This window comes from Amycolatopsis sp. w19 (assembly GCF_051373225.1).
GTDB classification, from domain to species: domain Bacteria; phylum Actinomycetota; class Actinomycetes; order Mycobacteriales; family Pseudonocardiaceae; genus Amycolatopsis; species Amycolatopsis japonica.
Window position 1 is genome coordinate 226,357 of sequence record NZ_JBPQFM010000004.1, and the last position, 206,786, is coordinate 433,142.

Below are 206,786 nucleotides of genomic sequence, written 5' to 3' on the forward strand. Positions count from 1 at the left end.
CTCTGTTCGGCTTCGGCGTTGACGATCCGCACGCCCGGGTACACCGCCTGCACCGCGTCACGGGTGCCGATGGTCTCCGGGAAGTGGTAGCCGGTCTGCAGGAACAGCACGTCGACGTCGGGTTTGACCTGGGTGGCCAGATCGATCAGGACGGCGTCCTGCATGTTCGACGCGACGATGAAGTCGTCGCCGAAGGTCTCCGCGGTCCAGCGCAGGGCCTCGGTCGCGGTCGCCTCCGCGAGCTCCTTCGAGGCTCGTTCGGCGAGTGTCTTGTAGTCGGCAGTGGCGGTCATCCTTGCGACACCTCCGGAAAGGACAGTCCGAGGAACTTCACGGTGAAGACCCGGCGGCAGCCCGAGCACAGCCACGAGCCGCCTTCCTCCGGCCGGAGGTCTTCATCGCCACAGAAAGGGCAGTAGTACGGGGTCGCGCGTTCGGTCATTGCAAGACGCCTTCGTCGGCCCGCAGGACCCACTGGGCGAACCGCTCGCCGGGTTCGCGGCCGGCGATGTACGCCCGCACGACCCGCTCGACGTACGCGGTCAGCTCCGACGCGGTCACCTTGTGGCCGCGCAGTTTCCGGCCGAACCCGGCGTCCAGGCCGAGCCCGCCGCCGAGGTGCACCTGGAAGCCTTCGACCTGCTTGCCGTCCTCGTCGGTGACGATCTGGCCCTTGAGCCCGATGTCGGCGGTCTGGACCCGGGCGCAGGAGTTGGGGCAGCCGTTGAGGTGCACGGTCACCGGGTTCTCGATCTCGGCCTGGATGTCGGCGAGGCGCTTCTCCAGGTCGGTGACCAGTTCGATCGCGCGGGCCTTCGTCTCGACGATGGCGAGTTTGCAGAACTCCAGGCCGGTGCAGGCCATGATCCCGCGCCGCCACGGCGAAGGCTCGGTCTGCAGGCCGAGCTCGGCCAGTTCGGTTTTCAGCCCGTTCACCTCGGCCTCGGGGACGTCGAGGACCACGAGCTTCTGGTGCGGGGTGAGGCGGACGCGGTTCGACCCGGCCCGCTCGGCGGCCTTGGCGACCGCCAGCAGGGTGGCACCGGAGACGCGGCCCGCGACCGGCGCGGCGCCGACGTAGAACTTGCCGTCGATCTGCGGGTGCACGCCGACGTGGTCGATCTGGGCGGCGGGCACCTCGGGAGCCGGGCCGTCGGTCAGCTTGCGCTTGAGGTACTCGTCTTCCAGCACCTGGCGGAACTTCGCGGCGCCCCAGTCCTTCACCAGGAACTTGATCCGCGCACGGGCGCGCAGCCGCCGGTAGCCGTAGTCGCGGAAGACGCTGATCACGCCTTCCCAGACGTCCGGGACCTCGTCGAGCGAGACCCACGCGCCGAGGCGCTGCCCGATCATCGGGTTGGTGGACAGGCCGCCGCCGACCCAGACGTCGAAGCCCGGGCCGTGTTCGGGGTGGTTCACGCCGACGAAGGCGACGTCGTTGATCTCGTGCGCGACGTCCTGCTGCCCGGAGACCGCGGTCTTGAACTTGCGCGGCAGGTTCGAGTAGCGCGGGTCGCCGATGTAGCGGCGTTTGATCTCGTCGATCGCGGGGGTGCCGTCGATGATCTCGTCGGCGGCGATACCGGCGACGGGGGAGCCCAGGATGACGCGCGGGCTGTCGCCGCACGCCTCCATCGTGGTCATCCCGGCGTTCTCGAGCTTCGACCAGATCGTGGGGACGTCCTCGATCCGGATCCAGTGGTACTGGATGTTCTGCCGGTCGGTGATGTCGGCGGTGTCGCGGGCGTGGGTCTGTGAGATCTCGGCGAGCACGGCCAGCTGCTCGGTGGTCAGCGCGCCGCCGTCGAGCCGCACCCGCAGCATGAAGTAGCGGTCGTCGAGCTCTTCGGGCTCCAGCGTCGCGGTACGGCCGCCGTCGATCCCCGGCTTGCGCTGGGTGTAGAGACCGAACCAGCGGAACCGGCCGCGGAGGTCACCCGGGTCGATCGAATCGAAACCGCCGCGGGCGTAGATGTTCTCGATCCGCGCCCGGACGTTGAGCGGGTTGTCGTCCTTCTTGGACCGCTCGTTGGGGTTCAACGGCTCGCGATACCCCAGCGCCCACTGTCCCTCGCCCCGTTTCTGTTTGACCCGGGGCGTACGGGCAGGGGTCTCGCGCGTGGGCGACGACATGGGAATCCTCCGGCTGATCGTGGTGGTGGCGGGGAGTCAGCGGTTCGTCGCACAGAGCGCGCTCGCCACACGACGGAGGTCCACGTGGCGGCGTGCCACGAGGCTGATTCCGGCGCGGGTCATTCATTCAGCGTGCCACGCGCCCACTATGTGGTCTAGGCCGGTCCGAATACTGGGAACAACGTCCGAAGGTGGCTGTTTTCCCTGGTCAAGGGCATGCTCCGCGGGTCAAGACCGGGTTCGCGGCCCGGCATTGTGACGCAGAACGCGCGCGGCTCAAGAGGGCAGGACGCGGTCCACGATGATCCGGATGACCTCCTCGTCGGTGACGTCCGCGAGCACCTCCGGCAGGGTGAGCCGTTCGACGGTGAGCCCGGTCAGCGCGAGGTACATCAACAGCACTTCGGCCCGCCCGCCCGGCATTCCCGCCGCGACGTGCCAGTCGACGCTCATGTCGATGCCTTCACGGACGGTCTTGGTCAGGTCGGCCGAGAGATCCGGGCGCCGGGTGGCTTCAAGGCGGAGTTCGAGCAGGGCGAGATAGGGCTCCCGGTGGCCGGTCAGCCGCCCCATGAGCTCGCCGAGCAGGACGCCGACCCGGTCGTGGGACGGGGACTCGGCCTGCGGGTTCGCCATCACCTCGGCCGGCGCCGACAGCCGCTCCTGCACCCGGACACCGACCTCGCCGAGCAGCTGGTCCCGATTGCGGAAGTAGTTGGACGTCGTTCCCGGCGGCACGTCCGCCTCGACGTCCACGGCGCGGTAGGTGAGGCCGCGTGCGCCCTCGCGGGCGAGGACGGTGATGGCGGCGTCGGTGAGCGCGGTCCGGCGCTCCGGGTTCTGTCGCATCGGGACATTCTCCTTGCCTCAGTCAAACCACTATGTCTATAGTACTACGCATCAAGTGGTTCGAACTGGGAGGAACACCGGATGCAACTCAACGGTTTCGGCGCCTGCGTGGTCGTCGAGGACATCGCCGAGACCACCGCCTGGTGGAAGCGGCACCTGCAATTGACGGTGACGATCGAGCTGGACTGGTTCTCCAGCCTCAACGCCGGAGTGCCGGGTTACGAGATGAGCTTCGTGAAGCGCGGTCACAAGGCCACGCCGGCGCCGTGGCGGGCGCAGGAAGCCGCCGGATCGATGGTCGGGTTCATGGTCGAAGACGCCGCGGGCGAGTACGAGCGCCTGCGCGCGGAGGGGGTCAAGATCGTGACGGAACTCGTGGACGAGGAATTCGGCCAGCGGCACTTCTACGTCGAGGACCTGAACGGTTTCCTGATCGACATCATCGAGGCCATCCCGCCGTCCGCGGAGTGGCTGGCCGCTAACGGGCTGGCTTAATACCGCTTCGGGTGAGTGGGGCCGCGCGGGGCCGCCGTCGCCGCTAGCTTCGGTCTCCGATCCACAGAGGACGGAGGAGTTGCGCATGCGCCGATGGGTGGTCGCCGCGATAGTGCTGGCGTCCCTGCTGATCCCGGGCACCGCTTCCGGGGCTCAACAGGGCTGCAGGCTGGTCTCGCCCGAGGAAGGGGCGGTGCTGCACAAGGGCGACTCGTACCGGTTCGAGGCGGTCGGCTGTTCGCCGGGCGCCCGGGGACACCTGTCCCATACGGTGCTGGTCGAGGTCGCCATGAGCCGCGACGCCGTCACGGACGAGCACGGCGACTGGTCGGTCGACCACGTGGTCAACGACTACTCGCTGAACATGGAGACCCTGGTCTGGGTGCGGTTCGGCGACGGCACCCGGTCGACCTCGGTCAAGGTGCGCATCGCCGACCGATGACGCGTTCCGTGAAGGCCTCTTTCCCCCGGGAAGGAGGCCTTCACGGCGTGGGGGACACTGGGGTGTGCCCGCGTTGCTGCCCGAAACCACCACACCCGTCGAATCCGCGCTCCCCGAGAGCGCGCTGGAAGGGCTCGGCACGCGACCGTTCGGCGTCTACGTGCACGTCCCGTTCTGCGCGACCCGGTGCGGCTACTGCGACTTCAACACCTACACCGCCGGAGAGCTGGACAGCGATTCGTCGCCGCAGTCGTGGCTCGAAGGCCTCAAGCGCGAGTTCGACCTAGCCGCGCGGGTGCTGAAGGCGCCGCCCGCGGTCGACACCGTCTTCGTCGGCGGCGGCACTCCGTCCCTTCTCGGCGCAGACGGGCTGCGAAGTGTTCTCGACGCCGTTCGCGACACCTTCGGGCTCGCGCCGGACGCGGAGGTGACGACCGAGTCCAATCCGGAGTCCACCTCGCCCGAGTTCTTCGCGGGCATCCGTGACGCCGGATACAACCGGATCTCCCTCGGGATGCAATCGGCCGCGCGGCACGTGCTGAAGATCCTCGACCGCGTGCACACCGCCGGCCGTCCGGTCACGGCAGCCGAGGAGGCGCGCGCCGCCGGATTCGACCACGTCAACCTCGACGTCATCTACGGCACGCCGGGGGAGCGGACCGAAGATCTCCAGGCTTCACTGGACGCGGTGCTGGCCGCCGGTGTGGACCACGTCTCGGCGTACGCGCTGATCGTCGAAGAGGGCACCGCGCTCGCCCGCCGCATCCGTCGCGGCGAACTGCCCGCGCCGGACGACGACGTGCTGGCCGCCGACTACGAGATGATCGACCGCGTCCTCGCCTCGGCGGGGTTGCGCTGGTACGAGGTGTCCAACTGGGCGACCTCCGAGGAAGCCCGCTGCCGGCACAACATCGGCTACTGGCGCGGCGGCGACTGGTGGGGCGCCGGGCCGGGCGCGCACAGTCACGTCGGCGGCGTCCGCTGGTGGAACGTCAAGCATCCCGCCCGCTACGCCGCGTCCCTCGCGGCCGGTGAATCACCTGCCGCGGGACGTGAACTGCTCACCGACGAAGACCGGCATCTCGAACGCGTGATGCTGGAACTCCGGCTGTCCGAAGGGCTCCCGCTCGACGTACTCGACGACGACGGCCGGGTCGAAGCCCGCGCCGCCGCCGCCGAGGGATTGCTGGAAAAGTCCGCTTTGGACGGTCAGGGCCGTGCGGTGCTGACCGATCGCGGCCGGTTGCTGGCCGACGGGCTGGTGCGCCGGCTCACCTGAGCCCCAGGGCTCGGTCGGCCTGGAAAGTGGGAGAGTGCGTTGCGAAAGCCACTTTCGCAACGTTGAAGGTTGCGAAAGTGGCTTTCGCGACACGTGCCGGCCGACTTATGCCTCGCGCGAGGTGGAAGCGAGCCCCAGCGCCCGGTCGACCCATCGGCCCACCGGCAGCGCCACCACGATCGCCGCCAGCGCCAAGTGCACCAGCATGAACAGCACCGCGACCGGGACACTCGGCGGCCCGCCGAGGAACACGATCATATGCGAGGCCCATTTGAGCTCGGTCGGTTTCGTCCCGGCGGACCAGACGTCGTTGAGCGCCCAGAACGTCAGGTCGTTCGCGCCCGAGATCACCACGAGGATCGACGCGACACCGGCCTTGAGCACGTTCGCCGTCCGGCCGCCGCCCAGCCGGTACGCCATCAGCCCGAACAGGACGATGAACGTCACGACGAACAGCTCGAACTGGTACACCGGCTGGAAGGCGTCCTCGTCGGTGGCGGCGTTCCTGGCGAACGCCTGGATCCGCATGATCAGCTCGGTGTCCAGATAGGACATGTAGACGAACACCGCGAGCACGATCAGCGCCGGACCCCCTTTGGTGCGCGGGAAGAGCGCCACCGTGGCGACCGCGAAGACGAACGGGCACAGCTTGAACGCCCAGTCCGCGACGTTGTCCAGTGTCTGGTCCGGCGGCAGGATCACCATGATCAGCAGTGCGGTCACCACGGCCGGGACGGCGGCCACCAGCCACAGCCATTTGCGCCGCCGGTAGAGCGCGGGGATCCAGCCGTCGGTTTCGGGCAGGGTGGCGGTCACAGGTCGTCCTTCTCTGCCCAGAACGGCCCGAGGGCGAGGGCGTCGACGTCGGTCTTCAGGTAGCAGGCCACCGCGTCTGCCGGGCTGGCGACGATCGGTTCGTTGTTGTCGTTGAACGAGGTGTTGACCACCATCGGCACGCCGGTGAGTTTCTCGAACTCGCTGATCATCCGGTAGTACAACGGGTTGTCCGTTTCGGTCACCGTCTGCACGCGGGCCGTGCCGTCGACGTGCGTGATGGCCGGGACCTCGTCGCGTTTGTCCGGCAGGACGTCGAACACCAGCAGCATGACCGGCGACGGGTAGTCGCTGACGAACCAGTCGCCCGCGCGTTCCGCCAGGCACGACGGCGCGAACGGGCGGAAAGCCTCGCGGTGCTTGACCTTCTCGTTCATCCGCGTCTTCGAGTCGGGGTCGCGCGGGTCGGCCACCAGCGAACGGTTGCCGAGCGCGCGCGGCCCGCATTCCATCCGGCCCTGCACCCAGCCGATGATCTTGCCCTGGGAGATCTTCTTCGCCGTGTGCGCGGCGATGTCGTCGACCCTGGTGTAGCGGACCCCGGCGTCCTGCAGCGCGAGTTCCATCTCCGCCTCGGTGTAGTCCGGGCCGGTGTAGGTGTAGCCGTCGCGAGGACGGGGCTTGCCGTACTTGCCGACCGACACCTCCAGCGCCGAACCGAGCGCGCAGCCGTCGTCGGCGGCCGCGGGCTGGGCGAAGAAGTCTTCGAACGGGGTTTCCAGCAGGATCCGTCCGTTCATCACGCTGTTCAGCGCGACACCGCCCGCCACGGACAGCCGCCGCGATCCGGTCTCCCGCTGCAGCCAGCGCGCGATGTGCAGCCCGGCCTCCTCCAACGTGACCTGCAGCGCGTAGGCGATGTCGCAGTAGTGCTGCGGCACCGGGTTCTCCGCGGTGACCCGGGTCTTGGGCCGTGCCGGGCCGAAGAGGTCGGTGAACTTCTTCGACATCACGTGCTTGCCGGTGCGGTGGTGGCCGAAGAAGCTCAGATCGAGCTCGTACCCGCCGTCGTCGTCGAGGTGGATCAGCTGTTTGAAAGCGTCGACATAGGTGTCGTCGCCGAGCGGCGCCAGACCCATGATCTTGCCTTCGTCACGGGTGGGGTAGAAGCCCAGATAGCCGGTGACGCCCGCGTACATCGCGCCGAGCGAATGCGGGAACTTGATCCGCCGGATGTCGATGATCCGGTTTCCCTTGCCGTGCCCCAGATAGGTCGCGGTGCCGTCGCTGCCGATGCCGTCGAAGGTGAGCACGGCCGACTCTTCCCACGGCGAGATGAAGTACCCGCTGGCGGCGTGCGCCTTGTGGTGGTCGACCAGATGCGTCTTGAACTTCGTCGGGCCGGTCCAGCCCACGGCCTCCTTCACGTCGCGTTCGAGGGTGAAGGACCGCTTGATGTGCGCGAGCACGGCGCCGCCGACGTGGTAGTCGTCGACGCCTTTGCCGCCACCGGTCTTGAACGTCTCCACCATGCCCGCCGACGAGCCGCCCTCGTCGCCGTTCTGGTTGCGGAACACCTCCAGCGTGGCCGGGAAGTACTTCGCGAACACCTTCGCGGCGTGGATGCCCTCACGCCAGCGCTGCCAGTAGTAGGCGACGTGGTCGACGTCGGCGAGGGTGATCCCGCCACGCTCCAGGCAGAACTTGATCGCCTCCGCGGGGAAGTCCCCGTCGTGCTTCTTGCGGGTGAAGCGTTCCTCTTCGGCGAAAGCGATGATCTCGCCGTCGCGCACGAGCGCGGCCGCCGAGTCGTGGACCCTGCTGATTCCCAGTACGTACATGTTCCTTCTCCAGTGCGACGTTCAGAGTTCGGGGTGGTGGCGGCGCAGCAGCCGACGGAGGACGGTCGCCCGGACGCCGATGGCGAAGACGAGGGCGGCGAATCCGCCGACCGGTCCCATCGCCGGGACGAGCGCGGCGGCGGCCAGCGGGGTGGCGACCAGCCCGGCGATCGAGGCCGACGCCGTGAGCGTGAGGACCTTGCTGTTGGTGTTTTCGATCAGGAAGCCCGCGTAGAGCCGGACGGCGAACAGCACCGTTTCGACCAGGACGAAGACGCCGAGGACCACGTACGCGCCGACGGTGTCTTCGGCGGTCAGCACCGCGCGGGCCGCCGGGATCGCGAGGGCGATCCCCACCAGGACGAGGAACGCGAGCGCGCCCCATTCGACCAGTTTCAGCAGTTCGACCGCGCGGGACCGGCCCGCCGCCGCCCCGCCGCCGCGCAGCCGTGCCGAAATCGCCGGCTGGTGCACGCGAAGCTGATAGAACAGCAGCGAACAGAACGCGCTGCTGGCCAGCAAGGCGACGTAGAACGGTCCACTGTCGACGGTCCGCCCGGCCAGCGCCAGCACGCCGAACACCGTCGACGTCGCGAGGACGTCCAGCACCTCGGTCAGCCCGAGCAGCACGGTGGTCCGGCCGAAGGCGGGCAGGAGCCGGTGTCCGTCGATCCTTTCGACCCGCAGCCATTTCTTCGGCAGCAGCGCCGCGGAGACGCCGAGGATGACCAGGATCCCGCCGAGCAACAGGCCGAGATGCGTCAACGGCGACCAGCGGACGAACCAGGTGCCCACCGTCACGGCACCGACCACCACCGCGCCCGCGGTGAAGGCGAGAGCGTCCAAAGTGGACTTCCCGGTGAACCGGTGCAGACCCGAGACCGTCATCAGCAGGCCACCGGAGATCGACCAGCCCGCGGCCGTCAGGTACAGCGCGGCGTCCGAATCCGGCGCGACGATCAGCGCGACCGCCATCGCCGCCAGGACCACCAGCACCGGGACGACGGCGACGCGGACGGCCAGCGCCGCGACCGCGTCCCGTGTCGTCCGCAGGCGTGGCAGGCATTTCAGCGCCGACTTCTCCGCCGCCGACGGCACGAAGTTGAGCCACGTCATCAACCCGAGCGCGGTGGCGAACCGGCCGTAGTCGTGCGCGCCCCACGCGGTGACCAGCACCAGGCCCATCGCCTGGATCGCCAGCCGGAACACGCCACGCCCGGCGAGCAGGCGAAGGACCATCGACGGCTTCGGTGCCGCGATGGACGCGGTGCCGGCGCCGGTGAGCGAAGTGCCGGTCAAGGGAGCGGTACCGCCGCACCCTGCTCGTCGAGCAGGAACTTCAGCGTGCCGCGCAGTTCGTCCTCCGCCGCGAGCACGTCGGGCACGGTCGGCGCCGAAAGCACGGCGTACCCCATCTTGTAGCCGGCCTGCTCGTACGGTTTGACGTAGGAGTCCTCCTCCGCGAACAGTTCCAGGTTGTGCACGGCGGGCATGGCGCGGACCTCGTCGACGCCCTCGATGCGCACGATCCGGCCGCCGCGGTCGGAGGCGAGGATGTGGATGAGCGTCGGCCGCGGGTCGCGCGGGGAGAGCACGACCTCGCCGCCGGTCGCGGCGGCGATCCCCGCGGCGATCAGGTCGACGCCGGTGCTGTGCTCGATCGCCTCGGCCAGGCCGTTCCCGCCCATCCGTGCGCCCATCTCGATGAGGTAGAACTTCCCGTCCCGGCCCAGGACGGCGTCGAGGGTGAGCGGCCCGGTGCGGTAACCGAGTTCGGCGCACAACGCGGCCAGCATCACCGGCAACGCGCGGTCGACCACCGGTGGCAGTCCGGCGGGCAGCAGGTGCGACGCCGTCACGAAGAACGGTGGCGGCGTCAACGTGCGCCGGGTGACCGCGTGGAACACGATCCGGCCGTCGACCGCGAGTGCTTCGATCGTGTAGTGCGACCCGTCGAGGTGTTCCTCGACGACCAGCTTGCCGGACGGTGAGAACGCGAGGGAGTCGGAGAACGCGGTGGTGAGGCCGCCAGGGCTCGCGCAGGAGACGACCCCGCGGCTGCCGGAGGAGTCGACCGGTTTCACCAGCGTCGGGAACCGCAGTTGCTGCGCGGCGAGCGCGAGGTCCGGGCCGGGCTTCCCGCCGACGCTGCGATAGGTCGGCAGACGCAGCCGGTCGCAGAGTTCGCGGAAGACGGACTTGTCGACGGACGCGGCGACGGCGGCTTCGGGCAACGGGTCGGGCAGGTTCCAGTGCCGGGTGAGCCAGGCGAGCGCGGGCAGCCCGACGTCGCTGGCCGGGCAGAGCACCCCGGCGATGTCGTCCCGTCCCTCGAGCGCCGCCGCGATCTGTTCCGGCGCGCGGACACTGACCTGGACGAACTCGTCGGCCAGCGCCACCGCGGGCGCGCTCGCGCGGACGTCCACGCAGATGGTGCGGAAACCGAGCTCCCGCGCCCGGTGATATGTGCTGACCGAACCGTCGGCGCCACCCAGGATCACCAGGCTCCGTACCGCCGCCGTGTCTTCGGTGTTCTTCACTCCCGCTTGCCTTTCCCCAGGATGGATCTCGGCCATGGCCGAGGCGTAGAGCCGGTCGTCCTCGTCGACCGGGAAACTGGCTTCCCTGATGTAGAACTGCCGTGGCCGCGCCTGCCCCGCGCCGACCACGACCAGGTAGCGGACGGACAACGCGAGCACGGTCAGCAGCACGGAGAACATGACGAACGTCAGCGCCGACGCGGCGGTCAGCCCGAGCAGCCCGGTGGCGGCCGCGATCCCGGCGAGCACCGAGAGCCCGGCGGTCAGCACCGCCGTGGTCGAGGCCATCGTCGTCAGCCGCCGGGTGAAGCCGACGAACAACTCGATGGCGTGCGAGGAAAGGAAGCCGAAGCCCACTTTGGACTCACCGCGTTCGCGGGCCCGGTGTGCCACCTGGACGGTGGTGTAGCGGCTGGTCAGCCTCGGCACGGTGGCGAGGAAGTACGGGGTGCCCAGCCGGAGATCGACGATCTTGCGCGCGAGCTCCGTGCGCACCAGGCGGAACGCCGTCGCGCCGGGCGGGATTTCGATGCGCAGGACGCGGCGGCCGACGAAATGGAACGCGGCGGTTCCCCACCGTCTTGGTAAGGGATCTTGCCTATTGGTGCGAACACCGAAAACGGCGTCGTTGCCCGCCTCGGCGGCCATGATCAATTTCTCCACCTCGGAGGCCGGGAACTGTTGATCGGCGTCCATGTGCAGGAGCCACGGTTTCCCGGCGTACCGATAACCGGCGGAAAAGGCCGCTTCGAACCCGAAGTTCCGGGTGAAGGACAGGTAGCGCACCCGGGGGTCGGTGTGCGCGAGCGCCCGGATGACGTCAAGGGTCCCGTCCGTGCTCCCATCGTCCACATAGAGCAGTTCGAGGGGGAGATTCCCCAACTCGGCGACGATCTCCCGGTAGGAGGGCTCGACGTTGTCGACTTCGTTGAAGCACGGGACGACTACGGTGAGTCCACTTTCCACCGGTCCGGGGGTCGACCAGCTCATCTGTCGAATCCCTGCGGTGAGTGCGCTATTGTGTTCGTAGCGTCACGCGTTGTGTTTTCACGGTTCATGAGTCCCCTTGGCCCCAGGCGTCCGGCAGGTCGTGCCGGCTCGAAAGTTCCCGTGTTATAGGCAGACTCGCTTTGCTGCCGCTAGCGGAATCCGCAAGTTCGTCCTTTCAGCTCAGTCGAAAAGGTGGGAAGTCGGGCGAAAACCGGATGAATCCGACGCGGGGTATTCCCAAACCGCCGACGATGACGCAGGCTTGCGCGCCATGTGGACTGTGGGGGTGAATGCTGCCTGGCGGGCCGCCTACCGGCGGTCGGTGCGGTCGGCCTTCGCGACGGTGCCGTTCTACCGGGAACGCTGGGCTCTGGACGGCAGAACGGATCCCGTGCTGGTGCCCGGTCGCACCGGGACGGATTCGGGTGCGGCGCCACTGGCCGACGCGGTGCACAAGATCGTCGATCTGGTGCCGCTCGCCGGTGGCGCGCAACGGATCGAGCCGAGCCGGGGCCTGGGGCCCGTGCTGCGCAAGGCACGTTCGGTGAACGGAGAAGCGCTGGTCGTCGTGCTCGGCGGGGACGGGACGCGGCCGCCGTCGGACCTGCCGCGCGGGGTTCGTTGCTGTGTGGTGGATCCCGACGTCCCGGCGACGAGCGTGCTGGCGGAAGTGTCCTCCGCGCTTCGCCGCGGCCGTCGCGTGCTCGCGGTCGGCGACGACAAGCAGCTGGCCGTCTTCGCCGCCACTTTGCCCGAAGACCGTGCGTACCGGGTCGAATCCGTACCGCGACGGGAACTGGACACAATGGACACCGGCCCGTACGGGGTGCTCCACGATCCGGCGCTCGGGTACCTGGGCGCGATCGAGGAATGCGGCCGCTGGCATCTCGACTGGCAGCGTGTCTACGCGCGCCCGACGACGGGCGGGCTCGCGTTCACGCTGCTGCGCCAGGATTCCCCGCGGTTCGTGGACGTGCTCCCGGCCGGCGGCGTCCGTGGTGAGATCGCGCCGTGCCCGCGACACGGGACGCCGGTCGTGCTCACGTGAAGACGGGTTTCCACGATCCCCGCACCGATCCCGTTCCCGTCGGCTGGCCGGAGTTCTCCCGCGCCGCCCGCCTGCATCCGGTGTGGGACTACGAGGTGATGGGGCTCGACGCCTGGACCGCGCGGAACCCGCCGGTGCTCGCCACCGTCTCGGACGGAGCCAGGATCGTCGCGGCGTTTTCGGTGCTGGTGTGCCGTCCCCGGTTGCGATACCGCTTCGCGCCGACGCCGGGACACCGGTTGCTGCGCCCGTTCTGGGCCGAGGTGTGCCAGCCCTGGCTGAGCGGCTACCCGGGGCTCGCGTTCGCGCCGGAGGTCGCCGCCGCCGATCGTCGTCCGCTGATCCGGGACTTCGAACGATCCCTGCGCCGGAGGCTCGGCCCCGGCCTGCTCGGAGTGCTGTACCGGGCGTTGGGGCAGGACTTCGCGCAGGACCTCCAGGGTCGTGGGCGGCTGGTGAAGGCCGTCGATTCCGTGGCCGTGCTGGAAAACCACTTCGCCTCGGAAGACGAATGGATCGCCTCGCTGCCCAAGTCGCGGCGGGGCGGGCTGCGACGGCAGCGGCGCCGGATCGCCGACGATCCCGGTGTGGTGGTCGTCGGTGGTGCCGGCCGGGAAGACCTCGACAGCGCCGAGGTCGCGACCCTCATCCAGGGGCATCGTGACCGGCACGGCAAGCTCCCGCTCGACACCAGGACGCCGCCTTCCGCCGCGTTCCTGCACCGGTTCCTCCGGCGGCCGGACGTGCACACGCTGACCTACACCGGCGCGGACGGCAGGCTGCTCGCGGTGAACACGTTGCTCGATCATCCGGACAGCCCGGCGAAACAGCACTGGGGCACCTTGCCGGTGGACGAAGGCGGGCGGCAGGGACTGCTGTTCGACTCCTACATCCACGCCATGCGGTACGCCACGCGGCGCGGGGTCAAGGAACTCACCGCCGGGCGCGGGCTGCCCGAACTCAAGGCCACGCTGGGTTTCCGGGCGCGCCCGGTGTACGCCGCGGCCGTGCCGAGACCGGTACTGGGATGGTGACGATGAAGGTGGCGGCGAGAAGCACCGTGTTCGAGGCCGAGGTGCTCGATCCGAGGACCGCGGCCGAACCCGAGGGCTGGAGCGGTTTCCAACGGCGGGCGAAGCTGTGGCCGGTCTGGGAGTACGACGTCCTGCGCCGGGAAGCCTGGATGGCGAAGAACCCCGCGGTGCTCGCGGTGCTGCGCCGGAACGGGACGATCGTCGGCGCGTTCACCGTGATGGTGTGCCGGAGCTGGCGCGCGGGCGATTTCGCGCCGTTGTCCGTCCTCGGTGGACGGTTCCGCCCGCGCTGGGCCGAGGCCTACCTCTGGCAGCTCAGCGGTTATCCCGCTGGTGTGCTCGACGAGCGGCTCGACGAGGCCGAGCGGCGGGAAGTGGTCCGCCGGTTCGAACGGGCACTGTGCGCCCACCTCGGCCCGGGCCTGCTGGGCCTGATCTACCGGGCGATGAACCCGGAGCTCCTCCCGGCGCTGGAAGGCCGGGGCCGGATGTCCCGGGAGATCGACCCGGCCGCCGTGCTGACCAACGACTACTCCACTGTGGACGATTGGGAACGGGTGCTCGGCGACGAGACCCGGAAGACACTGCACGAGCTGCGGGAAGACGGGGACCTGCGCACCGAGGCGGCCACCGCCCGCCGGGACCTGGACTGCCACGAACTCGCCACCCTGCTCAACGCCCACCGGAGCAGGCAGGACGACCGGGCCTGGGCAGGCGGGCAGCGGTCACGGTTCGGCGGGCTGCACATGGACACCCGGAGCCCGATCGCACCGTCCTATCTGGACGCGTTGATCCGCCGCCCGGACGTCGTCACCCGTACCTACCGTGACGGATCCGGACGGCTGCTGGGTTTCGGCACGCTGTTCGATGCCGACGACGGATGCGCGCTGCACCAGTGGGCCGCGCTGCCGAGCGCGGCAGGCGGACGGAAAGGGCTCTATGTCGACTTCTACGCCAGGGGAGTGGAGCATATGATCACGCATCGGCGCCCCGAACTGACCGCCGGCCGGGCGATGCTGGAGAACAAGACCCCGCTCGGCTTCGGCACCAGGTCCCTGGTGTCGGTCGCCGTACCGAGACCGGTGCTGGGCCGATGACCTGGGACGTGCGGGTGCTCGACCCGCGGACCGATCCGGAACCCGAGGGCTGGGCCGGCTTCCTCGACGCGCAGCAGGCCCCCGTCCCGTGGGACTACGGGTTGCTGCGGGTGGAGTCCCGCTTTTCGCCCAGCCCCACCGCGCTCACCGTGATCAGCGACGGCGGCGAGATCGTCGCCGCGGTGCTGGCGATGCTGTGCGCACCGATCTCCCCGTCGGGTCCCGGTGCCGTGCGCGGTATCGCGCGACTGGGTCCGCGCTGGGTCGAGGTACAGCACGCGTGGCTTTCCGGATACCCGCCGTGGTTGTTCGCCGACGGCCTCGACGCGGCCGACCGGCGGGAGATCATGCGCCGGTTCGAACGGGCCGTCGGCCGCTTCACCGGGCCGGGCTGCCTCGGCGTCGTCTACCGCACCGTCCCGCCGGAGTCGCTCGACATGCTGACCGGACGGGGCAGGCCCGTTCGCGACACGATGCCGACGTCGGTGCTGGAGAACCGGTTCGTCGACGTCGAGGGCTGGCTGGCGTCCCTGCGCCGCAGCAGGCGGCTGAGCCTGCGCGGCCAGTCGAAGAAGATCGCCGCCGATCCGGACGTCGTGGTCCGCACCGAAGCGGCCCGCACCGACCTCGACGCGCTGGAACTGGCGACCATGCTGCGGGAGCACCGCGAGCGGATGGGGCCGGTGAAATTCGACCGGCGCGGTCCGGTCACGGCCGAATACCTCGGTGAACTCGTGCGCAGGCCGGATGTCATCACCTCGACCTACCACGACGGCGAAGGCAGGCTGCTCGCGTTCACCAACGTGCTCGACCACCCCGTCGCGCCGCTGCACCAGCATTGGGCCGCGCTCGCCCCGGACGAGGGACGCCCGAAGCATCTCTACTTCGAGGCGGTCGTCCGGAACGTGCGCTACATGATCGAGGGCAACCGGAAATCCCTGTCGATGGGCCGGGGCCTGACCGACCTCAAGGCGACGCTCGGTTTCCAGCCGGTCCCGCTGCTCGGGGTCATCGTGCCGAGACCGGTGACGCGATGGTGATCGAGGTGCTGGATCCCCGCCGCGACCCGGAGCCCGCGTACTGGAAGTCGTTGCGGGGCAAGGCGGGGCTGCGCGCGGACTGGAGCTGGGAGGTGCTCACCGCCCAGGCGTGGGCGGCGCGCACCGAGCAGCCGGTCACGGTCCTGCTCGAAGACGGCGAACCGCGGGGCGTGGTCAGTTCCGCGTGGGTCACCGGGCTCACCCGGCGGCACCGGTTCGCCCGCACGGCGGGACGGGGGCGGCTCGGCGGGCTCGACGTCCGCTCCCCGGGCTCGGGAGCGATGCCGGGCTGGTGGTTCGACGGCGAGGACGACGACGGCGGCGTCGGCAGGCTGCTGGACACCTTCGTCCCCGCCATGCGCGAGGAACTCGGGTTCGGCCTGCGCGCGCTGCTGGTGCGCCAGGTCGATGAGTCCGGAGTGGACAGTGTCCGCGGCGGGCCGAAGATGGTGCGCCGCACGGAGGACGTCGCCGTCCTCGACGTCACACCGTTCTCGAGCCGGGACGACTGGATGCACTCGCTGGCCAGGAAACGCAAACAGAACCTGCGCAAGATCTTCCGCACCTTCGACGCCGATCCGTCGCTCGAGGTGCGCGTGCGCCCGGGCGCCGAGGCCGATCCCGTCGAGATCGCGGAACTGCTGCGGTACAACGAAACCAAACATCACGACGTGCCGATCGTGCCGCTGCCGGCGTTCGTGGGCTATCTCGGCAGGCTGCTGCGCCAACCGGACGTGCAGGTCATCGAGTACCGCGAGACCGCCACCGGCCGGGCGGTCGCCGTCGCGACCCTGCTCGATCACCCCACGCTGCCGGTCGCCCGGCACTGGGCGGCGCTGCCGCGGGAACTCGGCGGACGGCCCGATCTCTACTTCCACTTCTACGGCGAAGCCGTGCGCTGGGCGCTCGAAGCCGGGCGGCCGCAGGTGGTGTTCGGCAAGAAGATGTCCGAGATGAAGGCCTCGCTGGGGGCGCGCCTGGTGCCGCAATACGCGGCCGCGGTCGCGCTGCTCTGAGCCTCACGAGGCGGCGGAGGCCAAGCCGCGCAGGAAGAGGTCGATCGCGAACTCGAACCGCTCCTGCGCGGTCTCCGCGGTGAAGTACTCGCCCGCGCCCAGCAGGTTCGGGAAGGCACCGGGCGGGAACGACGTCATGTACTCGACCATCCGCCTGCCGCGCTGTTCCTGCTCGGCGAGGTCGATGTCGCCGTGTTGCCAGCCGGCGCCTTCGTAGGCGAAAGCCTTGGCGTAGAGCCATAAGGCGTCGGCGGCGAACAGGGCCCGCTTGAGGTCGAGGCCGCCCGCGCGCAGGACCGCGAGCATCGCTTCGGCCTGCTGCAGGGCGTTCGCGCCGACCGGGACGGGGATGGCCCACGCGATCTTGGCGATCCCCGGGACCGACGTCAGCGCGCGCACGTTGTCGCGCAGCAGATCCTTCGCCTGTTCGACCCAGCGATCGGGGTCGGGCTCGGGGAACGGGCCGAAGGCGAGGACGTGGTCGACCATCAGCTCGTGGAGCTCCTCCTTGTTCGCCACATGGGCGTAGAGCGACGCCGGGCCGGTCTCCAGCGCCTTGGCCACACACCGCATGCTCACCGCCTCCAGCCCTTCGCGGGCGAGGAGGTCCAGTGCCGTCTTCACCACGAGCTCCTGGGACAGCACGGGTTTCTCGGCGCGACGCCGGGGCCTGCTCACTTCGTTCGCCTCCTGATCCGGGGTTCGCCGGGAACTCTACTTGACGCGAACGCCGTTCGTCTGTAGAACGGTGTTCGTCCAACGAACAGTGTTCGTCTAACTGGAGGAAGCCATGACCGAACGACAGAACGAAGTGCTGGCCGTGCTGGGCGAGCTCGCCGACGCGTGGAACGAGGGCGACGCGGCCGCGTACGCCTCGCACTTCACCGAAGACGCCGACTACGTGACCTTCTTCGGGATGAACATGCCGGGCCGCGCCATCATCGAAAGCGCGCACCGTGCCCTGTTCGAGGGACCGCTCCGGGGATCGAAACTGGTCTCGGGCGGCGGCGAGCCGAAGGTCCGGTTCGTCCGGCCGGACGTCGCGATCGTCGTGTCCGGCGGCGGATCGTCGCTCTCGGGCGGGGCACCCGAGCCGGGCCGGGAATCGACGCTGACGTACGTCCTCGTCGAGGAGTCCGGCGGGTGGCGGGTCGCGTCCTTCCAGAACACCCGGGTGAGCGATCCGGCCGCGGGCGCCCCGGCGGGCGGGGAGAGGCGTACGCTCGGTTAGGTTCACCTAAGTCACAAAAAGGGAGTGTGGATGGCCGAGGCGCGGAGAGCGGTGTCGACGACCCGGTTGCGGGTGCTGCGCACCGAGCGGATCACCCCGCACATGGTCCGGATCGTCGCCGGGGGCGAAGGGATCGCTTCGTTCCGGCCCAACGACTTCACCGACGCCTACGTCAAGGTGCACTTCCGGGTGCCCGGCGTCACCTACCCCGAGCCGTTCGACCTGGCGCGGATCCGCGAAGAGCTGCCGCGCGAGCAGTGGCCGCGGATGCGCTCCTACACCGTCCGGGCCTTCGACCCGAATCTCGGCGAACTGGTGCTCGACTTCGTCCACCACGGTGACGAGGGTGTCGCCGGACCGTGGGCCGCCGCCGCGCAACCCGGCGACGAGCTGCTGATCTCCGGACCCGGCGGGGCGTACGCGCCGGGCGAGGAGGCGGACTGGCATCTGCTCGCCGGTGACGAGAGCGCCCTGCCGGCGATCGCCGCCTCCCTCGAGGCGATGCCGGCGGGTGTTCCCGTGCACGCGTTCATCCTCGTGGAGGACTCGGCCGAGGAGCAGTCGCTGACCACCAAGGGCGACGCGCGGATCACCTGGCTGCACCGGAGCCGGGGCGACGACCTCGCGGCCGCCGTCCGCGCGCTCGACTGGCGCGAAGGTGTCGTGCAGGCGTTCGTCCACGGCGAGGCCGGGTTCGTCCGGGATCTGCGGCGTCATCTGCTGGACGACCGGGGGATGCGGCGCGACCTGCTGTCGATCTCCGGATACTGGCGGATCGGGAAGACCGACGAGGCGTGGCGACTGGAGAAACAGGCCGAGCGGAACGCGTAGCCTCGGTCGCATGATCGAGCTGAAGGTGGACGTCGACCCGGCCGAGGTGGGTTTCGACGCGGAGCGGCTGCGCCGGATCGACAAGCACTTCGACGGATACCTGGAGCGAAACCGGCTTCCCGGGTATCTGGCCGTGGTGACCAGGAACGGGAAGGTCGCGCATCTCGCGGCGAACGGGCAGCGCGACATCGAAGCCGGGCTGCCGGTCGAGACCGACACGATCTGGCGCGTCTACTCGATGACGAAGCCGGTCACGTCGGTCGCCGCGATGATGCTCGTCGAAGAGGGGCTGATCGATCTCAAGGATCCGATCTCCCGCTGGCTGCCGGAGTTCTCGGAGCCGCGGGTCTACGCCGCGGGCTCGTCGGTGAAGCAGGCGACCGTGCCCGCCAGCGAACCGATCCGGCTCTGGCATCTGCTCACCCACACCGCGGGGCTCACCTACGGGTTCCACCGCACGCATCCGGTCGACGCGCTCTACCGTGAGGCGGGGTTCGACCTCGGCACCGCGCCCGGGCTCGACCTGGCGGCGGTCTCCGAGTCGATCGCGCGGCTGCCGCTGCTGTTCCAGCCGGGTTCGGAATGGAACTATTCGGTCGCGACGGACGTCCTCGGCAGGCTGATCGAGGTCGTCTCCGGTCAGCCGCTCGACGTCTTCTTCGCCGAGCGGATCTTCACCCCGCTCGGCATGCACGAAACGGGGTTCCAGGCCGCCGCCGGCGATCTCGACCGGCTGGCCGCGCTCTACGTGCCGCATCCGGTCACCAAAGAGCCGTTCCGTCACGACGAACTGGGCAACGTCGGCCGCGTCACGCCCTCGTGCTTCTCGGGCGGCGGAGGGCTGGTCTCCACGGCGGGCGACTTCCACCGGTTCGCCCAGATGCTGGTGCGCGGCGGCGAACTCGACGGCGTCCGCCTGCTCGGCCCGCGCACGCTCCGGCTCATGGCGACCAACCACCTGCCCGGCGGCGTGGATCTGGAGACCTGCGGCCGGACCGGGTTCTCCGAGGCGCCGTACGACGGTTTCGGCTTCGGGCTGGGTTTCTCCGTACTCGACGACCCGGTGAGGGCCAAGACCCTCGCCAGCGCGGGCGAGTTCGCCTGGGGCGGCGCGGCGAGCACCGCGTTCTGGGTCGATCCGGACGAGGACATCACGGTCCTGTTCTTCACCCAATTGCTGCCGTCGTCGACCTACCCGATCCGCGTCGAATTGAGGAACCTGGTGTATCAAGCCTTGGTCGACTGAGGGGGAGTCCGTCGGTCCAGGGGGTCGTGAGTGGCGAGTGTCGTTAGAACGACCCGAAACACTCACGACCACCCGCACCGACCCCTCACCTGCCTTCGCGAGGCCCTGGCCTATCTGGCGTCGAAAGGCGCGTGATCCGGGGCGCAGACGGTGCCGCGTGCCGGAAGGCGTCCGTGGGTCAGGTAGGCGTCGACGGCCGCGTCGACACAGGCGCTGCGGTTCAACGCGCCGTGCCCCCACGCGTCCAGCGTCAGGAGCCGGGCGTTGCCGAGGACGCGTTCGGTGCGTTTCGCCCCGGCGTACGGGGTCTCCGGGTCGCCCTTGCCGTTGGCCAGCAACAGGATCGGCGAGGTCGGCCGGTTCCACGGTCCCGTGTACCGCGCGTTGTCGGTAGCGGGCCAGAAGGCGCACGGCAGGGAGAGATACGTGTCGTACGAACCGAAACCGCGGCCTTCCCGGTCGGCCGCGCGGGCGGCGCGGGGCCAGGCGGCCGGGTCACGCGGATTCGCGGTGTCCGCGCAGATCGTCCCGCCGCCACTCATCGCGGAATCGAACGGTGTCGCGATGGCCTTCGCCGCGACGGGTTTCGTCGCGGACTGGAGGAATTCCGCCAGCGCTGGGGAATTGGCCTCGTCGGTCAGCGCGTTGTGGGTTCGCCGGACGACCTCCTGGTAGGTGATCGGTCCCGGTGTGGCTTCGAGCCGGTCGAGGATCGCGTCGTACTTGGCCCGCAGATCCGTCCCCGGTTCGCGGAACGCGCACCGGACGTCGGCCGCGCACGTGTCGAGGAAGGCCTGCAGCGCGCGGTCCGCGTCCCGGAAACCGCCGAGCCTGGTGCTGAACGGGACGTTCGCGTCCTCCGGGCGGTGCCCGGTGGACCAGGCGATCGGATCGTCGACGGCGTCCAGTGCCAAGGCGCCGACACGATGCGGGAACAGGTTGGCGTACACCTCGCCGACGTAGGTGCCGTAGGAAAGCCCGTAGTAACGCAGGCGGGGCTCACCGACGGCTTGGCGCATCCTGTCGAGGTCCCTGGCGACGTTCGCCGTCGACAGGTGGTTCAGCAGCGGCCCGGCGTTGCGGCCGCAGGAGGCGGTGACCTCACGGGCGTCGGCGAAATGCCGGGTCTCCTGCTCGGCGGTGATCGGGAAGGTGCCCAGGATTCGTTTGAGCGGCTCGGTTTCCGCGTCGCTGGTGAAGCACCGGACCGGTGTGCTGGCGCCGACGCCGCGCGGGTCGAAGCCGACGATGTCGAATTGCCGGTGCAGGGACGGGGTCTGGAATCTGCTGAAGCGGCCGTGGTTCCCGGGGCCGCCGGGGTTGGTGAAGAGGGTGCCGCGTTTGTGCTTCCGGTCCGTCGCCGGGAGACGGCCGAGCGCGATGGTGATCCGCGGTCCGTCCGGGTCCCGATAGGACAACGGGACCTCGATCTCGGCGCAGTCGTAGCCCGGTGGCGACCCGGACGGACAGGCGCCCCAGGCGAGGCCTCTCGGCGCGGCCGAAACCGCGGGCGTGATCGTGAGGGCGGCGAGTGCGGAAAGAGTGAGTGCGGCGGCGATGCGGATTCTCGTCACCGGGCCAGCGTCTCGCCTCGCGGGCGCGCGATCCCTGGTGCTCGTACCCGGAAACATGGTGGGGTACGCCCCTCCATGTTCAACATATAGCGCACCCGGGGGCTTGCGGCAAGACCCCGGTGATGCCGCAGAATCCTCGGCCGTAGCCAGAACAGGCCGAACAGGAGTGAAGATTTGACGGACGTCGACGTGATCATCGTGGGTGCCGGCCCGACCGGTCTGATGCTGGCCGCCGAACTGCGGCTGGCCGGTGCGCGCCCGCTGGTCCTGGAACGGCGGCCGGAACAGGGGAAGACTCCGAAGGCCCACGGCCTCAGCGGGCAGATCCTGGACCTGCTGCACCATCGCGGCCTGCTGGAGAAGGTGCGGGGGCTCGTCACCGATCCCGTGCCGCCGCACCGCTTTCCCTTCGGCGGGGTCCACGTCGACCTCACCCGGTTCGACGAGCCGCCGCTGAAGGCGCTTTCGGTCCGGCAGCAGTCGCTGGAGCGGCTGCTGGAGGAGCACGCCACAGGACTCGGCGCGGAAGTGCGTCGCGGGCACGAGGTCGTCGGGCTGCGCCAGGACGACGTGTCGGTGACCGCCGAGGTACGCGGCCCGGACGGTGCGTACGAGGTCACCGCCCCGTATCTGGTGGGGTGCGACGGCGGGCGCAGCCCCGTCCGGTCGATGGCGGGGATCGGCTTCCCCGGCACCACCTATCCCGAGGTGAACCGGATCGGCCAGGTCAAGATCCCCGAAGGACTGACCGTGCACGACAACGGCGACATCGAGACGCCGGAGCTGGGCCGGATCGAGGCGGGCTTCACGCGCACCGGCTCCGGCGTGTTCGCGCTCGGTTCGCTGACGCCGGGGATCCTGTTCATCCAGACCACGGAGGACGATCCCGGCGAGGTCGACGACGACGTGCCGATGACCTTGGCCGAACTCGGGGACAGCATCCGCCGGGTGCTCGGCGGGGACGTCCCGCTGGGCGAACCGGTCCGCCTCTCGCGCTACCAGTTCTCCGCCCGCCAGGCCGAGCGCTACCGCGAAGGCCGGATCCTGCTGGCGGGCGACGCGGCACACCTGCTGCCCTCCACCGGCACGGCGATCAACGTCGGCATGTCCGACTCGGTCAACCTCGCCTGGAAGCTGGCCGCCGAGATCCAGGGCCGGGCACCGGAAGGGCTGCTGGACACCTATCACGCGGAACGGCACGCCGCCGGTGCGCGTGCGCTGCTGCAGTCCCGGGCGCAGGTGGGGTTGCGGCGCGGGCACGACGAAGCCGCCGAAGCGCTCCGCGCCGTCTTCCAGGAACTGCTGGACGACGAGCAGGCCGCGCGACGGCTGGCCTCCCACGTCGCCGGGACCGACACGCGCTACCCGATGCCGGGTTCCCCGCACGCGCTCGCCGGCATGTTCGTCCCGGATCTCGCGCTGCAGACCGACGATGGCACGACCAGTGTCGCCGAGCTGCTGCGTGGGGCGCGGCCGGTGCTGCTCGACCTCGCGGGCAGGCCTGATCTGCGTGAACTCGCGCAAGGCCGCGCCAACGTCCACACCGCGAAGGCCGAGGATAGGCCCGCCGACGTCCTCCTGATCCGCCCGGACGGCTACGTCGCCTGGGCAGGCGACGACGCCGAGGGCCTGCGTGAGTCCTTCGCCACCTGGTTCGGCGCCTGACCCCACGCATTTCGTCCTCTGAATGCGGAAGAACGCATTCAGAGGACGAAATGCGGGTGTCAGCGGTTGATGACCTCCGAGCCGTAGCGCTTCAGGGTTTCCTCGCGCTGGTCGTGCATGAGGTACAGCGAGAACTGGTCGACACCGAGCGAAGCCAGCTCCTCCAGCCGTTCGACGTGCGCCGACGACGGCCCGAGCAGGCAGAACCGGTCCACGATCTCGTCCGGGACGAAGTCGGTCGACGGATTCCCCGCCCGCCCGTGGTGCGAGTAGTCGTAGCCCTGCCGCTCACGGATGTAGTCGGTCAGCTCGTGCGGCACCGGCCCGGAATCGCCGTACCGCGCCACGAGATCCGCGACATGGTTGCCGACCATCCCGCCGAACCAGCGCAACTGTTCGCGCTGATGCGCCAGATCGTCGCCGACGTACGCCGGGGCCGCGAGACAGATCGTGATCCCGGCCGGATCCCGCCCCGCCGCGCGAGCGGCCTCGCGGACGGAACCGATGGTCCACCGGGCGATCGCGGGATCGGCGCACTGCAGGATGAAGCCGTCAGCGTGTTCGCCGACGGTCTTCAGCGCCTTCGGCCCGTATCCCGCCATCCACATTTCGAGCCTGCCGTTGCGGATCCACGGAATCCGCACCGGCTTGTCCCGCAGCAGGACTTCGCGTCCTTCGGCCAGTTCCTTGACCACGTGCATGCACTCGCGCACGGTGGCCAAAGTGGACGGTGGCATGCCGACCACCCGGTGCGCCGAGTCGCCGCGGCCGATCCCGCACACCGTCCGGTTGCCGTACATGTCGTTGAGTGTGGCGAAGGTCGACGCCATCACCGACCAGTCCCGCGTGGCCGGGCTGGTCACCATCGGGCCCACGATCATCGACGACGTCGCCGCGAGGATCTGCGAGTAGATGACGAACGGTTCCTGCCACAGCACGCACGAGTCGAACGTCCAGCCATAGCGGAAACCCTGGTCCTCTGCCGCCTTCATCAGCCGCACGAGGTCGCGCGCGGGCGGATCGGTCTGGAGAACTATCCCGAAGTCCATGGCGGCCGCCTCAGTTCAGGTACTGGTTCAGGTCGCGCGAGAGGAATTTCCCGTGCGTCGTACTGCCCGAGAAACCGGACGGCGACACCACCACGCGCCCGCGCGAGAGCACGGTGTCGACCTTGCCGGTGATCTCCATGCCCTCGTAGGCCGAGTAGTCCACGTTCATGTGATGCGTCTCGACCGACAGGGTCTGCTTCGCCGCCGGGTCGTAGACGACGATGTCCGCGTCCGAACCCGCCGCGATCACCCCCTTGCGCGGGTACAGCCCGAACATGCGCGCCGGGGTGGTCGAGCAGGTCTCGACCCAGCGTCCGAGCGTGAGCTCGCCCGCCACGACCCCTTGGTGCAGCAGATCCATCCGGTGCTCGACGCCGGGGATCCCGTTGGGGATCGCGCGGAAGTCGCCGCGGCCGAGTTCCTTCTGGTCCTTGAAGCAGAACGGGCAGTGATCCGTCGACACCACCGACAGATCGTTCGTCCGCAGCCCCCGCCACAGATCCGCCTGATGCGACTTCTCGCGCAGCGGGGGAGAGGCGACGTACTTCGAACCCTCGAAATCGGGTTTCGCCAAGTCCTCGATGGACAGATAGAGATACTGGGGACACGTCTCCGCGAAGACGTTCTGCCCGTCGTCACGCGCTTCCGCGACCGCCGCCAGCGCCTGCGACGCCGAGAGGTGCACGATGTACAGCGGTGCCCCGGTCACCTTGGCGAGCTGGATCGCGCGCGAGGTCGCCTCGCCCTCCAGCTCCGGCGGGCGGGTGAGCCCGTGCTGCACCGGGTCGATCTTCCCGGCGGCGAACGCCTGCGCGGCCAGCTGGTCGATCGCGATGCCGTTCTCCGCGTGCATCATGATCGTCGCGCCGATCTCGCGCGCCTTCTGCATGGCCAGCAGGATCTCGCCGTCCGTGGAGTAGAACACCCCCGGATACGCCATGAACATCTTGAAGCTGCCGACCCCGCCGTCGACGCAGGCCTGCATCTCCTTCAACGACGAGTCGTTGACGTCGGAGACGATCATGTGGAAGCCGTAGTCGATGGCGCAGTTGCCGTCGGCCTTCTCGTGCCATTTGTCCATAGTGGACAGCAGTGAGGTGCCCTTGGCCTGGACGGCGAAGTCGATGATCGTGGTCGTCCCGCCCCACGCCGCCGCCGTCGTCCCGGTGCCGAAGGTGTCGACGGAATGCGTCCCGCCGAACGGCATCTCCATATGGGTGTGCGCGTCGATCCCGCCGGGCATGACGTACTTCCCGGTGGCGTCGATCACCGAGTCGGCGGGCCCGAGCGTGCCGGGGGCGCCGACGGCCGAGATCGTCTCGCCGTCGACGAGGACGTCCGCCGCCGAGGCGCCCGCCGTGGACAGCACCCGCCCGCCGCTGATGAGGGTGGTCATCACGCCTCCGCGAGGGGTCCGTAGCTGTCGGGACGCCGGTCCCGGTAGAAGGCCCACAGATCCCGTACTTCGGCGAGCTTGCCCATGTCGAGATCGCGGACGACGATCTCCTCCTCGGTATCGGACGCGGCTTCGCCGACGAGCTGGCCGCGCGGGTCGGCGAAATACGACTGGCCGTAGAAGTCGTTGTCGCCCAAGGGTTCCACCCCGACGCGGTTGATCGTGCCGACGTAGTACTCGTTCGCGACGGCGGCCGCGGGCTGCTCCAGCCGCCACAGGTACTCCGAAAGACCCCGGCTGGTCGCCGACGGGTTGAACACGATCTTCGCCCCGGCCAGGCCCAGCGCGCGCCAGCCCTCCGGGAAATGCCGCTCGTAACAGATGTAGACGCCGATGCGGCCGACGGCGGTGTCGAACACCGGGTAGCCCATGTTCCCGGGCCGGAAGTAGAACTTCTCCCAGAAGCCCTTCACCTGCGGGATGTGGTTCTTGCGGTGCTTGCCGAGGTAGGTGCCGTCGGCGTCGATCACCGCGGCGGTGTTGTAGTACACGCCGGGCTGCTCGACCTCGTACATCGGCACGACCAGCACGACACCGTGCCGTTCGGCGACCTCCTGCATGAGCTTCGTCGTCGGCCCGTCGGGGATGCCTTCGGTGTAGGAGTAGTAGTCGGTGTCCTGCACCTGGCAGAAGTACGGGCCGTAGAACAATTCCTGCAGGCAGACGACCTGCGCGCCCTGCGAAGCGGCCTTGCCGATGGCTTCGACCGCGTTCGCGATCATGGACTCCTTGTCACCCGTCCACCGCTGCTGGATCAATCCGGCTCGGACCACGTCGCTCACTTGCATCCTCCTCGATATCGGTGGTGCGCTTGCGTTCGGGCAGGGACAGCAGCAGGTAGACGACGAAGGCGCCCGCCAGGCCGACGACCCAGTTGTAGTCGTAGAGGGGTTTCAGGAACGGGATCAGCCCGTCGGCGGGGAACGGCCCGCCGTACGCGCCGCCGACCGCGAGCACGGCGCCGGCCAGCGTCGCGACGAGCGCGCGCCAGTTCCAGCCGCCGTTGAACCAGTAGATGCCGCGTTCGGTGTACAGATCCCGCAGGCGCAGCTTGGTGCGGTTGACCACCCAGTACCCGGCGACCAGCACCCCGGCGACGGCGCCGAGCAGGCCACCGTAGAAGCCGAGCCACGCGAAGATGTAGATGTTCGGGTCCGAGTAGAGCCGCCACGGCTGGATGACGATGCCGATGATGCCCGTGATCAGCCCGCCGACCGCGAAGGTGATCTTCTTCGGGAAGGCGTTGGAGAAGTCGTAGGACGGGCTGACCACGTTGGCCGCGAGGTTCGCCGACACGGTCGCCAGCACCAGTGCGACCAGCGCGACCACCACGACGACCGGGGAGTCGAACCGGTCGGCCAGTTTCGCCGGATCCCAGATCTGCTCGCCGTAGAGGACGCTGCCGCCCGACGTGGTCAGGATGGCCACGATCGCGATGAACGTCATCGTGGTCGGCAGGCCGAGGATCTGGCCGCGGACCTGCTTGCCCTGGCTGCCGCCGAACCGGGTGAAGTCGGGCATGTTCAGCGAAAGCGTCGACCAGAACGCGATCATCGCCATCAGCGACGGGGCGAACACCTTCCAGAAGTCCGGCCCCCAGCCGAGTTTGCCGGGTTCGGACAGGATCGGGCCGAGCCCGCCCGCCTTGACCAGCACGTAGCCCAGCAGGATCAGGAAGCCGACCGACACCAGCGGAGCGGTCCAGTTCTCGAATCGGCGGACCGCCTCCATCCCGCGCCAGATGATGAGCATCTGGAACAGCCAGAAGAGGCCGAACGAAAGCCACAGTGTCCAGTGCTGGCCGAGGACGACGGCGGAGTCCTTCCAGCCGGAACCGGCCAGCCGCCCGACGATGATGTAGATCGCCTCGCCGCCGACCCAGGTCTGGATGCCGAACCAGCCGCACGCGATGAACGCCCGCAGCAACGCCGCAAGATTCGCGCCGCGCATCCCGAAGAAGGCGCGGGCGAACACCGGGAACGGGATGCCGTACTTCGTCCCGGCGTGGCTGTTGAGCAGCATCGGGATCAACACGATCAGGTTGCCGATGGTGATGGTGAGCAGCGCCTGCACCCAGTCCATGCCGAGCGCGATCAGCGAGGCCGCGAGCGCGTAGGACGGGATGTTGTGCGCCATGCCCATCCACAGCGCGAAGTAGGTGTACGTGGTCCAGGTCCGCTTTTCGACCGGGACCGGGGCGAGTTCTTCGTTGTAGAAGCGGCTGTCCTTCAAGGACTCGACCTCGCCGAGTTCCACCCGGCCATCAGGATGCACGTGCTGCGTACCGCGTGCCGTCGGCTCCATTGCGGAATCGTGCTCGCCCGCGCCGCGCGGGTGGGACTGGCAGACTGTTCACTGTTGAGGGTGTCGGAACGCAGACTGTCGATTGCGTTCGACGGGTCCGAGTGCATGACCTGCGTCACACACACGGGCGTAGTGATCCGGCAAACCGGCCGAAACATCTCCACAGGATCTCCACAGCTCACCCGGATGGTCTCCACGGCCGATGCCTACAGTCATCCCCATGGAACTGGGAGGACGCCGGGTGCTGGTCGTCGAGGACGACGTGACCATCGCGGAGAGCATCGCCGCGCGTTTGCGGGCCGAGGGATTCTCGGTCGACCTGGCGCACGACGGCCCTTCCGGTGTCGAGGCGGACGCCGAGCGGGAGCCGGACCTGGTGGTGCTCGACGTGATGCTGCCGGGCTTCGACGGGCTGGAGGTCTGCCGCCGGATCCAGGCCCGCCGCCCGGTCCCGGTGCTCATGCTGACCGCCCGCTCGGACGAGACGGACATGCTGATCGGCCTCGGCGTCGGCGCGGACGACTACCTCACCAAACCGTTCTCGATGCGGGTGCTCTCGGCGCGGGTGCACGCGCTCCTGCGCCGCGTCGAACGGTCCGCACGGGCCGAAGGCGAGGACGCGGGCACGAAGATCGTGCTCGGCGACCTCGAAATCGACGTCGACCAGCGGCGGGTCACGCGGGCGGGCACCCAGGCCCAGCTGACGCCGATCGAGTTCGACCTCCTCGTCCACTTCGCGAAACGCCCGAGGGCGGTGCAGCCGAGGGAACGGCTGCTCAGCGAGGTCTGGGACTGGGACGTCGCGGGTACCGGTTCGGGCACCCGCGCCGTCGACAGCCACATCAAGGCACTGCGCCGCAAACTGGGCGCGGACCTCATCCGCACCGTGCATGGCGTCGGCTACGCCCTGGAGGTGGGATCGTGAAGCTCCGCCAGCTGCTCGGCCGTGTCGTCGACGCGCTCCCGAGACCGCTCGACCCGGTGCGCTCCATCAAGCTCAAGCTCGCGATCCTGCTGGTGTCGTCGGGCGGGATCGCGTTCGCCTTCTTCAACTGGCAGATCGGCTGGCTGCCGCCGCGGACCACGATCGCCGCCATGGTGCTGGCCGTGGTCACCTCGCAGATCCTGGCGCACGGCATGACCAGGCCGCTGCGGGAGATGACCGCCGCGGCCCGCGCGATGGCCAAGGGTGACTACACCCGGCGGGTCCGCGCGACCGCCCGCGACGAGGTCGGCGAGCTGTCGCACGCCTTCAACCAGATGGCCGCCGACCTGGACGCCTCGGATCAGCGCCGCCGCGAGCTGATCGCGAACGTCTCCCACGAGCTCCGCACCCCGATCACCGCGCTGAACGGGGTGCTGGAGAACCTGGTCGACGGGGTCGCCGAACCCGATCCGGCGACGCTGAAGACCGCGCTGCAGCAGACCGAACGGCTCGGCAGGCTGGTCTCGGAACTGCTGGACCTCTCCCGGATCGACGCGGGCGCCTTCCCGTTGCAGCTGGAGGAGTTCGATCTCGAACTGCTGCTGGAGGAGGTCGCCACCGAAGCCGGGGTCACCGGCCGCGGCGTGCGGTTCTCCGTCGACGTCCAGCCGCCCGGCGCGACCGCCGTCGCCGACCGCGGCCGGCTCTACCAGGTCGTGGTCAACCTGCTCGACAACGCCGTCCGGCACGGACCCGCCGGGGGAGAGGTCCGGGTGCGGGCGGAGGCCCGCGAGGCCGACGTCGTCATCGAGGTCGAGGACGAAGGCCCCGGGATCCCGCCGGGGGAACGGGACAGCGTGTTCGAGCGGTTCACCCGCGGTGAGCGGGCCGGTGGCGGGGGCACCGGCCTCGGGCTCGCGATCGCGCGGTGGGTGGTGGACCTGCACGACGGCAGCATCGCCGTCGTCACCCCCGAAGGACGGCCGGGCTGTGTCATCCGCGTCGTGATCCCCGTTCCGTAGGGGCTGAAGGGGACTTTCCCCGCATGCGATGGGGCGAAAGCGTCCTTCACCGCATGACATGAAGCGAAGGACGCTTTCAGCCCCTTGCCAACTTGATGTGCTTTCGCAAACTGGAGGACTCGATGAGCGAAGAGCAAGAGGAGAAGCAGGCGCACGCGTCGCCGCCCTCGGCGACGACCACCCTGCCGCCCGCCCCGCCGGTGCCGCAGGTGCCGATACTGATGCGGCCGCGGGTACCGCCGAAGTCGGCGATCGTCCCGCTGCCCGCCTCCGTGCTGCCCGCGGCGGTCGCGGCCGGGCTGGTCGCCGCCTTCGTCATGCCGGACGACCCCGGCGCGGGCTGGTTCGTGGCGGGGCTCGCCTTCGCGGCCGCCGTCTACTTCGCCGACAAGCGCGCCCGCGGCGACGCCGCACAGCATTTCGGGCTGGTCAACGCGGTCTGGGCGGCGGCCGCCCTCGGACTGCTCGCGGTCGGGATGTTCCGCGCGTCGGTGTGGCTGAACGTGCTGTGCGTGCTGGCGGCCTTCGTCGCGGGATCCCTCGCTGTGGTCGGGAAACGCACCGTGAACACGATCGTCTACGACGTCTTCGCGGTCCCCATCGAAGCGCTGCTTTCGATCCCGTGGGTCGGGCGCGGGCTCACGAAGCTCGGCAAGAAACAGGAAGGCCGGACGCGGCCGAGGTTCCTCGTGCCGGTACTGGCGAGCGCCTTGCTGCTGCTGGTGTTCGTCCCGCTGCTGCGTGGCGCGGACGCCGCGTTCGCGAGCGTCGTCGACGCGGTGATCCCCGAACTGAACCCGGGAACCTTCGTGCGCTGGGGTTTCCTGTTCGTGGTGGCCGCGTTCGCCGTCACCGGGGCGTGTTACCTGCTGGCGGCGCCCCCGCTGCCCGCCGCCGACGACGCACCGCGCAAACGGCTCGCGCACCGGCTCGAATGGACGTTGCCGCTGGGTGTGCTGGTGCTGCTGTTCACGAGTTTCGTCGTGGTCCGCTTGGTCGTGTTGTTCGGCGGCACCGAATACCTGCTGGCCACGAGCGGCCTGACGGCGGCCGAGTACGCCAGGAGCGGGTTCTGGCAGCTGTCCGCCATCACCGTGCTGACGCTGCTGCTGGTCGCCGCCGCGCTGCGCTGGGCGCCGAAGACCTCGGTGGCCGATCGTGCCTGGCAGCGCGGACTGCTCGGCGCGTTGAGCGTGCTCAGCCTGGTGCTGGTCGCGTCGGCGTTGAGTCGCATGTGGACATACCAGCAGGCGTACGGGTTCACCGTGCTGCGGCTGCTGGTCGAGGTCTGCGAGCTCTGGATCGGCCTGATCTTCGTGCTGGTGCTCGCGTCCCTGATCCCGCTGCGGTCGGCCTGGCTGCCGCGCGCGGCCATCGGAGCGGCCGTCGCGGCACTGCTGGGGTTGGCCGTGCTCGATCCGGAACGGTTCATCGCTGATCGCAACATCGACCGGCTCGCGCACGGCAAGACACTCGACACCACTTACCTGTCACGGTTTTCCGCCGACGTGGTGCCGTCGGCCGACCGGCTCCCCGAGCCGCTGCGGTCCTGTGTGCTCGGACCGGTCGTGCGGGGAATCCCGGAAGATGATTGGCGCGAATGGAACCTGAGCCGGTCCCTCGCGCGTCAGACCCCCGTCACCGCGAAGGACGGGACCGGCTGCCGGTACGTGATCCGTCCTTGAGCCGTGACCCACGGCCTTGATCGCCCTCTTTGGGGGTGAGGGCGATCAAGGCGGCGGTGAACGGCGCCGCCGGGCCACCGAGGGGGAGGTCCGGCGGTCACCTCGACGGAAGTGTCTCGGTCAGAAGGTGAAGACGCCGGCCGACTCGGCGTCGGCGACGCACCGGTTGGCGTACGAGCTTCGGAAGGTGACCGGTTCGCCGCGCCATTTGCCGACCGCGGAGACGTCCACCGGCGAGTATTCGAGGGTGCAGGCCCGCGGTTCCGGCCGGAGCCTGTCGAACTTTCCGTCCACTTCGGACAGTTTGCCGCAGGCGTTCCCGCGCGAGGGGTGGGAACCCCCGGTGGGCCCGCAGGTGAGCGAGACGGTGCCGATCCGGCCCCTGGTGTCGTGGCTGGTCAGCTGAAACGTGGATTCGGCGGGTTGCGCCGGGGCCATACAGGCCAACGCGAGCACGCAGGCGCCGATCGGTTCGAAGAAAGCCATATCAACCCTATCGGCTGACGTGGCCCGATCACTGTGTTCCACGCTCGGGTGAGATTTACTCACCCGGACGTGTGGTCGTCCGCTTTTCGAATGTCGTGGGCGAGCAAAGCGACATAAAGCGAGAGCATCGACTCCGGATCTTCGAGCCGCACGCCCAGGACCTGCTCGATCCGGGCCAGCTGCTGGTAGTACGCGGTGCGGGAGGTGTGCGCGGCGGCGGCCGCCGCGGACTTGTTGCCGCCGTGCTCGCAGTAATGCCTCAACGCCTGAACGAGTCTGCTGCCCTGCGCGGCGTCCCGGCTCAGCAGCGGGCCGAGCTCCCGCGCGGCGAACGCGGTGATCCGTTCGTCGCCGGCCAGCAGATGCAGCAGTCCGCGCAACCGGACGTCGTCGAGCCGGTGGACCACCCGTTCGACGTTTTCGGCGAGCGCCGCGGCGGCGACCTGCGCGGCTTCGACGAGCGTCCGCCGTGCTTCGGCGGGCCCGCTCCCCGTGGTGCCGACCGCGACCACGGCGGGCGCGCCCGCGCGGGCCTCGTGGACGTCGGTGGCCAGGCGCCGCAGGACCGCGTCGACCCCCGCCTCCGGCGAGAGCGCGATCAGCGCGCGCACCTGCGTGTCGTCGGTGGCCACCAGCGCGGACACCTTGGCGTGCCGCGCGGCGAGCACCGTCGCCTCGGCGAGTTCCCGCAGCAGCACCGGAGTGGACTGCGCGGTCTTGGCGGTCACGGTGATCCGGGGCCGCACGGCGACCCCGACCAGCAGCCGCCCGGTCAGCGGGACACCCAGCGCGGAAGCCCGCGCGGTCAGTTCGGCGGGCGGCACCGGGTTCGCCAGCAGTTCGGTCAGGATCGCGCGGTGCGCCTGGCGTTCGAGGCTGTCGGTGTCCTTCGCGACCAGCCGGTGGACCGCGAGCGCGGACGCGGCCCGTTCGGCGACCACGACGTGCCGGTGCGGCGGCTGATCCCCGCAGACGACGACCAGCCGTCCCCAATCGTGCCCGCGCGCGCCGACCACGGTGATCAGCCAGCCCGCGCCCTGGTGGTAGCCGGTCCGCTCGCCGACCTGCACCGGCCGCGACCGGGACGGCCAGCCGGGCAGCAGCTCGCCGGGATCGGTCCCCGCCGTGTCGTAGGCGAGGACCTCGTGCGACAACGTCTCCAGCACCACGGGATGTTCGGTGAGCCTCGCGACCTCCCGCAGGATTTCCCCCGGCTCGGCGCCGGCGATCGTCAACGCGGTGAAGGTCTCGTGGACGCGCTCGGCCGCGCGCAGTTCGTCGACCTGGGCGTCGACGATCAGCCCGTTCACGGCCTCAGTGACCGACACGAAGCGCGTCTCGCGCGAAAGGGTGATCAGCGGGACACCGTGGCGGTCCGCGGCGTCGACCAGCGCGGGCGGCAGCTTCTCGCTCCAATGCCGGACCAGTTCGACGACGATCCCGGCGACCCCGATACCCGCCAGATCACCGACGTACCTGGCCAGCGCGGCGCCGTCGTCGGGCAGCGCGACCCCGGTCGTGAGCACGAGTTCCCCGCCCCGCAGCAACGGGGCGATGTCCGCGACCTCGGCGACGTGCGCCCAGCGGACCGGCGTGTCCAGCCCCGCCGCCCCCGCCACCACATGGGGCCTGCCCTGACGCAGCACCGGCAGCGCGAGCACCTCGGCGACGGTCGGGTACATCGGCCTCCCACCCGGTTCGACAACGCTGGAGACAGACTGTACGGGCGGGACCGGGAGTCCGTACACGTTGACGATGGCGTCGGTGTGGCGCGCGCACCCAGACTCGACCGGGAGCAGGTATCAGGACCAGGAAGGCGGAACCCGTGACCGACCGCATCAACCACTGGATCGACGGCAAATCGTGCGAAGGCGTGAGCGAACGATCGGGTGACGTGTTCGATCCGGCCACCGGCCAGGTGCGGGCGAAGGTCGCCTTCGCGGCGCAGGACGATGTCGACGCCGCCGTCGCGGCCGCGTCCCGGGCACTGCCGGGCTGGCGCGGGACGTCGCTGGCCGGGCGGACCCGCGTGCTGTTCGCCTTCCGTGAGCTGCTTTCGGCGCGGCGTCACGAACTGGCGAAGATCGTCACCAGCGAACACGGCAAGGTCGAATCCGACGCCGCCGGCGAAGTCGCGCGCGCGATCGAGAACGTCGAGTACGCCTGTGGCGCTGCCCAGATGCTCAAGGGCGGGTTCAGCGAGAACGCCTCGACCGGTGTCGACGTGTACTCGATCTCGCAGCCGCTGGGCGTGGTCGGCGTGATCTCGCCGTTCAACTTCCCGGCGATGGTCCCGCTGTGGTTCGTGCCGAACGCGCTCGCCTGCGGCAACACCGTCGTGCTCAAGCCGAGTGAGAAGGACCCGTCCGCGGCCGTGTTCATCGCGGAACTGTTCGCCGAGGCGGGCCTGCCCGACGGCGTCCTCAACGTCCTGCACGGCGACAAGGTGGCCGTCGACGGCCTGCTGGAACACCGTGACGTCAAGGCGATCTCGTTCGTCGGGTCGACGCCGATCGCGAAGTACGTCTACGAAACCGGGACCAGGCAAGGGAAACGCGTGCAGGCGCTCGGCGGCGCGAAGAACCACATGGTGGTCCTCCCGGACGCGGACCTCGACCTCGCCGCCGACGCGGCCGTCTCGGCGGGCTTCGGCTCGGCGGGGGAGCGGTGCATGGCGGTGTCGGTCGTGGTCGCGGTCGACCCGGTCGGCGACGAACTGGTCGCGAAGATCGCCGAGCGGATCAAGCGGCTGCGCGTCGGCGACGGGATGCGGCCCACCTCGGAGATGGGGCCGCTCGTCACCGCCGCCCACCACGAACGCGTCGAGTCCTATGTGGAGGCCGGGGTCGAAGCGGGCGCCCGGCTCGTCGTCGACGGCCGCGGCATCGAGGTCGACGGCGAGGACGGCGGCTTCTGGCTCGGCCCGACGCTGTTCGACCAGGTCACTCCGGACATGTCCGTGTACACCGACGAGATCTTCGGTCCGGTGCTGGCGGTCGCGCGGGCCGAGGGCTACGACGCGGCGCTGGAGCTGATCAACGCCAACCCCTACGGCAACGGCACCGCGATCTTCACCAACGACGGGCGGGCCGCGCGGCGGTTCCAGAACGAGGTCGAGGTCGGGATGGTCGGCGTGAACGTGCCGATCCCGGTGCCGGTCGGCTACTACTCGTTCGGCGGGTGGAAGGACTCGCTGTTCGGGGACAGTCACGCCTACGGGCCGGAAGGATTCCACTTCTTCACGCGGACGAAGGTCGTCACCTCGCGGTGGCCCGATCCTTCGCAGGGCGGGGTGAACCTCGGGTTCCCGCGCAACAGCTGACGACAGCGCCTTGTGAGTGGCGAGGACGGTTCTATTGAGGGGTAGGGCAAAGGTCGCGTGATGAGTCGGCGGTGCGAGCGGGCTCGCCACCGAGACCTAGCGCCGCCCGGACTGTCCAAAAAGGATACTTTTCGAGATCGAAGTGTCCGATTTAAGCACTTTGCGCAGCGTTGGCCAGGAGTCGTGAGTGGCGATGGTCGTTCTAACCCTCTTTATCACTCACGACTCCTCGTGCAATCGGATATACAGGCGCAAAGTAGGCGCACACTGCTCGGAAAGTGGCCACTGTGGACACCAAAGGCCTCAGGCTGCACAACGCGCCACATTTGACTTACCCCTCAATAGAACCGTCCTCGCCACTCACGAGGGTGTCTGGGCGTGATAGGCGGGCAGGTCGATGGCGTCCGCGGGTGGGGTCGTGAATCGGCGCGTGAGGCGGCCGATCGCGGGCTTGGTGGCGAGACCGGCGAGGGTGGTGAGGAGCCGGATGCCGATGCGGGTTTTCGGGGACGCCAGCCGTGGCGCGAACCACGAGACTTTCTGCGCTTGGATGACGTAGGGTCGCATGATGGTTTCGTAGGCGCGGAAGGCGTCGTGGTGGCCGGCGTGGCGGCCGAGTTCGCCGGCGAGGACGTAGGCGCCGACGAGAGCGAGGCTGGTGCCCATGCCGCTGAGCGGTGAGGCGCAGTAGGCGGCGTCGCCGACAAGGGCGATCCGGCCGCGTGACCACTGCTCGAGACGCATTTGCCCGACGGATTCGAAATGGAAGTCCGGGGAGTCGCCCATCGCGTCGAGCACGCGTGGTGTTTCCCAGCCGGCGTCGGCGTAGTGGCGGTATAGAAAGTCTTGCTGTGCCGGGGATCGCAAGCGATCGAGCCCGGGCCGTGGGTACAGGAAGGACAGTGCGGCGCGAGTGGTGCCCTGGTTGTCGGGGCGCAGGACGACCACACGGCGGCCGGGGGCGTTGTACCACCGGGCCCAGCGTTCGTCCGAATCGCCGCGGGGAATGGTGAAGTACGCGGTGTACAGGCCAAACGAGCGGGTGCGGGCGATGTCGGCGAAGACGAGGTCCCGGGTGCGGGACCGGAGACCGTCGGCGAGCACGACGAGATCGAACCGCCGGTCCTCGCCGTGGCGGAAGGCGACGTCCACGCCGTCGCCGGTGTCGGTCAGCCCGGTGATCTCGTCGCCGAAAACGTAGTCGACGTCGTCCCGGGTGTGCCGATGAAGCAGATCGGCGAGTTCGCCGCGCAGGAGTTCCAAATCGGTGACGAACCCGTCGCCGTCGGCGCCGAACGACGCGCGGATCCGGTCGTGCTCGTCGACGAAACGCAGGCCTTCTTCCCGAGTGACACGGTCGCGGGCGGCCTGTTCGAGACCCATCCGTTCGATGACGGTGCGGCCGGCGCCGCGCAGGTCGACGGTCTGCCCGCCCAGACGTGGTTCCGGCGCGCGTTCGAGCACGGTCGCGCTCATGCCGTACCGGTGAAGCCAGTAGGCCAGTGCGGGCCCGGCGATACCGGCGCCGGAGATCAGAATGTTGCGGGACAAGGGATCTCCGTTCACGAGGCGGTGTGGGAGACAGGCACGGCGCTCGCCGGGAGCGCGGGGTCGGCGTCCGTCTCGTCGGGGCGGGCGCGACGAGGGAACAGCGGTGAGATGAGCAGGAACAGCGCGATGACGACCGCCTGGACCACGAGGGCGTCACGGAAACTTTCGGTGACCTGGCCGGTGAGGGCACCGGCGAAGAACACGGTGCTGAACACCGCGACACCGACCGAACCGCCGATCGACTGGACCGCGGACAGGACGCCGGAGGCGGAACCGACCTCGTCGTCGTCCACGGCACCGAGCACGGTGTTGAACACCGCGGCGATCACGATGCCCGCGCCGATGCCCGTGACGGCGCTGCCGGGCACGATCCGCCAGATACTGAACCCGGCGGTGTCGGCAAGGGAGAACCACAGCCACGCGACACCGGCGAACTGGACCACCGCCCCGGCCTGCAACACCCGCCTGCCGAGTTTGGCGGCGAGCAGCCCGCCGCTGATGGTGCCGCCGACGGCGGTCCCCAGCGCGACCGGGAGGTTGCCCAACCCGGCCTGCCCGGCGGAGTACCCCTGACCGAGCTGAAGGAAGAACGTCAGCACCAGCTGGGTGCCGATGAGGCCGCCGAAGAACAGCGCGACCGCGACCAGGCCGACGGTGAACGCGGACTTGCCGAACAGGCTCGGGGTGACCAGCGGCGTCCGGCCCCGGCGCTGGGCGCGACGTTGCCACAGCGCGAATCCCGCGTAGCCGAGCGCCGCGGCGGACAACGACAGCCACGTCCACAGCGGCCAGCCCGAAGCCTGCCCTTCGTTGAGCGGGAGAACCAGCAGGGCCGAAGCGGCCGCGACGAGTACGGCCCCCACGACATCCACGCGCAGCGTCCCGGCCCCGCCGCTGCGGGGCACCAGCCGCCAGGCCAACGCCAGCGCGGCGAGCCCGACCGGGACGTTGACCAGGAACACCAGCCGCCAGCCGAGACCGAACAGGTCCCAGTCGACCAGCGCGCCGCCGAGCACCGGGCCGAGCACACCGCCGAGGCCGAGCACCGGACCGAACAAGGCGAGGGCCTTCGTGAGCTCCCGCGGTGCGAGGTTGTCGCGCATGATGCCCAGGCACTGGGGCAGCATCATCGCCCCGGCCAAGCCCTGGACCAGCCGGAAGGCGATCAGCAGGCCGATGCTCGGAGCGATCGCGCACAGCAGCGACGCGAGGGTGAAGGCGACGAGACCGGCCAGGAACATCGGCCGACGGCCGAAACGGTCACCGAGCCGTCCCCCGAGCACGAGGCCCGCGCCGAGCGTCAACGCGTAGCCGCCGATGACCCACTGAAGCCCGACCGCGGTCGCTCCCAGGGACCGCTCCAGCGAGGGGCCCGCCACGTTGACGATCGTCGAATCGAGCAGATCCATCAGTTCGACGACGAGCACGGTGGCCAGCAGCCACCACGCCGCTCGCGGCGATGTCTTCTTTTCGGGTACGGACATGCTTGTCTCCGGATTCGTGGGTGGGCTTGCCTGTCGCGGTGGGAACTTCAGCCCTTGGGGAAGGAATCCGCCGTGTCCGTGTAGATCCGCACGACACCGGTCAGGAAGTCGTTCACGACATCACGGTCTCGGGGGGCCAGGGCTTCGACGAGGCCCTCCACGCCGCGCAAAAGCGGATGCAGGTGACCGAAGAGCCGTTCCATCGACTGCGCGACCGGTTCGACGATGACCTTGCGGCGATCGGTGGCGTGTGGACGGCGGACGATGTGCCCGGCCTTCTCGAGCCGGTCCACGATGTGCGTACTCGCCGCGGTCGAGACCCGCAGCCGGTCCGCGAGTTCCTTGGCGGTCAGCGGGCCGTCGGTCGCGAGATGCTCCAACGCCGCCAGGTCCGTGGCGTTGATCCCCAAAGCGCCGCTCAGCCGCTGCTCGATCACCCGCGTCAGCGCGCCGACTTCTTGCAGGCGTTCCATCACCGTGTTGCCCACGCCCGGCTGTCCGGACGCGGGTGGGGAGTCGGCGCGACGAGAACCACGGGAAGAAGTCATGCCGAGAAGACTACTAGCTAAGTTACTAACTAAATTAACTAAATACTGTGGCGGTCGACACATCCAGGCGGGACGCCGTGAAGGCCTCCTTCACCACCCTGAGGGTAGGGAAGGAGGCCTTCACGGACCGCGGTGTCGCCGAGGGTCAGAACCGGCCGCAGTTGCCGTTGCCCGCTTGGCCGTTGAACGCGCTCTTCAGCCACTCGGCGGCGTCGGTCGACGCGGTCGTCATGCCCAGCGCGTGGGAGAAGAACGGCGTGAAGGTCGTCAGTTCCTTCCACTGGACGTTGGCGCCCTTGCCGCACCAGTCCTTCGCCATCTGCTTGCCGACGGCCGCCGGGATGACGTCGTCCATCGGGCTGTGTTCGACCAGCACCGGCATCGCGGGCTTGACGGTGCCGATCCGGTTCTCCGCCACGATCGCGTCGAACGGCGGCTGGGACAGGTAGGCGGACACCGGCTTGCCCTCCTTCGTCAGCGAGCTGGTCTGCTTGTACATGAACTGGAAGACCGCGTTCAGCGTGCAGGTCTGCCGGGCCTTCAGGAACAGATCGGCGCCGGCCGGGTTGGCCAGGTCCATCAACCTGGCCTCGGGGTAGGCCTGGTTGATGCCGATCAGCGCGTAACCGAGGAATCCGGCGTACATCCCGCCGTCGAGCGACTTCGACAGCGCGGCCTTGTCCGCGGGTGCCGCGCCGGAGTAGACGCCCTTGACGTTCAGTTCGGGCGCGTAGGTGGCGGCCAGTTCGGCGGCGGCCGCGGCGGCGCTGCCGCCCTCGGAGTAGCCGGCGATGCCCACCGGGCCGTCGGCGGGCAGACCCGTTCCGGGCAGCCGCTGCGCGGCGCGGATGACGTCGAGCACGGTGTGCGCCTCGGACAGCCGGACGACGTACGGATGGTCGCCGCCGCCTTCCACCCACGGTCCGATGTAGTCGGTCTGCGCGACGGCGAATCCGGCGCCCAGCAACGCGTTGACGAAACCGCCTTGGAAACCGGAGACCAGATCCGAGGAGCCCTCACCCGCGAGGGTCTTCGAGGGAGCGCAGTCCGGGCCCATGCCGAAGGTGAACGGCGCGTAGGCCACGATCGGCCGTTCGCCGGGACCGTTCCACGGATTGTTCGGCACCAGAACGGTGCCGCTCACGGCGACCTGCTTGTCCTTGTTGTCCCGGGAAAGATATTGGATCCGGGTCGATTTCGCCCCGTTGTAGGTCGAGGGCTGCGACTTGACAATGTCACCGTTCTCGCCGGCGGGAAGTGGTGATGAGGCGGTGTATACCGAAATCGTGTCCGCGCTCGCGGCCGGCGCGCCCACCGCGACCAACGTCACGGTCATGGCGGCGATCAGGACATGCCGAAAGGAAGAAGTCATTACTGCGCTCCACGCTGAGTCGGAAAGTGAGGCCGGTGGACGAAACTTCCGCATGCGACCTAGATGGAAGACCTTCCGGCGCTGGGCGGTCAATGGCCGGTCGTCGAATTGTCATTCCCGTCAGGGTGGCGAAACTGATTTCACTCATGGCTTTCCGTACGGCGGTCGTGCGATTTCCGGAATTCGCCGATCACCGTTATCGTCGCCGTCATGTCAGAACCGAAGCGGTCGGCGATGCGGGTGGCCGATTCCGATCGTGAGAACGTCGCGCAGCTGCTCTACGAAGCCATGGGCGCGGGACGGATCACCGCCGGTGAACTGGAAACGAGACTGGACGCGGTCTACGCGGCCAAGACCTTCGCGGAATTCGAACCCGTCGTCGCGGATCTGTCGCCCGGCGGGGCGCTCGCCCTGTCCCATACCGGCGATGAGGAGCAAGGCGGGCGACGCTCGTTCGCCGTCATGTCCGGCACCACGCGACGGTTCGACGGACCGCTTCCGTCGCGCCATGTCAGCCGCGCGTTCTGGGGCAGCGTGCGCCTCGATCTGCGGCGGGCCCGGATCGCCGCCGGCTCCTGCACGATCAGGGCGGTGGCGGTGATGGGCGGCGTCAAGATCGTCGTGCCCGAGGACTTCGCCCTCGACGTCCGGGGACTCGGCCTGATGGGCGGATTCGGCACCGGCCGCGGGACCGGGCGACGGCGTCCGGAGCCGGGCGCGCCGGTGCTGCGCGTCACGGGTTTCGCCTGGTGGGGTTCGGTGAAGGTGATCCGGAGGCCCTTGGAGCCGCGGCGGCGCTCCTTCCGGGGGCGCGGCTGAGGGGCCCGAAGAAGTCCGGTGGCTCACCGGGCACTCCGCCTTCCGTAAACTCGTTGTGAGGACGAGCGAGGGAGGTGCAGGTGGCCAACGCGGAAGAGCGCCGCTTCGAAGTGCTGCGCGCGATCGTCGCCGATTACGTGTCCAACCAGGAGCCCGTCGGCTCCAAGGCGATCGTCGACCGGCACAACCTCGGTGTGTCCAGCGCCACCGTGCGCAACGACATGGCGGCGCTGGAAGAAGAGGGCTACATCACACAGCCCCACACCAGCGCGGGCCGGATCCCCACGGACAAGGGGTACCGGCTGTTCGTCGATCGGATCGCCGAGGTCAAACCGCTCAGCGCGGCCGAGCGCCGGGCCATCACCGCGTTCCTCGACAGCGGTACCGACGTCGACGACGTCCTGCGCCGGTCCGTCCGGCTGCTCGCGCAGCTGACCAGGCAGGTCGCGGTCATCCAGTATCCGATGATGACGAACTCGGCCGTCCGTCACCTGGAAGTGGTGCCGCTCACCCCGGCCCGGCTGATGCTCGTGCTGATCACCGATTCCGGCCGCGTCGACCAGCGCACCGTCGACCTCGGGGACGTCATCACCGAGGAGAACGTGGGCAGGCTGCGCACGGTGCTCAACGGGGCACTGGCAGGCCGCCGTCTCTCCGAGGCCGCGGCGGCGGTCGCCGAACTGCCCGAGAAGTCGCCGGGCGAACTGCGCGACAACCTCACCCGCGTGTGCACCGTGCTGGTGGAATCGCTGGTCGAGCACCCCGAGGAGCGGCTCGTGCTCGGCGGCACCGCCAACCTCACCCGCAACGTCTCGGACTTCCCCGGATCACTGCGGCAGGTGCTGGAAGCGCTCGAGGAGCAGGTCATCGTCCTCAAGCTGCTCGCGGCCGCCCGCAACCCCGGTGCGATCACGGTGCGCATCGGTGAGGAAAATGAGGACGAGCAGATGCGCAGCACCTCGGTGGTGTCCATCGGCTACGGAATGGACGACCTGCTGCTGGGCGGGATGGGCGTCGTCGGGCCGACCAGGATGGACTACCCGAACACCATCGCCGCGGTGCGCGCGGTGGCGAACTACGTGGGGCAGATCCTCTCCGGTCGCTGAACGCGACGGTGAGGTCGAAGTCAGAAGGAGAAGGCGAAGACGGTGGCGAGGGACTATTACGGCATTCTCGGGGTGGCGAAGAACGCGACGGATCAGGAGATCAAGCGCGCGTACCGCAAACTGGCCCGTGAACTGCACCCCGACGTCAACCCGTCGGAGGACGCCCAGCACCGTTTCGGCGAGGTGACCACCGCGTACGAGGTGCTGTCGGATCCGCAGAAGCGCAAGGTCGTCGACCTCGGCGGAGACCCGATGGACGGCGGCGCCCGCGGAGGCGGCGGAGACCCGTTCTCGGGCTTCGGCGGCCTCGGCGACATCATGGACGCCTTCTTCGGTGCCGCCGGTGGTGGCGGCGGCCGCGGTCGTGGCCCGCGCAGCCGCGTGCAGCCCGGTTCCGACGCGCTCATCCGCCTCGGCCTGACCCTCGAGGAGTGCGCCACCGGCGTCGACCGCGAGATCACCGTCGACACCGCCATCGTCTGCGACCTGTGCCGCGGCGCAGGCGCGGCCGAAGGCACCGGCACCAAGACCTGCGACACCTGCGGCGGCGCGGGTGAGGTCCAGTCCGTGCAGCGGTCGTTCCTCGGCCAGGTCGTCACCGCCCGCCCCTGCCCGGTCTGCCGCGGCTTCGGCGAGGTCATCCCGGACCCCTGCCGCCAGTGCGGCGGCGACGGCCGGGTCCGCGCCCGCCGCAACGTCACCGCCAAGATCCCGCCGGGCGTCGGCGACGGCATGCGCATCCGCCTCTCCGGCCAGGGCGAGGTCGGACCCGGCGGCGGTCCCGCCGGCGACCTCTACGTCGAGATCGACGAGGCGCCGCACGAAGTGTTCGTCCGGCAGGGCAACGACCTGCACTGCAACTTCCGCATCCCGATGACCACCGCCGCGCTCGGCGCCACGGTGCCCATCGAGACCCTCGTCGACGGCGACTACGAACTCGACATCGAGCCGGGCACCCAGCCCGCCACGGAACTCGTGCTGACCGCCAAGGGCATGCCGCGGCTGCGGTCCTCCGGCCGCGTCGACGGCCGCGGCGACCTGCACGTCCACATCGACGTCGTCGTGCCGACCAAACTCGACGACGCGCAGCGCGACCTCCTCGTCGAACTCGCCCAGCAGCGCGGGGAAGACGTGCCTTCGCTGTCGTCGAACGGCTCCAAGCCCGGCGGGCTGTTCTCCAAGCTGCGCACCAAGAACCACCGGTAACCCGTGCCCGAGACGACACTGCCGGTCTTCCTCACCGCCGCGCTGCCCGGCTCCGGGCGCACCACCCTCGACGGCGAGGAAGCCCGGCACGCCGCCACCGTCCGCCGCCTGCGCGTCGGCGAACGTCTCGTGCTCTCCGACGGCGAAGGCGGCATGGCGCGCTGCGTCGTCGAAGCCGTCCAGGCGGGTAGGGACGCGGCGCTCACTCTGGCCATCGAGGAACACTGGGTCGAGGACCCGCCCGCGCTGCGCGTCATCGTCGCCCAGGCCCTCGCCAAGGGCGACCGCGGCGAACTCGCCGTCGAACTCGCCACCGAAGCCGGCGCCGACGCCATCGTCCCCTGGCGCGCCGCCCGCAGCGTCGCCCGCTGGGAAGAAGGCACCCGCGGCGACAAGGCCCTCACCCGCTGGCGCACCACCGCCCGCGCCGCCGCCAAACAAGCCCGCCGCGCCCACGTCCCCGAAGTCGCCGAACCCGCCACCACGCGCGAACTCGCCGAACTCGCGCAGACCGTTTCCCGCGCACTCGTCCTCGAGTCCGGCATCACCACCCGCCTCACCGAGATCGAACTCCCGGCACAAGGCGACATCCTTCTCGTCGTCGGCCCCGAAGGCGGCATCACCGACGAAGAACTGAACACCCTCACCGACGCCGGCGCCACCGCCATCCGGTTGGGCCCCACCGTTTTGCGCACCTCCACCGCCGCCGCCGTGGCACTCGGCGCACTGGGGGTTCTCACCGACCGCTGGAAGTGAAAAAACACCCCACTAATTTGCGGCGAGTTATGGCGCGATCACGCAAACAGCCGTTACTCTCGTTAACTGACGCGCAACACACGGTTTCGGCGCGCCACTGGGGATGCAGCCCGGTCGCGCGCGTGAATCCCCGCCGGGCACCTCCCCCCTCGGTCCGGCGGAGCCGCGGCGGCGGTGGGCCGACCCCCAGGGCCCACCGCGCCGCGGCATCTTCATTTCGAGCCCTTCGCAAGACGCTTCGCTCCTTGCCTCGCCCCGAGATCCGCGCCGCCGCGTGTTGAATCGGGGCCGAGCCCCCACGGTGAGGTCGGCGGCGGGTCTTCGGTTTCGGCGTGACTCGCGTGATCAGGGACGTGACTCGCGTGATTGGAGGCCGCACTCGGGGTGTTCCGCCGCTGATCACGCGAGTTCCGGCTTCGATCACGTGAGTGCGGGTGCCACTCACGACCACCCCGGCCACCCCGCCCGGGATGCGTGGACGCGAAGGGGACTTTCCTCGCATGCGACGCGGCGAAAGCTCCCTTCGCCCCGTCCGCGTGGGGCTCTCGTGGGCGATAGGGTGGGGGGATGAGTGACGCGGAGACGTTGTTCGAGCGGATCATCGCGGGGGAGATCCCGTCCGACAAGGTGTACGAGGACGCGACGACGTATGCGTTCCGGGACATAGCGCCGCAGGCTCGCGTGCATGTTCTCGTGGTGCCGAAGAAGCGGTACCGGAACGTCGGTGAAATGGCCGCCGCCGACCCGCAGTTGCTCGCGGACGTCGCGTCGACGGCTCGCAAGGTCGCGGAGATCGAGGGGATCGCGGAGTCCGGTTACCGGGTGGTCTTCAACACCCACGGTGACGCCGGGCAGACCGTCTTCCACGTGCACGCGCACGTGCTCGGCGGCGAGCAGCTGGGGCATTTCGGGCGCTGAAGCGCGCGGCCTGCGGAAACCGGACTGCGTGCCGCCACCCGCAACCAGTAACATCGAACTCGTCACTGTCGTTGAAAATCGCAGCGTAAGCGCAGGAAGTAGGCCCGAGGCCACGTGGCCGGAACCGTACCGGGTGAAGCCGCCCGACCCGACGTTCCCGCGGACGTCACCCCGACGAAGGCTGATGAAGCCGCCATCACCGAAGCGGCCCAGTCCCGATTCCCCATCCCCGACGCCGCCGCGCTCAGCCTGCTCGGCTCGAGGGACGAAAACCTCCGCGTCGCCGAAGAGCTCCTCGCCGCCGACGTCCACGTCCGGGGCAACGAGGTCACCCTGACCGGCGCTCCCGCCGACGTCGCCTTCGCCGAACGTGTCTTCGCCGAACTCGTGACGCTCGCCGGCCGCGGCCAGCAGGTCGACCCGGCCACCGTCCGCCGCACCGTCGGCATGCTCTCCACCGGTGACCACGAGTCACCGGCCGAAGTGCTGAGCATGAACATCATCTCCCGGCGCGGCAAGACGATCCGGCCCAAGACGCTCAACCAGAAGCGCTACGTCGACGCCATCGACAAGCACACGATCGTCTTCGGCATCGGCCCCGCCGGTACCGGCAAGACGTACCTCGCCATGGCCAAGGCCGTCCAGGCGCTGCAGGCGAAGCAGGTCACCCGCATCGTGCTGACCCGCCCCGCGGTCGAAGCCGGTGAGCGACTCGGCTACCTGCCGGGCACGCTCAACGAGAAGATCGACCCGTACCTGCGCCCGCTGTACGACGCGCTGCACGACATGGTCGAGCCCGAGTCGATCCCTCGGCTGATGCAGGCGGGCACCATCGAGATCGCGCCGCTGGCGTACATGCGCGGCCGCACCCTCAACGACGCCTTCATCATCCTCGACGAAGCGCAGAACACGACGCCGGAACAGATGAAGATGTTCCTCACCCGGCTCGGGTTCGGCGCCAAGATCGTCGTCACCGGTGACGTCACGCAGGTCGACCTCCCCAACGGCCAGAAGAGCGGCCTCCGGGTGGTCCGTGACATCCTCGAAGGTGTCGAGGATCTGCACTTCGCCCAGCTCACCAGCCAGGACGTGGTGCGGCACAAGCTCGTCGGCGACATCGTCGACGCGTACGAGAAGTGGCAGGCGCTGCAGGACAGCAAGGACCAGGGCAGCGGTTGGAAAGGGCAGCGGCGTTCATGAGCATCGAGATCGCCAATGAATCGGGCGTGAACGTCGACGAGACCTCGATCGTGTCGGCCGCCCGCTTCGCGCTCGACAAGATGGAGGTCAGCCCGCTCGCCGAGCTGTCCATCCTGCTCGTCACCCTCGAGGTGATGGAGGATCTGCACGAGCGGTGGATGGACCTGCCCGGTCCCACCGACGTGATGGCCTTCCCGATGGACGAGCTCGACTCGTCGCGCCGCCCCGACGCGCCCGACGCCTCGCCCGCGCTGCTCGGCGACATCGTGCTGTGCCCGGCGTTCGCGAAGGACCAGGCGAAGACGGCCGGGCACGCGCTGATGGACGAGCTGCACCTGCTCACCACGCACGGTGTGCTGCACCTGCTCGGCTACGACCACGCCGAACCCGCCGAGGAACGCGAGATGTTCGGTCTGCAGAAGCGGATCCTCGGCGAGTTCCAGGCCGCGGTGGCCGCGCACAACAAGCGCGACGCGCAGCGCTCCGCGGACGACAGGCTCCTCGGCACCGCCGGCCTCGACGCCGCCGCGCCCGCCGAAGAGCCCCCCGCCTAGGCGGTTCGCGGACATGGGTAGTCCCACGGCCCTGCTGGTCATCGCGATCGCGCTGATCCTGCTCGCCGGGGTGTTCGCGGCCGCCGACGCCGCCGTCAGCACGGTCTCCAAGGCCCGTGCCGACGGTCTCGTCCGGCTCGGCCGCCCCGGCGCGCGTCAGCTGTCGCTGGTCATCGCCGAACGCCGCCGCCACATCAACCTGATCCTGCTGCTGCGGATGACCTGCGAGCTGACCGCCACCGTGCTGGTCACCGTCGACATCCTCCGCTGGATCCGGCCGCTGTGGCTCGCCATCGTGGTCGCCGCGGGGGTGATGGTCGTGGTGAGCTACGTGCTCATCGGTGTCGGCCCGCGCACCCTCGGCCGCCAGCACCCGTACCGGATCGGCCTCGTCGTCGCGGGTCCCGTCCGCGTCCTCGGGTCGATCCTCGGCCCGCTCAGCAGGCTGCTGATCGTCCTCGGTAACGCCATCACCCCGGGCCGCGGCTTCCGCGAAGGCCCGTTCACCTCCGAAGTCGAACTGCGTGAACTGGTCGACCTCGCCCAGGAACGCGGCGTCGTCGAGGAATCCGAACGCGAGATGATCCACTCGGTGTTCGAACTCGGCGACACCGTCGCGCGCGAGGTCATGGTGCCGCGCACGGAGATCGTCTGGATCGAGCACGACAAGACCGTGCGCCAGGCGCTCGCGCTGGCCCTGCGCACCGGGTTCACCCGGCTGCCGGTGATCGGCGACTCCGTCGACGACGTGGTGGGCGTGGTCAACATCAAGGACCTCATGCCCGCGTACATGGCCGAGGGCGGCTCGCAGCGGCAGGTCGAGGAGCTGATGAACCCGGCGAGTTTCGTGCCGGACTCCAAACGGCTCGACGATCTGCTCAAGGAGATGCAGGTCTCGCACAACCACATGGCGATCGCCGTCGACGAGTACGGCGGCACCGCCGGCCTGCTCACCATCGAGGACATCCTCGAGGAGATCGTCGGCGAGATCACCGACGAATCCGACGCCGATGAACGCCCCGAGGTCGAAGAACTCGAAAACGGCGCGGTCCGCGTCTCGTCCCGGCTCTCGATCGACGACCTGGGTGAACTGTTCGGGATCGACCTCGAAGACCACGACGTGGAGACCGTGGGCGGGCTGCTCGCCGAGCGACTGGGTAGGGTCCCGCTGCCGGGGGCCGAAGCCGAGGTCGCCGGACTTCGGCTGTTCGCCGAAGGCGGTAAGGACCGGCGCGGGCGGATGCGGATCACCACGGTGGTCGTCCACCCCGCCGACGCGGACGCGGTGACCGACGCAGCCCAGGGCAGGCGCCGGACCCGGGTCCCGCAGCCCGATGAAAGTGACAGGAGTGTCGAACATGCCTGAGCTGGACGCCGAGGACGAGAAGCTGGTGACCCTGGCCAGGTCCGCGCGAGCCCGCACCCAGGCCGCCGAAGGCGCCGCGCTCCGCGACACCGACGGCCGCACGTACGCGGCGAGCACGGTCGACCAGCCGTCGTTCAAGCTCACCGCGCTGCAGGCCGCCGTCGCCGCCGCCGTTTCGAGCGGAGCCGAAGGAATCGAGGCCGCTGTCGTGGTCACCGCCGAAGGACTGCTCAAGGAAGCGTCCGTGCACGCGGTCCGGGACATCGCCGAAAAGGCCCCGATCTACCTGGCCGACCCGAGTGGCAAGGTGCTGAACTGATGGCCGAGCCGCATCGTTCCGGTTTCGCCTGCTTCGTCGGGCGGCCCAACGCGGGCAAGTCGACGCTGACCAACGCGCTCGTCGGCAGCAAGGTCGCGATCACCTCCAGCAAACCGCAGACCACCCGGCACGCCATCCGCGGCATCGTCCACCGCGACGACGCGCAGCTGGTGATCATCGACACACCGGGCCTGCACCGGCCGAGGACCCTGCTCGGCGAGCGGCTGAACGACATCGTCCATTCGACATGGTCCGAAGTGGACGTTGTCGGGCTTTGCGTGCCCGCCAACGAAAAGGTCGGCCCTGGCGACCGGTTCATCGCCGCCGAACTCAAGAAGATCGCCAAGCGCACACCGGTGATCGGCGTCGTCACCAAGACGGATCTCGTGAAACCCGAGCAGGTCGCCGAGCAGCTGCTCGCCCTGCAGGAGGTCATGGAGTTCGCCGAGCTGATCCCGGTGTCCGCTGTGGACGGTTTCCAGGTCGGCGCGCTCTCGGACCTGTTGGTGCGCCACCTTCCCGAGGGACCGCAGCTGTATCCGGGTGGTGAACTCACCGACGAGCCGGAACAGACCCTGGTCGCCGAGCTGATCCGCGAGGCGGCACTGGAAGGCGTCCGGGACGAACTCCCGCACTCGATCGCCGTCACCGTCGAGGAGATGCTGCCCCACGAGGGCAGGGACGACATGATCGACGTGCACGCGTTCCTCTATGTGGAACGTCCGAGCCAGAAGGGCATCATCCTCGGGCACAAGGGTGAGCGCCTCAAGGACGTCGGCGCGCGCGCCCGGCAGCAGATCGAGGGGCTCCTCGGTTCGAAGGTCTACCTCGACCTGCACATCAAGGTCGCCAAAGAGTGGCAGCGCGACCCCCGACAGTTGCGACGGCTGGGCTTCTGACTGAACGGAATGTCTCGATTCGGTCGCGGAGACCGGTTGATGATGTGGAACCGGACGGGTGACCTTAGAGTCTCAACCCTTGACTCCGGTGATCGCTGATCGGGCGGCGCGCCCGGGTCGGAGTTCGACATCTCATTCGTGAAGGGAAAGCGGTAAATGACCGACAACCAGGGCCTGCCCAACTACTCCGGCGACCCTCAGGGCGGTGGCGGCTTCAACAACCCCGGCCCGCCGCCCAACAACAACCTGGTGTGGGCCATCCTCACCACCATCCTGTGCTGCCTGCCCTTCGGCATCGTCGCCATCGTCAAGGCGAACCAGGTGAACACCCTCTGGGCGCAGGGCCAGCCCGCCGCGGCGCAGGAAGCGGCCGACGCCGCCAAGAAGTGGTCGATCATCGCGGCGATCGTCGGTGGCGTCATCATCGTTCTGTACGTTGTCCTCGTCGTCGTCCTGGGCGTCTTCGCGGCCTCGGTGGACGTGAACAACTACCGCTGATCCCGGCGCTCGAGGGGGAGACCTCATGACCGACCAATACCCGAACTACCCGCCTCCGGGCGGGCCACCGCCGCAGCAGCCGTACTACGGCGGCATGCCGAACTACGGGCCCCCGCCGGACAACAACCTGGTGTGGGCCATTCTCTGCACGGTGTTGTGCTGCTTGCCGCTGGGTATCGTCGCGATCGTGAAGTCGAGCCAGGTGCAGACGTTGTGGTCGCAGGGCTTCTACGCCGAAGCCCAGAAGGCCGCCGACGACGCGAAGAAGTGGTCCATGTGGGGAGCGATCGCCACCGGCGGTCTTTTCCTGCTGTACATCATCTTCATCGTGGTGATGGTCATCATCGGCGCGTCGGCGGGAAGCTTCACGCCGTGACGACGTCCGTCTACACGGGATTCCCGGCGCGCGGGTTCAAAGCCAAGGCCCGCGCGCTGGGGCCGCCCCTGGCCATCGCCGCCGGGGCGGGCCTCGGCTGCGTCGTCCTCTGGCTGGGTGATCCCACCACTCCGGGCGGGCCGCTTCCGGTCTGCCCCACCAAGACATTGCTGGGCATCGCCTGTCCCGGCTGCGGCGGCATGCGCATGGTCTACAGCGCGCTGCACGGGGACATCCCCGCCGCACTGCACTACAACGCGGTGTCCTTTGTGGTCGTTCTGCTGCTCGTCTGGAGCACCGTCGCCTGGGCGGTCGGCAGGCTCCGCGGCCGCGCGGTGAACAGCTGGCTGCACTGGCGCTGGACGCCGCTCGCGTTCGGTGTCGTGTTCGTCGTGTGGTTCGTCATCCGTAACCTGCCCTTCGCCCCGTTCACCTCGCTCTACGTGTGAGTGCCGGGCCGAGGCCCGGATCGTCGGTGGTACCGAGTACGCTCCCGCGCACCGGTCTGCTCGGTGTGTACCCATGCCGTACATTCAGCCCGGGTCGTCGCACGAGGCCCCGCGCGCCAGGGGCGAGGAACCAGCGAGGGGATTTCGATGACCACTCCCTACGGCCAGCAGCCGCCGGGACAGCAGCCGCCGCCCGGATCCGGGGATGGGCAGCCGCGGTCCCCGCAGCCGCAGTCGCCGTTCGGACAGCCGCCGTCGGGAGAACAGCCCTCGCCGTTCGGGCAACAGCCCCAGCAGCCGGCGGCGGGAGGCCAGCCTTCGCCGTTCGGCCAGCAGGCCCCGGGAAATCAGCCTTCGCCTTTCGGCCAGCAGCCTTCGCAGCCGCAGCAGGGGGAACAGCCTTCGCCCTTCGGTCAGCAGCCCGCGCCGGGCGAGCAACCGTCTTCGCCGTTCGGTCAGCAGCAGGGCGCGCAGCCCTCCCCGTTCGGTCAGCAGCAGTCCCAGCCGCAGGGTGACCAGTCTTCGCCCTTCGGCCAGCAGCCGAGCCAGCCGTTCGGCCAGCAGCCGCAATCCCCGTTCGGGCAGCAGCCGGGACAGCCGTCGCCGTTCGGCCAGGCCTCCCAGTTCGGCCCGCAGACCACCTACGCCCACTGGGGCCTTCGCGCGGCCGGATCGCTGATCGACTTCGCGCCGATCGTTGTGCTGCCGATCATCGGCGCCATCATCGCCACGAACGCGAATTCGCTCATCGGCGGCATCATCTCCGGGATCGGCTACCTCGCCGGCATCGGCTGGACCGTCTACAACCGGTGGATCAAGATGGGCACCACCGGCCAGTCGCTCGGCAAGAAGATGGTGAACACCAAGCTCGTCCGCGAGAGCGACGGCCAGCCGATCGGCCCGCTGATGGCCTTCGTCCGGGACCTGTGCCACAACCTGGACGGCTGGGTCTGCGGCCTCGGTTACCTCTGGCCGCTGTGGGACGAGAAGAAGCAGACGTTCGCCGACAAGATCCTCGGCACCGTCGTCGTGCCGGGCGAAGCCGCCGCCGCGCCCGCGTCGGCGCCGTTCGGCCAGACGCCGGGATTCCCCGCGCCGCCGCCGTCATCGCCGTTCCCGGCCCAGCCCTCGCCCTTCGGGCAGCAGCCGCCGCAGCAGCCGTTCGGCGCGCCGCAGCAGCCCCAGCCGCCGCAGCCGTTCGGGCAGCAGGCGCAGGGAACCGCGGCGCCGTCACCGGAGTCCCAGCCTGAGCCGGCTCTGGGCGAGGCCGAGCCGACCCAGGTCCTCCGCCCGGGGCAGCAGCCTCAGCAGGCACCGTCAGGGTTCGACGAAGCCGAGCCGACGCAGAAGATCACCCCGGAGCAGCTGAGGCAGCGGTTGCCCGGAGCGGATGGGCCGAACGGGCCCGGAACACCGCAACAGTAAGGAAAAACCGGCGGGATCCACCCGTCGGCAAATGCGACAAAAGTGGGGAACCCCGATGACGAACCCGTACGGCCAGCAGCCCGGCCCCGGCCAGCAGCCCTATGGCCAGCAGCCTCAGCCCGGATACGGACCCCCGTCCGGCGCCACGCCCGCGCCGTACGGTCAGCCCTCCGGCCCGAACCCGATGCCGTACGGCCAGCCGGCGCCTTACGGCCAGCCCGCGCCGTACGGTCAGCCCGCGCCCTACGGTGCGCCGGGCGGCATGCCCGGTGGCGGCGGTGACATCAACTCGATCCCGGACTACAAGGGCTGGGCGATCGGCTGCATCTTCCTCTGCTGGATCATCGCGATCTTCGCGATCATGAAGTCCAACGAGGTCAACACGTACAAGATGCAGGGCAACTACGCCGCCGCCGCGGACGCGTCGAAGTCGACGAAGACCATGTGCATGATCGCCTCGATCATCGGCGGTGTCGGCTGCCTGTTCTCCATTCTCTGGATCGTCCTGGTCGCCGCGAGCATCTAGCCCGACCCGTAGCCGAAAGAACAACGAGGACCACTTTCATGACCAACCCCTACGGCCAGCAGCAGCCCTACGGACAGCAGCCTGGCTACGGGCCGCCGTCCGGTGGCATGCCCGCCCCCTACGGCCAGCCGGCTCCGTACGGCCAGCCTTCCCCTTACGGCGCGCCGGGCGGCATGCCCGGTGGCGGTGGCGACATCAACGCCATCAAGGACTACAAGGGCTGGGCGATCGGCTGCATCTTCCTCTGCTGGATCATCGCGATCTTCGCGATCATGAAGTCCAACGAGGTCAACACGTACAAGATGCAGGGCAACTACGCCGCCGCCGCGGACGCGTCGAGGTCCACGCGGACCATGTGCATGATCGCGTCGATCATCGGCGGCCTCGGCTGCCTGTTCGCCATCGTCATGATCATCATTTCGATCGTCGCGGCCGCGTCGGTGCCGAGCTGCTACGGCCGCTACTGCTGATTCCGGGGCACACCACCCCGATGTCGGTCCCAAGTGGGACGATGTCGGGGTGGTGAACCTTTATCGCGACACCGGAGTGGTGTTGCGGACGCACAAGCTGGGTGAGGCCGACCGGATCGTCACCCTGCTCACGCGGCGGCACGGCAAGGTCCGTGCGGTCGCGAAGGGCGTGCGTCGGACGTCATCGCGCTTCGGGGCGCGTCTGGAGCCGTTCGGGCACGTCGACGTCCAGTTCTACACCGGCCGCTCCCTCGACGTGATCACCCAGGTCGAGACGGTCGACGCCTTCGCGCTGCCGCTGGTGGCCGACTACCAGCGTTACACCGCCGCGAGCGCCATCGCCGAGACCGCGGACCGGCTGTCCGCCGAAGAAGGCGAGCCGGTGCTCAAGCTCTACATGCTCGTCGTCGGAGCGCTGCGGGCGCTGGCGGGCGGCGAACGGGACAGTTCCCTCATCCTCGACGCCTTCTTCCTGCGGGCCATGGCCTACGCCGGCTGGGCGCCCGCGATCACCGAATGCGCCCGCTGCGGCCTGCCCGGCCCGCACAAGGCGTTCAGCGTGTCCGCCGGGGGTTCGATGTGCCCGGATTGCCGGGTTCCGGGCTGTGTCCACCCCTCCCAAGAGGTGCTGACGCTGCTCGCGGCGCTCCTGCACGGCGAGTGGCCGGTGGCCGAGGCGTCGCTGCCGGTGCCGCGGCGGGACGCGTCCGGCCTGGTCGCGGCGCATCTGCAGTGGCATCTGGAGCGCCAGTTGCGGTCGCTGCCGCTGGTGGAGAGGCGTGCGCGGGAGACCACGACTCCGGCGCAGTAGGGTCGCAGGCACAGGTTCACTCGTTCAGGAGGCTCGAAGGTGCTGCGCAGGGGACGCGAGAACAAGGCGTCACAATTCGAACTTCGCGCGCCGGAGCCGCATCCGTCCGGTGCCCGGCCGCCGGAGATCCCCAAGGAACTCCTCCCGAAGCATGTGGCGCTGGTGATGGACGGCAACGGCCGCTGGGCCAACCAGCGGGGCCTGCCGCGGATCGAGGGCCACAAACGCGGTGAAGCGGTGATGATCGACGTCGCCAGCGGCGCCGTGGAGCTCGGCGTCAAATGGCTTTCGGTGTACGCGTTCTCCACCGAGAACTGGAAGCGGAGCCCGGAGGAGGTCCGTTTCCTGATGGGCTTCAACCGCGACACCATCCGCCGCCAGGTCGACTACCTCGGTTCGATCGGCGTCCGCATCCGCTGGGCGGGCCGCCGCCCCAAGCTGTGGGCGAGCGTCATCAAGGAACTCCAGGTCGCCGAGGAGAAGACCAAGCACAACACGGCGCTGAACATGACGATGTGCGTCAACTACGGCGGCCGTGCCGAGCTGGGTGACGCCATGCGCCGGATCGCGCAGGACGTCGCCGACGGGAAGCTGAACCCGGACAAGGTCACCGAGAAGACCATCGGCAAGTACCTGTACCAGCCCGACATGCCGGACGTGGACCTGTTCCTGCGGCCGTCGGGGGAGCAGCGGACGTCGAACTTCCTGCTCTGGCAGTCGGCCTACGCCGAGATGGTCTATCAGGACACGCTCTTCCCCGACTTCGACCGCACCCACCTGTGGCGGGCGTGCCTCGAATTCGCGAAACGGGACCGCCGGTTCGGCGGGGCCGTCGACAAGGCTTCGGAAGGAACTCCATGACCCCCGCCGACGTACTTTTTCCCGCGGAGGCGGCATGAATACCGAGGCGGCGGACACGGCGGCCCTGCTCACGTCCGCGCGGGAAGCGCTCGAACGCTATCTCGAAGTCCACGTCGACGACGACGGCGCGCTGACCTTCTCGCACGCGGACGTCCCGTGCGTCATCCAGGCGACCCGGCTGGCCGAAGGGCTGACCGTGCTGAGCCTGACCTGCGTCGTGGCCTGGGATCTGCCGGACGACCCGGCGATCGCGGCCTCGGCGGCGGAACGCGCCGGACAGGGCCTGTTCGGGACGCTCGGGGTCGTGCGTTCGGAGAAGGGCATCGACATCACGCTGAGGTACGCGTTCCCGGCCGAGGGCATGGACCCCTCGCCGCTCGGAACGCTGCTCATGCTGGTCGTCTCGACCGCGTCGCAGCTGCGTTCGGACCTGCTGGGCACCGCTCCCGGGGAGTGACCGCCGGAACGCACGGTCACCTGGCATCATCGCGCGCATGGAAACCATTTCCAGAAGCGCCCCGGAGAAGAAGCCGGCCCGGCGGTTCAAGATCACCTCGATCGAGGTGCTCTGCGCGATCCTGCTGATCGCGATCCTCGGGCAGAGCTGGCTCCAGCAGGTGTTCGACGTGCCCGCGCTGCGGACCGGCTCGACCGTGTTCGTCGCCGTCTGCGTGCAGGCGCTGCCGTTCCTGGTGCTCGGGGTGCTGATCAGCGGCGCGATCGCGGCGTTCGTGCCCGCGCGGGTGCTGGAGAAGGTGCTCCCTCGCCGGGCCGGTGCGGCCGTCGGCGTCGCGGGGCTGGCCGGGGTCGCCCTGCCGGGGTGTGAATGCGCGTCGGTGCCGGTCGCGCGGCGGTTGATCGGCCAGGGTGTCGCGCCCGCGGCCGCGCTGACCTTCCTGCTCGCCGCGCCCGCGGTGAACCCGGTGGTGCTGGTCGCGACGGCGGTGGCGTTCCCCGGAAACCCGGAAATGGTGTTCGCCCGCTTCGCCGGTTCGCTCGCCACCGCGATGGTGATGGGCTGGCTGTGGGCGAAGTGGGGCAAGCTCGACTGGATCGCGGAGCGGGCTTTGCGGCGGCTTCCGGAGGTTCAGCACGGTTCGCGCTGGAAGACCTTCGCCGAGACCGCGCGGGCGGATCTGGTCGAGGCGGGCGGTTTCCTGGTGCTCGGCGCGATGATCGCCGCCGCGATGAACGTGCTGGTGCCCGCCAAGTGGTTCGGGGTGCTGGGGGAGCAGATCGTGCTCGGCGTGCTGGTGATGGCCGTGCTCGCCGTCGTGCTGGCCCTGTGCAGTGAGGCCGACGCCTTCGTCGCCGCGTCGCTGACCGCGATGCCGCTGCTGCCGAAACTGGTGTTCCTGGTGGTCGGGCCCGCGATCGACGTGAAGCTGTTCGCCCTGCAGACCGGCACCTTCGGCAAATCCTTCGCGCTCCGATTCGCGCCGGTGACGTTCGTGGTCGCGCTGTCGTGCGCGGTCGTGTCGGGTGTGCTGATCCTCGGAGGTGGCGCGTGAAACGCGAGACCCAGAACATCCTGCTGATCCTGCTCGGCGGGGCGCTGCTCAAGATCACGATCAACGGCGACTACCTGCGCTACGTCAAACCCGCGCAGCAGCCGTGGATCATCGCGGGCGGCGCGGTGATGGTGGCGCTGGGCGCGGTCGCGATCGTCCGCGACCTGCTGGCCGCGCGGGCCGCCGCCGTCGTGTCCGGGGACGTCCATGCGCACGACCACAACACCCGCTCGGCCTGGTTGCTGATGGTGCCGGTGCTGGCCGTGTTCCTGGTCGCGCCGCCCGCGCTGGGCGCCGATTCGGTGACCCGCACCGAGGCCAGGGCGCCACAGAGCGCTTCGGCGAGCAACGCGGCCGCCTTCCCGCCCCTGCCCGCCGGGGACGTGGTCCCGCTGGAGGTCAACGAGTTCGTCAGCCGCGCGGGATGGGATTCCAGTGGCTCGCTGAACGGGCGCACGGTGCGGCTGTCCGGCTTCGTCGTGCACAACGAGGGCAACACGATGCTGGCGCGGATGGTCATCGGCTGCTGCGCGGCCGACGCCTTCCCGATCACCGTGCGGATGGTGGGCGACGGTGTGTCGGGCTTCGGGAACGACACCTGGCTGGAGGTCACCGGGACGGTCGTGCCGGGGACCGCGGTACGGGAGAACAGCTACATGCCGGATTTGACGCTCACCTCGGTGCGGCAGGTGCCGGCGCCGAAGGACCCTTACGAGTACTGAGCCGATGCTATGAAAGGTCCTTTCCTTGCAAAATTTGCCAGGAAAGGACCTTTCATAGCGTTCGTCAGTGGTTCGAGCAGGTCCCGACGATCTCCACGGTGTGGCTGATGTCGGAGAAGCCGTGCTCCGAAGCGATCTTCTCGGCCCACCGCTCCACAGCGGGGCCCTCGACCTCGACCGTGCTGCCGCAGAGTCGGCACACCAGGTGATGGTGGTGGTGCGACGAGCAACGCCGGTAGATGGCCTCGCCGGTGTCCGTGCGCAGGACGTCGATCTCGCCGGCCTCCGACAGCGACTGCAGCGTTCGGTACACCGTGGTGAGCCCGATGCCGTCGCCGCGTTTCCGCAGCTCGTCGTGCAGTTCCTGGGCGGAACGGAAGTCGTCGATCTCCTTGAGCAGCTCGACCACGGCGGCCCGCTGTTTCGTCGACCGGCGTCCCGGCACCGGCGCGGAACTGTTGGCCGTCGTCGGACTCATGCTCACTTCCCCTCCTGAACGTGGGCTACGGCGTCCACCACGATATGCGCAAGGTGATCGTCGACCAGCCGGTACACCACCTCACGGCCGCGTCGCTCACCCTGTACGACACCCGCGGTCTTCAGCACCCGCAGGTGCTGGCTGATCAGCGGCTGCGCGACATCGAGTGTGTCCACCAGTTCGTGCACGCACCTGTCCGCGTTACGCAACTGCAGGACGATGGCGATGCGCACGGGCGCGGCGAGTGCCCTGAGCAGGTCGCCGGCGTCCGCGAGGACGGCGGGCGAGGCCGACGTCGCGGGTTCGGCGGGGGGACGGGCCGACGAATGCGGCCCGGGGTCCTCCGAGAGGCCGGGGGCGGCAGAGTCCGGGGTCACCGTAGCCATCGCCGCCTCCATGTCCATCATGATTTCCGAAGTCATTGCCAGTAACAGTCCAGCCCATCCTAGTGTTCCCGCCCCCGGTGGTCTGTTCGCCGACCGGGCGACCACTTGGCGGCGATGTTACTGCTCCATTCGGGTGACTTAGCAAAGAAATGACCATTCCACTTCGCATGTGGTCGCCAACGGTGCAAGGTTGTCGCGGAGCGTTTCGTCGCTTCTCGTACGCTGACGACCGCGCTCTGAGGGCCCGGAGAGGCAGTGGGGAGACATGACTCGTTTCGTGACGAAGCTGGCCGCCGCGACGGCGGCCGTCGCTTTGGCGTCGGTTCCGGGGCTCGCCTCGGCGCAGACGACGCAGGCCGTCGATGAGAAGACCGGCCCCGTGTCGTTCGCGAATGTGGCGTCGGTGCGCATCGGGAACCCGGGATCGCTGATCACCGAGACCCAGCGCTCGCCGCTGACGCCCGGCCAGTCGAAACTCTCCCCGGACCGCACCGTCGTCCCGCGCGACGACGGCGAGAAGAACACCTTCGGCGACAAATGGGCCGTCAACCTGGGCCGCTTCGGCGCCCAGAGCCCGTTCCCGCCCGGTATCGCCAGCCGCGACCACAACGTGCTCGCCGCGCTGCAGCAGACCACGGTCCCGACGGCGGTCGCGGAGAGCAACTACGCCCTGCTCGACAACGGGCGCGGGGGCGCGAAGCCCGCCGACAACACCGTGCTGGTGCTCGAAGGCGCGAAGAGCGCCGTCGACTGCTCGTCGCCGAGTAAGGCGACGTCGTCGACGAGCGTGGGCAAGATCTGGGTGCGGGACGAAACCGGCGCGCTCAAGCCGTCCGGCGCTTCGGGCGTCGACGTCAAGGGGCTCAAGCTCGGCCCGCCGTCGGTCATCAAGAACGAGAACATCGGCAAGGACGAGACCACTTCCGACCTGACCGTGTCCCGCGTGACCGCCTTCGACCAGCTGATCCGGCAGGACGGCTGGCGCAACGGCGACGTGACCGCGGTGGCGGGCTGGAAGGTGGACATCGTCACGCACGTGCGCGACGACGCGGGCAAGGATCTGCGCGAGGCCCGCACGACGCTCGTGCTCGGCGGCGTGAGCTGCTCGATCCCGAAGAACTTCGTCGCGAAACCCGCCGGCGGTACCGGCCCGGGCGCGGCGCCCGAACAGCCCGCGGTGCCGGGGACGGTGCCCGCGGGCGGTATCCCGCCGCAGGCCGCCGACTCGACCCGGACCGTGGTCGGGCTGGGGCTGCTGGGCGGCGGCATCGTGATCGGCGCCGCGGCCATGCTGCTCTTCCGCCGTCGCAAACCCGTTCCGGTGCGGGAGAAGTAGCGGCCCCGTGCGGCCATGGCTGGCGGCACTGTCCGCCGTCGTCTCGGCGCTCGCCATCTCCGCGGGCGTGATCGTGCTGACCTGGATCCCGCCGGAACAGACGGTGTCGTTCGCGGAACCCGCGGTGTTGCCCGGTGAGGACGGCGCCCCCTTGGCGCTGCCCGCCGACAGTCACGTCCGCGGGCAGCGGCCCGGCACCATCCGCCTGCCCGAAGGCGGATCGGCGAGGCTCGTGCGCTCCGAGGTCAACTCCACCGGCGTCCTCCCGATCCCGCGAGGGCTCGGCGACGCGGCCTGGTGGGGCGCGCGGCTCGGCGCCGAAGCGGGTACGGCCCTGATCTCCGGGCACGTCAACTGGGGCGGAGTCAAAGGGCCGTTCGACGAGCTGTGGCGGATGCACGAGGGCCAGGAGGTGGCCGTCAGCGACGCTGCGGGCGGCATCTGGGTCTATCGCGTGCGGGAGGTCGTCACGGTGCACAAGAACGACCTGCCCGCACAGGCGGCGAAGCTGTTCGCGCAGAGCGGGCCGCATCGGCTGGTGCTGGTCACCTGCGGCGGCGACTACCTGGGCGGGACCGACGGCTACCGGGACAACCGGGTGATCGTCGCGACCCCCGTTTCCGGCCCGCCCGCCTGACCCCGCGTTTCGTCCTCTGAATGCGGTAGTTGCACGCGCAAGGACCGCATTCAGAGGACGAAACGCGGAAAGTCGGTGCAACCTCTCTCCGTTCGCGTCGCGTGTCTAGCGACACCGGCCGCTCCGGCGGCCAGACGCGAGCAAGGAGTAGTACCCGATGGTGGGACAGTTCGAGGACGGTACGGCGAGCGAGGAGCAGCCGAAGAAGCGCTCCAGCCTGGGGTTGATCCTCATCGGTGCCGCGATCTTCGTGGTGGCGGCCGTGGTCGCGGTGCTGGTTTTCACTGGAAAGAGTGATCCTGTCGTCGCGGCCGCGCAGGACCAGACGGCCACCTCGGCGGAGCAGACACCCCGACCGCCCGCCGACACGGGCCAGGCGCCCGGCACGGTCAAACTCCCCGGCGGCGGCACGGCGAAACTGATCCGCAAGGAACTGACCGCGGACGGGACCCTCCCCATCCCCGAGGGCCTCGACGAAGCCACCTGGTGGGGCGCGAAACTGGGCGCCGACCAGGGCGCTTCCCTGCTTTCCGGGCATGTGAACTGGAAGGGGAAGAAGGGCCCGTTCGACGAATTGTGGCGGCTCAAGACCGGCCAGGAGGTCAACGTCGTCGACACCGACGGCGGCAGGTGGGTGTACAAGATCGGCGAGGTCGTCACCGTGCACAAGACGAAGCTCGCCGAACAGTCGGAGAAGCTGTTCGGGCCGGACGGGCCGCACCGGCTGGTGCTGGTCACGTGCGGTGGCGAGTACGTCGGCGGGACCGACGGTTACGAGGACAACCGCATCGTCACCGCCTCGTTGGTCAGCAGGCCCTGAGCGGTCCGACCTCGCCGGAGGTCGCGCGGGGACGGGCGGTTAGTCTTGTCCTTCTAGCCCATACCCGTCCCCGCATGCTTCGGAGCGTGGAGTGCCCGCCAACACCATTGAGACCGTCGTCAGCCTGTGCAAGCGTCGAGGCTTCGTTTTCCCGTGTGGAGAGATCTACGGCGGTACCAAGTCGGCGTGGGACTACGGGCCCCTCGGTGTCGAACTCAAGGACAACATCAAGCGCCAGTGGTGGAAGACCGTCGTGCAGAGCCGCGACGACGTCGTCGGCCTCGACTCGTCGGTGATCCTGCCCCGCCAGGTGTGGGTCGCGTCGGGTCACCTGGACGTCTTCACCGACCCGCTGATCGAGTGTCTCTCCTGCCACAAGCGGTTCCGCGCCGACCAGCTGGCCGAGGACTTCTCCGCCCGTTCGGGCAAGGAGGTGTCCGAGGACGACCTGTCCGAGGTGCCGTGCCCGAATTGCGGCACCCGCGGGCAGTACACCGCGCCGCGTGACTTCAACATGATGCTCAAGACCTACCTCGGCCCGGTCGAGTCCGAGGAAGGCGTGCACTACCTCCGCCCGGAGACCGCGCAGGGCATCTTCATCAACTTCCTCAACGTGCAGACCGCGGCGCGCAAGAAGCCGCCGTTCGGCATCGGCCAGATCGGCAAGTCGTTCCGCAACGAGATCACGCCGGGCAACTTCATCTTCCGCACGCGCGAGTTCGAGCAGATGGAGATGGAGTTCTTCGTCGAGCCGGGCGAGGACGAGACCTGGCACCAGTACTGGATCGACGCGCGCACCGAGTGGTACAAGGACCTCGGCATCAAGGCGGACAACCTCCGCCTTTACGAGCACCCGAAGGAAAAGCTCTCCCACTACTCGAAGCGCACCGTCGACATCGAGTACCGCTTCGCGTTCAACGCGGGCCAGGAATGGGGCGAGCTCGAAGGCATCGCGAACCGCACCGACTTCGACCTCACGACGCACTCGAACCACTCCGGCGTGGACCTGTCGTTCTTCGACCAGGCCACGAAGCAGCGGTTCCGCCCGTTCGTCATCGAGCCCGCGGCCGGTGTCGGCCGGTCGATGATGGCGTTCCTCGTCGACGCGTACCACGAGGAAGAGGTGCCGAACGCCAAGGGCAGCACCGACACCCGCGCGGTGCTCAAGCTGGACTACCGGCTCGCGCCGTTCAAGGTCGCCGTCCTCCCGTTGTCCCGCAACGCCGATCTCACGCCGAAGGCGCGCGACGTCGCGGCGGCGCTGCGCAAGCACTGGAACGTCGACTTCGACGACGCCGGCGCGATCGGCCGCCGCTACCGGCGCCAGGACGAGATCGGGACGCCGTACTGCGTCACCGTCGACTTCGACTCGCTCAACGACCACGCGGTGACCGTGCGGGAGCGCGACACCATGGCGCAGGAGCGGGTCGCGATCGACAAGCTCGAGTCGTACCTGGCGGGCCGGCTGATCGGCGCCTGAGTTCCGCTTTGGGGCGCACGCGAACTGGGCGAAGGGAGCTTTCCCCGCATCGGATGCGGTGATGGGCCCCTTCAGCCCGTGCGCACCGCCCTCGCCAATGCCATGAAAGGTCCTTTCCTTGCAAAATTTGCAAGGAAAGGACCTTTCATGGCGTTCGGGGGTGGGCCACCCCTGACAACTGTCACCCTCAGGTCGTGACGCGCGGCCCACGTCCGCGACCCCTTCTCGCGACAAGCTCTAAGCATGCGAGAACAAGACATCACCGCGGGGGCGGCGGTACGGCTTTCCGGGCTGCGTAAGCACTATGGCGACGTCCGTGCCGTCGACGGCGTGGACCTGACGATCGCGCCGGGTGAGGTGGTCGCGCTCCTCGGCCCCAACGGCGCGGGCAAATCCACCACCGTCGACATGATCCTGGGCCTGAGCGTGCCCGACAGCGGCACCGTGACCGTGTTCGGCCGCGAGCCGGGGGACGCGGTCGGCGACGGGATGATCGGCGCGATGCTGCAGGGCGGCGCGCTCGTCGAAGATCTCACGGTCGCCGAGACCGTGGGTATGGTCGCGGCGTTGCACCGCAAGCCGATGCCGGTGCGGGACGCGTTGCGCCGCGCCGGGATCGAGGATCTCGCGAACCGGCGCTCCACCAGGCTTTCCGGCGGCCAGAAGCAGCGCGTGCGGTTCGCCGTCGCGCTCGTGAGCGACCCCGATCTGCTGATCCTCGACGAGCCGACCGCCGCGATGGACGTCGGCACGCGCCGCGAGTTCTGGAAGTCCATGTACGAGTACACGAACACCGGCCGCACGGTCCTGTTCGCCACCCACTATCTCGAAGAGGCCGAAGAGTTCGCCGACCGTGTCGTGCTGATGCGGTCGGGGCGGATCGTCGCGGACGGTTCGGTCGCGCAGGTCCGTGCGCTGGCAGGGGGACGCACGATCCGCGCGGTGGTGCCCGCGGCGGCGGAGCCGGTGATCGCGGGGCTGCCCGCGGTCACCGGATTCGAACTCCGCGGCGGCCGCGTCGCGATCTCCAGGTCCGATTCCGACGCCACGCTGCGCGCGTTGCTGGCCGAAGTCCCCGAAGCGCACGACATCGAGATCGGCGCCGTCGGCCTCGAAGGCGCGTTCCTGTCCCTGACCACCGAAGCCACCGAGGAAACCGTCCGATGAACCCGACCTATCTCAAGACCGAGATCGTCCGCACCTTCCGTTCCACCCGGTTCGTGCTCTTCGCCGTCGCCTTCCCGGTGCTGATGTTCCTGTTGCAGGCCAACGTTTTCGCCTCGGGCCAAATGGACATCGCCGGCGTGATCATGGTGAACATGATGGCCTTCGGCACCTTCTCCGCCGCGATGACGAGCGGCGCGAAACTCGCCATCGAGCGGTCCACGGGCTGGCAGCGCCAGTTGCGGCTGACCCCGCTGACCGGCGCCGGTTATCTCGGCGGCAAGGCCCTCTCGGCGATGCTCGTCGCGCTTCCGTCGTTGCTCGTCGTCCCGCTGATCGGCGTCCTGTTCGAAGGTGTCCACCTCGACGCCGCCGGCTGGCTGCGGCTGGTGCTCGGCTGCTGGCTCGGCGCGATCCCGCTGGTGCTGCTCGGCCTGCTGCTGGGCCAGTTCGGCACGCCGGAGTCGATGCAGCCGCTGAACATGATCGTCATGATGGGCATGGGTTTCCTGGGCGGCCTGTGGATCCCGATCGACGGGATGCCGTCGTGGATGGCCGACGTCGCCCAGGTGACGCCGACGTACTGGCTGATCCAGCTGGTCCGCCCGGTGGTCACCGACCATCTCACGGTGAGTCTTCCGGTCGCGCTCGGCGTGCTGGCGGCGTGGACCGCGGTCCTCGGGGCGCTGGTGATCAGGCGTTACCGTAAGGACAGTGCGCGGGTCTGAGAGATGGGTGAACCGGTGAGCGACTACCCGGGCAAGGTCGAGACGGGCTTGAACAGCCGGGAGAACTGGTGGGCGGACATGCCGCCGCGAACCGGACGGGGTCCCCGGCCGAGGCGGTGGGTGTTCTTCGGCCTCGCCTTCATCGTGCCCGGCTTCGTCCCCGCGGCGGTCGATCTGGCCACCGACGGGGCGACCGCGAAAGAACTGGTGATCGCCGCCCTCCTGCTCTTCTACGGCTCCTGCTACGTGCTGTTCCCGCTCAGCCTGCGGCCTTCCCGGCGGAAGACGACCTACGTCTTCTCGGTGCTGATGCTGCTCATCGGTCTCGCGCTGGTGTTCCTGCACGACAACAACCCGTACATCCTGATCTACGCGACGGCGGTGCTGGCCTTCACGCTGCCGCCGGCGTGGTCGCTGATCCTCGACGGTGGCGCCCTGCTGGTGGTGCTGGCCGTCCATCTGATCATCGGGAAATACGACTTCGGCGATCTCATCGCGGTCATCTCGATCACGGCGGCGATGTTCTTCATGGCGAACCTGGTCCGCGCGGTGCGGAAACTGGAGGCGGCGAACCAGGAGATCGCCACGCTCGCGGTGGCGGGTGAACGCGAGCGCCTGGCGCGGGATCTGCACGACATCCTCGGCCACAGCCTCACCACCATCACGGTGAAGGCCGGGCTCGCCCGCCGGATCCTGGAGAGCGGCAAGGACGACTCCCGTGCGCTGCAGGAGATCCGCGAGGTCGAGAGCCTGACCCGCAGCGCGCTTTCGGACATCCGCGCCACGGTCTCCGAATATCGCGAGGTGTCGCTTTCGGCGGAGGTCGCCGGGGCGCGGGCGGCGTTGCGGGCGGCCGAGATCGACGCGGACCTGCCGCACGCGGTGGACAATGTCGCTCCCGCCCTGCAGCGCACTTTCGGTTACGTGCTGCGGGAAGCGGTCACCAACGTGCTCCGGCATTCCGGGGCGAAGCGCGTGAAGGTCCGTCTCGGCAAGACCTGGCTGGAAGTCGAGGACGACGGCGAAGGCGGCGAGGCGATGGCGGGCAACGGCCTGCGCGGCCTCACCGAACGGTTGGACGCGGTCGGCGGGACCTTGACCGCCACCGCGCCACCTGGGGGAGGATGGCTCGTCCGAGCGGACGTACCCGAGTCCGCCCTGCGGAGCGACGTGGCTGCGCCGCTCTCCGAACCCACTGGAGGCTGCGCGTGATCCGGGTCCTGCTCGCCGACGACCAGGCGATGGTGCGCGGGGCGTTGGCCACCGTGCTCGGCCTCGAAGCCGACATCGAGGTGGTCGCCCAGGTCGGCTCGGGCGACGAAGTGCTTCAGCGAGCGAAAGAGACCGCCCCGGACGTCGCGCTGCTCGACGTCCAGATGCCGGGCAAGGACGGTCTCGAAGCCGCCGCCGAACTGCACGGCGCGCTCCCGCTGTGCCGGATCATCATCTGCACCACCTTCGGCCGCCCCGGCTACCTGTCGCGGGCGATGGCCGCGGGTGCCGCGGGATTCGTGGTCAAGGACGCTCCGCCGGAGCAGCTCGTCGACGCCGTCCGCAGGGTCCACGGCGGGCTCCGGGTGGTCGATCCCGCACTCGCCGCCGAATCGCTCGCCACCGGCGCGAGCCCGCTCACCGGACGCGAACACGACGTCCTCAAGGCCGCCAAGGACGGCAGCACGGTGGCCGACATCGCCCGCGCGCTGCACCTTTCCGAAGGCACCGTGCGCAACCATCTTTCGGCCGCGATGGGCAAGACCGGGGCGAGGACGAGGGCCGAGGCGGTGCGGCTCTCGGAAGAGCACGGCTGGCTCTGAGATCACCTCACGGCTCTGCGAGAATCACCCCGTGAGTACCGCCGAACGGACCAAACCCACCCGCGCGAACTGGGTGCGCCGGACCTTGGCGGGGTTCCTGCTGATCGTCGTCGCGCTGATCGGCGGAACGGCGTTCCGGGTCTGGCAGGTGGCGCGGGAGGACGTGCGCGACCGCGCCGACGTCATCGTGGTGCTCGGCGCGGCCCAGTACAACGGCAGGCCGTCGGGGATCTTCGAGGCCCGGCTGGCCAAGGCGAAGACGCTGTACGACCAGGGCGTCGCCAAGGTCATCGTCACCGCGGGCGGCAAGAAGGCCGACGACAACTTCACCGAGGGGCAAGCGGGCGCGCAATGGCTGCGCAAACGGGGTGTGCCCGTGTCGGCGACGCTGCCGGTCGGCGAGGGCAGCGATACCCTGCGCAGCCTCCGCGCGGTCGCCGAACAGGTGCAGCAGCGGGGCTGGAAGACCGCCGTGCTGGTCAGCGACCCTTGGCACTCGTTCCGCGCGCGGGTGATGGCCGACGACCTCGGGCTCGACGCCTGGACGTCGCCCACGCACCGCGGCCCGATCGTGCAGACCCGCGAGACGCAGGCGCGCTACATCGTCCGCGAGACCGGCGCGCTGCTGTACTACCGCCTCACCAGGTTCCCCGCGGACGTCTGAACCCGATAAGTGTCGGTGATCGCGCTTAAGCTTGGCTGGTGAGCGACACCTACACCGAGGCCGACAGGGCGCGTCTGCTGCCCGAGCGTCCCAAGGGCGCGGCGCTGGAGGGCGCGGAAGACGGGCGAAGCGCCTTCGCCCGTGATCGCGCACGCGTGCTGCACTCGGCGGCCCTGCGGCGGCTGGCGGGCAAGACCCAGGTGGTCGGCCCGGGTGAAGGTGCCGAGGTCAGCGGCGTACCGCGCACGCGGCTGACGCATTCGCTGGAGGTCGCCCAGATCGGCAGGGGGATCGCGGACGAACTGGGCGCGGACCCGGATCTGGTGGACACCGCCGGTCTCGCGCACGACATCGGGCATCCGCCGTTCGGGCACAACGGCGAGCGCGCGCTGGACGAGGTCGCGCAGCCGTGCGGTGGTTTCGAGGGCAACGCGCAGACCTTGCGGATCTTGACCAGGCTGGAGCCCAAGGTCCTGCTCGAAGGCGGGGCCGCCGGCGGGCTGAACCTCACCCGCGCCTGTCTCGACGCCTCGACGAAGTACCCGTGGCCCCGTGAAGAAGGCAATCCGAAGTACGGCGTGTACGCCGACGACGCCGAGGTCTTCGCGTGGGTGCGGGCCGGTGCGCCGGAGCGCCGCACCAGTCTGGAAGCGCAGATCATGGACTGGTCCGACGACGTCGCGTATTCCGTGCACGACGTCGAGGACGGGGTGCTCGCGGGCCGGATCTCGTTGCGGGTACTGGCCGACGCGGAGGAACGCGCGGCGGTGGCCGAGGCGGCGCGCAGGTTTTCGCATCAGTCCCAGTCCACTTTGGAAGGTGCGGCGAAGGAACTGCTCGATCTGCCCGTGGTCGCGGAACTCACCGAACCGGGGCTCGACGGCTCGCTCAAGGCTCAGGTCGCGTTGAAACGGCTGACGAGTGAGCTGGTCGGCCGGTTCGCGACGGCGGTGGTCGGCGCGACGAGGGAGGTGCACGGCGAAGGACCGCTGAGCCGGTACGCCGCGCGCCTGGTCATCCCGGAGCAGGTCGCGGCCGAGGTCGCGTTGTTCAAGGCGCTCGCGCTGCGGTACGTGATGAGCGACAAACGGCGCCTCGCGATGCAGGACGGTCAGCGTCAGACGCTCGCCGAACTGGTCGGCGCGCTGTGCCGCCGCGCTCCGGACGCGCTCGACGGCGTGTTCCTGCCGGCCTGGGAGGCCGCCGCGGACGACGCGGCCCGCCTGCGCGTGGTCGTCGACCAGGTGGCGTCGCTCACGGACGCGCAGGCGTACGCGTGGCACGCCTGGCACACCGGCCGCCACGGCGGTGTCGCGTGACTGGACGACCGACACGTGTGATCAGACGGACGCCACGCGTGATCAGGCGGACGGCTCGGGGATCTGCTCCGGCTACGCGTGTGTCGTCCGTCCAGTCACGCGTGTCGTCCGTCTGATCACACGCGCCGTCCCCTCACACACGCACGACCGCCGAACCGAAACGGCACCTACCTTCGGACAGGAGACGGACGGGCCCGTGCACGGTACGGTCTGCGGCATGGGAGCTGTCGAAAGCCACCTCCGGTTTGGTCTGGACCTCTATCGGGTGCTGGCGAGCCGCGCGGAGAACGCGTGCTTCTCGCCGTACTCGATCGCGAGCGCGCTCGGCCTGGTGACGCAGGCCGCCAAGGGGAAGACCAGAGAGGAACTGATCGCGCTGCTCGGCGACCCGGACGAGCTCGCCGACCTGCTGGGCAAGGCCTCGTCACTGCTCGAAGACGGTCCCGAACTCGCGGTCGCGAACACGCTCTGGGCCTGGGACGGGCTCCCGCTCGAAGCCTCCTTCCGCGCGGAACTCGCCACCTGGCCGGGCGGGAAGGTCGAGAGCGCCCCGTTCGGCGACGATCCGGAGGCCGCGCGAGCGCTGATCAACGCCGACGTCGCGCGGGCCACCCGCGAGCTGATCCCCGAGCTCCTGAAGCCGGGGACCGTCGCGCAGGACACCGTCGCCGCGATCGTCAACGCCCTGTATCTCAAAACCGCCTGGACCAACCCGTTCTCGCGTGACAACACCGCGCCCGCGGACTTCCACGCGCCGTCGGGCACCCGTACGGTGCCGACGATGTGGCTCGAAAAACAGCTCGACCACACCCACGAGGACGGCTGGCAGGTCGTCCGCCTCGGTGCCGAGGGCGGGGTGGAGGCGGTCGTCCTGCTGCCCGACGGCGACCTCGACGACGCCGGACTCGACGCGGGGAAGCTGGCGCGGCTGCTGGAGAACACGCGGTCCAAGACGATCGCGCTGTCCCTGCCGAAACTCGACCTCGACGTCGACAGCCCGCTGACGGCGAAACTCCAGGATCTCGGCGTGCGGACGATGTTCACCGCCGGCGCCGACCTCACCGGGCTCGCCGACGACGACCGGCTCGAAGTGTCCGAGGTGCTCCACCAGTCCGTGCTCCGCATCGACGAGCAGGGCCTCGAAGGCGCCGCCGCGACGGCGGTGCTGATGCGGCTGACGTCGCTCATCGTCGACGAACCCCTGGAAGTCGCCGTCGATCGGCCCTTCCTTCTGCTCGTCAGGCACGCCTCGACGGGTGTGATCTACTTTCTCGCCCGCGTAGTCGAGCCGTGAGGACGGTCAGTGAGTCTTTTCCAGGCTGAGGCGGAGGATGTGAAGACGGGGGACACTTCCACGAGACCTCGCCGGTTCGCCGCCGCCGACGCCGCCATCATGGGCGGCTTCCTGCTGTTCGCCTTCCTGCTCTACAACGGGCTCTGGCTCGACCTCAAGGAAGGCTATCTCTGGAACAGCGCGTCGGATCAGAACCTGTGGGAGTGGTTCTTCTCCGTCACCGCGGACAACGTGCTGCACCTGAGGAACCCGCTCAGTTCGCACTTCCAGAACCATCCGCTCGGCGTGAACCTGATGGCCAACACGGCCATGCTCGGCATCGGCATCCCGCTTTCACCGGTCACGCTCACCTTCGGTCCGACGGTCACCTGGGCCATCGCGCTCACCGGCGGTCTCGCCGGCACGGCGGCCGCCTGGTACTGGGTCTTCTCGCGGCATCTGGTCACCCACCGGGTCGGCGCGGCCATCGGCGGCGCGTTCGTCGGCTTCGCCCCGCCGATGATCTCGCACGGCAACGCGCACCCGAACTTCGTCGCGTGGTTCGTCCTGCCGTTCATCGCGTTGAAGGTCTTCAAGATCGCGCGCGGCGAACGCCCGGTCCGCAACGGGATCTTCCTCGGTCTGCTGGCGGCGTACCAGATCTTCCTCGGCGAGGAACCGCTGCTGATCTTCGCGATGGCGTTCGCGATCTTCGCCATCGCCTACTTCGCGACGAACTACCGCGAGTTCCCGCCGATGGCGAAACCGCTGGGGATCGGCGTCGGCATCGGGGTGCTCGTGGCGCTCGTGCTGTGCGCTTTCCCGCTGTGGTGGCAGTTCTTCGGCCCGCAGAGCTATCAGGCGATCGAGCACGGCCCGGTCGGGAACGACACGGCCGCGTTCACCCGGTTCGCGACGCAGTCCGTCGCCGGGCAGCCGCAGGCCGCCGCCGACGTGTCGATGAACCGCACCGAGGAGAACGCCTTCTTCGGCTGGCCGCTGATCGTGCTGATGGTGGTCATCACCGCCTGGCTGTGGCGCGAGGTGTTCGCGCGGGCGCTGGCGATCTCCATGTTCGTGATGGCCTGGCTTTCCCTTGGCGTGCAACTGATCGTGGTGCACGAGGAGACCGGGATCCCGGGGCCGTGGAAGCTGCTTTCGGAACTGCCGTTGTTCGAGTCGCTGCTGGAATCGCGGCTGGCGATGGGCTGCATCCCGCTCATCGGCGCCTTGCTCGCGCTGGCGACCGAACGCGTCTACACGGTCGCGTCGAAACTGCCCGAAGTGCCGGGGGAGCGGCGATTCCCGTTGCGGCTGGTGTGGATCGGCGTCGTCATCGCGGTCCTGCTGCCGATCGCGCCGACCCAGCTGATCGTCAAGGAACGGCCGCAGACACCCCGATTCCTCGCCGACGGCACCTGGCGGAGCTACGTCGCGCCCGGCGGGACCGTGGTGCCCGTGCCGTTGCCGAGTTCCGGCGAATCCGAACCGCTGCACTGGCAGATCGACGCGGGGCTCGGCTACCCGATGCCGGAGGGCTACTTCGTGGGCCCGAGCGGTCCCGACGACAAACGCGGCCGCTATGGCGCCATCCAGCGGCCGACGTCGATCATCTTCGACCAGATCAAGCAGACCGGCGTGCCCGCGACGATCACCGAGTCGCAGCGGGTGCAGGCGCTGGCGGATCTGCGGTACTGGAACGCCGACGTGCTCGTGCTCATCCCACGCGAACACCAGGACGCTTTCCGGACCACAGTGGACCTTCTGCTGCGGAAGCCCGCCGAATTCGTCGACGGCGTCTGGGTGTGGGACGTCCGGACGATCACGCCCTGAGCCCGGCCCGGCTCGCGGACCACCGCGAGCCGGCGAACGGTTCGTCGGCCCGGTGTTCGTTGACCCGGACCGTGCCACAGACGAGCCGTGCCGCGACTTCGGCGGCGTGCTCGTCGTCCGCGCCCCACACCGATCCGCACAAGCCGGGCGCCGTGGCGTTCGCGAGCCCGACGGCTTCGTCCACTGTGGAGCATCGGACGACCGGAAGGACCGGCCCGAACTGCTCCTCGGTCACCACCCGCATCCCGTCGTGCGCCTCGGCGAGGATCGCCGGTGCGAAGAAGTACCCCGGCCCGTCGAGCGGTCCGCCGGTGACGATCCGCGCGCCACTCGCCCGCGCTTCGTCGGTGAGACCGGTGACGCGGTCGTGGCGCGGCCGGTTGTTCACCGGGCCGATCTGCGTTCCCGGCGTCCTTCCGTCGCCCACCACGACTTCCGTCGCCACGGCCGCCAGCGCCTCGACGACACCGTCGTAAACCGGCCCGACGGCGTAGACCCGCTCCACCGCCACGCCGATCTGCCCGCAGTTGGCGAAAGCGCTCCAGAAGAGCCGTTCCGCGATGGCGGCCGGGTCGGTGCCCGGAAGGACGATCGCGGGATCGTTGCCGCCCAGTTCGAGTGCCAGCTGTCGCCATTCCGGCGCGGCCGCCATCCGCTTCCCGGTTTCGGCCGAGCCGGTGAAGGCGACCTGCCGGATCCCGGGATGGGCGATGAGGAGCTCGCCGAGGGGATCCTGGCCGGTGAGCACGGTCAGCACGCCCGGCGGCAGGACCTCCGCCAGCATCCGCCCCAGATGCAGTGTGGTGAGCGGCGTGCGCGGCGAAGGTTTGAGCACCACCGTGTTCCCCGCGGCGAACGCCGGTGCGAGCATCGCGACGGCCAGCTGCACCGGGAAGTTCCACGGCGTGATCGCGGCGACCGGCCCGTCACCGGCGGCCCGGGATCCGGGCCGAACCCCGGCGAAGTACCGGAACCGCGCCGCCGCCCCGGCGAACTCGGCCTCGGCTTCGCGAAGCGGTTTCCCTTGCTCCTCGGTGAGAACGGGGGCCAGCACGGGCGCGGCCTCCTCGACGACGACCGCGCACGACATCAAGGCCGCGCGCCGGTCCGTGGCGCGCCAGGCGGGGGAGGCGGCCGCCGCGGCGCGTACCGCTTTGTCGACCTCGGCGGGCCCGCAGTCGGGGACGTCCGTGATCCGTTGTCCGGTGGCGGGATCCTCGACGGCGAGCATGGTCCTCCTCGGTGGAAGGAAAAGTGCCAGCTCACCAGCGTACCTTTGATGATCGACTGGCGGATCCGGCGAAAAGGCTAAAAAGTGAGGGTGGCGCGCGTCACCGACGGTGCTGTCACGTCCGTGCGGGCCGCCTCGTCCAGTCGGTGAACGCACTCGCACGAGGAGGACACCATGCCGCGCATTCCCGCCGTGAAGACCGCCGAAGCCGGCTTCCTGCTGAAGCTGTTCTACAAGTTCGCCGGCAAACGCTTCGGCGCCGTGCCCGAGCCGATGGCCGTCTACGCCCACCATCCGGCCCTGCTCCGGGCGAACGGCATGCACGAGATGATGGCCGAGAAGGCCAGCAAGACGCTGCCGTCGAACGTGCGCGAGCTGGCCGTGTACCGCGTCGCGACCCAGCTCGGCTGCTCGTGGTGCATCGACTTCGGGACCATGCTGCAACTGCACGAGGGGCTCGACATCGAACGGCTGAAGAACATCGACGACTACGCGAAGTCGCCCGCTTTCACCGACCAGGAACGGCTCGCGCTCGCGTACGCCGACGCGATGACCGCGAGCCCGGTGACCGTCACCGACGCCCACGTCGCCGAACTGGAACGCGAGTTCGGCCGCAAGGGCGTCATCGAGCTGACCTACCAGATCGGCCTCGAGAACATGCGCGCCCGGATGAACAGCGCGCTCGACATCACCGCGCAGGGCTTCACGTCGGGCGATGCCTGCAAGATCCCGCTCCCCTGAACCACCCGCGTTTAGTCCTCTGAATGCGCCCAGGCGCATTCAGAGGACTAAACGCGGTCAGAGGCCGACGCGGGTCCGCGCATCGGTGAGCTTGTCCGGGTTCGCCATGTCGTAGATCGCCACGATCTTCCCGTCGCGGATGGAGAACGCGTCGACGTGCTCGTCGAGCGCCCGGTACCGCTCGGAACCGGGCTGCGGCGGCAGGTAGACCCCGAGGTCGCCGTTGACCAGCGCGAACCGCGCCTTGTCCATCGCGGCCGGGTCGTACATCCGCATGAGCCCCTGGAACAGCCGGGTGACCTTGTCGAACCCGGCGACCGTGCGCACCGCGGTGCGCGCCTTGCCGCCGCCGTCGCCGACGAGGACGACGTCGGGATGCAGGACCTCCGCCACCGCCTGGATGTCCCCGGTGAGCATGGCCGTCATGAACTTCTCGATGATCTGCTGCTGCTCGGCGAGCGCCGTCCGCGGCGGCGGATCGGCGTCGGCGACCGCGCGGCGGCCGCGGGAACCGTGCTGGCGCGCGGCGTCCGTCGTGCAGCCCAGGATCTCGGCGATCTCGCCGAACGGCACCGAAAACGCGTCGTGCAGGACGAACGCGACGCGCTGCTCCGGCGTCAGCCGGTCGAGGACCACCATCGCCGCCATGCGCATGCCGTCGTCGCGGACGGCGACCGCCAGCGGGTCCTCCGACGACGGGGTGCCCAGCGGGCCGAGGACCGGTTCGGGCAGCCATTCCCCGACGTACCGTTCACGGCGCACCACCGCGGACCGCAGCCGGTCGAGGCAGATCCGGCTGACGACGGTGGTCAGCCAGCCCTTGTGGTCTTCGATGGCCGCGCGGCGGCGTTCGTCCATGCCGCTCAGGCGCAGCCACGACTCCTGGACCGCGTCCTCGGCGTCGGACAGCGTGCCGGTGAGCCGGTAGGCGACCGACACCAGATGAGGCCGCAGCGCGGCGAAGTTCCCGGCGAGTTCGTCCAGGGCGGTGCTCATTCCCCGAGTGTGCCGCACAGCGCTCGGGGAGGACGGGCTAGGCCGTGTCCGGTCCGTCACTTCGCGGTCTTCGCGCCCAGGCGGCCCCTGGCGGCACGGGCGGATGCGGCCGAGTACGACCCGGTACGAGGCCGATCCGCCCGCACCGCCAGGAACCACCTGGATCACGAAGCCCATCGAAGCGACGGACCGGACACGGCCTAGAGTGATGAGCGTGGCAGGACGGATTCGGGAGAGCGACATCGCGGAGGTGCGCGAGCGCAACCGGATCGACGAGGTCATCGGTGATTACGTGGCCCTCCGCAGCGCGGGCGGGGGCAGCCTGAAAGGGCTTTGCCCGTTCCACAACGAGAAGACCCCGTCGTTCAACGTGCGCCCCACCCACGGCACCTTCCACTGCTTCGGCTGTGGCGAAGGCGGTGACGTGATCAAGTTCATCCAGAAGATGGACCTGATCTCGTTCGTGGAGGCGGTCGAGCGGCTCGCGGATCGTGTGGGTTTCCGGCTGACCTACGAAGGCGGCGGCGGAAGCGTCCAGCGTGATCGCGGTACCCGCGCCCGGCTGATCGAGGCGCACCGCGCGGCCCAGGAGTTCTACGCCGAGCAACTGCTCACCCCGGACGCGCGTGCGGCGCGGGACTTCCTGTCGGAACGGGGTTTCGACTCCGCCGCGGCGCAGACGTTCGGCTGCGGGTACGCGCCGGCGGGCTGGGACAAGCTCACCAAACATCTGCTCAACCGCGGATTCGAGGTCAAGGAACTGCTCACGGCCGGGCTGGCCAAGGAGGGGCAGCGCGGGCCGATGGACCGGTTCAACCGGCGGCTGCTGTGGCCCATCCGCGACGTCGGCAACGAGGTGGTCGGGTTCGGCGCGCGGCGCCTGTACGACGACGACCGTGTCTCGGCGAAGTACCTGAACACCGCGGAATCGCCGATCTACAAGAAGTCGCAGGTGATGTTCGGCCTCGACCTGGCGAAACGCGAGATCGCGAAGCGGCACCAGGTCGTCGTCGTCGAGGGCTACACCGACGTGATGGCGATGCACGCCGCCGGGGTCCCGACGGCCGTCGCGTCCTCGGGGACGGCGTTCGGCGAGGACCACATGAAGGTTCTTCGGCGGCTGATGATGGACGACGACGCCTTCCGCGGCGAAGTGATCTTCACCTTCGACGGTGACGAAGCCGGTCAGAAGGCGGCGTTGAAGGCCTTCGAGGGCGACCAGACCTTCGCCGGGCAGACCTACATCGCGGTCGCGCCCGACGGCATGGACCCGTGCGAACTGCGGCTCGCCAAGGGCGACACCGCGGTGCGGGACCTGGTCGCGCGGCGGATCCCGCTGTTCGAGTTCGCGATCAAGAGCATGCTCAAGGCCTTCGACCTCGACTCCGTCGACGGCCAGGTCGCGGCGCTGCAGAAGACCGTTCCGATGGTCGCGGGGATCAAGGACCGCGCCAGCCGCGACGGCTACGCGTCGAAACTCGCCTGGTGGGTCGGCTGGCAGGACGCGGCGCAGGTGGTGAACCGGGTGCGCGGCAGTGCCGGGGCGGCGGCGAAACGCTCCGCCACCGTCGAGGTCCGGCGGCCGGCCGCCGCGGCCACCGCGACCGCCACCGCCGAAGAGGATCTGCCCCGGCCCGCACCCGGCGATCCGCGGTTCATCGCGCAGCGCGAGGCGCTCAAGGCGGCACTGCAGCAGCCGATGATCGCCGGAGCCGAGTACGACGCGCTGCCCGAGGACGCGTTCACCCATCCGGTTTACGTCGCCATCCACAAGGCGCTGCTGTCCGCCGGGGGAGCGGGCTCCGGGCTGACCGGACCCGCCCTGCTCGACGCGGCCGCCCCGCACTGCCCGCAGGGAACGGTGCGGCGCGTGCTCAGCGAGCTTTCGGTGGAACCGTTGCGCGCCAAGGGCGAGGTCGACTCGCGCTACATCTCCGCGCAGCTCGCGGCGGTGCAGGAAAGCCTGGTCGGCCGCCAGATCAACGAGATCAAGTCGAAACTCCAGCGGCTTTCCCCGGTCGAGGCGCCGGACGACTACCGCGCGCTGTTCGGCGACCTCGTCGCGCTCGAGCAGTACCGGAAGGCGCTGAAGGAACAGGCCATCGGCGGATTGGACTGAGCATGGGCTGGCTGCGTCACCTGCTGGGTGACCGTGTCCCGGCGGATTTCGACGGCTCGCTGGCCGACGGCGAGCACGTCGTCGGGAGCGCGGCGGTCGAAGGCGGCGGGTATCTGCTGGTCACGCCGCTGGGACTGTGGATCCCGGGGCCGCGCCGGGTCGGCTGGCATCTGGTCGGCAAGGCGGCGTGGTCCACCGGCGTGCTGACGCTGACCGAATCCGAGGAGACCGGCATGGCGGGGGACGCCGTGCTGCTGACCGACAAGACCCCGGTCCGGTTCGAGCTCGCCCGGCCCGGCAAGGTCCCGATCCTCGTGCGGCAGCGCGTGGACGGTTCGGTCCGAGGGCGGCACCGCAAGGACTTCGGGGCCGGGGGAGCGTGGTTCGTCGAGCGCAAGGTCCCCGGTCAGGACGGCACGGTGCTGCAGGTACGGCCCGATCCGGGCACCGACGTCGACCTGGTCAAGGCGATCGCCGAGGAAGCGGCCAGGAAGCTGGCGAAGCCGAACGGCTAGCAGTACGCTCGTACTGTGTGGGATCCGGTCAAGTACCTCGACTACGCCGACCTGCGGGCACGGCCGTTCCATGACCTCGTCGGGCGGATACCGGCCGAGGCGCCCCGCCGCGTCGTCGACCTCGGCTGCGGGCCCGGAAACCTGACCGCCGGCCTGGCGGAACGCTGGCCGGACGCGATCATCGAAGCGAGCGACAGTTCACCCGAAATGGTCGAAGCCGCACGATCACGGGGTGTCGACGCGCGAGTGCTCGACGTCAACGACTGGGTGCCCGAACCGGACACCGACGTGGTCATCTCGAACGCCGTGCTCCAGTGGGTCCCGGAACATCGTGACCTGCTCCGCCGCTGGGTGGACCTCCTGCCGTCCGGGGCGACGCTCGCGTTCCAGGTCCCCGGCAACTTCGATGCCCCGTCGCACGCCCTGATCCGTGCCCTCGCGCGCACCGAAGAGTGGGCCACGCGCCTCGCCGACATCGGCCTGCGGGAGAACGATGCCGTCGAAAGCCCGCTCGGCTACGGGAACCTGCTCGCCGACGCTGGCTGCGCCGTCGACGCCTGGGAGACGACGTACCTGCAGCGGCTGGCCGGGGAGGACGCCGTACTCGAATGGATCACCGGCACCGCGCTGCGGCCGGTCAAGGAGGCCTTGCGCGGGGACGACTGGGACCGTTTCCGCGCGCAGCTCGCCCGCAAGCTGGACGAGGCCTACCCGCCGCGCCCCGACGGGACCACCTGGTTCGAGTTCCGGCGCGTCTTCGTGGTCGCCGTCGTGGGCTAAGGGCCCTTTCGCCACGTCGGACGTGGCGAAAGGCCCCTTCGGCCCAGGATCAGCGCTGAGGCCGCCCGAACCGCTCACCGACCTTGGCGCGAGCGACCCCGGCGGCGCCCTGCACCATGGGGTGGTCGGCGATCTTGCGGTAGGTCCGCACGATCTGCTCGTACCGCCCGCGGCCGGCCTTCGCGCCCAGCACATAGCCCGCGGCCGCACCCAGCAGGAACATCTTCATCCGAGTCCACGCCTCCGTTCGATCTTGCTCCGGCTGTCATTGTCCCTCAAAACGCGAGCTTGACGAGGTGATGTCGAAAGTGGGGGGTGGGTGTGCGGCCGCCGGAGGGCATGGGCTAAAGTTCTCTCATCGGTCGGAGCGATCCGGCTGGTACGGAGCACAATCCCCTGTAGCTCAACTGGCAGAGCATTCGGCTGTTAACCGGAGGGTTCTTGGTTCGAGTCCAAGCGGGGGAGCACAAGGCCCAGGTCATCGACCTGGGCCTTCTTCGTGCCTGGGGGCGATTCGGCGCGTTCTGGCCGGCGGTTCTCGGTAGATTCGGTGAATGTGGCTTCCGTTTGTGACTGCCGCGCTCGGCGCCTTCTTCGGTTCGGTCGGCGGTTTCACCTCGTCCCTCTACCTCGCGCGGCGGGCGGACCGGCAGAGCACCACGAACCACCTGATGACGGAGTTCCTGTCCGTCACGTTCCTGGCGCACCGGATCGCCCTTGAGCATCTCCGGGCTCGGATGTCGGACGGCGACGTCACCGCCGCACAGGTGGCAGGCGGTTTCTGGTACCCCGGCGACCGGGACTACTACCGCGGCGAGCTTGAAGGAGAACTCAACACCCATCAGCACCTGACCATGTACATCGGATTCCTCGTGCGCATGGCGGACGCGATCCAGCGGCGTCGTATCGACGTCGACGCGATTCGCGCCGGGATCGGCGCGCAGTTGCGATGGTGTGACGCCCTCGTGCTGGAAGTGGCCGCGCAAACCCAGCGGCAGGCGGCCGAGAACGACGCGCCCTTTCCGACGTGGGTGGCCGCCGTCAGGTTGGTACACGAAAAACTGGTCGAACAACTTCCAGACTGACGATGCTGGCCGAGTGAACCACCGCTTCCCTTTTACCCTGTCGAAATTGTTGGTTCGCGACAAGCGAACAGTGACCTGCTCAGAGTGACGCACATGCGCGCCGTGCTGATGGCACTATCTGGCTATGGTTGCCATTCAGGTGGTGCGTGGCGATATCACCGAAGAGAATGTGGACGCTGTGGTGACCGCCGCCAACGAGTCGTTGCTCGGCGGCGGCGGAGTCGATGGGGCCGTCCATCGGGCGGCAGGACCTCGGCTGGCCGGGGCGGGTGCCGCCATTGGACCGTGCCCGCCCGGCGACGCGATGGTAACCCCGGCATTCGATCTCGACCCGCCCGTTCACCACGTCATCCACACCGTGGGGCCGGTCTGGGAAGGCGGTGATCAAGGCGAGGCGGAGATCCTCGCCTCGTGTTACCGCCGGAGCGTCCAGGTCGCAGATGAGCTGGGTGTACGCAGCATGGCCTTCCCCGCCATCGCCACCGGTGTCTACGGATATCCCGCCGACCAGGCGGCGCGCATCGCGGTCGCAACACTCAGATCCACGCCGACTCGCGTCGAGCAGATCCGACTGGTCGCGTTTGATCAAGACAACTATGAGCACCTCGCTGCCGTATTGCGAGGACAATAGGCCGCCGTTCTCGACATCCCTTTGCGTTACAGGTCTCGCGACTTGAATCCAAAGATAATCCCTGTGGTCGCGTGATTATCGTCGATCTTGCGCTGTGCGGAATTGGCGAGAAAGATGCGGTGAATCCGCACTTTCCGCGCCACCTTGATCAAGTCTCACCATGAGGCGTCAGGCGGCGAAGACCGCCCGGACGACGGACTCGTCACCGTCGATCTCGGCCAGCCCGAGCGCGCGGGCGTTTTCGAGGGTGAGGGCGCCGGCGGCGAGGCCGAGGACGCAGGCGGGGACGGCGCGAACGGTGGCGTCGAGTTCGCGGCCGTCGTGCGGGTCGACCTCGAAGCCGGAGCGCGTCGCGCGGAGCTGGTAGGGCGGGCCGCCGATCTCGAGGCCGATCGTCACCGCGGCGCGGACCTTCACGCGGGCGACGAGCAAGGCGGGAAGGGCGAGCGCGAGCCATTCCGGCCGGAACGAGTCGTCGCCGGGGCCGCGGGTCATCAACGGGGCGGACCAGCGGATCAGGCTCTCGATCGGCTCGCGAAGTTCGGCGCCCCATGGCGTGAGGGCGTACTCGACCACGCTGCCCGAGCCGGCCAGCCGCCGCTCGACCACGCCCGAGGACTCCAGGTCGCGGAGCCGGTCGGCGAGCAGGTTGGTCGCGATGCCGGGCAGGCCGTCGAGCAGCTCGCGGTACCGGGCGGGGCCGATGAGGAGCTGCCGGACGATGAGCAGATTCCACCGATCGCCCACGACTTCGAGAGAACGGGCGAGCCCGCAGTACTGGCCGTAGCTCCGCATCGTGTCCCTCAGCTTGTTTTTCTCAAGTGTGCGTGACAAGCTCAAGTCTACCGGAGAGGGGTCGCCATGTCGGATGTCACCGCGAACGTGAGGCCCTCCTGGGTCGACGACGACCTGTTCCCGTTCGAGAGCCGTTTCGTCGACATCGACGGGAACACCGTCCATTACGTCGACGAGGGAGCCGGCCCCACACTTCTGTTCCTGCACGGCAACCCGACCTGGTCGTTCCTCTGGCGCGACGTGATCCGCGCGCTGCGCGAAGACTTCCGGTGCGTCGCCCTCGACTATCCGGGCTTCGGCTTGTCGACACCGAAGCCCGGATACCGTTACTGGCCCGAGGAGCACGCCGACGTGGTCACCGCGTTCGTCGACGCGCTCGGTCTCGAGGACGTCACTCTGGTCGGGCAGGACTGGGGCGGCCTGATCGGCCTGGCCACCGTGCAGCGGCGGACGGACGTCTTCACCCGGCTGGTGCTCGCCAACACCTGGGCCTGGCCGGTCAACGGCGTCTTCCACTTCGAGTACTTCGCCCGGATCTTCGGCGGCCCTCCTGGCCGTTTTCTGGCAAGGCGACTGAACTTCGTCATCAACATGTTCGTCCCCTTGGGACATCGGCGACGCAAGCCGACCGCGCTCGAGATGACGCATTACCGGCGGCCCATGGACATCCCTGAGCGACGCCGCGCCTCCGCCATGTTCCCCCATCGGGTCCTCGCCAGCCGCGCCTTCTTCGCCGAGATCGAGGCCGGGCTTCCGGGTATCGCCCACTTCCCGACGCTGATCGTGTGGGGCGACAAGGACATCGCATTCCGCCCCCAGGAACGCGAACGTCTGGAAGCCACCTTCATCGACCACACGACCGTGATCGTCGAAGGCGCCGGCACCTACGTTGAATCCGACGCGCCCGAGGAGTTCGTCAGCGCGTTCCGCGACTGGACGGCGTCTTAGCCGCGGTCGTGGAGGGTGATCCGGTAGCCGTCGGGGTCGGCGAAGGTGAACGTCCGGCCGAAGGGGCCGTCGATCGGCGCGGAGACGATGGTGCGTCCGTCGGCGACGAGCGCGTCGTGAATCGCCTGGACGTCCGTGGCGTGGAGCCAGATCGCGGCGCCGATGCCGGGCTGCGCGACGGATTCGAGATCGGTGCCGGGAACGACCTCGCGGAGCGCGAAAGCGATCGGCTTCGTCTCGAAGACGACGGCGTGCGGCGGTCCGGCCGGTGAGCGGACGAGGCCGAGGTACTGCTCGTAGAACGCCTGCGAAGCGTCGAGATCACGCGCTTGCAGCGAGATGAAATCCGGGCCGGTGGCGGGCATGGTCGTGCTCCTTTTCGTCGTGTCAGCATCCTGACATAGCCGAGGGTATGTCAGGATGCTGACACGAGTCAAGGCGGGTTGACCTCTAGTCCGGTCGAGGTTCAAGGATGGGGACATGACTCTCGAAGCGGACGAAATGCTCCTGTTCCGGAACACCATGCGGATCACCGACGGCCACCTGGAGGAATTCACCGCCGCGGTTCGCGAAGCCATCGACTTCGTCGAGCGCAACGCGCCGCAGGTGATGGTGCAGACCTTCGTGGACGCCGATCGGATGCTGGCCTACAGCTACCAGATGTACGCGGACTCGGCCGCGGTTCTCGAGCACTGGCGGATTTCCGAGGATCAGATCAACGCCGTGTCGGCGCATTGCACCGTGGTGGACTTCCAGGTGCACGGCTCGCCGGACGAGCGGGTGCTCGCGGGAATGCGCGGCATGATCGACGATGGCACCGCCGTCGTCACGCCGCGCATCGCGGGTTTCGTGCGCGGCGCGGTCAGCCCTTGAAGTAGCCCTTGAACAGGATCTCGCTGATCTTGGTGGTGGTCTCCTGCCCGGTTTCGAAGCCGTTCTGGATGACCTTGGTGTTGTTCATCAACGCGAGGGTGTACCGCTCGTGCGGCCCGACGAAGCCGACCGAGTTCATGATCCAGGAGCCGTCGTCGTTGTCGTCGGACCAGCCGTCCTTGTTGCCCGGGCGGGCGGCGGGCCCGGCGCCCCAGACACCCCACTGCTGGTTGACGTCGACGGTGCGCATCTCGTGGACGATGTAGTCGCGGTGATGGCGGGGGAGCTTCGTCAGGACGTGGTTGACCAGCCGGTCCAGGTCGTTCGCGGTGGTCAGGATCCAGCCCCAGTGATGCGGGTGCTGGTCGGTGAACCGCATGTCGGTCATCCCGTAGGACGGGAAGCGCCGCGCGAATTCGGCCTCCCCGCCGTAGCGGGTCCACAGGGTGTGGGCGGCGGCGTCGTCGCTGGAGTTGAGCATGCGGTGCATCAAGTCGCGGTCTTCCGCGGTCAGCTGGACGGCGCCGGAATCGTTGCGCAGCAACAGGTCGACGACCATCGCCAGCTTCGGCGTGGAGCAGGCCCAGATGAGCGTCCCGGCGTCCGCGCTCCGGTAGACGGCACCGGTCCACCGGTCCCGCAGGACGATCCCGGTGTCACCGGGCCTGCTGTCGGCGTAGGCCTGGGCACGGATGATGCGGGCCTGGAGTTCCCGGTCGAAACGGGTCGTCGCGCCCGCGGGCGTGGCAGGTGTCAAGGCGAGTACCACCAGCATCGCGGTCAGGATGGCGGAAAGTCTCTTCATGCGTTCCCCAGGTTTTCGGTAGTGGTTCTTCCTGAGGGACAAGACGTTCGCGGGCGGCGGAGGTTGTCACGGCCAGGCGGATGGTCACAGCGGCGGGTCGAACTTGCCGCTGATCGTGTCCATTTTCGTGCCCACGGGCGGGAATTTCGTCAGGAAGTCGTCCTTCATCCGGAAATCGATGAACTTCTGCAGATCGGGTGTCAGGTTCTTGTATTCGGCGTTGAGCACGACGTGGTCCCGGATGCCGCGCTCCTCCGGGTTGACGGCGTCCGGCCATTTGACCTTGTCGCTGGCGGTGACCGAGTAGTCCACCTCCAGGCGCCCGGCCTCTTGCCGGAACTGCGCCGGGGTCTTGTCGATGCCCAGCGCGTTCAGCTTTCGCTGCAGCTCCGGGTCCTTCATCCCGCCGACGGCTTCCTTGACCTGGCCGATCTTGATGTCGGCCTCCTTGAGCTTCCCCTCGAAGTTGCCCGACATCTGGGCGTTCGCCTTGCGGGACAGGGTGGTCATGTTGTCCGCGGTGCCGGAGCCGCCGAGCACCTGGTTCTGCAGGTGCCCCTTGATGAAGTAGCCGTTGGGGTGGTCGGGTTTGTAGCCGATCTTGTCGTTGGGATCGGACGAACGCAGCTTGTCGAGCTCGGCCCGCAGGCGCGGATCGTAGTTCGAGTGGCCCTTGCCGTTCAGGCCGTCGACGTCGGTGAGGTGGTTGCCCGCGGGGTCGGTTCCGCCGGGGTACTCGCCCTTTCCGGAGCCGTCGAGCGTTCCCTTGCCCTCCTTGCCGCCGCCCTCCATCACCGTGCGGTCGGACTTGCCGTGTGACTTGTTGGCGTCGCCGGTGATCGGGGGTTCGTGCCTGCCCGTCTTGGGCTTCTTGGCGAAACCGGCGCCGTTGCCGGCGTTACCCGCTCCCGGGTTCTGGTTCGCCGCGGGCCGCTTGGCCGTTCTGCACGGGGCCGGGGCGTTGAAGGTGGCGTCGTCGTCGAGGTAGGCGTACGGGTCGTCGGCGTAGTTGGCCTGCTTGCCGGAGTTCCTGGTGAGACCGAGGGGATCTGCTTCGAGGAACGGATCGTCGACGTAGGTCTCCGGATTCGGCCCGGGAGTCAGGCCGAGCGGGTCCGGCGAGATGTAGCGGGCGTTGACCGGGTCGTAGTAACGGAAGAGGTTGAAGTACAACCCGGTTTCCGCGTCGTGGAACTGGCCGGGGAACCGGAGCGGCGTTTCCGGGCGGGTGCCGGGGGCGACGAGGCCCCAGACGCTCGTCCGGACCAGGCTGACCCGGCCGTCCACCGGGCCGACCAGCTCCGTCGGGGTGCCGATCTCGTCGGTGATCACCGCGGCGACCTCGGTCCGCCCGTCGGGCAGGGTGCGCGCCTGCGCCACCACCCGGTCCCCGTACGGATGACGGATCCAGGTCAGGGTCTCCACCGGGGCACCGCCGAAGGTGTGCCGGGCTTCGACGAGATCGTTGCCGTCCCAGGTGAAATCGACCCGTTCGGCGACCGCGCCCGCGAAGTCCAGCCGCTCCTTGGCCACACGCCGGTCCAGCGCGTCGTAGCGGTAGCGCCACCGGGCGCCGTCCGGCGTGTGCACGGTGACCAGGTGGTCGTGCGCGTCCCAGCCGAGCACCCAGGTCAGCTCGGTCCCGTCCGGCGCGGGCAGGGTCCGCCGGATCAGCCTGCCCTGCCCGTCGTGGACGTAACGCGCCACGCCCGGGCCGAGCGACGAGGAGAGCAGATTGCCGAGCACGTCGTAGGCGTAGTGTTCGGCCGCGCCGTGATGGTGCGCCGCGGTGACCCGGCCCGTGTGGTCGTACTCGTAGCGCACTCCGCCCGCCGGGTCCTCGCGCGCGGCGACGCTGCCGTCAGGCCGCCGGTGGTAGCGCTTGGTGCCGGCCGGGGTGTGCTGCGCGACGAGCTTGCCCGCCGGGTCGAATTCCTGCCGCAGCAACGGGTTCATCCCGGCGGAGACGGCGACCGTGCGACCGGCGGCGTCTTCGCGCAGGGTCAGTTCGGTACCCGCGATCCGCAGCAGCTCCGCCCCGTCGTCGGTCTGTCCCCAATGGACGTCCACTCCGGACGGAGTGCGCATGGTCTTGGCGTCGGAGGAATAACCGACGGCGGTGTCCCCGGCCGTGCTCGCCTGGCGGACGACCCGGCCCGCCTCGTCGTGTTCCAGCTCGACGACACCGTCCGGGCCGGTGGCGCGCACGAGGCGCCCGACCGGGTCGTAGCGGTAGGTCTCGGTGCCCGACGGGCTGATCCGCTCGATCGGGTTGCCGAGCAGGTCGTACCGCCACTCCACGGTCTCACCGGCGGCGTTGACCCGCCGCACCCGCTGCCCGGCGGCGTCGTAATCGCACCGGGTGATCCGGCCCGCGAAATCCTGCTGCGTGAGCAGCCGTCCTTCGGCGTCGTAGGTGAAGTGCCACGTCTGCCCGGCGGGGTTGGTCACCGCGACGAGCCGCAATTCCGTGTCATAGCGCCAAAGGGTGCGCGCGCCGCCGGGATCGATCGTGGCGGTGATCGTGCCCATCGGGCCGTTCTCGGTACGGGACGTCCTGCCGAGTTCGTCGACGCGGGCGGTTTCCCGGCTCTCGCCGTCGAAGGCCCACTGGCGGCGGGTCCCGTTCGCGGCGACGACCTCCCGCAGGGAACCTTCCACCGTCCACGCGTACGTGGTCCGGCCGCCGGCCTCCTCGACCGCGCGTGGCCGCCCGAAGAGATCGACCTCGAGCCGGGGCACCACGTCACCCGGAGCGGGATCGTCGACGTAGGAGTCCTCGAGGTGCTGGTCCTCGGTGACGCCGAGCGGGTCCGTGTACGGATCCGGCACGTTCGGGGCCGTGTACCGCCGCCGGAACACCCGGTCGCCGTCGGCCACCTCGATCGCGAGTTCGGTGTGGGTCCATTCCGTGAGCACCACGCGCGAGCCGTCGGCGCGGAGCACCGAGCGGAGCCGACCGGCCGCGTCGTGCTCGAACTCCGTCCGCCTGCCGAGCTGGTCGGTGCGGTTGAGCAGCACGTCGCGCGGACCGTACTCGCTCCGGATCACGCCGCCGAGCCGGTCGGTCAGCCCCGCGGTGTTCCCGTCCTCGTCGAACTCGTACACCGTGCGGAGGCCGAAGGAGTCGGTGACGGTGGTGGTCCGCTCGCCGTAGCCGAGCGAGGTGTCGAGGTAGCCCTGAGCCCCGACGCCCCGGACACAGCGGCCGTGCTCGTCGTAGACGTAGCGGTACCAGGCGCCGCTGTGGTCGGTCCAGCCGGTGATCCGGCCCTCGGCGTCGTGGCTGTAGCGGGCCGGAAGGGGCGAGGAATTCGTGCGGGCACTGAGATGTCCGCGCGTGTCGTAGTCGTAGCGGGCGACGGGGACTTCGGTGGCTTCGCCCAGCGCGCGGATGGAGCGGATCCGGCCTTCGGAGACGTCGAAGGCGATCCAGGCGCCGCCGAAGTGCCTGAGCCTGGCAGGGGCGCCGTCGTCGTCGTGCTCCAGCTCGACGTAGGCGTGCTCCTCGGTGCGGATCTCCTTGAGCAGGAACAGACCCGGGTCGCCTTCGGCCGGCACGAACCGGCGTTCGGTGCCGCGTCCCGGATCCGTCAGGAAGTACTCGGCGCCCTCGCCGCGCAGCCGGCGCGGCGGGCCGTGCACGGCGGTGGCCTCCGTTCCCGGCGCGGGCACCGGGAACCGCAGGATCATCGCGTCGGCGGAGTAATAGGTGACGGTCCCGTTCGCGACGGTCAGCCGCTCGTCCACCAGCGTCGCCCACGACGGGCCGAACCAGCGACCGCCCCGGTAGGACGAGACGTGGTTGCGGACCACGAGCTGGCCCAGCGGTCCCGGCACGACCAAATCGCTTTCGGTGACCAGCACGTCCCCGCTCTGGACGTCGATCGGGTCACCGCTGCCTTCCTTGCAGCCCGGTTCGTTGGTCTCGGTCCGATCCCGTTTGCCTCCACCGCCTTTCGCGCCGGAGGCGGTGGTCGAGCCGTCGCCGTGCGAACCGTCGATGCCACGCGAGTTGTCCGGCGGATCGTTCTTCGGCGGCGGGTCGTTCTTGGGCGGCGGGTCGTTCTTCGGCGGATCGTTCTTCGGGGAGGAGTGGTCACCCGACGGCGTGGTGGAGTCGTCGCCGCCCTTGTCCTTGTCCTTGGGCGGTCCCTTGGGCTTCGTGTCCAGGTCCTTCGGCTTGCCCGAGGGAGTGACCTTGCCGCCCTTGAGGTTCTTCAACGCCTTCGCCGCGTCGTCGAACAGGTCGCCGGCCTTCTTCAGCAGCGGGACCAGCGCCTTGAGCGCCTTCACCAGTTTGGTCGTCAGGTCGGTGATCTTCGCCGCCGTCTTCGCCACGGCGGCCACCACCTGCGGCACCACCCAGGTCAGCCCGATGCCGAGGGTGAACACCACCTGCAGCGCCCACGAGATCAGATGCCCGATCAGCTCGGCGATGATGTCGCGCACCAGGGTCCGCACCGCGGCGACGACCTCGCCCGCGGTCTTCACCCCGGACGACGCGCCTTCGGATCCCTTCTGCGCGGATTGGATGACGGTGGCGGTGTCGGTCGCCTGTTTGCGGTAGGCGTCCGCCGCCTCGCCCTTCCACGACTCGAGGTCCTTCTTGACCAGGACGGTCAGCTCCTCGCTGACCTCGCCCAGTTCCTTGGCCACGTTCGCCCACGTCTGCGCCTGCGCCTGAACCTCGTCGGCGTTGCCCGCCAACGCGTCCAGCGCGTCCTTGAGCGGGCCGACGTGCTCCATCAGCCACGACACCCCGGCCGCCAGGATCGCCCCGAACGGGTCCAGCGCCATCGACAGCGCGTCCAGCGCGGTCCCGACCGCGCCCATCGCGACGCCCGCCCAGTCCCCGGATTCGATCGCCGTCTTCAGCCCGTCCGCGGTCTCCAGCAACGAGACGCCGGTGAACCACTTCGTCGAATCCTGAGTGGGCGCGATCAACGGATTGGACACGCGACTTGCCTCGCTTCAAGGTGATCGGGACGCCGGGGTGACAACCTTGTCATTCAATCATCCCGAGCACGGCCGGATCCGGCGCCCTGTGCCGGGATCGCCGGTGGGGCGGGGCAAGTCTGCCCGAATGGGCAAGCGGCTCGAACGTCCGAAAACCGCGTTGGGCGCTCAAAGGGACATTGGCGACATGGTGTCGGCCTTGCGCACCAGCGCCGCGCCGAGCGTGCGGGCGGTGCGGGCGACGGTTTCGGACAGTGCGGCGAGCGGTTGCGGCGGCGCGAGTACGGCCGCGATCGAACCGACCGCGCGGCCGGTCGGCAACCTGATGGCCGCTTCGATGGCGACGAGTTCGTGTTCCGCCTGCCAGACGGGGCAGAACCGGCCGATGCGCTGCGGCACGGTCGATCCAGGGCGGAAAAGGAGGTGATCCTCCGGCCGGGCGAGGCTGGCGGCGGCGATCAGGATGTGCCCGTCGCAGGGCACGGCGAGCACCGAACTGGCGCGCGTGGTCGCGGTCAGGCGCCGGAGCTCGCCGCGGGCCAGTTCGAGCAGGCGTGGATAGGGTTGCCACGATTGGCCGAGCCGGAATGCCTGCGCGCCGACGCGATAGCGGTTTTCGTTGCGCTGGACAACCTCCAGCGCGGTCAATTGCTCGAGTAATCGATGTGCCGTCGCTTTCGGTATCGAGCACGAATTCGCCAGCTGGGTCAATCCCGCTTCACCTTGATGTCGTACCAAGGCATCCAATAGGGTGAAAGCGCCTTCGAGGACGCTTCTCGGTCTTCTCTTGGTCTCCATTGAAATCCCCTCGCGCGGTCCACTGGACGGAAACCTTGCTGACAAGGCCGACACGTCGATGTCAGGGTGGAACGGTCCCGGTGCGTATCTTCGGTCAAAAAACGCGAACTGGGAAGAGTGCATCCACCGAACGGAAAGAGGTTCGAGCAAAATGCGAAGATCCATTCGGCTGGGGACGGCGCTGGCGGGTCTGGTCGCCGGTCTGCTCGCGGCACCCGCGGCGGGCGCGGACGAGGGCGACGTCCGGATCGCCGCCTCGCCACCGTCGCAGAAGACCGCGGCGGACTTCGACGGCGACGGGTTCGCCGACAAGGCGGTTTGGCGCCCTGGCAACGGTGTCTGGTATGTCATCCGCAGCAGCAACGGCAGCGTGGTGACGCAGCAGTGGGGTGTCTCGGGTGACGTGCCGGTCGCCGCCGACTACGACGGCGACCATCGGGCCGACTTCGCCGTGTGGCGACCGGGCAACGGTATTTGGTACATCATCCAGAGCAGCAACGGCGCGGTGGTGACCCAGCAGTGGGGCGTGGCGGGCGACGTTCCGTTGACCGGCGATTTCAATGCCGACGGCCGCTCCGATTTCGCCGTCTGGCGGCCGAGTAATGGGACCTGGTACGTGCTGGGTATCGCCACCGTGCAATGGGGCGTTGCCGGTGACGTTCCGGTCGCGGACGATTTCGACGCGGACGGCCGGACCGACTTCACCGTTTGGCGGCCGAGCGACGGCGTCTGGTACGTACGGGGAATCGCGACCCAGCAATGGGGCACCGTGGGCGACATTCCGGTGGCGGGCGATTTCAACGCGGACGGCCGGGCCGATTTCGCCGTTTGGCGGCCGGGTAACGGCGTCTGGTACGTGCTCGGTATCGCCACCCAGCAATGGGGTGTGGCGGGCGACGTGCCCATGGGCGGCGATTTCGGCGGCGACCCGCGGGCGGACTTCGTGGTGTGGCGTCCGTCGAACGGGACCTGGTACGGCCTGAACCTGTTCACCACCCAATGGGGGACAGCGGGCGACATCCCGGTCTGAGCGGTGTGAACGTCAAGAGGCGACCCCCGCGTCGAGCAGGTCGGGCATGCCCCTCAGCTGCCTGCGCGACGTGATACCGAGCTTGCGGAAGATGTTGCGCAGATGGGCGTCCACCGTGCGGGGGCTGAGGAACAGGCGCGTGGCCACTTCCTTCGACGTCGCGCCCGCGGCGACCTGGCGCGCGATATGCGTCTCCTGCATGGTCAGGTGGTCGTAGGAATGCCCGGTGCGGCTGCGGGCGACCTCCCCGGTCGCCCGCAGCTCGTCGGCGGCCCGCCGGGTGAACGCCTCCAGCCCGATGTCCGACAGCCGTTCGTGCGCGGTGCGCAGATGTTCGCGTGCCTCGCGACGGCGGCCCTCTCGGCGGAGCCACTCGCCGTACCGCAGACGCGCCCGCGCCAGATGGACCGAGAGCGGGCCGTTCTCCAGCTGCCCCAACGCTTCCAGGTGATCGGCCTCCGCGTCGCTGACCAAGGCCCGCGCGGCCGCCGCGATCCCGAGGGCGAACGCGGTTCCGGCGGGTTCCGTGCGTTCGGTCAAGGAGTCCAGCGCCGACCGGGCGACGGCGTGCTCGCCGCACCGGACCGCGGCTTCCACGAGCTCGGGCAGCGCGATGCCGGCGAGGAAGAGATCACCGCTCTCCACGGCACGCGTCGCCGCGTCCAGCGCGGCCGGGTACTCGGCGAGACCGTTGTACAGCACGGCCGTGGCCCAGTGGGCGTTCGCGGTCAGCTGGCCGCTGCCCCGCGTCGTCGCCTCGGCGAACAGGTCGAGCACTTCCTCACGACGGCCGCGCAGGGCCGCCAGATGCACTCGCGGGTAGAGCTGCGGCGCGTCGCCGACGGCGTCCGCGATCGCCTCCTCCTCCGCGATCGCGGCCATCGCCCGGCCGAAGTTCCCGGTGAGCACCGCGTGCAGCGCCACCTGGGACAGGCCGAGCCGGATGGTCATCGGCGATCCGGTGTCGCGCCCGGTCCGCACGAGCCAGTCGACGATCGTCGCGTGCAGCTCGATGTCCCACAGCTCGCCCGCGAGCACGGTGGCCAAGGCAGGCGTCCTGGTCCAGCCGGCGTCGTCGCCGGTGAGAACCCGGCGAAGCGCGGGTACGCCTGCGTGGTGGCCCTCGGTGGTCAGCCGCACGAGCGCGTCGAGGAGGTCCGGCGGCCCCGGAGGCGCCGAGCGGGCCGCGTCGAGGACGCGGTCCAGCACTCCCGCGGCCCTGCCGACGACGAGCCCCATTTCCAGTGCCGCGACGAAGAACTCGCGTGATCGTTCCGGATCGACGGCGGCGAGCCGTTGTGCCGCCCGCAAAATGAGCTCCGGACCTCGGACGGCGCCCTCGGCGCCCTGGACGAACGCGATCCGTCCGCGCAGCAGGTCGACGGACGCGTGCTGCGGCACGTCCAAGGTCTCCGTGTCGACGCTGGCCAGCAGCTCCGCCGCCGCCTCCGTCCCACCCGCTTCGAGCGTCGTCCGCGCGGCCGCGAGGGTGCGCTCGGTCTGCTTGGCGGGATCGAGCGAAAGCGCCGCCGCTCGTTCGAGGAACGCGGCGGCGGCCGCCACCCCACCGCGCGCCTGCGCCCGCGACGCCGACAGCTCCAGCTCCGCCGCGACCTCCTCGTCCGGTCCGGTGGTGGCCTGGGCGCGGTGCCAGGCCCGCCGGTCCCCGGCGGTTTCCGCGTCGGTGACCTCGGCCAGCGCCCGATGCGCGGCATGACGGTGCTCCGGCTCGGCCGCACGGTACGCGGCGGACCTCGCCAGCGGATGGCAGAAGCGCGCCCGTGTGTCGAACCGGATCAGCCCGGACGCCTCGGCGGCGGCGCTCACGGCGGGCACTTCGATGTCCAGCCGCCGCGCGGCCGCCCACAGCAGGCCGGGGTCGCCGGTGGGATCGGCACTCGCGAGGATCAGCAGCCTTCGCGCGTCCACGGGTAGCTCCGCCATCCTGGCCAGGAAACTGCGCTCGATCCGGCTCGCGACCGGAGAGGGCTCCGGCAGCGCGAAGCCACCCGCTTTCGGCAGTTCGATCAGGGCGAGCGGGTTGCCGCGTGCCTCGGCGAGCAGCCGGTCGCGGACCCGCTCGTCCAGCGTCACGGTCTTCTCCCCGGCCAGCAAGGCGCGCGCGTGCGCGTCGGTCAGGCCGCCGACCGTCAGCCCGGGCAGTTCGTCCAGGCCGCGGACCGGATCCCGGTCGCGGGCGGCGAACACCATCGCGATCGGCTCGGCCGCGATCCGCCTCGCCAGGAACGTCAACGCCCTCGCCGACGCGGTGTCCAGCCAATGCGCGTCGTCGATCAGGCACAGCATCGGACGCGTCCCGGCGGCGGTCGACAGCAGTTCGAGCGCGGCGAGGCCGACCCGGAACGGATCCGGCGCGCCGTCGGCCAGCCCGAAGGCGACGAGGAGGGACTCGCGGTACGGAGCCGACAGCGTGTCGAGATGCGCCAGCGCCGGAACGCACAGCTGATGCAGAGCCGCGAACGGCAGTTCGCCCTCGAACTCCGAACCGGACGCGCGGATGAGCTGGAATTCCCCGGCGGCCGCCTGCCCGACGTGGTCGAGCAGCGCGCTTTTGCCGATGCCGGGCTCACCACGGAGGACGAGCACCCCGCCTTCGCCCCGGCCTGCCGCTCGGACCAGGGCGAGGAGGCGATCGATCTCGTCGCGCCTGCCGACGAGCGGACGGGAGGACGTCGTGGGCATGCTCCGAACCCTAGCGAGACGAACTAGGTGATTGTCGCCGACGCGAGCGGAGGCGGTCCCGCGCGATCGTTGCGGCATGACAGTACGAGAGACGAAACGGATCTCGCGCGGGGTGGCGATGGCCGGCCTGGCGAGCGCCATGTTCCTGGTCATCCTCGACGCCGCGATGGTCAACCTGGCCGGATCCCGGATCCGGCAGGGCCTGGGGCTCAGCGCCGCCGAACTCACGGTGGTCGTGGACAGCTACCTGGTGACCTTCGCCGGTCTGCTGCTGCTCGGCGGCCGTCTCGCCGACGTGCTCGGGGCCAGGAAGGTGTTCCTGGCCGGGATGGCGGGCTATCTCGCGGCGACGGCCTTCTGCGCGCTGGCCACCGGCGGCGGGATGCTGATCGCCGGGCGGATCGGGCAGGGGATCGGAGCCGCGGTCCTGATGCCCGCCGCGCTTTCGCTCGTGCTCGGCCTCTACCCGTCGCCCGCGGAACGCACCCGGGCGATGGGGATCTGGGGCGCGGTCGCGGGGGCCGGCAGCCTCGCCGGTGTCTTCCTCGGCGGATCGCTGACCGAACTGCTCGGCTGGCAGGCGGTGTTCGTGACGCCGGTGCCGTTCGGTGTCCTCGGCGCGTTCGTCGTGTGGCGCGCGGTGGCGCCGGTACCCGGCAGGCCGGGCCGGTTCGACGCGCTGGGCGCCGTCACGATCACCATCGGGATCTCCGGGCTCGCGCTGGGCATGGTCTCCGCCTCGGACGCCGGCTGGACCGCGCCCGGCACGGTCGTCGGGCTCGCCGCGGGTCTCGTTTCGCTGGCGGCGTTCGTGGTCGTCGAGCGGCGTTCCGCGCGGCCACTGGTCCCGCTGGGGGTGTTCCGCCGGAAACCGGTGGTCACCGCGAACCTGGTGATGGTGCTGATCGGCGGCACCCTGACGAGCCTGTTCTTCTTCCTGCCCCAGTACCAGCAGGACGTGCTCGGGATGAGCCCGCTGGCGACCGGCATGACCCAGCTCCCGCTCGCCGTCATGATCATCGTCGGCAGTGTCCTCGCACCGATGCTGGCGAAACGCGTCGGGCCCGGCCGCGCGCTGCCGACCGCCCTCACCGTCCTGCTCGCCGGTTTCCTGTGGCTGGCCTGGGATCCGACGACCAGTGGCTTCTCGGTCAGTCTGCTGGGCGCGTTCCTCCTGATCGGCACCGGACTCGGGCTGGGCGCCGTCAACGCCACCGCGATGGCGGTCCGCGACAGCGCGGACGGCGAGGCGGGGCTGCTCAGCGGACTGGTCAACGCCGCGCAGCAACTGGGCGGCGCGGTCGGCCTCGCCGCGCTCGCCGGAATCGCCATCGGCGCCGCCGGAACACACGGCGACATCTCGTTCACGACCGCTTTCCTCGGCGAGGCAGCCTTCGTCGTCATCGCCCTCGCGGTGTCGCTCGCCTCCGCCAAACGTTGATCTCGACCGGAAAGGACACTCCCCAATGGACACAGTGCTGGTGACCGGCGCGACCGGAACCATCGGATCCGCCTTGATCCCCGCCCTTCGAGCTCGCGGAGTCACCGTCCGCGCCATGACCCGGGACCCGGGCCGCTCCGTTCCCGGCGCCGAAACCGTCGTCGCCGACCTGGGTGATCCGGAATCCGTCGCCGCGGCACTGAAAGGCGTCGACGCGGCCTTCCTCAACAGCCCGTCCGCGGCCGACGCCGCCGCACACCAGATCCGGTTCGCCGACCTGGCCCGGGACGCCGGCGTGAACCGGCTCGTGCTGCTCTCGCAGTACGCGGCGAACCCCGACTCGCCCGTACGATTCCTGCGCTGGCACGCCGAAGTCGAGGAACACGTCCGAAACCTCGGGATCGACCACACCGTGCTGCGCCCCAACCTGTACCTGCAGGCGCTGCTCGCCTTCTCCCGCACCATCGCGCAGGGTTTCATCGCCGCGCCCATCGGCGACGCCGCCGTCAGCGCGATCGACACCAGGGACATCGCGGACGCCGCCGCGGTCGTGCTGACCGATCCGGGACACACCGGCCGGACCTACACGCTGACCGGCCCGCGCGCCGTGACCCACACCGAGATCGCCCACGCGCTTTCCGCGATTCTGGGCCGGAGCGTCGTCTTCCACGACACGTCCGCCGACCAGTTCGCCGCCGCGCTGAGCGGTCTGCTCCCGTCGTGGCAGCTCGACGGCCTCATCGAGGACTACGCCCACTACGCCCGAGGCGAAGCCGCCGAAGTGCACACGTCCGTCGCCGACCTGACCGGACACCCCGCGCGTGACGTCACCGATTTCGCCCGCGACCACGCCGCCGCCTTCGAGGCCGCCCGATGATCTACCACTGCATCCGGTTCACGCTCAAGCCCGGAGTCTCCGAAGAAGAAAAAACGGCGGGTCTCGCGCAAATGGGCGAACACATCAACGCGATTCCCGCGATCGAAGCACGCGTCGTCGGTCCCGATTTCGGCGGTGAATTCGACTACGGCGCCGTCACCGTGCTCGAAGACATCGAGGGGTACGAGCAGTACATGAATCACCCGGCGCATCTCGCGATGGACCGGGCCGGGTTGCCGCTGATCGACCGGTTCGTTTCTTACGACGTCACCGACGATCCGGATCCGGAGATCGGCGCGAAGATCGCCGACGTGCATCGGCGGCGGTTCGAGGATGTGCCGGATGTGGCGGAGTTGGTTGCGGGGCTTGGGGAGTACACCGGTAGTGCGGTGCCTGGGAGTTGAGGGTTTCTCGCGGGCGGCCGAAGTTCGCTTTCGGTGTGGGCGAACACGGGGTGACCGAGGAGCGGATGCGGGAGGCTTGCGTCGCCGAATATCGGCGACGCAAGGAAGCGGTCGTCGATGCGCGGGAGTCCTCTTCGCATTTAGTCGACTAAATGCGAGTCGCTCAGGGTGATGCGGCGTTGGCGACTGTTTCACCCTTCAGTGTTGTCGATGCGAGTTGGCTTGTTGCTTAAAATTACGAACACGTGTTCGAGGAAATTGCGGTATTATGGAGTCGTGTCCGAGACCTTCCTCCCCGAGTTGCCGCAGGAACTGTGGCGCGCCGGCAAGCTGGAGCTTGCTCATGGCGTGCAGCACGCTTTGCAGGTGATCCGGGTAGCGACCGCCTGTCTAGGCCGGTTCCTGGCGGAGATCGAGTCTCGGGGCGCCAAAGACTTGTACGGGCATGGCAGTACAGCGAGCTGGCTCGCGGAGATCGCGGGGCTGTCGCGGGGTGAGGCGGGCCCGATCGTGAAGCGGGCCATCGCGCTGAACCCCACCCGCGCGTTGGACGGCACGGAGGTTCCGCCGGTCGCTCCCGCGACCGCCGCGGTCGCCGCTCAGGGGCTGGTCGGGGACGAGCGGATCGATCAGATCCTGGAGATCCTGAAAAACCTCCCCGCCGACATTTCGGCCGAGGATCGGGAGGGCGCGGAGCAGATCCTCGCCAACCTGGCCCCGTCTGCCGGTCCCCGCCAGCTCGCCAAGGCCGAGGCGAACCTGCAGGGCTTGCTGAACCCCGACGGCAACGAACCCAAAGACCCCGAACCCAAGGAACCACGCCGCGAGATCACCCTGGAACGCCGCAAAGACGGCTTCTGGAAACTCACCGGCCTCCTCGATGACGAGACCGGCGCCCGGACCGCCGCCGCGTTGGAGGCGCACGCCCAGCCACGCCCGGTGGACGAGTTCGGCCAAGCGGATCTGCGGATGAAATGCGAGCGCATGGGAGACGCCTGGGCCGAACTCCTCGACCTGGCCATCGCCTGCCCCGACCAGCCCGGCACCAGCGGTTACCGCACCTTGGTGCACGTCACCATCGGACTCGAGGAACTCAAATCGGGTCTCGGCACCGCGTGCCTTGATTTCGTGGGGACGATGACGGCGCGGGAAGCGCGGCTCGCCGCCTGCGATTGCCTGATGGTGCCGGTGGTGATGGGCGCGTCGGGCGAGCCGCTGGATATGGGGCGCCTGAGACGGTTCGTCACCCCAGGCCAACGCCGAGCACTCAACATTCGCGACGGCGGCTGCGCCTTCCCGGGCTGTCATCGGAAACCGAAGAACTGCCACGCTCATCATATTGAGCACTGGGCAGACGGCGGCCCCACCGATCTCCGGAACCTCGTGCTCGTCTGTGGTTTCCATCATCGGCTGATTCACCACGGTGACTGGGAAGTGCGCATGGCCGCCGACGGGCTACCGGAATTCATCCCACCCCAATACCGAGACCCACTCCGACAACCCCGACGCAACACCCTGCACCACGTCTGAACCCCGAGGAGCCCGCCAGCCACCCAGGCGACGGGCCCCTCGTCATGCCCTGCGCCGGTGACTGAGCCTTTTCAACCTCACTCTGAACAGGAGTGCTCATGGCGTTCCGGGACGATGCTCTGAGCGGAGCAGACCGTAGACGAGTACATCGACATACTCGCCGTGGTAGAAGGATCTGCCGTGCATGACCCCTTCCCGGCGGAACCCCAGGCGTTCGAGGGCTTTCTGCTCGCCGAGGTTACCGCCATTGGTGAGGGCTTCGATTCTGTTCGCAGTCGTGCGGCCGAACAGGTAGTCCACGAGCAGCCTCTGTGCCACGGTGCCCACCCCCTGTCCACGATGCTCGGGTAGCACCCCCACACCGATCTCGTAGGTGACGCCCGAAGGGAAGCCGCGGGGCTTCCAACTGACGATGCCGATGACCGTGTCGTCGGCCCGCGCGATCGCGACCGCCGCGGACTCGGCGGAGATGTACCCGTCGCTCTCCCAGCGCTTGCGGCGTGCCCTCGGATCACCGAATCCGGGCCACTCGAACTCGCCGAGCGCATCGGGATCCGTGCAGAGACGGTCGAGAAAGGCGAGGTCGGCCTCGGTGAACGCCCTCAAGTGGACTTTGTCCGGGCGGTTCGCTGGAGTCATGAAGGCCAGTATCGCGCTCGGAACATCATCTGTCAGGCAGTGAGAATCCGCGAAGCAGTCGACCTGACATCCGCTGCCGGGCTGACCCCGAAACCAGCAGAAATCCCCACCCGGTTCTGCCGGAAAACCTGCCTGGCTCCGCCCCGCACACCGGCCTACGTTTGGACCAGCCGTTCAGCGGCGACGCGGACCCGATGGCCCCGGACACGGCCATCGGGCTCCGAGCCGGAACCAACGATCCGGCCACGGCGTGCCAAACCTCACGGGACTCCGCCGAGCCGATCACCGAGACCACGAGCACGTTCCCGGTCCGCGCGTGCCGACGCCGGATCGCCTCTCTCGTCGGCCAGGGCCGCGCGCTCGCCGAGTGTGTCGATCTGAGCCTGCGTCAGCCCGATGCGTTCGTAGAGTTCCTCGGCCTCGGACAGGCGGCGGTGCGCGTTCGCATGGTCGCCTCGGCGGCGTAGGAACCGTCCCGTCTCCTGCAGCGCGCGAGCCTGGCCCATGGCGGCTCCGTGCCGCCGGAACAGGGCGAGCGCCGTTTCGCATTGGGTGAGCGCCCGATCGGGTGCGTCGAGCGCGGCCAGGTTCTGCGCCGAACGCAGCAGCACGTACGCGTAGTTGGTGTCGTCCACCGGGGTCCGCGTGCCGCCGTGCTCCTGTGCGAAGTAGCGGACGCAGGCGTCGAACTCCTCGGCGGCGTCGGCGAACCGGCCGTTCCGGTACCAGTACGAAGCCCGCATCGTCCGCGCAACATGGACTCCGAGCGGGTAGCCGGCCTCTTCGAACAGACTCGCCGCCTCGTCGAAGAGCTTCGGTGACGTCGTGGCGTCGGCGTCGCGGGCATGGGCGCTCGTCAGGTACACCCGCGCCCAGCCCTGTTCGCGGCGGTCGCCCGCCTCCACCGCGGCGTCCCAAGCCAGCCGGGCCATCCGGATCGACTCTTCCGCGCGGTCGTGCAGCGAAGCCTGCACCCAGGACAGATAGTTCCGGTGCACCGCCTCGTCCCGTTTGCTGCCGAGCGCGATGGCCGAGTTCACGGCGAGCCCGAACACGTCGTACCAGACGCTCGCGGTCCCGCCGATCTCCGAATACCAGTGCATCGACTCGGCGAGGTCGAGGACCGGCCGATGGTCACCGCGTGCGGCGGCGCTTTTGACCGCGGCGAGCCAGTTCTTCAGCTCGACTTCGAGCCATCTGCCCGCGCCGGTGTGGTCACCGAACGACGGCGTGGCGGCCGGGAGCGGGCTGACCCCGTCGGTCGGGTGGAAGTAGCGGCCCGCCGCCGTCGCGGTGCGCACCAGCCAGTCGCTCAGCCGCTTTTCCGCCGAGGCGACGACTTCGGGGGATTCCTCCCGGGCGAGCCGTTCGGTCGCGAAGACCCGCAGGAGGTCGTGGAACTGGTATCGCCCGTTCTCCTGAGACGTCTGCAGCAGGCTCGCGTCGGCCAGTTCCTCCAGGAAGACGGCGGCGTCGTCCTCGTCGGAGGCTTCGACGAGCGTCATCGCGGCACCCACCGGGAAATCCGCGGCCGGGACGAGCGACAGCCGCCGGAACATCATGGCGGCGTTCGGGCTGAGCTGGCGGTACGACAGTTCGAACACGCTGCGCACGCAGAGATCGCCCGCCGTCAGAGTGGTCAGCCGTCGGCCGCGCAGTTGGTCCACCAGGCGCGACAGCGGCCACGTCGGACGGCTCGCCAGCCGGTTGCCCGCGATCCGCAGCGCCAGCGGCAGTCTGCCGCACAGTTCGACCAGTTCGAGCGCCGCTTGCCGTTCACGCGCGACGCGGTCCGCCCCGATGATGGCCGACAGCAGGGAGACGGCGTCGTGCTCGCCGAAGACGTCGAGGGGGAGCCTGCTCGCGCATTCCAGCCCCACCAGCATCTGACGGCCGGTGACCAGGGTGAGACATCGCGGCCCGCCGACCAGCAGCGGGCGGACCTGGGTTTCGTCGGCCGCGTCGTCCAAGACGATCAGGACGGCCCGATCCCGCAGGAGCGACCGGCACAGGCCCGCCCGGTCTTCTGGATCGGCGGGGATGCGCACCGCGTCGACACCCAGCGAACGCAGGATCAAGTGCAGCACGTCCGCCGGGTTCGCCGGTTCGGCGGACATGCCGCGCAGCTTCAGGAAAAGCCTGCCGTCGGGGAACTCCTCGGTGAGGTTGTGCGCCACGCGGACCGCGAGGGTGGTCTTGCCGGTCCCGGGCGGTCCGCTCAGGATCGCGATCCGCCCCGCCCGGCGCCGTCCATCGGACAGATCCGAAGAAAGGGCGCGCAACGCGTCGAGATCGCTCTCGCGTCCGGTGAGGTCGTCGACGTCCGCCGGAAGGACGCCGATCAGGTGGGTCTTGGGGATGCCGGGGGAGGGGGCCCGGCCCCGCCTCGCGGCCTTCTGCAGGCCGGTCAGCTCGTCGTCGGTCAAGGACAGCGGTGCGGCGAGTGCTTCGATCGTCCGGCGTTGCGGGCTTTTCGCGATCCCCCGCTCCATGTCGCTGATGGCGCGGACGCTCACCCCGGATCCCTCGGCGAGCTCCTCCTGTGTGAGGTCGGCGCGGACGCGGTAACCCTTCAGCAGCACGCGGAAACTCGTGGCTGCCCGGCCCGGGGCGGCGTTCGTCATGATCGGATTATCCCGCCCCGACCTGCGGGCTCAACTTGACTTTTGTCTCACGGGGTAGCGGGCCGTGATCGCCGCCGCCCTGTCCCGCAAGGAATCGCGTAACCAAGGCGGGGCAAGGGCTTCCGCGTCCGCGGCGAGGTTCCACAGCGCCCATTCGGCGTGCCGCGCGTCCTGGAAGGTCACCTCCAGCCGCAGCCTGCCGTCCTCGTCGGTTTCCTCCGCGAGGACGGCCAGCGCGGTGCCCACCAGCTGGTCCCGCCGTGCCGGATCCACCCGCACCTCGACCGCGACCTGGTCCCCGCCGGTCCGGAACCTCGTGCTGCGTTCCTGCCAGGTCCGGTCCAGATCGACGCGCTCCGGTCGTTCCGCGGGTTCGGGGAGTTCTTCGGCGGCCCGCAGCCGGGACAGCCGGTAAGTACGGTCCTCGCCTGCTTTCGTGGCCAGCAGATAACCCTGATCCCGGACGGTGACCAGCCCGATCGGGTCCACCGTGCGCCAGCGAGCCGCTTGACCCGAGGCCGCGTAGTGGATGCGCAGCTTGTGCCCGGAGAACACCGCGCGCCGGACCTCGGCGACGATGGCGTCGGACACCTCCTCGCCGGCCACCCGGCGCGAGAGGAGATCGGTCTCCGGGTCGATGAGCAGGCGCCGGGCCGCGCCCGCCGCGGTGTCCCGCTGGCCCTCCGGCAGCGCGTCGATCACCTTGAGCATGGCCGACGCGAGCGCGGAACCGAGGCCGAACGCCTGCGCGCCACGCCGCGACCCGGCGATCAGCAGCGCGAGCGCCTCGTCGTGGTTCAGCCCGGTGAGTTCCGTCTGGAAACCGGGCAGCAGCGCGAAACCGCCGTGCCTGCCGCGTTCGGCGTACACCGGGACACCCGCCGCCGACAACGCCTCGATGTCGCGCAGCACGGTGCGGGTGGAGACCTCCAGTTCGCGGGCGAGCGTGGTCGCGGACAGCCTGCCCCGGTGCCGCAACAGCAACACCAAGGAGACCAGCCGGTCGGCGCGCATGCGAAAACTCTAGCGGAATACACGACACAGGATGTCGTGTATTCGCTGCGAAGCTCATCCCCATGACAAGCAGGACTGTGGCCACCGAGCCGAACGATCTGGGCAGATACTTCATCGAACGAGGCAACGCGGGCGATGTCGACGGGCTGGTGGCGTTGTACGAACCGGACGCGGTGCTGGCGTTCCCGCCGGGCAACGTCGCGACCGGGCACGCGGAGATCCGCAAGGTGTACGAGGAGTTCGTCGCGGCCGCGCCGGAACTCCTGCCGGGCAGGCAGCACCCGGCGCTGGTGAGCGGGGACCTCGCGCTCACGGCGTCCACGCTGACCACCGGTGAGATGACCGTCGAGGTCGCCCGCCGTCAGCCGGACGGCTCCTGGCTGTGGGCGCTGGACCAGCCGGTGTTCGTGCCGTGACGGGACGGCTCGCCGGTGACGGGCCCCGTCACCGGCGAGCCGGGCGCGGCGTCAGACCGTGCAGTTCCTGGCCGTGCCGGTGTTCACCTTGGCGCCGGTGAACTCCTCGATGATCGCGATGTTCTCGGGGGCGTAGTTCTTGGCGACGATCTTGGCCACGTCCGCACTGCCGAGTTTGGCGGCATGGGGCGTGGATTGATCCAGCCAGTAGGCCGTCCGAAGGAACTCGATGAGCACGAATTCGCGCAATTCGGGCTGTGCCTTGATCTTGGCCCAGTAATCGGGATGCTTCGTCTTGGCGACGCGCAGGTACAGCTGGAGGTAGCGCATGTTCGTGGCCGCGATGTCGCGGGAATTGCTGGCGCCCACTCCTTGGATGTACTCGGCGACGACGGTCGCCGCGGGCAATCCCATGAGCCCGGCGTTGAGTTCCGCGATGACACCTTGGATCCGGTACGACCCCTGCTGCTGGTCGCGCAGGTAGATGTCGTCCATCGACCGCGTGAGATCGTCCGTGATCAGCGGGAGTATTTCGCGGCGCGGGAATCCGCCGTGGATCGGGACCTTCATCGCCTTGCGGGAAGCGTCGATCCAGGCGGAGACATAGACGTCCCACGAGGTTCTCGAAGGATCCAGATCCCACATGTGGGTCTCTTCGTGGATCGCCACCATCAGGGACTCGGCGAGCGCGTTGAAGCTGGTCTTGTTCACGAACTGGCTGAAGTACTTGTCCTTGGCCTGGGCGGTCGCGAGGCCTTCGCCGCTGGGCCAGCGCCGCTTGTACACGGCCTGGATCGTCTGAAGCCACTTCGTGGACTGGAAACCGGCCTTTATGTCACTCACATCGGCTTTCGGCTGGACGGGTTCTTCATAACAGAAGGGGGCCGCCGTCTCTTGCGCGGCGGCGGACACGGGGAATGGGGAGAGGGACAGGACGAGGCACGCGGTCAGCACGGTAATGCGATTTCGGCGCATGAATTCCTCGGTTCACGGTAGGGTTTTCCGTGGTCGGACGGAAGTGTCCCCTATCGATCACCGTCACTTCAATGATCCGGCCCGTACTGCGGCTGGACAGGCTAGGAATTATGGCGGCGAACGGGCTATTCCGCGGCCAGCCGGGATCGGCGCATGCTGTAACCGAAGTAGATCAGCAGGCCGAGCGCCATCCAACCGGCGAAGACGATCCAGGTGGCGCCGTCGAGGCTGAGCATCATGTAACCGCAGCACAGCACCCCGAGGATCGGTGTGACAGGGGAGAACGGCACCCGGAACGAGCGCGGTGCCTCCGGCTGCCGCCGTCGCAGCAGCAGGACGGCGACGTTCACCAGCCCGAAGGCGAAGAGCGTGCCGATGCTGGTGGCGTCGGCCAGCTTCCCGAGCGGGATGAACGCGGCGAGCGTCGCGACGAAACCGGACACCACGAGCGTGTTGATCCGGGGCGTGCCGCTCTTGGGGTCCACTTTGGACAGCGCGGCGGGCACCAGGCCGTCACGCGACATGGAGAACAGGATGCGCGTCTGTCCGTAGAGGACGGTCAGCACGACACTGGAGATCGCCACGATCGCGCCGACGGCGAGCAGCCCGGCCCACAACGGGTTGTCCGCCACGACGCCGAGCACATGCGAGAGCGCGGCCTCCTGGCCGTCGAACTCCTGCCACGGCAACGCGCCGACCGCGGCCACGGCGACCAGGCAGTACAGCACGGTGACGATGGCGAGCGAGAGCAGGATCGCCCGAGGCAGGTCGCGCTGCGGGTTCTTCGCCTCCTCTCCCGCCGTGGACGCGGCGTCGAAACCGATGTAGGAGAAGAAGAGTTTCGCGGCGCCTGCGCTCAGCCCGGCCAGGCCGAGCGGCAGGAACGGGGTGAAGTTCGCCGCCCGCACCGCCGAGAACGCGATCGCGCAGAACAGCACCAGCGTGCCGACCTTGATCACGACCATGATCGCGTTGGCCCGCGCGCTCTCCTTCGCACCCGACAGCAACAGGAACATGGCGAGCAGCACGACGACGATGGCCGGGACGTTGACGATCCCGCCCGACCCCGGCGGCTGGCTCAACGCGTCGGGGATGGCGAAACCGAACGTCAGCCGCAGCAGTTCGTTGAGGTACTGCCCCCAGCCCACGGCGACCGATGCCACCGAGACGCCGTACTCGAGCACCAGACACCAGCCGCAGACCCAGGCGACCAGTTCGCCGAGCGTGGCGTACGCGTAGGAGTAGGACGAACCGGACACCGGGATCATCCCGGCCAGTTCGGCGTAGGAGAGCGCCGAGAACAGCGCGGTGACACCGGCCAGCACGAACGACAGCACGACCGCGGGGCCCGCGACGGGAACCGCCTCGCCGAGTACGACGAAGATCCCGCTGCCCAGTGTCGCGCCGATGCTGAGCATGGTCAGCTGCCCGAGGCCGAGGGAGCGCTTCAGCGTGCCGTGATCACTTTCGGTGATCAGGTCGGCGACCGGTTTACGCCGCACCGCCGCGGCTCGCAAATTCATGACGACGACCGTATCTGCCGCCTCGGGAGCCCCCGGGCCCGGCTATCGCCCGTCGAGCTGCCGGTCGTGCACCCTGCGCCAGACCAGCAAGGACACCACCGCGCCGCACAGGCAGAGGAACATGTCCCACTGGGTGTCCCAGACATCCCCCTGGGTGCCCAGGAAGTCGTCCGCGCCCGAACCGGCGAGGAGTGCACTGGACCACTCCACGAATTCGAAGCCGGCGGCGATCGACAGGCAGACACAGACGGTCAGGAACGCGACCCAGCCGCCGGGGCGCAGTGGCGTCCGTCGCAGCAGGACCTCGCGTACGGCGACCGCGGGGACGAAACCCTGGATGAAGTGGGCGAACCGGTCGTAGTTGTTCCGCTGAGTGCCCATCCAGGCCTGGAACCACTCTCCGGCCGGCGTCTCGGCGTAGGTGTACTGACCGCCGTAACACAGCACGAACGCGTGCAGCACCAGCAGCCAGCACAGCAAACGGGTCAAGGGAAAGCGTTTACGCAGCGCCACCACCAGCGGCAGCCCGATCAGCACCCAGACGACTTCCAGCAGCCACGTGCCGGGGGATTTCGCCTGGACGCCGGTCGCCACGAGTGCCGCGAGCACCGCGCCTGCCAGCAGGGTCCCTTCCGTCCGGCCGACACCGCGCACCATGGAAGGGACCCTACTTCGACGGACTCCGGCTCGCTCAGTTCAGCTTGCGCATGTCGGCGGGCAGACCGCCGCCGGCGTAGACGTCCTCGGTGAGCTTCGCCAGCGCGGTGAGCGCGACGTTCTGGCTGAACGGCCCGTAGGACACGCGGGAGACGCCGAGCTTCTGCGCGGTGGCCAGCGGGATCGAACCCGGGACGCCGATCAGGTTCACCTTGCGCTCGCCCAGCGCCTCGACCAGCCTGCCGACCTGGCTCTCGTCGAGCTTGCCGGGCACGAAGACGTTCGACGCGCCCGCGTCCAGATACGCGCGGCCCCGGGCGATCGCGTCGGCAAGCACCTCCTCGGGGTCACGGTCGCCCGCCCGGAGGAAGGCGTCGGTGCGGGCGTTGAGCACGAAGTCGACCCCGGCGGACTGGGCGGCGGCGACCGCGGCCTCGACGGCCTTGACGGACTCGGCCAGCGGTTTCATCTGGTCTTCGAGGTTGCAGCCGACCGCGCCGACCTCGATCGCGCGGGCGACCGTGCCGCCCGGGTCGCCGTAACCCGCTTCCAGGTCGGCGGTGACCGGCAGATCGCCCGCCACCCGGACGACCAGGGCGACCTCGGAGATCATTTCGTCGCGGGGGATCACCTCGCCGTCGGGATAGCCGCGGGCGGCGGCGATACCGTGGCTCGGCGTGGCGAGCGCCTGTGTACCAGGGGTTTCGGCGACGACCTTCGCGGTGATCGCGTCCCAGACGTTGACGACGAGCAGCAGTTCGGGGGCGGCGTGCAACTCCTGCAGCCGCGTGGCCTTCTCGGCGGTGGAAACCATGCCGCCAATCTAGAGGGCGCCGCAAGGCGCGGGCACTCACGACACCGCGGTGAGCGGATCGAGCCCGCTCGCCCTGGTCCGCCGGTCGGTCCGGGATCGTTGCGGCCAAACGGACTCACCCGGCGTCCGGACCGCGAAGCCGAGGTACAGACCCGCGAAGAGTCCAAAGTGACCACCGCGGCGGCGGTCACCGGTTTCCCCGTGAGTACGGGAATCACCGTCAGGATTCACCGGAGGCTGATCCCGTTCACGATCCGGGCTTCGTCACCGGCCGGTCAACGGCAACCACCGGTCAGATCTCAGGCTGGGACTTCTGTTACGCGTCGGGCCAAGACCGCGACTGGTAGGGAAATCACCCGAGGAGGTCCCGTGGAACTTACGATCAACGCGGCCGGCGACGAACAAGCGCTGACCGAGTTCTACAGCTGGCTCCGCGACGACGCCGACGTGGCCCGGTCCGCGACGATCAGGCTCGCGGGGTCCCGGACCACGGAGGAGATGGAGGTCTTCGAGGTCATCTGCATGTCCATCGGCTCCCTGACGGGGCTGGCGAACGTGGGGATCGCGTGGGGCAACTTTTTGCGCTCCCGCAAGGAAACGCCGCCGTTCACCATCACGATCGAGGGTGAGCTGACCACCGAGCAGCGCGCCATGCTGCGGAACCTGGACCTGCCGTTCAAGCGGTCGGAGGATGTCGAATGACCTCACACGGGCCTTGCCGCCAGTGATGACCGACCTGGTGCTCTGGGGACTTGCCCGAGGGAGAGCGCTGCACCGCGTTCACCGGCGCACTCGTCGACAAGCTGACGCGTGGTCTGAGGATCAAGCGATGTGGCTCGCCGCCGGGTCTTCGATGACGGCGGCGAGCACGCACAGCCGCCGTCATCGAAGCGTCGCCGCTACCGGCCGGGCGGTGAGAAATGATCGACCCGCACGGTGTCATTTTCCCGCACGGGGATGACCATCGCTTTCCCCTTCTCCCAGCTTTGGGATATCAGAAAGAAGTGATTGTTGTTGTAAGTGAGGAGGCGCAGGCCGTCATAGCGATAGTGGAAGTACTGCTCGGGCGAGGGGTCATAGCTCAGCTGGACGCCCTTGCCGCCGATGTCCAGCCTTCTCGTGCTGTGAAGCCGGATCGCCGGGCGCTCCTGCAGCATCCGCGCGTCATTGACGGCGATCGTACGACCGACATATCCGGCATATTTCTGGCCGACGAGCAAAAGGCTGAAGAAACAAAGGAAGACCAGAGCGAAGACACGGATTCGGTGCCCGGGTTCGCGCTCGGTGCGAGATCTGTCGAGGTGTGCGCCATAGCCCAGGATCCCCGCGCCGAGGAAGATCAGGAGCGGGGGGAGCCCGTTCTGCGGCCAGCCGGGAGTGATGTTCACCAGGACACCGATGGCACCGAGGACGAGCAGGATGCCTCCGGTCGGCCCGGCCGCCGAAAGGACCCGTTCGATCGTTCTCCGGCCGCGGTCGTGCCGCGGACGATCCAACGCACGGACGAGACGCCGGTTGAGAGCGAGGAAGGCGGTCGTGCAGACGGCGAACACCAAAGCAGGCCCGGCGACCGAATTCAGGCTCCGCAGAAGATAGTCCACGGGTGTGGTACTCAGCCGGCTGATGTCCACTCCGAAGTAGTCTGTCGTGGCGCGGGCGCGATTCCACCCGATCAAGTACAGGAGCGCGACCAGGACCGCACCCTGGGTCACGAACGTCACGACGGCCGGCCAGGTCTTTTGCCTCGTTTCCTCGCGTGCTGGGACAGAGGGCTGAATTTTCCGGAACCGGACTACGCGGTGGTAGGTGCCCATCAGTAGCAGACCCACCATTGTTCGGTGATGTAGTACTCACATGGAGCATTCTGGGGCCGGGTAGGCGAAGTCGTCGGCGGCGGCTCGTCACTCTCGACAGGGACCGGGACGAACCGATCCGGCTTCACCTCGGTCGCGCGGTGCGGTCCCGTACCGGTCGGCGTAGCGGGTTGTTCTCGGTTCCTGCCGAATCGGGTATCCGGGGGAGAGGGCGGCGTCGTAATGGCCGGCGGGGAGACGCTGGACGAGGGGGCGGGGACGGGTGGCGTTTCCGGCACGATCGTGGCGGGGACGCTCGGCCGAGGGTCTGTCTGTCGTGGCTGTTCAGGTGGTGTCGGGGTGCTGCAGGCGGACGAAAGAGCCGCTACGGCGAACCCGAGAATCGAGAGCAGTCGGTTTGTCACGTGCGTCAGGTGCGGACGGTGATCGCCTGAGTACATCGATCGGTCTCATCCACCGGAAAGAGTGAGTCAAGCCCCGCTTCCCAGCCACCGCAACGTTTCCAGCGCCACGGCGACGTCCACCGCGTTCTCCGCCAACGGCCGGGGGAGCAGTTCGTCGGCCCGCGCCAGCCGCCGGACGACGGTGTTCCGGTGGGTGTAGAGCCGTTCCGCGGTCCGCGTCGTGTTGCCCAGTTCGTGTACGTAGGTCCGCACGGTTTCCCGGGTCTCGGCGTCGGTGTGCCGGAGTTCGCCGAGGGTGTCGGCGATGAACTCGCCCGCCTGCGCCGGATCGCCGGTGAGCAGCACGAGCAGCTGGAGGTCCTGGTACCGCGCGATCTGCTGCGGCGACGTGAGCCGGGCGAGCATCCGCTGGGTGGCGGCGGCGTCCAGATGGCTGCGGCGGAAACCGTCGATCCCGCTGCCGGGCCGTCCTAGCGCGACCCGGACGTCAGGATGCGGCGCGAGGTCTTCGGCGAGCCGGTCCGCGCGCGGCGGCGTCCGGCCGGGCAGCCAGACCCACAGCGCGGCGGCGCTGGCGACGACGGTCAGCCGGTGTGAAGCGCCGCTGGCCCGCATGAGCGTTTCCGCGGCGGTTTCGAGCTGCTGCGACGACGGGGTGACCGAGCCGCTCCAGACGATCGCGGCGGTATGCGGGCCGGCGAGCGGGTAGCCGAGCTGGGCTTCGGCGCGCGACCGGCTGATGGGCGCGCCTTCCAGCAGCAGCGTGACCGTCGCCCGCCGTTCGGCGTGGGCGCCGCGGGTCAGTTCCGTGCGTTCGGCGGCCATGCGTTCCGACACCGCGGCGACGGTGTCCTCGATGAACGTGGTGATGGACAGCGACGAGACGTCGAGCAGTTCGCGGAGCAGGACCGGATCCGACGTGAGGTCGAAACAGATCTCGATCCACCGGCGCCAGGCCACTCCTTGCGCCCGCCTGTAGGCGTCGAGGCCGCCGGAGTCGAAGCCGCGGCGCACCATGTCGCGGGCGCCGTCGAGCACTTCCTGGTTCAGGTTGGCGGAGACGCGTTTGCCGGGATGCTGCACGTTGGCGGCCGCCCAGTGCAGCAGATTCGCCAGATTCGCGCGTTTGGTCCCCTCGGTGAGCACGGGGTCCTCGGCGACCGCGCGCATGCTGTCGCCGCCGAGGGAGGCTTCGTGCAGCTCCTCGATCCATTCGGCGCGCGGATGCAGCACGATTTCCGCGCCCCGCCGGAAGAGGTCACGCGCCCCGGGTGACAGGGTCGGCCACCGCGATGCGTCACTTTGCACCATGCGTGCAGCATGATGGTGCAGATAGTGCTAGCGCAAATCCCCGCCCGCCCCGCATCGTGGAGACAACCGCGACGAAGCTGGAGTACCGCATGACGACGAGCACACCCGTCGAGCACCTCGACGTGGTCATCATCGGTGCCGGGATTTCCGGGATCGGGGCCGCGCGCTACCTGAAGACCGAGAACCCGGGCAAGACGTTCGCCATCCTGGAGGCTCGCGGCACGTCCGGCGGCACCTGGGACCTGTTCCGCTACCCGGGCATCCGCTCCGACTCCGATCTCCACACCTTCGGCTACGAGTTCAAGCCGTGGCGGGACAAGCAGTCCATCGCCGACGCGCCCCGCATCCTGTCGTACCTGCGCGAGACGATCGCCGAGAACGGGATCGAGCCGAGCATCCGCTACCACCACAAGCTGCTCTCGGCCGCCTGGTCGAGCGACGAGGCGCGCTGGCTGCTGGAGATCGAGCGGACCGACACCGGCGAGCGGACGAGCCTCAGCGCGGGCTGGCTGTTCAACGCGGGCGGCTACTACCGCTACGACGAGGGTTTCACCCCGCGCTTCGAGGGTCGCGACCGCTTCGCCGGCACGATCGTGCACCCGCAGCACTGGCCGGAAGACCTCGACTACGCCGGCAAACGCGTCGTCGTGATCGGCAGCGGCGCCACCGCGGTCACCCTGATCCCGGCGATGGCGGGCACCGCGGCGCACGTGACGATGCTGCAGCGCACCCCGACGTACGTGATGCCGGTGCCGCGCGAGGACAAGATCGCGAACGGCCTGCGCAAGATCCTCGGCGACGAGCGGGCGTACGCGCTCACCCGCCGCAAGAACATCCGCAAGGGACTCGCGGTCTGGCAGTTCTGCCAGAAGTTCCCGAAGACCGCCCGCGGCCTCATCCGGTACGTCAACAAGAAGCAGCTTCCCAAGGACTATCCGGTCGACGAGCATTTCAACCCGCCGTACGACCCGTGGGACCAGCGGCTGTGCGCGGTGCCCGGCGGCGACCTGTTCGCCGCGATCCGCAAGGGCCAGGCCGACGTCGTCACCGACAAGATCAAGACGTTCACCGAGAAGGGCATCCTGCTCGAATCCGGGCGCGAGCTGGAGGCGGACATCGTCGTCACCGCCACCGGACTGAACCTCCAGGTGTTCGGCGGAGCGGCGCTCAGCGTCGACGGTGAGCCGGTGATCCTGCCGGAAACCGTCGCGTACAAGGGGATGATGCTCTCCGGCGTGCCGAACGCCGCGTTCGCGATCGGCTACACGAACTCGTCGTGGACACTCAAGATCGGCCTGCTGTGCGAGCACTTCTGCCGCCTGCTGACGCATATGGACACTCACGGCTACGACGTCTGCCGCCCGGTCCTCGCCGATCCGGACATGCCGACGAAGCCGTTCCTGGACTTCGCCGCCGGATATGTGCAGCGCGCTCTCGACCAGCTCCCGCGTCAGGGCGACCGCATGCCGTGGCTGACGTCGATGAGCTACCACTCGGACATCAAACTGCTGCGCGCGGAGGACATCACCGATCCCGAGCTGCACTTCTCCCGTGTCAAGGTCCGGGAGGCGGTGAGCTCGTGACCGACAGCTTCGCCGACCTTCCCGGCGGTCCCCGGATCTGTTACCGCGAGGACGGCCCGGCCGACGGGGTGCCGCTGGTGCTGATCGCCGGCCTCGGCCTGGACCTCACGTCGTGGCCGCGGGAAATGATCGACGGTTTCACCCGCCGCGGCTTCAGGGTCGTCCGGTTCGACAACCGGGACGCGGGCCGTTCGGATCGCATCAAGGCGCCGAATCCGGGCAAACTCCGGCAACTGCTGGCCAAACCGCTGCCCGGCGCGTACGACCTCGGCGACATGGCGGCGGACACCGTCGGCCTGCTGGACCACCTGGGCATCGAGAAGACGCATCTGGCCGGAATGTCGATGGGCGGCATGATCGCCCAGACCGTCGCCGCCCGGAACCCCGGCCGCGTCCTGTCGCTGACGTCGATCTTCTCCACCACCGGGTATCGCCGCGTCGGGCAGCCCGCGAAGTCGACGTTGGTGCGCATGGCGAGGCGGCCCGCCCGGACGGTCGAAGAATCCGTGGTGGGGCACCTGTCGCTGATGGGCCACCTCGGTTCGGCCACGTTCCCGCTGGACAAGGACGTCGAAACGGCCTGGGCCGAAGGGCTGTGGGAACGTGCCGGGGGACGGCGCGCCCGCAGCGGTATCGCCCGCCAGATCGGCGCGATCCAGGCCAGCGGCGACCGCGGCGCCGAACTCGCCCGCATCACCTGCCCGACGGTCGTGGTCCACGGCGACACCGACCGGATGGTCCACCACAGCGGCGGTCGCGCGACCGCCAAGGCCATCAGCGGTTCCCGTTACGTCGAAATCCCGGGGATGGGCCATCACATCGCCCCGGGCCTCGTCGACCGGCTCGTGGAGCTCACCGTCGAAGTGGCCCTCGATCCGGCAGGAGAAACCCGATGAGCGGCGTTCGCGGCAAGGTCGCCGTCGTCACCGGCGCCGGTTCCGGCATCGGCCGTCAGCTGGCGCTCGAACTCGCCCGGCGCGGAGCGCGGCTCGCGGTGTCCGATGTGGACGAAAGCGGGCTGGCCGAGACCGTCGCCGAGGTCAAGGCCCTCGGCGCGGAAGTACAGGGCTCGACGCTGGACGTCAGCGACCGGGCGGCCGTGCGGGAGTACGCGACCACCGTCGCCGGGCAATTCGGTGTGGTGCACCAGATCTACAACAACGCGGGGATCGCGGGCGGCGGGCAGACCGTGCTCGACGCCGAATGGGAGCTGTACGACCGCACACTCGCGGTCAACCTCTTCGGCGTCATCAACGGCACCAAGGCCTTCCTGCCGCATCTGATCGACTCCGGTGACGGCCAGGTCGTGAACGTCTCCAGCCTCAACGGTTTCCTGGCCCAGCCGACGCTCAGCGCCTACTGCGCCAGCAAGTTCGGCGTCCGAGGGTTCACCGAAGCGTTGCGCACGGAGATGATCGCGGGCAGGCATCCGGTGCGGGTGACGGTCGTCCACCCGGGCGGCGTCAAGACCGGCATCGCCTCGGCGGCGTTGAAGGAAGCCGAGGCGCGCGGCATCGAGCCCACCGCCGAACAGCGGGAACGCGTCCGTGTGTACAACGAGAAACTGCTGAAGATGCCGGCGGATCAGGCCGCCCGCATCATCGTCGACGGGGTCGAGGCGGGGAAACCGCGGGTACTCGTCGGAAACGACGCGAAACTGGTCGACCGGCTCGTCCGGTTGCTCCCGCGGCGGTATCCGAAACTGATCGTCGACTTCGAACGGCGGCGCCTCGCCCGCTAGCCCTCGACGCTCCGGTGCCCGAACAGGCCGAGCAGCCAGGTGTAACGGACGGCTTCGCGTGCCTGGCCGTAGGCGTCCGGAGTGCCGATCCAGATGGCCTGCGTGATCAGCTCGATGGTGGCGGCGACGACCGTCCGCGCGGTGAACGGCGGCGGTGACGGCAGCGCGGGATCGGTGGCGCGCAACCATTCCGCCGTCCGCTCGAAGACGGCTTCCCCGGCACGCAAGGTCTTCTCGCGCGCTTCGAGCCCCGCGTCGCCGAGCGCGTAGATCTCCAGCAGCGCGGCGCGGACCGCGGTGGGACGCCGATGCACGTAGTCGACGAGGAAATCGCAGCAGACGGCGACGGCGTCCAGCGGAGTGGCGGCTTCGGCGCCCGCGGCGACGCCCTGTGTGATGAACTCGGTGGTGATCTCGCGATAGGCGGCGAGGAACGCGTCCTGTTTACCGGTGAACTGCTCGTAGAACGAGGTCCGTGACACGCCCGCCGTGGCGGTGATGTGGCCGACGGTGGTGGCGACGTAGCCGCGTTTGCCGGTGTTCTCCAGAACCGCGTCGATCAGCCGGGCCCGCTGGGTTCCGGCGACCTCGTCGCGGCTGAGGTTGTGCGGCCCCTTCGGCAGCTTGCGGTGCTCGGTCACGTGCGGCACCGTACCGGTCCCCGAAATCCGTGAAGGCCTCCCTAAGGGACCCAGAGTCCCTCAAGGAGGCCTTCACGGACCGAGCGGTCAGCTGACCGGCACCTCCGGGGCGAGGGAGTTGCCGGGCGCGATCTTCCCGCAGCTGGACGGCGCGGCCTTGCCCGCGAACCGGTCGTTGAGCCAGCCGATGGCCTGCGGCGCCCAGGCGGCGGCCGCCCCGACGTGGCTCAGCAGGTCGTACTGGTCGTACTTGATCGACTTGTTGCCGGTGTCGCAGTACTGCCGGGCGAGCGAGCGCACGTCACCGGCGACCATCACGCCGTCACCGGTCCCGATCCCCGGCGGATTGCCGAAAGTGCCTTCCACGACACCGTTGTTGCCCTGCGCGATGTAACCGGGCACGGCCGGTGTCGGCGCGGAACCGAGGTTGATCTTGTTCACGGCCTCGACGTACGGCAGCACCTTGTTCGGGTTCGTGTACTCGGGTTTGACGAATTTCTCCCACGTCAGCCCGGGATAACGGCCGAGCGCGTCGACGATCGACGCCTTCTCCATGTCCTTGAGCACCTGGAGCCCGTACGAATTCGCGTACGGCTTGAGATCGATGTCGAAAGACCGCGAGACGCCGATGAGCGCCATCGGGATGACGCCGGTCCATGCGACACTGCCGTTGACGTATTTGAGATTGTGCGACGGTTTGACGAGCACTCCGCCTTCGGTGAAACCGACGAGGTTCTTGTTGACCTCGGGCGCGTAATCCGGCGCGAGCGCGGCCGCCCAGCCGGTCGCGATGGCACCGCCCGAATAGCCGATGAGCCCGAACCGGGTCTTGTCGTTCATTCCCGTCCCCGGCGACCTCGTGGCGGCGCGGATGGAATCGAGCGTGTTCGTCCCGTATTCCGGCCCGGCGGCGAAGTTCGCCTTCTGGCCTTCGGTGTCGGGGATGACGACGTTGTAGCCCAGCAGCAGCGCGGGCGCGATGAACAGCGACTCCGCGTTGGCGATCAGGCCGCCGAGCGAGACGTCGCCGGCGATCGCCCTCGACGGGCCGTGTTCGGGATTCAGCGAGTCGTAGAACGATTGGTACGAAACGGCTTTGGTGCTGTCGCCGGTGAGGCTGCGCAGCACCGAGGTGACGTTGGCGGACGGCTTCCCCTGCGCGTCGGTGGACCGGTAGAGCAACTGGGTCACCTTGAGCGGCGTGGAAATGCCGAGGACGTGGTAATTGAGCGTCCGGGTCTTCAGCACGGTCCCGGGGCTGTACGAAGACAACGGTTCGCTGCCGTCGTAACTGTAGAACGGATCGGTGGCAGGGGCGGCGGAGGCGGCGGGCGCGGCGGCGAAACCGACGATGAGGGCGATGGCGACGGCCAGCAGACGAGCGGGCTTTCGGGTCATGACTCCCCTTTGAATCATGAAGTGGACCACGTTTGGATTCCCGGAACCTACCAGCCGGTAACCGATGATGTACAGGGCCGTACACCATTTATTGTCGCGACATTGACCTTTTTCCCGCTCCTGTTTGGACGGAGCACGGCTCGGGCAGCGTGCGGGTTGTGATCCAGCACAAAAGCGGCAGCGCGATCAACGGAATCAAGGCCGTCTGCAGAGAAGTGTGGTCGGCGACCGTTCCGATGACGGGGCTCGCGAGACCGCCGACGCTGACCGTCAGGCCGAGGGTGACGCCGCTGGCGGTGCCGACCCGCGTGGGGAGGTAGTCCTGGGAGAGGGTGATCTGCAACGAGAAGGGGATGTACAGGCTCACCGCGGCCAGCAGGACGAAGGCGAAGAAGGCCGGGCCCGGCACGAACACGACTCCCGCGACCGTGCCGACGGTGGCCAGGTACGACCAGCGGATCACGGTGACCCGGCCCCGGTGCCCGGCGAGCCTGCTTCCCAGAAGGGTGCCCACGGCGCCGCCGACATAGAGCACGAACAGGGCGGCGCTGCCCGTCGTCGTGCCGCCGCCGGTCCGCTGCTGGGCGTAGAGGGAGACGAACGTGCTCAGCCCGACGAACACGATGGAGCGGCAGACGACCGCGGCCGACAGTTTCGCGAACGACCTCCAGTCGTCGACGCCGGCGGCGTCCGACCGCGAGTCGCCGCTGCCGGCCTTTCGCGTGAGGGCGCGCAGTACGGGCAGGCAGAGCACGGAGCCGGCCAGTGCGGGAACGACGAGCAGCGGCGACATCCGGAGCCCGCCCAGGGCCATGACCGCGGCGACGAGGACGGGCGCGGCGGCGAACCCGATGTTCCCGCCGAGGGAGAACCAGCCCATGGCGGTATGCCCTCCGCCGCCCGCGATCCTCGCGACCCGTGCGGCCTCCGGGTGGTAGGCGGCCACGCCGATTCCCGACAGGGCGACGAAAACGAGCGTCAGCGCGTACGAGTCGACCAGCCCGCCGAGCCCGATCCCGAGGCCGCCGAGGAGGGTGGCCGACGGCAGCAGCCACGGCATCGCCCAGTGATCGGTCAGCGCGCCGAACAATGGCTGCGCCACCGACGACAGCAGCGACGCGGCGAGCACGATGCCCGACACCGCCGCGTATCCGTAGGCGCGTTCGGCCGCGAAGTACGGCACCAGCGCGGCGACCGAACCCTGATACACATCCACACACGCGTGCCCGGCCGAGAGCAGGGTGATCGCTTTGATCTTCGACATCCCGCCATGCTCGTCGCGGGCGCCGATGTCGCGCTTCCGATAAAATGACAAACGATGACGGAAATCCGCCACCTCCCCGCGGCGCCGACCCAGGTCCGGTCCCTGGCCTCCGGCACGATCGTCGACGCGCACCGCCACGACGAGCACCAAGTCGTCTACGCCGCCCGTGGCGTCCTGGCCATCACGACCGACAAGGGTTCCTGGGTCGCCCCGGCCACGAGGGCGATCTGGGTGCCCGCCGGGACCGTGCACGCCCACCAGGCGCACGGCGACCTCGAACTCCGGCTGGTCGGCCTGCCCGCCACGGTGAACCCGTTGCGGCTGAACGAACCGAGCGTGCTGGCCGTCGGCCCGCTCCTGCGCGAACTCATCCGCGCGTACACCGATCCGCCGCGCGACGACACCCCGGAACGCCGCCGTCTGCGCGCGGTCCTGCTCGATCAGCTGCGCGCTTCGCCGCAGCAACCCCTGCACCTGCCGACGCCCGACGACCCGCGGCTGCGCGCACTGTGCGAGATCCTCAGCGCCGATCCGGCCGACAACCGGACTCTGGCCGCCCTCGGCGCCCGGGTCGGGGCCAGTGACCGCACGCTGGCCCGGCTCTTCAAAGCCGATCTCGGCATGACGTTCCCGCAGTGGCGCACGCAGTTGCGGCTCTACCGCGCCTTGGTCCTCCTCGCCGAGGACACTTCGGTGACCGCCGTGGCGCATGCCTGCGGCTGGTCGTCCACCAGCGCGTTCATCGACGTCTTCCGCCGCGCCTTCGGGCACACGCCGGGCACGCACTACGACCGGTGAAGAGTCGCCGCGCCAGTACGTGAAGGCCCCCCTTCATTGCGTTAGCGCCAGGGTCTCGGCGAAGTCGTATAAGCGCTGGTCAAGCGGCGACGAAGGAGGCTTGTCACACTGATCCACATCGCTCGACCGTCCACTGGGGACACTGCAACGGCGGTCGTGCCCGGTTTGGGCGTTTCCCGGGCCGGTCGTGAGTGTTTTTGGTCGTTCTAACGACAATCGCCACTCACGACCCGACTCGGAAACCATGCGAATAAGCATCAAACAGATTTCTACCCGCCTGTCGGCGTCCTTTGTGGACGGAACCAGGCGTACCTCCTGTCATCCGCCGTTCGCGGAGAGTGGCACCGGCCGGCGCTTATGCGACTTCGCCGGAACCCCTGGCGTTGGACGCGGTGGAGGATTCCTTCATGTACTTGGCAAGGTGTGAAGGTCGAGTTTCCTCGGCTGAGCCGAGGGAAGGGGGCCTTCACGCGCGACGAAAGCGGGGCCGGTCCACAATGGACCGGCCCCGCTTTCGTCGTTCGCTTCTTACGCCTCGCTACGGCGACGGCGCACCAGCAGCACCATCAGCACACCCGCGCCGAGGAGCGCGCCACCGATGACCAGCGGCATGGTCGCGGAGGCACCGGTGTTGGCCAGTTCGTTGCCGCCACCCGACTCGGCGCCACCGGGGGTGGTGGGCGCCGGGGTGTCGGTGGCGGGCGCGCCACCCTGCTTCCAGGCCGCGGTCGCGTTCGCGACGACCGAGGTCTTCTCGGACTCCGCCACGATCAGGGACTGGGCGGGCACCTTGGCGTAGTTCTCGCCCACGAACAGGCGACCGGTGTCGAGGTGGCCGCTGACCTTCAGCGAGAACGAGCCGTTGCCGTCCTTGGCGTCCTTGGGAACGTCGACGTAGACCTTGGTGCCGTCCTTGATGGCGGCGGCCTTGATCTCCTTGCCGTCGGCGTCGGTGACCTTGACGCCCTCGGGCAGTTTGCTCGTCAGCTCGGTGATGTCACCGTTGGTGGCGATGCTGAACGGACCGATCTTGGAGCCGGTCGCGCCCGAGGCCTTGGCCGGGCCGATGTCGAGGGTCGGCTTCGGCTGCGCCCCGATGCCGACGTTCTGCTTGCCGGTGAGGTAGTCGTAGACGGCCAGCACGTCGGCGGACTCTTCGGCGCTCTCGTAGGGCAGCGGCTTCTTGCGGTCGAGGTCCTTGCCGTCACTGAAGTGCCAGACGGCGGCCTGCGTCGCGGTGACGGCCTCCTCGACGGACAGGCCGTCGGTCAGCTTGACGTCCTTGCCGAGCGCGCCCTCGAGCGCCTTCACGGCGACGGCCGGGTAGCCGTGGTGCAGGACCCAGTTGATCTTCGAGTTGTTCTTGTTGAACGGCGAAGCGGCGTCCGGGTACTTGTTCCACGGACGTTCGATCATGTCCTGATCGGTGCGCATGCCGACCTCGACCTGCACGCAGTACATCTTGAGCTTGCTGCCGTCGGAGAGCTTCAGCCCGAACAGCTTCGTGACGTAGTGCTGCCCGCCCTCGAAGTTGACGCTGAAACCCTCGGTGCCGGAACCCTCGACGACCCGGCCCCGCGCTGCGCCGTCGTCGGCGAGGGCGGCCGGAGCGGCCATCGTCAGCGCGACGGCCGCGGTGGCGACCGCGATCCCGCCACGAACCAGAACTGACCTGCCGTGCATGTGTCTCCCATCCGAATACGGACCACGAATCCCAGTGCCGCATGCGACCACAGGCCCCGACCGCAACGGCTCGCCCGGATGGGGGATGACTAATCCCATCGAGCGAGAGCGGAGCATACAGAAGTCACACACATGGCTACTTCGGGGTACGGCTCATGTCCGAATTGCCCCGAAAGGAGAGTGAACCGCAGGAAAACGATCTTGGGCGAGTAGATGACCCAGGTCCGTGGTCGTCACGCTCCGTCGGATGGGTCTCGCCGCGCGATCGTCCGGCCGGGGAATCGCGCGAAAACGGAACCGTCCCGGGTATTCCGGAGCGTTTCCGATAACGTTCTTTCTTGTCGGCCGGGTTCGATTGTTCGCGGAAATGGAAGTGTCCGAGATCACTGTATGTGGTGATGTCCTCGGCGCCTCCTGTATCGAGGCGTATGGGGGCTCGGAGGCCGATGCCTTGGTTCTTTCGGGTAGATGTACCTCGTTCACCGGGAGGGATCCCGCTCGGCGAGGTAGACAGGGAGGTTCGGGCATTGCCGGGAGTTCTCGGGTCCGGGAATTGCGCGGACAAAAGAAAACGGCCGTGTGGGGAGACACGAGCATGCGATCTTTGACGCGTGACCCACGATTCCGCTCGTCGTGGAAGTCCGTTCTCGAACGTGGAGAACCGCGGCCGCGCAATTCGCGCTCGGATCGCCGCCCGCCGGGGTGTGGTCATGGGAGATGACCTCGGCTCGGCGACCGTCGAGCGATCACCCTCCGGTACCCCGGTTCCCCGTCAGTTGCCTCCCGTCCCCGCGCACTTCACGAGCAGGATCGCCGAACTCGAAGCGCTCGACTCGGCCGCCGCCGGTCAGGAGGACGATTCGCTCGACCGGTCGCCCGCGGTGACCGTGGTGGTCGGGCCCGGTGGAGTGGGCAAGACCGCGCTCGCGGTCACGTGGGCGGTGCGGAACGCCGGGCGCTTCCCGTCGGGCCAGCTGTACGCGGATCTGCGCGGGTTCTCACCGGAGACGGCCGTACCGCCCGAGGACGCGCTCGGAGCGTTCCTGCGGGCACTGGGTGTTCCGCCGGAGCGGGTCCCGGTCGGACTGGCCGAGCAGGCGGCGCTGTTCCGGACCACCACCGCGGGGATGCGGCTGCTGCTCGTGGCGGACAACGCGATCTCGGCCGCGCAGGTGCGGCCGTTGATCCCGGCCTCGTCGGGATGCGTCGTGGTGGTCACCAGCAGGCTGAGGCTGGACGGCCTGCACGCGGAGGGCGCGCGGTTCGTCGACATGGCGCCTCTGCCGGAGGAGCACGCCGTCGAACTGCTGACGCGTTCGGTGGGCGAATCGCGGGTGGCGGGGGAACTCCCCGAGGTGACCACGCTGGCGGCACTGTGCGGACGGCTGCCGATCGCGCTCCGGGTGGCGGGGGCGAGATTGGCGTCGCGGCCGAAATGGCCGGTGGCGAGGATGGTGGCGGAGCTCCGTGACGAACGGGTGCGGTTGACGAAGCTGTCGCCGGTGGGGGAGGCGTCGTTGACGGCCACCTTCGACTCGTCCTATTCGGCCTTGTCGCCGCACGCGGCCAGGCTTTACCGCCTGGCGGGCGAGTATCCGGGGCTGACGATCGAAGTGGGGGCGGCGGCTGCCGCGGCGCGGGTCTCCGAAAACGAGGCCTCGGACGGGCTCCAAGAACTGGCGGACGCCAGCCTCCTCGAGGAAGTCGGCGAGCGTGGCTACCGCTTCCACGATCTGGTGCGGTTGCACGCGCGGGCCCTGCCGGACGACGAAAGGTTCGAAGTCGTCGCTCGTATCGCGGACTGGTACCTGCACCGGATGACGCGGGCGAACCTGGCGGTGATCCCGATGCGGTGGACGATCGGTACCGTGCGCGCCCGGTACGAGGCCGCGCCCGCGTTGTTCGCCACGGGTGCCGAAGCCCTTCAATGGCTGGACGAACGGCTGCCGGACATCATCGAGGTGCTCGAAGAGACGTCCGCGCTGGGGCAGGACGAACTCGCCTGGCAACTGTGCGAAGCCCTCTGGGAACTGTTCCTCTACCGCAAGCACTATCAGCTTTGGCTCCGGACGCACGAGGTCGGCATCGCCGCGGCACACCGGTGCGGCCACACGATCGCCGAAGCACGGTTGCGCTGCCAGCTGGCCCGCGCCCACCTGGACCTGGGACGGTTCGAAGCGGCCGAAACCGAATGTCTGAAAGCCGCGGACCTGGCGAGGGGGGCCGGGAGCCGCCACAACGAGTCCGTGGCCTTGGACCAGCTGGGCATGGCGGCACAAGGCCGTGGCGACTTCGAGCGGGCGGTCGGGTTCTTCGGCCAGAGCCTCGTGATCGAGAAGGAACTCGGGATCGACCGCGGCGTCGCCCAGCGGCACCGCCGGATCGGCGAGGCGTTGCTGCAGGCGGGCCGGACCGCCGACGCCACCCGGCACCTGCGCCTCGCCCGAGAGCTGTTCACGGGAATCGGCGATGTGAAGGGCGAGGCCGAGGTCACCCTGTCGCTGGCGCGGATCGACGCGCGGGCGGGCGAGATCACCGCGGCGAAACGTGAACTGGCCCGCGCCGCCGCGGTGTTCGACGAGTCAGGTTCGGCCGTCTATCAGTCCGATGTGCTGATGGCGTTCGCCGAGGTCGCTGAGCTCGAGGGTGATTTCGGTGCCGCCCGTGCCCAGCTGATCGAGGCGCTCGACCTGTGCGGCCCGACCGGCGGGCTGCGGGTGCAGCGGGCCCGTGCCCGGCTGGATGCCTTGGCCGCACGGCGCGACCATCCGCAACAGCCGGAGCCGACGGCCGGCGAGTAGCCACAGATAGGCTCCCGCGCCCGCCAGTTCGGCGGACACGCACGGAAGGACGATCACGTCTCCCGTGCGGTCGCCGACGAGACAGCGTCCGGGGGAGCACGCGACGGCGACGACCGTGAGGCCGGGCAGCCGGTCGAAGTCGCTCGCGAGCACGGCGCGGGCGTCCGCGACCGGACACGGTCCCGAGTGGACGAGCACATCGGCGAGGGAGGCGTGGGTTCCGTCGTTCGCGTCGGCCAAGAGGAACGAACTGCCCGCTACAGAGCCCGGCATGGCAGCACCTCCGCCATCGGCACCGGGGACACCGGGACCGCCCTGGTGGGTTCGGGCAAGCCGAGGAGCCGGTACATCTCGGCGCGCAGGATCTCGCCGGCGCGGCCCGGCCGGGACGAGAGCAGCTCGCGAACCCGCTCGGCCACACCGGAGGACTCCGCCTCGCACAGCAAGGGGAGGAGGGAACTACCGGGCGCCCACCGGGGCGCGTGTTCGGCGATGACCGCGCCGGGCGTGCCCGGCAGCAGCGGTTCGGTGCCGTCCACGGCCAGGAGCACCGGTTTGCCGATGCCCGCCGCGTAGCCGGTCACGGAGCCGTAGTCGCCGATGACGTGGTCCGCGGCGATCAAGGCGGCCCGCCAGCTCCCTTCGGGGCGCAGAAGCTCGAGCCCGGACCGCAGACTGTCGGCCAGCCAGGTGCGGATCTGCCAAAGGCTGTGGTGCGACCAGATCTGGGGGTGCAGGACACCGAGCACCCGGAAGTGCTCGGACGGGAGTTCGCCGAGCACCCGCTCGAACAGGTCGTGGTGACGGCCGAAGGCCGACCGGTCGGACCAGGTCGAGGTGACGACCACCAGGCGCCGGTCGTCGGTCACGCCGAGCCCTCGCCGGTAGTGATCGCGGAAGGGAAGGCTGGCGGTGAGCCGGTCCAGCGCGATGTCGCCCGCGACGACGGCGGCGGACACCGCGCGAGGGCAGGTCTCGGCGAGGACGTCCATCTCGCGGTCGTGGACGAGCACGATCGAATCGGCGCGTACCCGCCCTTCCCGCATCAGCTGGCCCGCGTCGAGCCCGATCTGTGGACTCCATCCGGGGCCGGCGCCAGGAGGCCGCGACGGCCGGTACTGGCCGAATCCGCCGCCGTGCGGGACCAGCAGTACCGGCCCCGCGACCTCGTCGATGCCGCGCTGGCTGGCGGCGAGGACGAGGTCGTACTCGCCGCGCCGGGCCTGCGCCCAGGGGAGCACTATTCCGCCTTGTGCCTCCACGAAGTCGTGAGTGGCACGCCAGGATTCCCATTCCGGGACGGTGAAGGTCGCCTGGACGCGGTGGTCGGCCTCGAAGAGCGGAAGCAGATCGAGGAGCCGATTGCCGGCGACGATGTGCGGGATCATCACCAGTACGGATTTGACGCCCTTGCGTGTCGCCCAGTGCTGATCGGAACCGCCGACCGGACTGCGGACCCACGATGACTCGGTCATGAAATTCCCCTCGCTCGAACTCCGGTATCCGCAGTCAGCATGGGAGCGATCGTGGAGAAAACGGCTTCGGCCGGTTGTCAGTTCATTGACAGATGATCAACGATGATCGCCGAAGTTTGACAATTAAGCCGATGACCTGGCCTTATGCGCGGGCGGATGGAAAAATGATCCGGCGGGACAGGGGTGGCGAACCCGGGTTCGCCATGGGGAAGGGGCGCACTCGTGGAAATCGCTTTCGGAATTCTCGGGCAGACGGCCATGCTAATGCACGGGAATGTGGATGTGAACTGGGCGGGTCCTCGGCCGAGGCAGGTGCTGACCGCGTTGCTGACGGCCCCGAACCGCCGATTGCCGCTGGACGTCGTCGTCGACTGGGTGTGGGAAGAGCACGAGAAGGCGCCACAAGACGCCCACTCGACGCTTCACCAGAACGCGACCAAGCTCCGCCGGGCGTTCGACGAAAATTCCGTGCCCGCGAAGGTGAGTGTGGGCAAAGCCGGTTGCCTGCTGGAGATCGAGCCGGCACTGATCGATCACTTCGGCTTCCAGGTCATGATGGACAAGGCCGTCCGGTTCCGTGAACTCGGTCAGCACGACCGCGCGCTCGTCGAAGCGCTTTCGGCCCTCCGGCTGTGCCGGGACGAACCCATGGCCGATCTCCGGACCGAGCGTGCCGACGCATGGCGCGTCTTATGGGAGCGCAATACGTGGATACCCGCCAACGCGTTCGTCGTGGCGGAGCATTTGGCGACCGGAAAAGCCGACGCCGCGGTGCGAAAACTGGCGGAACTCGAACAGGCGCATCCGAGGGAACTGAGTTTCGAGAAATTGAAGATCCGGGCGCTGGCCGAAGCCGATCAGCCCGCCGAAGCCGCCGATTTCTTCCGGGCGACCTATGCCCGTTACCGGGAGGCGGGGGAGACAAGGGCCGCGGACGAACTGCGGGCGGTCAACGACAAGGTGCTGATCCGGCCGGAACGGGTCATCCCGCGGCGCAAACCGGCCCCGCTCGATTCCGCCGGCCAAAGCGACCACGTGATACGGCATTTACCGCCGGACGTCGACGATGTCGCGGGAAGAGTAGATCTGATAGCGCTGCTCGACGCTTACACGACCGATTCCGCGGGCGCGCCGAAACGGGCCGCGGTGGTGGTGACCGGAGGACCCGGGGTCGGGAAGACGACCTTGGCGGCCAAATGGGCCCACCGTGCGGAACGGCGGTACCGGCACGGCGCGGTCATGCTGGATCTTCGCGGGGACAGTCAGGCCGCGAAGGCCGACGCCGGCGAGATAGTCGACACCCTCTTGTCGTTGCTGGATTTTCCGGTCGACCAAGTGGTCAATCCGATCGCCCGCGCCGCGAAACTGTCGGCGCTGCTCGCCCGGCGCTCGATGCTCGTGATCCTCGACAACGTGCGCAGTTCCGATCAGGTCGCGCCGCTGCTGGGCGTCCTGTCGTCGTGCACGGTACTGATAGTTTCGCGGTGGCGCCTGAAATCCTTGTCGGCGAAGCTGACTCCGCCGGTGATCACGGTGTTCCCGCTCGCCGACCGGTATTCCTCCGCTCTGTTGACCCGCCGAATCGGTCACCGTGCGCGAGACGACGCGGAGGGAGTCGAAGAGCTGGTGCGGCTGTGCGACGGCAACCCGTTGGCGCTGACCTTGGTGGCCGAACGCGCCGTCTCCCGGGCGGGCACGCGGATGCGGACCTTGGCCAGCCAGTTGCGCGACGCCGACCTGTTTCTGGACCTCGGCGACGAGGGCGACTGGCCGGGGATGAGCCTGAGGTCCGCCTTCGCCCTTTCGTACCAGGACCTCGAACCCGCCGAGCGGCGCGTGTTCGCCCTGATCGGCCTGCACCCGAGCGCCGAGATGACCACCGAGGTGATCGCCGCCGCGGACGGGCGCCCGGCGCCGGAAGTGCGGCGCTCGCTCGACATACTGGTCGCCGCGCATCTGATCGAACACCCCGCCGATCTCGACCGGTATCGCGTGCACGACCTTCTCCATCTGTACGCCGCGTCCCTGGCCACCCAATTGTCCGATGTGGACCTCGCGCGAAGGAAGATGTTCGAGTTCTACCTGCGCGTGGTCATCGACGCGTATCGCTTGCAGTTCCCGCACAAAGAGCTGCTGAACCTGCCTCCGATGGTGCGGGTGGCGCCCACGCCCGGGTTCCGGAACGTCGCCGAAGCGCGGCAATGGGTGTTGCGGGAACGAAAGTCGCTGATGGCCATCAGCGCGGCCTCGGAAGGCGTTCTCAACGGAATCTCGTACCTCCTGCCCGCGATGGCCTCGGAATTCTTCCTGTTACAGGGGAGATACCCCGACGCGGTCGAAGGGCTGACCATCGCGATCCGTGCCGCGACGGCGCAAGGCGACGAGGGCTCGCTGGCATCGTGCCTGAACGATCTCGGAGTCGTGCACATGCTCGCCGGCGCCGACGACGCGGCCGAGCGGTGTCTGCTGCGCGCGCTGGAACTGGCCGACACGCACGGGATCGCGATCGGCGGCGTGACGACCAGGCTGAACCTGGCCCGAGTGCACTTCCATGCCGGTCGCGCGGCCGAAGCGGTCGAAAGGTACCGGAAGGTACTTCCGGCCGTTCGCGCGCTGGGCGAGCCGATGTTGTGCGCCAGCGCGGAGCACCGCTTCGCCGACGCGCTGCTCGAGGTGGGCGGTCACGACGAGGAAGCGCTCGCTCTGTACCGGGAGGCCTTGAGGCATCGGCGTGCGGCCGGTGATGCCACGGAACTGATGCGGGCACACGCCGCCCTCGGTGCGTTGCTCGTCCGCCTCGGCAGGCTCGCCGAAGCGTCGGCGGAGTGCGCCGCCGGGCAGGCGTTGATCGAGGCGAGTCAAGATCTTCCGACGGTCATGAAGCTCAATACGGTGCTCGCTCAGCTGCGGCACGCGGAAGGCGACGCCCGAGCGGCGCTCCGGCACGCGCATCTGGCGGTCGCGTTGGCGAACCGGACCCGGCACGCGACAGGGCGGGCCCGGGCACTTTCCGCACTCGCGGCTGTCCTCTGTGAGCACGGCGATCCCGACGACGCGCGGGAACTGTGGCAGGAGGCCGCGGAGCTCTACCGCGGGCGGGCTCGTCTGGCGAAGGCGGACGCGATCGAGACGCTGCTGGCGGAACTGGACGCGCACGGGCGGCTCGTTCCGGCGGCTCGTAAAGGTGACGGAGACACCGTGGCGATGCGCCCGCCGCATCTCCGGATCGTCCGCGACCAGCGTTCCTGAATGCTCCGTGTCGTACCGGTGAGTAGTCACCGTAAAGAGTGATCTGATTCTTCATCTTCGCCACTCAGGGCTGATTTGAGGACAGCGTGCAAACACGATCGAGTTGAAGAATTTTCGCGAATTCGGCCGAACTTGAGCTACTTCTGAGTAGTTTGGCGCGATGGGGCGTCGCGGGCTGCGATACGGCTCGCTCGCGACTCCCTTCGGAGGCATTCGGCGCTTGTCGACTTGCGCGGTCGCAGAGAGAAACTGCAGTTCGGGCGTTCGTGTACCGTGTCGCTACCGTCGTCGGCATGGAAGTGTGATGGGGCGCTTTCAGGCCCATTCTCGGCATCTGTACTCTTCCCTCAGTCGCCCTCTGGGGGACGTCAGCCGGACCTCGCTCGGAACCCGAAAGAGCGCTTAGTGAACTTAAAGACGTGACCTCATCCGGCTCACCCTATACCCGTTTTCAGATGAGAGGAACCGTACGACGGTGATTGAGCGTTACATTTGGATTGTGTACTTTGCGTGACGATCGACGTCATGCGCTGTAAGTAGTGCCCTGGTTCTCCGGGCGCGGCGACGCCCGCCTGGAGAACCAGGCTTCGGTAGGCGTTCGGCACCTGTGGCTACTGCCGCCCTCGCGGGCGAAGGACGACACCTTCCGCGAGCAGGACCCGGCGAGTCTGGTCGTAGCTCATCCCGTGGATGGCCGCCAGTTGCCGGATGCTCCGCCCTGCCAGGTACGCGTTGACGAGCCCCGGCGGCGTGGGCGGGAGCGGAATTTTCGGGGGCCGGAGCGCGACGCCGGCGGCCAGCAGGACGGTTCGGACCTTGCGGTAGCTCAGCGCATAGTGCTTGGCCAGGTTTTCGATCGTCTCGCCGTCGTTGTAGTGACGGACGAGTTCGGCGTCCAGTGAACCGGCGTCGGTATGTTCCCCGGCGCCGTCGTCTTCCTCGGTCATCGGATCATCGCCGCCCCGCACAGCTCGATCGTCATCAGATGCGAGGACCGTGGTGGTCCAAGCTTCATTCCGACCTTCCAGCCAAGGGCACGAGCACCTGGTCTCACACCGCCGACCGAGTAGTTCCACCCGGACGTGGTGTGCCGCGTCGGCGTGTCGCTGACAAACTCGCGGGTGCATGATGTCCATTCCGGGCTTGCTTCGTGAGAATTCGAGCGCTTCGCGTAGTCGATTCGGGGGAAAGAAACCGACCGGAACCTCGCGTATGGAGGTACCGCCGCTCCGCCGACCGCTGTTGAATTGGACCAGACCATTCACTGGCGATTGGAGTCCTTCATGACGCGACGGCACCTCCGCCGGGGGTTGTCCCTGGTGGCCGGGCTCGCCTTGGCCGGGGCGCTGCTCCCGGCCGCGAGCAGCGCGGAGACCCAGGAAGCGCGGGGTGTTCCGCTCGGCGAGCTGACCGCCACGGCGACCAAGGTCGCGTCCGGGCTGGTGAACCCGACCGCGATCACGGCGCTCGACGACGGGAGCGGCCGGATCCTCATCGTGGAGAAACGAGGGGTCGTCCGGGCCTACCACCCCAGGACCGGACTCGCCGCCAAACCGGTCCTCGACATCAGCGACAAGGTGAACGGCGCGGACGTCGAACGCGGGCTGCTCGGGCTCGCGATCGCCAAGGACAGGCGGGCGTACGTCGCGTACACCCGCAAGTCCGACAGCGCGGTGACGTTGTCCCGCGTCCGGTTCGACACCGGTGAGCTCACCGAGCTGATCACCCAGCCGCACGCCGAGTTCCCCAACCACAACGGCGGCCAGCTGGCGTTCGGCCCGGACGGCTACCTGTACTGGGGGATCGGCGACGGCGGCGGAGGCGGCGATCCGCTGGCCAGCGGGCAGCGGCTGGACACGCTGCTGGGCAAGATCCTGCGTGTCGACGTCAACCGCGCGTGCCGTCCGCTGAAGTACTGCGTCCCGGCGGGCAACCCGTTCGTCGGCGTCGCGGGCGCGCGGCCGGAGATCTGGTCGTACGGGCTGCGCAATCCCTGGCGGTTCTCCTTCGACCCGGCCGACGGTTCGCTGTGGATCGGCGACGTCGGCCAGGGCCGCTTCGAGGAGGTCGACCACCTCGCCAAGGGCAAGGGCGGCGCGAACTTCGGCTGGTCCTGCAAGGAGGGGCCGGTCGTGTTCGACGAGACGCGGTGCGAGGACGGCGTGACCTACACCGAACCGGTCTTCCACTACATCTCCGGCGCGGAGGGCTGCGCGGTGATCGGCGGGCACGTCTACCGCGGCCGGAAGTACGCCTCGCTGGCGGGCGGGACCTATCTCGCCACCGACTTCTGCCAGGGAACGGCCTGGGCCGTACGCAAGAAGGCCGACGGCACTTACGAAAGCGCCCGGATCGGCCAGTTCCCGCTCGACGCCACCACGTTCGGCACCGATCAGAACGGCGAGCTGTACCTGGCCGACGAACAGCCCGGCGGACTGCACCGGATCTCGTTCGCGCGCAAGGGCTGAACCGGCTTCCCCTGCCGCGTCCGCCCGGCGCGGCAGGGGATCTGATCGCGTTTCATCAAGTTTTCATCCTCCCTCCATAACTTGGGTTCGTTCGGTGAATTCAGTGATGGAGGGCGACGTGGAGCAATCATTCCCACCCGAGGGCGCGCAGTGGCCGCCGCCGCAGGGCTGGGTCCCGCAACCGGTACCGGCGCCGCCCGTCCGGAAACCCCGGTGGCCGCTGTTCGCGGGGATCGCCGGGCTGGTGGTGGTGCTCCTCGCGGGTCTGACGACCTGGTTGCTGTGGCCCTCGAAAGCCGGCCGCGAACCCTTCGAGCAGGCACTGGCCGGGCTTTCCTCGGCGCCCGCCGTCCGGAACAGCACCTCCGCGGTCGGCGGGATGATCGAGACGGACGTCAAGACCACGGCGTACGGCGAGACGTCCGGCACGATGTCCTTCCAGGGCAAGAAGATCGAGATCCTGGTCGTCGGCGGCAAGGTCTTCTTCAAGGCGCCCGACGGGATGCTGCCCGGGGCGTCCGCGGAGTCGGCCGAGGAGCTCAAGGACCGATGGATCACCGGCGAGGACGAGCTGTTCGGCCCGGTCCTGCAGCAGTTCGAGTCTCCGGAGAAACTCGCGACCCGGTTGCGCGAGGCGCTGGAGCGAGCGGACGAGATCACCGAGGGCCCGAACATCCGGGACGTCCCGGCGCTCAAGGCGAGCACGCCCGCCGGTGATCTGTACGTGTCGAAGGAAGCGCCGCATCGGCTTCTCCGGTACTCCGTGAAGATGCCCGGCGGTATGCCTTCCCTGCCCGGCGCGGGTTCGCGGCCGCAGCCGCCGTCGGGTGCCGGTCTCGGTGACTCCGATGTGGACGCCTTGTCACCGCAGGAGACCGACGCCGTCTACGAAGAACTGACGTCGAACACCAAGAAGCTGACCGGCGCCGTCAATACCGGCGTGCGGTTCGACATGGACGGCGCGGCCACGGTCGCGTGCAGTGCCTCGGGCTGCACGGTGACCGCGAACGTCTCGAGTTCCGCCTCGGCGAGTGGCGGGAAGGTCACCGGCCAGGTCAACGCCACGATGACCGCGAACGTCACCATCGGCGGCCGCTCGGCGGGCAGTTGCCGGAACTCGGCCACGCTGCCGATGAACGGCTCCGGCTCGGTCAGCTGTGTCAACGGCGGGGCCGGCAGCGTCTTCTCGGCCGTCGAGGCGGAGAAGAAGGCGGACGCGGAAGCGCGGTCGCGGGCGTCGGGCGGCGTTCCGGTCCAGTACCAGATCGAGAGCATCGCCTCGGTTTCCGTGCTGGCCGAAGCGATCGGGCAGGTCGAGATCACCCGGCTCGTGGACGAGCTGGGACAGCGGCGGTCCCAGCTCGGCGGCAGGTAAAGAAACAGCGCCGGGCGAACGGCTTCGATGCCGCGCGCCCGGCGCTTTCGCGTCCCGTCTATTCGGGTCAGTCCGTACCGGATTCGATCGCGGCGTGGTCGAGCAGTTCGTCCTCACCCGAGGCCTTGCCGCGCGAGGCGATCGCCTGCGCACCGCCCGCGTCCATCGCCCCGATCAGGCCGGTCGACGCGGCCTGCGCGGCGCCGATCAGCGTCGGGTGCCCGCCGCCGACCATGCCGAGCCCGGCGTACTGCTCGAGCTTGGCGCGCGAGTCCGCGATGTCGAGGTTCCGCATGGTGAGCTGGCCGATCCGGTCGACCGGGCCGAACGCCGAGTCCTCGGTGCGCTCCATGGACAGCTTGTCCGGGTGGTAGCTGAAGAACGGGCCGGTGGTGTCGAGGATCGAGTAGTCCTCGCCGCGACGCAGCCGCAGGGTGACCTCGCCGGTGACGGCCGCGCCGACCCACCGCTGCAGCGACTCGCGCAGCATCATCGCCTGCGGGTCCAGCCAGCGGCCTTCGTACATCAGCCTGCCGAGGCGGCGGCCCTCGTTGTGGTAGCTGGCGAGGGTGTCCTCGTTGTGGATCGCGTTGACGAGCCGCTCGTACGCCGCGTGCAGCAGCGCCATGCCCGGCGCCTCGTAGATACCGCGGCTCTTGGCCTCGATGATCCGGTTCTCGATCTGGTCGGACATGCCGAGCCCGTGCCGCCCGCCGATGGCGTTGGCCTCCAGGACCAGGTCGACCGCGGTGGCGAACTCCTTGCCGTTGATCGTCACCGGCCGGCCCTGCTCGAAGCCGATCGTGACGTCCTCGGTCGCGATCTCGACTTCGGGGTCCCAGAACCGGACGCCCATGATCGGGTTCACGATCTCGATGCCGGTGTCGAGGTGCTCCAGCGACTTGGCCTCGTGCGTCGCGCCCCAGATGTTCGCGTCGGTGGAGTAGGCCTTCTCGGTGCTGTCCCGGTAGGGCAGGCCGTGGGCCTGCAGCCACTCGGACATCTCCTTGCGGCCGCCGAGCTCGCTGACGAACGCGGCGTCCAGCCACGGCTTGTAGATCCGCAGGGACGGGTTCGCGAGCAGGCCGTAGCGGTAGAACCGCTCGATGTCGTTGCCCTTGAAGGTGGAGCCGTCGCCCCAGATCTGGACGTCGTCCTCGAGCATCGCGCGCACCAGCAGGGTGCCGGTGACCGCGCGGCCGAGCGGGGTCGTGTTGAAGTAGGTGCGGCCGCCGTTGCGGATGTGGAAGGCGCCGCAGGACAGCGCCGCGAGACCTTCCTCGACCAGCGCGGCCTTGCAGTCGACGGCGCGCGCGATCTCGGCGCCGTAGGCCTTCGCCCGGCCAGGGACCGACGCGATGTCGGGTTCGTCGTATTGGCCGATGTCAGCGGTGTAGGTGCACGGCACTGCACCCTTCTCGCGCATCCACGCGACCGCTACCGAGGTGTCGAGGCCGCCGGAGAAGGCGATCCCGACGCGTTCGCCGACAGGCAGAGAGGTGAGTACCTTGGACATGATGGAAGTATATGCATAGGTGTGTATGACCATGCAAGCCGGGGTGAGCGGCGCAACTCGGGTGGGTGGTCGCGTGGGTCGTGAGTGGCGATTCGGGTTCTAACCCGAATCGCCACTCGCGACCCACGCGACCTGTCCATCGGCCCGGCCGCCTCGAATACCTGGCATGGAGACTTCGCGGGCCGCTCGGGAACCACGCCTCCCCTTCTTCGGGGCGGCGCTGATCGGGGTCGTGGCCCTCGCCGCGGCCTTGGCGGCCGGCCATCTGGTGGCCGGGTTCATCGGCGCCAACGCTTCGCCGTACCTCGCGGTCGGCAATGGGGCGATCGATCTGACGCCGGTCGGGCTGAAGGATTTCGCGGTCCGCACGTTCGGCGTCTACGACAAGCTCGTGCTGCTCGGCGGGATGGCCGTGGTGATGGTGCTCGCCGCCGCCGTGGCCGGGATCGCCTCGCGCCGGTCACCCGTTCAGGGCATCGTGCTGATCGCCGCCTTCGGCCTGCTGGGCGGGCTCGCCGTGGCGCTGCGGCCCGACCTCTCGGCGGTCGCGCTGCTCGCGCCGCTGGCCAGCCTGATCGCCGGGGTCGGCGTCTTCTTCTGGCTGCATCGCCTGGCCTCGGCCGGTCCTCGGGACGAAGTCGCGGGCGCCACACCCTCGCGCAGGTCGGTGCTGCTGGCCGGAGCCGGTGCCGTCGTGGCCGCAGGAGCGGCGGGGGCCGGGGGCCAGCTTCTCGCCGGTACGCGAGACGCGGAGTCGTCGCGTATGGCCGTCGGGAGGCTCGTTCCCGCCGAGCCGGCGCCGCCCATTCCGGCCGACGCGGACTTCGCGAAGCTCGGCACACCGACGTTCCTCACTTCGAACCGCGACTTCTACCGCGTCGACACGGCGTTGTCGGTGCCGCAGGTCCGGGCCGAGGACTGGAGCCTCCGGCTGCACGGCATGGTGCGTGAGGAAAAACGGTTCAGCTACGACGACATCCGCGACCGGCCGCTGATCGAACGCACGATCACCATGACCTGCGTGTCCAACGAGGTCGGCGGGACGTACGTGTCCACCGCGAACTTCATCGGTGTGGACCTCGGGGACTTGTTGCGGGAGGCCGGGATCCTGCCCGGTGCCGAGCAGATCTTCTCCACCAGCGTCGACGGCTGGACCGCGGGCAGCCCGGTCGTCGCCGCGCTCGATCCGGAGCGGGGCGCGATGCTCGCGATCGGGATGAACGGGGAACCGCTGCCGGTGGAACACGGTTTTCCCGCACGAATGGTCATTCCCGGTCTCTATGGCTATGTTTCGGCGACGAAATGGGTCAAGGACCTGGAGATCACCACGTGGAAAGCGCGCCGCGCGTACTGGCTCGATCGCGGCTGGGGTGAACAGGCCCCGATCAAAACACAGTCCAGGATCGACAGTCCGAAAGGATTCGAAACGGTCCCCGCCGGCAAGGTCCGGGTCTCGGGTGTCGCGTGGGCGCAGCACACCGGGATCGAGCGGGTCGAAGTCCGGCTCGGCGCGAACGGAAGCTGGCTGCCCGCAACGCTTTCCCGTGAGGTGGGGCGGAACACCTGGCGGATGTGGTGGACCGAATTCGACGTTCCGGCCGGCAGCCATCAGGTCACCGTCCGGGCCGTCGACAAATCCGGCTACACCCAGACCGACGCGCGCGCCGGAACCGTTCCCGACGGGGCGACCGGCTGGCATGTCATCAGTTTCACCGCACGGTGATCGGTGTCACTCGAATGGGTGGCAATCCGATTTCACCGTGGTTCCGAATACCCGGTAAGAGTCCGAAAAACAAATGGAGTGATTTTCCGTGAGCAAGCTTCGCGTCGCAGGAATCGGTTTCACCGCGGTCACCGCGCTGGCCCTGGCCGCCTGCAGCAGCAACGACAGCGCTTCGTCCGGCAGCTCCAGCAGTGCCCCCGCGCCCGCCCCGTCCTCGTCGATGTCGGCCCCGATGTCCAGTGCCGCTTCCGGTGACGGGGTCACCACCAACGCCGACGTGTTCGGCCCGGCCTGTTCGCAGCTGCCGCAGGGCAGTGCGCCGGGTTCGCTGGACTCGATGGGCCCGCAGCCGGTCGCCAGCGCCGCCTCGACCAACCCGCTGCTGACCAAGCTGGTCGCCGCGGTGAAGGCGACCAACCTGGTGGACACGCTCAACAGCCAGCAGGCCATCACCGTGTTCGCCCCGGCGGACCCGGCCTTCGAAGCCCTGGGCGAAGCCAAGTTCACCGAGCTGGCGGGCAAGCCGGACCAGCTGGCCCCGATCCTGCAGTACCACGTCGTCGGCAAGCGTTACGACGCCAAGGGCCTGGAGTCCGCCAAGTCGCTGGAGAGCCTGAACACCGCGGGCGGCCCGGTCAAGATCGAGGGCTCCGGCGAGAACATGACCGTCAACGGCGCGAAGATCCTGTGCGGCAATATCCCCACCAAGAACGCCACCGTCTTCGTCATCGACAAGGTGCTGACCCCGGGCACCAACAAGAACTAGGTCCCCGCCCCGGCGATCGCGGTGGCCACGCCTTCGGGCGCGGCCACCGCGATCTTCGTGTCAGGGAACGAGCGCGGCGGCGTCCACATCGGTCACCACGAGCCGCAGACTCGCGTTCTCCCAAGGGGTTCCGGTCAGCACGGCACGCAACGCGGCCCCGGCGACCTCTGTGAGCGGTGGGATCGGCACCTCCAGTGCGACCACGCGGATCTCGACGACGTCCTCGGAGATGTCGACGGCCATCACGTCGAGATCCCACGGCACCGCCGACGCGGCGGCCGTGGTCGACGGTGTGGCCGCGCGCAGTCCCGGTATGTCGCGGAGAGCGCTGAGCAGCGAAGCGGTCAGTTCGGAACGTGCGGTCACAACAGTCCTCCACGGATTTCGATGTCCAAAATGGACACCGAGACGGCGGACGGGGTGAGCCCGGTCGCCTCGGTGACCGCTTTGCCCACGGCCCGCTGCACCGCCTGCGCGGTGGCGGCGGCCTGGTCCAGGCCGGAGAGCGAAAGGTCGATCTCCACCCGCACGTCCGGCGGGTCGTGCTCGACGAACGCGCGGACCCCTTCCGTGGGCGCAGGTTCGAGACCCTTGATCCGCTGCCGCGCGATCCTGGTCAGCGAACCGGCCAGCCCGCGCAGCCCGGGTTCCAGGCGTACCACGCCGGGGACCCGGGCCGCGGCGTGCGCGGCGACCGCCGCGATCACCGGCGGGGCGATCACCGTCTCGACCAGGTGCCGGGCCGGTGCCTGCTCACGCGTCATAGAGGTCCTCCACCACCAGATCGAGCCGGGCAAGGCGGACGCCGACCCTGGCACCCGCCGCCGCGGTGACCCGCTCACGGACGACGTCCAGCGAGTCACCGTCGAAATCATGCGCGATCGCCAGGTTCAGCTCCACGTTCACGGCCAGCGGGTCGGTGATGTCGGGTGCGGGCAGGACCCGGCAGCGCCGCGCGCGGACGCCGTCGACGGAGTCCGCGGCGAACCGCAGCACGGCCGCGACCGCCTGATCGCTCACCTGGACCTCGCCCGGCTCCGGGCTCGCCAGCGGCACCAGATCGCGACGCCGCACCTCGGCGCGGATCGCGGACATGATGCGGCCGGTGAGGTCCGGCGACGGCTCGGCGTCGTCGTCGGCCAGTTCCCTGGTCAGCCCGCGCAGCACCAGAAGGCTTTCGCGGGTGGCCCGGCAGTGCGGGCAGTCGAGTTCGTGCGTGTCCGCCCGGCCGGCACCGACCTCGTCGAGCCGTTCCCAGACCTGTTCCACATCACGGCCGCACGGCAGCAGGTAGTCGCGGGTCGCGTGGTTCATCGCCATGGCGCCATCACCTCCGCCAACTGTGCTCGTGCTCGCGCGATGCGTCCGCGCACCGCGGTGGTGGTCGCCCCGATCGCCTTCGCGATCTCCTCGTAGGAGCGACCGTGGACCTCGCGCAACAGCCAGCAGGCCCGTTGCTCGGCGGTCAGCTGGTCCAGCGCCCCGGTGAGCGCCGTCATCTGCGCGCTCGTCTCGGCCGCGCGGTCCGGACGGCCCGCCGAACCGGTGGACTCCTGCTGGTCCAGTTCGACGTCGGCCACCGGCTTCCTGGCGCGGATCACGTTCAGGCACCGGTTGGTCGTCATCCGGTAGAGCCAGCCGACGAACGCCGCGTCCTCCTGTAACTGGTCGAGCCGCCGCCAGGCGACGAGGAACACCTCCTGGACGACGTCTTCGGCGTCGCCCTTGTTCCCCAGCATCCGCAGCGCCAGCCGGTACATCGGCCCCTGGAACCGCAGGACGAGCTGCTCGTACGCGCGGATCTCGCCGTCGCGGGCGCGCGCCACCAGCGTCGCGTCGTCCAGCACCGTTTCGCCGGCCGCGAGCGGCTCCGTTCTCGCTGAAGTCGTCATCGAGCGCACCTGTGCAGCGCCGTCATGCCGAAGCTCCCTTCACCCCACCCAGGCAGGTGGTCACCCGTAAGACACCGCTTCCCCGGAAACGTCACGCGGGAAACCCGATCCAGCCGACCACGGCTCGGCGGATCGCGCACGCCGAAGCCGGGTGGTCAGCCCTGCCGGGCGAGCGCGGGGTACTCGTCGAGGGTGATGTCGGTGGCGAACTTGTCGGTCACCCACAGCATCCCGCGCAGCAGGAACCGGCGCTTGAACATCTGGTCGCGCAGCTTGATCCGCAGGGTGGTCGGCGGTGCGAGGAACGGCCCGGCGTTGGCGTTGCGGGCGATCTTGGCGTAGCCGAGGAACTTCTCGTCGTACCGGCGGAAGGCGAGTTCGTGGTCGCCGTCCGCCGCGGCGAGTTCGCCCGCGATGACGTACGCGGCCACGACGGCGAGCCCGGTGCCGAAGCCGCCCAGCGTGTTGCCGTACGCCGCGTCGCCGAGCAGCGCGACGCGTCCGGTGGAGTAGCCGTCCATCGTCACCCGGGCGATCGAGTCCAGGTAGACGTCGTCCGAGCGCTTCACCATCTCCATCAGCTCGGGCAGCCGCCAGCCACCGCCCTCGAACGCGGCGGCCAGGATCTCCTTCTGCCGGCCGGTGTCGTACCGGTCGTAGCTGATTTCCGGCGAGGCGAACACGAAGAACGCGGTCGCCTTGGGCCCGCCGGTGGCGGCCATGCGGCCGGGTTCGTTGTACATCACGGCCGGGCCGCCGTCGGTTTCGCCGGTCTCGACCAGGGCGTAGTAGTGGCCGAGGTGCTGCACGTAGCCGGCTTCCGGGCCGAACGCCAGCCGTCGCACGGTCGAGTGGATGCCGTCGGCGCCGAAGACGAGGTCGAACCGCCTCGGGGCTTCGCGCTCGAAGGTGACGTCGACGCCGTCGGGGGTCTCGGTCAGCGAAGTGATCGAGTCGCCGAAGACGTACTCGCAGTCCGCCGAGGTCCGGTCGTACAGGATCCGGGCCAGATCGCCGCGCCGGATCTCGACGTCGCCGCCGGTGAACTCACCGGGCAGGACGGCGAGCGGCCGCCCCTCGGCGTCGACGATGGTCTGGTCGAGCCCGCCGGTCTGCTGCCGCCGGATCTCGTCGAGGATGCCCATCCGCTCGAGCACGGCCCGATGCGTGGCGCCCTTGAAGTCGACCGCCTGACCGCCGCCGCGGAGTTCCGGCGACCGTTCGACGACGGTGACCGCGTAGCCCTGGCGGGAGAGCCAGAAGGCGAGCGCGGGACCGGCGATGCTGGCGCCGGAGATGAGGACTGTCTTGTTCGTCATGGCAGGAGCTTCACCGCCGGCGTTGACGAAGCACTGACGGTCCGCTGACCGCTCCTCGTCAGCTCCAGCCGGGCAGGGGAAGGGTGAGTTGCCCAGGGGCGTCCGGCGGCGCCGTCTCGTAGCGCGGCGGTGTCGCCGACAGCCCGATCGGGTTGCGGGTCAGCCGCACGGAGGTGCCGTCGGGCCGCGGGAGATCGACCGTCGGGTTCAGGCCGAGCCGTTCGGCCAGCGCGAACGCGCCCGCGACGTCGTTGACCTCGCCGGCGGGAACGCCCGCCGCGCTCAGCTCCGCCGCCCACTCGGCCGCGGGACGCTTGCCCAAGTGGTCTTCGAGCAGCGCGCGGAGCCCGGCCCGGTGCGCGACCCGCGCCGGATTGGTCGCGAACCGGCTGTCTTCCGCGAGTTCCGGCAGGCCGATGACCTCGCACAGCGCCGCGAACTGCCGGTCGTTGCCGACGGCGAGCGCGAGTTCGTGATCGGCGCAGGGGACGAGTTCGTACGGGGCGATGCTGGGATGCCGGTTGCCCATCCGCGCCGGGACCGTCCCGCCGGAGGTGTAGGCGCTGCCCTGGTTGACCAGGGCGGCGAGCAGGCTGGACAGCAGGTCGATCTCGACGCGCTGTCCCTGCCCGGTGCGGTCGCGGTGGCGCAGGGCGGCGAGGATGCCGACGCTCGCGAACAGCCCGGCCAGGACGTCGACGAGCGCGACGCCGACCTTCTGCGGCTCGCCCGCCGGGTCGCCGGTGATGCTCATCAGCCCGCCCACGGCCTGGATGAGCAGGTCGTAACCGGGCAGTGCGGCGCCACCGCCCGAGCCGAAACCCGTGACGGAGCAGAGGACGAGGCCGGGGTTCGCCGCCAGCAGCACCTCCGGCCCGAGGCCGAGCCGCTCCATCACGCCCGGCCGGAAGTTCTCGACCACGACGTCGGCCTCCAGCGCGAGCGCGCGGGCCCGGGCGAGGTCGTCCGGATTCCCGAGGTCCAGCGCCACACTCGTCTTGTTCCGGTTCACCGACTGGAAGTACGTCGCCTGACCGGCCGCGTCGTAGGGCGGGCCCCAGCTGCGGGTGTCGTCGCCGGTGCCCGGCCGCTCGACCTTGATCACCGTCGCGCCGAGGTCGGCCAGCAGCATGGTGGCGAACGGGCCGGCGAGCACCCGCGAGAAGTCGAGGACGCGAAGCGGGCCGAGTGCGGTTTCGGACATGTGCCCGACCCTAAGCGGACCTTCGCGTCTTCGAAGTTGTGATCGCGCTCACGAACCCAATACTTTCCCCTAGGTACCTACTATCTCCAGGAAGGTAGCTTCGGTCGCGTCAACGCAACGTGATTCGAGGAGAGACCATGATCGTGGTGACCGGAGCGACCGGGAACGTGGGACGGCTGCTGGTGGAAACCCTTGCCGCGGCGGGAGAAGAGGTGACGGCGGTGTCACGCCGGATCTCGGCGGCGGACGTGCCCGACGGCGTGCGGACCGTGCGGGCCGACCTCGCCAGGTCCGACGGATTGAAGCAGGTCTTCGACGGCGCGGATCGGATTTTCCTGTTGACCTCGGGGGAATTCATGGCGGCGGGCGGTGACGTCGCGGAAATCGTCGCGGCGGCCGGGGGAGCGGGGATCGTTCTCCTGTCTTCCCAAGGTGTCGGGTCCGGGCGGCACGCGCCCGCGTTCGAAGAGGCGGTCAAAGCGTCGAGTCCTGAGTGGACGATGCTGCGGCCGGGTGGTTTCGCGTCGAACGCCTTCCAGTGGGCGCCGGCGATCCGGGCCGACCGAGTGGTCGCCGCTCCGTTCGGCGACATCGCCTTGCCCGTCATCGACCCGGCGGACATCGCCGACGTCGCGGCGGCCGTGCTGCGCGAACCCGGCCACCACGGCCGGACCTACGTGCTCACCGGCCCCGAGCCGATCTCGCCCCGTCGGCAGGCGGCGGACCTCGGCGAGGCACTGGGCGAGCCGCTGCGGTTCACCGAACTGAGCGAGGACGAGGCCCGCGCCGCGATGTCGGAGTTCATGCCGCCGGTGGTCGTCGAGGCCACGCTCTCGATCCTCGGCGCACCCACCGAGGACGAACTGCGGGTCAGCCCCGACGTCGAAAAGGTCCTCGGCCGGCCGGGGCGCACGTTCGCCGAATGGGCGGCGCGGAACGCGGCGGCGTTCAAGTGACCAGTGCCGTCACCTCGCGGCGAGCAGGGTCTCGATGTCGCCGACGCTGTCCCGGTGCGCCGCGGTCATGAGCAGGTGGTGAGCGAGGTCCGGTTCGGTCTCCGGCGGGATGACCAGCAAGGTCAGCCGCCGCCTGCCCGCGGTGCCGATCACCGTCAGGGTGTCGGTGTGCTGCGAGCGGAATCCTTCGAGCCGGACCTTGCCGCTTTCGACCACGAGACGGCGGGGAGCGGGAGGCCAGGCCGTGAGGTTGTAGGTCACCCGCTCGATACGCTCCAGCTGGACGGCCAGAACCACCAACAGGAACGGCAATTCGGTGGCGAGGTCACGGGAGGCGGGCCACCACGCGCCGTCGACGTAGCCGGTCGCGGGCGCCTTGGGCTTGAGGCGCAGGCGGGCGACGTGCTTCGGATGGTCGAGGGTGTTCGTGTGCGGGACCGTCTTCATGGCGGTGCTCCGTCCCAGGCCGAACGGCCGGATGGGGCCGAGGACGACGCGGGCTCGAACGCTCGCGCGCGAAATGCTCTCGGACACCACCGAGCCTACGCCGTCGCGGCCCTTTGTGCTTAGACTGAGGTCTAATTAAGGGGCCCCACGTGGACCAGCTCACTCTCGGCGTCATTTCCCGCTCGCGCAAAGAAAACGAGCGGCGGCTTCCGATCCATCCGCGCCACCTCGAACGGATCGAACCGGAGCTCCGGCGAAGCATCTACCTCGAAGAAGGCTACGGCGACCGCTTCGGCATCCCGGACGAGGAACTCGCGCCACTCGTCGCCGGCCTTCGCACCCGCGAGCGGCTCATCGCGGACTGCGACGTCATCCTCCTGGCCAAACCGCTGGCCGGTGACCTGGCCGACCTGCGGCCGGGGCAGATCCTGTGGGGCTGGCCGCACTGCGTCCAGGACGACAAGCTCACCCAGCTGGCCATCGATCGGAGGCTGACGCTCATCGCCTTCGAAGCGATGAACCACTGGCGCCGTGACGGTTCCTTCAATCTGCACGTGTTCCACAAGAACAACGAGCTGGCCGGCTATTGCTCGGTGCTGCACGCGCTTCAGCTGATCGGTTCGACGGGCGACTACGGGCGTCGTCTCCGCGCGGTCGTGATCGGCTTCGGCGCGACGGCGCGCGGTTCGGTGACGGCGTTGAACGCGCACGGGATCCACGACGTGCACGTCCTCACCCATCGCGGCGTCACCGCCGTCGGGTCGCCGATCCACTCGGCGAACATCGTGCATCTCGACCACGATCTGAAGGGCCCGGCGGACCTCCGCCGCAGTCACGCGATCACCGAGGACGGCCGCGTGCCGCTGGCGGATTTCCTCGCCGGGCACGACATCGTCGTCAACTGCGTACTGCAGGACACGAAGGCGCCGTTGACGTTCCTCGACGAGGAAGACCTCGCCGCGTTCCGGCACGGCAGCCTCATCGTCGACGTTTCGTGCGACGAGGCCATGGGGTTCAGCTGGGCCAAGCCGACGACGTTCACGGAACCGACCTTCCAGGTCGGCGGCCTCACCTACTACGCCGTCGACCACAGCCCGTCCTATCTGTGGGACTCGGCGACCTGGGAGATCAGCGGTGCCCTCCTGCCGCATCTGAAGCAGGTGCTGGCGGGGCGGTCCGCGTGGGCCGCCGATCCGACGCTCGACCGGGCGATCGAGATCAGCGAGGGCACGATCCGGAATCCGGACATCCTGGCCTTCCAGCATCGGTCACCGGAGTATCCGCACACGCACGGATGAGAAAGTTCTCATCGAGCCCTCATCGGCGGCTCACCCGGTCCGGGCAACCTGGGGGTATGCGAGTCCGAATCATCGTCCTGGCCGGGGTCGCCGCCGTCGTGGTGGCGGCCACCGGCACGTTCGCCGTCATCGCGGCCACCGCGGTCTCGCCGCCCGATCTCGGCCCCGCCGTGGTCGCCCCCGCGGGCCGGGCGGTCTCCGGACCGGGGGAATCGGGCGCCCCGCCCGCCGTCGTCCCGCCCCGGCTGGCCGGGCACGACGACGACGTCGATGATGGTGAAGACCATGACGGTGACGACCATTTCGACTTCGACCTCGACGACTGAGCGGGGCCGATGAGCGCCCGCGCCCGGATCCTCGCGTGGGTCCTGCTGGTCGTACTGCTCGCGCTCGCCGGTTCGCTGCTGGCGACCCGGACCGTCCTGCACAACCAGCTGGACCAGCGCCTCGACAACGAGATCGCGCACGAGACCGGCAAACTCCGCGCCTTCCTGGCGTCGCCGGACGCGCGCCCGGCCGGGCAGCCCGCCACCGTCGAGGCGGTCCTCGGCCGCCACTTGGAACGGAATCTGCCCGAGAAGTACGAGACGTTCTTCTCGATCAGCGACGGTGCCGCGTCGAGGCGGAGCGCGATCGAGCCGCCGGTCCGCCTCGACACGGACCCGAAATTCGTCTCCGAGCTCTCCAGAGCCACTAGCCCGGCGTACGGCACGGTCACCACCGCGGTCGGGTCCGCGCGCTACGGTGTCGTCCCGGTGACCATCGAGGGCTCGCCGGGCCGCGGCGCGCTGGTGATCGTCGAGTTCGTCGACCATGCCGCGGGCGAGATCAACGACGTCGTCGGCGTGATGGCCGCGATGTCGGGGGCGGCGCTGGTGCTGGCCGGGGTGATCGGCTGGCTGGTCGCCGGCCGCATCCTCGCGCCGGTCCGGGAGGTGCGCCTGGCCGCCGAGCAGATCGGCGAAACCGACCTTTCCCGCCGGATCGAGGTCCGGGGCTCGGATGACGTCGCCGCGCTCGGGCGCACCTTCAACACGATGCTGGACCGGCTCGAAAGCGCCTTCGCCGGGCAGCGCGACTTCATCGACGACGCCGGGCACGAACTGCGCACACCGATCACGGTCGTCCGCGGCCATATCGAGCTGATGGGCGAAGATCCCGAGGAGAACGCGGAGACGCGGCGGCTGGTCCTCGACGAACTCGGGCGGATGCAACGGATCGTGGACGATCTGCTGGTGCTCGCCAAATCCGGCAACCCCGGCTTCCTCGCACCCGGTGAGACCGACCTCGCCGATCTCACCGTCGAGACCCTGGCCAAATCCCGTCCGCTGGCCGACCGCGTCTGGCGGCTCGACGCGGTGGCCGAGGTGAAGGTCCGCGCGGACGGGCAACGGCTCGCGCAGGCCCTGCTGCAGCTGGTTTCCAACGCCGTCCGGCACACTTCGCCCGGCGAGGAGATCGCCCTCGGCTCCGAGGTGACGGCGACGACGGCGCGGCTCTGGGTCCGTGACACCGGCGAGGGTGTCCCGCCGGATTCGAGGAGCCGGATCTTCGAACGGTTCAAACGCGGCAGCAACTCCAGCGGCGACGACGGAGCCGGGCTCGGCCTGGCGATCGTCGCCGCGATCGCCGAAGCGCACGGCGGCCGGGTGCTGCTCGACACCGTGCCCGGCGAAGGAGCGACGTTCACCATGGAGATCCCCGTCGCGGAAGGTGCGGACCGGTGACCAGTGTGCTCGTGGTGGAGGATTCAGCCAGGATCGGCGCCTTCGTCGAGAAAGGCCTGCGGGCGCAGGGTTTCGCCACCCGCTGGGTCAAGACCGGCTCCGAAGGCCTGACCGAGGCGTTGACCGGCGCGCACGACCTCGTCGTCCTCGACCTCGGTCTCCCGGACCTCGACGGCTCGGATCTGCTGCGGGCCCTGCGCGCGGCGGGCCGGACGGTGCCGGTGATCATCCTGACCGCGCGGGACAGTGTCGTCGACCGGGTCGCCGGGCTGTCCGGCGGCGCCGACGACTACCTGGCGAAACCCTTCGCCTTCGAGGAACTGCTGGCGCGGATCCGGTTGCGGCTACGGGGAAATCCCGAATCCGAGCCGGCGGTGCTGCGGGCCGGGAACCTCGCCCTCGACCTGCGCACACGGCGGGTTTCGGTGGCGGGGGAGGAGAAGGACCTCACCGCCCGCGAGTTCGCGCTGCTGGAGACGTTGCTGCGCAACCGTGGCCAGGTGCTGTCCCGCGAGCAACTGCTCGGCGGGGTCTGGGGATTCGATTTCGATCCGGGCTCGAACGTGGTGGACGTCTACATCCGTTACCTGCGCGGGAAGATCGGCGCCGAGCGGATCGAAACCGTGCGGGGGATGGGCTACCGGCTAGGTGAGTCCTGATGAGACGGTTCTCATCGCGCTCTCACGACGGTCTCTTTCTCGGGCCGCACAGTGGTTTCCATGACCACGACACTGCTTCATCTCACCGTCGACCTCGTCGCCGCCGTGATCCTCGCCTACGGCATCTACGCCCGTCGCCATCATCGCGGTGACCTCGCCTGTGCCTATCTCGCGCTGAACGTCGGCGTCTGCGTTTCGGTCGCCGTGTTGCTGTCCGTGTCGACCGCGAGCGCGCTCGGGCTCGGGCTTTTCGGGGTACTGTCGATCATCCGGCTGCGGTCCGATTCGATCAGCCAGCAGGAGGTCGCGTACTACTTCGTCGCGCTGGTGCTCGGCCTGGTGAACGGGCTGCCGTCCGCGGACTGGCGGATCGTCGCCGTCTTCAATGTGCTGTTGCTCGCCGTCATGTACGTGGCCGACCACCCGTCGCGCACTCGCGGCCCGCAGCGGCGGACGGTCGTGCTCGACACCGTGTATCCCGACGAGCAGACGATGCTGATGGAGCTGCGCGGGCGGCTCGGCGGAACGGTCGTACGGCACAGTGTGTCCGAAGTGGACTATGTCCGCGAGGTCACCGTCGTCGACGTCCGGTTCCGGCCGGACACCGCCGCCGTCGTCCACGGCGCTCCGGCAGGGCACCGGTGAGCGGGCGCGGGACGGCCACCGTCGCCGCGGTGGCGAAGAGGCTTCCTTCGCTGTCGCTGGCCGAAGTCGTCGCCACGAGCGGGCTGATGAGCCGGACGGACCGCAAGTACGTCCTGTCGCTCAACGACTTCCTGGCCGTCACCGACGTGCTGTCGCTCCGCTGCCTGGAAATCGACGGGCAACGGGTGTTCGGCTACTCGTCGACCTATTTCGACACGCCGGATCTGGCGATCTTCCGCGCGCACCGGCAGGATCGCCGTCGCCGGTTCAAGATCCGCACGCGGACCTACACCGACTCGGCCGACACCTACTGCGAGCTCAAGGTCAGCGGACGGCGCGACGAAACGGTCAAGGTCCGCCGCCCGCATCCGGCCGAGGCGGCGCATGGCCTGACCACGCCCGCGCTGACGTTTCTGGACGACGCCCTCACCGCCGCCTACGGCCGCCCCGCGCCCCGGCCGCTGCTCCCGGCGCTGGTCACCGACTACCGGCGGACCACCCTCGTCACCGCCGACACGCGGATCACCTGCGACACGTCACTGGTCTGGCGCTCCGGCCCGCGGAACCTGGCGGCGGGGGACGACCTGGTGCTGCTGGAGGTGAAGTCGGCTTCCGAGCGCAACAGCGTCACCGAAGCGCTGGCGAAACTGCGGATCCGGGAGCAGTCGGTGAGCAAGTACTGCGCGGGCCTCGTGGCGCTGGGGCTGGCGACCGGCGGGAACCGATGGCGACCGGCGCTGCGGCGGCTCGGGGTGGCGTAACGATCGCGACGCGTCCGCCGGGACGTCCGGCGCCGTCGGCCCGTCGCCGGCGCCGAGCGTGCAGGCCGCGGAGACGTCGTGCGTGACCGACGGCGCCGGGATGTGCACCGTGCAGCACGCGCTGGGCGCGGTCCCGGCGGTGGTGGTCGTCTCGGCGAACACGCCGGGACAGTTCAACGCGTACATGCTGAACACGGTGCAGGGTTCGTACACGGCGACCACGTTCAAGGTGCGGGCGATGTTCGATCAGACCACGCCGAAGGTGGGCGGGGCGATCTGGTTCAGCTATGCGGCCTATGGCGCACCGATCGTTCAACCGACCAGTTCGCGGTTGTTCCCGCCGGCGACCACACCTACAACACCTGAGTCGCCAGGCCGTTGACCGTCCAAAATGGACCGTAATCGACTACCGGGGCCGGTCGTCCAGCTCGTCGGACAGGATCGCGTCGATCCGGAGGCCGGCTCGCCGCAGTACCCGGATGCTCGCCCTCAGTGACAACACGATGCCGATGACGACCACGACACCGAGCCCGATGGCGACCGGATTCGCCACGAGCGCCTCCCTGCCCGATGGGCCCGGACGGCGTGCCGCCCGGCGCTGGTCCCTGAAACCTAGACGAGCTGGCTTTGCCCCGCGCCGGAAACCAGCTGATCGGCCTAGGCGATCGGGGCAGGTGAACGCTGTGATAGCTTGGAGCGAACTGGGACTTCTGTGCGTTCGCAAACCCGCTGTTCGGGCGGGGACGGCTCCCGCGGAGGTGTCAGGGCACCGTTGGGGCCGGTAGCTCAGTTGGTTAGAGCAGGGGACTCATAATCCCTTGGCCGTCGGTTCGAGCCCGACCCGGCCCACCACATCGACATCGCCGCAGACCTGCTGGGATGTTGGCCGTTCGGCGGCAATTTCGCCTCGGCGTTGATCGCGACTGGGCTCCGTTGTGTCTCCGTTTGCTCCGGTGTGCCGATAGTTGGAGAAAGTGCTCTGCGGAGCCGGTTGGTGGCGTAGCAGCCCCAGCATTCGAATCTGCAGCCGGACCACAAGCTGATCTCACAGCCGTCGAGCCACTTCAAGAGGCCAAGCCGAAGCGCGAAGCGAGCTGGAGGGGCTGGCCTCTGCAGCTCGAGTCCGAACGTTGCCGGAGCAACGCTGACGCCCGCGACGTGGGCGACCGGCTCAATGTCTTTACGCCGCCTGACACCGAGGAGACACCGGCGTTCCGCATTGCCGGTGTTCGGAAAACCATCGTCTTCCGAAGACCACCTTGGGGGCTAGGCCAGAGCGCTTCCAATGCCGGTGCCTGCTTCTGGAGGATGAAAGGGTCAGCCACTTTCGTTGCTCTGTCGAACACGCCATTGGTGAAAGTCGCCCTGCGGAACCAAGCGTCGCCGGTGAAATTCGCGTCGCCAAACACGTCAAAGCCGGTGAAGGTTGCCCGGTCGAACGACGTGGCGCTGCCGAAGAACGTCGCCTCGTCGAAGCAGACGATTCCGAGGCGTGCGCTGGATAAGTCGAAGTTGATGAGTTGCGCACCGATGAGATCCAGGTCGAACAGGCTCCAGTAGGTGGCGTTGCACCTAGGAGTGAGGTGGGCCTTGAGTAGGCGTTGAGCCGTGGGCCGGACTTCCCGTTCCCGGACTTGTTCGCGGCGAAGCTCATGGCGATCAGCACTGGCATCATCGGCGACGCGTTTCTTGTGTGCCTCGGTGGCCGCTGCGACGTCTTGCTGGTGGGCGAGGGCGCGTTTGCGATTGCCGAGGTCGGCTTCGGTGGAGTGCTGACGACGCCACGCGAGGCACAGGGCGACCACGCCGCCGCTGCCGCTGCTGAGCCCGATCTTCAGTGCGTCCAGCCGTGCCTTCACCAGGTCCGAGCCGGTGAGTCCAGCGGTGGCTGGTCACCACAGCACGATCACCGCGCTTGTGATCAGGATGGTGATCCGAGGGCGGTCGTCCACGTTATGGCCGAGGTCAGCTCCTGCAGCTGTCTTCCTGTCGCGGATACCGGGGGTGCTGCTGGTCGTGGCCGCGTGTCGTCGGTCATGTCCTGGATCGTCGTGGAATCCGGTCAGGATGTTGCAACCCGAGGTGATCACCTGGGTGAAGCTGTCCACGGTTGTTGGCTGGCGCTGAGCCGGGTTCGATCGCGTCTGGGGTGTCGCGGTGGTGTTGATGCGCGTTTTCGCCGCGCTCGGGGGTGGCGGATGCGATCGTCCTGTTCAGATTTGGCCGCGACGTGCTAACACGATACGCCGTCGCCCAGTATCTCGTGCGCGAAAAGTGGCCCGGGCGGAACGCGAAACGTTCAAGCCGGGCCACTTCGTCGATGGGGTCTCCGGGCCAACGGACACCAGCCATGCTTCCCCGAGAGTCGACTGCATCCCACTGCGGCTGCTTCGACGGATCGGCCCTGCCTGCGCGGGGACGACGAGGGCAAGACCGCGTTCGCGGCCAACCCGGACGATCTGGCCCCGCCTGCGTGGGACGCCCCGGACGACGGCATCCTCCGTGGACCAACCCCGCCTGTGTGGGGACAACTTCGCTCACGAGCGGGGCGTCGACCACAAGACGGGGGCCAACCCCGCCTGAGTGAGGGTGACAGTAACTGACCTGGTTGTTTGAAGATCATACTGGCGAATTCCGTTCAGTCTGGTCGCCGTCGCGTGGGATCACAATCCTTGATCAGGTCCGGCTTGCCTGGGTTAGTTACTCCGTCAGGAACTAGGGGCGATTTAAAGGGCGTAATTGCATGTCGAACGAGGTCGACTGACGTCGACTGGGAGCATGGGCGATCGCAAACATCCCAGCTAGGTCGACTGAGGTCGACTCGAAAGGACTCGTACCAGTTGCCCGCTGATTAAGAGTGCCTGAGATCGCACTCGCAGCGTCCGAAGCCACAGCCGAACTTATCCCCAGGAATCTAACCAGACAGCCCGGCTCAGCTCCGGCCACTCCTGACTGGCATAGACAAAGCGTATAGCGGGGACGCGATACTAACGCGAAACGGGAAACGAGTTGGGGCCGGACACAACGTTGCGTCGTAGTGGCGAGGTCTCCGATCGATCGGGTCTTCTCGACCCGATCGATCGGAGACAGGAACCGTGGCCCGCATGACGGGCATGTGAAGTCAACCAGAGGCTAGGTTGCAGGGTAGTAGATCATCTGGTCTCCCACGAATCCGGTGAATCCTGCCGTGGTTTCAGCCATATCCCATTGCAGGATGTTGTCAGTGCCTGTGCTCACCATGATCTCGTGGATGACCTTCGACATCGGTCCCGGGTGTTCGTGCCAGTTGTCCCGGTCGTTGTAGGCGATTCGCCACGTGTCCGGGTCGGCCGAGTCGGTGATCCACCAGAACGTGCCACCCTCATCGTGGCTGGCCCATGGGTACAGCCCGCCAGGCTCGGGGAACAGCCGGTAGGACACATCCTTGAGATATCCGGTGTCCACGTCCGCGAAGATCCTGAGAAGCTGGTCATTGTCCCGCTTAACGTTCGCGAGTTCATCGGCACTTTGCGCCGGGTTGCCGACCTCGATGCTGTCCCGGTACGCACCGGACGGAAATCGGGTCAGCAGTGCCTTGTAGTCGCTGGGCAATGGTATGCCCAACTCACGCTCGACGGTCTGCCAGTCCAGCTCCGGTTGGAAGTCGCCGGGCCGCCAGCTGACGAGGCGGGCAACCTCGTCGACATAGGACTGTCGTGGTGGGTCTGTCATGCTTTCTCCGAATCGCGATCAGGCAGTCCTGAATGAGTCACATCGTTCCTTGACGGCGTTACCGGTGGGGACGTTGTGGATGCTAGCGAAGCAGTTCGCTCCGTTCGAGGAGATCGCCTCGATGAAGATCCACTCCGGCATGGCGGCCGTGTCGCTGGGGTATTGCACGTGGACCTCGTAGATGACCGAGACGTCCCTGGCCGGGTGCCGGTCCAACATGTCGCCGACGGCGTTCTCGACCGTTTTCACGTCTGACAGGTTGACCTCTCGGTACTGGGTCACGATGCCGCTCGCCGGGTTTCGCAGCGACCGACGGCTGACCCCGGTGCGCCTCTAGCTCCTTTTCCCGGACCTTCTGCTTGTCCACGACCGTGCACGCCGCCGCTGCGTGGAGCCCGGCTTTGGACTTGCATCCCTTGAGCTGTTTCAGCAGGTCGCGCAGGTTGTCGATGACGCGGCGTGCGGCCAGCTTGACGTCCTTGAAGGTCCGGATGCCCTTCACGATCCGTACTGTCGTACTGATGGCGTCCGGGATCTTGGAGATGAAGCGGGCGATCTTGAGGATGGGAAGCGCGTTGATGACGGTCATCACGCACGAGATGAAGTCACCCTCCATGAAGCATCGCTTCGCATCCGTGAAGCCGACCAGATCGAGGATGACCTGGCCACCCTCGGCAACGATGAGCCCGAGTAGGTCCTTGTTCGCCTCGGTGCGTGCCCTGTTGTACTCATCGACCCCCGCCTGGCCCTTCTCGGCGCGCAGGTCGTTCTCCTCGTCCGGGGTGAGCGCGGGAACTTCGCTGTCTTCGTTGATGGCCTCCTCGGCTTCCCGGCGGTCTTGTTCTTCGTCTGCCTTGCGGAGTTCCTCCTGAAGCTGAGCTAACTGGGCCTGGATAGCTTTGGCGTCCTCTTCGGCGTTTTTCGCTCTTGCTTCGATGTTGTCGGCGTACTTCTCGGCGTTCCTTGCGGCCGAGTCGGCGTCCTTGGCGTATTGGTCCGCGCGTGCGGCGGCCTGACGTGCTTCATCGGCGTCCCGTTCTGCCTGTTCGGCCGCCTTCACCGCCGCGGCATCTGCTCGATCACGTGAAAGCCAGTGGTCACGAGGGCTTGGTGGCGAAGCTCCGCACTGCCGCCTACACCCCCGGGCGCCGCAGCAACGCCTGGCTGAAACATCCGCTGATCCAGACGACCGAGGTGATCGTCTGCGGCTACCGGCCCGGGCAGGGACGGCTGGACGGACTGATGGGCGGGCTCCTGCTCGGTGCCCACGACCCGGACACCGGCGACCTGGTCTACATCGGTGACGTCGGCACCGGCTTCACCGAAGCCGAACGAGCCCGCTTGCAAGCCCGGCTCGACCCTCTCCGGCGCGAACGGCAACCGTTCGCGGTCGCCCCACCCCAGGCCGACGCCCGGCGAGCGCAGTGGGTGGAGCCGGAGCTGGTGGGTGAGGTGGTGTTCCGGCAGTTCACCCGCGGCGCCGGCCGCCTGCGGCACACCGCGTGGCGGGGCCTGCGCGACGACAAGGAGCCCGCCGACGTCCTGGCCCCGCAACGACGCGAGCCCGCCTCCGCCGAGGCTCGAGCGAAGGCACCTGCCCGAAAGACCACGCGTGAGCATGCACAAGGTGAACCGGTGGCCGAGGATCAGCCCACGGCTTCACCGGTGGTCGGGGCGAAGATCACTGTCCAGGCCGGTGACCGGAGACTCGTTCTGTCCAATTTGGACCAACCGTTGTATTCGGACGGGTTCACGAAGGGGGAGGTGATCAACTACTACTCGCGTATCGCGCCGGTGCTGCTGCCGCATCTGGCCGGGCGTCCGGTGACGTTCATCCGCTTCCCGGACGGTGTCGGCGGTGAACAGTTCTTCGAGAAGAACGTCCCGCACGGCGCGCCGTCGTGGCTGCAGACCGTCCGGATCGCTCGCAGCGGCACCCGCGGTTCGACAGAGCCGATCACGTACGCGTTGCTGGACGAACTCGCCGCGGTGGTGTGGGCGGCGAACATGGCCGCCCTCGAACTCCACGTTCCACAATGGACCATCGACGACGACGGCACGCAACGCCCGCCGGACCGGCTGGTGTTCGACCTCGACCCCGGGCCGGGAACCTCGATCGTGCACTGCTGCCGCGTCGCCGAACGACTGCACGACGCCCTGGCAGACGACGGGCTGACCTCGCTGGCGAAGACGTCCGGCTCGAAGGGCATGCAGCTCTACTGCGCGATCGCCACCGACGACCCTGCGGCGCCGTCAGCGTATGCCAAGAAACTCGCGCAACGGCTCGCCCCGGAGACGCCGGACCGGGTGACCGCGGTGATGGCCAAAGCCCAGCGGACGGGGCGGGTGTTCATCGACTGGTCGCAGAACAACCCCGCCAAGACCACTAGCGCCCCGTACTCGTTGCGCGGCCGCGACCACCCGACGGTGTCCACCCCGGTCACCTGGGACGAGGTCCGCGGCTGCCGCCGTCCGGCACAGCTGGTGTTCACCGCGGACGACGTCCTCGATCGCGTCGGCGAACACGGCGACCTCTTCGGCGACCTCAACGCCACGCGAGCGGCTCTCCCATAGCGCTCGACCGTCCGGGACGAACCCGTTGTCGCCAACCGGCGAAGGCGTGGAACGCGTCAAGAAGCGCGGTGAATGTTTCGCGGCGCAACACCTGACGGGAAATCAAGCCTCACAACAGGTCGAGGACTGGATCAGGGTGTGCCGCGAGGTGCGGTGGGAATCCCGACGAGGCTGTGTGACGGTGCGGAGTTCGTTGTTCCGATGCTGGGTCACCCGCAATCTTGTACCGTGATTTCGGTGGACGCGACACAGCCGCAGACCGAAGCAGTGCCCGGCCTGACCCTCGCCGACGGGCGTTACCGGCTCCTCAGGCAGTTGGGGCGCGGCGGCTACGGCCGCGTCTGGCTGGCCGACGACGCCGTTCTGGGGGTGCAGGTGGCCGTCAAGGAGGTCGCGGTCCCGCCAGGGGGCGCCGGGGTGACCGCCGAGATGATCGAACGGGCCTCGTGGGAGGCCCGCAACGCCGCTCGGCTGCGCGATCATCCCAACATCGTGACCGTGCACGACGTGCTCGTCGAGCGAGGTGTGCCGTGGACGGTCATGCAGTACATCCCCGGCCGGTCGCTGGCCGACGAGGTCGACCTCGCAGGGCCGGTTCCTGTCGCGACAGCCCAGCGCGTAGCGGCGGCGATGTTGTCGGCCCTGTCGGCGTGTCATGAAGCGGGAGTGATCCACCGCGACGTCAAGCCGCATAACATCATGCTCGCCGCGGACGGCACGCCGATGCTCACCGACTTCGGCATCGCGAAGGCCGCAGGGCAGACGACCATGACCGAGGACGGCATGGTGATCGGCTCGATCCCCTATCTCGCGCCCGAGCGAGCCAAAGGACACCCTGCGACGTCCGCCTCCGACCTGTTCTCGCTGGGGGTGACCATCTTTCACGTAGTGGAGGGGGTGTCGCCGTTCGACCGGGGGTCGGGGATGGCGACCCTGTCGGCGGTCCTGGTAGACGACCTGCCTGCCCCAGTCCGGTCCGGGCCGCTCACCGCAGTCATCCAGGGGCTCACGGTCAAGGATCCCGGCCTGCGGTTGACCGCCGCGCAGGCCACTGCGCTGCTGGCCGGACAGCGGTCAAGGCCGATGCCCGAGCAGGATGAATTCGACGTCGTCCTGGAGCACGCCGGCCGCAAGAAGATCCAGGTCATCAAGGTCGTTTACGAAGCGCTCGGCCTCGGGCTTGACCTGCGAGCAGCTAGGGACCTCGTCAACACGGTCCCCACGACACTGCTGAAGCAGGTCTCCCGGCGGACCGCCGACGAGGCCAAGCGGAAACTCGAGGCGGCCGGGGGCATCGTCAGCTTGACGCCCGAAGCCGGAGAACATGTAACGCCGGAACCGACCCGGGAATACACGCGGCGACCGCGTGCCTGACAATCCCATGAGCAAGCTCGCCGTCATCCGCCGGATCATGCACCCGCCCGGCTACGCGCCCGCGACGCCCTCAACCACAGCCTCCGACTGGACTGACCCCGACATGTGCGGGCACCTGGGCGCAACCTGAAGCCGAGTGCCCGAAACTCAGCCTCATGGGTGTGGATAGCAGGCTCGTGAACTGCGAAAAGGTCAGGGAGGCGATCTGCTGCGACAGGCGCAACCCAGCTAACTCTACCGGCGCAATGCGCATATTCGAGCGTGCGATAAAGCCCGGCTTGGACGTGCTATTCGACCATATGGTCGACAGACGCTGGGACGTTCCCGTGCTCGTCGAGCGAGGTGAGCCGTGGATGGTCGTGCGGTACGCCGAACGCGTCCGGCTCAAGAAACCCGCGATCGAGGCGCTGGCCACCGCCGGGGCGTTCACCAGCCTCGGCCCCGAGCGACGCCAAGCACTCTGGGCCGCCGGGGCCGCGGCCACCACCCGGCCCGAGCACCTCCCCGGCCTCGCGCCCGGCCTGGACGCACCGGCGCTACCGGGGATGACGCGGTTCGAGGTCACCGCCCGCCGACCTGTGGGCACCGGCATCTCACCCGGCTCCCACTCCGTCGAATACCTCCGGACCTGGCTCACCGAGCACGCCGCCATCAGCGCCGCCCAGCTCAGCCAGGCCGAGGACGGGGCGCGGGTGTGGATCGGGGAGCGGTCACTCACCGGCGGCGCCCCGCCACCGCGAGCAAGGCGTTGCTCGCCAGCAGCACCTTCCTACACCGGTGAAACAGTCCCGGGGAGACGAGGATGTTGGCCATGCCGGTCTCGTCCTCGAGGTTGAAGAAAGTGTGTTCCGAGGAATCGCTGAAGTTACCGAAGGATCGTCGACACTCGTCGCGGATCAGGGGCGCCCGTTGGATCTCCGGGGTTTAGCGTCGGGATCGCGTGATTTCCGATGACCGGAGCGAACCGGGAATGGCTTGTGGGGCCTCATTTCCGGTGGCTAAATCTCATTGATCTTGGCCAATATTGGCAAATATGCCATTGAGTTGAGATTGATCATCGCTGGGCCATCTGACTGGGCCTTGGCGACTCGCCGATCATCGTCGCGTCCTCACGTGTTGGCGTGGAGCACCAAGGTCGTAGAGCTCGTCGAGCGCTGCAGTCGCCACGGTCGGAGACTCGGTGGCACAAACGAACCAGCAGGGTCCGCTCATGCCGAAGAGCGGAGGTCTTGGCCGGTTACGACTCCGGTGTCCTGGTTCCGCGGGGGCCTGGCCACCGGCAGCGACACCGTCACGACCAGGCCGCCGCCGTCGCGGGGCTCTGCGTACACGTGGCCGCCGTGGGCGTGGGCCACCGTACGCACGATCGACAGTCCGAGCCCGGCACCCGTCCGGGTGGCCAGCCGATCCGTCGTGAGCCGGCGGAACGGCTCGAACAGGCCCGGCAGCTCATAAGGCGGCACCACCGGCCCTGTATTGGTGACCACCAGTTCGACCAGCCCGTCCGGCCGGGTGCCGCTGGTGACCTCGACCCAGCCGTCCGGCACGTTGTGGCGCACGCCGTTCTCCACCAGGTTCTGCACGAGTCGTTCCAGCAGGACCGCGTTGCCCATGGCCGGGGCTTCGCCTGCGGACGTGGTCACGGTCGGGTGCTGTGCGGCCACGTGCGTCACGACGTCCGCGAGGTCCACATAGGACAGTTCGCCCAGCTCGCGGTCCGATTTGGCCAGCGTGAGCAGGCCGTCGATCAGCCGCTCGTGTCGACCGTTGATCTCCAGCAGTGTCTCGCCGAGCTGCCGGACCTCCACCGAGACATTGCGACGCCGTACCGCGATCTCAAGCAGGGTGCGGTTGAGCGTCAGGGGGGTGCGTAGCTCGTGGGAGGCGTTGGCGATGAACCGGCGCTGCCCGTCGAAGGAGTGGTCGAGCCGTTCGAGCATCAGGTCGAACGTGTCGGCGAGCCGTTTGACCTCGTCCGGTGGGCCGTCGAGGGCGATGCGTTCGTGCAGGCCGCGGTCGCTGCCGGGGGAGTCGGCGATGCGCCGCGCGGCCCGGGTCATCTGGTCGATCGGCTGCAGCATCCGGCCGGCGATCAGCCAGCCGATCGCGATCGCCGCGGCCGCGACCAGGCCGAGTGCGAGGCCGCCCTGGACTAGCAGAGCCATGAGCGCGTCGGTCCGGGTTTCCTCGGCGACCTCGTTGAGGGCGTCGGCCTCTGGCGCGAAGGTGCCCTTGAGTACGGTGGTCGATTCGCGGTTGGACAGCTGCCTGGACATCAGCACGTACGTCGCGCCGAGCAACAGGATGCCGGCGAGCAGGAACAAACCGCCGTATACGAGCGTCAGGCGGGTCCGGATGGTCAGGCGTTTCACGGAATGCGGTACCCCGCTCCCGGCTCGGTCACGATGATCGGTGGGTCGCCGAGCTTGCGGCGCAGCTTGAGGATCGCCATCCGCACGGTGTGGGTGAAGGGGTCGGCGTGCTCGTCCCATGCCTTCTCCAGGAGTTGCTCGGTGGACACCGCGCCGCCGTCGGCGCGCAGCAGTTCGGTGAGGACCGCGAACTCCTTGCGGGACAGCGGGACGTAGCGGCCGTCGCGATACACCTCGCGGCGGTGCGGGTCGAGCCGGATGCCCGCTCGGGCGAGCACTGGCGGCGCGGCTGGCCGGGAGCGACGGCCCAGCGCGGTCACCCGCGCGGCCAGTTCGCGGAACGCGAACGGCTTGGGCAGGTAGTCGTCGGCGCCGAGGGCGAGGCCGGCGACCCGGTCGTCGACGTCGGCGGCGGCGGTCAGCATCAGTACCCGGATATCGCCGCCGCGGGCGACGAGTACCCGGCACACCTCGTCGCCATGGATGACCGGCAGGTCCCGGTCGAGCACCACCACGTCATAGTCGTTGACGCCGGCTCGCTCCAGCGCGGCGGCGCCGTCGTGCACCACGTCCACCGCGTGTGCGTCCGCCCGCAGCCCTTCGGCCACCGCGTCCGCGAGGAGTGGCTCGTCCTCGACCACCAGGATTCGCATGGGTCCATGGTGACGCACGGTCGTGTCACTTCCGCGTCAACGTTTCCGGAGACGGCCGAGTGACATCACGCTCGCTGTACTTCGACGCATGAAACGACTCATGTGTGTGCTCGTGTCGTTGCTGCTCGTCGGACTCGCCGGCTGCTCGTCAGCCACCGATTCCGGCGCGGCCACGGCGGAGGACAAGCAGGCGGGGCTGAAGTTCGCCCAGTGCATGCGGGAGAACGGCGTGCCGGACTTCGAGGACCCGACGTTCGACGAGAACGGCGAGATGGAGCTGCGCTTCCCGCCGGGCACCGACCCGAACGCGGTGAAGCCTACGCAGGAGAAGTGCAAGAGGTACCTGCCCAACGGCGGTGAGCCGGAGAAGATGAACGCGGAGGATGTGAAGAAGTTCCAGGCGTACGCCAAATGCATGCGGGAGAACGGCATGCCGGACTACCCCGACCCGGACGCGGAGGGGCGCAGCCGGTTCGAGAGCGGTAAGGAGCCCGACCCGAACGACCCCGACCTCAAGACGGCGCACGAGAAGTGCGGCGAGCACCTGCCGGGCGGCGGCGGTGGGGGTGTCGTGATCCTGGGGGGCGGCAAATGAGCCGGCGCGGGGCAGGCCGGGTGGTGATCGTGCTCGTCGCCGTGCTCGCCACCGGAGCCGCGGTCACGGCCGCGGCCGGCTTCTGGGGTGGTGAGAAGCCTGCCGAGACCGGCAGCGACCTGCCCGTGGCGACCGCGAAGGTGATCAGGCAGACGCTTGTCGATACGCGGACCGAAAACGGCGAGCTCGGCCACGGCGCCCCGGTCGAGGTGACCGGCAAGCTCGCCGGGACGTTGACCGCGCTGCCGGCCGTCGGGCTCACGGTGGAGCGTGGGCAGGCGATCTACTGGGTCGACGACACGCCGGTCGTGCTGCTGTACGGCACGCTGCCGGTCTATCGTCCGCTCGTGCCGGACACCGAGGGCACCGACGTGGAGCAGTTCGAGAACAACCTCGCCGCGCTCGGCTACCGCGGGTTCACGGCGGACAGGAAGTACACCGCGCAGACGGCCACCGCGGTGAAGAAGTGGCAGAAGGACCTCGGCCTGCCGGAGACCGGCACGATCGAGCAGGGCCGGATCCACTACGCGGCCGGGCCGGTGCGGGTGGACGGCCATAAGGCGACCGTCGGCGCTGACGTCGCGCCGGACGCGCCTCTGCTCTCCTACACCGGGTCGGCGCGGCTGATCACGGTCGAACTGGGCGTGGCCGACAAGCGGCTCGCGGTGAAGGCCGCCGCGGTGACCGTCACCCTGCCGGACGACAGGACCACGCCGGGCTCGATCACCGGCACCGCGACCGTCCTCGTCCCCGCCAGTGGGACCCCTGGCAGCAAGGCGACGACCATCATCGAGGTCACCGTCGCGGTCGCCGACCAGAACGCGCTCACCGGGCTCGACGAGGCGTCCGTAAAGGTCGCGTTCAGCGCCTCGCGGCGAGAGAACGTGCTGACCGTGCCGGTGGCCGCGTTGCTCGCGAGGTCCGAGGGCGGGTACGGCGTCGAGGTCGTGAACGGGACGGCCACCAAGATCGTCGCGGTGGAGACCGGCCTGTTTTCCGGCGGCCGCGTCGAGATCTCCGGCGAAGGGCTGGACGAGGGCATGACGGTGGGGATGCCGTCATGAGCGGGGCAGTCGTGGAACTGGACGGGGTCGGCAAGTCCTACGTCGGCGGGGTCGCCGCGCTGCGCGACGTGTCGCTGTCCGTGGGGTACGGCGAGCTGGTCGCGATCGTCGGGCCGTCCGGGTCCGGCAAGTCGACCATGCTGCACCTGATCGGCACACTCGACCGGCCGTCGGCAGGCACGGTACGGATCGACGGCCACGACATCGCGGCACTGACCGACCGGCAGCTGTCCGCGTTGCGGGCCACCCGGATCGGGTTCGTGTTCCAGCAGTTCCACCTCACACCCGGACAGTCCGCTGTGGACAACGTGGCGGACGGCCTGCTGTACGCGGGCGTGACGGCCCGCGAACGGGCGCGGCGGGCCGAGACGGCGCTGATCCGCGTCGGCCTCGCCGAACGGCTCGGCCACCGGCCGCACGAGTTGTCCGGTGGGGAGCGGCAGCGGGTGGCGATCGCTCGAGCGGTCGTCGGCGAGCCGGCGCTGCTGCTGGCCGACGAGCCGACCGGGAACCTGGACTCCGCTTCCGGTGCGGGCGTGATGGACCTGCTGTGGGAACTGCACGAGGGCGGCACCACGGTCCTGGTGATCACGCACGACCGGGAGATCGCCGGCAGCCTGCCCAGCCAGATCCGGCTGCGTGACGGGGCGGTGGTGTGATGCTGTCGCCAGCGCGCCTTCGCCCGCGTGACGTGCTCCGTGTCGGAGGCGCCGGCCTGCGAACCCGCCCACTACGGGTTTTCCTTTCCGCTCTGGGCATCGCGATCGGGATCGCCGCGATGATCGCGGTGGTGGGGGTGTCGTCGTCGAGCCGCGCCGAGCTGGACCGGCAACTCGCCGCGCTCGGCACGAACCTGCTCACCGTCGCGCCCGGCAACACGATGACGGGCGGCACCTCCACGCTGCCGACCGAGTCCGTCGACATGATCCGCCGCATCGAACCGGTACAGGAGGTGGCGGCGCTCGGCGAGGTGCCGGACACGAAGGTGTACCGCACGGACCGGATCCCAGAGGCCGAGACCAGGGGCCTGTCGGTTCAGGCCGCACACCTCGACCTGCCGGAGACAGTAGGCGTGACGGTGGCCGACGGCACGTGGCTGAACGCGGCCACTGCCGAATACCCGGCCGTGGTGCTCGGCTCGCAGGCCGCGTCGCTGCTCGGCGTCCTCTCGGCACGCGAGGGTGTCCAGGTCTATCTCGGTGGCCAGTGGTTCACCGTGGTCGGCATTCTCGACACGGCACTGCTCGCGCCCAAGCTGGACACCGCCGCACTGGTCGGCTGGCCGGCCGCAGAGTCCTATTTGGACTTCGATGGTCACCCGACGACCGTCTACACGCGAGCGTCCGACGCGTCCGTCGAAGCGATGCGCGGCGTGCTCGCCGCGACCGCGAACCCCCAGGCACCCAACGAGGTCCGGGTGTCCCGTCCGTCCGACGCGCTGGCCGCCCGCCAGGCGGCCGACCGCGCGTTCACGGGTCTGCTGCTGGGACTCGGTGCGGTGGCGCTGCTGGTCGGCGGGGTCGGGGTGGCCAACACGATGGTGATCTCCGTGCTGGAGCGGCGTGCCGAGATCGGCCTGCGCCGCTCACTCGGCGCCACCCGCGGCCAGGTGCGGCTCCAGTTCGTGGCCGAGTCGCTGCTGCTGGCCGCGCTCGGCGGTGTCGGCGGGGTACTGCTCGGCGTCGCGGCCACTGGCGGCTACGCGGCAACCCAGAACTGGCCGACCGTAGTGCCGGCGTGGGCGATGCTCGGCGGCGTCGCCGCGACACTGGTGATCGGTGCGATCGCAGGCCTCTACCCGGCCATCCGCGCCGCCCGCCTGCCACCGACCGAGGCGCTCGCAACGCCATGAGCCATTCCGGCGCCGGTGGCCGGGGTAACGGGACCCAGCCACCGGCGCATCAGTTGATCTGCCGTACTCGTCGCAAGTTCCCAAGCCCAAACGCACGCTCTTGCCGCGATGAGGACCTTCGGACAGGCGGCTGTACCAGCCCCACGCTGCCCGGTCGCCGCAGCCGCCGGCTCGCCCGGCCAAGGATTTGCCAAAGTGTTTGAGACTGATCATGGTGACCTCGCCGTGAGACAACCGAGAACGCGCCGGTAGTACAAGATCGACTCGTTACGAGCGGTGGGAACCTACAGGCGAACGCTGGAGGTTCCGATCCGGCCAGGCACGGGCACCCCGAAGCGGTGTCCGTGGGGGCATGAGTTGGCGGTCGGTGGAGTGCGGCAGGGCTGGTCGCAGGACTATCGGGCGCCGGAATGGCTGTGTGAGGCCTGCCATGCACTGACCGGTGTCGGCGGAGTCTGGGCCATGATCGACACCGCCGTCGAACGGCAGGTCATGGAAACCGGCGTTGACGAGTACGGCCTGCACCTGGTCGTTCTGCCGCCGCCGGTGTCCGCCGGGATCGGCGCCATCCAGCTTCGGGAAAATCCGCCACATCCACGATCTGCTCACGAAGACCTTCGAAGGCGGCCGCGTCGAGGACTTCGTCATCGACGGCTCGTTTCCCGGCACAGACGCCGATGACGAACACGTGCACGCCGCGGCGATCGCCTGCTCCGCGGAGATCATCCTGAGCTGCGACAACGGTTTCTCCCTGACCGGGCAAGACCCGGATTCCCTGCCCTATGAGGTGTACACGCCCGACGAGTTCTTCGTCCTCGTCGACGACAGCTCGCCGCAGCTCGTGCGCGAGGTGACCGGCCAGTAAACGGTGTACGGGCAGGGCCGGCGGGCGCGGCGATCTGGCCGGCCCGCTGATCGATGCCGGATGTCCCGTTTTCGCCGAGCGAGTCCGCAACCACCAAGGGCAGCTGTCCTTGATGGCTGCCGGCCCGACCCCGGGAATAACGCCGCTCCCAATGGTCAGCCACGGCGACAGCGAGTCGTAAAGCCCTGCTTGGCCCGCCGTGTCGTCGCCGTGAACGGCGAGCCGCGCGGTGCCGCCGTGCAGGCCCGAAGTGTCGACCTGGTGCTGGGCTTCGCCTCGGTCGCTGCCATGGACACAAAGCCAGCATCCCGAGCGCGGTTCCTGGCCAGGCGGTGGTGCGCAACATAAAATGCCGCCCTGACGCAGACATGAATTTGACGGGCTCACGAAATCATCGCCTGACCCGCGCCTGCACGCGATAATCGTAGTGGTCCGGCATGCAATGAATAAGCGCATAAATAGCTCGCGCGGCTATGCCACGTTTGGCGGATGGTCGGTCCGGCGGGAGTCCGGCAGGGTACAAGAGTCGATGTTGTACGTCGACGAGCCAATCGCAGGGGGATGGCGGGGCATTCCAGACTGAGCCGTCAAATTCGTATTGAATGCGCGGATTCATGCCGCATTCGTACTGAACGGCCTCGGCGCCTGCGTTTCACGCAAATCGGATGGGGAGAAATGACGCGACAGTACGAGATGGACAACAGTACACCGGAGCTGAAGCAAGCGAGAACGACGCGTTTCCGGAGAGCGAGCCGGGCTGTGCTGGTGGGCGTGGCCGCACTGGCCGCGATGGTCAGCACGGCAGCCGTGACCAGTGCGGCACCGGCGCCATCGGCGCCCAAGGACGTGTCGACGGTGGTCGAGACACCGTTGCGGTTCGGTGGTTACGACGCCGCGGTTGCCGCAGCGAACGGCTACGAAATCCGGACCACGCCGGACGGCGCGCAGTATTCCGTAAAGAAGGGCACTCTGACTGGTGTGATCGCGCAGGATGTGGTGAATGGAAACTGCGGATCCTCCTGGGTTTGGCTCACCGCGCAAGGAAACCGATCGGTGATCATCGACACCGGATTCCGGGTTCGTGACGCAGTCGCCACCTTTTCCTGGACGGTGACGCTCGACGATTCCGGCGGCACGACCAAGCACGACTTCCCTGGTTTCTACGACGCCGATGGCTTGGTGGAGCTGAAGCGCTTCGTGCCCGGCCTGACGGTCGGTCCCGCGGCTGCCTCTGTCACACCATTCGCGAATTTTGCTATTTTGGTGGACGGCGCGGTCTGCTTCTCCGGCGGGCCGACCGACCCCGACTACATCTACTGAGCGCCTCGCGCTGATGAGGCGCTCGGGCAAGCGAAAGCGAGCGCCTCATGGAAGAACGGCCGATGGGGGACGCGGGGCCACCCCGCGTCCCCCATCCCCGCGAACATTTCGCCGCGTTTCCCGGCCCCGTGGTCGCGGCGTCCACCGGCATGGGCGTGGGCCCGATCGCGGAGGTCGGCACCGACCAGGTCAACGACCAGCCGTGGGCGATCGGCCTCGGCTACACGAATCGAGATCGGAAACTCAAGCTGATGATCCGAACCGTTCGCCCGGCGGAACAGCTTGATCCCCGAGGACGTCCGATAGAGAACGTCGAAATCCAGCTGCACAACTTCCTGGCCAGAACCGCGCCCCGCGACCACGGAGCGCCTGCCCCTACGCGTGCTGACCTGGACGCGAAAACCGAGCGGGTGCGGACAGCCCTCGCCGACGCGACGGCCACACCGGTGACCATCACGATCAACAACCTGCCCGTCGCCGGCACCCGGACCGACGCACTCGGGACCACGGTGATCGAAACCCTCTGGAACAGCTACTCCGTCCTCATCACCAGCACCCCCGACCACCTCGGCACCGTCGAGCTGCACACCGCGACACCGGCCGACGTAGCCCACCTCTGACCGCCCACGCCGGAAACTCGGCGAGCTCCAGCAACCTGGCCGGGGAAGTCGGCCAGTGAATGGGGTGGTGCGGGCTCCTGGCTTCGAGAAGTGTCGCTCGACTGGCGCAACCCAGGCTCGTGCTTACTGTCGGTGTTGGTAGATACGCTCATCGTCATGGGGAGTAACGAGACATTGGTCCGCGTGCACGCCGACATCGAGGTGCAGCAACAAGCCCCTCGACCAGTCCGGGGTGAGGGCCGGTGAAGCCCCACTGGGAGACGTCCGCCGGGGGGCGCGTCCAGGTGATCGGTACGTCAGCGGAAAAGTGGGCAACGCAATTGCCCGCAGCAATAGAGCAGGTGAAGAAGTCGGGACTGCTCGACGATCCGGAGACGGCTCGCAAACTGGAGGCGGCTCGCGACTTGATCGCCTCTGGCAAGGAGATCGCGCCGGATCGTGCCTGTGAGCTGTTCTCTACGCTGCTGGAGGTTCAAGGGCATCCGGCCGGCAGTTCCCGCACGGTGAATCTGATTCCCACGCGGGAGAACCCCAAAGCCATCAACGGACAAGCCTGCAGTGGAGGGAGATTTACGTCCGTCCAGCTCGTCGCGCGGAACCTGAGCGGCTCCGACGAAGAGGTCTCGAGAATGTCGAGCGTGCTGACCAGGGCACACGAACGCAACCGCGGCTAAGCACCATCCAGCCGCGGTTGGGTGCAACATGGCGGTACTCTTCCGCCTGCGGTGCCGGGATTACATACAGCTTGGTCTCGGAATTCAGCTCCAGCAAGCCCACGACCCGAGTATCCGAACCCTCAACGCGATCTGTCCATCGAAGGCGTCCTTGCGGATGTTCCGTTGGCTGCGGGAAATGATGTGCACGGTGGCTAGTACGGCAGTTGCCGCGGCCGAGGCACTGACCGGCATCCACTGGCAGCTTTCATCGACGTCGAATCGTTCGGCGACTTTGCCGGATTCCGGCAAGTGTCGAACCTGAGGTTGCAGGTGCCCGAGTAGATCGGGCTCCAATTGCGGCCGTTCGCCAGGAGCAGGTTCCGGTGGCATGCCTGCTTTCACGGCGGCCACTCCGCCGATCGCCGTACCGGCTGGCGCGACGGCCTGCCAGGCCATTCCTTCCGGTGCGGGAGTCTTCGTCCTGGTGGCCGAACTCGGCAGGCCGATGAGGCCGCCACCGATGACGACGTTGTTCTGATCGACGACGAGAACGCAGTCGGCTCGCGTGCCGCCGATGGTGGCCCAGCCGCTTAGGGCCGTGTCTCCCGCCAGCTAGACATCGGTTTCGCCGCGTGTGTTCCCTGGTTCGGTGCCACGGGGGAGTGGGGCCGGCGTGGAGAGGTGGGTGCCGAGTTCGGGTCCGCCGCAGCCGAGGGTGAAGGTGTCGTTGAACGGGTAGGCGCCGAGTGAGCGGGCCGCGGGTGCGGTGGAAGGGTAGCGTGAAGAAGGGTAACCGCAGCCTGGCGCTGCGTGTGGGGTCGAAGCGTTCGTACCTTGGATTCCGCGGCCGCTATGTGCGATGGGGTGGAAAACGAATTAACGTTCACTTCCGCTACCACATGGTCAAGGGAGGACGATGAGCTACCCGAAGCCATCAACCGGCCGGTTCGTGGGGGCGATCAGAACTGCTTACCGGGAGCTGATCGAAGGCGGGAAGGTCTCCCTCATCGTCGACCATAATGGTGCGGAGAAAACAGTCCGCATTGAGCCGGCTGTCTCGGGTGCGCCGCGCCTGGAGCTACGCATGACTGGAACCGTCGGGGAACTGTTCCTCGACGATCTGGATCCGTTCGAAGTGGACGAGACTTTGCCGGAGGACGTCGAGGAGTTCGCGTCGTTCACGCGAGCGTTGGTTGGCGGGGAGCTTGAGCTGGTCTTCAGGAAGACCTTGCTCGGCTGGAGTCCAGCCGCAGTCGAATGGCCCGGTGGGCGATGGTCGCTTCCAGGGAACCCTGGCGTCGTGGGTTTGTTCTTCCGGCCGCGCAGAGAGAAAGTACAGGGATACGCCTAAACCGAAACTGTAGACAGAGTGAGGACCGGGAGAAACCGGTCCTCACTCTGTCGCGTTAGCCCGGCTCACCATCCGCCACATGAAGCCCTTAAGACACATCGCCGTGGCGTTCGGCGGTCAGCGGTGCCGCTCAGGCGGCGTAGAGCGCGTCGATCGGGGTCGGAGGGAAGCGCTGGGACTGCGGAAACTCAGGTTCCGCAACCGTTAGACGAAGACTGGTCGACGATCCGGAGACGGCTCGCGACTTGATCGCCTCTGGCAAGGAGATCGCGACGGATCGTGCCTGTGAGCTGTTCTCTACGCTTCTCCCGCGTAGGAATCAAACCTCAAAGCCATCAACGGACAAGCCTGCAGTGGAGGGAGATTTACGTCCGTCCAGCTCGTCGCGCCGAACCTGAGCGGCTCCGATGAAGACGTCGAGGGCTATTACATCCCGGCGGACTTCGCCGCTGTCATCGCTGACGAGCGGGCTCCGGCAGGCGGGGTCGGCTCCTCGATGCGGCTGCTGACCGAGACTCAACGGCTCGCCGAAGCCCTCGGCCTGCCGGCAGACCTCGAACGTGACTCCGAAGAAGCCGTCGACGTCGCCGACGACGCAGACCCGACTGCCGGGGGCTGGCGGCGCTACGGCATCGAGGCTTATGTATGCCTCGTCCTGATCGAAGCGGCGAAGCTTTCCGTTTCGACCGGTGCCGCCATCGCGTTCGTCCAAGCCGACCGCGCGTCAAGCTTCCTCGTCGGACTCTTGCAGCGATGCTGGGCAGACCTGCGGATGGTCGTGGTCCCGGGGGAGGTTCTAGGCTGCGTGCGGTGACCGATCGGATCCAGAAGATCGTGGCGGAACTGCCGGACCTGGCGGACGTCACGGGTGTGTGGGCGGTGGCCGACGACCGTCTCGCGCAGGGCGACGCTGACTTCGTGGCAGACCTTGGTATCGCCCTTGCCGAGGCATACGGCGAAGACACTGGGGAGATGTGGCAGTACAAGAGTGTCTACGGCCACTTGCTCCGGTTGTTGGCCACCACCGCCGGTCGGCAGAACGTCATCCAGGCGCTGCGACTGGTTTCCCCCGTACGGTCCGGTGGCACGAAGCTGGACCGCTACACGGCCTCGTTGCTGGCGGCCGGCCACCCGGCGGACGACCTGGCCGTCGCGTTCACCGGGAAGGCCGCAGAGGAATTGCGTGCCTGCCTGGTCCACGAGCTGGTGCTCAGGGACATCGTGGTCACGGAAACGCCCGGGATCGCGGAGTGGGCGACGTCGCCACACTGGCGGGACCACCCGCTGGGCTGGTTGCCGCTGACACTGTCCGATGTAGAGGACCATCCGAGCATGCCGAGCTACAGCGCCGGTGGCGGCTCTCATCCGATGCCTTACGGCCCAGGTGAAAGCCGTGACACGGCGATCGTGGCTTCGACCGGCGGGCCGACGGCGCGGGAAACGACCACGGAAGCCGCAGCGACCGCCATGGCCATGGCCGTGGCGAACTGGGTCGAAGAGTCGAACGGACACATCGAGGCGCGCGTCTTTGACTTCGCCGAGCCCCTCGATGCCAGGTCCGTCCCGAGCGCGTTGCCGGCCTTGGGGCTGGAATGCCTGAACGGGACGGGCAGCAAGACCGCGCTCTCGGTGTCGGCCTGTGCGCCGACCCGGGTCTGGCAGCTGCTCTACTCTGCCGCGTCCACGGGCGGGGCCTACAGCTCCGGCGCCCAGGGCGCCTACGGACGCCTCGCGGCGTGGCAGTCCCTGGCCGGCCTCTCCTGCACTCCGGACGGCGCCTCCTTCCGCGAGGTCGAAGCGCGCGTCGAGGAGTGCAGCTGGCACGTCTTCGACGCCGACACGCACTGGTTCCACCGGGTGGCCTGGGACATCGGCGTGGCCGGCGTTGCTCCCGACCACAGACGGCTGGCCGTGCTGGCCGCGACGGACACCGACTGAGCGCGGTGTCGGTGTGCCCTCCCTGCCGTGATCCCAGCCCGAGGTGCTCCGACGGCAGAGCATGCAGGGCCCATGGTTCCGCTCGCCGGTCGGCCATAAAGTCACAGCGAGGCATTGATCGACATCGAGCTCGTCCGGCCTTGCTAGTCTCGCGTGCATGGCGCTGACTTCGCCGGACTCGTGGTCCGGCTCGCTGGAACGGCGGCTTCGAAGGATCGTCAAGCGGTGGGCGGTGTCCCGCAAGTCTTACGACGACATGGTCCTGCGTGCCTCGGAATGGGCAGAGCGGAACGCGGCGCTGGACGAGAGCCACCGCCTGCTCACGGTCGAGCACGAGAACCTGCGGTCCCGGCACGAAGACGTCCTGCGCGCGAAGCAGGCGTTCGAAGACCGGTATCGCACCTGGGTGCCGCCGGGACATTTCTACTCTCCCTTCCCCGCCAAGGAGGAAATCGATCGGCGTGCTGCCGCGCTCTTCGACGTCGATGCCCGTCCCGAGGCCGTCGACCTACGGGAAGCCGACCAGATAGCCCTGTTCGGCGAACTCGCCGACCTGGCGGCGGACCTGCCGTTCACCGCGGAACCGAACGAGCGCCACCGCTACTTCTTCGACAACCCGGAGTACTCGTGGGCGGACGCGATCACGCTGCACACGATGCTGCGCCACCTCCGGCCCCGCCGGGTCATCGAGGTCGGCTCCGGCTACTCGACGGCGATGACGCTCGACACGATCGAGGGCTGGCTCGATGACACCGAGCTGACCTGTGTCGAGCCGAACCCGCAGCTGCTGGAGAGCCTGTTGCGGCCCGGAGACGGCGAACGCGTCCGGATATTGGGCAAGCCCGTGCAGGATGTCCCGGTCGAGACGTTCCAGGCACTCGAGGCCGGGGACGTGCTGTTCATCGACTCGACCCACGTCGTCAAGGCAGGCTCGGACGTCAACTACCTGTTCTTCGAGGTGCTGCCGCGGCTGCCCGACGGCGTCTGGATCCATCTCCACGATGTGTTCTTCCCCTTCGAGTACCCGATGACCTGGCTGACCGAAGGGCGGGCGTGGCAGGAGGACTACCTGCTACGGGCGTTCCTGATGTACAACGACCGTTTCGAGATCTGCTGGTTCCAGCAGTACATGTGGATACACCACCGGCGGCTGCTGGAGGAACGGATTCCGATGATGGCGAACAACCCCGGCGGAAACATCTGGCTGCGAAAGGTCGCCGGCTGGAACCGTCCCACACGCGGCATCACTAGAGTGTGAGCGCCTTTCTTTCGGTGGACTGCCGGGGCTTCCGGCAGACGAGGAACAGGCTTCCCTCGTCCCACGGCACGTCGAGCCGGCCCGGGTGTTGCCCGTAACCGACGGCGCGCACCGTTTCGACTACGAATCCAGCCCTCTCCGCGAGAACCGATATCTCTCCCAGGGAGAAGTAGTGGACGTACGCTGTGGCCCGCCGGCCCGCCTTCCCGTAGATGACGTCGCGCCGCTCGCCGAGTCCGGCGTCGAGGAGGTGTGTTCCCCACTCGTGCCGGTCGTGGAGGTTGAACACGTCCAGTAGCAGCACGCCATCGTCTCGCAGCAGCCGGAACAACCCGTTCAAGGTGGCGAGCCGCAGCTCGACGGTCGGCAGGTGCCCGAACGACCACAGGCACAGCGCGGCGCTCATCCTGTCCGGCGGCGAATCATCGAGGTCGTCCAGGGACGGCGCCGTCCGGATCCCGCGCTGCGCCGCACGAGCCATCATCCCCGGGGCGTTCTCGATGCCGGTCAGCTCGGCCGGGGTCGCGAGTGCGGCGGCGATCTTCACTTCGCGCCGACCGGTGCCGCATCCGAAGCTCACCACCCGGCACGGTGACTCCAGCCGCGCGAGCCGCTCGATCACCAGACGGTCGATCGCGTCGCAGTAGAGCCGGCGTTTCGTCGTTCCGGCGTCGAAATCGTCGTATCCGTGGGACTCTTGGTCGAAGTAGTCGAGGCACATGTGGACGAGATTCTGCGGCGTGAATCCGTCCACATCGGTCACGAAGTTGTAGGCGGCCTTCACCGGCGGGCTCCTCTCAGCCGCGGCGCCGTGGACGCGGGCCCGGCGCTTTCGGACAGATACGGCCGCCCACGAAGCGCGGCCAGACCGCCGACACAACCCAGCAGCCCGGCGACCGCGGCGGCGATCTGTGGTTCGACGATCTGCGCGGCCATACCGATCAGCCCTATGGCGACTCCTTGACTCAGCATCAGCCCCGCCCCCGCAAGGACCATTCCGTGCCCGCGCAGCCCTTCGGGCAGGTTCTCTACGTACACCTGGTCCGCGGCGATCGTGTAGGCGCTCGCCGCGCCGGCGACGACGAGCGCGGCGAGGACGGCCGGGAGCGGAGGATCCACGACCAGCACGCACAGTGGAAGACACATGCCGACGGCCAGCCACGGGACCAGCCGCTGTCTCCGGCGTGAGCTCAGGAATCGTCCGACCAGGATGTCACCGGGAACCATGCCGCACGCCGGTGCGCCCATCAGCAACCCCACCGCCACGGTCCCGGCACCCAGGTGCTCGGCGTAGGGCGCGGCGAGCGCCCCCGGGCTCATCGCGCAGGCAACGGGAACCCACTGCAGAGCCAGCAACCGGCGCAGCCTCGGGCGAGTGAGGATGACTCTGTTGCCCCTCCAAGTCCGCCTGACCGTCCCGTTCGGACGCTCCACCGACATGGCCGGTCGTGACTTCATCCCGAGCGCGACGACGACGGCGGACAACGCGAACGTGGCGACATCGATCGCCAGCGCGGTGCGTGGTGTGACCGCCAGAAGCAGGAGCCCACCGAAACCGAATCCCGCCACCTGGCCGATCTGGACGGTGATCGACATCAAGGAGCGTCCGACGACATAGCCCTCCGGCCCGAGCAGATCAGGCAGGACCGACTGGCGCGCACCCCGGAAGACCGCGGCCACCGTGCCCGAGCAGAAGATCAACACGAGCAACATCACCACCGGCATGCCCGGCAGGATCATCGGCACGACACAGCACGCACGCGCGCAATCGCCGAGGATCATGACCCGCCGGGGCGGCAGGGAGTCGACGATGGCCGCGAACGTGGTGATGGCCAATACGTTGGGCAGGAAGCCCGCTGCGGTTGCGGCAGCGGTCAGCAACGGTGAGCCGGTACGGTCGTAGACCAGTACCGCCACCGCCACCTTGCTGAGGATGTCTCCGGCGATCGACACGACGTGTGCGACGAACAACGCGCGGAACTCGCCATTGCGCAGCACGTCGCCGTACGTCGGCCCGCGTGTCACCCGGCTGCCTCAACCTGCCGGGCGGACGGCTCTGTGCCCAGGGGGCCCTTGCGCTCGGTGAACCGAAGCCGCAGCCCGCTCGGGGTGATCTCCCTGCTGGCATCCGGAGTGACGACACATCCGGGGACCGCGTTGATGCGGAACCTGCGCACGACCATGGCCGTCAGCAAGGTCATCTCGATCATGCTCCAGGCCAGGCCCATGCAGATCAGCGGTCCGGCCCCGAACGGTGCGTACGCACACTCCGGCAGGTCTTCGGTCTCCCCGCCCTTCTGCCAGCGGTCCGGCTTGAACGTCTCGGGATCGCTGAACCAGCGCGGATCGCGGTGGATGACATACGGGGCGACCATCATCATCATGCCGGGCAGCACGTCGTACTTCCCGACCATCGTGCGTCGCACCACCTGCCGTCCGGAGAGCCAGTTGGGCGGCCACAGCCGCAGTACCTCTTTGACGACCTGCTCCGTGAACGCCAGTTTCCCCGACTGCTCCCACCGAATGTCCGGACCATCCGGCAGTACGCGTAGCGCTTCGGCCGCCACCTGGTCCTGAACGTCGGGATGCTCGGCCAGGAGATGGAAGATCCACGCCATGCCCGGAGCCGGCGCGCCCTGGGCGGCCAGCATCGTGGCGATGAGCGTCTCGCAGATCAGCTGGTCGTCCAGGTGGCCAGACCGTCCGGTGGGCGTCATCACGATGCTGAGCAGATCGTCCTCGGCCGACCGCTGCTCGGCGCGGCGCCGATCGATCACCGTCTGGATCCGCCGTTCGAGTTCTCGGTTGGCCGCGGCCACCTTGCGGTTGCGCCGGGTCGGCACCCACGGTGGTACATCCACCGGGCTGGCGATGACGGGCAGCAGCGCCCAGAACAGATCCTGCTCGCCACCCGCCACGATCGCGGCGTCGGTTCGCCCGAAACAGAGTCGCGCTCCCAGCTGTGAGGTCAGTTTGCGCATGTCCGGCACGACGTCCAGCGTGCCGTCCGCCGCCCACGTGTCGAGGTGCTCGGTGATGGCGCCGGCCAGGATCGGAACCTTGGCCTGCAACGCCTTGGGCCGCATGCCGCGCATCCGCGACGCCCGGGAATGCGCCCACTGCTCCTGGAGCTTCGGGTCTTCTTTCTGCCTGCGGTGGAGAAAATTTCGGTCCGGCAAGAAATCCTGGTACGTCCGGCGGTAGACCTCGTCGGCCGCGCCCGGGGCCGCCGCGACGGCGATGCGCCGGTCGAACATCCAGACGTCGCCGAACTCACGGCTGGATTCGACGATGAAACCTAGCCGGTCCTTCTCGTAAGCGGAAATATTTCCGCTCAGCAGCTTTCCCTTGGGTCCTGGCGGAAGCATGACGATCTCCCCCTTCGAATGCGGCGACAATCGAGTGTTCGCGTCGAGTGCGGTGGGCGCCCACCGCACTCGACTACCGTGGTACGAGAACTACCTGTCGGCTCAGTACTTGTAGAAACCGGCCATCGTGGCGCGGCCGGTGAGACGGGCAAGAGTGAACTTCAGCGTGGTCATGCGATACCTCCTGATATAAAAGGAATTTCTACCGCGCCAGAGAGAAGTTCCGGAGCTGCCAATGAACTCCTCGGCGCTCCGATGACGGTAAGCCGCAGTGGTTCGTCCTCGCCAAGCTTTTTCGCCACAGCGAAAAAGTGCAGGTCTCATCGTCCGTGCGGCAGTCCGATGGCGAAAAGTTCCTCGATCCGGTAGTGGCTCGGTGCTGGTCGCCCCGGCGAACGGGGAGGGCATGGTGGTCCTGAGCCCGACCCGGCCAGGCTCGCCCGCGAAGGCTCAGAACGGCCAGTCGGCGTTCCGCCCCGCTTCGAGGAGCGGGATCATCGTGAAAGCGGCGTCCGTGAGGCCGCCGAAGGTGTGCCGGTTTCCGCGCCCGGACGCCGAGTGGCCCCGCTCGTAACCCGCGAGGTTCCACGTGTACAACGCCGTGTCCTGCGGCACGGCCTGGTCGACGTTGCCGGACGAGTGCTGCTCGTCGGTCAGGATCACCACCCGGTCGTGGTGACCCGGACGCAGGTGACGCTGGATCGCGCCGACGGTGTCGGTGCCCGCGCCGATGAAGTAGCCGCCGTTCTTCCACCGGTCGAGCCCGCGCAGCAGCGACTCACCTCGGGGCACGTCGAAAGCCTTGGAACCGGTGCCGCCGTAGTAGGCGTTCGAGAACGACACGACGTCCGCCGTCTCGCAGCGGGCGCCGAGCGCGATCCCGAAGATCGCGGCCGCGTCCCAGCGCATCAGCGTGCCGTCCTTGCTGAAACCCGCGTTCATCGAACCCGACGTGTCGACGAGGATCAGCGTCCTCCCGGCAAGCCGCGGTACGTTCGCCAGCGACTCGGCGATCGCCTTTTCCAGCGTGTACGACCAGCGAAGCGACGGCGCCGCCCGATACGCGGAGAGGAACCTCATCGGGAACTGCCGCGACTTCGCGACCTGCTCCGGATCGGCCAGCCGTGCCGCGACCCCCTCGGCGACCTCGTCGGACACGCCTGCCTCGTCGAAGTTCCGGAGGTTCCGCAGCAGCGCCATGTAGCCCATGGAAGGGATCACGGCTTCCCAAGCGCGCGCGTCCATCGGGCCCTGGAGCCAGCCCGCCAGGGACTCCCACGTCATGCCCGCCCGCCGAAGGGCGGACCGTGCGGTGTCGGGCCGGCTGAAGAGATCGCGCCGCTTCTCCTTGTCCCACGCCATGAGGTCCGCGCGGGCGCCGAGGATCTCCAGTTCGGCGGGGATCTCGCGGCCGGGGTTGAACCGGACGTCGACGATGTGCTTGAACAGGGCGTCCTGCACCGGGTCCTTCGGGTCCGGGTGGGCCAGGCCGAGGACGTCGGCGAACCGGAAAGCGCGCGCGGCGGAGTCCCACTTGAGGAACGACTTCTCGGTGAAGAGCCGGACGGCCGCGTCGGCGATGCCACGCTTGACCGGCTTCGGGATCTTCTTGCCGTACAGGGAAGTCCAGTAGGCGAGCAGTTCACCGGGTTCGTCGGCGCGCTGGAGCACGGAGTCGACGACGGCACGGTTCGCGATGGGGGCGACATGCGACGGGTCACCGGCGAGCCGCGCGTGGACGTATTCGGCGGCGCCGACGATCGCGGCGGTCCGCATGTTCGCCTCCGTGCGGAGCCAGCGCAGGAACCGCGCGGTCCATTCCGGGTCGGCGAGCGCCGTCTCCCGGACGAGGTCGGCGAACCGCGTGTCGCGCTTGTCGCCGGTCTCGTAGAAGGTGTTCTCGCCGACCATGTTGGTGACGGCGAGCAGGAACAGTTCGGACTTGGTGTCCCGCGCGTAGCCGTCTCCGCCTTCGTGGGTGACCCCGCCGGGGCGCCGCTCGCCGACGATCGGCGAGCTCGTCGCCGGCCGTGTACCGGTGGTGTTGAACTTCGACACCCTCGACCCTCGTTTCGTTCGAGGGGAGCCGCGATTCCGGATGAGGCCCGAGAAAAGGTCGGTGACGGTGGCTGTCCAATGCTCTACCGATTGAGCTACCGGCGGGATGACCGCCGGGCGGGGCTCGAACCCGCAACCCTTGGCTAATCGAAGTAACCGTCGCCTGCGCACCGGGCACATCCGAAATCATGGCTCCCGAGAAATTGTCGGTGACGGTGCCGTTCGGATGAGGAAGTAACCGTTACCTGCGCACCGGGAGTGCTCGCTCAAGCTAACAGAGTGCTCGTGCCCACGTCTCCGGAATTAACCGGCCCGCCTCAGAAGCGGGGAAGCTCCAGCAGGTTGTTCTTCCAGATCCCGTCCGCGCGCGTGCGGAGGAATTTCGGGCCGAAGGTCGGCTTGATGATCTCCACGGCCACCCGGTGGATCCCCTCGTCCACGTAGGCCTTCCCGTCGTCGTCCTCGAGCCACGCCACGATCGCCGAAACGAAACTCTCGCCGGTCTCGCCGCTGCCGGGGTTGATCCAGCGCAGTTTCGTGATGCTTTCGTGGAACTTCCCACCTTCGAGCCGCGCTGCGATGATCTTGATGGCCATGGTGCTACCTCTTCGGCTGGATGCCCTCGAGCGAACAGGGGTAAAGCGGTACTCGCCACCTGCCCGCACCCCGTTACGCCGTCCGGTCGCCGTGCTTCGAACGTTACGAGTTCGAGCGCGGGGCGTCGTTCTGAGTCAGATGACGCAGACCGCGCGCGTTTCGCCATGTCACCGTCCTCACGCCGGCGGGAACACCGGACGGCGGAGAGGGGAAACGGACATGTGCGCTGCCCACAAGAGATCGGCCCTGGCGGGAATCGCCCTGGCCGTGGCGGTCTTGGCCGGCTGCGCGCCGGACCCGGCACCGGAGGCGGCTCCGCAGGCGGCGCCTTCGCCGTCGGCGGCGGATCCGGCCGCGGCGGTGGCCTGGATGAACGGCTTCTGCGGCGTGGTCAAGGACTTCATCGACGGCAACAACAAGATGCCGTCGGCGAGTGGTGAGACCGTGGAGGCCATCAAGAAGAGCACGAGCGACCAGCTCGGGCACTACGCGGCGATTCTGACCAAGACGGTCGACGGCCTCGGCGCGCTGCCCGCCGCTCCGGTTCCGGCCGGAGACGCGGCGAAGCAGGAGTTCCTCGCGAAGTACACCTCGGCGCGCGACAAGACCGTGAAAGCGAAGGAGGGTCTGGACGAGGCGGGGAAGAACGACACCGCCGCGCAGGGCCGCGCGGTCGACGGGCTCATCGCCGCCCAGAAGGACACGCACGGCGCGCTCGACCCGGTCGCGGCTGTCTTGGGCGCTCCGGAGCTGAAGACGGCCGCCGCGACCGCGGAACGCTGCCGCCCCTGACTCGTGAGTGGCAAGGACGGTTCTAACCGTCCTTGCCACTCACGAGCCCGGCACCCGCTGGCACGTTCATTCCTCGGCGAGGATCTTCCGCAAACGCGTCAAAGCGCGGTGCTGCGCCACCCGCACGGCACCGGCCGTCGAACCGACCACACCGGCGGTCTCCTCAGCCGACAGGCCCACGACGATCCGCAGCACCACGATCTCCCGCTGCTTGTCCGGCAGGATCCGCAGCAGTTCGCCCATCCGGTCGCTCAATTCGTTGTGCAGCGCCCGTTGCTCCGGGCCCACGGACTCCGAGATCCCGTCGGGGACTTCGGCGACGGGCTCGGTGCGGTTGCGCGCGGCGGCCCGGCGGGCGTCGGCGACCTTGTGCTGGGCGATGCCGTAGACGAAGGCGAGGAACGGCCGTCCCCGTTCCCGATAGGTCGGCAGTGCGCGGAGGATCGCCACACAGACCTCCTGCGCGACGTCGTCCGCCGACGCGTACGTCCGTTCCTGCCTGCCGATCCGGGACCGGCAGTACCGGATCACGAGCGGGCGCACGGTGGTCAGCAGGTGGTCCAGCGCACGCTTGTCGCCTTTCCCGGCTGCCGCGACGGGTTCGTCGAGGGTGTACCACTGCGACGGCGTCACCTGCTCGGGTTCCGACTCCGCCGGGGTTCCGGGCGCCACCAGGGCGAGTTCCCTGACCATCGCGCGGTTCTTGATCCGGGCGAGGGTGTCTTCGGCGTCGAGCCCCATCCGCAGGGCGTCGAGGAAGGCGCAGTTGGCGCCGGCCAGCCGGTCGGCGAAGCCGGGATCGTGCTCCGCCAGCCGGCCACGCGCGTGGCGCAGCGTCGCGCCGACCGCCTCGTCCGCGATCCCCAGCACTCCGGCGATCTCCCGCGCCGAGTAGCCGTCCATCGTCCAGGCCATGGCGAGTTGCTGGCGTTTCGGCAGGCTCGCCAGCATCGTCAGGACGGCCGACGCCTCGTCGGCGAGCGCGGTGAGCTTGTCCTCCCGGCCGGCGTCGGCGGAGGCCCAATCGGCCCGGACCGCGGTCTGCTCCTTCGCCCGCCGATGCCCGACGCGGCGGACCCACGCCTTCGGATGCGTGATGCCCTGCCAGTCTTCGTAGGCGTTGAGCATCGCCTCCGCGGCCGCGTCGCGTGCCGGGGCCAGCGCGAAGCCCGCCTTGCACAGAAAGCCGGTGAGCAGCGGAAATTCGGCGTGGAAGAACTCGTCGAACCCGTCGTGGCCCATCACCCGCACTCACCGCTCTCAGCCGCCTGACGCGAATGCCCTCACAGGACAGGTGCAGTGAGCGGGCCGCTGAGTGTAACGATTCGGTCAAGGTGATGTTTGCGGTGCGTACCCGGCCGGATACCCGGAAGTCGTTTGACGGGGAAGGGAAAATCGGAAAAAAGGAGGTGATAGGAAAATGGAAATGAGGATGGCGGGAGACCTGAGTGAGGCCGCTTGCCGCGGTGAGGATCCCGAACTGTTCTTCCCGGTCACCGAAACCGGCCCCGGCGCACGTCAGGCGGCCAGGGCGAAGGCAGTCTGCGCGCGGTGCCCGGTCGTATCGGCCTGTCTGGCCTACGCCGTGGACAACGGATTGGCCCACGGCGTTTTCGGCGGGCTGACCGGTAGTGAACGGCGCCAGCTGATTCGCGTCGGCAACGCCGCCTGAAAGCACTTGGTATCGCGTTCCTCGAATTTCCACCGTGTTCTTCGTGCGCGCGAAAAGAGGGGCCCGGTTCCGCGAACCGGGCCCCTCTGTCGTGGCGATCAGGCGGCGGCGGTCTCCTCGGCCAGCCGCTCGTTGCCCGACTGGGTCTTGAGCGGCTTGTGCTTGAGGAAGGCGACGGCGACGATCACCAGCAGCGCGATCGGCGCGCTGATGAGGAACAGCTCGCTGGTCGCCTCCCCGTAGGCCTCGCGGACGACGTTCGCGACCGGTTCGGGCAGTGTGGCGATGTTCGGCACCGCGCCGCCCTCGCCACCGCCGGGCAGCGGCCCGAGCTTTTCGCTCATCAGCGCGAGGACCCGGTTCGCGAGCACCGCGCCCAGCGCGCTCACGCCGATCGAGCCGCCGAGGCTGCGGAAGAACGACAGCGTCGAGGTCGCCGTGCCGAGGTCGTGCGCGTCGACGTCGTTCTGCGACACCAGGACGAGGTTCTGCATCAGCATGCCGACGCCGACGCCCAGCAGAACCATGTACGCGCCGAGGACGACGAGGTTCGTCTTCGCGTCGATCGTGCCCAGCAGCGCCAGGCCCGCCGTCATCAGCGTCGCGCCGAGCAGCAGGTGGCTCTTCCATCGGCCGGTCCGGCTGATCAGCTGGCCCGAAACCGTGGACGACACGAGGATGCCGAAGATCATCGGCAGGCTCAGCAATCCGGCCACCGTCGGCGATTTGCCGAGCGACAGCTGGAAGTACTGCGACAGGAACACCGTCCCGCCGAACATCGCGACACCGACGAGGAAGCTCGCGAGGGTGGTCAGGGTGACCGTGTGGTTGCGGAACAGGGTCAGCGGCAGGATCGGCTCGGCCACCTTCGACTCGACGTAGACGGCGAGGGCGAGGATGACCACGCCCGCGGTCACCAGGCCGACCGTCCACCACGAGCCCCACGCGAACTGGTGCCCGGCCAGCGAAGACCAGACCAGCAGCGTCGAGACACCGGCCATGATCAGGAACGCGCCGAGGTAGTCGACCTTCACGTCACGCCGGATCGTCGGCAGGTTCAGGGTGCGCTGCAGCAGCAGGATCGCCGCGATCGCGAACGGGACCCCGAGGAAGAAGCACCAGCGCCAGCCGAGCCACGACGTGTCCACCATGACCCCGCCGATCAGCGGGCCCGCGATGGTCCCGACGGCGAACACGGCACCGAAGATCCCCGAGTACTTCCCGAGTTCACGCGGCGAGACGATGGCCGCCATGATCACCTGCGCGAGCGCGGTGAGCCCGCCCGCGCCGATGCCCTGCGCGACCCGGCTGCCGATCAGGAGCTCGATGTTGCCGGCGAACCCGGCGACCAGCGAACCCACCACGAACAACCCGAGCGAGAGCTGGATCAGCAGCTTCTTGTTGTACAGATCGGAAAGCTTGCCCCAGAGCGGAACCGTCGCGGTCATCGCGAGCAGTTCGGTGGTGACCACCCAGGTGTAGGACGCCTGCGAGCCGCCGAGTTCGGAGACGATCCGCGGCAAGGCGTTCGCGACCACCGTCGAGGCGAGGATGGCGACGAACATGCCCATCATCAGCCCCGACATCGCTTCGAGGACCTGTTTGCGGCCCATCGAGCCCGCCGGGGCCTCCGGTTCTCGTGGTTCGGTCGTGGATACGGACATGGTGGTCCCCCTTCGTGTTCCTGTGGTGCCGGGCGCGTCAGCGCGCACGGCCGCCGGGCTCCGGGAGCCCGGCGAGAAGCAGTTCGACGGCGTCGTCGAGCAGGTCGAGCGCGGACATCCGGCCGTCGTGCTGATACCAGAGCATCAGCACGGCGTTGACCGTGCCGCCGAGCGTGGACAGCACCAGCGACGGATACAGATCGGCCTTCGGATCCACGCCCGTGCGGCGGGCGATCGCCTCGATCATCGGCGCGATGGTGTCGTGGTTCATGGCCACCGCGCGCGAATGCAGGGTGGCGTTCTCCTGAATGGCCTTCATGCGGCCGAGCCACTCTTCGCGGTTCTCGTCGACTTGGGCGAAGTCTTCCTTCAACGCGTCGACGAAAGCGCGCGGAGTGCTGACTTCCTTCGGCGTGGCAAGGAACTTCTCGATGGTGCGCTGGGTCCGCTCTGCGGTGTCGGCGTGCGCGATGACCACAGCGTCCTCTTTGGACGCGAAGTAGTTGAAGAACGTGCGCGGTGAAACCCCCGCGGCCGCGCTGATGTCCTCCACCGTCACCTGGTCCAGGCCGCGTTCGGCGACGAGCCGGACGGCGGTGGTCGCCAGCGCGCGGTGGGTTTCCAGCCGCTTGCGCTCGCGGAGACCTTTGACGGGTTCAGGCATGAGCACCACGATACGCGCAAAGATGCAGATACTGCAAAATTGCAGTTTGTGAACCGTGCCACTGCCGGTCGGTGCCGGGCCGCCTGGCAGACTGCGGCGGGTGAGCGGAACGGTGCTGGTACTGGGCGGACGCAGCGAGATCGGCCTCGCGGTCGCGGAACGGCTCGCCAAGGGCGGGGCGCGCCGGATCGTGCTGGCCGCGCGACGGAGCGCGGACCTCGGCGCGGAGTCGGAACGGCTGCTGGCCGCGGGGGCGGAGACCGTCGACGCCGTCGAGTTCGACGCCGACGACCTCGCCGCGCACGGGCCGTTCCTGGAGAAGGTCGTCGCGGAACACGGGCCGCTCGACGTCGTCGTCACCGCCTTCGGGATCCTCGGCGACCAGGCGCGCGCCGAAGCGGACGCCGAACACGCCGTCGCGATCGTGCACACCGACTATGTGGCTCATGTGAGTGTGCTGACGCATGTGGCCAATGTGCTTCGTGAGCAAGGAAACGGCAGCCTCGTGGTCTTCTCCTCGGTCGCCGGGGTGCGGGTCCGGCGGGCGAACTACGTCTACGGATCGGCGAAGGCGGGCCTCGACGGTTTCGCGGGCGGACTGGCCGACGCCCTGCACGGCACCGGTGTGCATCTCCTGCTCGTCCGCCCCGGCTTCGTGATCGGCCGGATGACCGAGGGCATGTCGCCGGCGCCGTTCTCCAGCACTCCCGATCAGGTCGCCGACGCGACGGTCGCCGCGCTCCGGAAGCGCCGGGGAACGGTGTGGGTGCCGGGACTCCTGAGGCCCATGTTCGCGGTGATGCGCGTGGTGCCACGGGCGATCTGGCGCCGCATGCCCCGCTAGGGAAGCGCTACGCGGTCGGTCCGGCACTCGGCGTCGCGGCCGGCTGTCCGCTTGATCACTTCGAATGGTCCGAACGGGCTTTAAGACCCGGTTATGACACGTTTCTCAGGTAATTCCCAGCTAACGCGGTGATCCTCGAATGCGGGGGATCATTCACGGAAGCGGGGAGAAGGTCGTGCTGCTCACGTCGCGAGGACGGCGGATCGGCGGCCGTGTCGCACTGGGCCTGGTGTCGACGGCGGTCTTGGGGGTCACGGGTTTCGCGTGGACCCAGCTGAGCCGTTTGGACGAAGCGATCGTCACGGCCGACGTGATCGCCCCCTCCGCGCAGGTGCCCGACGGCCCGGCGGGCGAACCGCTGAAGGTGGCGCAGAACATCCTGCTCGTCGGAATCGACTCCCGGACCGACACCAACGGGAACCCGTTGCCGCAGAACGTCCTCGACGCGTTGCACGCCGGAAGCGGCGACGACGGCGGCGACACCACCGACACCATGATCGTGGTCCACATCCCGGCGGGTGGGGTGGGCGCCACGGCCATCTCCATCCCGCGTGATTCCTATGTGGACATCGCGGGCGGAATCGGCAAGCACAAGATCAATTCGGCGTACAGCCGCGGCAAGAACGCCGCGATGAACACGCTGCGCGCGCAGGGCCTGTCCGGCCCGCAGCTCGAAGTCAAGGCCAACGAGGCGGGCGCCAAGCTCACGATCCAGACGATCGAGCAGTTCACCGGCCTGTCCATCAACCACTACGCCGCCGTCAACCTCGCCGGGTTCTCCGCGCTGAGCGAAGCCGTCGGCGGTGTCGAGGTCTGCCTCAACAACCCCGTGCAGGACAAGTTCTCCGGTGCGTCCTTCCCGGCGGGCAAGCAGTTGCTTTCGGGCCCGCAGGCGCTGGCCTTCGTGCGGCAGCGGCACGGCCTGCCCAGCGACCTGGACCGCATCGCGCGGCAGCAGGCGTTCCTGTCGAGCATGGCCAAGACCGTCCTCGACGCCGGGACCTTCACCGATCCCGCCAGGCTGAGCTCCCTGATCGGCGCGATCCAGGGTTCGGTCGTGCTCGACCGCGGCTGGGATGTGCTCGGCTTCGCGCAGCAGCTGCGGGGGATGAGCTCGGGGGCGCTGAAGTTCCAGACGATCCCGGTGCAGAGCCTTTCCCTGCCGACGCCGTCCGACGGTGACGCGGTGAAGGTGGATCCGGCCGAGGTGAAGGCGTTCGTGAAGTCCGCGCTGAACGCGACGAGTGTCGCCGCGGTGGGGGATTCGACCGGCGGGATCGGGATCAAGCCGGTGGCGGCCACTTCTTCGATCGCGGCTCCGCCTTCGTCGTCCGGTGCTTCCACGCCGCCCGCGATGGCCGGCTGCGTGAACTGAGCCTTCCCTGCCGCATCGAGGAAGGTGCCCGGAAACTCTTCCAAGATTCTTTTGAACCGCATCGAGCCGTCGTCCGTGTCGATGGCGTAGGGGAGTTCCAGAGAGCCTGGAACCCAAGGGTGCAGGGGAGAAAGAAGCATGCTTCGCAATCGAGTTCTGCCGATCGCCGTGCTCGTCACCGCCGGGGCGTTGTCACTCGCCGCCTGTGGTACGCAGAACACCGCGCTGCCGACGGAACCGGCGGCGGCCGAGCAGGTCTCCGAGGGGTTGTCCTTCCTCGCCGGGACCGCGAAGGCCAACAACGCGCAGCCCAAGACCGGTGACTGGGCAACGGGTTCTGACGGCACGGCCGGCACCGCGGACCAGAACGTCGCGCGCAAATGGGTGCAGCTCAAGGCTTCCAAGGCGGGGAACCTCGATCCGGTGGTCGTCAACGGCGCCGGCCTGACGTTGTACCGCTTCGACAAGGACACCGCCAAGCCGTCGAAGTCGACCTGCAACGGTGAATGCGCCAAGACCTGGCCGCCGGTGCTCGTCACTCCCGGCAGCAAGGTTTTCCTCGCCGGGATCAGGAAATCCGCCGTCGGCACGGTCAAGCGCGACGACGGGACCCTTCAGCTGACCCTCGGCGGCTGGCCCGCCTACCGGTTCGCGAAGGACACCAAACCCGGTGACACGCTCGGGCAGGGTGTCGGCGGAACGTGGTTCGGGCTCGCGCCGGACGGTCAGAAGGCGCAGAACGGGCAGCCGGAGGAGACGGCGCCGCCGCAGAAGCCCGCGTCCAGCGCGGTTCTCTTCGACGGCAAGAACTTCAGCGACGACGAGCCGTCGCAGGGACTCGCGGGCAAGGGCTGCCAGAACGTCGCACGCCCGGACGTGACGTCGTCGGTCTCCGCCTCCGGTTCGCTCAAACTCTGGTCCGAAAAGGACTGCAAAGGCAAGTCCCTCGTCATCGACGGTGACGTCAAGGATCTCGCCAAGCTCAAGTTCGACGACACGATCAGCTCGGTCTTCTTCGGCTGACGGACAGCAGAGACGGGAATGGTGTGATGAAACGTCGGTCCGGCTGGGCGATCATGGCGAGCCTGTCTCTGTTCCTCACCGGTTGTGCCGCGACGGTAGGGGGAGCGGCACAACCGGTGGACCCCACCCGCGTCGCGGGGCTCGAGATCACCGACGGCCCCAGCGGGTTCAAACCCGGCGTGCTCGACGCCGGTCTTCCGGTCGTCGGGGGTGACGGCGGCGAGATCGACCGGCTCGCGGCCAACGCCGTCGCCGACGTCCAGCGGTATTGGCGCGAGCATCTGCCCGCGACCTTCCGGCGCGAGTTCCGGCCGCTGACCACGCTCGTCTCCTACGACTCGGGCGGCCGCGGCCGCGAGGTCTGTGGCGCCTCGACCGCCGGGCTGGTGAACGCCTTCTATTGCGCGGGAGAAGACGTCGTCGCTTGGGATCGCGGGGAGTTGTTGCCGATGCTCAACGATTCCCTCGGCCCGGCGGCGGTGATGACCGTGCTCGCCCACGAGATCGGCCACGCAGTCCAGTTCCGGCTCGGTCTGCCGGGCGCGGCGCCGTCGATCGTCAAGGAACAGCAGGCCGATTGCTACACGGGGGCGTACCTCCGCTGGGTCGCCGAGGGCAGGTCGCCCATGTTCCAGGTCTCCACCGGCCGCGGGCTCAACGAGGTGCTCACCGCCTTGTTCCAGATCCGGGACTCCGCGGGGGTCGCCTTCGACGACGACGGGGCGCACGGCAACGCGTTCGACCGGGTTTCCGCGTTCCAGTTCGGGTTCACCGACGGACCCGCGCGGTGCGCGAAGATCGATGTGCGGGAAATCGAAGGCCGGAGCACACAAGGCGGATTCGGTTCGGCCGCGGCGAACGTCCGCCTCGACGACCGGCAGGCACTGGCCGACCTCACCACCAGTCTGCGGCAGGCCTTCCGGCTCGCGGCCACCCCGCCGACGCTCACCACCGGAGCGGCCTGCGGCGTGACGGCGGAGGACGCGCTCGCGTCGTACTGCTCGGAGTCCAACCAGATCAACCTCGATCTCGACGGTCTCGTCCGCATCGGGACCCCACCGCGCAGGGGGCGGCAGGGCGGAATCGGTGACTTCGCCGCGTTCGCCGAGGTCGCGTCGCGCTACACGCTCGCTGTCCAGCAGGAAGGCGGGTTCCGGCTCGACGGCCCGGTGGCCGCGCAGCGCACCGCGTGCCTCACCGGCTTCTGGGCTTCGACCCTCACGGACGGCGGCGCGCTCACGCTGTCGCCGGGCGACCTCGACGAGGCGATCGCCGAGATGCTGACGCGGAACAGCCTGATCGCGGCGGACGTCCGGGGCCGGACGCTCCCGGCGGGTTTCGCGAGAGTCGCCGCCTTCCGCGACGGCTTCTCGTCCGGCACCCAGGACACCTGCGGCACGAAGTACCGCTAGCTTCACGGCTTACACGAAGGCGCTCTGGCCGGTGATCGCCTTCCCGACGATCAGCGTGTTCATCTCCCGCGTGCCTTCGAACGAGTAGATCGCCTCGGCGTCGGTGAAGAACCGCATGATGTCGTTGTCCAGCACGATCCCGTTGCCGCCGAAGATCTCACGGCCCCAGGCGACGACCTCCCGCATCCGCGAGGTCACGAACGCCTTCGCCAGCGACGAGTGCTCGTCCTTGAAGATCCCGGCGTCCTGCAACCTTGCCAATTGCACCAGCATGCCCCACGACGCGGTGATGTTGCCGAGGCTCTTCACCAGCAGGTCCTGCACCAGCTGGAACCGTGCGATCGGACGGCCGAACTGTTTGCGTTCCTTGGCGTAGTCCAGCGCGAGTTCGTAGGCGCCGATCATCACGCCGAGCGCCTGCCAGGCCACGCCGCCCCGCGTCGCGCGCAGGATCTCGGCGACGTCGCGGAAGGAGTCGATTCCCTGCAACCGGTTCGTCTCCGGCACCCGGACGTCGGTCAGCGTGATCTCCGCGTTCTCCACGATCCGGAAGGCGAATTTGTTCTCGATCTTGACGGGCACGAATCCGGGCGAGTCCTTCTCGACCACGAAACCCTTGACGTTGTCGTCTTCTTCGTCGCGTGCCCACACGATGACCAGGTCGGCGAAGGTCGCGTTGCCGATCCATTTCTTGGCGCCGTTGAGGATCCAGGTGTCGCCCTCGCGCCTTGCCGTGGTGCGCATGCCGCCCGCGACGTCGGAACCGCCGAGGGGTTCGGTCATCGCGAAGGCGCCGATCTTGTCCATCGCCGCCATCGACGGGAGCCAGCGATCACGCTGTTCCTGGCTGCCGCCCGAGTAGATGCTGTACATCGCGAGTCCGTTGTGGACACCGAAGAACGTGGCCACGGACGGGTCCGTGCGGGTCATCTCCATCGCCATCATGCCGCTGAGCAGGTGGCTGGTGGCCGGGAGGTGTTCGCCGTAGCCCTCGTAGGGCAGCCCGGCGAGGCCGAGTTCGCGGAACTTGCCGACGAGTTCGTGCGGGAACTCGCCCTTGGCCCAGTACTCGTTCACCAGCGGCTTGACCTCGGTGCGCATGAAGTCGCGCGTCTTGAGCAGCAGCTTGCGCTCCTCTTCAGGCAGCAGGTCCTCGTAGGCGTAGAAGTCGGCGGTCATTTCAGTTCTCCTCCCTGGCGGCACCGTCCAAAGCGGACAGCACGGCGAGCTGCTTGCGGTCGCGCGTCTCGGCCAGTTCCGAGTACGTGGAGGAGCCGTAAGCGGATTCCACGGCTTCGATGAGCCGTTCCTGTTGTTCGGGGTCTTGCGAGGGCTGCCCGAGGCCCGCCCACATCTTCTTCATCGACTTGCCGATGTGCTCGGCCATGTGCCGGTAGCCGCCGGGGCCGCCGCCCAGATGCGAGCCGAGGAACGGCCCGACCGTCGACCAGCGGATGCCGAGCGAGTTCGTCATCACCGCGTCCAGTTCGGACGGTGACACGACACCCTGTTCCACCAGGTAGATCGCCTCGCGGCTCAGCGCGTTCTGCAGCCGGTTGCCGACGAAGCCGGGGATCTCCTTGCGTTCCACCACCGGAGTTCGGCCGGCGAACCGGTAGAACTCCACGGCCCGCTCGACCGACTCGGCACTCGTGCGCTCACCGGGTACGACCTCGACCAGCGGGATCAGATGCGGTGGGTTGAACGGGTGTCCGATGAGGACTCGCGACGCGTCGTCCAGCTCCGCCGCGAACGCCGTCGAAGGGATCGCGGACGACGAGCTGAGCAACAGCGCGTGAGACGGTGCTTCGCGGACCAGCGTCGCGAACAGGTCCTTTTTGAACTCGACGTTCTCGGGTCCGTTCTCCTGCACGACGTCCGCGTTCCGGACGGCCTCCGCGACGTCGGCGGCGAGGTGGACGCGAGGGGCGAGTTCCGCGACGGTCCGGCCGAGATGCGGGGCGAACGTCTCCAGCGCGTCCGCGACGGCGTCGGCGAGATCCGGCCGCGGATCCGAGACCTGGACCTCCATGTCGTGCGCGGCGAACAACGCCGTCCACGACAGGCCGATGGTGCCCGCGCCGATCACCGCGGCGGTGCGAAAAGTCATGACCGTGCTCCCTTCAAGTAGTCGAAGACCGGCTTGACCGGGGCGAGCGTCAGGTCGGTGAGGATGTGGCTCGCGGAGACGACCTCCAGCACCGGGAGATCGGCGAGCGGGGCCAGGACGTGCTGGAACAGCTGCAGCCGCGCCGGCCCGGTCCAGGCTTGGATGACCGCCACGTCGGTGATCTCGGTGCGGACCAGTTCGAAGACCCGGGGCGAACCGTCGTAGTCCGGGATGGTCTTCAGCATGAACGTCGGCACGGTGATCTGTGCTTCCGCCTCGGCCACGTCCAGCCGGTGGTGCTTGTAGCCCATGGTCGCGGTGGCGACGCGCTGGCTGCCGTAGTCCAGGGTCCCGACGAGCGCGCCGTTCTCGGCGAACAGCCTCGGCGAGCCGATGGTCTTCGGGTACGCGCTGATCTCGCGGCCGGACGCGGTGGCCGGGAAGTTGTCGAGGTACATCGCGTGCAGGTACTCGCCGCGTTCGCCCTCGAAGCTCACCGGGATCGCTTGCCCGGACTCGGTGTAGGGCCCGTAACCGCTGACGTCGCCCATCTTCATCACCTCGAACCGCACCAGCGGCTCGTCGATCTCCAGCGGCTCCGGCACGACGGCGCGCAGGGCGTCGGGGTCGGTGCGGTAGACGATGTTCAGGTACTCGCGGTTCGTGAACCGGGGCACCACCGGGGCGTACGCGGGGTTGGTGAGCGGCGTGGTCACATGCCGGAGAACGTCTTGCTGTTTCATCTCACTCTCCAGTCCACTGTGGAGCGCGGCGCTCGGCGAAGGCCTGCATGCCTTCGCGGACGTCAGCCGACTTCATCAGCGCCGGAAGCTCCGAACGCTGGGAGGCGAACGCTTGCGCGTCGGGGGCGCCGTCCGCCGCGCGGACGATCTTCTTGACCAGTGCCAGCGCCAGGGGAGCGTTGGCGGCGATCCGCTCGGCCAGTTGCAGGGCGACCGCGGCGGCCTCGCCGCTCGGGACGACCCGGTTCACCAGGCCCAGGCTCCCGGCGCGTTCGGCGCCGATCGGTTCGCCGGTGAGCAGGAACTCCATCGCCAGGTGATGCGGGATCCGCTTCGGCAGCCGGATCACGCCGCCCCCGGCGGCGATCAACCCGCGTTTCACTTCGGGGAGCCCGAACTTCGCGTCCTCGGCGGCGACGATCAGGTCGCAGCCCAGCGCCAGTTCGAACCCGCCACCCATCGCCCAGCCCTCGACGGCCGCGATCAGGGGCTTCGACAGTTCGGCCTCGGTCAGCCCGCCGAACCCGCGGCCGGGGATCTCGGGCGATTCGCCCTTCAGCGCAGCCTTGAGGTCCATGCCGGCGCTGAACGAGCCGTCCGCGCCGGTGAGGACCCCGGCCCGCAACGTGGGATCGGATTCCAGCAGGTCCAGTGCTTCGGCAAGGCCTGCCGCGACGGCGGCGTTCACCGCGTTGCGCGCCTGCGGCCGGTCGATCGTGATCAGTAGTGTGCCGCCGACCCGTTCTGTGCGTACTTCGTTGGTGCTCATGGTTCTTCCTCAGCGAGTGGTGGCGAGTTCACGCAGGACGTCTTCGGTGTCCTGACCCGGCAGGGGAGCCAGACGCCGGACGGAACCGGGGGTCGCGGAGAACTTCACCGGGATGCCGATGGTGCGGATCGAGCCCTCGCTCGGGTGCTCGACGACGTCGAGCAGGTGGCCGTCGCGGACGTACTCGTCGTCCTGCGCGTGGTCGAGTTCGAGGACGGGCGCCATCGGGATGCTGTGCTTCGCGCAGACCTCGGTCCATTCCGCGGTGGTCAGCGCCGGGGCGCATTCGGCGATCATCGCGGCCAGCGCCTCGTGGTCGGCGCCGTCGATAGCGTCGCCGTTGACCCGCGGGTCCTCGGCCAGTTCCGGCCGCCCGGCGGCGTGGAAGAAGTCGCGGAAGTTCTGCGGGTTGTACGGGATCACGCAGGCCATGCCGTCCTTGGTGTGCACCGCCTGGTGGCCGGGGTTCATCGACGGACCGAAACCGGTCGGCCCTTCGGCGGGCTCGAAGACGTGCCCGGCGAGATGCTCGACGAGGTTGAACGCGATCAGCGTGTCGGTCATCGGGATCTCGACCCGCTGGCCCTCGCCCGTCCGGTCGCGGTGCACCAGCGCGGCGAGCACGGTGTAGGCGATGGTCAGGGAGGAGACCTTGTCGCCGATGATCGTCGGCAGGTAGACCGGCTTGCCCAGCGCGCGGTTCGCGACGTCGACCAGCCCGGACGACGCCTGCACCGTCTCGTCGTAAGCGGCGTGACCCGCGCGGTCGGAGTCGCTGCGGAAACCCTGTGCGTGGGCGTAGACCAGGCCGGGGTTGCGCGCGGCGACGTCGGCGTAGTTCATGCCGAGCCTGCTCAGCGCGCCGGGGCGCATGTTGGTGATCAGCACGTCGGCGGTGTCGATCAGCTTGAGCGCCTGCTCGCGTTCCTCTTCGTCCTTGAGGTTGAGGGCGACGCTGCGCTTGTTGCGGTTCACGTTCAGGTTGAGCGCGGTCATCCCCGGCGTCGTCCGGAACCTGCCCACCCGCACGGTGTCGGCGGGGGACTCGATCTTGATCACGTCGGCGCCCAGGTCGCCGAGGATCTGCGCGGCGTACGGGCCCATGACGACCGTCGAGAGGTCGATCACGCGAACGCCGTCCAGTGGTCCGGTGGCGGTGTGAGTCATTTTGCTTCCCTTCGCCGTTGTTCGCTCTACAACCGAAGTTAGGTGCGAATTACGATGAAGGGAATGATCAAGAAAAGCAGAATGGTATGACCGCGGTGGTCATACCATTCTTCAGGTCGAAAGCGGTTCGGCGAAGATCTCGCGGACTCCGGACACGAGTTCGGCGAGGTCGCCCTCCTCGCCGCGGTCGCGTCGCCAGACCAGGGCGGTCTCCAGCTGGGGGCGGAAATCGGCGAACGGCAGGATGGTCGCGCCGTCGACCAGGAACAGATGCATCGGGCTGGCCGGATCGAGCATCGTGATCGAGAACGACGAACCGTTCGCCACCAATTCGGAAATGCCCGAATATTCGGTTCCGCCGACCTTGAGCCGTTTCTTGATACCCGCTTTCGACAGGGTGTGGTCCATATCGTCCGAATAGGCCGGAATGCTCTCCGACGCCGACGGGATGTAGGACAGATCACGCAATTCGGCGAGGTCCACCGTTTCCCGTCCGGCGAACCGGGCGGCCGGGACGACCGCGCCGAGCCGCTCCACCTGAACCGGGACGATCTCCAGCGCGGCATCGGTCACCGGCATCCGGACCAGCGACAACGCCAGCTTGCCCTCGTGCACCGCGGCGACCAGATCGGGCGTCGTGCCCGGCCAGCGCTTGAGCTCGAAGCGGTCGTGACAGCGTTCTTCGAGCCGTTTGACCCGCTCGCGCAAAGCCGGGTGCACACCGGCGGGGATGCCGACGAACACGGTGCTCCGCCGGGGTTTCACCGCTTCCTGCAGCCGCCAGGGGATCGCGTTGACCTGTTCGAGGACGTCCCGCGCGATGGGCAGCAGCGCGGAACCCGCCGCGGTGAGCGTGACGTGGTGCGTGCTGCGGTCGAACAGCCGGTGGCCCAGTTCGTGTTCGAGATCCTTGATGCGCTGGCTCAGCGGGGAGGCGGCCATATGCAGTTTGCGGGCCGCCTGGGAGAAGTTCAGTTCCTCGGCGACGGCCACGAAATACCGCAGGTGCAACATCTCCACCCGGTCACCCTAACCGCAGAGCCACCGTGAAGGCGGCTCCGCCTTCCGGCGCCGGGCCCGCCGTCAGCGTGCCGCCCATCCGGGTGACCAGGCCGTGGGCCAGCGCGAGCCCGATACCCGAACCGACCGGGCGGCTGTCGCGGTAGCGCCGGTTCAGCACCCCGCGCTCGAACGCGACCGGATAGTCCTCCGGCGCCAGGCCGGGCCCGCCGTCCCGCACCGCCAGCCGGGCCTGGCCGTCCGCCGCGACCAGCGAGAACACGATCGGCGCGCCCGCCGGGGTCACGCGCAGGGCGTTCTCGGCCAGTCCGTCGACGACCTGGCGGAGCCGCCGCGGATCGGCGATGACCGGCACCTCTCCGGGCGGCCGCTCGACCACCAGCGTGACGTCCTGCCGCGCGCACCGCAGCCGCCAGACGTCCGCGCATTCGTCGACCAGCGCGGCGAGATCGAGCCGCGCCGGGTCGAGGCGGAACTCGTCCGCGCCCAGCCGCGCCAGCTCCAGCAGATCGCTGACCAGGCGTTCCAGTCGTTCCGCCTCGCGATGGATGGTCTGCCCGGCGCGGCGCGCGTCCTCGCCTTCGGCCACGCCGTCCCCGATCGCCTCGGCGAAGCCGGTGACGGCGGTCAGCGGCGTCCTCAGTTCGTGCGACACGGAAAGCAGGAACTCGCGCTGCCGCGCCTCGCTGTACTGCAGCGCGTCGGCCAGCTCGTTGACCGATTTCGCCACGTCCGCGACCTCGGACGGGCCTTCCACCGGAACCCGCAGGTCACGACGCCCGGCGCGCATCCCGCTCGCCACCGACGCGACCCGGCGCAGCGGCCGCGACAGCATCCGGCTCAGCACCAGCCCGGCGATCGCGGCGACCGCCAGCCCGGCGCCGAGCGCGAGCACGGTGTTGCGCACCAGCGTCCGGCCACGCGCCTCGCCGATCTCCGTCGCTTGGACGAGCGCGAACGCGGCCCCCTTGGCGCCCACGGTGCGGACTTCGACCAGGTACTGCCGTCCTTCGACGAGTACCGTGGCCGAGCCGGTGCGGGTCAGGCCCGCTTTGGTGGCGGCGATCGCCGCTTCCGTCCCGGCGCCGCCGAGTGTCCCGTTCGGACGGCGGACGACGACGTCGATCCCTTGCCCGCGCACGACTTCGGCGACCTTGCCGACGTTGAGCCGGTTGCCGATCCCGGTCTCGTCGAGCTGGCTCGCGACCACGTCGGCCTGAGCCGAGAGCGACTGCCGGAGCACGTCGGTGCCGGTGGTGCGGATGAGCCGGGCCGCGACCAGCCCGGCGACCACCACCGCGACCGCGGCGATCGCGAGGCACACCACGGTGATCCGCAGCGCGAGCGACGTCCGGTTCATCCGGCGTCCGCCGCGTAGCCGATCCCGCGGACCGTCCTGATCGGACTGTGCTCGCCCAGTTTCCCGCGCAGCTGGGCGATGTGGACGTCGACGGTCCGCGTGCCCGCCGACGCCGCGTACCCCCAGACGGAACTGAGCAGCTGCTCGCGGCTGAACACCTGGCCGGGCCGTCGCGCCAGATGGGTCAGCAGATCGAACTCGGTCGACGTCAGCGCGATCTCGGCACCGCCCGCCCAGACACGACGCTGCGTGACGTCGACCCGGACGTCACCCGCGGTGTAGGTCTCGGCGGGCGACGGCGCCCCGGCGGCCCGGCGCAGCACGGTCCGGACCCGTGCCGAGAGTTCACGCGGGCTGAACGGTTTCGTCAGGTAGTCGTCCGCGCCGATCTCCAAGCCCAGCAAGCGGTCCAGCTCGTCGTCGCGCGCGGTCACGAACAGCACGGGCGTCCAGTCGCCGTCCGCGCGCAGCGTCCGGCAGATCTCGATACCGTCCATTCCGGACAGTCCGATGTCGAGCACGATCGCGACCGGGCGCGTCCGCCGGATCGTGGCCAGTGCCGCGCCGCCGTCCGCCTCCACGTGCACGCCGAACCCGTCCCGCCGCAGGTACAGCGAGGCGAGTTCGGCGATCGCGCGGTCGTCCTCGACGACCAGCACCAGCCCGCGTCCCGGTTGTGTCGTCACCGGCCGATCCTGTCACGGGGCCGGGTCGCCGGCCATGTCCTGCTCGATCGAGTCGAGGGTGTGCTGGACGTCGCTCAGCTCGCCCGGCGCCGGGCTCGACGCGGGCGCGTCGTCGCCGCACGCGGCCGTGCCGAACAACGCGAGCGCGGTCAGACCCACGGCCAGCAGGCGTTTCACTTGCCCGCCTTGCAGTGCGCCCCGGCGAACGCGTCGAGCTTCTGCTTCGCCGCGGTGAGTTCGGGAAGCCGTCCGCTGCGCTTGTCGGCGCGCTTCTGGAGCCTGTCGGCGGTGTCGTTGTGGCCCTTCTTGCGCTGGCCCTCGGCCCTGGCCTTGAGGTTCGCGACCGAACCGCGGACCTCGGGGCCGCCGTTGATGCGTTCGGTGAGCTTCGTGGTGCGCTGGGTGAGCTTGGGCAGCCATTCGGCGCACAGCGTCTGTGACTCTTCGGGGCTCAGGGTGATCGGTGCCTGGGCCGAGGCGGCGGGGGCGAGCGCGACGAGGCCGGCGGCGGTGAGGCAGACGGCGATGGTGTGTTTCAGCATGCGAAGAGCGTGGCGCGACCGGATACGAGGAATGTGGGGGAAATGTTCGGGTTTTGTAAGCGATACTCGGACGATGGGGCTCAAGACCTTGACCGCCACCGTCGTGGCGACACTGCTGTTCACCGCCGCACCCGCCGTCGCGTTACCCGCGTTCGTCCTGCGTGACGGCGTCAGCGAGCCGGTGTTCTCCTACGAGAAGGCCATCCGGGAGACCGCCTGGGTGGAGACCGGCCAGGACCTCGACCGCGACGGGCAGGCCGACCGCGTCGCCGCCGACATCATCCGCCCGGCGGAACCGGCCGCGCGAGGGCAGCGCGTCCCGGTGATCATGGACGTCAGCCCGTACTTCGAAAAGGTCGGGCGCGGCAACGAGCGCCAGCCGAAGACGTACCTCCCCGACGGCACGCCGTCGCAGTTCCCGCTCTTCTACGACAACTACTTCGTCCCGCGCGGATACGCGGTCGTGCTGGTCGACGTCGGCGGCACCAACCGCTCGTCCGGGTGCTTCGACGACGTCGCGTCCGGCAACGGCGTCGTGAACTGGCTCAACGGGCGCGCTCAGGCCTTCCGCACGCCGTTCGGGCCCGAGCGGGTCCGCGCGGGCTGGGCGAACGGGTCGGTCGGCGCGATCGGGAAATCGCAGGACGGCGCGACGGCTATCGGGATGGCGGCGTCCGGGATCGAGGGGTTGAAGACGATCGTGCCGATCGCGGGGGTCAGTTCGTACTACGAGGTCCACAACTCCCACGGCGCCTACTTCGGCTGGGCGGGCGGCGCCGGGTTCTACAACGAGCGTGCCGAGAAGCTGTGCCGTCCGTTCGAAGAGGACAACGCGCGGCGCGCGGGGACGGACGGGAACTTCAACGAGTACTGGCGCGGTCTCGACTACGTCGCGAAGACCGGCAAGGTGCGCGCGAGCGTTTTCGCGTCCATGGGCTTCCACGATCTCAACGTCAACCCGATCCAGTTCGGGCCCTGGTGGGAGGCGCTGAACGCCCACGGTGTGCCGCGCAAGGCGTGGCTGCACCAGGCGGCGCACGTCGATCCGTTCGACCTCGACCGGTCGCTGTTCGTGCGGACGCTGCACCGCTGGTTCGACCGCTGGCTGCTCGGCGTCCGCAACGGCGTCGAGACCGAACCCGCGATCCGCGTCGAGCACACGCCGGACCGCTGGACCGACGAACGCCGCTGGCCGCCTGTCACGGGGACGCGCGTGGTGTGGCCGTCCGTGTCGGGCGGGCTGGGGAATCGCCCGTCGCCGGGGACGGCTTTGGTGACCGACGATCCGGCGCGCGGGGCGTCGCGGTGGGTGGAGAACCCGTCTCAGCCCAGCTCGGATCGGGTCGTCTTCGCCGGTGAGCCGGTGCGGGTGGACACGCGTGTGGCCGGGACCGCCACGGTGACGGTGACCGCCCGTTCGGACAAGCCGGGCGCGCGGCTCGGCGCGGTGCTGGTCGATTACGGGCCCGCCACCGTGCGGAACACGACGTGGCCGGCGCTCGGCACGAAGGATCTGACGACCCGTTCCTGCTGGGGCGCGGGCACCGCCGCGGACACCGGCTGCTTCCTCGACACCGTCGCCGATCTGACCACTGTGGACAAACAGATCGTCGCGACCGGCTGGGCGGACCTCGGCCATCATCGGTCGCTGTGGCGGGGTGAGCCGCTCGTGCCGGGCAAGGCGTACACGATGACGTTCCGGCTGAGCAGCCTCGACCACGTCGTCGCGGCGGGGCACCGGCTGGCGCTCGTCCTGGGCGGGACCGATGGGGACATGTTCGACCCGGCACTCCCCGCGCTCGGCTCACGGGTGACGTTCGAACTGGGCGGGACTTCGCTCTCGGTGCCCATCGCCCGCGTTTAGTCCTCTGAATGCGGTGGGTGGCGTGTTGCGAAAGCCACTTTCGCGACGTCTGATGTCCCGAAAGTGGCTTTCGCGACATGAGCGCCCGGGCGCGGAAGGGGAGATCGCGCCCGCGTTTAGTCCTCTGAATGCGAGAGGGGAGGGGCGTCGTCTGGCTAAGGTCGGAACCATGAGCCTGCCCGGCTTCTGGCTGCGCCGGCCGCCTCCCCGGATGGCTTTCCCTGGCACGAGCCCCGGTGAAGGAGAACGCATGGCGAAGATCCAGCGCATTTCCGTCCACGGCCACACGAGCGCGAGCCCCGATGCCGTCTACGCGCTCCTCGTGGACCGCGAGCATTGGCCCGATTGGTCGCCCATGGGCTCGTTCCGCCTGCTCGACAAGGGAGACGCCAACGGTCTCGGCGCCATCGGCGTCTTCAGCACCAACGGCGTCAACAGCTGCGAAGAGGTCATCGCGCTCGAACCCGGCAAACGCTTCGGCTACTCGCTGAAGAAGGGGCTCCCGGTGCGGGACTACCGCGCCTACGTCGACCTCACCCCTGAGCGGGACGGCACCGCGATCCACTGGCATTCCACGTTCACCGCCAAGATCCCGGGCACCGGCTGGTTCCATCGCCGGTTCCTCGGCCACTTCATCGGGCGCATGGTCGAGAGCCTCGTGGCGCGCGCCTCGCGCGGCGCACCATAAAGTAGGCGCATGGCAGCCCCACGACGCACGCAGGAGGAACGCAGCGCCGCGATGCGCGTCAGGCTGCTCGACGCCACGATCGACTGTCTCGTCGAGTACGGCTACGCGGGCACCACGACCACCCGCGTCGCGGACCGCGCCGGGGTGACCCGTGGTGCGCAGGTGCACCACTTCCCGACCAAGACCGACCTCGTCACCTCGGCGATCCGGCATCTCGCGGCCAAGCGCGCCGAGGTCGCGATGGCGGAGATCGACCGGCTCAAGGCCTCGGCCGATCCGGTCGGGGACGCGTTGCAGCTGCTGTGGGAGATGCACCAGGGCCCGGTCTTCTCGGCGACCGTCGAGCTGTGGGTGGCGTCGCGGACCGACGCGGAGCTGCGCGCCCAGATGGCGGTGGTCGAGCCGATCGCGACGAGCAGCCTGGTCGAGTTCGGCAAGGCCCTGCTGCCGGACCATTCGGCGCATCCGGAGTTCCTGCACGCGGTGTACACGGCGATGGACGTCGTCCGCGGCATCCTCATCGCCAGCTGGGCGACCCGCGACCAGTCCGAACTGGAGGCGCGCTGGGAGCGCGGCCGCCGCCATCTGATCCTGCTGTTCGAGGCGTTGATGCAGCCCGCTCCCTCTCGTTGAGCGTGTTACTCTCCCCAGGAGAGTGAGGAGGTCACGTGCTCGGAAACCCGTACGACCCCGACTGCCCGACCCGCGCGCTGCTCGACCGCATCGGCGACCAGTGGACCGTGCTGATCGTCGGCGTGCTCGGCGACGGCCCGCTCCGGTTCACCGAGATCGGCAAACGCGTGCGCGGCATCTCGCAGAAGGTCCTCACCCAGACCCTGCGCAGCCTCGTCCGCGACGGGATCCTGACGCGCACCGCGTATCCGGAGATCCCTCCGCACGTGGAGTACGAGCTCACCGCCCTCGGCCGCAACCTCGCCGAACCGCTCGAGATGCTCGACAAATGGGCCCGTGTCCACATGGGCGAGGTGCTCGACGCCCGCAAGAGCTACGACGGTCAGCTCACCGCTTGACCAGACCTGCCTCGTGCGCGAGCAGCCCCGCCTGGGTCCGGTTCGCGCAGCCCAGCTTGACCAGCATCCGCGACACGTAGCTCTTCACCGTCGCCTCCGCCAGGTGCAGCCGCGCCGCGATGTCCGAATTGGACAGTCCTTCGCCGAGACAGGCGAGGACGTCGATTTCGCGTTCGGTGAGCCCTTCGGTCTTCCGGCGCGCGTCGTCCCCGCGGCGCCGCCCGTCGGCCGACATCGCCACCAGACGGCGCGCCGCTTCGGGCGAGAGCACCGTATGCCCGTCGGCCGCGACCCGGACCAGCCCGATCAGCTCCTCCGGCGGGGTGGATTTCACCAGGAACCCCGCCGCGCCCGCCCGCAGCGCGCGGATGACGTAGGTATCCGCGTCGAACGTCGTCAGCGCGACGACCGCGGGCGGCTCCGGGAGTTTCGCGATCCGCTCGATGGCGGTCAGCCCGTCGACACCGGGCATCCGCAGATCCATCAGCACCACGCGCGGCTTGTGCCGGATCACGGCCTCCACCGCCTCGGCGCCGTCCTGCGCCTGCGCGACCACCTCGATGTCGTCCGCGGAGCCGAGGATCGTCCGCAGATGCGCGCAGACCATCGGCTCGTCGTCGACGACGACCACCCGGATCACCGATCCCCTTCCGCCGTCGGGACGTAGGCGGGCAGTATCGCATCGACGCGGAATCCGCCGCCCGGTCGAGGCCCCGCCGCGAACCGGCCGCCGATCAGCTCGACCCGTTGCCGCAATCCGGCCAGCCCGGCGCCCGAACCGCTGCCCGCCAGCGCCGGATCAGGTGGGGTGCCCGCACGCGTGTTCTCCACCGCGACGTCCACACCGTCCGCGTGGTGGCGGAGTTCGACGGTCGCGGACGAGCCCGGCGCGTGTTTGCGGACGTTCGTCAGCGCTTCCTGCACGACCCGGTACGCCGTCCGGGCGACGGTCGGGGAGATCCGCCCGGGGTCGCCACGCACGATCAGTTCGGTCGGAATGCCCACCGACGCCGATTCGGCGACCAGCGTCGCCGGATCGCCCGCCTGGCCCTCGGTCAGGGTGGGCGGCCCGGCGTTCGCTCCGTTGCGCAGCACCCCGACGAGATCACGCAGTTCGTCCAGCGCCAGCGCGCCTTCGCGACGGATGTCCTCCGCGGAGGTCCGCACCGCCTCGTCCGCCGAGACGACGCCGAGCGCGCCGGCGTGCAGCACCATCAGGCTCAACCGGTGCGTGACGACGTCGTGCATCTCCTCGGCCAGTTTCCGGCGCTCCTCGGCACGGGCGCGTTCGGCGAGCAGGTGCTGTTCGCGTTCGGCCCGTTCGGCCCGGTCCCGCAGCGAGCGCAGCAACTGGCGCCGGGCCTCGAAATACAGCGAAAGCGTGGTGGGCAGCGCCGTGCTCAGCAGCCCGAACGGGGTGGTGTTCCAGTGCGCGTCCCACGGCCGGGACGCGCAGACCGCCAGGATCGCGGTCAGCCACAGCAGGGTCCGCCGGTCGATCAGGCGGGCCAGCTGGCTCAGCACCACGGGGGTGATCGTCGGGACGGTCATCAGCGTCAGCTGCCGTTCCGGCACCAGCAGGCCGGGGGAGAGCAGATCCGAGGCGAGCATCAGCAGCCCGCCCGCCACGATCAGGCCCGCGACCAGCCGGGGGAACCGGAACAGCAGGATCAGCGAGAGATCGAGCAGCACCTGCAGGGTGACGCCCGCGGCGGGCCCCGCCCAGCCGGACGTCGGTTCGCCGAACACGTACAGCGTGACGTCCAGGCCTGCGAACGCGAGCGCCGCCAGCGTGAGCCACCCGGTGTCGACCGGACCCGGCCGGAACGACCTGCTTCTCTCCACCGGATCACGGTAACCACCCGGCGACCGTGACGGGGTGACCCGCAACTTTCGTCTATCCCATGACCCTCCTTACCCGGTATCCGGCAGCGAGCGTCTCGGCTGGACTGGAGACCATGAGCATCGCGACCCAGACCGTCCGGACAGGACGGGAGCAGACCTTCGCCCGCCTCCCGGTGCTCGTCGTCGCCACCTTGGCCGGGGGCGCGCTGCTGGCCACGAGCGGCCGCTACGCGCACGGTTTCGACGAGCTGTACTTCCTGATGGCCGGCAAGGAACACCTCGCGTGGGGCTACTTCGACCAGCCGCCGCTGATCCCCGCCCTGGCCGGGGCGATGGACACCCTGTTCCCCGGTTCGCTGGTGATACTGCGGCTGCCAATGACCCTGGCGGCCGCCGCCGGAGTGGTCGTCACCGCGCTGATCGCCAGGGAACTGGGCGGCGGACGCGGCGCCCAGGTGCTCGCGGCCGGGCTCTACGCGACGTCCGGCGTGATCATCGTCAGTCATTGGATCGGCACCTACGTCTTCGATCCGTTCCTCTGGACGGTGATCGTCTGGCTGGTCGTCCGCTGGGTACGCGTTCGCCGGGACGGGCTGCTGGTCTGGGCGGGCGTCGTCACCGCCGTCTCCCTGCAGACGAAGTTCCTCGTCCCGGCTTTCTGGGTGCTCGCCCTGCTCTCCGCGCTGGTGCTCGGGCCGAGAGAGCTCGTGCGGCGGCCGAAACTGTGGCTCGGCGCGGGAATCGCCGTCGTCGCGACGATCCCGACGTTGCTTTGGCAGGCGCGGAACGGCTGGCCGTATCTGATCATGAACGACGTCGTCTCGGCGGAATTCCCCGGCACGTGGCCTTTTCTGCGCGACGGCTTCTTGACGGCGGGGGTCGGGGCGGGTGTGCTCGCGTTCGTCTACGGGCTAGCCCGGCTGAACTTCTCCCGCGAACTTCGCGGCTATCGCTTCCTGGGGGTGGCGATAGCCGCGCTGATCGTGGCGTTCCTGGTGCTGCACGGACGTTCCTACTATCTGATGGGCGTCTTCGCGCTGCCCTTCGCCGCTGCGGCGACGGGCTTCGCGAAGCACGTCCCCCGATGGCGGCCGGTGGCGTGGCCGGTGATGGTGCTTTCGGCGGTGATCACCCTCGCGGGCCTGCCGATCTATCCGGCGACCATGGCCAGGACGAGCTTCGGGCCGATCGCGCTCGGCAGTTCCTTCGCCGGTGGTGAACTGCCGCAACAGGAACTGGTCAAGGCGGTCGGCGAGGCCTACGCGGCCCTGCCGCCGGATCAGCGCGCACGCACAGCGGTCTACGCCGAGATCTATCCGTTCGCCGCCGCCACGGAGTTCTACGGCAGGCGGTACGGCATAGACCATGTCTACAGTGGACATCGCGGCTACCGGTATTTCGACCGGCCCCCGGATTCGGCGGACGGCGTGCTGTTCCTGGGATTCGATCCGGGGCTGCTCAAGCCTTACTTCGCCACGGTGACCCCGGTGGTGGAAGGACTGCTGTGGCGGTACGACGGTAGACGGGGTTCCTGGGACGAGATCTGGCCCAAGCTGGAAAGGCACTGACGATGACCGAACTTTCGCTGCCCGCCAAGACCTATCTGCTCGCGTGCGACGTCGGCGAGGCCAAGCTGCGCGACCGGGCTCGCGCGGGCCTGCTGATCCGCGGCGCCGCGCTCACCGATCTCGTGCTGCGCGGCCGCGTCACCGACGCGGACGGCCGGGTCGCGGTGTCGGGCGCCGGGCCGACCGGGGACCTCGTCCTCGACGAGCTGCTGGCCGAGATCGGCCGGGAGAGCCCGCGCAAGTGGAAAGGGTGGGTGCGCAAGGACGCGCGTGGCACCTTGGAGGCACTGGAGTCCCAGCTGGACACGGCGGGTGTGATCGACTTGAAGACCGCCCGGATCCTGGGGTTGTTCCCGTCGCGCCGTCCGGTCGTGCGGGATCCGGCCGTCGTGGAAAGGGTGCGGGCCTCGGTCGATCAGGCGTTGCGCGGTCCGGCGCCGGCGTCCGATGTGGACACCGTGGACGCCGCGCTCACCGCGCTGGTGGCCGCGGTGGAGCTCCGCGGTGTCGTTTCGGGCCGGGACAGGCGTCGTTACCGGGATCGGATCGAAGAACTGGGCGAGCGTGGCGGGGACGCGGTCCCCGCGTTGCGGAAGCTGTTCCGGGAGCTACGGGCGGTGCGGGCGTCGGCAGCGTCCTCATCCGGCGGGGGCTGAACCGAACAGCCGGTCGAGGTAGTAGTCCACTGTGGACAGCGCCTCGTCCGGCGTGCGGTGCTTCATCACGATGTTGGTGCCCTGTGAATCGGCGAGGGCCCACAGGATCGCGGACTCGTGCATCGGATCGGCCGACTTGTCGACAGTGCCCGCGTCCTGGCCCTGGCGGATCAGGAGGGCGAGCAGTTCGAACAGCTGCGGGACGCCGTCGGTGAACGCGGCCGTGAAGGAGGGATCGGAGATCGCCCGGATGAAGAACGCGACCCCCATCAGCCAGTCGCCGCGGCGGCGCTCGTCGAGCGGCAGGATCTCGACCATGATCGCGCGGATGATGGCCTGGGGTGTCGATGGCAGTTCGCCGGCCTCCAGCTGGGCCTTGATGCGCTCTTCGTAGACCTGCGAGCGGCGTTCGACGGCGAACAGCAACATCTCGTCCTTGGTCTTGAAGTAGTGCTGCACCAAACCCATCGACATGCCCGCTTCGGCGGCGACGTGCCGGAGGCTGACTCCTTCGAGGCCTCGCGTGGCCGTCAGCCGCGTCAGCGCCTCGGCGATCTCCGCGCGGCGCGCGGCGTGATCCACCTGTTTCGGCACCTTCACCATCCGTTCCGCCGTTTGCAATGCGATCGCATTGCCACTACTGTCCCAGGTTATTACGATGCAATCGCATTGTAAACGAGCTCGGGGGTGAACTCGGTGGAAGCCGAACGGGGGAAGGTGCGGCTGCGGCCGCCGCGGAACGTGCTGGATCAGCGGGTCGTGGGCTGGTGGCGGCTGCAGGGAACGCTTTTCTGGGGTGCGCCGGTACTGGTGCTGGTGGTGCTCGGCCTGCTCATCACGCCCGCGCGGTTCTGGCTTCTGACGCCGGCGGTGGTGTTCGCGGTGGCGGGCCTGGCGTGGGTGATCGCGATGCCGCTGTGGTGGTTCAAGGTGCATCGCTGGGAGGTCACGGAGACGGCGGTGTACGCGCGCTCCGGGTTCTTCTGGCAGGAGTGGCGAGTCGCGCCGATGTCGCGGATCCAGACCGTCGACACCCTGCGCGGGCCGCTGCAGCAGCTGTTCAAGCTCGCGACCGTCACGGTCACCACGGCGTCGGCGCGGGGCGCGGTCAAGATCCGCGGCCTCGACCACGAACTGGCCGCGAGCCTGGCGGAGCAGCTCACCGAAACGACGCAGGCGACGCCAGGGGACGCGACATGACCTCGGGCGAATTCGAGGGCTGGAACACGCTCGACAAGCGGACACTCGCCGTCACCGCGGTGATGATGGCCGGCGCGGCCGTCGGTGCCGCGATCCCGGCCACGGCCGCGATCGTCGGCGGCGGCGCGAGCTTCTGGGTCGCGCTCGCCTGGGTCGTGGCGGGCGGGCTGGTCCTCGTCGCCGGCGGCGTGCTGGCGGATCTCTTCTACTGGAAGGGGGTTCGCTACCGGCTCACGCCGGAACGTCTGGAGACGGCGTTCACCCTGGTCTTCCGTTCGCGGAAGTCCCTGCAGCGCGAGCGGATCCGCAACGTCGACCTGACGGCGAACCCGCTGCACCGGCTGTTCGGCGTGGCAGTGGTGACCATCGGCACCGGCTCCCACGAGTCGGGCGGGCAGGGCCGGATCAAGCTCAACCCCGTCTCGCGCGCCGAAGCCGAGCGGCTGCGCGCGGAACTGTTGCGCCGCGCGGAAACCGTGGCGACCGACGAGGACGCGCCGCTGGCCGAACTCGACCGGAGCTGGATCCGCTACGCGCCGATGTCGTTCCTCACCCCGGCGCTGGGGCTCGCCGCGGGCGGCGGGCTCATGCAGGTCTCCGAATGGGCGGGTCTGCAGAAGGGCCTGATCGACTGGGTGATCGGGCTGTTCCGCGGTATCCCGCCGGCGGTGGCGATCCTGATCCTGCTGGCGATCGCGATGCTCGTCGGCCTGATCGGCGCGCTGGGCCTGTGGGTCGAGATGTGGTGGAACTACCGGCTCGACCGCGAGGCCGGCGGCACGCTGCGGGTGCGCCGGGGCCTGTTCACCACGCGCTCGATCTCGATCGAGGAACGCCGGATGCGCGGCATCGACCTCGTCGAGCCGCTCGGGAACCGGATCTCCGGCGCGGCGCGCGTCGACGCGATCGCCACCGGCATGCGCCAAAGCGACGACAAGGACAAGACCGACTACCACACGCTTCTGCCCGCCGCGCCGGTCGCGACGGCCAACCGGATCGCCGCGGCGGTGCTGCGCGAACCGGTCTCGCCGACCGAAGCCGTCCGGCTGACCGGGCATCCGCGCGCCGCGCGGGGACGGCTGCTGCGCTGGTGGATCGGCTCGGTGGTGGTCCTGCTGGCGATCTTCGCGATCCTCGGCTTCCTGCTGACCGACGTCCTGCTGGTGATCGGTGCCGCGCTCGGCGTGGTGCTGCTGCCCGCGTCGGTGCTGCTGGCGCTGGACGCCTATCGCAACCTGGGGCACGGGATCACCGGGCGGTACCTCGTCGGACGGCACGGCACTGTGCGGCGGAGCACGTTCGCGCTGGAGCGCGACGGCGTGATCGGCTGGACGGTGAAGCAGTCGATCTTCCAGCGGCGCAAGGGTTTGCTGACCGTCGTGGCGACCACGGCCGCCGGTGCCGGGGCATACTCGGTGTACGACGCGGGGGAGGAGCAGGGGCTGCTGTTCGCGGAGGAGTCGGTGCCGGAGCTGCTGACGCCGTTTCTGGAACGGGCTTGATGTTTCGGTCCGGTGGGGCGCCGGTCCGTGAAGGACTCCTTGAGGGACTCGTTTTGCTTACCCACTGGTGTGGGTCGAGCCTGAGGAATTCGGGGCGCGGAACGTCTCGGCTCCTCCACGTTTGGATCCGTTGATGAAGGATTTGGGACAGTGAACGTCCCCAATCCTTCATGGACAACACTCGACCCGGTCTGGAACGGAGCGAATCCCGCTCACACACAGGTCAGACGTAGACAATCAATACCGGCCGTTCTTCACAGACCTGCGGGCTCGATGACAGGGGACTGTGTGGATTTCGGGTCATCCAACGTCCCAAAATCCACACAGTCAGCGGCCTGAGCCGCCACGGCGGCCGGCGGTGCCGTGTCTGCGCACGACACCTTCGGCCTGCCCTCAAGAGAGCCGCCCTTGCCACTCACGACCACCGGGACCGACGCTTCGGCCGTCACCGAAGTGTCCGCTGGCTACCGTCGTGCCATGACCGCCTTCGCCGCACTCCACGTCCCCGGTTCCCCGCTGCTCCTGCCGAACGTCTGGGAGTTCGGCACCGCCGCCTTCCTGGCCGCGCAAGGCTTCCCGGCACTCGGCACGACCAGCCTCGGGGTCTCGGCCGCCGAGGGCGAGCCGGACGGTGCCCCGTCCTCGAAGGACGCCACCGTCCGGCTGGCGTGGCGGCTCGCCGGGCTCGACGCGCTGATCAGCGTCGACCTCGCCGACGGGTTCAGCGAAGACCCGGGCGAGGTCGGCGCACTGGCGGCGGAGCTCGCCGAAGCCGGTGTCGCGGGCATCAACCTCGAAGACGCCCTGGGCGACCCGGTGCGGCACGCGGCCAAGATCGCGGCCGCGAAGGACCGCGCTCCCGGTTTGTTCGTCAACGCCCGCACGGACACGCATTGGCTGGGAGAGCCCGACATCGGCGCCGCGATCGACCGTTCTCTGTCCTATGTGGACGCGGGCGCCGACGGAGTGTTCGTGCCGGGGCTCGCCGAGGCGTCGGACGTCGAACGTCTGGTGAAGGCCGTCGGGGTGCCGGTGAACCTGCTGTTCCTGCCCGGAAAGGTCACCGTCGCGGGGCTCGCCGGGCTCGGCGTCGCCCGGATCAGTCTCGGGTCGCTGCCGTACCGGATGGCGCTGGCCGCCACGCTGCGCACGGTGGAGGCCGTGCGCGACGGCGGCGAACTCCCGCTGGCCCCGCCCTCCTACGCCGACGTCGCGGCCCTGCTCCCGGATTCTCATTAACCTCGGGAGCATGCAGACCTTCGGAGCCGAATTCGCCGTCCCGCCCGGTTATCTGAACACGCCCAGCATCGGTATCCCGCCGTCGCACGTGGCCGACGCGGTGGCGGAGGCGGTCGAACGGTGGCGGCGCGGCGAGGCCCGCCCGACCGACTTCGACGAGCCCGTCGCGCGGACCAGGGTGGGCTTCGGCGCGCTGATCGGCGTCCCCGCGGAGCGGGTCGCGATCGGGGCGTCCGTCTCACAGCTGATCGCGAACGTGGCCGCCGGACTGCCCGACGGCGCCAGCGTCCTGGTCGCCGCGAACGACTTCACGAGCGTCACCTTCCCCTTCGCAGCTCAAGCGCACCGCGGGGTGAAGGTCACCGAAGTCCCGCTGGCCGAGTTGACCGAGCGCGTCGAAGGGCACGACCTCGTCGCGGTCAGCGTCGTCCAATCGGCGGACGGCGCCCAGGTCGACCTCGCCGCGCTCCGGGCCGCGGCCGAGGCGGCGGGCGCGGCGGTCCTGCTCGACGCCACCCAGGCCGCCGGATGGCGGCCGCTGGACCTCGGCTGGGCCGACTGGGTGGTCGCCGCGGGCTACAAATGGCTGCTCGCCCCGCGCGGGGCGGCCTGGCTGGCCGTGCATCCGCGGGTGCTGGAGCGGGCCGTGCCGGTCGCCGCGAACTGGTACGCGGGCGAAGACCGCTGGCAGACCGTCTACGGGCTCCCGCTGCGCTTGGCGGAGGGTGCCCGGTCGCTCGACCTGTCCCCGGCGTGGCTCGCTTTCGTCGGCGCCGCCGCCTCTCTCGACTACCTCGCGTCGTTGGACCTCGAAGCCGTCCGCGCGCACTGCGTGGGCCTCGCCGACTCACTCCTCGAAGCGATCGGCTCACCCGGTCAGGGGAGTGCGATCGTCTCGCTCGACGCCGGCGCCCGCCGGGTGGCGGAAGCGGGCATCGTGGCCGGTACCCGGGCCGGAAGGCAGCGATTCGGCTTCCATCTCTACAACACGGCTGACGACGTGGAACGGGTGATAAGCACGTTCAGGTGAACCGCCGGGAGCGCGTGAACTACCGTATGTTCCCGTGGTTGGTGCGCAATTTACCCCGGGACCGACGGAAACGGCCCGGCTTCAGCCGGTGCGACCGGCAGGGCCGGGCGGGCCGCCGTCCGCGCCGAAGCCGCCGAGGGACACCAAGGCCCTGGCGCTCAAGGGCGGCGGGCTGGTCGCCATCGCGGTCGTCTCGGCCCTGCTCTGGTGGCTGATCCGGCACGAGCCGGAGCCGACGCCGGTCGCGGACCCGCCGTCGAAGACCGGCCAGTTCCAGTACACGCTGGTCGAAGGCCCGCAGGTCACCACCGACTGCGCGAGCAAGGCCTACGGCGACACCAAGAAGTTCTTCACCGACACGCCGTGCACGCGCCTGTCGCGGGCGCTGTACACGACCGAGACCGGTGGGAAGAAGGCGCTGGTGTCGGTCGTCCTGGTCACGATGCCCGGTGAGGTCACCGCGACCCAGCTCAAGGCGCTGACCGACAAGGACGGCACGGGCAACGTGTCCGACCTGGTGCGCGACGGGACCTTCAAGGCACAGGGCGCCCCGAAGATCTCGGGCCAGGACGCGGCCTACGACTCCCATGTCACCGGGCCCGAGGTGGCCATCGTGCTGGCCGGCTTCTACGACAAGCAGAAGGACAAGCCGGTGCTGGAGAAGATCGCGACCGACGCCCTGCGGCTCTCGGGCGACCTGCGCCGCTGACCGGGATCCCCGCCTCCAGATGCTAGGAAAGGACCGTTCCTTGCAAATTTTGCAAGGAACGGTCCTTTCCTAGCGTTTGAAGGGACGCGAAGAGCCTCAGGCCGACTGGCCCGGCATCGCGATCGCCACCGGTTTCGCGCCGAACTCAGCCCGCCAGGCGGTACCCCGCCGCGCTGACCCGATCAGCGCGTTCAGCGCGGTCGTCCGCAAGGCGGCGTCATCGGTGCGGTCGAGCACGCCGAGCCAGGCCGCGGACGCGTCCGATTCGGCGGTCGCCACCAGTTCCATCGCCGAGTTCGCCTCGGTCACCGGCCTCGGCGGCACGTACGCGGCCTCGGGGCCGGTGGGCGTCTGTCCCGCCGCGGAAAGCATGCGTTCGCAGACGTCACGGCGTTTGACGTGCTCGGCCGTACCCCGCGACACCGCGCCGCTGAACGCCGCGGGCAGGTAAGCGCTGACCAGCCCGTACACCCAGATCGCCGCGTGTTCGGCGGCCAACGCCTGCTGGACGGCCTCCGCCGCCTCCCCGCCGAGCTGGACGCCGGCGGGCACCTCGACGGCTCCGGCGTCGTCGCCGCGGCCGAGCTTCTCCGAACTCTGTTGCAGCGCCGCGCAGCCCGCCGCGATCGAGGCGACCATCCCGGCGCGGTAGCGAGGCAGGGTGGGCACGAGACCTTCGGCCTGTTTACGGGCCACGGCGAGCCGTTCCTTGAGCCCATCGAGCGACGACGGCGGCGGTGTCGCCGCCGGACCCGGCTGATCCGGCTTCGGCCGGTTGAGCCGGTCCACCTCGGTCTTCAGCGCCGCCGCGTGCGCGGCCCGCGCGGTGGCGACCGCTTCGCCCTCGGCGCCCAGCGCCTTCGCACCGGCCGCGTCGGTCTCCGCCGCGCGCAGCAGCGGGCCCAGCGGGTCGGGGGTTTCGTCGAAGCCGGGGGAGCAGGCGGACGCCAGCGGCACGGCCAGCGCGGCCAGCGCCCCCATCCGCAGGAAAGTGCGACGGCTCGGCTCTGTCGATCTTCCGGTCACGCCGCCCCATCCTGCCAGTACCCCGCGCGGGGCCGCCGCTCGCGCGTCACACGGGGGTGACCGGATAAGCTGGTCCACTACCGAACCCGGATCCACGCCGCCGGGTCGCCCACAGCCGAACAGGAGCGCTCCACCGTGCCCAACGACCTCGCCAGCAGGCTGGAGCCCATCGTGGCCGAAGCCGTCACGGCCGCGGGTTTCGACCTCGATTCCTTCGAGGTCCAGCAGGCAGGCCGCCGCCAGCTGGTCAAGGTCGTCGTCGACGGGGACGACGGCGTCGGGCTGGACGAGGTGGCGAGCGTCAGCCGCGCCGTCTCCGCCGCGCTCGACGAGAACGAGCACGTGATCGCCAGCGCGTACACGCTCGAAGTCACCTCGCCGGGTCTCGACCGGCCGCTGACCTTGCCACGCCACTGGCGGCGCGCGAAGTTCCGTCTCGTCAAGGTCACGCCCGCCGAAGGCACGGCGTTCATCGGCCGGGTCGGGCACGCGGGGGAGAAATCCGCGCGCGTGCTCGTGGACGGCGAGATCCGGGACGTCCCCTACGCCTCGGTGACCAAGGCGGTCATCGAGATCGAGTTCAAGCAACCACCTGCCGAGGACCTGAAACTGTTGGAAACCGATGCGTCGGCCCTGAACGCCGCCACCACGGAGCCGAAGGAGGAGCCGAAGTGAACGTCGACATCGCCGCGCTGCGCGCGATCGAACGGGACAAGGACATCCCCTTCGAGACGGTGATCGAAGCGATCGAAACCGCGCTGCTCACCGCGTACAAGCACACCGAGGGCCACCAGCCGCACGCCAGGATCGACATCGATCGCAAGAGCGGTCTGGTCCGCGTCCTCGCGCACACCCTCACCCCGGACGGCCAGACCGACGAGGAATGGGACGACACCCCCGAAGGCTTCGGGCGGATCGCCGCGACCACCGCGCGGCAGGTCATCCTGCAGCGTCTTCGCGACGCCGAGCACGAGAAGACCTTCGGCGAGTTCTCCGCCAAGGAGAACGAGCTCGTCGCCGGCGTGGTGCAGCGCGACGCCCGCGCCAACGCCCGCGGCATGGTCGTCATCCAGGTCGGCGACATCGAAGGCGTGCTGCCGGCGATCGAGCAGGTGCCGGGCGAGACCTACGAGCACGGCGATCGGATCAAGGCCTACGTCGTCACCGTCTCGCGCGGCAACCGCGGCCCGCAGATCACGCTGTCGCGTTCGCACCCGAAGCTGGTGCACAAGCTGTTCGCCCTCGAAGTCCCCGAGATCGCCGACGGCACGGTCGAGATCGCCGCCGTCGCGCGGGAACCGGGACACCGGACCAAGATCGCGGTCCGCTCGACGGTGCCCGGCGTCAACGCCAAGGGCGCCTGCATCGGCCCGGTCGGCGCGCGTGTGCGCAACGTGATGAGCGAACTGGCCGGCGAGAAGATCGACATCATCGACTTCTCCGAAGACCCGGCGAAGTTCGTCGGGAATGCGCTGTCGCCCGCGAAGGTTGTGTCGGTGAAGGTCGTCGACGAGCGGGCCAAGACCGCTCGCGTCGTCGTGCCGGACTTCCAGCTTTCGCTCGCGATCGGCAAGGAGGGGCAGAACGCCCGCCTCGCCGCCCGGCTCACCGGCTGGCGGATCGACATCCGCAGCGACGCCGCCCCTGAGCAGGGTGACGAAGCACACGCCGGGCAGGCGCGGCCCGCCGCGGCAACCGGTTCGGCTGAGTGAAGGTCGAAGCGCTAGACTTACGAGTGGTTCAGAGCCCGCGGCCGGGAACCGACCTCCAGCATGACCGGGATGCCCCGGTTCGCACCTGTGTGGGTTGCCGTAAGCGGGCCTTGATCGGCGAGTTGCTGCGAGTGGTCGCGGCGGACGGTCGGTTGGTCGTCGACGAACGTCGGCGGCTGCCGGGCCGGGGTGCCTGGTTGCACCCCGTGCCGGACTGTCTGGCCAAGGCCGAGCGGCGCAGGGCGTTCCCCCGAGCACTTCGTGTTCCGGGGTCGCTCGACGCCCAGGGTGTCCACGAACGCCTGGAGCGGCACGCCGAAGGCTAAAGGGCGCCGGGACATCCCCGGTGCCGGATGGAATCAGGAAGCAGGTCGACCCGTCATGAGTCAGCCGTGAAGCTGAATCAATGAACGCGCGACAATAGGACGAGGTCTGCGGGTCTGCCGCCGGCCTCCCCAGATGAGGAGAGCTGTGCCAGGCAAGGCCCGAGTACATGAGCTCGCGAAAGAGCTCGGCATCACCAGCAAGGAAGTTCTCGCCAAGTTGAAGGACCAGGGCGAGTTCGTGAAGTCCGCGTCTTCGACCGTCGAGGCACCCGTGGCCCGACGTCTCCGTGACGCTTATTCGTCCAAGGACGGCCAGAGCAAGAAGCCCGTCCCGACTCCCGGCCCGCGCCCGCCGGCGAAGCCCGCTGCCCCGGCTCCGGCCGCGAAGCCCGCTCAGCCCGCGCCCGCGGCGAAGACCGAGGCCCCG

203 protein-coding genes, 2 tRNA genes and 1 pseudogene (1 of these 206 running past the window's edge) are annotated in these 206,786 nt (G+C 68.9%); 121 read left to right on the forward strand and 85 right to left on the reverse strand.

Annotation, left to right across the window (positions count from 1 at the left end):
- The 5 genes from ACSMFO_RS11735 to ACSMFO_RS11755 form a co-directional block, all read right to left on the reverse strand.
- A protein-coding gene (locus tag ACSMFO_RS11735; RefSeq protein ID WP_073846470.1) for a phosphoadenylyl-sulfate reductase crosses the window boundary here: on the reverse strand, positions 1 to 293 show its 5' portion. Its footprint begins 403 nt before the window's first position; 293 of the gene's 696 nt are visible here — the first part of the coding sequence; it begins with the start codon at positions 291 to 293; its stop codon lies beyond the left edge, outside the window.
- Positions 290 to 442 (reverse strand): hypothetical protein, encoded by a 153-nt coding sequence (locus tag ACSMFO_RS11740; RefSeq protein WP_034316341.1) that lies wholly within the window; start codon positions 440 to 442, stop codon positions 290 to 292. Before ACSMFO_RS11740 ends, ACSMFO_RS11735 begins: the two co-directional genes overlap by 4 nt.
- Entirely contained in the window at positions 439 to 2,133 is a 1,695-nt protein-coding gene (locus ACSMFO_RS11745; RefSeq protein ID WP_436458561.1) for a nitrite/sulfite reductase, read from the reverse strand. The genes ACSMFO_RS11740 and ACSMFO_RS11745 overlap by 4 nt, the downstream gene beginning before the upstream one ends.
- Positions 2,134 to 2,169: 36 nt before the next feature.
- Complete coding sequence (locus ACSMFO_RS11750; protein ID WP_350573702.1) at positions 2,170 to 2,256, reverse strand: putative leader peptide; 87 nt, start codon at positions 2,254 to 2,256, stop codon at positions 2,170 to 2,172.
- Positions 2,257 to 2,409: 153 nt separating this feature from the next.
- Positions 2,410 to 2,982 (reverse strand): TetR/AcrR family transcriptional regulator, encoded by a 573-nt coding sequence (locus tag ACSMFO_RS11755; protein ID WP_436458563.1) that lies wholly within the window; start codon positions 2,980 to 2,982, stop codon positions 2,410 to 2,412.
- 81 nt (positions 2,983 to 3,063) lie between these two features.
- Between ACSMFO_RS11755 and ACSMFO_RS11760 the strand changes: the two genes are divergently transcribed.
- The 3 genes from ACSMFO_RS11760 (at position 3,064) to hemW (ending at position 5,198) form a co-directional block, all read left to right on the forward strand.
- Complete coding sequence (locus ACSMFO_RS11760; protein WP_073846472.1) at positions 3,064 to 3,477, forward strand: VOC family protein; 414 nt, start codon at positions 3,064 to 3,066, stop codon at positions 3,475 to 3,477.
- An 85-nt stretch (positions 3,478 to 3,562) separates the two neighbouring features.
- On the forward strand, positions 3,563 to 3,919 hold the full coding sequence (locus tag ACSMFO_RS11765; protein ID WP_436458564.1) for a hypothetical protein: 357 nt from the start codon (positions 3,563 to 3,565) through the stop codon (positions 3,917 to 3,919).
- A gap of 64 nt (positions 3,920 to 3,983) precedes the next feature.
- Positions 3,984 to 5,198, forward strand: a complete 1,215-nt coding sequence (hemW, locus tag ACSMFO_RS11770; RefSeq protein ID WP_436458566.1) for a radical SAM family heme chaperone HemW — start codon at positions 3,984 to 3,986, stop codon at positions 5,196 to 5,198.
- A 105-nt stretch (positions 5,199 to 5,303) separates the two neighbouring features.
- On the opposite strand, the gene ACSMFO_RS11775 is transcribed toward hemW, so the two are convergent.
- The 4 genes from ACSMFO_RS11775 to ACSMFO_RS11790 are packed head-to-tail and all read right to left on the reverse strand — an operon-like array spanning position 5,304 to position 11,343.
- Positions 5,304 to 6,014, reverse strand: a complete 711-nt coding sequence (locus ACSMFO_RS11775; RefSeq protein ID WP_436458568.1) for a hypothetical protein — start codon at positions 6,012 to 6,014, stop codon at positions 5,304 to 5,306.
- On the reverse strand, positions 6,011 to 7,813 hold the full coding sequence (locus ACSMFO_RS11780; protein WP_436458569.1) for a carbamoyltransferase family protein: 1,803 nt from the start codon (positions 7,811 to 7,813) through the stop codon (positions 6,011 to 6,013). Before ACSMFO_RS11780 ends, ACSMFO_RS11775 begins: the two co-directional genes overlap by 4 nt.
- Before the next feature lie 21 nt (positions 7,814 to 7,834).
- On the reverse strand, positions 7,835 to 9,112 hold the full coding sequence (locus ACSMFO_RS11785) for a hypothetical protein (RefSeq protein ID WP_436458571.1): 1,278 nt from the start codon (positions 9,110 to 9,112) through the stop codon (positions 7,835 to 7,837).
- Positions 9,109 to 11,343 (reverse strand): glycosyltransferase, encoded by a 2,235-nt coding sequence (locus ACSMFO_RS11790; RefSeq protein WP_436458573.1) that lies wholly within the window; start codon positions 11,341 to 11,343, stop codon positions 9,109 to 9,111. Before ACSMFO_RS11790 ends, ACSMFO_RS11785 begins: the two co-directional genes overlap by 4 nt.
- A 322-nt stretch (positions 11,344 to 11,665) precedes the next feature.
- Between ACSMFO_RS11790 and ACSMFO_RS11795 the strand changes: the two genes are divergently transcribed.
- The 5 genes from ACSMFO_RS11795 to ACSMFO_RS11815 are packed head-to-tail and all read left to right on the forward strand — an operon-like array spanning position 11,666 to position 16,578.
- A complete protein-coding gene (locus ACSMFO_RS11795) occupies positions 11,666 to 12,391 on the forward strand; it encodes a hypothetical protein (RefSeq protein ID WP_436458783.1) in 726 nt (241 codons plus the stop codon).
- Positions 12,388 to 13,425 (forward strand): GNAT family N-acetyltransferase, encoded by a 1,038-nt coding sequence (locus ACSMFO_RS11800; protein ID WP_436458575.1) that lies wholly within the window; start codon positions 12,388 to 12,390, stop codon positions 13,423 to 13,425. Before ACSMFO_RS11795 ends, ACSMFO_RS11800 begins: the two co-directional genes overlap by 4 nt.
- The gene (locus ACSMFO_RS11805) at positions 13,419 to 14,522 is read left to right on the forward strand and encodes a hypothetical protein (protein ID WP_436458576.1); all 1,104 of its coding nucleotides are present in this window, start codon (positions 13,419 to 13,421) and stop codon (positions 14,520 to 14,522) included. The genes ACSMFO_RS11800 and ACSMFO_RS11805 overlap by 7 nt, the downstream gene beginning before the upstream one ends.
- Positions 14,519 to 15,562, forward strand: a complete 1,044-nt coding sequence (locus ACSMFO_RS11810) for a GNAT family N-acetyltransferase (RefSeq protein ID WP_436458578.1) — start codon at positions 14,519 to 14,521, stop codon at positions 15,560 to 15,562. Before ACSMFO_RS11805 ends, ACSMFO_RS11810 begins: the two co-directional genes overlap by 4 nt.
- Positions 15,556 to 16,578: a GNAT family N-acetyltransferase gene (locus ACSMFO_RS11815; protein ID WP_436458579.1), complete on the forward strand. Its 1,023-nt coding sequence runs from the start codon at positions 15,556 to 15,558 to the stop codon at positions 16,576 to 16,578. Before ACSMFO_RS11810 ends, ACSMFO_RS11815 begins: the two co-directional genes overlap by 7 nt.
- 3 nt (positions 16,579 to 16,581) lie before the next feature.
- Here the strand turns inward: ACSMFO_RS11815 and ACSMFO_RS11820 are convergent, their stop codons facing one another.
- Positions 16,582 to 17,256, reverse strand: coding sequence for a TetR/AcrR family transcriptional regulator (locus tag ACSMFO_RS11820; protein WP_125737406.1), 675 nt, complete (start codon positions 17,254 to 17,256; stop codon positions 16,582 to 16,584).
- A gap of 112 nt (positions 17,257 to 17,368) precedes the next feature.
- On the opposite strand from ACSMFO_RS11820, the gene ACSMFO_RS11825 reads away from it, so the two are divergent.
- The 3 genes from ACSMFO_RS11825 to ACSMFO_RS11835 are packed head-to-tail and all read left to right on the forward strand — an operon-like array spanning position 17,369 to position 19,886.
- Positions 17,369 to 17,809, forward strand: coding sequence for an SgcJ/EcaC family oxidoreductase (locus tag ACSMFO_RS11825; RefSeq protein WP_073846482.1), 441 nt, complete (start codon positions 17,369 to 17,371; stop codon positions 17,807 to 17,809).
- Between the two features lie 30 nt (positions 17,810 to 17,839).
- Positions 17,840 to 18,640 carry a siderophore-interacting protein gene (locus tag ACSMFO_RS11830; RefSeq protein WP_436458580.1) on the forward strand — a complete coding sequence of 267 codons (801 nt, stop codon included), beginning with the start codon at positions 17,840 to 17,842 and terminating at the stop codon, positions 18,638 to 18,640.
- 10 nt (positions 18,641 to 18,650) lie between these two features.
- Entirely contained in the window at positions 18,651 to 19,886 is a 1,236-nt protein-coding gene (locus tag ACSMFO_RS11835) for a serine hydrolase domain-containing protein (protein ID WP_436458582.1), read from the forward strand.
- A 110-nt stretch (positions 19,887 to 19,996) separates the two neighbouring features.
- Here ACSMFO_RS11835 and ACSMFO_RS11840 read toward each other — a convergent pair whose 3' ends face one another.
- Positions 19,997 to 21,460: an alpha/beta hydrolase gene (locus ACSMFO_RS11840; RefSeq protein WP_436458583.1), complete on the reverse strand. Its 1,464-nt coding sequence runs from the start codon at positions 21,458 to 21,460 to the stop codon at positions 19,997 to 19,999.
- 174 nt (positions 21,461 to 21,634) lie between these two features.
- Here ACSMFO_RS11840 and ACSMFO_RS11845 point away from each other — a divergent pair, with 174 nt between their 5' ends.
- The gene (locus ACSMFO_RS11845) at positions 21,635 to 23,125 is read left to right on the forward strand and encodes an FAD-dependent monooxygenase (protein WP_436458585.1); all 1,491 of its coding nucleotides are present in this window, start codon (positions 21,635 to 21,637) and stop codon (positions 23,123 to 23,125) included.
- A 59-nt stretch (positions 23,126 to 23,184) separates the two neighbouring features.
- On the opposite strand, the gene ACSMFO_RS11850 is transcribed toward ACSMFO_RS11845, so the two are convergent.
- Genes ACSMFO_RS11850 through ACSMFO_RS11865 form a run of 4 tightly spaced genes read right to left on the reverse strand, consistent with a single transcriptional unit; the run spans position 23,185 to position 27,934 of the window.
- Complete coding sequence (locus tag ACSMFO_RS11850; RefSeq protein WP_436458586.1) at positions 23,185 to 24,174, reverse strand: TIGR03842 family LLM class F420-dependent oxidoreductase; 990 nt, start codon at positions 24,172 to 24,174, stop codon at positions 23,185 to 23,187.
- Between the two features lie 10 nt (positions 24,175 to 24,184).
- Positions 24,185 to 25,570 (reverse strand): dihydropyrimidinase, encoded by a 1,386-nt coding sequence (gene hydA / locus ACSMFO_RS11855; RefSeq protein ID WP_073846487.1) that lies wholly within the window; start codon positions 25,568 to 25,570, stop codon positions 24,185 to 24,187.
- Positions 25,570 to 26,412: a nitrilase-related carbon-nitrogen hydrolase gene (locus tag ACSMFO_RS11860; RefSeq protein WP_038517092.1), complete on the reverse strand. Its 843-nt coding sequence runs from the start codon at positions 26,410 to 26,412 to the stop codon at positions 25,570 to 25,572. The genes hydA and ACSMFO_RS11860 overlap by 1 nt, the downstream gene beginning before the upstream one ends.
- Entirely contained in the window at positions 26,363 to 27,934 is a 1,572-nt protein-coding gene (locus ACSMFO_RS11865) for an NCS1 family nucleobase:cation symporter-1 (protein WP_038517089.1), read from the reverse strand. The genes ACSMFO_RS11860 and ACSMFO_RS11865 overlap by 50 nt, the downstream gene beginning before the upstream one ends.
- A 241-nt stretch (positions 27,935 to 28,175) precedes the next feature.
- On the opposite strand from ACSMFO_RS11865, the gene ACSMFO_RS11870 reads away from it, so the two are divergent.
- From ACSMFO_RS11870 to ACSMFO_RS11880, 3 genes are all read left to right on the forward strand, one after another.
- On the forward strand, positions 28,176 to 28,859 hold the full coding sequence (locus ACSMFO_RS11870) for a response regulator transcription factor (protein WP_038524060.1): 684 nt from the start codon (positions 28,176 to 28,178) through the stop codon (positions 28,857 to 28,859).
- A complete protein-coding gene (locus tag ACSMFO_RS11875; protein ID WP_436458588.1) occupies positions 28,856 to 29,881 on the forward strand; it encodes an ATP-binding protein in 1,026 nt (341 codons plus the stop codon). The genes ACSMFO_RS11870 and ACSMFO_RS11875 overlap by 4 nt, the downstream gene beginning before the upstream one ends.
- A 122-nt stretch (positions 29,882 to 30,003) precedes the next feature.
- On the forward strand, positions 30,004 to 31,566 hold the full coding sequence (locus ACSMFO_RS11880) for a DUF4153 domain-containing protein (RefSeq protein ID WP_436458590.1): 1,563 nt from the start codon (positions 30,004 to 30,006) through the stop codon (positions 31,564 to 31,566).
- 120 nt (positions 31,567 to 31,686) lie between these two features.
- On the opposite strand, the gene ACSMFO_RS11885 is transcribed toward ACSMFO_RS11880, so the two are convergent.
- Positions 31,687 to 32,052: an SSI family serine proteinase inhibitor gene (locus ACSMFO_RS11885; RefSeq protein WP_436458592.1), complete on the reverse strand. Its 366-nt coding sequence runs from the start codon at positions 32,050 to 32,052 to the stop codon at positions 31,687 to 31,689.
- Positions 32,053 to 32,111: 59 nt separating this feature from the next.
- Positions 32,112 to 33,734 (reverse strand): PucR family transcriptional regulator, encoded by a 1,623-nt coding sequence (locus ACSMFO_RS11890; RefSeq protein WP_436458593.1) that lies wholly within the window; start codon positions 33,732 to 33,734, stop codon positions 32,112 to 32,114.
- A gap of 143 nt (positions 33,735 to 33,877) precedes the next feature.
- Between ACSMFO_RS11890 and ACSMFO_RS11895 the strand changes: the two genes are divergently transcribed.
- Positions 33,878 to 35,374 (forward strand): CoA-acylating methylmalonate-semialdehyde dehydrogenase, encoded by a 1,497-nt coding sequence (locus ACSMFO_RS11895; protein WP_436458594.1) that lies wholly within the window; start codon positions 33,878 to 33,880, stop codon positions 35,372 to 35,374.
- A gap of 360 nt (positions 35,375 to 35,734) precedes the next feature.
- Here ACSMFO_RS11895 and ACSMFO_RS11900 read toward each other — a convergent pair whose 3' ends face one another.
- From ACSMFO_RS11900 to ACSMFO_RS11915, 4 genes are all read right to left on the reverse strand, one after another.
- Entirely contained in the window at positions 35,735 to 36,925 is a 1,191-nt protein-coding gene (locus ACSMFO_RS11900; protein ID WP_436458595.1) for an FAD-dependent monooxygenase, read from the reverse strand.
- A gap of 11 nt (positions 36,926 to 36,936) precedes the next feature.
- A complete protein-coding gene (locus ACSMFO_RS11905; RefSeq protein WP_436458597.1) occupies positions 36,937 to 38,409 on the reverse strand; it encodes an MFS transporter in 1,473 nt (490 codons plus the stop codon).
- A gap of 47 nt (positions 38,410 to 38,456) precedes the next feature.
- On the reverse strand, positions 38,457 to 38,957 hold the full coding sequence (locus ACSMFO_RS11910) for a MarR family winged helix-turn-helix transcriptional regulator (RefSeq protein ID WP_436458599.1): 501 nt from the start codon (positions 38,955 to 38,957) through the stop codon (positions 38,457 to 38,459).
- A gap of 145 nt (positions 38,958 to 39,102) precedes the next feature.
- Positions 39,103 to 40,329 carry a lipase family protein gene (locus ACSMFO_RS11915; RefSeq protein ID WP_436458601.1) on the reverse strand — a complete coding sequence of 409 codons (1,227 nt, stop codon included), beginning with the start codon at positions 40,327 to 40,329 and terminating at the stop codon, positions 39,103 to 39,105.
- A 210-nt stretch (positions 40,330 to 40,539) separates the two neighbouring features.
- Between ACSMFO_RS11915 and ACSMFO_RS11920 the strand changes: the two genes are divergently transcribed.
- The 13 genes from ACSMFO_RS11920 (at position 40,540) to ACSMFO_RS11980 (ending at position 50,795) form a co-directional block, all read left to right on the forward strand.
- Positions 40,540 to 41,148, forward strand: a complete 609-nt coding sequence (locus tag ACSMFO_RS11920) for a DUF1707 SHOCT-like domain-containing protein (RefSeq protein ID WP_038524056.1) — start codon at positions 40,540 to 40,542, stop codon at positions 41,146 to 41,148.
- An 80-nt stretch (positions 41,149 to 41,228) separates the two neighbouring features.
- Positions 41,229 to 42,254, forward strand: coding sequence for a heat-inducible transcriptional repressor HrcA (gene hrcA, locus ACSMFO_RS11925; RefSeq protein ID WP_436458603.1), 1,026 nt, complete (start codon positions 41,229 to 41,231; stop codon positions 42,252 to 42,254).
- A 42-nt stretch (positions 42,255 to 42,296) separates the two neighbouring features.
- On the forward strand, positions 42,297 to 43,460 hold the full coding sequence (gene dnaJ / locus ACSMFO_RS11930) for a molecular chaperone DnaJ (protein WP_037342822.1): 1,164 nt from the start codon (positions 42,297 to 42,299) through the stop codon (positions 43,458 to 43,460).
- Positions 43,461 to 43,463: 3 nt separating this feature from the next.
- Positions 43,464 to 44,216, forward strand: coding sequence for a 16S rRNA (uracil(1498)-N(3))-methyltransferase (locus ACSMFO_RS11935; RefSeq protein ID WP_436458605.1), 753 nt, complete (start codon positions 43,464 to 43,466; stop codon positions 44,214 to 44,216).
- A gap of 567 nt (positions 44,217 to 44,783) precedes the next feature.
- A complete protein-coding gene (locus ACSMFO_RS11940) occupies positions 44,784 to 45,134 on the forward strand; it encodes a histidine triad nucleotide-binding protein (protein WP_436458607.1) in 351 nt (116 codons plus the stop codon).
- Positions 45,135 to 45,248: 114 nt separating this feature from the next.
- On the forward strand, positions 45,249 to 46,334 hold the full coding sequence (locus tag ACSMFO_RS11945; protein ID WP_037342828.1) for a PhoH family protein: 1,086 nt from the start codon (positions 45,249 to 45,251) through the stop codon (positions 46,332 to 46,334).
- Positions 46,331 to 46,888, forward strand: a complete 558-nt coding sequence (gene ybeY / locus ACSMFO_RS11950; protein WP_038517068.1) for an rRNA maturation RNase YbeY — start codon at positions 46,331 to 46,333, stop codon at positions 46,886 to 46,888. The genes ACSMFO_RS11945 and ybeY overlap by 4 nt, the downstream gene beginning before the upstream one ends.
- 13 nt (positions 46,889 to 46,901) lie before the next feature.
- Positions 46,902 to 48,254, forward strand: coding sequence for a hemolysin family protein (locus ACSMFO_RS11955; protein ID WP_360082762.1), 1,353 nt, complete (start codon positions 46,902 to 46,904; stop codon positions 48,252 to 48,254).
- On the forward strand, positions 48,247 to 48,573 hold the full coding sequence (locus ACSMFO_RS11960) for a cytidine deaminase (RefSeq protein WP_038517063.1): 327 nt from the start codon (positions 48,247 to 48,249) through the stop codon (positions 48,571 to 48,573). Before ACSMFO_RS11955 ends, ACSMFO_RS11960 begins: the two co-directional genes overlap by 8 nt.
- The gene (gene era, locus ACSMFO_RS11965) at positions 48,573 to 49,472 is read left to right on the forward strand and encodes a GTPase Era (RefSeq protein ID WP_016332464.1); all 900 of its coding nucleotides are present in this window, start codon (positions 48,573 to 48,575) and stop codon (positions 49,470 to 49,472) included. The genes ACSMFO_RS11960 and era overlap by 1 nt, the downstream gene beginning before the upstream one ends.
- Positions 49,473 to 49,628: 156 nt before the next feature.
- Positions 49,629 to 49,970 carry a CD225/dispanin family protein gene (locus tag ACSMFO_RS11970; RefSeq protein ID WP_038517060.1) on the forward strand — a complete coding sequence of 114 codons (342 nt, stop codon included), beginning with the start codon at positions 49,629 to 49,631 and terminating at the stop codon, positions 49,968 to 49,970.
- A gap of 25 nt (positions 49,971 to 49,995) precedes the next feature.
- Complete coding sequence (locus ACSMFO_RS11975) at positions 49,996 to 50,346, forward strand: CD225/dispanin family protein (protein ID WP_436458611.1); 351 nt, start codon at positions 49,996 to 49,998, stop codon at positions 50,344 to 50,346.
- Complete coding sequence (locus ACSMFO_RS11980) at positions 50,343 to 50,795, forward strand: DUF2752 domain-containing protein (RefSeq protein ID WP_410648984.1); 453 nt, start codon at positions 50,343 to 50,345, stop codon at positions 50,793 to 50,795. The genes ACSMFO_RS11975 and ACSMFO_RS11980 overlap by 4 nt, the downstream gene beginning before the upstream one ends.
- A gap of 84 nt (positions 50,796 to 50,879) precedes the next feature.
- Here ACSMFO_RS11980 and ACSMFO_RS11985 read toward each other — a convergent pair whose 3' ends face one another.
- Complete coding sequence (locus ACSMFO_RS11985) at positions 50,880 to 51,446, reverse strand: hypothetical protein (protein ID WP_436458613.1); 567 nt, start codon at positions 51,444 to 51,446, stop codon at positions 50,880 to 50,882.
- 48 nt (positions 51,447 to 51,494) lie between these two features.
- On the opposite strand from ACSMFO_RS11985, the gene ACSMFO_RS11990 reads away from it, so the two are divergent.
- Genes ACSMFO_RS11990 through ACSMFO_RS12025 form a run of 8 tightly spaced genes read left to right on the forward strand, consistent with a single transcriptional unit; the run spans position 51,495 to position 57,121 of the window.
- Positions 51,495 to 52,220, forward strand: a complete 726-nt coding sequence (locus ACSMFO_RS11990; protein ID WP_436458614.1) for an RDD family protein — start codon at positions 51,495 to 51,497, stop codon at positions 52,218 to 52,220.
- A gap of 55 nt (positions 52,221 to 52,275) precedes the next feature.
- Complete coding sequence (locus ACSMFO_RS11995) at positions 52,276 to 52,746, forward strand: CD225/dispanin family protein (RefSeq protein ID WP_016332469.1); 471 nt, start codon at positions 52,276 to 52,278, stop codon at positions 52,744 to 52,746.
- Between the two features lie 38 nt (positions 52,747 to 52,784).
- On the forward strand, positions 52,785 to 53,216 hold the full coding sequence (locus ACSMFO_RS12000) for a CD225/dispanin family protein (protein ID WP_038517052.1): 432 nt from the start codon (positions 52,785 to 52,787) through the stop codon (positions 53,214 to 53,216).
- Positions 53,217 to 53,265: 49 nt separating this feature from the next.
- Entirely contained in the window at positions 53,266 to 54,027 is a 762-nt protein-coding gene (gene recO, locus ACSMFO_RS12005; protein WP_038517050.1) for a DNA repair protein RecO, read from the forward strand.
- A gap of 39 nt (positions 54,028 to 54,066) precedes the next feature.
- Entirely contained in the window at positions 54,067 to 54,888 is an 822-nt protein-coding gene (locus tag ACSMFO_RS12010) for an isoprenyl transferase (RefSeq protein ID WP_038517047.1), read from the forward strand.
- A gap of 34 nt (positions 54,889 to 54,922) precedes the next feature.
- Positions 54,923 to 55,345 (forward strand): hypothetical protein, encoded by a 423-nt coding sequence (locus tag ACSMFO_RS12015; RefSeq protein WP_360082770.1) that lies wholly within the window; start codon positions 54,923 to 54,925, stop codon positions 55,343 to 55,345.
- Positions 55,346 to 55,382: 37 nt separating this feature from the next.
- Positions 55,383 to 56,399 (forward strand): permease, encoded by a 1,017-nt coding sequence (locus tag ACSMFO_RS12020; RefSeq protein ID WP_016332474.1) that lies wholly within the window; start codon positions 55,383 to 55,385, stop codon positions 56,397 to 56,399.
- Positions 56,396 to 57,121 (forward strand): TIGR03943 family putative permease subunit, encoded by a 726-nt coding sequence (locus tag ACSMFO_RS12025; protein ID WP_038517042.1) that lies wholly within the window; start codon positions 56,396 to 56,398, stop codon positions 57,119 to 57,121. Before ACSMFO_RS12020 ends, ACSMFO_RS12025 begins: the two co-directional genes overlap by 4 nt.
- Positions 57,122 to 57,185: 64 nt before the next feature.
- Here the strand turns inward: ACSMFO_RS12025 and ACSMFO_RS12030 are convergent, their stop codons facing one another.
- Together ACSMFO_RS12030 and ACSMFO_RS12035 are read right to left on the reverse strand one after the other, a co-directional pair.
- Positions 57,186 to 57,599, reverse strand: a complete 414-nt coding sequence (locus ACSMFO_RS12030; RefSeq protein ID WP_020629376.1) for a Fur family transcriptional regulator — start codon at positions 57,597 to 57,599, stop codon at positions 57,186 to 57,188.
- Positions 57,600 to 57,601: 2 nt separating this feature from the next.
- Complete coding sequence (locus ACSMFO_RS12035) at positions 57,602 to 57,985, reverse strand: ArsR/SmtB family transcription factor (protein WP_038524048.1); 384 nt, start codon at positions 57,983 to 57,985, stop codon at positions 57,602 to 57,604.
- Between the two features lie 265 nt (positions 57,986 to 58,250).
- Between ACSMFO_RS12035 and ACSMFO_RS12040 the strand changes: the two genes are divergently transcribed.
- From ACSMFO_RS12040 to ACSMFO_RS12095, 12 genes are all read left to right on the forward strand, one after another.
- A complete protein-coding gene (locus ACSMFO_RS12040; protein WP_436458618.1) occupies positions 58,251 to 59,321 on the forward strand; it encodes a hypothetical protein in 1,071 nt (356 codons plus the stop codon).
- Between the two features lie 7 nt (positions 59,322 to 59,328).
- Positions 59,329 to 59,958: a class F sortase gene (locus tag ACSMFO_RS12045; protein WP_436458620.1), complete on the forward strand. Its 630-nt coding sequence runs from the start codon at positions 59,329 to 59,331 to the stop codon at positions 59,956 to 59,958.
- 157 nt (positions 59,959 to 60,115) lie between these two features.
- A complete protein-coding gene (locus ACSMFO_RS12050; protein ID WP_436458622.1) occupies positions 60,116 to 60,778 on the forward strand; it encodes a class F sortase in 663 nt (220 codons plus the stop codon).
- 91 nt (positions 60,779 to 60,869) lie between these two features.
- Complete coding sequence (locus ACSMFO_RS12055) at positions 60,870 to 62,258, forward strand: glycine--tRNA ligase (protein ID WP_034316415.1); 1,389 nt, start codon at positions 60,870 to 60,872, stop codon at positions 62,256 to 62,258.
- A gap of 243 nt (positions 62,259 to 62,501) precedes the next feature.
- On the forward strand, positions 62,502 to 63,425 hold the full coding sequence (locus ACSMFO_RS12060) for an ABC transporter ATP-binding protein (RefSeq protein WP_436458624.1): 924 nt from the start codon (positions 62,502 to 62,504) through the stop codon (positions 63,423 to 63,425).
- Positions 63,422 to 64,150 carry an ABC transporter permease gene (locus tag ACSMFO_RS12065; RefSeq protein WP_436458626.1) on the forward strand — a complete coding sequence of 243 codons (729 nt, stop codon included), beginning with the start codon at positions 63,422 to 63,424 and terminating at the stop codon, positions 64,148 to 64,150. Before ACSMFO_RS12060 ends, ACSMFO_RS12065 begins: the two co-directional genes overlap by 4 nt.
- Before the next feature lie 15 nt (positions 64,151 to 64,165).
- A complete protein-coding gene (locus ACSMFO_RS12070) occupies positions 64,166 to 65,362 on the forward strand; it encodes a sensor histidine kinase (protein WP_436458628.1) in 1,197 nt (398 codons plus the stop codon).
- On the forward strand, positions 65,359 to 65,964 hold the full coding sequence (locus tag ACSMFO_RS12075; RefSeq protein WP_038517024.1) for a response regulator transcription factor: 606 nt from the start codon (positions 65,359 to 65,361) through the stop codon (positions 65,962 to 65,964). The genes ACSMFO_RS12070 and ACSMFO_RS12075 overlap by 4 nt, the downstream gene beginning before the upstream one ends.
- Before the next feature lie 31 nt (positions 65,965 to 65,995).
- Positions 65,996 to 66,628: a YdcF family protein gene (locus ACSMFO_RS12080; protein ID WP_038517022.1), complete on the forward strand. Its 633-nt coding sequence runs from the start codon at positions 65,996 to 65,998 to the stop codon at positions 66,626 to 66,628.
- Positions 66,629 to 66,666: 38 nt separating this feature from the next.
- Positions 66,667 to 67,947 carry a deoxyguanosinetriphosphate triphosphohydrolase gene (locus ACSMFO_RS12085; RefSeq protein ID WP_436458631.1) on the forward strand — a complete coding sequence of 427 codons (1,281 nt, stop codon included), beginning with the start codon at positions 66,667 to 66,669 and terminating at the stop codon, positions 67,945 to 67,947.
- A gap of 217 nt (positions 67,948 to 68,164) precedes the next feature.
- Positions 68,165 to 69,241 carry a serpin family protein gene (locus ACSMFO_RS12090; RefSeq protein ID WP_436458632.1) on the forward strand — a complete coding sequence of 359 codons (1,077 nt, stop codon included), beginning with the start codon at positions 68,165 to 68,167 and terminating at the stop codon, positions 69,239 to 69,241.
- A 9-nt stretch (positions 69,242 to 69,250) separates the two neighbouring features.
- A complete protein-coding gene (locus ACSMFO_RS12095) occupies positions 69,251 to 71,053 on the forward strand; it encodes a glycosyl transferase (RefSeq protein ID WP_436458634.1) in 1,803 nt (600 codons plus the stop codon).
- Here ACSMFO_RS12095 and ACSMFO_RS12100 read toward each other — a convergent pair.
- Complete coding sequence (locus ACSMFO_RS12100; RefSeq protein ID WP_436458636.1) at positions 71,043 to 72,284, reverse strand: aldehyde dehydrogenase family protein; 1,242 nt, start codon at positions 72,282 to 72,284, stop codon at positions 71,043 to 71,045. The two genes, ACSMFO_RS12095 and ACSMFO_RS12100, sit on opposite strands and share 11 nt — an antisense overlap.
- A 174-nt stretch (positions 72,285 to 72,458) precedes the next feature.
- On the opposite strand from ACSMFO_RS12100, the gene ACSMFO_RS12105 reads away from it, so the two are divergent.
- Positions 72,459 to 73,025, forward strand: a complete 567-nt coding sequence (locus ACSMFO_RS12105; protein WP_125676097.1) for a carboxymuconolactone decarboxylase family protein — start codon at positions 72,459 to 72,461, stop codon at positions 73,023 to 73,025.
- A gap of 57 nt (positions 73,026 to 73,082) precedes the next feature.
- Here ACSMFO_RS12105 and ACSMFO_RS12110 read toward each other — a convergent pair whose 3' ends face one another.
- Positions 73,083 to 74,021: a sigma-70 family RNA polymerase sigma factor gene (locus tag ACSMFO_RS12110; protein ID WP_436458638.1), complete on the reverse strand. Its 939-nt coding sequence runs from the start codon at positions 74,019 to 74,021 to the stop codon at positions 73,083 to 73,085.
- Between the two features lie 208 nt (positions 74,022 to 74,229).
- Here ACSMFO_RS12110 and dnaG point away from each other — a divergent pair, with 208 nt between their 5' ends.
- From dnaG to ACSMFO_RS12125, 3 genes are read left to right on the forward strand one after another with little or no spacing between them, the layout of a single operon-like run.
- On the forward strand, positions 74,230 to 76,140 hold the full coding sequence (gene dnaG, locus ACSMFO_RS12115; protein WP_038517006.1) for a DNA primase: 1,911 nt from the start codon (positions 74,230 to 74,232) through the stop codon (positions 76,138 to 76,140).
- 2 nt (positions 76,141 to 76,142) lie between these two features.
- The gene (locus tag ACSMFO_RS12120; RefSeq protein ID WP_436458640.1) at positions 76,143 to 76,655 is read left to right on the forward strand and encodes a hypothetical protein; all 513 of its coding nucleotides are present in this window, start codon (positions 76,143 to 76,145) and stop codon (positions 76,653 to 76,655) included.
- A 15-nt stretch (positions 76,656 to 76,670) separates the two neighbouring features.
- Complete coding sequence (locus tag ACSMFO_RS12125; RefSeq protein WP_436458642.1) at positions 76,671 to 77,435, forward strand: trans-aconitate 2-methyltransferase; 765 nt, start codon at positions 76,671 to 76,673, stop codon at positions 77,433 to 77,435.
- Between the two features lie 49 nt (positions 77,436 to 77,484).
- Here the strand turns inward: ACSMFO_RS12125 and ACSMFO_RS12130 are convergent, their stop codons facing one another.
- Positions 77,485 to 77,664 (reverse strand): hypothetical protein, encoded by a 180-nt coding sequence (locus tag ACSMFO_RS12130; RefSeq protein ID WP_007031230.1) that lies wholly within the window; start codon positions 77,662 to 77,664, stop codon positions 77,485 to 77,487.
- A gap of 163 nt (positions 77,665 to 77,827) precedes the next feature.
- On the opposite strand from ACSMFO_RS12130, the gene ACSMFO_RS12135 reads away from it, so the two are divergent.
- The 3 genes from ACSMFO_RS12135 (at position 77,828) to ACSMFO_RS12145 (ending at position 79,151) form a co-directional block, all read left to right on the forward strand.
- Positions 77,828 to 77,900, forward strand: a tRNA-Asn gene (locus tag ACSMFO_RS12135).
- Positions 77,901 to 77,989: 89 nt separating this feature from the next.
- Positions 77,990 to 78,520 carry a hypothetical protein gene (locus ACSMFO_RS12140; protein ID WP_436458644.1) on the forward strand — a complete coding sequence of 177 codons (531 nt, stop codon included), beginning with the start codon at positions 77,990 to 77,992 and terminating at the stop codon, positions 78,518 to 78,520.
- 124 nt (positions 78,521 to 78,644) lie between these two features.
- Positions 78,645 to 79,151, forward strand: coding sequence for an O-acetyl-ADP-ribose deacetylase (locus tag ACSMFO_RS12145; protein ID WP_436458646.1), 507 nt, complete (start codon positions 78,645 to 78,647; stop codon positions 79,149 to 79,151).
- Between the two features lie 168 nt (positions 79,152 to 79,319).
- Here ACSMFO_RS12145 and ACSMFO_RS12150 read toward each other — a convergent pair whose 3' ends face one another.
- Positions 79,320 to 79,946 (reverse strand): winged helix-turn-helix transcriptional regulator, encoded by a 627-nt coding sequence (locus ACSMFO_RS12150; protein WP_436458648.1) that lies wholly within the window; start codon positions 79,944 to 79,946, stop codon positions 79,320 to 79,322.
- 66 nt (positions 79,947 to 80,012) lie between these two features.
- Between ACSMFO_RS12150 and ACSMFO_RS12155 the strand changes: the two genes are divergently transcribed.
- The gene (locus ACSMFO_RS12155) at positions 80,013 to 80,894 is read left to right on the forward strand and encodes an alpha/beta fold hydrolase (protein ID WP_436458650.1); all 882 of its coding nucleotides are present in this window, start codon (positions 80,013 to 80,015) and stop codon (positions 80,892 to 80,894) included.
- Here the strand turns inward: ACSMFO_RS12155 and ACSMFO_RS12160 are convergent.
- Entirely contained in the window at positions 80,891 to 81,259 is a 369-nt protein-coding gene (locus tag ACSMFO_RS12160; protein ID WP_073846515.1) for a VOC family protein, read from the reverse strand. The genes ACSMFO_RS12155 and ACSMFO_RS12160 overlap by 4 nt on opposite strands.
- A gap of 115 nt (positions 81,260 to 81,374) precedes the next feature.
- Here ACSMFO_RS12160 and ACSMFO_RS12165 point away from each other — a divergent pair, with 115 nt between their 5' ends.
- Positions 81,375 to 81,767, forward strand: a complete 393-nt coding sequence (locus ACSMFO_RS12165) for a hypothetical protein (protein WP_038516990.1) — start codon at positions 81,375 to 81,377, stop codon at positions 81,765 to 81,767.
- On the opposite strand, the gene ACSMFO_RS12170 is transcribed toward ACSMFO_RS12165, so the two are convergent.
- The 3 genes from ACSMFO_RS12170 to ACSMFO_RS12180 all read right to left on the reverse strand — a co-directional run bounded on the left by ACSMFO_RS12170 (position 81,757) and on the right by ACSMFO_RS12180 (position 88,494).
- Positions 81,757 to 82,572 carry a serine hydrolase gene (locus tag ACSMFO_RS12170; RefSeq protein WP_436458652.1) on the reverse strand — a complete coding sequence of 272 codons (816 nt, stop codon included), beginning with the start codon at positions 82,570 to 82,572 and terminating at the stop codon, positions 81,757 to 81,759. The genes ACSMFO_RS12165 and ACSMFO_RS12170 overlap by 11 nt on opposite strands.
- An 84-nt stretch (positions 82,573 to 82,656) precedes the next feature.
- Positions 82,657 to 87,531: an RHS repeat-associated core domain-containing protein gene (locus tag ACSMFO_RS12175; RefSeq protein ID WP_436458654.1), complete on the reverse strand. Its 4,875-nt coding sequence runs from the start codon at positions 87,529 to 87,531 to the stop codon at positions 82,657 to 82,659.
- Between the two features lie 168 nt (positions 87,532 to 87,699).
- Entirely contained in the window at positions 87,700 to 88,494 is a 795-nt protein-coding gene (locus ACSMFO_RS12180) for a helix-turn-helix domain-containing protein (RefSeq protein WP_436458655.1), read from the reverse strand.
- Between ACSMFO_RS12180 and ACSMFO_RS12185 the strand changes: the two genes are divergently transcribed.
- A complete protein-coding gene (locus ACSMFO_RS12185) occupies positions 88,481 to 89,359 on the forward strand; it encodes an FG-GAP repeat domain-containing protein (RefSeq protein ID WP_436458656.1) in 879 nt (292 codons plus the stop codon). The two genes, ACSMFO_RS12180 and ACSMFO_RS12185, sit on opposite strands and share 14 nt — an antisense overlap.
- Positions 89,360 to 89,371: 12 nt before the next feature.
- Here the strand turns inward: ACSMFO_RS12185 and ACSMFO_RS12190 are convergent, their stop codons facing one another.
- A complete protein-coding gene (locus ACSMFO_RS12190) occupies positions 89,372 to 92,062 on the reverse strand; it encodes an ATP-binding protein (RefSeq protein WP_436458658.1) in 2,691 nt (896 codons plus the stop codon).
- A gap of 76 nt (positions 92,063 to 92,138) precedes the next feature.
- Here ACSMFO_RS12190 and ACSMFO_RS12195 point away from each other — a divergent pair, with 76 nt between their 5' ends.
- The 4 genes from ACSMFO_RS12195 (at position 92,139) to ACSMFO_RS12210 (ending at position 96,314) form a co-directional block, all read left to right on the forward strand.
- A complete protein-coding gene (locus tag ACSMFO_RS12195) occupies positions 92,139 to 93,503 on the forward strand; it encodes an MFS transporter (protein ID WP_436458659.1) in 1,365 nt (454 codons plus the stop codon).
- 25 nt (positions 93,504 to 93,528) lie between these two features.
- Positions 93,529 to 94,380: an SDR family oxidoreductase gene (locus ACSMFO_RS12200; protein ID WP_436458660.1), complete on the forward strand. Its 852-nt coding sequence runs from the start codon at positions 93,529 to 93,531 to the stop codon at positions 94,378 to 94,380.
- Positions 94,377 to 94,784 carry a Dabb family protein gene (locus ACSMFO_RS12205; RefSeq protein WP_436458662.1) on the forward strand — a complete coding sequence of 136 codons (408 nt, stop codon included), beginning with the start codon at positions 94,377 to 94,379 and terminating at the stop codon, positions 94,782 to 94,784. Before ACSMFO_RS12200 ends, ACSMFO_RS12205 begins: the two co-directional genes overlap by 4 nt.
- A 276-nt stretch (positions 94,785 to 95,060) precedes the next feature.
- The gene (locus tag ACSMFO_RS12210; RefSeq protein ID WP_436458664.1) at positions 95,061 to 96,314 is read left to right on the forward strand and encodes a DUF222 domain-containing protein; all 1,254 of its coding nucleotides are present in this window, start codon (positions 95,061 to 95,063) and stop codon (positions 96,312 to 96,314) included.
- Positions 96,315 to 96,410: 96 nt separating this feature from the next.
- Here the strand turns inward: ACSMFO_RS12210 and ACSMFO_RS12215 are convergent, their stop codons facing one another.
- From ACSMFO_RS12215 to ACSMFO_RS12225, 3 genes are all read right to left on the reverse strand, one after another.
- Positions 96,411 to 96,953 carry a GNAT family N-acetyltransferase gene (locus tag ACSMFO_RS12215; protein ID WP_038516970.1) on the reverse strand — a complete coding sequence of 181 codons (543 nt, stop codon included), beginning with the start codon at positions 96,951 to 96,953 and terminating at the stop codon, positions 96,411 to 96,413.
- Positions 96,954 to 97,213: 260 nt separating this feature from the next.
- Positions 97,214 to 99,577 (reverse strand): ATP-binding protein, encoded by a 2,364-nt coding sequence (locus ACSMFO_RS12220; protein ID WP_436458666.1) that lies wholly within the window; start codon positions 99,575 to 99,577, stop codon positions 97,214 to 97,216.
- A 30-nt stretch (positions 99,578 to 99,607) separates the two neighbouring features.
- Positions 99,608 to 100,591, reverse strand: coding sequence for a helix-turn-helix transcriptional regulator (locus ACSMFO_RS12225; RefSeq protein WP_436458668.1), 984 nt, complete (start codon positions 100,589 to 100,591; stop codon positions 99,608 to 99,610).
- A gap of 77 nt (positions 100,592 to 100,668) precedes the next feature.
- On the opposite strand from ACSMFO_RS12225, the gene ACSMFO_RS12230 reads away from it, so the two are divergent.
- Positions 100,669 to 101,007 (forward strand): YybH family protein, encoded by a 339-nt coding sequence (locus tag ACSMFO_RS12230; RefSeq protein WP_436458784.1) that lies wholly within the window; start codon positions 100,669 to 100,671, stop codon positions 101,005 to 101,007.
- A gap of 51 nt (positions 101,008 to 101,058) precedes the next feature.
- Here ACSMFO_RS12230 and ACSMFO_RS12235 read toward each other — a convergent pair whose 3' ends face one another.
- The 4 genes from ACSMFO_RS12235 to ACSMFO_RS12250 form a co-directional block, all read right to left on the reverse strand.
- A complete protein-coding gene (locus ACSMFO_RS12235; protein WP_436458670.1) occupies positions 101,059 to 101,850 on the reverse strand; it encodes a hypothetical protein in 792 nt (263 codons plus the stop codon).
- 257 nt (positions 101,851 to 102,107) lie between these two features.
- Positions 102,108 to 103,505 carry an amino acid permease gene (locus tag ACSMFO_RS12240; protein WP_360132201.1) on the reverse strand — a complete coding sequence of 466 codons (1,398 nt, stop codon included), beginning with the start codon at positions 103,503 to 103,505 and terminating at the stop codon, positions 102,108 to 102,110.
- A 42-nt stretch (positions 103,506 to 103,547) separates the two neighbouring features.
- Positions 103,548 to 104,162 (reverse strand): DUF2238 domain-containing protein, encoded by a 615-nt coding sequence (locus ACSMFO_RS12245; protein ID WP_436458672.1) that lies wholly within the window; start codon positions 104,160 to 104,162, stop codon positions 103,548 to 103,550.
- Between the two features lie 34 nt (positions 104,163 to 104,196).
- A complete protein-coding gene (locus ACSMFO_RS12250) occupies positions 104,197 to 104,976 on the reverse strand; it encodes an isocitrate lyase/PEP mutase family protein (protein WP_038516954.1) in 780 nt (259 codons plus the stop codon).
- 369 nt (positions 104,977 to 105,345) lie between these two features.
- On the opposite strand from ACSMFO_RS12250, the gene ACSMFO_RS12255 reads away from it, so the two are divergent.
- Positions 105,346 to 105,678, forward strand: coding sequence for an effector-associated constant component EACC1 (locus ACSMFO_RS12255; RefSeq protein WP_436458674.1), 333 nt, complete (start codon positions 105,346 to 105,348; stop codon positions 105,676 to 105,678).
- A 197-nt stretch (positions 105,679 to 105,875) separates the two neighbouring features.
- Here ACSMFO_RS12255 and ACSMFO_RS12260 read toward each other — a convergent pair whose 3' ends face one another.
- Entirely contained in the window at positions 105,876 to 106,790 is a 915-nt protein-coding gene (locus ACSMFO_RS12260; protein WP_436458676.1) for a hypothetical protein, read from the reverse strand.
- A 470-nt stretch (positions 106,791 to 107,260) separates the two neighbouring features.
- Complete coding sequence (locus ACSMFO_RS12265; protein WP_436458677.1) at positions 107,261 to 108,505, reverse strand: PucR family transcriptional regulator; 1,245 nt, start codon at positions 108,503 to 108,505, stop codon at positions 107,261 to 107,263.
- Positions 108,506 to 108,594: 89 nt separating this feature from the next.
- Between ACSMFO_RS12265 and ACSMFO_RS12270 the strand changes: the two genes are divergently transcribed.
- The 3 genes from ACSMFO_RS12270 to ACSMFO_RS12280 are packed head-to-tail and all read left to right on the forward strand — an operon-like array spanning position 108,595 to position 111,829.
- The gene (locus ACSMFO_RS12270; RefSeq protein ID WP_436458679.1) at positions 108,595 to 110,088 is read left to right on the forward strand and encodes a flavin-containing monooxygenase; all 1,494 of its coding nucleotides are present in this window, start codon (positions 108,595 to 108,597) and stop codon (positions 110,086 to 110,088) included.
- Complete coding sequence (locus ACSMFO_RS12275) at positions 110,085 to 110,984, forward strand: alpha/beta fold hydrolase (RefSeq protein ID WP_436458681.1); 900 nt, start codon at positions 110,085 to 110,087, stop codon at positions 110,982 to 110,984. Before ACSMFO_RS12270 ends, ACSMFO_RS12275 begins: the two co-directional genes overlap by 4 nt.
- On the forward strand, positions 110,981 to 111,829 hold the full coding sequence (locus ACSMFO_RS12280; RefSeq protein ID WP_436458682.1) for an SDR family NAD(P)-dependent oxidoreductase: 849 nt from the start codon (positions 110,981 to 110,983) through the stop codon (positions 111,827 to 111,829). Before ACSMFO_RS12275 ends, ACSMFO_RS12280 begins: the two co-directional genes overlap by 4 nt.
- On the opposite strand, the gene ACSMFO_RS12285 is transcribed toward ACSMFO_RS12280, so the two are convergent.
- From ACSMFO_RS12285 to ACSMFO_RS12295, 3 genes are all read right to left on the reverse strand, one after another.
- Positions 111,826 to 112,470: a TetR/AcrR family transcriptional regulator gene (locus tag ACSMFO_RS12285; RefSeq protein WP_436458683.1), complete on the reverse strand. Its 645-nt coding sequence runs from the start codon at positions 112,468 to 112,470 to the stop codon at positions 111,826 to 111,828. The two genes, ACSMFO_RS12280 and ACSMFO_RS12285, sit on opposite strands and share 4 nt — an antisense overlap.
- A gap of 87 nt (positions 112,471 to 112,557) precedes the next feature.
- Entirely contained in the window at positions 112,558 to 113,868 is a 1,311-nt protein-coding gene (locus tag ACSMFO_RS12290; RefSeq protein WP_436458684.1) for a lipase family protein, read from the reverse strand.
- A gap of 88 nt (positions 113,869 to 113,956) precedes the next feature.
- Positions 113,957 to 115,132, reverse strand: coding sequence for an MFS transporter (locus ACSMFO_RS12295; RefSeq protein ID WP_436458686.1), 1,176 nt, complete (start codon positions 115,130 to 115,132; stop codon positions 113,957 to 113,959).
- 54 nt (positions 115,133 to 115,186) lie between these two features.
- On the opposite strand from ACSMFO_RS12295, the gene ACSMFO_RS12300 reads away from it, so the two are divergent.
- Positions 115,187 to 115,930, forward strand: a complete 744-nt coding sequence (locus tag ACSMFO_RS12300; protein ID WP_436458688.1) for a helix-turn-helix domain-containing protein — start codon at positions 115,187 to 115,189, stop codon at positions 115,928 to 115,930.
- Positions 115,931 to 116,458: 528 nt separating this feature from the next.
- Here the strand turns inward: ACSMFO_RS12300 and ACSMFO_RS12305 are convergent.
- Positions 116,459 to 117,613: a thioester domain-containing protein gene (locus ACSMFO_RS12305; RefSeq protein WP_038516932.1), complete on the reverse strand. Its 1,155-nt coding sequence runs from the start codon at positions 117,611 to 117,613 to the stop codon at positions 116,459 to 116,461.
- 710 nt (positions 117,614 to 118,323) lie between these two features.
- Here ACSMFO_RS12305 and ACSMFO_RS12310 point away from each other — a divergent pair.
- Positions 118,324 to 120,414: a tetratricopeptide repeat protein gene (locus tag ACSMFO_RS12310; protein ID WP_436458690.1), complete on the forward strand. Its 2,091-nt coding sequence runs from the start codon at positions 118,324 to 118,326 to the stop codon at positions 120,412 to 120,414.
- 257 nt (positions 120,415 to 120,671) lie between these two features.
- Here ACSMFO_RS12310 and ACSMFO_RS12315 read toward each other — a convergent pair whose 3' ends face one another.
- Positions 120,672 to 121,889: a hypothetical protein gene (locus ACSMFO_RS12315; protein WP_436458692.1), complete on the reverse strand. Its 1,218-nt coding sequence runs from the start codon at positions 121,887 to 121,889 to the stop codon at positions 120,672 to 120,674.
- Positions 121,890 to 122,111: 222 nt separating this feature from the next.
- On the opposite strand from ACSMFO_RS12315, the gene ACSMFO_RS12320 reads away from it, so the two are divergent.
- Complete coding sequence (locus tag ACSMFO_RS12320) at positions 122,112 to 125,138, forward strand: tetratricopeptide repeat protein (protein WP_436458694.1); 3,027 nt, start codon at positions 122,112 to 122,114, stop codon at positions 125,136 to 125,138.
- A gap of 611 nt (positions 125,139 to 125,749) precedes the next feature.
- On the opposite strand, the gene ACSMFO_RS12325 is transcribed toward ACSMFO_RS12320, so the two are convergent.
- Positions 125,750 to 126,085: a helix-turn-helix domain-containing protein gene (locus tag ACSMFO_RS12325; RefSeq protein ID WP_436458696.1), complete on the reverse strand. Its 336-nt coding sequence runs from the start codon at positions 126,083 to 126,085 to the stop codon at positions 125,750 to 125,752.
- A gap of 336 nt (positions 126,086 to 126,421) precedes the next feature.
- Between ACSMFO_RS12325 and ACSMFO_RS12330 the strand changes: the two genes are divergently transcribed.
- Both ACSMFO_RS12330 and ACSMFO_RS12335 read left to right on the forward strand, forming a co-directional pair.
- The gene (locus tag ACSMFO_RS12330) at positions 126,422 to 127,606 is read left to right on the forward strand and encodes a PQQ-dependent sugar dehydrogenase (protein ID WP_436458698.1); all 1,185 of its coding nucleotides are present in this window, start codon (positions 126,422 to 126,424) and stop codon (positions 127,604 to 127,606) included.
- A 118-nt stretch (positions 127,607 to 127,724) separates the two neighbouring features.
- Positions 127,725 to 128,981, forward strand: a complete 1,257-nt coding sequence (locus ACSMFO_RS12335; protein WP_436458700.1) for an SON protein — start codon at positions 127,725 to 127,727, stop codon at positions 128,979 to 128,981.
- 67 nt (positions 128,982 to 129,048) lie between these two features.
- On the opposite strand, the gene argG is transcribed toward ACSMFO_RS12335, so the two are convergent.
- Positions 129,049 to 130,497: an argininosuccinate synthase gene (gene argG, locus ACSMFO_RS12340; RefSeq protein WP_038516923.1), complete on the reverse strand. Its 1,449-nt coding sequence runs from the start codon at positions 130,495 to 130,497 to the stop codon at positions 129,049 to 129,051.
- A 166-nt stretch (positions 130,498 to 130,663) separates the two neighbouring features.
- Between argG and ACSMFO_RS12345 the strand changes: the two genes are divergently transcribed.
- Both ACSMFO_RS12345 and ACSMFO_RS12350 read left to right on the forward strand, forming a co-directional pair.
- Positions 130,664 to 132,220, forward strand: a complete 1,557-nt coding sequence (locus ACSMFO_RS12345) for a molybdopterin-dependent oxidoreductase (protein WP_436458701.1) — start codon at positions 130,664 to 130,666, stop codon at positions 132,218 to 132,220.
- A gap of 88 nt (positions 132,221 to 132,308) precedes the next feature.
- The gene (locus ACSMFO_RS12350; RefSeq protein WP_436458703.1) at positions 132,309 to 132,986 is read left to right on the forward strand and encodes a fasciclin domain-containing protein; all 678 of its coding nucleotides are present in this window, start codon (positions 132,309 to 132,311) and stop codon (positions 132,984 to 132,986) included.
- Between the two features lie 60 nt (positions 132,987 to 133,046).
- Here the strand turns inward: ACSMFO_RS12350 and ACSMFO_RS12355 are convergent, their stop codons facing one another.
- The 6 genes from ACSMFO_RS12355 to ACSMFO_RS12380 all read right to left on the reverse strand — a co-directional run bounded on the left by ACSMFO_RS12355 (position 133,047) and on the right by ACSMFO_RS12380 (position 137,401).
- Positions 133,047 to 133,352, reverse strand: a complete 306-nt coding sequence (locus ACSMFO_RS12355; RefSeq protein ID WP_436458705.1) for a hypothetical protein — start codon at positions 133,350 to 133,352, stop codon at positions 133,047 to 133,049.
- Positions 133,349 to 133,750 (reverse strand): Asp23/Gls24 family envelope stress response protein, encoded by a 402-nt coding sequence (locus tag ACSMFO_RS12360; protein WP_038516917.1) that lies wholly within the window; start codon positions 133,748 to 133,750, stop codon positions 133,349 to 133,351. The genes ACSMFO_RS12355 and ACSMFO_RS12360 overlap by 4 nt, the downstream gene beginning before the upstream one ends.
- Entirely contained in the window at positions 133,740 to 134,306 is a 567-nt protein-coding gene (locus ACSMFO_RS12365; protein ID WP_378412615.1) for an Asp23/Gls24 family envelope stress response protein, read from the reverse strand. Before ACSMFO_RS12365 ends, ACSMFO_RS12360 begins: the two co-directional genes overlap by 11 nt.
- Positions 134,297 to 134,878 (reverse strand): RNA polymerase sigma factor, encoded by a 582-nt coding sequence (locus ACSMFO_RS12370; protein ID WP_038524026.1) that lies wholly within the window; start codon positions 134,876 to 134,878, stop codon positions 134,297 to 134,299. Before ACSMFO_RS12370 ends, ACSMFO_RS12365 begins: the two co-directional genes overlap by 10 nt.
- 155 nt (positions 134,879 to 135,033) lie before the next feature.
- A complete protein-coding gene (locus ACSMFO_RS12375) occupies positions 135,034 to 136,197 on the reverse strand; it encodes an FAD-dependent monooxygenase (protein ID WP_436458707.1) in 1,164 nt (387 codons plus the stop codon).
- Between the two features lie 58 nt (positions 136,198 to 136,255).
- Positions 136,256 to 137,401, reverse strand: coding sequence for a CaiB/BaiF CoA transferase family protein (locus tag ACSMFO_RS12380; RefSeq protein WP_436458709.1), 1,146 nt, complete (start codon positions 137,399 to 137,401; stop codon positions 136,256 to 136,258).
- 137 nt (positions 137,402 to 137,538) lie between these two features.
- On the opposite strand from ACSMFO_RS12380, the gene ACSMFO_RS12385 reads away from it, so the two are divergent.
- Positions 137,539 to 138,357: an NAD(P)H-binding protein gene (locus ACSMFO_RS12385; RefSeq protein WP_436458711.1), complete on the forward strand. Its 819-nt coding sequence runs from the start codon at positions 137,539 to 137,541 to the stop codon at positions 138,355 to 138,357.
- Between the two features lie 9 nt (positions 138,358 to 138,366).
- Here ACSMFO_RS12385 and ACSMFO_RS12390 read toward each other — a convergent pair whose 3' ends face one another.
- On the reverse strand, positions 138,367 to 138,804 hold the full coding sequence (locus ACSMFO_RS12390; RefSeq protein WP_436458712.1) for a DUF5994 family protein: 438 nt from the start codon (positions 138,802 to 138,804) through the stop codon (positions 138,367 to 138,369).
- A gap of 149 nt (positions 138,805 to 138,953) precedes the next feature.
- Between ACSMFO_RS12390 and ACSMFO_RS12395 the strand changes: the two genes are divergently transcribed.
- The 7 genes from ACSMFO_RS12395 (at position 138,954) to ACSMFO_RS12425 (ending at position 144,276) form a co-directional block, all read left to right on the forward strand.
- A complete protein-coding gene (locus tag ACSMFO_RS12395; protein ID WP_436458714.1) occupies positions 138,954 to 140,102 on the forward strand; it encodes a N(5)-(carboxyethyl)ornithine synthase in 1,149 nt (382 codons plus the stop codon).
- A 56-nt stretch (positions 140,103 to 140,158) separates the two neighbouring features.
- Positions 140,159 to 140,428: a hypothetical protein gene (locus tag ACSMFO_RS12400; protein ID WP_360082891.1), complete on the forward strand. Its 270-nt coding sequence runs from the start codon at positions 140,159 to 140,161 to the stop codon at positions 140,426 to 140,428.
- Positions 140,429 to 140,437: 9 nt separating this feature from the next.
- Positions 140,438 to 141,829, forward strand: a complete 1,392-nt coding sequence (locus ACSMFO_RS12405) for a sensor histidine kinase (protein ID WP_436458716.1) — start codon at positions 140,438 to 140,440, stop codon at positions 141,827 to 141,829.
- Positions 141,826 to 142,488, forward strand: coding sequence for a response regulator transcription factor (locus tag ACSMFO_RS12410; protein ID WP_436458718.1), 663 nt, complete (start codon positions 141,826 to 141,828; stop codon positions 142,486 to 142,488). The genes ACSMFO_RS12405 and ACSMFO_RS12410 overlap by 4 nt, the downstream gene beginning before the upstream one ends.
- Before the next feature lie 60 nt (positions 142,489 to 142,548).
- Positions 142,549 to 143,133 carry a DUF4956 domain-containing protein gene (locus ACSMFO_RS12415; protein ID WP_436458720.1) on the forward strand — a complete coding sequence of 195 codons (585 nt, stop codon included), beginning with the start codon at positions 142,549 to 142,551 and terminating at the stop codon, positions 143,131 to 143,133.
- Positions 143,134 to 143,162: 29 nt separating this feature from the next.
- Positions 143,163 to 143,894 (forward strand): polyphosphate polymerase domain-containing protein, encoded by a 732-nt coding sequence (locus ACSMFO_RS12420; protein WP_436458722.1) that lies wholly within the window; start codon positions 143,163 to 143,165, stop codon positions 143,892 to 143,894.
- Between the two features lie 82 nt (positions 143,895 to 143,976).
- On the forward strand, positions 143,977 to 144,276 hold the full coding sequence (locus ACSMFO_RS12425) for a hypothetical protein (protein WP_378412623.1): 300 nt from the start codon (positions 143,977 to 143,979) through the stop codon (positions 144,274 to 144,276).
- Positions 144,277 to 144,300: 24 nt separating this feature from the next.
- Here the strand turns inward: ACSMFO_RS12425 and ACSMFO_RS12430 are convergent, their stop codons facing one another.
- The gene (locus ACSMFO_RS12430; protein WP_167551719.1) at positions 144,301 to 144,447 is read right to left on the reverse strand and encodes a hypothetical protein; all 147 of its coding nucleotides are present in this window, start codon (positions 144,445 to 144,447) and stop codon (positions 144,301 to 144,303) included.
- A gap of 222 nt (positions 144,448 to 144,669) precedes the next feature.
- Here ACSMFO_RS12430 and ACSMFO_RS12435 point away from each other — a divergent pair.
- Positions 144,670 to 144,746 (forward strand) — tRNA-Ile (locus ACSMFO_RS12435).
- A 212-nt stretch (positions 144,747 to 144,958) separates the two neighbouring features.
- Here the strand turns inward: ACSMFO_RS12435 and ACSMFO_RS12440 are convergent.
- From ACSMFO_RS12440 to ACSMFO_RS12455, 4 genes are all read right to left on the reverse strand, one after another.
- Complete coding sequence (locus ACSMFO_RS12440) at positions 144,959 to 145,753, reverse strand: pentapeptide repeat-containing protein (protein ID WP_436458724.1); 795 nt, start codon at positions 145,751 to 145,753, stop codon at positions 144,959 to 144,961.
- Between the two features lie 33 nt (positions 145,754 to 145,786).
- Entirely contained in the window at positions 145,787 to 146,002 is a 216-nt protein-coding gene (locus tag ACSMFO_RS12445) for a hypothetical protein (RefSeq protein ID WP_436458726.1), read from the reverse strand.
- Positions 146,003 to 147,026: 1,024 nt separating this feature from the next.
- On the reverse strand, positions 147,027 to 147,605 hold the full coding sequence (locus ACSMFO_RS12450; RefSeq protein WP_436458727.1) for an SMI1/KNR4 family protein: 579 nt from the start codon (positions 147,603 to 147,605) through the stop codon (positions 147,027 to 147,029).
- Positions 147,606 to 147,687: 82 nt separating this feature from the next.
- Positions 147,688 to 148,665, reverse strand: coding sequence for a hypothetical protein (locus tag ACSMFO_RS12455; protein ID WP_436458729.1), 978 nt, complete (start codon positions 148,663 to 148,665; stop codon positions 147,688 to 147,690).
- A gap of 2 nt (positions 148,666 to 148,667) precedes the next feature.
- Between ACSMFO_RS12455 and ligD the strand changes: the two are divergent.
- From ligD to ACSMFO_RS12470, 3 genes and pseudogenes are all read left to right on the forward strand, one after another.
- Positions 148,668 to 150,179, forward strand: a pseudogene (gene ligD / locus ACSMFO_RS12460) (non-homologous end-joining DNA ligase); the annotation flags it as partial.
- A gap of 237 nt (positions 150,180 to 150,416) precedes the next feature.
- Positions 150,417 to 151,553: a ribosomal protein L7/L12 gene (locus ACSMFO_RS12465; protein ID WP_436458731.1), complete on the forward strand. Its 1,137-nt coding sequence runs from the start codon at positions 150,417 to 150,419 to the stop codon at positions 151,551 to 151,553.
- 299 nt (positions 151,554 to 151,852) lie between these two features.
- Positions 151,853 to 152,389 (forward strand): hypothetical protein, encoded by a 537-nt coding sequence (locus ACSMFO_RS12470; RefSeq protein WP_436458733.1) that lies wholly within the window; start codon positions 151,853 to 151,855, stop codon positions 152,387 to 152,389.
- A 372-nt stretch (positions 152,390 to 152,761) separates the two neighbouring features.
- Here ACSMFO_RS12470 and ACSMFO_RS12475 read toward each other — a convergent pair whose 3' ends face one another.
- Together ACSMFO_RS12475 and ACSMFO_RS12480 are read right to left on the reverse strand one after the other, a co-directional pair.
- Positions 152,762 to 153,925, reverse strand: coding sequence for a sensor histidine kinase (locus tag ACSMFO_RS12475; RefSeq protein WP_436458734.1), 1,164 nt, complete (start codon positions 153,923 to 153,925; stop codon positions 152,762 to 152,764).
- Positions 153,922 to 154,578, reverse strand: coding sequence for a response regulator transcription factor (locus ACSMFO_RS12480; RefSeq protein ID WP_436458735.1), 657 nt, complete (start codon positions 154,576 to 154,578; stop codon positions 153,922 to 153,924). Before ACSMFO_RS12480 ends, ACSMFO_RS12475 begins: the two co-directional genes overlap by 4 nt.
- Before the next feature lie 88 nt (positions 154,579 to 154,666).
- Between ACSMFO_RS12480 and ACSMFO_RS12485 the strand changes: the two genes are divergently transcribed.
- The 13 genes from ACSMFO_RS12485 to ACSMFO_RS12545 all read left to right on the forward strand — a co-directional run bounded on the left by ACSMFO_RS12485 (position 154,667) and on the right by ACSMFO_RS12545 (position 166,097).
- Complete coding sequence (locus ACSMFO_RS12485) at positions 154,667 to 155,173, forward strand: hypothetical protein (protein WP_436458736.1); 507 nt, start codon at positions 154,667 to 154,669, stop codon at positions 155,171 to 155,173.
- Positions 155,170 to 156,237, forward strand: a complete 1,068-nt coding sequence (locus ACSMFO_RS12490) for a peptidoglycan-binding protein (RefSeq protein ID WP_436458737.1) — start codon at positions 155,170 to 155,172, stop codon at positions 156,235 to 156,237. Before ACSMFO_RS12485 ends, ACSMFO_RS12490 begins: the two co-directional genes overlap by 4 nt.
- On the forward strand, positions 156,234 to 156,896 hold the full coding sequence (locus tag ACSMFO_RS12495) for an ABC transporter ATP-binding protein (RefSeq protein WP_436458738.1): 663 nt from the start codon (positions 156,234 to 156,236) through the stop codon (positions 156,894 to 156,896). Before ACSMFO_RS12490 ends, ACSMFO_RS12495 begins: the two co-directional genes overlap by 4 nt.
- Positions 156,896 to 158,089, forward strand: a complete 1,194-nt coding sequence (locus ACSMFO_RS12500) for an ABC transporter permease (RefSeq protein ID WP_436458739.1) — start codon at positions 156,896 to 156,898, stop codon at positions 158,087 to 158,089. The genes ACSMFO_RS12495 and ACSMFO_RS12500 overlap by 1 nt, the downstream gene beginning before the upstream one ends.
- 505 nt (positions 158,090 to 158,594) lie before the next feature.
- Positions 158,595 to 158,954: a hypothetical protein gene (locus ACSMFO_RS12505; protein WP_436458740.1), complete on the forward strand. Its 360-nt coding sequence runs from the start codon at positions 158,595 to 158,597 to the stop codon at positions 158,952 to 158,954.
- A gap of 771 nt (positions 158,955 to 159,725) precedes the next feature.
- Positions 159,726 to 160,274, forward strand: a complete 549-nt coding sequence (locus ACSMFO_RS12510) for a hypothetical protein (RefSeq protein ID WP_436458741.1) — start codon at positions 159,726 to 159,728, stop codon at positions 160,272 to 160,274.
- A gap of 47 nt (positions 160,275 to 160,321) precedes the next feature.
- On the forward strand, positions 160,322 to 160,894 hold the full coding sequence (locus ACSMFO_RS12515; RefSeq protein WP_436458742.1) for a hypothetical protein: 573 nt from the start codon (positions 160,322 to 160,324) through the stop codon (positions 160,892 to 160,894).
- A 242-nt stretch (positions 160,895 to 161,136) separates the two neighbouring features.
- Positions 161,137 to 161,568 carry a hypothetical protein gene (locus tag ACSMFO_RS12520; RefSeq protein ID WP_436458743.1) on the forward strand — a complete coding sequence of 144 codons (432 nt, stop codon included), beginning with the start codon at positions 161,137 to 161,139 and terminating at the stop codon, positions 161,566 to 161,568.
- 370 nt (positions 161,569 to 161,938) lie between these two features.
- Positions 161,939 to 162,088: a hypothetical protein gene (locus ACSMFO_RS12525; protein ID WP_436458744.1), complete on the forward strand. Its 150-nt coding sequence runs from the start codon at positions 161,939 to 161,941 to the stop codon at positions 162,086 to 162,088.
- A 378-nt stretch (positions 162,089 to 162,466) separates the two neighbouring features.
- The gene (locus ACSMFO_RS12530; RefSeq protein ID WP_436458745.1) at positions 162,467 to 162,901 is read left to right on the forward strand and encodes a hypothetical protein; all 435 of its coding nucleotides are present in this window, start codon (positions 162,467 to 162,469) and stop codon (positions 162,899 to 162,901) included.
- Positions 162,902 to 163,397: 496 nt separating this feature from the next.
- Positions 163,398 to 163,715: a hypothetical protein gene (locus ACSMFO_RS12535; protein WP_436458746.1), complete on the forward strand. Its 318-nt coding sequence runs from the start codon at positions 163,398 to 163,400 to the stop codon at positions 163,713 to 163,715.
- Positions 163,712 to 164,839, forward strand: coding sequence for a DUF6183 family protein (locus tag ACSMFO_RS12540; RefSeq protein ID WP_436458747.1), 1,128 nt, complete (start codon positions 163,712 to 163,714; stop codon positions 164,837 to 164,839). Before ACSMFO_RS12535 ends, ACSMFO_RS12540 begins: the two co-directional genes overlap by 4 nt.
- 157 nt (positions 164,840 to 164,996) lie before the next feature.
- Positions 164,997 to 166,097 carry a class I SAM-dependent methyltransferase gene (locus tag ACSMFO_RS12545; RefSeq protein ID WP_436458748.1) on the forward strand — a complete coding sequence of 367 codons (1,101 nt, stop codon included), beginning with the start codon at positions 164,997 to 164,999 and terminating at the stop codon, positions 166,095 to 166,097.
- Here the strand turns inward: ACSMFO_RS12545 and ACSMFO_RS12550 are convergent.
- From ACSMFO_RS12550 to ACSMFO_RS12570, 5 genes are all read right to left on the reverse strand, one after another.
- Positions 166,087 to 166,881, reverse strand: coding sequence for a methyltransferase domain-containing protein (locus ACSMFO_RS12550; RefSeq protein WP_436458749.1), 795 nt, complete (start codon positions 166,879 to 166,881; stop codon positions 166,087 to 166,089). The genes ACSMFO_RS12545 and ACSMFO_RS12550 overlap by 11 nt on opposite strands.
- Entirely contained in the window at positions 166,878 to 168,122 is a 1,245-nt protein-coding gene (locus ACSMFO_RS12555) for an MFS transporter (RefSeq protein WP_436458750.1), read from the reverse strand. The genes ACSMFO_RS12550 and ACSMFO_RS12555 overlap by 4 nt, the downstream gene beginning before the upstream one ends.
- Positions 168,119 to 169,465: a cytochrome P450 gene (locus tag ACSMFO_RS12560; RefSeq protein WP_436458751.1), complete on the reverse strand. Its 1,347-nt coding sequence runs from the start codon at positions 169,463 to 169,465 to the stop codon at positions 168,119 to 168,121. Before ACSMFO_RS12560 ends, ACSMFO_RS12555 begins: the two co-directional genes overlap by 4 nt.
- Before the next feature lie 450 nt (positions 169,466 to 169,915).
- On the reverse strand, positions 169,916 to 171,523 hold the full coding sequence (locus ACSMFO_RS12565; protein ID WP_436458752.1) for a TROVE domain-containing protein: 1,608 nt from the start codon (positions 171,521 to 171,523) through the stop codon (positions 169,916 to 169,918).
- Between the two features lie 317 nt (positions 171,524 to 171,840).
- On the reverse strand, positions 171,841 to 172,119 hold the full coding sequence (locus ACSMFO_RS12570) for a DUF3892 domain-containing protein (RefSeq protein ID WP_038516826.1): 279 nt from the start codon (positions 172,117 to 172,119) through the stop codon (positions 171,841 to 171,843).
- A gap of 220 nt (positions 172,120 to 172,339) precedes the next feature.
- Here ACSMFO_RS12570 and ACSMFO_RS12575 point away from each other — a divergent pair, with 220 nt between their 5' ends.
- Complete coding sequence (locus ACSMFO_RS12575) at positions 172,340 to 172,912, forward strand: hypothetical protein (RefSeq protein WP_051972614.1); 573 nt, start codon at positions 172,340 to 172,342, stop codon at positions 172,910 to 172,912.
- 66 nt (positions 172,913 to 172,978) lie between these two features.
- On the opposite strand, the gene shbA is transcribed toward ACSMFO_RS12575, so the two are convergent.
- Entirely contained in the window at positions 172,979 to 174,154 is a 1,176-nt protein-coding gene (gene shbA, locus ACSMFO_RS12580) for an RNA polymerase sigma factor ShbA (RefSeq protein WP_436458785.1), read from the reverse strand.
- A gap of 178 nt (positions 174,155 to 174,332) precedes the next feature.
- On the opposite strand from shbA, the gene ACSMFO_RS12585 reads away from it, so the two are divergent.
- Entirely contained in the window at positions 174,333 to 174,584 is a 252-nt protein-coding gene (locus tag ACSMFO_RS12585) for a WhiB family transcriptional regulator (protein WP_073846673.1), read from the forward strand.
- 98 nt (positions 174,585 to 174,682) lie between these two features.
- Here ACSMFO_RS12585 and ACSMFO_RS12590 read toward each other — a convergent pair whose 3' ends face one another.
- Positions 174,683 to 176,248, reverse strand: a complete 1,566-nt coding sequence (locus ACSMFO_RS12590) for an MDR family MFS transporter (RefSeq protein WP_350578491.1) — start codon at positions 176,246 to 176,248, stop codon at positions 174,683 to 174,685.
- A 37-nt stretch (positions 176,249 to 176,285) separates the two neighbouring features.
- On the reverse strand, positions 176,286 to 176,912 hold the full coding sequence (locus tag ACSMFO_RS12595; protein WP_436458753.1) for a TetR/AcrR family transcriptional regulator: 627 nt from the start codon (positions 176,910 to 176,912) through the stop codon (positions 176,286 to 176,288).
- A gap of 100 nt (positions 176,913 to 177,012) precedes the next feature.
- Between ACSMFO_RS12595 and ACSMFO_RS12600 the strand changes: the two genes are divergently transcribed.
- From ACSMFO_RS12600 to ACSMFO_RS12615, 4 genes are all read left to right on the forward strand, one after another.
- Positions 177,013 to 177,756, forward strand: coding sequence for an SDR family NAD(P)-dependent oxidoreductase (locus tag ACSMFO_RS12600; RefSeq protein ID WP_436458754.1), 744 nt, complete (start codon positions 177,013 to 177,015; stop codon positions 177,754 to 177,756).
- 175 nt (positions 177,757 to 177,931) lie between these two features.
- Entirely contained in the window at positions 177,932 to 179,131 is a 1,200-nt protein-coding gene (locus ACSMFO_RS12605; protein ID WP_436458786.1) for an LCP family protein, read from the forward strand.
- 138 nt (positions 179,132 to 179,269) lie between these two features.
- Positions 179,270 to 180,154 carry a hypothetical protein gene (locus ACSMFO_RS12610; protein ID WP_350578500.1) on the forward strand — a complete coding sequence of 295 codons (885 nt, stop codon included), beginning with the start codon at positions 179,270 to 179,272 and terminating at the stop codon, positions 180,152 to 180,154.
- Positions 180,155 to 180,180: 26 nt separating this feature from the next.
- Positions 180,181 to 181,566, forward strand: a complete 1,386-nt coding sequence (locus ACSMFO_RS12615) for a neutral zinc metallopeptidase (RefSeq protein ID WP_436458755.1) — start codon at positions 180,181 to 180,183, stop codon at positions 181,564 to 181,566.
- A gap of 9 nt (positions 181,567 to 181,575) precedes the next feature.
- Here the strand turns inward: ACSMFO_RS12615 and ACSMFO_RS12620 are convergent, their stop codons facing one another.
- The 10 genes from ACSMFO_RS12620 to ACSMFO_RS12665 form a co-directional block, all read right to left on the reverse strand.
- Entirely contained in the window at positions 181,576 to 182,745 is a 1,170-nt protein-coding gene (locus ACSMFO_RS12620) for an acyl-CoA dehydrogenase family protein (protein WP_436458756.1), read from the reverse strand.
- A 1-nt stretch (position 182,746) separates the two neighbouring features.
- Positions 182,747 to 183,676, reverse strand: coding sequence for a 3-hydroxyacyl-CoA dehydrogenase NAD-binding domain-containing protein (locus ACSMFO_RS12625; protein ID WP_073846679.1), 930 nt, complete (start codon positions 183,674 to 183,676; stop codon positions 182,747 to 182,749).
- Positions 183,673 to 184,419, reverse strand: a complete 747-nt coding sequence (locus ACSMFO_RS12630; RefSeq protein ID WP_436458757.1) for an acetoacetate decarboxylase — start codon at positions 184,417 to 184,419, stop codon at positions 183,673 to 183,675. Before ACSMFO_RS12630 ends, ACSMFO_RS12625 begins: the two co-directional genes overlap by 4 nt.
- A 1-nt stretch (position 184,420) precedes the next feature.
- Positions 184,421 to 185,188, reverse strand: a complete 768-nt coding sequence (locus ACSMFO_RS12635; protein ID WP_436458758.1) for a crotonase/enoyl-CoA hydratase family protein — start codon at positions 185,186 to 185,188, stop codon at positions 184,421 to 184,423.
- 9 nt (positions 185,189 to 185,197) lie between these two features.
- The gene (locus ACSMFO_RS12640) at positions 185,198 to 186,355 is read right to left on the reverse strand and encodes a CaiB/BaiF CoA transferase family protein (RefSeq protein ID WP_436458759.1); all 1,158 of its coding nucleotides are present in this window, start codon (positions 186,353 to 186,355) and stop codon (positions 185,198 to 185,200) included.
- Between the two features lie 111 nt (positions 186,356 to 186,466).
- Positions 186,467 to 187,375 carry a LysR family transcriptional regulator gene (locus ACSMFO_RS12645; protein WP_436458760.1) on the reverse strand — a complete coding sequence of 303 codons (909 nt, stop codon included), beginning with the start codon at positions 187,373 to 187,375 and terminating at the stop codon, positions 186,467 to 186,469.
- A 4-nt stretch (positions 187,376 to 187,379) separates the two neighbouring features.
- Positions 187,380 to 188,735, reverse strand: coding sequence for a HAMP domain-containing sensor histidine kinase (locus ACSMFO_RS12650; RefSeq protein ID WP_436458761.1), 1,356 nt, complete (start codon positions 188,733 to 188,735; stop codon positions 187,380 to 187,382).
- Positions 188,732 to 189,421 (reverse strand): response regulator, encoded by a 690-nt coding sequence (locus ACSMFO_RS12655; protein WP_436458762.1) that lies wholly within the window; start codon positions 189,419 to 189,421, stop codon positions 188,732 to 188,734. Before ACSMFO_RS12655 ends, ACSMFO_RS12650 begins: the two co-directional genes overlap by 4 nt.
- Positions 189,422 to 189,433: 12 nt before the next feature.
- On the reverse strand, positions 189,434 to 189,598 hold the full coding sequence (locus ACSMFO_RS12660) for a hypothetical protein (RefSeq protein WP_436458763.1): 165 nt from the start codon (positions 189,596 to 189,598) through the stop codon (positions 189,434 to 189,436).
- Positions 189,595 to 189,963: a hypothetical protein gene (locus ACSMFO_RS12665; RefSeq protein ID WP_350578525.1), complete on the reverse strand. Its 369-nt coding sequence runs from the start codon at positions 189,961 to 189,963 to the stop codon at positions 189,595 to 189,597. The genes ACSMFO_RS12660 and ACSMFO_RS12665 overlap by 4 nt, the downstream gene beginning before the upstream one ends.
- A 73-nt stretch (positions 189,964 to 190,036) precedes the next feature.
- Here ACSMFO_RS12665 and ACSMFO_RS12670 point away from each other — a divergent pair, with 73 nt between their 5' ends.
- The 4 genes from ACSMFO_RS12670 (at position 190,037) to ACSMFO_RS12685 (ending at position 193,546) form a co-directional block, all read left to right on the forward strand.
- Entirely contained in the window at positions 190,037 to 191,827 is a 1,791-nt protein-coding gene (locus ACSMFO_RS12670) for a CocE/NonD family hydrolase (RefSeq protein WP_436458764.1), read from the forward strand.
- A gap of 250 nt (positions 191,828 to 192,077) precedes the next feature.
- Entirely contained in the window at positions 192,078 to 192,515 is a 438-nt protein-coding gene (locus ACSMFO_RS12675) for an SRPBCC family protein (RefSeq protein WP_073846689.1), read from the forward strand.
- 51 nt (positions 192,516 to 192,566) lie between these two features.
- A complete protein-coding gene (locus ACSMFO_RS12680; protein WP_436458787.1) occupies positions 192,567 to 193,148 on the forward strand; it encodes a TetR/AcrR family transcriptional regulator in 582 nt (193 codons plus the stop codon).
- A 35-nt stretch (positions 193,149 to 193,183) separates the two neighbouring features.
- On the forward strand, positions 193,184 to 193,546 hold the full coding sequence (locus ACSMFO_RS12685) for a winged helix-turn-helix transcriptional regulator (protein WP_037343032.1): 363 nt from the start codon (positions 193,184 to 193,186) through the stop codon (positions 193,544 to 193,546).
- On the opposite strand, the gene ACSMFO_RS12690 is transcribed toward ACSMFO_RS12685, so the two are convergent.
- Both ACSMFO_RS12690 and ACSMFO_RS12695 read right to left on the reverse strand, forming a co-directional pair.
- Positions 193,536 to 194,186, reverse strand: coding sequence for a response regulator transcription factor (locus ACSMFO_RS12690; protein WP_436458765.1), 651 nt, complete (start codon positions 194,184 to 194,186; stop codon positions 193,536 to 193,538). The two genes, ACSMFO_RS12685 and ACSMFO_RS12690, sit on opposite strands and share 11 nt — an antisense overlap.
- On the reverse strand, positions 194,183 to 195,391 hold the full coding sequence (locus ACSMFO_RS12695) for a sensor histidine kinase (protein WP_436458766.1): 1,209 nt from the start codon (positions 195,389 to 195,391) through the stop codon (positions 194,183 to 194,185). The genes ACSMFO_RS12690 and ACSMFO_RS12695 overlap by 4 nt, the downstream gene beginning before the upstream one ends.
- Positions 195,392 to 195,504: 113 nt before the next feature.
- On the opposite strand from ACSMFO_RS12695, the gene ACSMFO_RS12700 reads away from it, so the two are divergent.
- Positions 195,505 to 196,959: an ArnT family glycosyltransferase gene (locus ACSMFO_RS12700; RefSeq protein ID WP_436458767.1), complete on the forward strand. Its 1,455-nt coding sequence runs from the start codon at positions 195,505 to 195,507 to the stop codon at positions 196,957 to 196,959.
- 2 nt (positions 196,960 to 196,961) lie between these two features.
- Positions 196,962 to 197,615 carry a GOLPH3/VPS74 family protein gene (locus ACSMFO_RS12705; protein ID WP_436458768.1) on the forward strand — a complete coding sequence of 218 codons (654 nt, stop codon included), beginning with the start codon at positions 196,962 to 196,964 and terminating at the stop codon, positions 197,613 to 197,615.
- Here the strand turns inward: ACSMFO_RS12705 and ACSMFO_RS12710 are convergent.
- Entirely contained in the window at positions 197,598 to 198,218 is a 621-nt protein-coding gene (locus tag ACSMFO_RS12710) for a TetR/AcrR family transcriptional regulator (RefSeq protein ID WP_038516780.1), read from the reverse strand. The two genes, ACSMFO_RS12705 and ACSMFO_RS12710, sit on opposite strands and share 18 nt — an antisense overlap.
- An 84-nt stretch (positions 198,219 to 198,302) precedes the next feature.
- Here ACSMFO_RS12710 and ACSMFO_RS12715 point away from each other — a divergent pair, with 84 nt between their 5' ends.
- The 5 genes from ACSMFO_RS12715 (at position 198,303) to ACSMFO_RS12735 (ending at position 203,295) form a co-directional block, all read left to right on the forward strand.
- On the forward strand, positions 198,303 to 198,815 hold the full coding sequence (locus tag ACSMFO_RS12715; protein WP_051972611.1) for a PH domain-containing protein: 513 nt from the start codon (positions 198,303 to 198,305) through the stop codon (positions 198,813 to 198,815).
- On the forward strand, positions 198,812 to 200,317 hold the full coding sequence (locus ACSMFO_RS12720; protein WP_436458769.1) for a PH domain-containing protein: 1,506 nt from the start codon (positions 198,812 to 198,814) through the stop codon (positions 200,315 to 200,317). Before ACSMFO_RS12715 ends, ACSMFO_RS12720 begins: the two co-directional genes overlap by 4 nt.
- Positions 200,318 to 200,794: 477 nt before the next feature.
- Positions 200,795 to 201,556 carry an isocitrate lyase/PEP mutase family protein gene (locus ACSMFO_RS12725; RefSeq protein ID WP_436458770.1) on the forward strand — a complete coding sequence of 254 codons (762 nt, stop codon included), beginning with the start codon at positions 200,795 to 200,797 and terminating at the stop codon, positions 201,554 to 201,556.
- A gap of 10 nt (positions 201,557 to 201,566) precedes the next feature.
- Entirely contained in the window at positions 201,567 to 202,586 is a 1,020-nt protein-coding gene (locus ACSMFO_RS12730; RefSeq protein ID WP_436458771.1) for an aminotransferase class V-fold PLP-dependent enzyme, read from the forward strand.
- An 88-nt stretch (positions 202,587 to 202,674) separates the two neighbouring features.
- Positions 202,675 to 203,295 carry a hypothetical protein gene (locus ACSMFO_RS12735; RefSeq protein WP_350580484.1) on the forward strand — a complete coding sequence of 207 codons (621 nt, stop codon included), beginning with the start codon at positions 202,675 to 202,677 and terminating at the stop codon, positions 203,293 to 203,295.
- A gap of 96 nt (positions 203,296 to 203,391) precedes the next feature.
- On the opposite strand, the gene ACSMFO_RS12740 is transcribed toward ACSMFO_RS12735, so the two are convergent.
- Complete coding sequence (locus tag ACSMFO_RS12740) at positions 203,392 to 204,321, reverse strand: ferritin-like domain-containing protein (RefSeq protein WP_038516611.1); 930 nt, start codon at positions 204,319 to 204,321, stop codon at positions 203,392 to 203,394.
- A 135-nt stretch (positions 204,322 to 204,456) separates the two neighbouring features.
- Between ACSMFO_RS12740 and rimP the strand changes: the two genes are divergently transcribed.
- The 4 genes from rimP to ACSMFO_RS12760 form a co-directional block, all read left to right on the forward strand.
- On the forward strand, positions 204,457 to 204,996 hold the full coding sequence (rimP, locus tag ACSMFO_RS12745; protein ID WP_436458772.1) for a ribosome maturation factor RimP: 540 nt from the start codon (positions 204,457 to 204,459) through the stop codon (positions 204,994 to 204,996).
- Complete coding sequence (gene nusA / locus ACSMFO_RS12750; protein WP_350580487.1) at positions 204,993 to 206,033, forward strand: transcription termination factor NusA; 1,041 nt, start codon at positions 204,993 to 204,995, stop codon at positions 206,031 to 206,033. The genes rimP and nusA overlap by 4 nt, the downstream gene beginning before the upstream one ends.
- A gap of 110 nt (positions 206,034 to 206,143) precedes the next feature.
- Positions 206,144 to 206,359, forward strand: a complete 216-nt coding sequence (locus ACSMFO_RS12755) for a YlxR family protein (RefSeq protein ID WP_016332600.1) — start codon at positions 206,144 to 206,146, stop codon at positions 206,357 to 206,359.
- A 145-nt stretch (positions 206,360 to 206,504) separates the two neighbouring features.
- Positions 206,505 to 206,786 (forward strand): translation initiation factor IF-2 N-terminal domain-containing protein (locus ACSMFO_RS12760; protein WP_436458773.1); only part of this gene is annotated, 282 nt, incomplete at its 3' end.

Bases quoted from the DNA above. Each gene is read 5' to 3' on its own strand.
- ACSMFO_RS11740 (WP_034316341.1), bottom strand. From the start codon at position 442: ATGACCGAACGCGCGACCCCGTACTACTGCCCTTTCTGTGGCGATGAA.
- ACSMFO_RS11745 (WP_436458561.1), bottom strand. From the start codon at position 2,133: ATGTCGTCGCCCACGCGCGAGACCCCTGCCCGTACGCCCCGGGTCAAA.
- ACSMFO_RS11750 (WP_350573702.1), bottom strand. From the start codon at position 2,256: ATGACCCGCGCCGGAATCAGCCTCGTGGCACGCCGCCACGTGGACCTC.
- ACSMFO_RS11755 (WP_436458563.1), bottom strand. From the start codon at position 2,982: ATGCGACAGAACCCGGAGCGCCGGACCGCGCTCACCGACGCCGCCATC.
- ACSMFO_RS11760 (WP_073846472.1), top strand. From the start codon at position 3,064: ATGCAACTCAACGGTTTCGGCGCCTGCGTGGTCGTCGAGGACATCGCC.
- ACSMFO_RS11765 (WP_436458564.1), top strand. From the start codon at position 3,563: ATGCGCCGATGGGTGGTCGCCGCGATAGTGCTGGCGTCCCTGCTGATC.
- ACSMFO_RS11780 (WP_436458569.1), bottom strand. From the start codon at position 7,813: ATGTACGTACTGGGAATCAGCAGGGTCCACGACTCGGCGGCCGCGCTC.
- ACSMFO_RS11790 (WP_436458573.1), bottom strand. From the start codon at position 11,343: ATGAGCTGGTCGACCCCCGGACCGGTGGAAAGTGGACTCACCGTAGTC.
- ACSMFO_RS11805 (WP_436458576.1), top strand. From the start codon at position 13,419: ATGGTGACGATGAAGGTGGCGGCGAGAAGCACCGTGTTCGAGGCCGAG.
- ACSMFO_RS11810 (WP_436458578.1), top strand. From the start codon at position 14,519: ATGACCTGGGACGTGCGGGTGCTCGACCCGCGGACCGATCCGGAACCC.
- ACSMFO_RS11815 (WP_436458579.1), top strand. From the start codon at position 15,556: ATGGTGATCGAGGTGCTGGATCCCCGCCGCGACCCGGAGCCCGCGTAC.
- ACSMFO_RS11825 (WP_073846482.1), top strand. From the start codon at position 17,369: ATGACCGAACGACAGAACGAAGTGCTGGCCGTGCTGGGCGAGCTCGCC.
- ACSMFO_RS11830 (WP_436458580.1), top strand. From the start codon at position 17,840: ATGGCCGAGGCGCGGAGAGCGGTGTCGACGACCCGGTTGCGGGTGCTG.
- ACSMFO_RS11835 (WP_436458582.1), top strand. From the start codon at position 18,651: ATGATCGAGCTGAAGGTGGACGTCGACCCGGCCGAGGTGGGTTTCGAC.
- ACSMFO_RS11850 (WP_436458586.1), bottom strand. From the start codon at position 24,174: ATGGACTTCGGGATAGTTCTCCAGACCGATCCGCCCGCGCGCGACCTC.
- hydA (WP_073846487.1), bottom strand. From the start codon at position 25,570: ATGACCACCCTCATCAGCGGCGGGCGGGTGCTGTCCACGGCGGGCGCC.
- ACSMFO_RS11865 (WP_038517089.1), bottom strand. From the start codon at position 27,934: ATGGAGCCGACGGCACGCGGTACGCAGCACGTGCATCCTGATGGCCGG.
- ACSMFO_RS11880 (WP_436458590.1), top strand. From the start codon at position 30,004: ATGAGCGAAGAGCAAGAGGAGAAGCAGGCGCACGCGTCGCCGCCCTCG.
- ACSMFO_RS11885 (WP_436458592.1), bottom strand. From the start codon at position 32,052: ATGGCTTTCTTCGAACCGATCGGCGCCTGCGTGCTCGCGTTGGCCTGT.
- ACSMFO_RS11890 (WP_436458593.1), bottom strand. From the start codon at position 33,734: ATGTACCCGACCGTCGCCGAGGTGCTCGCGCTGCCGGTGCTGCGTCAG.
- ACSMFO_RS11905 (WP_436458597.1), bottom strand. From the start codon at position 38,409: ATGTCCGTACCCGAAAAGAAGACATCGCCGCGAGCGGCGTGGTGGCTG.
- ACSMFO_RS11910 (WP_436458599.1), bottom strand. From the start codon at position 38,957: ATGACTTCTTCCCGTGGTTCTCGTCGCGCCGACTCCCCACCCGCGTCC.
- ACSMFO_RS11915 (WP_436458601.1), bottom strand. From the start codon at position 40,329: ATGACTTCTTCCTTTCGGCATGTCCTGATCGCCGCCATGACCGTGACG.
- ACSMFO_RS11920 (WP_038524056.1), top strand. From the start codon at position 40,540: ATGTCAGAACCGAAGCGGTCGGCGATGCGGGTGGCCGATTCCGATCGT.
- ACSMFO_RS11940 (WP_436458607.1), top strand. From the start codon at position 44,784: ATGAGTGACGCGGAGACGTTGTTCGAGCGGATCATCGCGGGGGAGATC.
- ybeY (WP_038517068.1), top strand. From the start codon at position 46,331: ATGAGCATCGAGATCGCCAATGAATCGGGCGTGAACGTCGACGAGACC.
- ACSMFO_RS11955 (WP_360082762.1), top strand. From the start codon at position 46,902: ATGGGTAGTCCCACGGCCCTGCTGGTCATCGCGATCGCGCTGATCCTG.
- ACSMFO_RS11960 (WP_038517063.1), top strand. From the start codon at position 48,247: ATGCCTGAGCTGGACGCCGAGGACGAGAAGCTGGTGACCCTGGCCAGG.
- era (WP_016332464.1), top strand. From the start codon at position 48,573: ATGGCCGAGCCGCATCGTTCCGGTTTCGCCTGCTTCGTCGGGCGGCCC.
- ACSMFO_RS11970 (WP_038517060.1), top strand. From the start codon at position 49,629: ATGACCGACAACCAGGGCCTGCCCAACTACTCCGGCGACCCTCAGGGC.
- ACSMFO_RS11975 (WP_436458611.1), top strand. From the start codon at position 49,996: ATGACCGACCAATACCCGAACTACCCGCCTCCGGGCGGGCCACCGCCG.
- ACSMFO_RS11995 (WP_016332469.1), top strand. From the start codon at position 52,276: ATGACGAACCCGTACGGCCAGCAGCCCGGCCCCGGCCAGCAGCCCTAT.
- ACSMFO_RS12000 (WP_038517052.1), top strand. From the start codon at position 52,785: ATGACCAACCCCTACGGCCAGCAGCAGCCCTACGGACAGCAGCCTGGC.
- ACSMFO_RS12015 (WP_360082770.1), top strand. From the start codon at position 54,923: ATGAATACCGAGGCGGCGGACACGGCGGCCCTGCTCACGTCCGCGCGG.
- ACSMFO_RS12020 (WP_016332474.1), top strand. From the start codon at position 55,383: ATGGAAACCATTTCCAGAAGCGCCCCGGAGAAGAAGCCGGCCCGGCGG.
- ACSMFO_RS12030 (WP_020629376.1), bottom strand. From the start codon at position 57,599: ATGAGTCCGACGACGGCCAACAGTTCCGCGCCGGTGCCGGGACGCCGG.
- ACSMFO_RS12035 (WP_038524048.1), bottom strand. From the start codon at position 57,985: ATGGCTACGGTGACCCCGGACTCTGCCGCCCCCGGCCTCTCGGAGGAC.
- ACSMFO_RS12040 (WP_436458618.1), top strand. From the start codon at position 58,251: ATGACTCGTTTCGTGACGAAGCTGGCCGCCGCGACGGCGGCCGTCGCT.
- ACSMFO_RS12050 (WP_436458622.1), top strand. From the start codon at position 60,116: ATGGTGGGACAGTTCGAGGACGGTACGGCGAGCGAGGAGCAGCCGAAG.
- ACSMFO_RS12060 (WP_436458624.1), top strand. From the start codon at position 62,502: ATGCGAGAACAAGACATCACCGCGGGGGCGGCGGTACGGCTTTCCGGG.
- ACSMFO_RS12065 (WP_436458626.1), top strand. From the start codon at position 63,422: ATGAACCCGACCTATCTCAAGACCGAGATCGTCCGCACCTTCCGTTCC.
- ACSMFO_RS12090 (WP_436458632.1), top strand. From the start codon at position 68,165: ATGGGAGCTGTCGAAAGCCACCTCCGGTTTGGTCTGGACCTCTATCGG.
- ACSMFO_RS12100 (WP_436458636.1), bottom strand. From the start codon at position 72,284: ATGCTCGCCGTCGAGGATCCCGCCACCGGACAACGGATCACGGACGTC.
- ACSMFO_RS12105 (WP_125676097.1), top strand. From the start codon at position 72,459: ATGCCGCGCATTCCCGCCGTGAAGACCGCCGAAGCCGGCTTCCTGCTG.
- ACSMFO_RS12110 (WP_436458638.1), bottom strand. From the start codon at position 74,021: ATGAGCACCGCCCTGGACGAACTCGCCGGGAACTTCGCCGCGCTGCGG.
- dnaG (WP_038517006.1), top strand. From the start codon at position 74,230: ATGAGCGTGGCAGGACGGATTCGGGAGAGCGACATCGCGGAGGTGCGC.
- ACSMFO_RS12120 (WP_436458640.1), top strand. From the start codon at position 76,143: ATGGGCTGGCTGCGTCACCTGCTGGGTGACCGTGTCCCGGCGGATTTC.
- ACSMFO_RS12130 (WP_007031230.1), bottom strand. From the start codon at position 77,664: ATGAAGATGTTCCTGCTGGGTGCGGCCGCGGGCTATGTGCTGGGCGCG.
- ACSMFO_RS12140 (WP_436458644.1), top strand. From the start codon at position 77,990: ATGTGGCTTCCGTTTGTGACTGCCGCGCTCGGCGCCTTCTTCGGTTCG.
- ACSMFO_RS12145 (WP_436458646.1), top strand. From the start codon at position 78,645: ATGGTTGCCATTCAGGTGGTGCGTGGCGATATCACCGAAGAGAATGTG.
- ACSMFO_RS12150 (WP_436458648.1), bottom strand. From the start codon at position 79,946: ATGCGGAGCTACGGCCAGTACTGCGGGCTCGCCCGTTCTCTCGAAGTC.
- ACSMFO_RS12155 (WP_436458650.1), top strand. From the start codon at position 80,013: ATGTCGGATGTCACCGCGAACGTGAGGCCCTCCTGGGTCGACGACGAC.
- ACSMFO_RS12160 (WP_073846515.1), bottom strand. From the start codon at position 81,259: ATGCCCGCCACCGGCCCGGATTTCATCTCGCTGCAAGCGCGTGATCTC.
- ACSMFO_RS12165 (WP_038516990.1), top strand. From the start codon at position 81,375: ATGACTCTCGAAGCGGACGAAATGCTCCTGTTCCGGAACACCATGCGG.
- ACSMFO_RS12170 (WP_436458652.1), bottom strand. From the start codon at position 82,572: ATGAAGAGACTTTCCGCCATCCTGACCGCGATGCTGGTGGTACTCGCC.
- ACSMFO_RS12185 (WP_436458656.1), top strand. From the start codon at position 88,481: ATGCGAAGATCCATTCGGCTGGGGACGGCGCTGGCGGGTCTGGTCGCC.
- ACSMFO_RS12180 (WP_436458655.1), bottom strand. From the start codon at position 88,494: ATGGATCTTCGCATTTTGCTCGAACCTCTTTCCGTTCGGTGGATGCAC.
- ACSMFO_RS12190 (WP_436458658.1), bottom strand. From the start codon at position 92,062: ATGCCCACGACGTCCTCCCGTCCGCTCGTCGGCAGGCGCGACGAGATC.
- ACSMFO_RS12195 (WP_436458659.1), top strand. From the start codon at position 92,139: ATGACAGTACGAGAGACGAAACGGATCTCGCGCGGGGTGGCGATGGCC.
- ACSMFO_RS12200 (WP_436458660.1), top strand. From the start codon at position 93,529: ATGGACACAGTGCTGGTGACCGGCGCGACCGGAACCATCGGATCCGCC.
- ACSMFO_RS12205 (WP_436458662.1), top strand. From the start codon at position 94,377: ATGATCTACCACTGCATCCGGTTCACGCTCAAGCCCGGAGTCTCCGAA.
- ACSMFO_RS12215 (WP_038516970.1), bottom strand. From the start codon at position 96,953: ATGACTCCAGCGAACCGCCCGGACAAAGTCCACTTGAGGGCGTTCACC.
- ACSMFO_RS12220 (WP_436458666.1), bottom strand. From the start codon at position 99,577: ATGACGAACGCCGCCCCGGGCCGGGCAGCCACGAGTTTCCGCGTGCTG.
- ACSMFO_RS12225 (WP_436458668.1), bottom strand. From the start codon at position 100,591: ATGCGCGCCGACCGGCTGGTCTCCTTGGTGTTGCTGTTGCGGCACCGG.
- ACSMFO_RS12240 (WP_360132201.1), bottom strand. From the start codon at position 103,505: ATGAATTTGCGAGCCGCGGCGGTGCGGCGTAAACCGGTCGCCGACCTG.
- ACSMFO_RS12245 (WP_436458672.1), bottom strand. From the start codon at position 104,162: ATGGTGCGCGGTGTCGGCCGGACGGAAGGGACCCTGCTGGCAGGCGCG.
- ACSMFO_RS12250 (WP_038516954.1), bottom strand. From the start codon at position 104,976: ATGGTTTCCACCGCCGAGAAGGCCACGCGGCTGCAGGAGTTGCACGCC.
- ACSMFO_RS12260 (WP_436458676.1), bottom strand. From the start codon at position 106,790: ATGGGCACCTACCACCGCGTAGTCCGGTTCCGGAAAATTCAGCCCTCT.
- ACSMFO_RS12265 (WP_436458677.1), bottom strand. From the start codon at position 108,505: ATGGTGCAAAGTGACGCATCGCGGTGGCCGACCCTGTCACCCGGGGCG.
- ACSMFO_RS12270 (WP_436458679.1), top strand. From the start codon at position 108,595: ATGACGACGAGCACACCCGTCGAGCACCTCGACGTGGTCATCATCGGT.
- ACSMFO_RS12280 (WP_436458682.1), top strand. From the start codon at position 110,981: ATGAGCGGCGTTCGCGGCAAGGTCGCCGTCGTCACCGGCGCCGGTTCC.
- ACSMFO_RS12290 (WP_436458684.1), bottom strand. From the start codon at position 113,868: ATGACCCGAAAGCCCGCTCGTCTGCTGGCCGTCGCCATCGCCCTCATC.
- ACSMFO_RS12295 (WP_436458686.1), bottom strand. From the start codon at position 115,132: ATGTCGAAGATCAAAGCGATCACCCTGCTCTCGGCCGGGCACGCGTGT.
- ACSMFO_RS12300 (WP_436458688.1), top strand. From the start codon at position 115,187: ATGACGGAAATCCGCCACCTCCCCGCGGCGCCGACCCAGGTCCGGTCC.
- ACSMFO_RS12305 (WP_038516932.1), bottom strand. From the start codon at position 117,613: ATGCACGGCAGGTCAGTTCTGGTTCGTGGCGGGATCGCGGTCGCCACC.
- ACSMFO_RS12310 (WP_436458690.1), top strand. From the start codon at position 118,324: ATGGGAGATGACCTCGGCTCGGCGACCGTCGAGCGATCACCCTCCGGT.
- ACSMFO_RS12315 (WP_436458692.1), bottom strand. From the start codon at position 121,889: ATGACCGAGTCATCGTGGGTCCGCAGTCCGGTCGGCGGTTCCGATCAG.
- ACSMFO_RS12325 (WP_436458696.1), bottom strand. From the start codon at position 126,085: ATGACCGAGGAAGACGACGGCGCCGGGGAACATACCGACGCCGGTTCA.
- ACSMFO_RS12330 (WP_436458698.1), top strand. From the start codon at position 126,422: ATGACGCGACGGCACCTCCGCCGGGGGTTGTCCCTGGTGGCCGGGCTC.
- argG (WP_038516923.1), bottom strand. From the start codon at position 130,497: ATGTCCAAGGTACTCACCTCTCTGCCTGTCGGCGAACGCGTCGGGATC.
- ACSMFO_RS12345 (WP_436458701.1), top strand. From the start codon at position 130,664: ATGGAGACTTCGCGGGCCGCTCGGGAACCACGCCTCCCCTTCTTCGGG.
- ACSMFO_RS12360 (WP_038516917.1), bottom strand. From the start codon at position 133,750: ATGACGCGTGAGCAGGCACCGGCCCGGCACCTGGTCGAGACGGTGATC.
- ACSMFO_RS12365 (WP_378412615.1), bottom strand. From the start codon at position 134,306: ATGGCGATGAACCACGCGACCCGCGACTACCTGCTGCCGTGCGGCCGT.
- ACSMFO_RS12370 (WP_038524026.1), bottom strand. From the start codon at position 134,878: ATGACGACTTCAGCGAGAACGGAGCCGCTCGCGGCCGGCGAAACGGTG.
- ACSMFO_RS12375 (WP_436458707.1), bottom strand. From the start codon at position 136,197: ATGACGAACAAGACAGTCCTCATCTCCGGCGCCAGCATCGCCGGTCCC.
- ACSMFO_RS12380 (WP_436458709.1), bottom strand. From the start codon at position 137,401: ATGTCCGAAACCGCACTCGGCCCGCTTCGCGTCCTCGACTTCTCGCGG.
- ACSMFO_RS12385 (WP_436458711.1), top strand. From the start codon at position 137,539: ATGATCGTGGTGACCGGAGCGACCGGGAACGTGGGACGGCTGCTGGTG.
- ACSMFO_RS12390 (WP_436458712.1), bottom strand. From the start codon at position 138,804: ATGAAGACGGTCCCGCACACGAACACCCTCGACCATCCGAAGCACGTC.
- ACSMFO_RS12400 (WP_360082891.1), top strand. From the start codon at position 140,159: ATGCGAGTCCGAATCATCGTCCTGGCCGGGGTCGCCGCCGTCGTGGTG.
- ACSMFO_RS12405 (WP_436458716.1), top strand. From the start codon at position 140,438: ATGAGCGCCCGCGCCCGGATCCTCGCGTGGGTCCTGCTGGTCGTACTG.
- ACSMFO_RS12415 (WP_436458720.1), top strand. From the start codon at position 142,549: ATGACCACGACACTGCTTCATCTCACCGTCGACCTCGTCGCCGCCGTG.
- ACSMFO_RS12450 (WP_436458727.1), bottom strand. From the start codon at position 147,605: ATGACAGACCCACCACGACAGTCCTATGTCGACGAGGTTGCCCGCCTC.
- ACSMFO_RS12470 (WP_436458733.1), top strand. From the start codon at position 151,853: ATGGTCGACAGACGCTGGGACGTTCCCGTGCTCGTCGAGCGAGGTGAG.
- ACSMFO_RS12480 (WP_436458735.1), bottom strand. From the start codon at position 154,578: ATGCGAATCCTGGTGGTCGAGGACGAGCCACTCCTCGCGGACGCGGTG.
- ACSMFO_RS12485 (WP_436458736.1), top strand. From the start codon at position 154,667: ATGAAACGACTCATGTGTGTGCTCGTGTCGTTGCTGCTCGTCGGACTC.
- ACSMFO_RS12490 (WP_436458737.1), top strand. From the start codon at position 155,170: ATGAGCCGGCGCGGGGCAGGCCGGGTGGTGATCGTGCTCGTCGCCGTG.
- ACSMFO_RS12495 (WP_436458738.1), top strand. From the start codon at position 156,234: ATGAGCGGGGCAGTCGTGGAACTGGACGGGGTCGGCAAGTCCTACGTC.
- ACSMFO_RS12500 (WP_436458739.1), top strand. From the start codon at position 156,896: ATGCTGTCGCCAGCGCGCCTTCGCCCGCGTGACGTGCTCCGTGTCGGA.
- ACSMFO_RS12515 (WP_436458742.1), top strand. From the start codon at position 160,322: ATGGAAGAACGGCCGATGGGGGACGCGGGGCCACCCCGCGTCCCCCAT.
- ACSMFO_RS12525 (WP_436458744.1), top strand. From the start codon at position 161,939: ATGCCTGCTTTCACGGCGGCCACTCCGCCGATCGCCGTACCGGCTGGC.
- ACSMFO_RS12530 (WP_436458745.1), top strand. From the start codon at position 162,467: ATGAGCTACCCGAAGCCATCAACCGGCCGGTTCGTGGGGGCGATCAGA.
- ACSMFO_RS12535 (WP_436458746.1), top strand. From the start codon at position 163,398: ATGCGGCTGCTGACCGAGACTCAACGGCTCGCCGAAGCCCTCGGCCTG.
- ACSMFO_RS12545 (WP_436458748.1), top strand. From the start codon at position 164,997: ATGGCGCTGACTTCGCCGGACTCGTGGTCCGGCTCGCTGGAACGGCGG.
- ACSMFO_RS12560 (WP_436458751.1), bottom strand. From the start codon at position 169,465: ATGCTTCCGCCAGGACCCAAGGGAAAGCTGCTGAGCGGAAATATTTCC.
- ACSMFO_RS12570 (WP_038516826.1), bottom strand. From the start codon at position 172,119: ATGGCCATCAAGATCATCGCAGCGCGGCTCGAAGGTGGGAAGTTCCAC.
- ACSMFO_RS12575 (WP_051972614.1), top strand. From the start codon at position 172,340: ATGTGCGCTGCCCACAAGAGATCGGCCCTGGCGGGAATCGCCCTGGCC.
- shbA (WP_436458785.1), bottom strand. From the start codon at position 174,154: ATGGGCCACGACGGGTTCGACGAGTTCTTCCACGCCGAATTTCCGCTG.
- ACSMFO_RS12585 (WP_073846673.1), top strand. From the start codon at position 174,333: ATGGAAATGAGGATGGCGGGAGACCTGAGTGAGGCCGCTTGCCGCGGT.
- ACSMFO_RS12590 (WP_350578491.1), bottom strand. From the start codon at position 176,248: ATGTCCGTATCCACGACCGAACCACGAGAACCGGAGGCCCCGGCGGGC.
- ACSMFO_RS12595 (WP_436458753.1), bottom strand. From the start codon at position 176,912: ATGCCTGAACCCGTCAAAGGTCTCCGCGAGCGCAAGCGGCTGGAAACC.
- ACSMFO_RS12610 (WP_350578500.1), top strand. From the start codon at position 179,270: ATGCTTCGCAATCGAGTTCTGCCGATCGCCGTGCTCGTCACCGCCGGG.
- ACSMFO_RS12615 (WP_436458755.1), top strand. From the start codon at position 180,181: ATGAAACGTCGGTCCGGCTGGGCGATCATGGCGAGCCTGTCTCTGTTC.
- ACSMFO_RS12620 (WP_436458756.1), bottom strand. From the start codon at position 182,745: ATGACCGCCGACTTCTACGCCTACGAGGACCTGCTGCCTGAAGAGGAG.
- ACSMFO_RS12625 (WP_073846679.1), bottom strand. From the start codon at position 183,676: ATGACTTTTCGCACCGCCGCGGTGATCGGCGCGGGCACCATCGGCCTG.
- ACSMFO_RS12630 (WP_436458757.1), bottom strand. From the start codon at position 184,419: ATGAAACAGCAAGACGTTCTCCGGCATGTGACCACGCCGCTCACCAAC.
- ACSMFO_RS12635 (WP_436458758.1), bottom strand. From the start codon at position 185,188: ATGAGCACCAACGAAGTACGCACAGAACGGGTCGGCGGCACACTACTG.
- ACSMFO_RS12640 (WP_436458759.1), bottom strand. From the start codon at position 186,355: ATGACTCACACCGCCACCGGACCACTGGACGGCGTTCGCGTGATCGAC.
- ACSMFO_RS12650 (WP_436458761.1), bottom strand. From the start codon at position 188,735: ATGAACCGGACGTCGCTCGCGCTGCGGATCACCGTGGTGTGCCTCGCG.
- ACSMFO_RS12665 (WP_350578525.1), bottom strand. From the start codon at position 189,963: ATGCTGAAACACACCATCGCCGTCTGCCTCACCGCCGCCGGCCTCGTC.
- ACSMFO_RS12670 (WP_436458764.1), top strand. From the start codon at position 190,037: ATGGGGCTCAAGACCTTGACCGCCACCGTCGTGGCGACACTGCTGTTC.
- ACSMFO_RS12675 (WP_073846689.1), top strand. From the start codon at position 192,078: ATGGCGAAGATCCAGCGCATTTCCGTCCACGGCCACACGAGCGCGAGC.
- ACSMFO_RS12680 (WP_436458787.1), top strand. From the start codon at position 192,567: ATGCGCGTCAGGCTGCTCGACGCCACGATCGACTGTCTCGTCGAGTAC.
- ACSMFO_RS12700 (WP_436458767.1), top strand. From the start codon at position 195,505: ATGAGCATCGCGACCCAGACCGTCCGGACAGGACGGGAGCAGACCTTC.
- ACSMFO_RS12705 (WP_436458768.1), top strand. From the start codon at position 196,962: ATGACCGAACTTTCGCTGCCCGCCAAGACCTATCTGCTCGCGTGCGAC.
- ACSMFO_RS12710 (WP_038516780.1), bottom strand. From the start codon at position 198,218: ATGGTGAAGGTGCCGAAACAGGTGGATCACGCCGCGCGCCGCGCGGAG.
- ACSMFO_RS12720 (WP_436458769.1), top strand. From the start codon at position 198,812: ATGACCTCGGGCGAATTCGAGGGCTGGAACACGCTCGACAAGCGGACA.
- ACSMFO_RS12725 (WP_436458770.1), top strand. From the start codon at position 200,795: ATGACCGCCTTCGCCGCACTCCACGTCCCCGGTTCCCCGCTGCTCCTG.
- ACSMFO_RS12730 (WP_436458771.1), top strand. From the start codon at position 201,567: ATGCAGACCTTCGGAGCCGAATTCGCCGTCCCGCCCGGTTATCTGAAC.